At 56.2% G+C, this 224,862-nt stretch carries 224 protein-coding genes, 2 tRNA genes, 3 rRNA genes and 1 pseudogene; 147 read left to right on the top strand and 83 right to left on the bottom strand.

Translation table 11 applies throughout. The annotated features are described in order from the left end of the window. From SK47_RS20780 to birA, 7 genes are all read left to right on the top strand, one after another. Positions 1–522 (top strand): 16S ribosomal RNA (locus SK47_RS20780); the annotation flags it as partial. A gap of 70 nt (positions 523–592) precedes the next feature. Then, positions 593–669 (top strand) — tRNA-Ile (locus SK47_RS20775). A 105-nt stretch (positions 670–774) separates the two neighbouring features. Further along, positions 775–850, top strand: a tRNA-Ala gene (locus tag SK47_RS20770). Positions 851–1,020: 170 nt separating this feature from the next. Continuing rightward, positions 1,021–3,925: ribosomal RNA gene (locus SK47_RS20765) — 23S ribosomal RNA — on the top strand. 69 nt (positions 3,926–3,994) lie between these two features. Further along, positions 3,995–4,110 (top strand): 5S ribosomal RNA (rrf, locus tag SK47_RS20760). 134 nt (positions 4,111–4,244) lie between these two features. Continuing rightward, positions 4,245–5,273: a UDP-N-acetylmuramate dehydrogenase gene (gene murB / locus SK47_RS20755; RefSeq protein ID WP_022652019.1), complete on the top strand. Its 1,029-nt coding sequence runs from the start codon at positions 4,245–4,247 to the stop codon at positions 5,271–5,273. Next, positions 5,270–6,232 carry a bifunctional biotin--[acetyl-CoA-carboxylase] ligase/biotin operon repressor BirA gene (gene birA, locus SK47_RS20750; RefSeq protein WP_003861169.1) on the top strand — a complete coding sequence of 321 codons (963 nt, stop codon included), beginning with the start codon at positions 5,270–5,272 and terminating at the stop codon, positions 6,230–6,232. Before murB ends, birA begins: the two co-directional genes overlap by 4 nt. A 35-nt stretch (positions 6,233–6,267) precedes the next feature. On the opposite strand, the gene bcsG is transcribed toward birA, so the two are convergent. Genes bcsG through bcsE form a run of 3 tightly spaced genes read right to left on the bottom strand, consistent with a single transcriptional unit; the run spans position 6,268 to position 9,693 of the window. Then, positions 6,268–7,947 (bottom strand): cellulose biosynthesis protein BcsG, encoded by a 1,680-nt coding sequence (gene bcsG / locus SK47_RS20745; protein ID WP_023315007.1) that lies wholly within the window; start codon positions 7,945–7,947, stop codon positions 6,268–6,270. Continuing rightward, entirely contained in the window at positions 7,940–8,134 is a 195-nt protein-coding gene (gene bcsF, locus SK47_RS20740) for a cellulose biosynthesis protein BcsF (RefSeq protein WP_003861172.1), read from the bottom strand. The genes bcsG and bcsF overlap by 8 nt, the downstream gene beginning before the upstream one ends. Continuing rightward, positions 8,131–9,693 carry a cellulose biosynthesis c-di-GMP-binding protein BcsE gene (bcsE, locus tag SK47_RS20735; protein WP_022652017.1) on the bottom strand — a complete coding sequence of 521 codons (1,563 nt, stop codon included), beginning with the start codon at positions 9,691–9,693 and terminating at the stop codon, positions 8,131–8,133. The genes bcsF and bcsE overlap by 4 nt, the downstream gene beginning before the upstream one ends. Before the next feature lie 174 nt (positions 9,694–9,867). Here bcsE and bcsR point away from each other — a divergent pair, with 174 nt between their 5' ends. From bcsR to SK47_RS20690, 9 genes are all read left to right on the top strand, one after another. After that, positions 9,868–10,056, top strand: a complete 189-nt coding sequence (bcsR, locus tag SK47_RS20730) for a cellulose biosynthesis protein BcsR (RefSeq protein ID WP_003861175.1) — start codon at positions 9,868–9,870, stop codon at positions 10,054–10,056. A gap of 11 nt (positions 10,057–10,067) precedes the next feature. After that, complete coding sequence (bcsQ, locus tag SK47_RS20725; protein WP_003861177.1) at positions 10,068–10,820, top strand: cellulose biosynthesis protein BcsQ; 753 nt, start codon at positions 10,068–10,070, stop codon at positions 10,818–10,820. Further along, complete coding sequence (bcsA, locus tag SK47_RS20720; protein WP_048245021.1) at positions 10,817–13,432, top strand: UDP-forming cellulose synthase catalytic subunit; 2,616 nt, start codon at positions 10,817–10,819, stop codon at positions 13,430–13,432. Before bcsQ ends, bcsA begins: the two co-directional genes overlap by 4 nt. A gap of 10 nt (positions 13,433–13,442) precedes the next feature. Then, entirely contained in the window at positions 13,443–15,866 is a 2,424-nt protein-coding gene (gene bcsB, locus SK47_RS20715) for a cellulose biosynthesis cyclic di-GMP-binding regulatory protein BcsB (protein ID WP_057979983.1), read from the top strand. A gap of 6 nt (positions 15,867–15,872) precedes the next feature. Continuing rightward, entirely contained in the window at positions 15,873–16,979 is a 1,107-nt protein-coding gene (gene bcsZ / locus SK47_RS20710) for a cellulose synthase complex periplasmic endoglucanase BcsZ (RefSeq protein WP_022652013.1), read from the top strand. Next, positions 16,961–20,443, top strand: a complete 3,483-nt coding sequence (gene bcsC, locus SK47_RS20705; RefSeq protein ID WP_048245019.1) for a cellulose synthase complex outer membrane protein BcsC — start codon at positions 16,961–16,963, stop codon at positions 20,441–20,443. The genes bcsZ and bcsC overlap by 19 nt, the downstream gene beginning before the upstream one ends. Before the next feature lie 120 nt (positions 20,444–20,563). Next, positions 20,564–22,570 carry a biofilm formation regulator HmsP gene (hmsP, locus tag SK47_RS20700; RefSeq protein ID WP_023315002.1) on the top strand — a complete coding sequence of 669 codons (2,007 nt, stop codon included), beginning with the start codon at positions 20,564–20,566 and terminating at the stop codon, positions 22,568–22,570. A gap of 159 nt (positions 22,571–22,729) precedes the next feature. Next, positions 22,730–24,016: a C4-dicarboxylate transporter DctC gene (dctA, locus tag SK47_RS20695; protein WP_015571524.1), complete on the top strand. Its 1,287-nt coding sequence runs from the start codon at positions 22,730–22,732 to the stop codon at positions 24,014–24,016. A 222-nt stretch (positions 24,017–24,238) separates the two neighbouring features. After that, entirely contained in the window at positions 24,239–25,729 is a 1,491-nt protein-coding gene (locus SK47_RS20690) for a M16 family metallopeptidase (RefSeq protein ID WP_048245016.1), read from the top strand. A gap of 61 nt (positions 25,730–25,790) precedes the next feature. On the opposite strand, the gene SK47_RS20685 is transcribed toward SK47_RS20690, so the two are convergent. Further along, positions 25,791–26,720 (bottom strand): 2-dehydro-3-deoxygluconokinase, encoded by a 930-nt coding sequence (locus SK47_RS20685; protein WP_003861191.1) that lies wholly within the window; start codon positions 26,718–26,720, stop codon positions 25,791–25,793. Between the two features lie 230 nt (positions 26,721–26,950). Here SK47_RS20685 and pdeH point away from each other — a divergent pair, with 230 nt between their 5' ends. Both pdeH and SK47_RS20675 read left to right on the top strand, forming a co-directional pair. Continuing rightward, complete coding sequence (pdeH, locus tag SK47_RS20680) at positions 26,951–27,724, top strand: cyclic-guanylate-specific phosphodiesterase (RefSeq protein ID WP_003861193.1); 774 nt, start codon at positions 26,951–26,953, stop codon at positions 27,722–27,724. A gap of 65 nt (positions 27,725–27,789) precedes the next feature. Further along, complete coding sequence (locus tag SK47_RS20675) at positions 27,790–29,832, top strand: AsmA family protein (RefSeq protein WP_048245014.1); 2,043 nt, start codon at positions 27,790–27,792, stop codon at positions 29,830–29,832. 250 nt (positions 29,833–30,082) lie between these two features. Here the strand turns inward: SK47_RS20675 and SK47_RS20670 are convergent, their stop codons facing one another. The 3 genes from SK47_RS20670 to SK47_RS20660 form a co-directional block, all read right to left on the bottom strand. Further along, entirely contained in the window at positions 30,083–31,405 is a 1,323-nt protein-coding gene (locus SK47_RS20670; RefSeq protein ID WP_003861198.1) for an MFS transporter, read from the bottom strand. A gap of 260 nt (positions 31,406–31,665) precedes the next feature. After that, positions 31,666–32,691, bottom strand: coding sequence for an inner membrane protein YhjD (yhjD, locus tag SK47_RS20665; protein WP_003861199.1), 1,026 nt, complete (start codon positions 32,689–32,691; stop codon positions 31,666–31,668). Positions 32,692–32,741: 50 nt separating this feature from the next. Continuing rightward, positions 32,742–33,641, bottom strand: coding sequence for a LysR family transcriptional regulator (locus SK47_RS20660; RefSeq protein ID WP_032608090.1), 900 nt, complete (start codon positions 33,639–33,641; stop codon positions 32,742–32,744). 119 nt (positions 33,642–33,760) lie between these two features. Here SK47_RS20660 and SK47_RS20655 point away from each other — a divergent pair, with 119 nt between their 5' ends. Together SK47_RS20655 and SK47_RS20650 are read left to right on the top strand one after the other, a co-directional pair. Continuing rightward, positions 33,761–34,519 (top strand): SDR family NAD(P)-dependent oxidoreductase, encoded by a 759-nt coding sequence (locus tag SK47_RS20655; protein WP_023323855.1) that lies wholly within the window; start codon positions 33,761–33,763, stop codon positions 34,517–34,519. Positions 34,520–34,692: 173 nt separating this feature from the next. Continuing rightward, complete coding sequence (locus tag SK47_RS20650) at positions 34,693–35,295, top strand: helix-turn-helix transcriptional regulator (RefSeq protein WP_047654403.1); 603 nt, start codon at positions 34,693–34,695, stop codon at positions 35,293–35,295. On the opposite strand, the gene SK47_RS20645 is transcribed toward SK47_RS20650, so the two are convergent. Together SK47_RS20645 and SK47_RS20640 are read right to left on the bottom strand one after the other, a co-directional pair. Then, positions 35,274–35,612 carry a lysozyme gene (locus SK47_RS20645; protein WP_003861206.1) on the bottom strand — a complete coding sequence of 113 codons (339 nt, stop codon included), beginning with the start codon at positions 35,610–35,612 and terminating at the stop codon, positions 35,274–35,276. The two genes, SK47_RS20650 and SK47_RS20645, sit on opposite strands and share 22 nt — an antisense overlap. Positions 35,613–35,689: 77 nt before the next feature. After that, positions 35,690–36,223 (bottom strand): GNAT family N-acetyltransferase, encoded by a 534-nt coding sequence (locus SK47_RS20640; protein WP_045336181.1) that lies wholly within the window; start codon positions 36,221–36,223, stop codon positions 35,690–35,692. Positions 36,224–36,369: 146 nt separating this feature from the next. On the opposite strand from SK47_RS20640, the gene SK47_RS20635 reads away from it, so the two are divergent. Beyond that, entirely contained in the window at positions 36,370–37,956 is a 1,587-nt protein-coding gene (locus SK47_RS20635; protein ID WP_023314994.1) for an STY4199 family HEPN domain-containing protein, read from the top strand. Positions 37,957–38,003: 47 nt separating this feature from the next. On the opposite strand, the gene SK47_RS20630 is transcribed toward SK47_RS20635, so the two are convergent. The 4 genes from SK47_RS20630 to SK47_RS20615 all read right to left on the bottom strand — a co-directional run bounded on the left by SK47_RS20630 (position 38,004) and on the right by SK47_RS20615 (position 42,619). After that, complete coding sequence (locus SK47_RS20630) at positions 38,004–39,653, bottom strand: alpha,alpha-trehalase (protein ID WP_003861211.1); 1,650 nt, start codon at positions 39,651–39,653, stop codon at positions 38,004–38,006. Positions 39,654–39,894: 241 nt separating this feature from the next. Continuing rightward, positions 39,895–40,182, bottom strand: coding sequence for a hypothetical protein (locus SK47_RS20625; protein WP_003861213.1), 288 nt, complete (start codon positions 40,180–40,182; stop codon positions 39,895–39,897). Between the two features lie 171 nt (positions 40,183–40,353). Then, positions 40,354–41,706, bottom strand: coding sequence for a glutathione-disulfide reductase (gene gorA, locus SK47_RS20620; protein ID WP_003861215.1), 1,353 nt, complete (start codon positions 41,704–41,706; stop codon positions 40,354–40,356). 70 nt (positions 41,707–41,776) lie between these two features. Beyond that, positions 41,777–42,619, bottom strand: coding sequence for a 23S rRNA (adenine(2030)-N(6))-methyltransferase RlmJ (locus SK47_RS20615; RefSeq protein ID WP_006808562.1), 843 nt, complete (start codon positions 42,617–42,619; stop codon positions 41,777–41,779). 206 nt (positions 42,620–42,825) lie between these two features. On the opposite strand from SK47_RS20615, the gene prlC reads away from it, so the two are divergent. Both prlC and rsmJ read left to right on the top strand, forming a co-directional pair. Next, positions 42,826–44,868, top strand: coding sequence for an oligopeptidase A (gene prlC, locus SK47_RS20610; RefSeq protein WP_045332580.1), 2,043 nt, complete (start codon positions 42,826–42,828; stop codon positions 44,866–44,868). A 7-nt stretch (positions 44,869–44,875) separates the two neighbouring features. Continuing rightward, a complete protein-coding gene (gene rsmJ, locus SK47_RS20605; protein ID WP_048245012.1) occupies positions 44,876–45,628 on the top strand; it encodes a 16S rRNA (guanine(1516)-N(2))-methyltransferase RsmJ in 753 nt (250 codons plus the stop codon). Positions 45,629–45,723: 95 nt separating this feature from the next. Here rsmJ and uspA read toward each other — a convergent pair whose 3' ends face one another. Beyond that, the gene (gene uspA, locus SK47_RS20600; RefSeq protein WP_003861223.1) at positions 45,724–46,161 is read right to left on the bottom strand and encodes a universal stress protein UspA; all 438 of its coding nucleotides are present in this window, start codon (positions 46,159–46,161) and stop codon (positions 45,724–45,726) included. Between the two features lie 283 nt (positions 46,162–46,444). On the opposite strand from uspA, the gene uspB reads away from it, so the two are divergent. Then, positions 46,445–46,780, top strand: coding sequence for a universal stress protein UspB (gene uspB / locus SK47_RS20595; RefSeq protein WP_003861224.1), 336 nt, complete (start codon positions 46,445–46,447; stop codon positions 46,778–46,780). A 54-nt stretch (positions 46,781–46,834) separates the two neighbouring features. Here the strand turns inward: uspB and pitA are convergent, their stop codons facing one another. After that, positions 46,835–48,334: an inorganic phosphate transporter PitA gene (pitA, locus tag SK47_RS20590; RefSeq protein ID WP_003861225.1), complete on the bottom strand. Its 1,500-nt coding sequence runs from the start codon at positions 48,332–48,334 to the stop codon at positions 46,835–46,837. Between the two features lie 228 nt (positions 48,335–48,562). On the opposite strand from pitA, the gene SK47_RS20585 reads away from it, so the two are divergent. Together SK47_RS20585 and SK47_RS20580 are read left to right on the top strand one after the other, a co-directional pair. Then, a complete protein-coding gene (locus SK47_RS20585; RefSeq protein ID WP_003861226.1) occupies positions 48,563–49,762 on the top strand; it encodes a BaiN/RdsA family NAD(P)/FAD-dependent oxidoreductase in 1,200 nt (399 codons plus the stop codon). 86 nt (positions 49,763–49,848) lie between these two features. Continuing rightward, positions 49,849–50,874, top strand: coding sequence for a TerC/Alx family metal homeostasis membrane protein (locus SK47_RS20580; protein ID WP_015571505.1), 1,026 nt, complete (start codon positions 49,849–49,851; stop codon positions 50,872–50,874). Positions 50,875–50,941: 67 nt separating this feature from the next. On the opposite strand, the gene SK47_RS24505 is transcribed toward SK47_RS20580, so the two are convergent. From SK47_RS24505 to SK47_RS20565, 4 genes and pseudogenes are all read right to left on the bottom strand, one after another. After that, positions 50,942–50,989, bottom strand: a complete 48-nt coding sequence (locus SK47_RS24505) for a hypothetical protein (RefSeq protein WP_223831791.1) — start codon at positions 50,987–50,989, stop codon at positions 50,942–50,944. Continuing rightward, positions 50,989–51,588: pseudogene (locus SK47_RS20575) on the bottom strand (HAD family hydrolase); the annotation flags it as partial. The pseudogene SK47_RS20575 and the gene SK47_RS24505, both read right to left, overlap by 1 nt. Before the next feature lie 115 nt (positions 51,589–51,703). Then, the gene (locus SK47_RS20570; RefSeq protein WP_022651983.1) at positions 51,704–52,498 is read right to left on the bottom strand and encodes an SDR family NAD(P)-dependent oxidoreductase; all 795 of its coding nucleotides are present in this window, start codon (positions 52,496–52,498) and stop codon (positions 51,704–51,706) included. 32 nt (positions 52,499–52,530) lie between these two features. Then, positions 52,531–53,412, bottom strand: a complete 882-nt coding sequence (locus tag SK47_RS20565) for a LysR family transcriptional regulator (protein WP_047654397.1) — start codon at positions 53,410–53,412, stop codon at positions 52,531–52,533. A gap of 99 nt (positions 53,413–53,511) precedes the next feature. Here SK47_RS20565 and SK47_RS20560 point away from each other — a divergent pair, with 99 nt between their 5' ends. Then, positions 53,512–54,018 carry a phenolic acid decarboxylase gene (locus SK47_RS20560; protein WP_003861232.1) on the top strand — a complete coding sequence of 169 codons (507 nt, stop codon included), beginning with the start codon at positions 53,512–53,514 and terminating at the stop codon, positions 54,016–54,018. 60 nt (positions 54,019–54,078) lie between these two features. Here SK47_RS20560 and acpT read toward each other — a convergent pair whose 3' ends face one another. The 20 genes from acpT to SK47_RS20460 form a co-directional block, all read right to left on the bottom strand. Then, complete coding sequence (gene acpT / locus SK47_RS20555; RefSeq protein WP_003861235.1) at positions 54,079–54,672, bottom strand: 4'-phosphopantetheinyl transferase AcpT; 594 nt, start codon at positions 54,670–54,672, stop codon at positions 54,079–54,081. Positions 54,673–54,674: 2 nt separating this feature from the next. Next, on the bottom strand, positions 54,675–55,904 hold the full coding sequence (locus tag SK47_RS20550; protein WP_048245009.1) for a beta-ketoacyl-ACP synthase: 1,230 nt from the start codon (positions 55,902–55,904) through the stop codon (positions 54,675–54,677). Beyond that, complete coding sequence (locus SK47_RS20545; RefSeq protein ID WP_026094333.1) at positions 55,901–56,632, bottom strand: 3-ketoacyl-ACP reductase FabG2; 732 nt, start codon at positions 56,630–56,632, stop codon at positions 55,901–55,903. Before SK47_RS20545 ends, SK47_RS20550 begins: the two co-directional genes overlap by 4 nt. Beyond that, the gene (locus tag SK47_RS20540; RefSeq protein WP_080316483.1) at positions 56,626–57,102 is read right to left on the bottom strand and encodes a hotdog family protein; all 477 of its coding nucleotides are present in this window, start codon (positions 57,100–57,102) and stop codon (positions 56,626–56,628) included. The genes SK47_RS20545 and SK47_RS20540 overlap by 7 nt, the downstream gene beginning before the upstream one ends. After that, positions 57,099–58,265: a beta-ketoacyl-[acyl-carrier-protein] synthase family protein gene (locus SK47_RS20535; RefSeq protein WP_048245008.1), complete on the bottom strand. Its 1,167-nt coding sequence runs from the start codon at positions 58,263–58,265 to the stop codon at positions 57,099–57,101. Before SK47_RS20535 ends, SK47_RS20540 begins: the two co-directional genes overlap by 4 nt. A 1-nt stretch (position 58,266) precedes the next feature. Further along, positions 58,267–58,845 carry a DUF3261 domain-containing protein gene (locus SK47_RS20530; protein WP_022651978.1) on the bottom strand — a complete coding sequence of 193 codons (579 nt, stop codon included), beginning with the start codon at positions 58,843–58,845 and terminating at the stop codon, positions 58,267–58,269. After that, positions 58,842–61,163, bottom strand: a complete 2,322-nt coding sequence (locus tag SK47_RS20525; protein WP_048245006.1) for an MMPL family transporter — start codon at positions 61,161–61,163, stop codon at positions 58,842–58,844. Before SK47_RS20525 ends, SK47_RS20530 begins: the two co-directional genes overlap by 4 nt. Further along, on the bottom strand, positions 61,132–61,737 hold the full coding sequence (locus tag SK47_RS20520) for an outer membrane lipoprotein carrier protein LolA (RefSeq protein ID WP_023314981.1): 606 nt from the start codon (positions 61,735–61,737) through the stop codon (positions 61,132–61,134). Before SK47_RS20520 ends, SK47_RS20525 begins: the two co-directional genes overlap by 32 nt. After that, a complete protein-coding gene (locus SK47_RS20515; RefSeq protein ID WP_003861252.1) occupies positions 61,734–62,156 on the bottom strand; it encodes an acyl-CoA thioesterase in 423 nt (140 codons plus the stop codon). Before SK47_RS20515 ends, SK47_RS20520 begins: the two co-directional genes overlap by 4 nt. Before the next feature lie 3 nt (positions 62,157–62,159). Then, positions 62,160–63,851: a glycosyltransferase family 2 protein gene (locus tag SK47_RS20510; protein ID WP_048245003.1), complete on the bottom strand. Its 1,692-nt coding sequence runs from the start codon at positions 63,849–63,851 to the stop codon at positions 62,160–62,162. Next, positions 63,842–64,192: an ApeI family dehydratase gene (locus tag SK47_RS20505; RefSeq protein ID WP_017693835.1), complete on the bottom strand. Its 351-nt coding sequence runs from the start codon at positions 64,190–64,192 to the stop codon at positions 63,842–63,844. Before SK47_RS20505 ends, SK47_RS20510 begins: the two co-directional genes overlap by 10 nt. Next, on the bottom strand, positions 64,179–65,525 hold the full coding sequence (locus tag SK47_RS20500; RefSeq protein ID WP_048245001.1) for a class I adenylate-forming enzyme family protein: 1,347 nt from the start codon (positions 65,523–65,525) through the stop codon (positions 64,179–64,181). The genes SK47_RS20505 and SK47_RS20500 overlap by 14 nt, the downstream gene beginning before the upstream one ends. Continuing rightward, on the bottom strand, positions 65,518–66,117 hold the full coding sequence (locus tag SK47_RS20495) for a COG4648 family protein (protein ID WP_023304569.1): 600 nt from the start codon (positions 66,115–66,117) through the stop codon (positions 65,518–65,520). Before SK47_RS20495 ends, SK47_RS20500 begins: the two co-directional genes overlap by 8 nt. Then, entirely contained in the window at positions 66,089–66,340 is a 252-nt protein-coding gene (locus SK47_RS20490) for an acyl carrier protein (RefSeq protein WP_003861262.1), read from the bottom strand. The genes SK47_RS20495 and SK47_RS20490 overlap by 29 nt, the downstream gene beginning before the upstream one ends. Before the next feature lie 11 nt (positions 66,341–66,351). Beyond that, positions 66,352–66,609: a phosphopantetheine-binding protein gene (locus SK47_RS20485; RefSeq protein WP_003861263.1), complete on the bottom strand. Its 258-nt coding sequence runs from the start codon at positions 66,607–66,609 to the stop codon at positions 66,352–66,354. After that, positions 66,590–67,405 carry a lysophospholipid acyltransferase family protein gene (locus tag SK47_RS20480; protein WP_023304568.1) on the bottom strand — a complete coding sequence of 272 codons (816 nt, stop codon included), beginning with the start codon at positions 67,403–67,405 and terminating at the stop codon, positions 66,590–66,592. The genes SK47_RS20485 and SK47_RS20480 overlap by 20 nt, the downstream gene beginning before the upstream one ends. Beyond that, entirely contained in the window at positions 67,402–68,124 is a 723-nt protein-coding gene (locus SK47_RS20475) for a beta-ketoacyl synthase chain length factor (protein WP_017384119.1), read from the bottom strand. Before SK47_RS20475 ends, SK47_RS20480 begins: the two co-directional genes overlap by 4 nt. A 125-nt stretch (positions 68,125–68,249) precedes the next feature. After that, positions 68,250–69,299 carry an AI-2E family transporter gene (locus SK47_RS20470; RefSeq protein ID WP_003861270.1) on the bottom strand — a complete coding sequence of 350 codons (1,050 nt, stop codon included), beginning with the start codon at positions 69,297–69,299 and terminating at the stop codon, positions 68,250–68,252. 135 nt (positions 69,300–69,434) lie between these two features. Beyond that, complete coding sequence (locus SK47_RS20465; RefSeq protein WP_003861272.1) at positions 69,435–69,992, bottom strand: DcrB family lipoprotein; 558 nt, start codon at positions 69,990–69,992, stop codon at positions 69,435–69,437. A gap of 72 nt (positions 69,993–70,064) precedes the next feature. After that, positions 70,065–70,730 carry a 7-cyano-7-deazaguanine/7-aminomethyl-7-deazaguanine transporter gene (locus tag SK47_RS20460; protein ID WP_003861274.1) on the bottom strand — a complete coding sequence of 222 codons (666 nt, stop codon included), beginning with the start codon at positions 70,728–70,730 and terminating at the stop codon, positions 70,065–70,067. A 169-nt stretch (positions 70,731–70,899) separates the two neighbouring features. Between SK47_RS20460 and tusA the strand changes: the two genes are divergently transcribed. From tusA to SK47_RS20440, 4 genes are all read left to right on the top strand, one after another. Continuing rightward, on the top strand, positions 70,900–71,142 hold the full coding sequence (gene tusA, locus SK47_RS20455) for a sulfurtransferase TusA (protein WP_000130627.1): 243 nt from the start codon (positions 70,900–70,902) through the stop codon (positions 71,140–71,142). Positions 71,143–71,376: 234 nt separating this feature from the next. Then, positions 71,377–72,348, top strand: coding sequence for a TRAP transporter substrate-binding protein (locus tag SK47_RS20450; protein WP_023323840.1), 972 nt, complete (start codon positions 71,377–71,379; stop codon positions 72,346–72,348). A 12-nt stretch (positions 72,349–72,360) separates the two neighbouring features. Beyond that, the gene (locus SK47_RS20445; RefSeq protein ID WP_048244998.1) at positions 72,361–72,870 is read left to right on the top strand and encodes a TRAP transporter small permease; all 510 of its coding nucleotides are present in this window, start codon (positions 72,361–72,363) and stop codon (positions 72,868–72,870) included. A gap of 10 nt (positions 72,871–72,880) precedes the next feature. After that, on the top strand, positions 72,881–74,167 hold the full coding sequence (locus SK47_RS20440) for a TRAP transporter large permease (RefSeq protein ID WP_003861280.1): 1,287 nt from the start codon (positions 72,881–72,883) through the stop codon (positions 74,165–74,167). 89 nt (positions 74,168–74,256) lie between these two features. Here SK47_RS20440 and zntA read toward each other — a convergent pair whose 3' ends face one another. Further along, entirely contained in the window at positions 74,257–76,428 is a 2,172-nt protein-coding gene (zntA, locus tag SK47_RS20435) for a Zn(II)/Cd(II)/Pb(II) translocating P-type ATPase ZntA (protein ID WP_048244996.1), read from the bottom strand. 76 nt (positions 76,429–76,504) lie between these two features. Next, positions 76,505–77,131, bottom strand: coding sequence for a lysoplasmalogenase (locus SK47_RS20430; RefSeq protein ID WP_003861515.1), 627 nt, complete (start codon positions 77,129–77,131; stop codon positions 76,505–76,507). Between the two features lie 129 nt (positions 77,132–77,260). Between SK47_RS20430 and SK47_RS20425 the strand changes: the two genes are divergently transcribed. Then, on the top strand, positions 77,261–77,617 hold the full coding sequence (locus SK47_RS20425; protein WP_048244994.1) for a DUF2500 domain-containing protein: 357 nt from the start codon (positions 77,261–77,263) through the stop codon (positions 77,615–77,617). Positions 77,618–77,677: 60 nt separating this feature from the next. Here SK47_RS20425 and SK47_RS20420 read toward each other — a convergent pair whose 3' ends face one another. Beyond that, positions 77,678–77,959 (bottom strand): DUF1145 family protein, encoded by a 282-nt coding sequence (locus SK47_RS20420; RefSeq protein ID WP_022649670.1) that lies wholly within the window; start codon positions 77,957–77,959, stop codon positions 77,678–77,680. Continuing rightward, positions 77,943–78,545: a 16S rRNA (guanine(966)-N(2))-methyltransferase gene (gene rsmD, locus SK47_RS20415; protein WP_023314975.1), complete on the bottom strand. Its 603-nt coding sequence runs from the start codon at positions 78,543–78,545 to the stop codon at positions 77,943–77,945. The genes SK47_RS20420 and rsmD overlap by 17 nt, the downstream gene beginning before the upstream one ends. A 127-nt stretch (positions 78,546–78,672) precedes the next feature. On the opposite strand from rsmD, the gene ftsY reads away from it, so the two are divergent. The 6 genes from ftsY to livJ all read left to right on the top strand — a co-directional run bounded on the left by ftsY (position 78,673) and on the right by livJ (position 85,657). Next, entirely contained in the window at positions 78,673–80,133 is a 1,461-nt protein-coding gene (ftsY, locus tag SK47_RS20410; RefSeq protein ID WP_048244992.1) for a signal recognition particle-docking protein FtsY, read from the top strand. A gap of 2 nt (positions 80,134–80,135) precedes the next feature. Further along, the gene (ftsE, locus tag SK47_RS20405; RefSeq protein ID WP_006812284.1) at positions 80,136–80,801 is read left to right on the top strand and encodes a cell division ATP-binding protein FtsE; all 666 of its coding nucleotides are present in this window, start codon (positions 80,136–80,138) and stop codon (positions 80,799–80,801) included. After that, complete coding sequence (ftsX, locus tag SK47_RS20400; RefSeq protein ID WP_003861527.1) at positions 80,794–81,849, top strand: permease-like cell division protein FtsX; 1,056 nt, start codon at positions 80,794–80,796, stop codon at positions 81,847–81,849. Before ftsE ends, ftsX begins: the two co-directional genes overlap by 8 nt. 250 nt (positions 81,850–82,099) lie before the next feature. Continuing rightward, positions 82,100–82,957, top strand: a complete 858-nt coding sequence (gene rpoH, locus SK47_RS20395; protein WP_000159624.1) for an RNA polymerase sigma factor RpoH — start codon at positions 82,100–82,102, stop codon at positions 82,955–82,957. A 136-nt stretch (positions 82,958–83,093) separates the two neighbouring features. Then, positions 83,094–84,359, top strand: coding sequence for a 4-aminobutyrate--2-oxoglutarate transaminase (locus SK47_RS20390; protein ID WP_023323836.1), 1,266 nt, complete (start codon positions 83,094–83,096; stop codon positions 84,357–84,359). A 197-nt stretch (positions 84,360–84,556) separates the two neighbouring features. Then, positions 84,557–85,657, top strand: coding sequence for a branched chain amino acid ABC transporter substrate-binding protein LivJ (gene livJ, locus SK47_RS20385; RefSeq protein ID WP_003861530.1), 1,101 nt, complete (start codon positions 84,557–84,559; stop codon positions 85,655–85,657). A 117-nt stretch (positions 85,658–85,774) separates the two neighbouring features. On the opposite strand, the gene panM is transcribed toward livJ, so the two are convergent. Further along, positions 85,775–86,158 carry an aspartate 1-decarboxylase autocleavage activator PanM gene (gene panM / locus SK47_RS20380; RefSeq protein WP_003861532.1) on the bottom strand — a complete coding sequence of 128 codons (384 nt, stop codon included), beginning with the start codon at positions 86,156–86,158 and terminating at the stop codon, positions 85,775–85,777. 424 nt (positions 86,159–86,582) lie between these two features. Between panM and livK the strand changes: the two genes are divergently transcribed. The 10 genes from livK (at position 86,583) to ugpQ (ending at position 96,623) form a co-directional block, all read left to right on the top strand. Beyond that, positions 86,583–87,692, top strand: a complete 1,110-nt coding sequence (livK, locus tag SK47_RS20365) for a high-affinity branched-chain amino acid ABC transporter substrate-binding protein LivK (RefSeq protein ID WP_048244990.1) — start codon at positions 86,583–86,585, stop codon at positions 87,690–87,692. A 46-nt stretch (positions 87,693–87,738) separates the two neighbouring features. Beyond that, the gene (livH, locus tag SK47_RS20360; RefSeq protein WP_003861540.1) at positions 87,739–88,665 is read left to right on the top strand and encodes a high-affinity branched-chain amino acid ABC transporter permease LivH; all 927 of its coding nucleotides are present in this window, start codon (positions 87,739–87,741) and stop codon (positions 88,663–88,665) included. Beyond that, positions 88,662–89,939 (top strand): high-affinity branched-chain amino acid ABC transporter permease LivM, encoded by a 1,278-nt coding sequence (locus SK47_RS20355; RefSeq protein ID WP_003861542.1) that lies wholly within the window; start codon positions 88,662–88,664, stop codon positions 89,937–89,939. The genes livH and SK47_RS20355 overlap by 4 nt, the downstream gene beginning before the upstream one ends. Beyond that, positions 89,936–90,700, top strand: a complete 765-nt coding sequence (gene livG / locus SK47_RS20350; protein WP_048244988.1) for a high-affinity branched-chain amino acid ABC transporter ATP-binding protein LivG — start codon at positions 89,936–89,938, stop codon at positions 90,698–90,700. Before SK47_RS20355 ends, livG begins: the two co-directional genes overlap by 4 nt. 1 nt (position 90,701) lies before the next feature. Continuing rightward, entirely contained in the window at positions 90,702–91,415 is a 714-nt protein-coding gene (gene livF / locus SK47_RS20345; protein WP_022651964.1) for a high-affinity branched-chain amino acid ABC transporter ATP-binding protein LivF, read from the top strand. Positions 91,416–91,665: 250 nt separating this feature from the next. After that, positions 91,666–92,982, top strand: coding sequence for a sn-glycerol-3-phosphate ABC transporter substrate-binding protein UgpB (ugpB, locus tag SK47_RS20340; RefSeq protein WP_022651963.1), 1,317 nt, complete (start codon positions 91,666–91,668; stop codon positions 92,980–92,982). Positions 92,983–93,084: 102 nt separating this feature from the next. Continuing rightward, positions 93,085–93,972: a sn-glycerol-3-phosphate ABC transporter permease UgpA gene (ugpA, locus tag SK47_RS20335; RefSeq protein WP_003861551.1), complete on the top strand. Its 888-nt coding sequence runs from the start codon at positions 93,085–93,087 to the stop codon at positions 93,970–93,972. Further along, on the top strand, positions 93,969–94,814 hold the full coding sequence (gene ugpE, locus SK47_RS20330) for a sn-glycerol-3-phosphate ABC transporter permease UgpE (RefSeq protein ID WP_023314971.1): 846 nt from the start codon (positions 93,969–93,971) through the stop codon (positions 94,812–94,814). Before ugpA ends, ugpE begins: the two co-directional genes overlap by 4 nt. Before the next feature lies 1 nt (position 94,815). Next, complete coding sequence (locus SK47_RS20325; RefSeq protein WP_048244986.1) at positions 94,816–95,886, top strand: sn-glycerol-3-phosphate import ATP-binding protein UgpC; 1,071 nt, start codon at positions 94,816–94,818, stop codon at positions 95,884–95,886. Beyond that, the gene (gene ugpQ, locus SK47_RS20320) at positions 95,883–96,623 is read left to right on the top strand and encodes a glycerophosphodiester phosphodiesterase (protein WP_045336146.1); all 741 of its coding nucleotides are present in this window, start codon (positions 95,883–95,885) and stop codon (positions 96,621–96,623) included. The genes SK47_RS20325 and ugpQ overlap by 4 nt, the downstream gene beginning before the upstream one ends. Here the strand turns inward: ugpQ and SK47_RS20315 are convergent. After that, on the bottom strand, positions 96,613–96,984 hold the full coding sequence (locus tag SK47_RS20315; protein WP_003861557.1) for a DUF2756 family protein: 372 nt from the start codon (positions 96,982–96,984) through the stop codon (positions 96,613–96,615). The two genes, ugpQ and SK47_RS20315, sit on opposite strands and share 11 nt — an antisense overlap. Before the next feature lie 122 nt (positions 96,985–97,106). On the opposite strand from SK47_RS20315, the gene ggt reads away from it, so the two are divergent. Beyond that, positions 97,107–98,852, top strand: coding sequence for a gamma-glutamyltransferase (gene ggt, locus SK47_RS20310; RefSeq protein ID WP_003861559.1), 1,746 nt, complete (start codon positions 97,107–97,109; stop codon positions 98,850–98,852). A gap of 87 nt (positions 98,853–98,939) precedes the next feature. Here the strand turns inward: ggt and yhhY are convergent, their stop codons facing one another. Then, complete coding sequence (yhhY, locus tag SK47_RS20305) at positions 98,940–99,428, bottom strand: N-acetyltransferase (protein ID WP_003861561.1); 489 nt, start codon at positions 99,426–99,428, stop codon at positions 98,940–98,942. Between the two features lie 258 nt (positions 99,429–99,686). Between yhhY and SK47_RS20300 the strand changes: the two genes are divergently transcribed. The 5 genes from SK47_RS20300 (at position 99,687) to gntU (ending at position 104,628) form a co-directional block, all read left to right on the top strand. Further along, a complete protein-coding gene (locus tag SK47_RS20300; protein WP_003861563.1) occupies positions 99,687–100,724 on the top strand; it encodes an oxidoreductase in 1,038 nt (345 codons plus the stop codon). A gap of 123 nt (positions 100,725–100,847) precedes the next feature. Next, positions 100,848–101,543 carry a pirin family protein gene (locus tag SK47_RS20295; protein ID WP_003861565.1) on the top strand — a complete coding sequence of 232 codons (696 nt, stop codon included), beginning with the start codon at positions 100,848–100,850 and terminating at the stop codon, positions 101,541–101,543. A 91-nt stretch (positions 101,544–101,634) separates the two neighbouring features. Then, complete coding sequence (gene gntR / locus SK47_RS20290; RefSeq protein ID WP_003861567.1) at positions 101,635–102,630, top strand: gluconate operon transcriptional repressor GntR; 996 nt, start codon at positions 101,635–101,637, stop codon at positions 102,628–102,630. 126 nt (positions 102,631–102,756) lie between these two features. Continuing rightward, positions 102,757–103,284 (top strand): gluconokinase, encoded by a 528-nt coding sequence (gene gntK / locus SK47_RS20285; RefSeq protein WP_003861569.1) that lies wholly within the window; start codon positions 102,757–102,759, stop codon positions 103,282–103,284. Positions 103,285–103,287: 3 nt separating this feature from the next. After that, a complete protein-coding gene (gene gntU / locus SK47_RS20280; RefSeq protein ID WP_003861572.1) occupies positions 103,288–104,628 on the top strand; it encodes a gluconate transporter in 1,341 nt (446 codons plus the stop codon). Between the two features lie 79 nt (positions 104,629–104,707). Here gntU and yhgN read toward each other — a convergent pair whose 3' ends face one another. Continuing rightward, positions 104,708–105,301, bottom strand: a complete 594-nt coding sequence (gene yhgN, locus SK47_RS20275; protein WP_003861574.1) for an NAAT family transporter YhgN — start codon at positions 105,299–105,301, stop codon at positions 104,708–104,710. 178 nt (positions 105,302–105,479) lie between these two features. On the opposite strand from yhgN, the gene asd reads away from it, so the two are divergent. The 6 genes from asd to glgP all read left to right on the top strand — a co-directional run bounded on the left by asd (position 105,480) and on the right by glgP (position 116,191). Further along, complete coding sequence (gene asd / locus SK47_RS20265; RefSeq protein ID WP_003861575.1) at positions 105,480–106,583, top strand: aspartate-semialdehyde dehydrogenase; 1,104 nt, start codon at positions 105,480–105,482, stop codon at positions 106,581–106,583. Positions 106,584–106,822: 239 nt separating this feature from the next. Further along, positions 106,823–109,009 (top strand): 1,4-alpha-glucan branching enzyme, encoded by a 2,187-nt coding sequence (gene glgB, locus SK47_RS20260; protein ID WP_023314968.1) that lies wholly within the window; start codon positions 106,823–106,825, stop codon positions 109,007–109,009. After that, positions 109,006–110,979, top strand: coding sequence for a glycogen debranching protein GlgX (gene glgX / locus SK47_RS20255; protein WP_003861580.1), 1,974 nt, complete (start codon positions 109,006–109,008; stop codon positions 110,977–110,979). Before glgB ends, glgX begins: the two co-directional genes overlap by 4 nt. Before the next feature lie 17 nt (positions 110,980–110,996). Further along, the gene (gene glgC / locus SK47_RS20250) at positions 110,997–112,292 is read left to right on the top strand and encodes a glucose-1-phosphate adenylyltransferase (RefSeq protein WP_003861582.1); all 1,296 of its coding nucleotides are present in this window, start codon (positions 110,997–110,999) and stop codon (positions 112,290–112,292) included. Then, a complete protein-coding gene (glgA, locus tag SK47_RS20245) occupies positions 112,292–113,725 on the top strand; it encodes a glycogen synthase GlgA (protein ID WP_003861584.1) in 1,434 nt (477 codons plus the stop codon). Before glgC ends, glgA begins: the two co-directional genes overlap by 1 nt. An 18-nt stretch (positions 113,726–113,743) precedes the next feature. Then, entirely contained in the window at positions 113,744–116,191 is a 2,448-nt protein-coding gene (gene glgP, locus SK47_RS20240) for a glycogen phosphorylase (protein WP_023314966.1), read from the top strand. A gap of 87 nt (positions 116,192–116,278) precedes the next feature. Here glgP and glpD read toward each other — a convergent pair whose 3' ends face one another. Then, positions 116,279–117,787 carry a glycerol-3-phosphate dehydrogenase gene (glpD, locus tag SK47_RS20235; protein ID WP_023314965.1) on the bottom strand — a complete coding sequence of 503 codons (1,509 nt, stop codon included), beginning with the start codon at positions 117,785–117,787 and terminating at the stop codon, positions 116,279–116,281. Positions 117,788–118,041: 254 nt separating this feature from the next. On the opposite strand from glpD, the gene glpE reads away from it, so the two are divergent. From glpE to SK47_RS20215, 3 genes are read left to right on the top strand one after another with little or no spacing between them, the layout of a single operon-like run. Then, positions 118,042–118,374, top strand: a complete 333-nt coding sequence (glpE, locus tag SK47_RS20225) for a thiosulfate sulfurtransferase GlpE (RefSeq protein WP_003861590.1) — start codon at positions 118,042–118,044, stop codon at positions 118,372–118,374. Positions 118,375–118,421: 47 nt separating this feature from the next. Continuing rightward, entirely contained in the window at positions 118,422–119,252 is an 831-nt protein-coding gene (glpG, locus tag SK47_RS20220; RefSeq protein ID WP_003861592.1) for a rhomboid family intramembrane serine protease GlpG, read from the top strand. 16 nt (positions 119,253–119,268) lie between these two features. Next, a complete protein-coding gene (locus SK47_RS20215) occupies positions 119,269–120,027 on the top strand; it encodes a DeoR/GlpR family transcriptional regulator (RefSeq protein ID WP_003861593.1) in 759 nt (252 codons plus the stop codon). 62 nt (positions 120,028–120,089) lie between these two features. Here the strand turns inward: SK47_RS20215 and malT are convergent, their stop codons facing one another. Next, positions 120,090–122,795 (bottom strand): HTH-type transcriptional regulator MalT, encoded by a 2,706-nt coding sequence (gene malT, locus SK47_RS20210; protein WP_048244984.1) that lies wholly within the window; start codon positions 122,793–122,795, stop codon positions 120,090–120,092. A 572-nt stretch (positions 122,796–123,367) separates the two neighbouring features. Between malT and malP the strand changes: the two genes are divergently transcribed. Then, entirely contained in the window at positions 123,368–125,761 is a 2,394-nt protein-coding gene (gene malP, locus SK47_RS20205) for a maltodextrin phosphorylase (RefSeq protein ID WP_048244982.1), read from the top strand. A 9-nt stretch (positions 125,762–125,770) separates the two neighbouring features. Further along, positions 125,771–127,852 carry a 4-alpha-glucanotransferase gene (gene malQ / locus SK47_RS20200; protein ID WP_032660629.1) on the top strand — a complete coding sequence of 694 codons (2,082 nt, stop codon included), beginning with the start codon at positions 125,771–125,773 and terminating at the stop codon, positions 127,850–127,852. 85 nt (positions 127,853–127,937) lie between these two features. Here the strand turns inward: malQ and gntT are convergent, their stop codons facing one another. The 3 genes from gntT to gntX form a co-directional block, all read right to left on the bottom strand. Beyond that, the gene (gntT, locus tag SK47_RS20195) at positions 127,938–129,254 is read right to left on the bottom strand and encodes a gluconate transporter (RefSeq protein WP_017384145.1); all 1,317 of its coding nucleotides are present in this window, start codon (positions 129,252–129,254) and stop codon (positions 127,938–127,940) included. Between the two features lie 305 nt (positions 129,255–129,559). Further along, positions 129,560–130,135 (bottom strand): Fe-S biogenesis protein NfuA, encoded by a 576-nt coding sequence (gene nfuA / locus SK47_RS20190; RefSeq protein ID WP_003861601.1) that lies wholly within the window; start codon positions 130,133–130,135, stop codon positions 129,560–129,562. Between the two features lie 61 nt (positions 130,136–130,196). Further along, positions 130,197–130,877 carry a DNA utilization protein GntX gene (gene gntX, locus SK47_RS20185; RefSeq protein WP_003861603.1) on the bottom strand — a complete coding sequence of 227 codons (681 nt, stop codon included), beginning with the start codon at positions 130,875–130,877 and terminating at the stop codon, positions 130,197–130,199. Positions 130,878–130,913: 36 nt separating this feature from the next. Here gntX and bioH point away from each other — a divergent pair, with 36 nt between their 5' ends. Beyond that, positions 130,914–131,696, top strand: coding sequence for a pimeloyl-ACP methyl ester esterase BioH (gene bioH / locus SK47_RS20180; protein ID WP_003861604.1), 783 nt, complete (start codon positions 130,914–130,916; stop codon positions 131,694–131,696). Here the strand turns inward: bioH and feoC are convergent. The 5 genes from feoC to greB all read right to left on the bottom strand — a co-directional run bounded on the left by feoC (position 131,671) and on the right by greB (position 137,705). Beyond that, positions 131,671–131,907, bottom strand: a complete 237-nt coding sequence (gene feoC, locus SK47_RS20175; protein ID WP_017384148.1) for a [Fe-S]-dependent transcriptional repressor FeoC — start codon at positions 131,905–131,907, stop codon at positions 131,671–131,673. The genes bioH and feoC overlap by 26 nt on opposite strands. Positions 131,908–131,917: 10 nt before the next feature. Further along, the gene (gene feoB, locus SK47_RS20170) at positions 131,918–134,236 is read right to left on the bottom strand and encodes a Fe(2+) transporter permease subunit FeoB (protein WP_032608052.1); all 2,319 of its coding nucleotides are present in this window, start codon (positions 134,234–134,236) and stop codon (positions 131,918–131,920) included. A 30-nt stretch (positions 134,237–134,266) separates the two neighbouring features. Further along, a complete protein-coding gene (feoA, locus tag SK47_RS20165; RefSeq protein WP_003861611.1) occupies positions 134,267–134,494 on the bottom strand; it encodes a ferrous iron transporter A in 228 nt (75 codons plus the stop codon). Positions 134,495–134,813: 319 nt separating this feature from the next. Beyond that, positions 134,814–137,144, bottom strand: a complete 2,331-nt coding sequence (locus tag SK47_RS20160) for a Tex family protein (protein ID WP_023314958.1) — start codon at positions 137,142–137,144, stop codon at positions 134,814–134,816. Between the two features lie 87 nt (positions 137,145–137,231). Continuing rightward, positions 137,232–137,705: a transcription elongation factor GreB gene (gene greB, locus SK47_RS20155; RefSeq protein WP_003861614.1), complete on the bottom strand. Its 474-nt coding sequence runs from the start codon at positions 137,703–137,705 to the stop codon at positions 137,232–137,234. Between the two features lie 228 nt (positions 137,706–137,933). On the opposite strand from greB, the gene ompR reads away from it, so the two are divergent. Further along, positions 137,934–138,653 carry an osmolarity response regulator transcription factor OmpR gene (gene ompR, locus SK47_RS20150; RefSeq protein WP_001157751.1) on the top strand — a complete coding sequence of 240 codons (720 nt, stop codon included), beginning with the start codon at positions 137,934–137,936 and terminating at the stop codon, positions 138,651–138,653. Further along, positions 138,650–139,996 (top strand): two-component system sensor histidine kinase EnvZ, encoded by a 1,347-nt coding sequence (gene envZ / locus SK47_RS20145; RefSeq protein WP_003861615.1) that lies wholly within the window; start codon positions 138,650–138,652, stop codon positions 139,994–139,996. Before ompR ends, envZ begins: the two co-directional genes overlap by 4 nt. A gap of 97 nt (positions 139,997–140,093) precedes the next feature. On the opposite strand, the gene pckA is transcribed toward envZ, so the two are convergent. Continuing rightward, positions 140,094–141,713: a phosphoenolpyruvate carboxykinase (ATP) gene (pckA, locus tag SK47_RS20140; RefSeq protein WP_048244980.1), complete on the bottom strand. Its 1,620-nt coding sequence runs from the start codon at positions 141,711–141,713 to the stop codon at positions 140,094–140,096. Positions 141,714–142,089: 376 nt separating this feature from the next. Here pckA and SK47_RS20135 point away from each other — a divergent pair, with 376 nt between their 5' ends. Next, positions 142,090–143,847 carry a DUF4153 domain-containing protein gene (locus SK47_RS20135; RefSeq protein ID WP_048244978.1) on the top strand — a complete coding sequence of 586 codons (1,758 nt, stop codon included), beginning with the start codon at positions 142,090–142,092 and terminating at the stop codon, positions 143,845–143,847. Positions 143,848–143,969: 122 nt separating this feature from the next. Here SK47_RS20135 and hslO read toward each other — a convergent pair whose 3' ends face one another. The 4 genes from hslO to SK47_RS20115 all read right to left on the bottom strand — a co-directional run bounded on the left by hslO (position 143,970) and on the right by SK47_RS20115 (position 148,157). Next, positions 143,970–144,854: an Hsp33 family molecular chaperone HslO gene (gene hslO, locus SK47_RS20130; RefSeq protein ID WP_006812239.1), complete on the bottom strand. Its 885-nt coding sequence runs from the start codon at positions 144,852–144,854 to the stop codon at positions 143,970–143,972. An 18-nt stretch (positions 144,855–144,872) separates the two neighbouring features. Continuing rightward, entirely contained in the window at positions 144,873–145,274 is a 402-nt protein-coding gene (gene hslR, locus SK47_RS20125; RefSeq protein ID WP_003861618.1) for a ribosome-associated heat shock protein Hsp15, read from the bottom strand. Next, on the bottom strand, positions 145,271–145,954 hold the full coding sequence (yrfG, locus tag SK47_RS20120; RefSeq protein ID WP_023314955.1) for a GMP/IMP nucleotidase: 684 nt from the start codon (positions 145,952–145,954) through the stop codon (positions 145,271–145,273). The genes hslR and yrfG overlap by 4 nt, the downstream gene beginning before the upstream one ends. Positions 145,955–146,018: 64 nt before the next feature. Further along, positions 146,019–148,157: an intracellular growth attenuator family protein gene (locus SK47_RS20115; RefSeq protein ID WP_048241721.1), complete on the bottom strand. Its 2,139-nt coding sequence runs from the start codon at positions 148,155–148,157 to the stop codon at positions 146,019–146,021. Positions 148,158–148,484: 327 nt separating this feature from the next. On the opposite strand from SK47_RS20115, the gene nudE reads away from it, so the two are divergent. Continuing rightward, entirely contained in the window at positions 148,485–149,045 is a 561-nt protein-coding gene (nudE, locus tag SK47_RS20105; RefSeq protein ID WP_048209889.1) for an ADP compounds hydrolase NudE, read from the top strand. A gap of 94 nt (positions 149,046–149,139) precedes the next feature. Here nudE and mrcA read toward each other — a convergent pair whose 3' ends face one another. Continuing rightward, a complete protein-coding gene (mrcA, locus tag SK47_RS20100) occupies positions 149,140–151,692 on the bottom strand; it encodes a peptidoglycan glycosyltransferase/peptidoglycan DD-transpeptidase MrcA (RefSeq protein ID WP_003861623.1) in 2,553 nt (850 codons plus the stop codon). A 120-nt stretch (positions 151,693–151,812) separates the two neighbouring features. Between mrcA and pilM the strand changes: the two genes are divergently transcribed. The 12 genes from pilM (at position 151,813) to trpS (ending at position 161,776) form a co-directional block, all read left to right on the top strand. Beyond that, positions 151,813–152,586 (top strand): pilus assembly protein PilM, encoded by a 774-nt coding sequence (gene pilM / locus SK47_RS20095; protein ID WP_045894715.1) that lies wholly within the window; start codon positions 151,813–151,815, stop codon positions 152,584–152,586. Next, the gene (locus SK47_RS20090; protein WP_023314951.1) at positions 152,586–153,077 is read left to right on the top strand and encodes a PilN domain-containing protein; all 492 of its coding nucleotides are present in this window, start codon (positions 152,586–152,588) and stop codon (positions 153,075–153,077) included. The genes pilM and SK47_RS20090 overlap by 1 nt, the downstream gene beginning before the upstream one ends. A gap of 276 nt (positions 153,078–153,353) precedes the next feature. Next, on the top strand, positions 153,354–153,533 hold the full coding sequence (locus tag SK47_RS24385; RefSeq protein WP_022651950.1) for a HofO family protein: 180 nt from the start codon (positions 153,354–153,356) through the stop codon (positions 153,531–153,533). Next, on the top strand, positions 153,523–153,927 hold the full coding sequence (locus SK47_RS20080; protein WP_048244976.1) for a HofP DNA utilization family protein: 405 nt from the start codon (positions 153,523–153,525) through the stop codon (positions 153,925–153,927). Before SK47_RS24385 ends, SK47_RS20080 begins: the two co-directional genes overlap by 11 nt. Further along, positions 153,839–155,077 carry a DNA uptake porin HofQ gene (gene hofQ / locus SK47_RS20075; protein WP_048244975.1) on the top strand — a complete coding sequence of 413 codons (1,239 nt, stop codon included), beginning with the start codon at positions 153,839–153,841 and terminating at the stop codon, positions 155,075–155,077. The genes SK47_RS20080 and hofQ overlap by 89 nt, the downstream gene beginning before the upstream one ends. Positions 155,078–155,363: 286 nt before the next feature. After that, on the top strand, positions 155,364–155,885 hold the full coding sequence (gene aroK, locus SK47_RS20065; RefSeq protein ID WP_003861630.1) for a shikimate kinase AroK: 522 nt from the start codon (positions 155,364–155,366) through the stop codon (positions 155,883–155,885). Positions 155,886–155,942: 57 nt separating this feature from the next. Continuing rightward, positions 155,943–157,031 (top strand): 3-dehydroquinate synthase, encoded by a 1,089-nt coding sequence (aroB, locus tag SK47_RS20060; protein ID WP_003861631.1) that lies wholly within the window; start codon positions 155,943–155,945, stop codon positions 157,029–157,031. Between the two features lie 92 nt (positions 157,032–157,123). Further along, positions 157,124–158,428, top strand: a complete 1,305-nt coding sequence (damX, locus tag SK47_RS20055) for a cell division protein DamX (RefSeq protein WP_003861632.1) — start codon at positions 157,124–157,126, stop codon at positions 158,426–158,428. 67 nt (positions 158,429–158,495) lie between these two features. Continuing rightward, positions 158,496–159,308, top strand: a complete 813-nt coding sequence (gene dam, locus SK47_RS20050) for an adenine-specific DNA-methyltransferase (RefSeq protein ID WP_003861633.1) — start codon at positions 158,496–158,498, stop codon at positions 159,306–159,308. Positions 159,309–159,347: 39 nt separating this feature from the next. Then, complete coding sequence (gene rpe, locus SK47_RS20045; protein WP_003861634.1) at positions 159,348–160,025, top strand: ribulose-phosphate 3-epimerase; 678 nt, start codon at positions 159,348–159,350, stop codon at positions 160,023–160,025. Beyond that, positions 160,018–160,779: a phosphoglycolate phosphatase gene (gene gph, locus SK47_RS20040; protein WP_048244973.1), complete on the top strand. Its 762-nt coding sequence runs from the start codon at positions 160,018–160,020 to the stop codon at positions 160,777–160,779. The genes rpe and gph overlap by 8 nt, the downstream gene beginning before the upstream one ends. Then, complete coding sequence (gene trpS / locus SK47_RS20035) at positions 160,772–161,776, top strand: tryptophan--tRNA ligase (protein ID WP_023298773.1); 1,005 nt, start codon at positions 160,772–160,774, stop codon at positions 161,774–161,776. Before gph ends, trpS begins: the two co-directional genes overlap by 8 nt. Before the next feature lie 72 nt (positions 161,777–161,848). Here trpS and SK47_RS20030 read toward each other — a convergent pair whose 3' ends face one another. From SK47_RS20030 to tsgA, 5 genes are all read right to left on the bottom strand, one after another. Further along, on the bottom strand, positions 161,849–162,019 hold the full coding sequence (locus SK47_RS20030; RefSeq protein WP_008503029.1) for a YhfL family protein: 171 nt from the start codon (positions 162,017–162,019) through the stop codon (positions 161,849–161,851). Between the two features lie 144 nt (positions 162,020–162,163). Next, positions 162,164–163,537, bottom strand: coding sequence for a siroheme synthase CysG (gene cysG / locus SK47_RS20025; protein ID WP_045330086.1), 1,374 nt, complete (start codon positions 163,535–163,537; stop codon positions 162,164–162,166). Between the two features lie 134 nt (positions 163,538–163,671). Further along, complete coding sequence (gene nirD / locus SK47_RS20020; RefSeq protein WP_015571429.1) at positions 163,672–163,998, bottom strand: nitrite reductase small subunit NirD; 327 nt, start codon at positions 163,996–163,998, stop codon at positions 163,672–163,674. Continuing rightward, positions 163,995–166,538 (bottom strand): nitrite reductase large subunit NirB, encoded by a 2,544-nt coding sequence (gene nirB / locus SK47_RS20015; RefSeq protein ID WP_003861645.1) that lies wholly within the window; start codon positions 166,536–166,538, stop codon positions 163,995–163,997. Before nirB ends, nirD begins: the two co-directional genes overlap by 4 nt. A 260-nt stretch (positions 166,539–166,798) precedes the next feature. Continuing rightward, positions 166,799–167,983, bottom strand: coding sequence for an MFS transporter TsgA (gene tsgA / locus SK47_RS20010; protein WP_003861648.1), 1,185 nt, complete (start codon positions 167,981–167,983; stop codon positions 166,799–166,801). A gap of 278 nt (positions 167,984–168,261) precedes the next feature. Here tsgA and ppiA point away from each other — a divergent pair, with 278 nt between their 5' ends. From ppiA to SK47_RS19990, 4 genes are all read left to right on the top strand, one after another. Next, the gene (ppiA, locus tag SK47_RS20005; RefSeq protein ID WP_003861649.1) at positions 168,262–168,834 is read left to right on the top strand and encodes a peptidylprolyl isomerase A; all 573 of its coding nucleotides are present in this window, start codon (positions 168,262–168,264) and stop codon (positions 168,832–168,834) included. Positions 168,835–168,939: 105 nt separating this feature from the next. Then, positions 168,940–169,524, top strand: a complete 585-nt coding sequence (locus tag SK47_RS20000) for a putative adenosine monophosphate-protein transferase Fic (RefSeq protein WP_023323821.1) — start codon at positions 168,940–168,942, stop codon at positions 169,522–169,524. Positions 169,525–169,554: 30 nt separating this feature from the next. After that, entirely contained in the window at positions 169,555–170,118 is a 564-nt protein-coding gene (gene pabA, locus SK47_RS19995) for an aminodeoxychorismate synthase component 2 (RefSeq protein ID WP_003861654.1), read from the top strand. A gap of 87 nt (positions 170,119–170,205) precedes the next feature. Further along, on the top strand, positions 170,206–171,426 hold the full coding sequence (locus SK47_RS19990) for a bifunctional acetylornithine/succinyldiaminopimelate transaminase (protein ID WP_003861656.1): 1,221 nt from the start codon (positions 170,206–170,208) through the stop codon (positions 171,424–171,426). Here SK47_RS19990 and SK47_RS19985 read toward each other — a convergent pair. Continuing rightward, positions 171,423–173,510, bottom strand: coding sequence for a YccS/YhfK family putative transporter (locus SK47_RS19985; RefSeq protein ID WP_003861657.1), 2,088 nt, complete (start codon positions 173,508–173,510; stop codon positions 171,423–171,425). The two genes, SK47_RS19990 and SK47_RS19985, sit on opposite strands and share 4 nt — an antisense overlap. Positions 173,511–173,567: 57 nt before the next feature. Next, a complete protein-coding gene (crp, locus tag SK47_RS19980; protein WP_000242758.1) occupies positions 173,568–174,200 on the bottom strand; it encodes a cAMP-activated global transcriptional regulator CRP in 633 nt (210 codons plus the stop codon). Positions 174,201–174,510: 310 nt separating this feature from the next. Here crp and SK47_RS19975 point away from each other — a divergent pair, with 310 nt between their 5' ends. After that, a complete protein-coding gene (locus tag SK47_RS19975) occupies positions 174,511–174,915 on the top strand; it encodes an OsmC family protein (RefSeq protein WP_048244970.1) in 405 nt (134 codons plus the stop codon). A 66-nt stretch (positions 174,916–174,981) separates the two neighbouring features. Here the strand turns inward: SK47_RS19975 and SK47_RS19970 are convergent, their stop codons facing one another. Genes SK47_RS19970 through SK47_RS19960 form a run of 3 tightly spaced genes read right to left on the bottom strand, consistent with a single transcriptional unit; the run spans position 174,982 to position 177,119 of the window. Continuing rightward, complete coding sequence (locus SK47_RS19970) at positions 174,982–175,851, bottom strand: phosphoribulokinase (protein ID WP_003861663.1); 870 nt, start codon at positions 175,849–175,851, stop codon at positions 174,982–174,984. A gap of 30 nt (positions 175,852–175,881) precedes the next feature. Continuing rightward, positions 175,882–176,100: a YheU family protein gene (locus tag SK47_RS19965; RefSeq protein ID WP_003861664.1), complete on the bottom strand. Its 219-nt coding sequence runs from the start codon at positions 176,098–176,100 to the stop codon at positions 175,882–175,884. Beyond that, a complete protein-coding gene (locus tag SK47_RS19960) occupies positions 176,097–177,119 on the bottom strand; it encodes a hydrolase (RefSeq protein ID WP_023314942.1) in 1,023 nt (340 codons plus the stop codon). Before SK47_RS19960 ends, SK47_RS19965 begins: the two co-directional genes overlap by 4 nt. 228 nt (positions 177,120–177,347) lie before the next feature. Here SK47_RS19960 and mdcA point away from each other — a divergent pair, with 228 nt between their 5' ends. The 8 genes from mdcA to mdcH all read left to right on the top strand — a co-directional run bounded on the left by mdcA (position 177,348) and on the right by mdcH (position 184,394). Further along, entirely contained in the window at positions 177,348–179,003 is a 1,656-nt protein-coding gene (gene mdcA, locus SK47_RS19950; RefSeq protein ID WP_003861669.1) for a malonate decarboxylase subunit alpha, read from the top strand. After that, positions 179,003–179,860, top strand: a complete 858-nt coding sequence (locus tag SK47_RS19945; protein WP_048244968.1) for a triphosphoribosyl-dephospho-CoA synthase — start codon at positions 179,003–179,005, stop codon at positions 179,858–179,860. The genes mdcA and SK47_RS19945 overlap by 1 nt, the downstream gene beginning before the upstream one ends. A 9-nt stretch (positions 179,861–179,869) precedes the next feature. After that, entirely contained in the window at positions 179,870–180,169 is a 300-nt protein-coding gene (gene mdcC, locus SK47_RS19940) for a malonate decarboxylase acyl carrier protein (protein WP_000411786.1), read from the top strand. After that, on the top strand, positions 180,162–180,995 hold the full coding sequence (locus tag SK47_RS19935; RefSeq protein ID WP_003861672.1) for a biotin-independent malonate decarboxylase subunit beta: 834 nt from the start codon (positions 180,162–180,164) through the stop codon (positions 180,993–180,995). The genes mdcC and SK47_RS19935 overlap by 8 nt, the downstream gene beginning before the upstream one ends. Then, positions 180,995–181,795, top strand: a complete 801-nt coding sequence (gene mdcE / locus SK47_RS19930; protein ID WP_003861675.1) for a biotin-independent malonate decarboxylase subunit gamma — start codon at positions 180,995–180,997, stop codon at positions 181,793–181,795. Before SK47_RS19935 ends, mdcE begins: the two co-directional genes overlap by 1 nt. A 123-nt stretch (positions 181,796–181,918) precedes the next feature. Continuing rightward, positions 181,919–182,878 carry an AEC family transporter gene (locus SK47_RS19925; protein WP_032660605.1) on the top strand — a complete coding sequence of 320 codons (960 nt, stop codon included), beginning with the start codon at positions 181,919–181,921 and terminating at the stop codon, positions 182,876–182,878. Between the two features lie 2 nt (positions 182,879–182,880). Beyond that, complete coding sequence (locus tag SK47_RS19920; RefSeq protein WP_023314937.1) at positions 182,881–183,498, top strand: malonate decarboxylase holo-ACP synthase; 618 nt, start codon at positions 182,881–182,883, stop codon at positions 183,496–183,498. Next, on the top strand, positions 183,498–184,394 hold the full coding sequence (gene mdcH / locus SK47_RS19915) for a malonate decarboxylase subunit epsilon (protein WP_048244966.1): 897 nt from the start codon (positions 183,498–183,500) through the stop codon (positions 184,392–184,394). Before SK47_RS19920 ends, mdcH begins: the two co-directional genes overlap by 1 nt. Positions 184,395–184,433: 39 nt before the next feature. On the opposite strand, the gene SK47_RS19910 is transcribed toward mdcH, so the two are convergent. Together SK47_RS19910 and SK47_RS19905 are read right to left on the bottom strand one after the other, a co-directional pair. Then, entirely contained in the window at positions 184,434–185,366 is a 933-nt protein-coding gene (locus tag SK47_RS19910; protein WP_023323815.1) for a LysR substrate-binding domain-containing protein, read from the bottom strand. A 15-nt stretch (positions 185,367–185,381) separates the two neighbouring features. Next, positions 185,382–187,286: an ABC transporter ATP-binding protein gene (locus SK47_RS19905; RefSeq protein ID WP_003861684.1), complete on the bottom strand. Its 1,905-nt coding sequence runs from the start codon at positions 187,284–187,286 to the stop codon at positions 185,382–185,384. A gap of 129 nt (positions 187,287–187,415) precedes the next feature. Here SK47_RS19905 and kefG point away from each other — a divergent pair, with 129 nt between their 5' ends. From kefG to slyD, 4 genes are all read left to right on the top strand, one after another. Then, a complete protein-coding gene (kefG, locus tag SK47_RS19900) occupies positions 187,416–187,970 on the top strand; it encodes a glutathione-regulated potassium-efflux system ancillary protein KefG (protein ID WP_059288194.1) in 555 nt (184 codons plus the stop codon). Then, positions 187,970–189,775, top strand: a complete 1,806-nt coding sequence (gene kefB, locus SK47_RS19895) for a glutathione-regulated potassium-efflux system protein KefB (protein WP_048244964.1) — start codon at positions 187,970–187,972, stop codon at positions 189,773–189,775. The genes kefG and kefB overlap by 1 nt, the downstream gene beginning before the upstream one ends. A 13-nt stretch (positions 189,776–189,788) precedes the next feature. Beyond that, positions 189,789–189,989, top strand: coding sequence for a YheV family putative zinc ribbon protein (locus SK47_RS19890; protein ID WP_003861689.1), 201 nt, complete (start codon positions 189,789–189,791; stop codon positions 189,987–189,989). Positions 189,990–190,083: 94 nt separating this feature from the next. Continuing rightward, positions 190,084–190,674, top strand: coding sequence for a peptidylprolyl isomerase (slyD, locus tag SK47_RS19885; RefSeq protein ID WP_003861691.1), 591 nt, complete (start codon positions 190,084–190,086; stop codon positions 190,672–190,674). 51 nt (positions 190,675–190,725) lie between these two features. On the opposite strand, the gene SK47_RS19880 is transcribed toward slyD, so the two are convergent. After that, positions 190,726–190,944 (bottom strand): protein SlyX, encoded by a 219-nt coding sequence (locus SK47_RS19880; RefSeq protein ID WP_003861693.1) that lies wholly within the window; start codon positions 190,942–190,944, stop codon positions 190,726–190,728. Positions 190,945–191,182: 238 nt separating this feature from the next. Between SK47_RS19880 and fkpA the strand changes: the two genes are divergently transcribed. From fkpA to bfr, 11 genes are all read left to right on the top strand, one after another. After that, positions 191,183–192,001: an FKBP-type peptidyl-prolyl cis-trans isomerase gene (gene fkpA, locus SK47_RS19875; protein WP_048241732.1), complete on the top strand. Its 819-nt coding sequence runs from the start codon at positions 191,183–191,185 to the stop codon at positions 191,999–192,001. Positions 192,002–192,168: 167 nt separating this feature from the next. Further along, the gene (locus tag SK47_RS19870) at positions 192,169–192,891 is read left to right on the top strand and encodes a helix-turn-helix transcriptional regulator (protein WP_003861697.1); all 723 of its coding nucleotides are present in this window, start codon (positions 192,169–192,171) and stop codon (positions 192,889–192,891) included. Next, entirely contained in the window at positions 192,891–193,277 is a 387-nt protein-coding gene (gene tusD, locus SK47_RS19865) for a sulfurtransferase complex subunit TusD (RefSeq protein ID WP_003861699.1), read from the top strand. The genes SK47_RS19870 and tusD overlap by 1 nt, the downstream gene beginning before the upstream one ends. After that, complete coding sequence (gene tusC / locus SK47_RS19860; RefSeq protein ID WP_003861700.1) at positions 193,277–193,636, top strand: sulfurtransferase complex subunit TusC; 360 nt, start codon at positions 193,277–193,279, stop codon at positions 193,634–193,636. The genes tusD and tusC overlap by 1 nt, the downstream gene beginning before the upstream one ends. A gap of 7 nt (positions 193,637–193,643) precedes the next feature. Continuing rightward, on the top strand, positions 193,644–193,931 hold the full coding sequence (gene tusB / locus SK47_RS19855) for a sulfurtransferase complex subunit TusB (RefSeq protein WP_047055082.1): 288 nt from the start codon (positions 193,644–193,646) through the stop codon (positions 193,929–193,931). A 124-nt stretch (positions 193,932–194,055) separates the two neighbouring features. Then, on the top strand, positions 194,056–194,430 hold the full coding sequence (rpsL, locus tag SK47_RS19850; protein WP_000246815.1) for a 30S ribosomal protein S12: 375 nt from the start codon (positions 194,056–194,058) through the stop codon (positions 194,428–194,430). Between the two features lie 96 nt (positions 194,431–194,526). Beyond that, positions 194,527–194,997 carry a 30S ribosomal protein S7 gene (gene rpsG, locus SK47_RS19845; RefSeq protein ID WP_003861706.1) on the top strand — a complete coding sequence of 157 codons (471 nt, stop codon included), beginning with the start codon at positions 194,527–194,529 and terminating at the stop codon, positions 194,995–194,997. 96 nt (positions 194,998–195,093) lie between these two features. After that, the gene (gene fusA, locus SK47_RS19840; RefSeq protein ID WP_022651946.1) at positions 195,094–197,208 is read left to right on the top strand and encodes an elongation factor G; all 2,115 of its coding nucleotides are present in this window, start codon (positions 195,094–195,096) and stop codon (positions 197,206–197,208) included. A gap of 69 nt (positions 197,209–197,277) precedes the next feature. After that, complete coding sequence (tuf, locus tag SK47_RS19835; RefSeq protein ID WP_022651945.1) at positions 197,278–198,462, top strand: elongation factor Tu; 1,185 nt, start codon at positions 197,278–197,280, stop codon at positions 198,460–198,462. A gap of 178 nt (positions 198,463–198,640) precedes the next feature. Continuing rightward, positions 198,641–198,835 (top strand): bacterioferritin-associated ferredoxin, encoded by a 195-nt coding sequence (gene bfd, locus SK47_RS19830; protein WP_003863268.1) that lies wholly within the window; start codon positions 198,641–198,643, stop codon positions 198,833–198,835. A gap of 72 nt (positions 198,836–198,907) precedes the next feature. Continuing rightward, entirely contained in the window at positions 198,908–199,384 is a 477-nt protein-coding gene (gene bfr / locus SK47_RS19825; protein ID WP_003863270.1) for a bacterioferritin, read from the top strand. On the opposite strand, the gene SK47_RS19820 is transcribed toward bfr, so the two are convergent. Next, positions 199,368–199,841, bottom strand: a complete 474-nt coding sequence (locus SK47_RS19820) for a prepilin peptidase (RefSeq protein ID WP_045895829.1) — start codon at positions 199,839–199,841, stop codon at positions 199,368–199,370. The genes bfr and SK47_RS19820 overlap by 17 nt on opposite strands. A gap of 380 nt (positions 199,842–200,221) precedes the next feature. Here SK47_RS19820 and rpsJ point away from each other — a divergent pair, with 380 nt between their 5' ends. From rpsJ to SK47_RS19665, 31 genes are all read left to right on the top strand, one after another. Next, entirely contained in the window at positions 200,222–200,533 is a 312-nt protein-coding gene (gene rpsJ, locus SK47_RS19815) for a 30S ribosomal protein S10 (RefSeq protein WP_001181005.1), read from the top strand. 32 nt (positions 200,534–200,565) lie between these two features. Then, complete coding sequence (rplC, locus tag SK47_RS19810; protein ID WP_003863274.1) at positions 200,566–201,195, top strand: 50S ribosomal protein L3; 630 nt, start codon at positions 200,566–200,568, stop codon at positions 201,193–201,195. Between the two features lie 10 nt (positions 201,196–201,205). Further along, positions 201,206–201,811: a 50S ribosomal protein L4 gene (rplD, locus tag SK47_RS19805; RefSeq protein ID WP_000424395.1), complete on the top strand. Its 606-nt coding sequence runs from the start codon at positions 201,206–201,208 to the stop codon at positions 201,809–201,811. Beyond that, on the top strand, positions 201,808–202,110 hold the full coding sequence (gene rplW, locus SK47_RS19800) for a 50S ribosomal protein L23 (RefSeq protein WP_000617546.1): 303 nt from the start codon (positions 201,808–201,810) through the stop codon (positions 202,108–202,110). Before rplD ends, rplW begins: the two co-directional genes overlap by 4 nt. A gap of 17 nt (positions 202,111–202,127) precedes the next feature. Then, positions 202,128–202,949: a 50S ribosomal protein L2 gene (rplB, locus tag SK47_RS19795; RefSeq protein ID WP_000301859.1), complete on the top strand. Its 822-nt coding sequence runs from the start codon at positions 202,128–202,130 to the stop codon at positions 202,947–202,949. A 16-nt stretch (positions 202,950–202,965) separates the two neighbouring features. Continuing rightward, entirely contained in the window at positions 202,966–203,244 is a 279-nt protein-coding gene (gene rpsS / locus SK47_RS19790; protein ID WP_001138117.1) for a 30S ribosomal protein S19, read from the top strand. Positions 203,245–203,258: 14 nt separating this feature from the next. Next, the gene (gene rplV / locus SK47_RS19785) at positions 203,259–203,591 is read left to right on the top strand and encodes a 50S ribosomal protein L22 (protein WP_002919773.1); all 333 of its coding nucleotides are present in this window, start codon (positions 203,259–203,261) and stop codon (positions 203,589–203,591) included. Between the two features lie 17 nt (positions 203,592–203,608). Continuing rightward, entirely contained in the window at positions 203,609–204,310 is a 702-nt protein-coding gene (rpsC, locus tag SK47_RS19780) for a 30S ribosomal protein S3 (RefSeq protein ID WP_000529945.1), read from the top strand. A gap of 12 nt (positions 204,311–204,322) precedes the next feature. Beyond that, on the top strand, positions 204,323–204,733 hold the full coding sequence (rplP, locus tag SK47_RS19775) for a 50S ribosomal protein L16 (RefSeq protein ID WP_002919759.1): 411 nt from the start codon (positions 204,323–204,325) through the stop codon (positions 204,731–204,733). Continuing rightward, complete coding sequence (gene rpmC, locus SK47_RS19770; RefSeq protein WP_003863282.1) at positions 204,733–204,924, top strand: 50S ribosomal protein L29; 192 nt, start codon at positions 204,733–204,735, stop codon at positions 204,922–204,924. Before rplP ends, rpmC begins: the two co-directional genes overlap by 1 nt. Further along, positions 204,924–205,178: a 30S ribosomal protein S17 gene (rpsQ, locus tag SK47_RS19765; RefSeq protein ID WP_002438707.1), complete on the top strand. Its 255-nt coding sequence runs from the start codon at positions 204,924–204,926 to the stop codon at positions 205,176–205,178. Before rpmC ends, rpsQ begins: the two co-directional genes overlap by 1 nt. Before the next feature lie 166 nt (positions 205,179–205,344). After that, positions 205,345–205,716 (top strand): 50S ribosomal protein L14, encoded by a 372-nt coding sequence (gene rplN, locus SK47_RS19760; RefSeq protein ID WP_002919748.1) that lies wholly within the window; start codon positions 205,345–205,347, stop codon positions 205,714–205,716. Positions 205,717–205,726: 10 nt separating this feature from the next. Then, positions 205,727–206,041 (top strand): 50S ribosomal protein L24, encoded by a 315-nt coding sequence (rplX, locus tag SK47_RS19755; RefSeq protein ID WP_003863287.1) that lies wholly within the window; start codon positions 205,727–205,729, stop codon positions 206,039–206,041. Between the two features lie 14 nt (positions 206,042–206,055). After that, on the top strand, positions 206,056–206,595 hold the full coding sequence (rplE, locus tag SK47_RS19750) for a 50S ribosomal protein L5 (RefSeq protein ID WP_003863290.1): 540 nt from the start codon (positions 206,056–206,058) through the stop codon (positions 206,593–206,595). 14 nt (positions 206,596–206,609) lie between these two features. Continuing rightward, positions 206,610–206,915 carry a 30S ribosomal protein S14 gene (rpsN, locus tag SK47_RS19745; RefSeq protein ID WP_003863291.1) on the top strand — a complete coding sequence of 102 codons (306 nt, stop codon included), beginning with the start codon at positions 206,610–206,612 and terminating at the stop codon, positions 206,913–206,915. Positions 206,916–206,945: 30 nt separating this feature from the next. Further along, entirely contained in the window at positions 206,946–207,338 is a 393-nt protein-coding gene (gene rpsH / locus SK47_RS19740; RefSeq protein WP_006178918.1) for a 30S ribosomal protein S8, read from the top strand. A gap of 12 nt (positions 207,339–207,350) precedes the next feature. Next, on the top strand, positions 207,351–207,884 hold the full coding sequence (gene rplF / locus SK47_RS19735; protein WP_003863296.1) for a 50S ribosomal protein L6: 534 nt from the start codon (positions 207,351–207,353) through the stop codon (positions 207,882–207,884). A 9-nt stretch (positions 207,885–207,893) separates the two neighbouring features. Next, positions 207,894–208,247: a 50S ribosomal protein L18 gene (gene rplR, locus SK47_RS19730; RefSeq protein ID WP_003863297.1), complete on the top strand. Its 354-nt coding sequence runs from the start codon at positions 207,894–207,896 to the stop codon at positions 208,245–208,247. A gap of 14 nt (positions 208,248–208,261) precedes the next feature. Beyond that, complete coding sequence (gene rpsE, locus SK47_RS19725; RefSeq protein ID WP_003863299.1) at positions 208,262–208,762, top strand: 30S ribosomal protein S5; 501 nt, start codon at positions 208,262–208,264, stop codon at positions 208,760–208,762. Positions 208,763–208,768: 6 nt separating this feature from the next. Then, positions 208,769–208,948: a 50S ribosomal protein L30 gene (gene rpmD, locus SK47_RS19720; RefSeq protein ID WP_003863301.1), complete on the top strand. Its 180-nt coding sequence runs from the start codon at positions 208,769–208,771 to the stop codon at positions 208,946–208,948. Positions 208,949–208,951: 3 nt separating this feature from the next. Further along, a complete protein-coding gene (gene rplO / locus SK47_RS19715; protein WP_003863304.1) occupies positions 208,952–209,386 on the top strand; it encodes a 50S ribosomal protein L15 in 435 nt (144 codons plus the stop codon). 7 nt (positions 209,387–209,393) lie between these two features. Beyond that, positions 209,394–210,725, top strand: a complete 1,332-nt coding sequence (gene secY / locus SK47_RS19710) for a preprotein translocase subunit SecY (RefSeq protein WP_003863305.1) — start codon at positions 209,394–209,396, stop codon at positions 210,723–210,725. 31 nt (positions 210,726–210,756) lie between these two features. After that, on the top strand, positions 210,757–210,873 hold the full coding sequence (gene rpmJ / locus SK47_RS19705; RefSeq protein ID WP_000868187.1) for a 50S ribosomal protein L36: 117 nt from the start codon (positions 210,757–210,759) through the stop codon (positions 210,871–210,873). 146 nt (positions 210,874–211,019) lie between these two features. Next, complete coding sequence (rpsM, locus tag SK47_RS19700; protein ID WP_003863308.1) at positions 211,020–211,376, top strand: 30S ribosomal protein S13; 357 nt, start codon at positions 211,020–211,022, stop codon at positions 211,374–211,376. A gap of 16 nt (positions 211,377–211,392) precedes the next feature. Beyond that, complete coding sequence (rpsK, locus tag SK47_RS19695) at positions 211,393–211,782, top strand: 30S ribosomal protein S11 (RefSeq protein WP_003863312.1); 390 nt, start codon at positions 211,393–211,395, stop codon at positions 211,780–211,782. 32 nt (positions 211,783–211,814) lie between these two features. Continuing rightward, positions 211,815–212,435: a 30S ribosomal protein S4 gene (rpsD, locus tag SK47_RS19690; protein WP_003863314.1), complete on the top strand. Its 621-nt coding sequence runs from the start codon at positions 211,815–211,817 to the stop codon at positions 212,433–212,435. 25 nt (positions 212,436–212,460) lie between these two features. Then, the gene (gene rpoA, locus SK47_RS19685) at positions 212,461–213,450 is read left to right on the top strand and encodes a DNA-directed RNA polymerase subunit alpha (protein WP_002919219.1); all 990 of its coding nucleotides are present in this window, start codon (positions 212,461–212,463) and stop codon (positions 213,448–213,450) included. A 40-nt stretch (positions 213,451–213,490) separates the two neighbouring features. Continuing rightward, positions 213,491–213,874, top strand: a complete 384-nt coding sequence (rplQ, locus tag SK47_RS19680; protein WP_001216368.1) for a 50S ribosomal protein L17 — start codon at positions 213,491–213,493, stop codon at positions 213,872–213,874. Between the two features lie 107 nt (positions 213,875–213,981). Beyond that, the gene (locus SK47_RS19675) at positions 213,982–214,350 is read left to right on the top strand and encodes a DnaJ family domain-containing protein (protein WP_023314932.1); all 369 of its coding nucleotides are present in this window, start codon (positions 213,982–213,984) and stop codon (positions 214,348–214,350) included. 2 nt (positions 214,351–214,352) lie between these two features. Then, a complete protein-coding gene (zntR, locus tag SK47_RS19670; RefSeq protein ID WP_003863328.1) occupies positions 214,353–214,778 on the top strand; it encodes a Zn(2+)-responsive transcriptional regulator in 426 nt (141 codons plus the stop codon). Between the two features lie 57 nt (positions 214,779–214,835). Next, the gene (locus SK47_RS19665) at positions 214,836–215,051 is read left to right on the top strand and encodes an alternative ribosome-rescue factor A (protein ID WP_003863329.1); all 216 of its coding nucleotides are present in this window, start codon (positions 214,836–214,838) and stop codon (positions 215,049–215,051) included. Here SK47_RS19665 and mscL read toward each other — a convergent pair whose 3' ends face one another. The 5 genes from mscL to def form a co-directional block, all read right to left on the bottom strand. Continuing rightward, entirely contained in the window at positions 215,052–215,465 is a 414-nt protein-coding gene (mscL, locus tag SK47_RS19660; RefSeq protein WP_003863335.1) for a large-conductance mechanosensitive channel protein MscL, read from the bottom strand. A gap of 145 nt (positions 215,466–215,610) precedes the next feature. Further along, on the bottom strand, positions 215,611–216,987 hold the full coding sequence (gene trkA / locus SK47_RS19655; RefSeq protein ID WP_003863337.1) for a Trk system potassium transporter TrkA: 1,377 nt from the start codon (positions 216,985–216,987) through the stop codon (positions 215,611–215,613). Between the two features lie 22 nt (positions 216,988–217,009). Then, positions 217,010–218,296: a 16S rRNA (cytosine(967)-C(5))-methyltransferase RsmB gene (gene rsmB / locus SK47_RS19650; protein ID WP_032610139.1), complete on the bottom strand. Its 1,287-nt coding sequence runs from the start codon at positions 218,294–218,296 to the stop codon at positions 217,010–217,012. Positions 218,297–218,348: 52 nt separating this feature from the next. Next, on the bottom strand, positions 218,349–219,296 hold the full coding sequence (fmt, locus tag SK47_RS19645) for a methionyl-tRNA formyltransferase (RefSeq protein WP_023314929.1): 948 nt from the start codon (positions 219,294–219,296) through the stop codon (positions 218,349–218,351). A gap of 25 nt (positions 219,297–219,321) precedes the next feature. Beyond that, complete coding sequence (gene def / locus SK47_RS19640; RefSeq protein WP_006812188.1) at positions 219,322–219,831, bottom strand: peptide deformylase; 510 nt, start codon at positions 219,829–219,831, stop codon at positions 219,322–219,324. A gap of 127 nt (positions 219,832–219,958) precedes the next feature. On the opposite strand from def, the gene dprA reads away from it, so the two are divergent. Genes dprA through SK47_RS19610 form a run of 6 tightly spaced genes read left to right on the top strand, consistent with a single transcriptional unit; the run spans position 219,959 to position 223,742 of the window. After that, positions 219,959–221,083, top strand: a complete 1,125-nt coding sequence (gene dprA, locus SK47_RS19635) for a DNA-protecting protein DprA (RefSeq protein ID WP_003863350.1) — start codon at positions 219,959–219,961, stop codon at positions 221,081–221,083. Further along, entirely contained in the window at positions 221,055–221,528 is a 474-nt protein-coding gene (gene smg / locus SK47_RS19630) for a DUF494 family protein Smg (RefSeq protein ID WP_000460665.1), read from the top strand. The genes dprA and smg overlap by 29 nt, the downstream gene beginning before the upstream one ends. Positions 221,529–221,554: 26 nt before the next feature. Then, on the top strand, positions 221,555–222,109 hold the full coding sequence (locus SK47_RS19625) for a DNA topoisomerase family protein (protein ID WP_048244962.1): 555 nt from the start codon (positions 221,555–221,557) through the stop codon (positions 222,107–222,109). Next, a complete protein-coding gene (gene tsaC, locus SK47_RS19620; RefSeq protein WP_003863353.1) occupies positions 222,102–222,674 on the top strand; it encodes an L-threonylcarbamoyladenylate synthase type 1 TsaC in 573 nt (190 codons plus the stop codon). The genes SK47_RS19625 and tsaC overlap by 8 nt, the downstream gene beginning before the upstream one ends. Before the next feature lie 4 nt (positions 222,675–222,678). After that, positions 222,679–223,497, top strand: coding sequence for a shikimate dehydrogenase (gene aroE / locus SK47_RS19615; RefSeq protein WP_023314927.1), 819 nt, complete (start codon positions 222,679–222,681; stop codon positions 223,495–223,497). After that, positions 223,494–223,742, top strand: a complete 249-nt coding sequence (locus tag SK47_RS19610; RefSeq protein ID WP_003863356.1) for a DUF1488 family protein — start codon at positions 223,494–223,496, stop codon at positions 223,740–223,742. Before aroE ends, SK47_RS19610 begins: the two co-directional genes overlap by 4 nt. Here the strand turns inward: SK47_RS19610 and SK47_RS19605 are convergent. Next, entirely contained in the window at positions 223,718–224,272 is a 555-nt protein-coding gene (locus SK47_RS19605; RefSeq protein ID WP_003863357.1) for a gamma carbonic anhydrase family protein, read from the bottom strand. The two genes, SK47_RS19610 and SK47_RS19605, sit on opposite strands and share 25 nt — an antisense overlap. Positions 224,273–224,862 lie beyond the last annotated feature (590 nt).

Here is a 224,862-nt window from a genome sequence, read left to right as displayed (position 1 = left end):
TTGGTGCCTTCGGGAACTCTGAGACAGGTGCTGCATGGCTGTCGTCAGCTCGTGTTGTGAAATGTTGGGTTAAGTCCCGCAACGAGCGCAACCCTTATCCTTTGTTGCCAGCGGTCAGGCCGGGAACTCAAAGGAGACTGCCAGTGATAAACTGGAGGAAGGTGGGGATGACGTCAAGTCATCATGGCCCTTACGAGTAGGGCTACACACGTGCTACAATGGCGCATACAAAGAGAAGCGACCTCGCGAGAGCAAGCGGACCTCATAAAGTGCGTCGTAGTCCGGATTGGAGTCTGCAACTCGACTCCATGAAGTCGGAATCGCTAGTAATCGTGGATCAGAATGCCACGGTGAATACGTTCCCGGGCCTTGTACACACCGCCCGTCACACCATGGGAGTGGGTTGCAAAAGAAGTAGGTAGCTTAACCTTCGGGAGGGCGCTTACCACTTTGTGATTCATGACTGGGGTGAAGTCGTAACAAGGTAACCGTAGGGGAACCTGCGGTTGGATCACCTCCTTACCTTAAAGAACCTGCCTTTGCAGTGCTCACACAGATTGTCTGATGAAAAACAGCAGTAAAAAACCTCTACAGGCTTGTAGCTCAGGTGGTTAGAGCGCACCCCTGATAAGGGTGAGGTCGGTGGTTCAAGTCCACTCAGGCCTACCAAATTTTTGCTGATGCTGCGTTGCGGCGACACTCACATACCTGAGTATGCTTCGTGTCACCACGCCTTGCCTCAACAAAAATTACCGGTACAGAGGTGACTACGATGGGGCTATAGCTCAGCTGGGAGAGCGCCTGCCTTGCACGCAGGAGGTCTGCGGTTCGATCCCGCATAGCTCCACCATCTTTTACTGCGAACACAAGAAAACTTCAGAGTGAACCTGAAAAGGTGCACTGCGAAGTTTTGCTCTTTAAAAATCTGGATCAAGCTGAAAATTGAAACGACACACAGCTCATGTGTGTTCGAGTCTCTCAAATTTTCGCAATCAGAAGTGAAACATCTTCGGGTTGTGAGGTTAAGCGACTAAGCGTACACGGTGGATGCCCTGGCAGTCAGAGGCGATGAAGGACGTGCTAATCTGCGAAAAGCGACGGCGAGGTGATATGAACCCTTGACCCGTCGATGTCCGAATGGGGAAACCCAGTGTGTTTCGACACACTATCGTTAACTGAATACATAGGTTAACGAGGCGAACCGGGGGAACTGAAACATCTAAGTACCCCGAGGAAAAGAAATCAACCGAGATTCCCCCAGTAGCGGCGAGCGAACGGGGAGCAGCCCGGAGTCTGAATCAGCTTGTGTGTTAGTGGAACGGTCTGGAAAGTCCGACGGTACAGGGTGATAGTCCCGTACACGAAAATGCACATGCTGTGAACTCGAAGAGTAGGGCGGGACACGTGGTATCCTGTCTGAATATGGGGGGACCATCCTCCAAGGCTAAATACTCCTGACTGACCGATAGTGAACCAGTACCGTGAGGGAAAGGCGAAAAGAACCCCGGCGAGGGGAGTGAAAAAGAACCTGAAACCGTGTACGTACAAGCAGTGGGAGCACCTTCATGGGGTGACTGCGTACCTTTTGTATAATGGGTCAGCGACTTATATTCTGTAGCAAGGTTAACCGTATAGGGGAGCCGAAGGGAAACCGAGTCTTAACTGGGCGTTAAGTTGCAGGGTATAGACCCGAAACCCGGTGATCTAGCCATGGGCAGGTTGAAGGTTGGGTAACACTAACTGGAGGACCGAACCGACTAATGTTGAAAAATTAGCGGATGACCTGTGGCTGGGGGTGAAAGGCCAATCAAACCGGGAGATAGCTGGTTCTCCCCGAAAGCTATTTAGGTAGCGCCTCGTGAACTCATCTTCGGGGGTAGAGCACTGTTTCGGCTAGGGGGCCATCCCGGCTTACCAACCCGATGCAAACTACGAATACCGAAGAATGTTATCACGGGAGACACACGGCGGGTGCTAACGTCCGTCGTGAAGAGGGAAACAACCCAGACCGCCAGCTAAGGTCCCAAAGTCATGGTTAAGTGGGAAACGATGTGGGAAGGCACAGACAGCCAGGATGTTGGCTTAGAAGCAGCCATCATTTAAAGAAAGCGTAATAGCTCACTGGTCGAGTCGGCCTGCGCGGAAGATGTAACGGGGCTAAACCATGCACCGAAGCTGCGGCAGCGACACTATGTGTTGTTGGGTAGGGGAGCGTTCTGTAAGCCGTTGAAGGTGTGCTGTGAGGCATGCTGGAGGTATCAGAAGTGCGAATGCTGACATAAGTAACGATAAAGCGGGTGAAAAGCCCGCTCGCCGGAAGACCAAGGGTTCCTGTCCAACGTTAATCGGGGCAGGGTGAGTCGACCCCTAAGGCGAGGCCGAAAGGCGTAGTCGATGGGAAACAGGTTAATATTCCTGTACTTGGTGTTACTGCGAAGGGGGGACGGAGAAGGCTATGTCAGCCGGGCGACGGTTGTCCCGGTTTAAGCATGTAGGCGGAGGTTCCAGGTAAATCCGGTACCTTGTTAACGCTGAGGTGTGATGACGAGGCACTACGGTGCTGAAGTGATAAATGCCCTGCTTCCAGGAAAAGCCTCTAAGCATCAGGTAACACGAAATCGTACCCCAAACCGACACAGGTGGTCAGGTAGAGAATACCAAGGCGCTTGAGAGAACTCGGGTGAAGGAACTAGGCAAAATGGTGCCGTAACTTCGGGAGAAGGCACGCTGATATGTAGGTGAAGCCCCTGCGGGCGGAGCTGAAATCAGTCGAAGATACCAGCTGGCTGCAACTGTTTATTAAAAACACAGCACTGTGCAAACACGAAAGTGGACGTATACGGTGTGACGCCTGCCCGGTGCCGGAAGGTTAATTGATGGGGTTAGCGGCAACGCGAAGCTCTTGATCGAAGCCCCGGTAAACGGCGGCCGTAACTATAACGGTCCTAAGGTAGCGAAATTCCTTGTCGGGTAAGTTCCGACCTGCACGAATGGCGTAATGATGGCCAGGCTGTCTCCACCCGAGACTCAGTGAAATTGAACTCGCTGTGAAGATGCAGTGTACCCGCGGCAAGACGGAAAGACCCCGTGAACCTTTACTATAGCTTGACACTGAACACTGGTCCTTGATGTGTAGGATAGGTGGGAGGCTTTGAAGCGTGGACGCCAGTCTGCGTGGAGCCGCCCTTGAAATACCACCCTTTAATGGCTGGTGTTCTAACGTAGACCCGTGATCCGGGTTGCGGACAGTGTCTGGTGGGTAGTTTGACTGGGGCGGTCTCCTCCCAAAGAGTAACGGAGGAGCACGAAGGTTGGCTAATCCTGGTCGGACATCAGGAGGTTAGTGCAATGGCATAAGCCAGCTTGACTGCGAGCGTGACGGCGCGAGCAGGTGCGAAAGCAGGTCATAGTGATCCGGTGGTTCTGAATGGAAGGGCCATCGCTCAACGGATAAAAGGTACTCCGGGGATAACAGGCTGATACCGCCCAAGAGTTCATATCGACGGCGGTGTTTGGCACCTCGATGTCGGCTCATCACATCCTGGGGCTGAAGTAGGTCCCAAGGGTATGGCTGTTCGCCATTTAAAGTGGTACGCGAGCTGGGTTTAGAACGTCGTGAGACAGTTCGGTCCCTATCTGCCGTGGGCGCTGGAGAATTGAGGGGGGCTGCTCCTAGTACGAGAGGACCGGAGTGGACGCATCACTGGTGTTCGGGTTGTCATGCCAATGGCACTGCCCGGTAGCTAAATGCGGAAGAGATAAGTGCTGAAAGCATCTAAGCACGAAACTTGCCCCGAGATGAGTTCTCCCTGAGACCTTGAGTCTCCTGAAGGAACGTTGAAGACGACGACGTTGATAGGTCGGGTGTGTAAGCGCAGCGATGCGTTGAGCTAACCGATACTAATGAACCGTGAGGCTTAACCTTACAACGCCGAAGGTGTTTTGGCGAAGAGACAGACACGATTTTCAGCCTGATACAGATTAACAGAATTTGCCTGGCGGCTTTAGCGCGGTGGTCCCACCTGACCCCATGCCGAACTCAGAAGTGAAACGCCGTAGCGCCGATGGTAGTGTGGGGTCTCCCCATGTGAGAGTAGGGAACTGCCAGGCATCAAACAAGTGAAGAGGCCATCCGCAAGGATGGCCTTTTTGCGTTTCTACACCTGCTTCCTTTCCATAAACAAATCACCTATCCCCCCATATATACGGTAAACTATCCCGGTTTTTGCATCAGGATAGCGTCTATGAATCACTCCCTTAAGCCCTGGAATACCTTTGGTATTCAACGGAATGCTAATCAAATTGTACGTGCCGAAAGTGCTCAGCAGTTGCTGAATGCATGGCAAAACGCAACAGGAAACGGTGAACCCGTACTTATTCTGGGCGAAGGAAGTAATGTCCTGTTTCTCGATGATTTTGCGGGGACGGTAATCGTCAATCGCATCATGGGGATTGAGTGTAAAGAGAGCGCTGAAAGCTGGCATTTACACGTGGGTGCTGGCGAGAACTGGCACCATCTGGTGCAATATACCCTTGAAAAAGGGATGCCCGGACTGGAAAACCTGGCCCTGATCCCGGGCTGTGCAGGATCATCTCCTATTCAAAACATCGGTGCCTACGGCATCGAACTGAAACACGTCTGCGAATATGTCGATTGCATCGAACTCGCGACCGGAACGGCGAAGCGCCTGACCGCAGAGCAGTGCCGCTTTGGTTATCGCGACAGCATTTTCAAGCACGATTATCAGGATCGTTTCGTCATTGTGGCCGTTGGTCTGCGCCTGGCGAAAGCCTGGAAACCCGTTCTGACTTACGGCGATCTGACCCGTCTTGACCCGGCTACCGTCACACCGCGTGAGGTATTTGATTCCGTATGCCACATGCGCATGACCAAGCTCCCGGACCCGAAAGTCAACGGAAATGCGGGCAGTTTCTTCAAAAACCCGGTGATCAGCAGCGAAAATGCAAAAGCATTTCTCGCTGGCTGGCCAACGGCCCCGCATTATCCTCAGGCGGATGGCAGCGTGAAGCTGGCCGCAGGCTGGCTTATCGATCAGTGTGAATTAAAAGGTACTACTCTTGGTGGCGCTGCTGTTCATCGTCAGCAGGCGCTGGTACTGATCAACCAGTCCAACGCGACAAGTGAGGATGTCGTCAACCTGGCGCACCATGTTCGTCAGCGCGTGGGCGAAAAATTCAACGTCTGGCTGGAGCCTGAAGTTCGCTTTATTGGCCGAACGGGCGAAGTGAATGCCGTGGAGACCATTGCGTGAAGGACAATACTATTCCGTTAACTCTCATCGGTATCCTTGCTGATGGCGAGTTTCATTCTGGCGAGCAGCTGGGCGAACAGCTGGGCATGAGCCGCGCTGCCATCAATAAACATATTCAAACGCTCCGCGACTGGGGCGTGGATGTGTTTACGGTGCCGGGAAAAGGCTACAGCCTGCCGGAACCGATCCAGTTACTGAATGAAGAGATCATCCGCAGCCAGATTGGGCACGGTAACGTCGCGGTATTGCCGGTCATTGATTCGACGAACCAGTATCTGCTGGATCGCCTGAGCGAGCTGAAATCCGGTGATGCCTGCGTTGCCGAGTACCAACAGGCAGGACGTGGCCGCCGGGGGCGTAAGTGGTTCTCACCATTTGGCGCCAACCTCTACCTTTCCATGTACTGGAGGCTTGAACAGGGGCCAGCTGCGGCCATAGGGCTGAGCCTGGTCATCGGCATTGTGATGGCAGAGGTGCTGCACGATCTGGGTGCCGATCAGGTGCGGGTAAAATGGCCCAACGATCTGTATCTCAACGATCGGAAGCTGGCGGGGATCCTGGTCGAACTGACGGGAAAAACAGGCGATGCCGCACAGATCGTTATTGGAGCGGGGCTGAACATGGTGATGCGAAACGTGCAGAACGATGTCGTGAACCAGGCCTGGACCAACCTACAGGAAGCGGGGATCACCATCGATCGCAATACGCTTGCCGTCCGCATGATCAATGAGTTGCGTAGTTCGCTGACGCTCTTTGAACAGGAGGGGTTAGCGCCATTCCTGTCCCGCTGGGAAAAGCTGGATAACTTTATTAACCGACCGGTGAAGCTGCTGATTGGGGATAAAGAGATTTACGGCACATCACGCGGCATTGACGCGCAGGGTGCGTTGCTTCTTGAACAGGATGGTGTGATTAAGCCCTGGGTGGGCGGTGAAATTTCGTTACGAAGTGCAGAGTAACCCTCTCCCCACAGGGGAGAGGGTGTAGCAGCTCATCACTGCGGATACGGCACCCAATCCCCGGCATTCAGTCGGACATAAGGCTTATTCTGATACTGGATCACCACCGCATTGGCGTTTTCCGATACCTCCGCCGTCTGCGGCAGCCCGCTGGTGAGCTGATCCCAGTTCACGCTATCTTCCACAAACAGCTTACCGTCTACTGCGCGAGCGACCAGTTCCGAGATAGCCAGATAGCTGCTTGGCTGGGTGATCTCAACTGGCGCTCCCTGATGCGGCGCCTTCATGCCAAAGAACTTAATCCCGGCCGGAACGTTAGTGATGGACGGGCTTGGGATATCGCGCAGACCAGACACCTGCATCCTGTCGCCTTTCAGCGCTCCCCCATGTTCCGGTACTACCACCACCATCACTTTGCGGCCTGATTTTTCCAGCTCGTTGAAGAACGCGTTCAGCTCGTCAAAGAACTTCTGCGCACGGGCCTTATAATCGGCCGTTTTACTCACGCCGGGATAATGGTTCCCGTCGTGCAGCGGCAGCGTGTTATAGAACGTCGCACTACGTGTCCCTTCCTCTTTGCCGACGGTATCTAACCAGCGCTGAAGCACGGCGGTATCGTCATACACCGGCGAGCCATCAAAGCCCAGCAACGTGACCGGCAGCCCTTTCTGGTCCATCAGCGGGGCCTGCATGCCACCCTGTTCACGTACTTCTTTCAGGAAGTTACCGAACTGACCGTTATGACCCATCATCAGGTGCTGGGTAAAGCCCAGTTTTGCCAGGTTATCAAACAGATAACACTGGTTAGCTGCCGGCTGGTAGAGGTTCTTATGCGAAGGCTGTCCGCAGCTGGCGCGCAGCAGGCGGATAGCCGCCGGGCCGCTGTACGACGTGGCCGAGTTGAAGTCCTTGAACTGAATATCGAAATGCGACCACAGCGGGTGCGACATCAAACCAGCCGCGTCAACGTCAGCCCAGGACAGAGAACAGATGTTAATGACCAGCAGCTCAAACGGCTGAGCATCGGCAGGCAGCGCGTCCGGGAATTTCGTCTGACGCTTATCTTCCGCAGCGTAAAAACTGGAGAGCCACGCGTTCAGGTTCGTGGATGTCGGCGGTGCAGTCTGCGCTGGAATATCCCCAACCACAGGCGTATCCCCTGCTGTCGCGACGGTCGCGGCGGCGGAACCGCCCGTGGTGGTCACGGTTGTCGTCGGCTGACCGGCTGGCCACAGCGAGAAGCTCGGGCCCGTCAGCGTCAGGACGTTAAGCCAGATCATAATCGCGACGACAAACACCGTCACCCGGATCCACTGAGACAGGAACAGCCAGGCGACCAGCAGGACAAATACCGCGCCAATCATCTGCCAGTTAATAAAGCGCTCAACCAGATCGAGCATATAGTCCGCACTGAAACCTGCGACCTGGGAGCCCTGGCTCATGATGCTTTCAGGGCCGGGCAGCCAGGTATCATGCCAGAACAGGGCGAAACCGATGGGAATAGCGACCCAGTGACGTATACGGTGCAGCCTGAGGTTCGGGATTGGCATCAGCAGGAATGCCATAAACACCAGGTTAAGCAGAGGGTGGAAATTAAGATAGCCTGCCCACAGCAGACCAAACTTCACCAGAAAGTAGAAATTCCAGCCGGACAGGCCGCGCCAGTATTGCCAGAGTGGCGATGGCGCCGAAGAGGTATAGGTAGAATTAGTCATGTTTTCGGTTTGCCTTGACGTTCGGAGCGCGACTCAGTGTTCCGGCGGGTTTAATATAGCGAGGTTTGACGAACAGTAATCTGACCGTATCGCGAATACGGCGCAGGGAATGGCGTGCATAGTAGCCAAGCGGCAAAAAAATCAGCGCGCACAGAACAACCAGTTGGATGATATCGCTGATATTCATAATGGCGCGCTCTCCTTGTTCTCATCCAGTAAGCGTAGCGGCTCAGGTACCCGACGCCAGACATGCCCGTCATGTTTCGCGTTCAGAACCGGTTTGGCACCGCTTGTCACAGGCAACGGTTTCGCCCACTTTTCAGGAGCCAGGGCACGCATCTGGACAAGCTCAGCGCTGATCAAATTATCTTCAAACCAGACCATGCGGTTCGAGAAGATATCCCCGGTAGGAAGCGGGAAGATATGGTTAAGCGCCGTATCCAGATCGTTCACCCGGCAGAAGGAGAGGAACAGCACCAGGCGGTTATCGCCAATGGTCATGATATCCCCGATACGGTTAGGGCGGCACAGAGTAAGCGCCTGCTCAACGCGAATACCCGGCACGGGGCGCAGGGCAACCATCACCCCTTTTCCGTCTGCCGGTAACAGCGTATTGCTCATCATGTTGCCCACCGCATCGCAGAAGGTGTCCCATTTCTGGTAGCCGCGCAGTTTCATCGGCTGCGTCATTGAAAGCAGGGTGCTGATATCTTCCGGAACATGTCGATTAAACTGCTGGCCCTGGATGCTTTCGATCAGCGTCAGACAGCGCGACAGGGGAGCATTCCACGGAATGACCATATTCGCGCCGCAGCCCAGTAATAAGCGCTCATCGGTGGCGCGCAGGCTGGTATTATTTTCACGCACCACAATTTTTAACGCGCTGCCGCGCTGGCGACGTAATGTGTGAATGTGCCTTGCCAGCGTTTCGATTTGGTTATTCTGGATCAACGAGAAAATAATGGTCGCCGCCTGCGTGGTGCGCGCCTCATCAAATAAGGCTTCATTGGTATCGAACAGTGACCAGTGCTCAGACAGTGCAGGCGCACCTTCCAGTACCGCAATATGACTCAGAACGCGTTTTTCATCACTGCGTGGCTGAACTACCGTCTCTTCCTGTTGAGCAAGATGCCACTCATCCCCGACATGTTTGAGGGTAAGTTGTTGTCGGGAGCTCACCCCTTTTTCATTGCACCAGAAAGCCACGTCGTAAAGATGGCTGTCGGTCTGGACACGAATACTGGCCAGGCCATAGAGAGAACGGTATTCACTCATTAAAAGTGAAAAAAGCTTGTCATTATTACTGCCTGGGTTAACAACCAATAAGGTGCAATTTTGATTTTTTGCCCATCTGTTGATTCTTTCCAGCCATTTCAGCAGTTTTTCAGAGGGGATATTTTGCAGGCCGTTATTAGAGCATTTTAGAATCAGTAAATAGTGTTCAGGAACAATAGAACACTGAATATCGCGGGGTAAAAAGTATAGACTGTCAGCCTCCGCAGGCATGGAAAATAATCGTACTGTCTGGGGTCCACGGTCACTGTCGAGCCTGATGATTGACTTCGGCTCTTCGCCCATCGTAATTATGGCCACGCGGGAATCCTTCCCCTGCGCCGCTATCGTCTGGTTTACCAGACTGATGGCATCTTCATTACGATCCGTATTAACCCACCAGACTCCTCCGACTGGCATGTGGCGCAATTCGTCCCATAATGACTGGATGCCAATAGAAAATATGGAGTCCACGGTGTCCCTCTTTTCGTCGAATTTCTATGTCTCTCAGTTTACTAGCGAAAGCGTAGAAATAAACCTAACATTGAAATTAAAGAACATCAGATTTAGCATGTAAATGAAATTTAGTGGGCAGGACGCCTCGCTGCATCTGAATCTTATGATTTTACTCAAAGGGATGAAAAAAGAATGCAAAATAACGAACCCGCAACCCCAGTCGACTCAAGTCTGGGTTACACATTCCAGAACGATTTTTTGGCACTCACGCAGGCTTTTTCTTTGCCTGAAATAGATTACACCGATATTTCCCAGCGGGAACAGTTGGCGGCGGCTATTAAACGTTGGCCGTTATTAGCTGAGTTTGCCCAACAACAATAAGGAAGCCATTGATGGCTGTACTAGGATTACAGGGCGTCCGTGGTGGGGTGGGTACAACTTCCGTTACCGCGGCGCTGGCGTGGTCATTGCAGGTATTAGGTGAATCGGTACTGGTCATTGATGCCTGTTCCGATAATTTGCTGCGCATGTCATTCAATGTCGACTTTACGCATGCAAACGGCTGGGGACGTGCGCTTCTGGACGATAAAGACTGGCGGGATGCGGGTTTGCGTTATACCTCCCAGCTCGATTTGCTTCCCTTTGGTCAATTGACCGAAACCGAGCGCGGGAATGAAGCCGCGTACCAGCGCCTGTTCTCTCGCTTCATCACCGCATTGCAGAGCCTGAAAGAGAGCGGGCACTATCAGTGGATCCTGCTGGACCTGCCGCACGGTGCCGCGTCGCTGACCCGCCAGCTGCTGGCGCAGTGCGACCATGTGCTCTCCATCGCGAACGTAGATGCGAATTGTCATATCCGTCTGCATCAGCAGCCGATGCCTGCCAATGCCCATATTCTGATCAACGATCTGCGCATTGGCAGCCAGATCCAGGACGATCTCTACCAGGTCTGGCTCCAGAGTCAGCGCCGCCTGTTGCCGATGGTGATCCATCGTGACGAAGCGATGGCGGAGTGCCTCGCGTCCAAACAACCCCTCGGGGAGTACCGTAGCGATTCACTGGCGGCGGAAGAGATCCTGACGCTGGCCAACTGGTGTCTGCTGCACTTTGCTAAACGGCCGGAGCCTGCCGGGAGTTCAGTATGAGCCGCCTGACTAACTGGCTGCTCATTCCGCCGGTCAGTTCGCGCTTAAGTGAACGCTACCGCCATTACCGTCATCACGGCGCCTCGTCGCTGAGCGCAGCGCTGGGCTGTTTGTGGATGATTCTGGCGTGGATGTTCATCCCCCTCGAGCATCCCCGCTGGCAACGCATTCGCGCGCGCCACGGTGAACTCTATCCGCATATCAACCCTGACAAGCCGCGTCCGCTGGATCCCGCGCGCTACGCTATTCAGTCCATCTGGCTACTGGCGACCTCAACGGGCGCGGAGAAAAAAACGTCCCGCTGGCGCAGCTTCGATCGTGTGCAGAACCTGCGTGAACACTACCACCAGTGGCTTGACCGGCTACCCGACCGGGTGGGCGACAAAACGGGTCATTTAGATAACCAAAAAGAGCTCGGGCACCTACACCCGGGCTTGCGGCGTTTTATTCTCGGCGTGGTTGTGGTGTTCTCGCTGATTCTTGCGCTGGTCTGTATTACCCAGCCTTTCAACCCGCTGGCGCAGTTCACCTTCCTGATCCTGCTGTGGGGCGTGGCGCTGCTGGTGCGGCGCATACCAGGGCGTTTTTCTGCCCTGATGCTGATTGTGCTATCGCTGACCGTTTCCTGCCGCTACATCTGGTGGCGATATACCTCAACGCTGAACTGGGACGATCCGGTCAGCCTGGTGTGCGGCTTAGTGCTGCTGTTTGCTGAGACTTACGCCTGGATCGTGCTGGTGCTGGGTTACTTCCAGGTTATCTGGCCGCTGAATCGACAGCCGGTGCCGCTGCCAAAAGACACGACCCAGTGGCCTACGGTGGACCTCTTCGTGCCGACCTACAACGAAGACCTGTCGGTGGTAAAAAACACCATTTACGCCGCGCTGGGTATCGACTGGCCGAAGGATAAAATCAAAATCTGGATCCTCGATGACGGTGGCCGCGCCGAGTTCCGCCAGTTCGCGGACGAAGTGGGGGTAGAGTACATCGCCCGTACCACGCATGAACACGCGAAAGCCGGTAACATCAATAATGCGCTGAAATATGCCAAAGGGGAGTTCGTCTCTATTTTCGACTGCGACCACGTGCCAACGCGCTCGTTCCTGCAAATGACCATGGGCTGGTTCCTGAAGGAGAAAGAGCTTGCGATGATGCAGACGCCGCACCACTTCTTCTCACCGGACCCGTTTGAACGTAACCTCGGTCGTTTTCGTAAAACCCCGAACGAGGGCACGCTGTTCTATGGCCTGGTGCAGGACGGGAACGACATGTGGGACGCCACGTTCTTCTGCGGCTCCTGTGCGGTGATCCGCCGGAAACCGCTGGATGAAATTGGCGGGATCGCCGTCGAGACGGTCACGGAAGATGCGCACACCTCGCTGCGTCTGCACCGTCTTGGCTATACCTCGGCCTACATGCGTATTCCTCAGGCGGCGGGGTTGGCCACGGAATCCCTGTCGGCGCACATCGGCCAGCGTATTCGCTGGGCCCGCGGCATGGTGCAAATTTTCAGGCTCGATAACCCGCTGATGGGTAAAGGGCTGAAGCTGGCGCAACGGCTGTGCTACGTCAACGCCATGTTCCACTTCCTGTCGGGTATTCCACGGCTTATCTTTCTCACAGCGCCGCTGGCGTTCCTGCTCCTTCACGCTTACATCATCTATGCGCCTGCGCTGATGATTGCCCTGTTCGTTCTGCCGCACATGATCCACGCCAGCCTGACGAACTCGAAGATTCAGGGGAAATATCGGCACTCCTTCTGGAGTGAAATTTACGAAACGGTGCTGGCCTGGTACATCGCGCCGCCAACCATGGTGGCGCTGATTAACCCGCATAAAGGGAAATTCAACGTCACCGCGAAGGGCGGGCTGGTGGAAGAGGAGTATGTCGACTGGGTGATCTCCCGGCCCTATATCTTCCTGGTGCTGCTGAATATTGTGGGCGTGATTGTTGGGATCTGGCGCTACTTCTACGGCCCGGAAAACGAAATTCTGACGGTCTTCGTGAGTATGGCGTGGGTGTTTTATAACCTGATTATCCTCGGTGGCGCGGTGGCGGTATCGGTGGAGAGCAAACAGGTTCGCCGCGCGCATCGCGTCGAAATCAGCATGCCAGCGGCCATTGCCCGCGACGATGGACATCTCTTCTCCTGTACCGTACATGACTTTTCGGATGGCGGTCTGGGTATCAAGATCAACGGTCAGGCGAAGGTGCTGGAGGGGCAGAAGGTCAACCTACTGCTTAAGCGCGGCCAGCAGGAGTATGTCTTCCCGACGCAGGTGGTGCGTGTGAGAGGAAATGAAGTGGGTCTGCAACTGATGCCGCTGACCAAAAAACAACACATTGATTTTGTGCAGTGTACGTTTGCCCGCGCGGATACGTGGGCTCTCTGGCAGGACAGCTTCCCTGAGGATAAGCCTCTGGAAAGCCTGCTGGATATTCTTAAGCTGGGGTTCCGTGGCTATCGTCACCTTGCAGAATTTGCCCCGTCGTCGGTGAAATTAATTTTCCGGTCACTTACTTCACTGGTTTCCTGGGTCGTGTCGTTCATTCCGCGTCGACCTGAGCGAGATGAAGCGAAGCAGGCGGACCCGGTTATGGCTCAACAATGATGATAACGCGATGAAAACAAAACTTTCCTGGTTATGTGCAGTGGCAATGGGGATGAGTGCGCTCCCTGCAACAGTGGCTAACGCGGCGCCTGATAACGCAGCGACCACGCCCGCGCCAACGGTGCCTGTCGTCGCGCAAGCGACCGATCCGGTTGTGACGGCCGCGCCGGGGCAGACGGAGAACGTTGTCCCGAATCAGCCGACGACGGGGAATACGCTGCCCGGCGACAACCCGGTGGTTGGGCAGGTCATGCCTGGCGTGCCGGGAGCCAGTGCGCCGGTGGTTGCCGAAAATACGCCGTCGCGTGACGTTAAGCTGACGTTTGCCCAGATCGCGCCTCCTCCGGGCAGCATGGTTCTGCGCGGCATCAACCCAAATGGCGGTATCGAATTCGGTATGCGCAGCGATGAAGTTGTGTCAAAAGCGATGCTCAACCTGGAATACACCCCATCGCCGTCGTTGCTGCCGGTGCAGTCCCAGCTTAAGGTCTATCTGAATGACGAGCTGATGGACGTCCTGCCCGTCACCAAAGAGCAACTGGGTAAGAAAACCCTGGCTCAGGTGCCGATTAATCCGCTGTTTATCACCGACTTTAACCGCGTGCGTCTGGAGTTTGTCGGCCACTACCGCGATGTCTGTGAAAACCCGGCCAGCAGCACCCTGTGGCTGGATGTCGGGCGTAACTCTTCGCTTCAGATGACCTATCAGCCGCTGGCGTTGAAAAACGATCTCTCCGCCTTCCCGGTGCCGTTCTTCGACCCGCGTGATAACCGTCCGCTGAATCTGCCGATGGTCTTTGCCGGCTCGCCGGATGTGACCGAACAGCTGGCGGCCTCTATCGTGGCATCCTGGTTTGGTTCCCGCTCCGGCTGGCGTGGTCAAAGTTTCCCGGTCATGTACGACAAAATGCCAGACAAAAACGCGATTGTGTTTGCCACCAACGCCAAACGCCCGGCATTCCTGCGTGACCATCCGGAGGTGAAAGCACCCACCATCGAGATGATCAGCCATCCGGACAATCCGTACGTGAAGCTGCTGGTGATCTTCGGCCGTGATGACAAAGATCTGGTGCAGGCGGCGAAGGGCATTGCGCAGGGAAATATCCTGTTCCGCGGTAACAGCGTTGTGGTGGATGAGGTGAAACCGCTGCTGGCGCGTAAGCCTTATGATGCGCCGAACTGGGTACGTACCGACCGGGCAATCACCTTTGGCGAGCTGAAAACCTATGAAGAGCAATTGCAGTCAACCGGGCTTGAACCTTCTCCTGTCAGCCTGTCGCTGAACCTGCCGCCGGATCTCTATCTGCTGCGCACCAACGGCATTGATATCAACCTGAACTACCGTTACACCGCGCCGGCAACCAAAGACAGCTCGCGCATGGATATCAGCCTCAACAACCAGTTCCTGCAATCGTTCAGCCTGACCAGCAGCCAGGAGACAAACCGGTTGATGCTTCGTCTGCCTGTATTGCAGGGGCTGCTGGACGGCAAAACCGATGTGTCGATCCCGGCGCTGAAGCTCGGTGCGGTGAACCAGCTGCGGTTTAACTTCCAGTATATGAACCCCATGCCGGGTGGATCGGTGGAAAACTGTATTACCTTCCAGCCGGTGCAAAACCACGTGGTGATTGGCGATGATTCCACGATCGACTTCTCGAAGTATTACCACTTTATCGCGATGCCGGATCTGCGTGCCTTTGCTAACGCCAGCTTCCCGTTCAGCCGCATGGCTGATCTCTCTGAATCGATTGTCGTGATGCCAAAAGCGGCCAACGAAGGTCAGGTTGCCACGCTGCTGGACACCATGGGCACCGTTGGGGCGCAAACCGGCTTGCCGGCTATCAACGTGACGGTGACGGATGACGGTAGTCAGATCCAGAACAAAGATGCCGATATCATGGTCATCGGCAACATTCCGGACAAGCTGAAAGACGAGAAGCGCGTCGATCTGCTGGTGCAGGCGGCTCAGTCATGGGTCAACACGCCGCTGCGTCAGACCGAGTTCCCGAGCATCATGCCGGACAGCGGCGATCGTCAGGCCAATATCAGGACGACCGTAAGTTCAACGGGTCCGATGGCCGCGATTGTCGGCTTCCAGTCGCCGTATAACGACCAGCGCAGCGTTATCGCCCTGCTGGCGGACAGCCCACGCGGCTATGAGCTGCTCAACACGGCCATGAACGACAGCGGTAAACGGGCAGCAATGTTCGGTTCCGTCTCGGTGATCCGTGAGTCGGGGGTAAACAGCCTGCGCGTGGGAGATGTCTACTACGTCGGTCATCTGCCGTGGTTCGAACGCCTGTGGTACGCCCTGTCTAACCACCCGGTGCTGCTGGCCGTGCTGGCTGCGCTCAGCGTCGTATTGCTGGCGTGGGTACTGTGGCGTCTGCTGCGAATCATCAGCCGTCGTCGTCTTAACCCGGACCATGAGTAAGCGGTGATGAAAATCTTTCGCGGGTGTGTAGTCGCAGCGTTGATGCTGACGGCGGCGAATCTTCACGCCGCCTGTCGCTGGCCTGCCTGGGAGACGTTCAAGCAGGATTATATGAGCGAAAGTGGGCGGGTCATTGATCCCAGTGACGCGCGCAAAATCACCACCTCCGAAGGGCAAAGCTACGGGCTGTTCTTTGCCCTCGCGGCAAACGATCGCAAGGCGTTCGATCTGCTGCTGGCATGGACGCGCGATAACCTTGCCGAGGGAGATTTAGCCCAACATCTCCCGGCCTGGCTGTGGGGAAAAAAGGACGACGAAACCTGGGCGGTTATCGACCCTAACTCCGCGTCTGATGCCGATATCTGGATTGCCTGGTCGCTGCTGGAAGCCGGGCGGCTGTGGAAAAATCCCGATTACACGCGCACGGGTAAGGCGCTGTTGACGCGCATTGCCAGTGAGGAAGTGGTGAAGGTGCCGGGGCTGGGTTCTATGCTGCTGCCGGGTAAAGTCGGTTTTGCCGAAGAGAGTGTCTGGCGCTTTAACCCCAGCTACCTGCCGCCGCAGCTTGCGAGCTATTTCACTCGTTTTGGCGCGCCGTGGACGACGCTCCGTGAAACTAACCTGCGTCTGCTGCTGGAGACCGCGCCTAAAGGATTTTCCCCGAACTGGGTGAAATACCAGAAAAAGGGCGGCTGGCAGCTGTCGCAGGATGCATCCCTGATCGGCAGCTACGATGCGATTCGCGTCTATCTGTGGGTAGGGATGATGAACGATAACGATCCGCAGAAAGCCCGGCTACTGGCGCGTTTCAAGCCCATGGCGACCACCACAATCAAACAAGGCTTGCCGCCGGAGAAAGTGGATGTAGCAACCGGGAAACGCACCGGAGATGGGCCGGTAGGGTTTTCTGCCTCTCTCCTTCCGTTTTTACAAAACCGGGACGCGCAGGCGGTGCAACGCCAGCACGTCGCCGATCGTTTTCCCGATAACAATGCTTATTACAGCTACGTTCTGACCCTCTTTGGACAAGGGTGGGATCAGCATCGTTTTCGTTTCACCGTGCAAGGTGAATTACTACCGGATTGGGGCCAGGAATGCGCACGTTCACACTGAATCTACTCACCTTATCGCTTGGCCTGGCGCTAATGCCCCTGGCCCAGGCCGCCAACTCCCCGCAGCAGAGACAGCTGCTGGAACAGGTCCGTCTGGGGGAATCCACCCAGCGTGAGGATTTAGTGCGCCAGTCGCTCTATCGCCTTGAGCTGATCGATCCCAACAACCCGGATGTGATTGCCGCGCGCTTCCGCTACCTGTTACGACAGGGCGATACGGCGGGCGCGCAAAAAGAGCTGGATCGCCTGAAAGGAATGGCACCCGATTCCAGTGCCTACCAGTCCTCCCGTACTACCATGCTGCTCTCCACGCCGGATGGTCGCCAGGCCCTCCAGCAGGCTCGCCTGCTTGCCACCACCGGGCACACGCAGGAAGCCATTGCTGCGTATGACAAACTGTTTGACGGTAAGCCGCCCAGCGGCGACATCGCGACGGAGTACTGGAACGTGGTGGCGAAAGAGCCAGCCCGCCGCAACCTGGCCATTAATCAGCTTAAGAAAATAAACGCCAGCAGTCCGGGCAACGTCCCGCTACAGTCCTCGCTGGCACAGCTTCTGTTCCAGAGCGGACGGCGTGATGAAGGGTTCGCGGTGTTGCAGGAGATGGCCAAATCGAATAATGGCCGCAGTCAGGCGTCGGACATGTGGTACCAGCAGATCAAAGATCAGCCGGTCAGCAGCGCCAGCGTCACCGCGCTGCAACAATACCTGAGCGTATTCAGCGATGGCGATAACGTGACGGCGGCGCGCACCCAGCTTGAAGCACAGCAAAAACAGCTCGCCGATCCGGCGTTCCGCGCCAAAGCCGAAGGGTTAGCCGCAGTGGATGCCGGGCAGGGCAGTAAAGCGGTAACGGAGTTGCAAAAAGCAGTCAGCGCCAACCACGCTGACAGTGAAGCTGTAGGCGCGCTGGGGCAGGCCTATTCTCAGAAAGGCGATCGCGCGCGTGCGGTTGCGCAGTTTGAAAAGGCGATCGCCCTCGATCCGCAGAGCGATAACCGGGGCAAATGGGACAGCCTGCTGAAGGTCAACCGATACTGGCTGCTGATCCAGCAGGGGGATAACGCCCTGAAAGCCAATAATACGACCCAGGCCGAACGCTATTACCAGCAGGCGCGCAATATCGACAATACTGACAGCTACGCGGTTCTGGGGCTCGGTGATGCGGCGGCGGCGCGCAAAGATAACGACGCGGCCGAGCGCTATTACCGCCAGGCGTTGCGGATGGACAGCGGCAACAGCAACGCGGTGCGCGGTCTCGCCAATATTTATCGCGCGCAGTCTCCGGAGAAGGCGACGCAGTTTATTCAGTCGCTCTCTGCCAGCCAGCGCCGCAGCATTGATGATATTGAACGTAGCCTGACGAACGAGCAGCTGTCAGCCCAGGCTGAACAGCTGGAAAGCGAGGGGAAATATGCGCAGGCCGCAGAAATTCAGCGCCGACGCCTTGCGCTTTCCCCGGGCGACGTGTGGATCACCTACCGACTGTCACGCGATCTGTATAGCGCGGGTCAGCGCAGCCAGGCGGATAACCTGATGCGTCAGCTGGCAAGTCAGAAACCGGGCGATCCGGATCAGGTTTACGCCAGCGGGCTGTACCTGTCCGGTAACGATCAGGACCGGGCGGCGCTGGCGCATCTGAACACGCTGCCGCGCGACAAGTGGAACGGCAACATTCAGGCGCTGGCGGACCGCCTGCAAAGTAACCAGGTGCTGGAAACCGCCAACCGCCTGCGCGACAGTGGAAAAGAGCAGGAGGCGGAAACGTTGCTTCGCCAGCAGCCTCCGTCCACCCGTATCGACCTGACGCTGGCGGACTGGGCTGAACAGCGGGGCGATCATGAGGCCGCGAAAACCGCCTACAACACCATTCTGCAACGCGAACCGCAGAACGAAGACGCGATCCTCGGCCTGACCGAGGTCTCTCTTGCCCAGGGCAACAAGGACGCGGCGCGCGCGGCGCTGGCGAAACTGCCCGCGGCACAGAACGGCGAACCGCTCTCCATCAATATGCAGCGCCGGCTTGCCATGGCGCAGGCCGGACTGGGTGATCCTGCCGCGGCAGAAAAGACCTTCAACGCCATTCTTCCGCAGGCCAAATCGCAGCCGCCTTCGATGGAAAGTGCGCTGGTGATGCGCGATGCCGCCCGTTTCCAGGCACAAAATGGTCAGCCTCAGCAGGCGCTGGACACCTGGAAAGATGCGATGGTCTCATCGGGCATCACAACGACCCGTCCCACCGATAACGACAGCTTTACGCGACTCACGCGTAATGATGAGAAAGATGACTGGCTGAAGCGCGGCGTGCGCAGCGATGCAGGCGATCTTTATCGTCAGCAGGATCTGAACGTCACGCTGCAACACGACTACTGGGGCTCCAGCGGCACGGGAGGCTATTCCGACCTGAAAGCGCACACCACCATGCTCCAGGTTGATGCGCCGCTGTCGGATGGACGTATGTTCTTCCGTAGCGATCTGGTCAATATGAACGCCGGTTCCTTTGACACCGATAACGGAACTTACGATCCGACATGGGGTACCTGTGCCGAAACGCCATGTCACGGCAGCACGAACCAGTCGGCCAACGGCGCCAGCGTGGCCGTCGGCTGGCAGAACAAAACCTGGGCGTGGGATATCGGTACAACGCCGATGGGCTTCGACGTGGTCGATGTGGTGGGCAGCCTGAGCTACAGCAACGATTTAGGGCCGATTGGCTACACCCTGAACGCCCATCGCCGTCCGATTTCCAGCTCGGTGCTGGCCTTCGCCGGGCAAAAAGATCCCAATACCGACACCACCTGGGGCGGCGTGCGTGCCACCGGTGGCGGCGTGAGCATGAGCTACGACAAAGGCGAAGCTAACGGTATCTGGTCAAGCCTGAGTGCCGACAGCCTCACCGGGAAGAATGTCGAAGATAACTGGCGCGTCCGCTGGATGACCGGCTATTACTACAAGCTCATCAATCAGAACAACGAACGCCTGACGGTGGGCGTGTCCAACATGCTCTGGCATTACGATAAGGATTTAAGTGGCTATTCGCTGGGCCAGGGCGGTTACTACAGTCCCCAGGAGTATGTGTCGTTCGCCTTACCGGTGAACTGGCGTAAACGCACAGAGAACTGGTCATGGGAGCTGGGCGGCTCCGTCTCCTGGTCTCATTCAAAAACAAAAGATGTGATGCGTTATCCGTTACAGGGGCTGATCCCGGACAATGAGCCAGGCCGTTATACCGATAAAGGTGTGATGGAAACCGGAAGTAGCTCGTCAGGCACGGGTTATACCGCAAGGGCGATTGTTGAACGCCGCGTGACGTCCAACTGGTTTGTCGGTCTGGGCGTCGATATTCAGGAAGCAAAAGACTATACCCCGAGCCATGCGCTGCTCTACGTTCGGTATTCTGCCGCGGGCTGGCAGGGTGATATGGACTTACCACCGGAACCGCTGGTGCCTTATGCAGACTGGTGATCGGATTTTTACTTAATCTAATTGTAAGTCTCTCTTAAAAGTGCAGCTATCGGGTATACTCGGACGCACCAGGTTTACACCCTGGTGCGCCCTGCGCTTCGAGTTTTGTGGAGAGTCATTTTGCGTGTCAGCCGTTCCTTAACGATCAAACAGATGGCGATGGTGTCTGCCGTCACAATGCTGTTTGTCTTCATCTTCTGCGTCATTTTGCTGTTTCACTCCGTACAGCAGAATCGCTACAACACGGCTTCGCAACTGGAAAGTATTGCCCGCTCGGTGCGGGAACCCCTGTCAGCCTCGATCCTGAAAGGGGATATCCCCGAGGCGGAATCCATCCTGAAGCGCATTCAGCCCGCTGGTATCGTGAGCCGCGCGGATGTTGTACTGCCGAACCAGTTCCAGGCGCTGCGGATGAGCTTTATCCCGGAGCGTTCCGTCCCGATGATGGTGATGCGCCTGTTTGAACTGCCGGTGCAAATTTCCCTGCCTCTCTATTCCCTGGAAAGACCGGCTAACCCGCAACCGTTGGCCTACCTGGTGCTACAGGCCGACTCGTACCGCATGTATAAATTCGTCATGAGTTGGGTTGCTACATTAGTGACCACTTACTTACTTTTGACATTAATGCTGAGCGTGGCGCTGACGTGGTGTATCAACCGGTTAATTGTGCATCCGTTGCGCCGCATAGCCCGGGAGCTGAACGACCTCTCTCCACAGGAGCACATGGGGCATCAGCTTCCGTTGCCGCGCCTGCATCACGATGATGAAATTGGCATGCTGGTCCGCAGTTACAATATCAACCAGCAGCGTGTCCTGCGTCAGCAGGAAGAGCTCAGTAGCAACGCCACCCGTTTTCCGGTATCTGATCTGCCAAACAAAGCGTTTTTAATGGCCTTGCTGGAGCAGACCGTCGCCCGCCAGCAGACCACCGCGCTGATGGTGATTGCCTGCGAAACCTTGCAGGACACGGCGGGCGTGCTGAAAGAGAGCCAGCGCGAAATGCTGTTACTAACGCTGGTGGAAAAGGTGAAATCCGTTCTGGCGCCGCGCATGGTGCTCACCCAGGTCAGCGGCTATGACCTGGTGGTGATCGCGCACGGTGTTAAAGAGCCGTGGCACGCCATTACGCTAGGTCAGCAAGTACTCACTGTCATTAATGAGCGGCTGCCCATTCAGGGTATCCAGCTTCGCCCGAGCGCCAGCATCGGTATTGCGATGTACTACGGGGGGCTGACCGCCGAGCAGCTTTATCGTCGGGCTTTCTCGGCCGCGTTCACCGCGCGCCGGAAAGGGAAAAACCAGATCCAGTTCTTTGATCCGGAGCAGATGGAAAAAGCCCAGCAGCGCCTGACGGAAGAGAGCGACATTCTGACGGCGATGGACAATCGCCAGTTTGCGCTCTGGCTACAGCCCCAGGTCAATTTGCGCACGGGTGAAGTGACCAGCGCCGAAGCGTTGCTGCGTATGCAACAGCCGGACGGCACGTGGGAGCTGCCTGAAGGGATGATCGAACGTATCGAGTCCTGCGGCCTGATGGTCACCGTCGGCTACTGGGTGCTGGAAGAGTCTTGCCGCCAGCTTGCGGCCTGGCAACAACGGGGCATCACGCTGCCGCTGTCGGTGAATCTCTCTGCGCTACAGCTGATGCACCCGACCATGGTGCCGGAGATGCTTGAGTTGATCCATCGCTACCGCATCCAGCCCCACACGTTGATCCTGGAAGTCACCGAGAGCCGTTGTATCGATAATCCTGACGACGCTGTCGCCATCCTGAAACCGCTGCGTAATGCCGGGATCCGCATTGCGCTGGACGATTTCGGTATGGGGTATTCCGGCCTGCGTCAGCTCCAGCACATGAAAACGTTGCCGGTGGACGTCCTGAAAATCGACAAAACCTTTGTGGAAGGGCTGCCGGAAGATTGCAGCCTGGTGCAGGCCATTATTCAGATGGCGCACAGCCTGAATCTGCACGTCATTGCCGAGGGTATTGAAACCGACGCCCAGCGTGAGTGGCTGGCTGCGGCGGGCGTAGAGAGCGGACAGGGCTTCCTGTTTGATCGCGCCGTACCGACGGATATCTTTGAGCAACGCTATCTCGCCGACGCTGGCAATAACGCAAAAGTGTAATTTTGTTGCTGGCTTGTGCGAGCCAGCTCAAAGTTCTTAACATTTGTGTTTCAAATTTGAACCCCGTTTATTTCTGTCCTGTTATGTGGGTGTTATTTTAAAGCCGCAGGTTAACCATAACCTTACAAAGCCTGTAGTTTTTCTTTCCAGGGACACCCTATGAAAACCTCACTCTTCAAAAGTCTTTACTTCCAGGTCCTGACAGCCATCGCCATCGGTATTCTGCTCGGTCACTACTACCCGGAGCTGGGCGCGCAGATGAAACCGCTTGGCGACGCGTTCGTTAAGCTCATCAAAATGATCATCGCGCCGGTCATTTTCTGTACCGTGGTGACCGGTATCGCTGGCATGGAAAGCATGAAGGCGGTCGGGCGTACGGGGGCGGTTGCCCTGCTGTACTTCGAGATTGTCAGTACCATCGCGCTGATTATCGGCCTGATTATTGTCAACGTGGTACAGCCTGGCGCGGGTATGAACGTTGACCCGGCCACGCTGGATGCGAAAGCGGTGGCGGTTTACGCTGAACAGGCGAAAGATCAGGGGATTGTTGCCTTCCTGCTGGACGTGATCCCGAGCAGCGTGATTGGCGCGTTCGCCAGCGGAAACATCCTCCAGGTACTGCTGTTTGCCGTGCTGTTTGGCTTTGCCCTGCACCGTCTTGGCAGCAAAGGCCAGCTGATTTTTAACGTCATTGAAAGCTTCTCGCAGGTTATCTTCGGCATCATCAACATGATTATGCGTCTGGCCCCGATTGGCGCCTTTGGCGCGATGGCCTTCACCATCGGGAAATACGGCGTCGGCACGCTGGTACAGCTGGGCCAGCTGATCGTCTGCTTCTACATCACCTGTATTCTGTTTGTGGTGGTGGTGCTCGGCTCCATCGCCCGTGCGACCGGCTTCAGCATCTTCAAATTTATTCGTTACATTCGTGAAGAGCTGCTGATTGTCCTCGGCACATCCTCTTCGGAGTCCGCGTTGCCGCGTATGCTCGATAAAATGGAAAAGCTGGGCTGCCGTAAGTCAGTGGTGGGGCTGGTTATTCCTACGGGCTACTCTTTTAACCTGGATGGCACCTCGATATACCTGACGATGGCGGCGGTCTTTATTGCCCAGGCCACTAACAGCCACATGGATATCTTCCATCAGATTACGCTGCTGGTGGTGCTTCTGCTCTCTTCAAAAGGGGCGGCGGGCGTAACGGGCAGCGGATTTATCGTGCTGGCGGCCACCATTTCGGCGGTGGGCCATCTGCCGGTAGCGGGCCTGGCCCTGATCCTCGGTATTGACCGCTTTATGTCTGAAGCCCGTGCGTTAACCAACCTGGTCGGCAATGGCGTGGCGACGATTGTGGTGGCGAAGTGGGTGAAAGAGCTGGATCACAAGAAGCTTAACGATACGCTGAATAACCGCACATCTGAGGACAAAACCCCCGGTTTATCCTCTTAATCCCTCATAAATGCCCGTATTCCCTTGTGGGGATGCGGGCACCTGCGCATAATAACCGTTCATACCTGTCATAATTCGACAAGATTTTTTTTGGGTATATTTCACTTCCGCCCGTGACGTTTAGCTGAACACGCTGTCTAATCGGAAGGTTTTCATCGTCATCTTTGAGTGCTCACGTCGCGAGACACTCTCTTTAACCAGGAATGTTGATCAGGGGTTCACATGCAGGGCACAAAAATTCGACTCTTAACCGGCGGTTTGCTGATGATGGCAGCAGCCAGTTATGTGCAGGCAGATGCGCTCCAGCCAGACCCGGCCTGGCAACAGGGAACACTGGCGAACGGTTTCCAGTGGCAGGTATTATCCACTCCGCAACGTCCGAGCGATCGCATTGAAATCCGTCTTTCTGTGAATACCGGCTCCCTCACTGAAAGCACCCAGCAGACCGGCTTAAGCCACTTTATTCCTCGACTGGCGCTCACCCAGAGCGGCAGTTTGCAGGCGGTTCAGGTGCGTTCTTTATGGCAACAGGCCATCGATCCGAAACGCCCGCTGCCCCCGGCTGTGGTCTCCTATGACTACACCATGTTTAACCTGAGCCTGCCCAACAACCGTAACGATCTGCTTAAAGAAGCGCTTACCTATCTATCCGATGCCACCGGCAAACTGGCGATTACGCCTGAGACCGTAAACTATGCGTTGAGCAACAGCGACATGGTGGCGACCTGGCCGACGGATACCAAAGAAGGCTGGTGGCGCTACCGCCTGAAAGGGTCCACGCTGCTTGGCCACGACCCGGCAGAACCGCTGAAACAGCCGGTGGATGCAGAGCAGGTGAAATCTTTCTACCAGCAGTGGTACACCCCGGATGCCATGACCCTCATTGTAGTGGGCAACGTGGACAGCCGTGCGGTGATAGAGCAGATCAACAAAGCCTTTGGCGATCTGAAAGGGAAGCGTGAAACGCCTGCCCCTGTTCCTACCTTGTCCCCGCTGCGTCCTGAGACGGTCAGCATCATGACGGATACCGTGCGTCAGGATCGTCTTTCAATGATGTGGGATACGGCCTGGCAGCCGATCCGTGAGTCTTCTGCGCTGCAGCGTTACTGGCGTGCGGATCTCGCGCGTGAAGCGCTGTTCTGGCACGTTCAGCAGACGCTCAGCAAGAACAACGTGAAAGATATTGGCCTGGGCTTTGACTGCCGTGTGCTGTTCCAGCGCGCCCAGTGCGCCATTAACGTGGAATCGCCGGGCGATAAGCTCAATGCCAATCTCGGCGTGGTGGCGAAAGAGCTGGCTAAAGTGCGTAAAGAGGGCCTGTCTGAAGAGGAGTTTAACGCGCTGGTGGCGCAGAAATCCCTTGAATTGCAGAAACTGTTCGCCACCTATGCCCGCGCCGATACCGATATCTTAATCAGCCAGCGCATTCGCTCCTTGCAGAATCAGGTGGTGGATATCGCGCCGGAGCAGTATCAGAAACTGCGTCAGGACTTCCTGAACGGTCTGACCGTGGAGATGCTGAATCAGGATCTGCGCCAGCAGTTGTCGCAGGATATGGCGTTGATTCTGTTACAGCCGAAAGGTGAGCCGGAATATGACATGAAAGAGTTGAAGGCCACCTGGAACGCCATCATGGCGACGGCGCCGCAGCCAGCGCAAACGGCAGCCGATGATTTACATCAGGATGCGAGCGATATTCCGCAGGGCCAGTAAGCCCTGCGTCCCCTCTCCCTGTGGGAGAGGGTTAGGGTGAGGGCATCAGCCCGCCCAGTCCTTAAGCAGGCATCGCCTCGCGCGGAATAATCGCTCCGCGATACTGAATCACCGTGCTGGCCGTTAAATGACCGCGCTGCGCCGCCGCTTCCGGCGTACCTCCCGTCAGACGTACCGCCAGATACCCCGCGCTGAAAGAATCTCCCGCCGCAGTGGTATCGATCACTTTCTCTTTCGCCAGCTTCACCGCCGGGACCTCTGTCACGGCTTCACCTGCAACCGCCACCAGGCAAGACTCCGCCCCACGCTTGATCACCACTTCGCTGACCCCGGCAGCCTGCGTCCGGGCGATGACCTCATCAACCGGTTTTTCGCCCCACAGAGCATCTTCATCATCCAGCGTCAGGAAGGCGATATCGGTGCATTCGAGCATCTGCTGGTAGACCTGCTGCGTCTCTTCGCGGCTGGCCCACAAACGTGGACGGTAGTTGTTATCGAAAATCACCTTACCGCCATTGGCACGGCATTCGCGCAGCAGTGACAGCAGCTTTTCACGGCTCTCCTGGCTCAGGATCGCCAGGCTGATCCCGCTCAGGTAGAGATAATCGAAGGTCGCCAGTTCTTCGCAAATGGCAGCGGCGGCCTCGCTTTCCAGCCAGAATTTGGCGGCCGCTTCATTACGCCAGTAATAGAAGGTGCGCTCGCCGGTGCTGTCGGTTTCGATGTAGTACAAACCCGGCAGGCGGTTTTCCATTCGCTGGATCAGCGAGGTCCCAACGTTTTCACCCTGCCAGGCTTCCAGCATCTGCTGGCTGAAGCTGTCCGTTCCCAGCGCGGTAACGTAGCTCACGCTCAGCGCGTCGGGGGAGACCTGACGGGCAATGTAAACGGAGGTGTTCAATGTATCGCCACCAAAACCGCGGCTGACTTCCGCGCCTTTCTGGGACAGCTCAATCATGCATTCGCCAATCACGGCAATTTTTTTAGACATAGTCGTGAACCTGAACAAAGTAATTAAGGGTAGTGTGCGCTGTGTGTTTTTTATGGTCAACTATATTAAAACGACGTTCCATTATTTTTTTTGAGCCAGCGCGTATTCCGGCATATTTCTGTCATCTTAATTTCATTTTCCCGGTGAATTGAACATAAAGTTCTCACCTGGCGGGCCGATAACTCAGTGACGAGTCCAGAAAGGCTATCCCATACAACAGGACATCCGAAATGAAGTCAGAGCAGGTTATCCAGCGGCTGAGCACTACGCCTGAGGCAAGTATTGAGAACTTGCAGGAGCATCGCTACTGGCTGCAATGTGAGCGAGCGTACACTTATCAGCCCATCTACCGTACCGACGGTCGGTTAATGGCGATTGAGGTGTTAACGGTCGTCACTCATCCATCGAATCCTTCACAGCGTATTGCACCGGACCGCTATTTTGCGGAGGTTGCCGTGCGTCAGCGTATCGACGTGCTGGAAGAGCAGCTGAGAATGCTGGCGACGAAGCAGGCGTTCTTCGAGCAGCACGGTATTCTGGCGTCGGTGAACGTGGATGGCCCCACCCTGATGGCGTTACGTCAGAATGCGACGTTGCAGGCGCTGATTGCTACCTTGCCGTGGATGCGCTTCGAGCTGGTGGAACATGTTCAGCTGCCGCAGGACTCCTCGTTTGCCTCGATGTGTGAGTTTGGCCCGCTGTGGCTGGATGATTTCGGTACCGGTATGGCCAATTTCTCCGCCCTGAGCGAAGTGCGTTATGACTACATCAAAGTGGCCCGCGATCTGTTTATCATGCTGCGCCAGACGCCGGAGGGACGGAACCTGTTTACGATGCTCCTGCAACTGATGAACCGCTATTGCCAGGGCGTCATTGTGGAAGGCGTAGAAACGCTGGAGGAGTGGCGCGACGTGCAAAATTCCCCGGCAGCGGCGGCACAGGGTTATTTCCTCTCTCGTCCTGTCCCCATGGATACCCTGGAAAAGGTGATAACCAGCCTCTGATCTGCCCGCTTCCCTTTGTCTGAACTATAGTTTTAGAGGCAAGTTCATCAGGAAAGGGGACAACAATGACAAAAACAACCAGGGTGATTTCCTGGACAGCAGGGATTTTCTTGTTGCTGATCGTGGTCTTAATCATCATTATCGCCACGTTTGACTGGAACCGCCTCAAACCGACCATCAACCAGAAAGTCTCAACCGAGCTGAACCGCCCCTTCGCAATACGTGGCGATTTGGGCGTCGTGTGGGAGCGCCAGAAAGAGGAAACTGGCTGGCGGAGCTGGGTGCCCTGGCCGCACGTTCATGCCGACGATATTATTCTCGGTAACCCGCCCGACATTCCCGAAGTAACCATGATCCACCTGCCGCGAGTGGAAGCCACGCTGGCGCCGTTAGCCCTGTTAACCAGAACGGTGTATCTGCCGTGGATCAAACTCCAGCAGCCCGACGCGCGGCTGATTCGCCTGTCAGAGAAAAACAACAACTGGACGTTCGATCTCGCCAGCAGCAGCGATAAAGATCAGAATGCGCAGCCCTCTTCGTGGTCTTTCCGCCTCGACAATATTCTGTTCGATCGGGGGCGGATCGCCATTGACGATAAAGTGAGTAAGGCTGACGTGGAGATCCTCGTCGATCCGCTGGGCAAGCCGCTGCCGTTTAGCGAAGTAACGGGCAGCAAAGCCAAAGGCGATGACAGCAAAGCGGGCGATTACGTCTTTGGCCTGACGGCGAAAGGGCGCTACAACGGCCAGCCGCTCACCGGTAAAGGCAAAATCGGCGGCATGCTGGCGCTCAGGAGCGAGGGCACGCCGTTCCCGGTGCAGGCGGATTTCCGCTCGGGCAATACCCGCGTGGCGTTCGTGGGCACGGTTAACGACCCGATGAACATGGGCGGCGTCGACCTCCAGCTTAAGTTTGCCGGTGATTCGCTGGGGGAACTGTACGATCTCACCGGCGTACTGCTGCCGGATACTCCGCCGTTTGAAACGGACGGGCACCTGGTTGCCAAAATCAACACCGAAAAATCGTCCGTCTTTGACTACCGTGGATTCAACGGCCGCATCGGCGACAGCGATATCCACGGCACGCTGACCTACACCACCGGTAAACCGCGCCCGAAACTGGAGGGGGACGTTGAATCCCGCCAGCTGCGTCTGGCCGATCTTGGTCCGCTGATTGGCGTAGATTCGGGCAAAGGCACGAAGTCTAAAGAGGTTAAAAAGGACGTTCAGCCTGCGGGTAAAGTGCTGCCCTATGACCGCTTCGAAACCGACAAATGGGACGTGATGGATGCGGATGTGCGCTTCAAAGGACGTAAAATCGAGCATGGCAGCACGCTGCCGCTGAGCAACCTCTCGACCCATATCATCCTGAAAAACGCCGACCTGCGCCTGCAACCGCTGAAGTTTGGCATGGCCGGGGGAACCATTTCATCGAATATCCACCTGGAGGGGGATAAAAAGCCGATGCAGGGAAGGGCGGAGATCCAGGCGCGTCGGCTGAAGCTGAAAGAGCTGATGCCGGACGTGGAACTGATGCAGAAAACCCTCGGTGAGATGAACGGCGACGCGGATATTCGCGGCACGGGTAACTCCGTAGCGGCGCTGCTGGCCAGCGGAAACGGCAACCTGAAACTGCTGATGAACGACGGGCTGGTGAGCCGTAACCTGATGGAGATCCTGGGGCTGAACGTCGGGAACTTTATCATCGGGCAAATCTTCGGTGACGACGAAGTACGCGTTAACTGCGCGGCGGCAAATCTGGATCTGGTCAACGGCGTGGCGCGTCCGCAGATCTTCGCCTTCGACACGGAAAACGCGGTTATCAACGTCACCGGTACCGCCAGCATGGCGTCCGAGCAGCTCGATTTAACCATCGATCCGGAAAGTAAAGGCATTCGTATCATCACCCTGCGCTCGCCGCTGTACGTTCGCGGAACCTTCAAAGATCCGCAGGCGGGCGTGAAGGCTGGGCCGTTGATTGCGCGTGGTGCGGTCGCCGCCGCGCTCGCTACACTGGTGACCCCTGCGGCGGCGCTGCTGGCGTTGATTTCGCCGTCAGAAGGCGAAGCGAATCAGTGTCGGACGATTTTGTCGCAGATGAAGAAGTAGTCCCGTTTCTCCCTCTCCCTGTGGGGTGAGGGATCCCCACAAAATAATGCCTGCACAGACGGCCCCCTCTCCCTTGAGGGAGAGGGCTGGGGTGAGGGGGAACATACGGCTCTGGTGGTCATTCCGTTCACGTTATGTTCCTTACTACTCTGTCACAACATAACCGGTGAACGTGCCAGGGTGGCTCAGTCGCCACCACCCTGGCGACCCGCCCTCTCGGCGCATCCCCGCGCCTCGCCCCGGCATTCACTTACAGCGCCTGATGCTTCGTCTCATGCGTCAGCAGCAACGCAATCAGCGTCAGCGCTGCCATTGCCGCCAGATAGACACCCACATAGAACAGGCCATAGTTTGCCTGAAGCCAGGTGGCGATATACGGGGCTACCGAGGCGCCCAGAATCGACGAAACGTTATAGGAGAACGAGGCGCCGGTGTAACGCACTTCAGTCGGGAACAGCTCCGGCAGCAGCGCGCCCATTGGGCCAAAGGTCAGCCCCATCAGGCTCAGGCCAATCAGCAGATACGCCATCACCAGCGCAGGGCTACCTGAACCCAGCAGCGGCGGGAAGACAAACAGCGCGAACAGAATAATCAGGGAGGTGATGACGATCATGCTTGAACGACGGCCAAATTTATCCGCCAGCAGGCCCGCGATAGGCACCATCACACCAAATCCGATGACCGCCATCATCAGCATCCACAACACTTCGTTACGTGGCAGGCCCAGGCCGACCGGCGCGGCGGCAGTACTGAAGGTCATGGAGTAAACGGTCATGATGTAGAACAGCGTGTAGGTCGCCAGCATGATGAACGTGCCCAGCACGGTCACGCGGAGGTGTTTGGTCAGCAGCGTCCCCAGCGGAACTTTAACCTGCTTTTTCGCTGCGGCGACTTTAGCAAAGACCGGCGTCTCGTGCAGCGACACGCGCACGTACAGGCCAATCAGCACCAGCACAGCAGAGAAGACAAACGGAATACGCCAGCCCCAGCTCATGAACTGTTCATCGGTCAGCAGCCAGGAGAGGAGCAGGAAGGTGCCGTTAGCAAAGAAGAACCCAATCGGTGCGCCCAGCTGCGGGAAAGAGCCATACAGGGCACGCTTGCGCGCCGGAGCGTTTTCGGTCGCCAGCAGTGCCGCGCCGCCCCATTCCCCGCCCAGCCCCAGACCCTGACCAAAGCGCGCCAGCGCCAGCAGCACAGGCGCCAGAATGCCGATAGTTTCATAGGTCGGCAGCAGGCCGATGGCGACGGTGGAGATCCCCATCGTCAGCAGCGAGGCAACCAGCGTCACTTTACGGCCAACGCGATCGCCAAAATGCCCAAAGACCGCTGAACCAATCGGACGCGCAACGAAGGCGATAGCAAAGGTGGCTAAAGACTGTAGCGTGGCTGCCGTCGGGTCGCCCTGAGGGAAGAAAATATGCGGAAAGACAATGACCGCAGCGGTGGCGTAAATATAAAAGTCGAAGAACTCAATGGCGGTGCCAATCAGCGATGCGACGACGACTTTATTGCGCGAGTTGACCGGAACGTGTTCCGCCCCTTCGTTAAGTGTGGTGGCTGTTGCTTGCATAATATTTTCTTATTTTTGGACGAACGAAGGGCCATATTAGGCATAGCAAAAGCGACATTTCAATCTGTAACAAAGGCGTGGCGTGGTCATAAAAGCAACAAAAAGCGGATAATTTTCAGACCAGCGAAAACACTTCTATGAAATGCTTCACACTTTTTAAATATCAGTCATTAAAACTGGTTTTGCGTTAAATAAAAGTTACGGACTGGATTTATATGCTGAAATGGCGGATCGGGCTGAAATATCAGCCCGACAGGACATCAGCGGTGGGTTTTACCCGGCATGCGCGGGTCATCTTTATACTCAGCCGTGGCGATCCACGCGGCGCAGAACAGCGTCAGGCGAGCGAAGAAATAGAAGAAAGCCATCAGCCCCAGCACCGAACCAAAGGCCGCGCCGGAGGGCGACTTCACCAGCGACGGCAGCGTATAGGTCATCACAATTTTGATCACTTCAAAGCCAATGGCGGCAATCAACGTCCCACGGATCAGCGCCTTCTTGCGCGGCCGATGGCGGGGCAAACGCCAGAAGATCCAGAAGAACAGCAGGTAGTTAGCAAAGATGGAGATGGCAAGCCCTATACCGCGCCAGGCCGGTTTCAGCCATTCAATGTAATCCAGGTACAGCGCGGAGATAATCATCTGCTGCGCGGAACCGGCGACCGAGGTGATAGAGAGCGTGATGACCAGCGCCACCAGCAGCCCAATCAGCGAAATAAAGTCGCGCAGATACTTCACCCATATCTTCTCCTGATCCTGCGGTCTACGCTCCCAGACGTCACGCGACTGGGCGCGAATAGCCTCACGCAGGTTGCCCATCCAGTTCACCCCGGAATAGAGCGCAATCAGTAACCCGACGATACCCACGGTGGTACGCTGCTGCACGGCGGTATTGATGGTGCTTTTGAGCGTTGTGGCGAGCGTCTGGTCGCTGACGTTGGTCAGGATCTTATTGAAGATGTCCTGCAACAGCGTCGGGTGAGACGCCAGCACAAAACCGGCGGCGGCAAATGACACCATCAGAATGGGGATCATCGACAGGAACGAGAAATAGGTAATCGCCGCGCCAAACTGATTTCCCATGCGGTCGTTAAAGCGCTCAGCGGCGCGTATCAGGTGAGCAATCGCGGGTATCTGCTGAATTTTTTCGGCTATGCCGGTCACGGTACCCAGCGCTTTGCTGGCCGTTCCAGGCTCTTTCGGCGCTTCAGGCTCGTTATCCATCTTTTTGATGGGTTCATAATCTAAATGTTGAGTCGGTCGTTGCGGGTTATTTTCCGGCGTCACGCGCATTTTCCTTTTCGTTGAGCTGGATGTTACTGAATTATAGCTTGCGACTAGTCCACGTAACCTTTTGTGAGTTCGGTAAGCCACTCCATAAACACATGCACCCGACGGGAGAGGTTACGGCGGTGGGGATAAATGAGGGAGACGGGCATTGGTTCAGCCCGATATTGCGGCAGGATCTCAACGAGTTTTTTCGTGCGCAGGGCATCACGCACCCCGACGCGCGGGACCTGAATAATCCCAAGCCCGGCGATACAGGCGGCCTGGTAGGTTTCTGTGCTGTTAACCGACAATACGCCTCCCGTTTTTACCCACCGGGTCGCGCTGCCGTTGTAATACTCAAAACCCTGCGGACGGGTGCCCAGCGTGGCGGAGTAGTGAATGAGGGCATGCGAAGCCAAATCGTCCAGCGTCTCAGGGTAGCCGAATCGCGTCAGATAATCCGGGCTGGCGCAATTAATCACCGAGAGTTTCCCAAGCGGCCGGGCGATAAGCCCGGAGTCCTTTAAGTTTCCCACGCGAACCACGCAGTCAAATCCTTCGCGGATGACATCGACCAGACGATCGCTGCTACTCAGCTCCAGTTCAATGCCGGGAAACTGTTGTAAAAATGCAGGCAGTTTCGGAATGACGACATTTCGCGCAATGGCAACGGGCATATCCACACGTAGCCGACCACTGATGGTTGAAGGGTCGTGCAGAAACATGCCGTCCAGTTCGTCCAGATTCATCAGCAGATCTTTGGCGCGCTCGTAATAAACCATGCCGTCCTGCGTCAGGCTGACGCGGCGGGTAGTGCGGTGCAGCAGCTGCGTGCCCAGCGCGTTTTCCAGTGCCTGGATCTGTCGCGATACGCTCCCCTTCGGCAGGCTTAACGTCTCCGCCGCGCGGGAAAAACTCTCCAGTTCCGCGACCCGAAGGAAAAGCTGCATTGCGTGTATTTTATCCATAGATGTTGGTCATTGTTGTTAAGAATGAAACAGTGAAGCGCTCACGGCACTATTTATTGATTTTCTACCATCTAATAAGCTCTTTCTCAATCTTCATCACAGCCGAAACGAGGTGAATTATGAGTGAACGTATTGCTTTAGTGACGGGCGGTAGCCGCGGCCTGGGTAAAAATGCCGTTTTGAAGCTGGCCGCGGAAGGGACAGGCATTATCCTCACCTGGAACAACAGCCAGCAGGAGGCGCAGGAAGTTGTGCGCGAAATCGAGGGAAAAGGCGGAAAAGCGGCAGCATTGCAGCTTAACGTCGGCGATACGGCAAGCTTTTCGCGCTTTGCTCAAAAGGTGAAGGATACCCTTAAACACGTCTGGCAACGTGACACCTTTGACTATTTAGTGAACAACGCAGGTACAGGGTTATATGCACCCTATACCGAGACGACCGAGGCGCAGTTTGATGATGCGATGAACATTCACTTCAAAGGACCGTTTTTCCTCACGCAACAGCTGCTGCCGCTCATAAAAGACGGAGGGCGGATCCTGAACGTCTCCAGCGGACTGGCCCGTTTTACTCAGCCCGGTTCAGGAACCTACGCGGCAATGAAAGGGGCGATGGAGGTGCTGACCCGCTATCAGGCAAAAGAGCTTGGCGCGCGCGGAATTTCCGTCAATATCATCGCGCCCGGCGCGATTGAAACCGACTTTGGGGGCGGGCGAGTGCGGGATAATGCGGAGCTTAACCAGCTGCTGGCCTCGCAGACAGCGCTGGGACGCGTGGGCCTGCCCGATGATATTGGTGACGCCATTGCGGCGTTGCTCAGTGACAAACTGGGCTGGATGAATGCGCAACGTATTGAAGTTTCAGGCGGTATGTTTCTGTAATGTTCAGTCTTAAGGGGAAGGAACCCTCTTAAGGAAATCCTTAAAACAGGTATGTCTAAATGCTGGAAGATATAAAGAGAGCTGGGTGATTTGTAACCTCTCCATTCATTGAGTTTTTTCTTAAAAAATGCCTCTGTAGAATCCCCCTTCGCTATTCTCAGAGGAGTAAAACGATGCGAGTAATCATGTTTGACAGGCAGTCATTATTTATTCATGGAGCGATGTATAGTTTGCAGAAGTTAATTCCGAAAATAGATATGACAGGAACTCGTCAGACTGATGAATTATGGGCGCAATTATCCGCGTCACCCTCCGCTATCGTCATGATAGATGGGTATTTAATTCGTGATAATGGTGTGGCTTTACTGGAAGAGATTATGGATCGCTTTCCAACGTCGCGCGTGGTGTTGGTGTTAACGAAAAAAGAGCGGCGTTGGGTTGAGCAAATGTTTCAGCGCAACGTGGTGGCGATAATTCCTCGCAATGCGAATCCCGAACGCTTTTCCGCAGTGCTGGATTCTGTATCGCGAGGAATGGTCTGTTTTCCCGGCGAGTGGCTGAAGAAGCACACCTCTCAGGATGAACTGGCAGTGTTAAGCGAGCGCCAGCGTGAGGTATTGAAGTTACTGGCGGCCGGAGAGTCCAATAAAGAGATTGGACGTAATCTCAATATCAGTGCGGCAACGGTAAAAGCCCATCTTGAGGCGCTTTTCCGGCGTCTTGATGTCAAAAACCGGACGCAAGCCGCGATGTACTACACCCGGGCGACGGCCTGAAGGATCTTCTCTGGCAGAGGGGACTCTTCCCCAAAACTGAAGAGGGTTAATATCAGTGCGTCATGCTGCTGTTGGGTTAATGGGCGTTTGTTCATTTCCCGCAGCAGCGCCTCACATAATTGAATATCATTACAAAGCAAATTCTCCGCCTCAGTCGGCGTGATGAGACCGTTAAATTTTTCCCACTGGCGAATTACGTGACCATAACCAATAACCCATATTCCCTTTTCGTCACGGTATTTCTCCAGGGAAAGACCCTGTTGTTTTTTAATTAATGCGATTGCAGCAGAAGATATCTGCATTGCATAACCCGTCATAAGCGTTTCCTCTTAATGACGCGACTATAGAGGAAACGCCGCCGGGGAAATATCCGCCAAATGGCTGTTGATCAGGTTTAACTGAACGGGAATTCCTTTTTCAGTAAACCGAATAGCCAGTCGTTATGCCATTGCCCTGAAAGGAAATAACTCTCGCGCAACTCACCTTCCAGCTGAAAACCTGTTTTTTCCAGCAGTCGCCTGGAGGCGATATTTCCCGCCGTCACGGTCGCGGTGAGCCGACGGATATTGCCCTGAGTCAGCGCAAAATCACACACAGCCCGCAGAGATTCAAAGCCGTAACCTTTCCCCTGCGCAGAAGGCGCAAAGAGAAAACCGACTTCAGCACAATCTGCCTCCCGGTGCACATATCCGGTTACGCCCAGCGGCGTCCGGCTGGCCGTCTCACGCACCATAAGGCAGAGCCAGTGCGAACTGCCCGGCGTCCACGGCAACAGACGAGACTCAAAGGCTTCCCGAATGTCCGCCTCGCTACGCGCAGGGGCGACAAAACGCATTACCTCAGGATTTTGCTGTAGCGACAGAAAAAAGGGCCAGTCTTGCTCTTGCAGCGGCGAGCAGGTGAGACGCGCGGTGGTTAAGGCGGGCATGACGATCCTCCGGAGACATTGCAAATGATTATAAGGTTGTCACTTTATTTCAACAGAAAGTCAGGTATGTTTAACCTCATATAAATAAAAAGAAAAACGACTTTTAATGCCGCTTTAGCGGTACTCATTGTCTCTCAAGGAAAACAATGATGATTAGCTCATCGCATCATACCCGCGAACAGTTTGAACACTGTCTGGCGGCGATCCGTCAGGCGTCTGTTGAAATTTTACTTCTGTTGAATGTACATGTTTCTGAAGGAAAAGATCCACGCTGGTTTCTGGAGCAACTGGATAGCGCCCGCCTGGGGCTGGGCGGGTGGGGCGCTGTAGCCAGGAAGCTGAACCTGAATGATGCGGAAATGACAGCCTTTACGCTGCAATTACGCTTGCTTCAGCAGCGCGTTCCCCAGTATGAAAGCGGGCAGGATGTCAGCGAAAACCAGCTGATTGCGGCGATGCGCTTCGTCACCTCCCTTGAATATCTGCGTCTGCAACAGCCCCTCCTGACCTACGAAACCGGGAGGGTGCCAGAGAAGGAGAGCCAGCTTCAGGCGCAGAAACAGGTGCGTGCCATTGAGCTGATGATTAAAGGGCTGATACAGCAGGCGTGGCCCGACCCGGTGCGGCTGAATAATCATCTTAAGACGTTGTTTAACGCTGAACGCGTGCGTCGCTGGCTGAAAAACGGTGAAATTAATGATGTTCTGAGCGGCATGTTGTTCAGCGAACTGGCCCAGCTGCTGGTAGATAAAAAAGAATTTAGCCGCTACTACGCGCCGCTGTTTAACGCCCCGGACATGCTGACACTGCTGGTAGAGCCCCGCAAAACCCTGCAAACCTTCCTCGAAGATATTCGACAAATCCGCAACAGCATCACCGTGCAGCAGCCGTTAAGCGGAGCGCAAATCCAGCTGCTCGACTGCTATTACACGCAGATCACCCGCTCCGTTCAGCGCGCGTTTGAGGAAGGGCGGACACGCGTTAACCCGGCGGCGCTGATGGCGGTGGACGAAAGCGAGCTGCACGCGTTCTGGGAAAAGGCGCAAAAAATGGACCGCACCACAGGCGGCGATCTTTTTGAAGTGCGCGACAGTATAGAAAAACCGACTCAGCGTGCCACGCGTACGCCAGAGCAGCGCGAACAGCTGATTTCCGGCGTGCTGTGGGGAGCGGTTGGCGTGATGGTTATCGCGATTGTCGTGGGGGGATTCTGGCTGGTGAACAGCAGTAAACCGCAGCCGGCTGTGGCCAGTACGGCATCTCCCGCACCGGTGCAGGAGATGCGCGAAACGCCTTCCTCGCGAGAAACGCTGACGCGGATGGGTGTCACCTGGGATGAAAACAACTTCCGTTCAGCGATTAGCCGCAACGATACCCGGGTGGCGCTCCTGTTTTTGCAGGGCGGGATGGACTGGAAAATGTCATGGACGGAGGAGGCGTTGTCGGCAGGCTACGACGATGTGCTGGAAGTAATGTTGCGCTACCGCCTGCAAATGACAGAGCAAAAGCCCTGCCGACGCTTTATTAATACGCTTAGCCATGCGATGGCGAACGGGGAATCGCTGACGCCTATGCGTAAGCAGTACCTGAAAGCATTCTGTACCGTCCCTGCGGTGGTGAAACGCCAGCAGCACGACGCCGATATGGCAACGCGCCGCGCGAAGACGCAGCCCGATGCCAGCACAAAAAAATGGCAGTCCATCCAGACTGCCATTTATGAGGTGATTCGTTAACTTTTCCCTCTCCCCTCAGGGGAGAGGGTTAGGGTAAGGGGCAAGGCTCAAGGTTCACCATATAACCCAATCAACCGCCGCACCACGCCATTCGTCCAGCCGAAGCCATCCTGCAACGGATACTCCCCCCCGCCACCTTCGCGTGGCGTGCTGCTGGCGATGTGGTACTTCTCAATCAGCTTATGATGGGTTTTGTAGTAATGGTTCACCGTGTGCAGCCAGCTCCAGGCGATCTCATCTCCCAGCGAGTCGTTGCCGTACTGCTTGAACCCCTGGATCGCCATCCACTGGAGCGGCGCCCAGCCGTTCGGCTTATCCCACTGCTCCCCGGTTTCATATTCGGTGGCGAGAATACCGCCCGGCGTGAGCAGACGGGCTTTAACGGCATCGGACAGCCGTTCAGCCTGCTCATGCGTCGCCATGCCCACATACAGCGGCACAATGCTGGCCGCAGAGAACAGCGCCAGGGCTTCACGCCGCCAGTCGTAATCACGATAACAGCCGTTCTCTTCGTCCCACAGATAGCGGTTTACCGCCGCGCGCCGGTCGCTGGCTTTCTGGCGGAACAGATCAGCCGTCTCTTTATCCCCTTTCGACGCGGAGATGTTGGCGATAGCGCTCTCCAGTTTGAACAGGAATGCGTTCAAATCGATGGGGATAAATTGTGTTGTGCGGATGCTGGCCAGCCGCGCAGGATCGCGCAGCCAGCGGGATGAGTAATCCCATCCTGAGGCTGCCCCGGCACGCAGGTCACGGTACACCTCGTTCGGCGGACGACCAGAATGACGGGCAGTTTCAACGTCCTCAATCCACGATTCATCCCGCGGCGTATCGCGATCGTCCCAGTAACGGTTGAGCAATGAGCCATCCGGCATACGAACCGCACTGCGATAGGCCTGATTGAGCAGCAGCGATTCCGCCCCGTCCATCCAGAAGGCGTACTCCATCTTGAGGTGCTCAAGATAGCGCTTCGCCCCGCGCACGCCGTCCTCTTCAAACAGCTCCACCATCAGGGCAAAAACGGGCGGCTGGGAGCGGCTGAGATAGTAGGTGCGGTTGCCGTTCGGGATATGGCCGTAGCGCTCAATCAACCAGGCGAAGTTATCGGCCATACATTTCAGCAGATCGTTACGACCGCTTTCTGCCAGCCCCAGCATGGAGAAGTAAGAGTCCCAGTAGTAGGTCTCGCTGAATCGCCCGCCGGGCACAATATAGGCCTGCGGCAGCGCCAGCAGCGACGACCACGGGATGTGATCCTGCGGCTCGCGCGTCAGCACCGGCCACAGATTATCGATATGTTCTTTCAGGGACAGGCCGGGATCAGAGACGTACTCTTTGCTGTAGTCCTCCGGTAGCCAGAAGTGATTCTCTACAAAGCGCGCCAGGTCAAAATCACGGTGGCGACGCACCTTGCGATAGCGGATCAAAATATCCAGCGGATCCATCTTCGGCGCGCAGTCGGGAAAGGTTTTGCTGTCCGCAAACAGCCGCGACGACTGGACGTGTTCAAACAGTTCAAGGTAGCGGTCAGCGGGCGTAAGGGCATCGGACGCCGGCAGCCCTTCAATCATTTCCGGTTCCGGCTCTGCCTCGATCATCTCATCCAGTTTTAACTCACAGGGATCGGTTTCATAGCGCAGCTCTTCTGCAATATCGAACTCGATATCCTCGGCAGTCTGTAGTTTCTGGTTGAACATGGTGTTCAGGACCTCCGGTTTTTGTCGTAACAAATACGGGTTTTTCCCGGCTATCTTTTAAGCGTAGACATTCGCTTCGGTTAATGCGGTGCGAAGTGTGCGGTAGATCACGCTTTCAAAATGGATTTAAACACGCTGAAAATCAGATATCCCTTTGATTATGAAATCATTAAATCAGAATCTTTGGAAACAGAGCAGGAATAAAATTCAGAGCATTCGGTATTCTGCATTTACGCAGGGATTAATGTGCCTGACGCGCATTGCCTTGAAGGCTGTTGGCGGTTTGATTGGCTTTCTGACTGGCGCCTTCGCTTTTATCCATCGCCTTGCTGGCCGCTTTTTCTGCATGGGCGGCGCTGTACGCAGCCAGATGGGAAATCACGATAGCGTAAATGCTCATTAACGACACCCACAGAATGCTGTTTTTCCACCACAGCAGGGTAGGAATAGTCAGTATCGCCCATACCAGCGCGAGAACAAGGTGCATTTTGGCCATCAGTTTTGCGGTGATCTTTACGTGCATTTTCATATCTCTAATCTTTTTCCGTAGTAACAGGCGAACGCGTAGCGCTTTCTAAGATTAGTTAATTCCACCGCGGGTAGCGGGTTATTTTGTTACCGTTTGTACACCCGTTGGGTTTACCTGCCCAGGGCATAAAAAAACCGGCCAGTTGGCCGGTTTTGTTGCGGATCAGACCGATCAGCGCATGGTCACAAATTCTTCCGCCGCAGTCGGGTGGATTGCCACGGTGTTATCGAAGTCTTTCTTCGTTGCGCCCATCTTCAGCGCCACCGCGAAGCCTTGCAGAATCTCGTCCATGCCGAAGCCAATGCCGTGGATGCCGACGATCTTCTCTTCCGGGCCCACGCAGACCAGCTTCATGCGGCACGGCTGACGGTGCGAGGTGACCGCGGTATACATCGCGGTAAACGCCGATTTATACACTTTCACCTGATCATCGCCGTACTGCTCACGCGCCTGCGGCTCGGTTAAGCCGACGGTACCGATTGGCGGGTGGCTGAAGACCACGGTCGGAATGTTGCTGTAATCCAGATGTTCGTCCGGCTTGTTGTTAAACAGACGCTCGGAAAGACGACGCCCCGCCGCCACGGCAACCGGCGTCAGCTCTACGGCACCGGTGTTATCACCGACGGCATAAATGCCCGGTACGCTGGTGTTCTGGAATTTATCAACGACAATGTAGCCTTTTTCATTGGTTTTCACCCCGGTTGCGGCCAGGTTGAAGTTGTCGGTGGCCGGTTCACGGCCAATCGCCCAGATCAGGCAGTCAACGGTCTGGCTGCGGCCATCTTCCAGCTCCAGCGTCAGGCTACCGTCCGCATTTTTCACCACCGCTTTTGGCACGGCGTTGGTGTGCAGGGTTGGGCCTTCGGCGTTCATCACCTCGACCAGCGTGTCGACGATCAGCGGGTCAAAGCTGCGCAGCGGCGCGTGTTTACGCACGAACAGGTGCGCTTCCGCCCCCAGGCCGTTAATCACGCCGGCCAGTTCAACCGCGATGTAACCTGCGCCCACAATGGCAACGCGTTCTGGCAGAGCAGGCAGCTCGAAGAACCCGTCGGAGTCAATACCGTATTCCGCGCCCGGAATGTGCGGGTGGCTCGGACGGCCGCCGGTGGCGATCAGGATGTGATCGGCGGTGATCGTCTCGCCGTTCACTTCGATGGTCTTCGCATCCACGAAACGGGCAAAGCCGCGGATCACGTCGACGTTATTCTTGCCCAGCACGTTATCGTATGAGGTGTGAATACGGTCGATGTAGGCGGTACGGCTGGCGATCAGTTTATCCCAGTCGAAGTGGTTGATGGTGGTGTCAAAGCCGTAGTCCGGGCCATACATATGGATAGCTTCACGGATTTGCGCGGCATGCCACATCACTTTCTTCGGTACACAACCCACGTTCACGCAGGTGCCGCCGAGTTCTTTGGCTTCAATCAGCGCACACTTCTGGCCGTACATGGCTGCACGGTTGATGGAGGCGATGCCGCCGCTGCCGCCGCCGATTGCGATGTAGTCATAATGCTTAGTCATAGCGTTGTCCTTAATCGTGAATTGCCGCGATTGTATACCTGAAATCAATAGTTTCCACCGATGGCTGCGATTACTCCGGCACGATCCAGCTCACGGTGGCGTGACCCGTACCGGCTGGCACCAGCGTTTTGTGCAGCCACGGCAGCACGTTGTTCATCTGTGCTTCGAGCTTCCACGGCGGGTTAATGACGATCATGCCAGACGCGGTCATGCCGCGCTGGTCGCTGTCAGGGCGCACCGCCAGCTCAATTTGCAGGATTTTGCGAATGCCCGTCGCTTCGAGGTCTTTGATCATGCGTTTAATTTGCGCGCGCAGCACTACCGGATACCACAGAGCATAGGTGCCGGTCGCAAAGCGTTTGTAACCTTCGTTAATGCCGGTCACCACCGCCTGATAGTCGGTTTTGATTTCGTACGGTGGGTCGATCAGCACCAGGCCGCGACGGGAAACCGGCGGCAGTTTGGCTTTCAGCTGCTGGTAACCATCGGCTTTGTCTACGCGGGCGCGGTTATCTTTCTGAAACTCAGAACGCAGCAGCGGGAAGTCGCTCGGGTGCAGCTCGGTTAACTGGAGGCTGTCCTGCTCGCGCAGCAGCTGGCGGGCAATCAGCGGGGAGCCAGGGTAGTAACGCAACTGGCCGTTGCGGTTAAAGTGATTCACCACGCCAATGTACGGCTCCAGCTCGGCAGGCAGATCGTCCTGCTGCCAGATACGCGCAATCCCTTCCAGATATTCACCGGTACGCTCGGCATGCTCGCCGCTCAGCTGATAACGGCCCGCGCCCGCGTGGGTGTCCAGATAAAGGAACGGTTTATCCTTTTCTTTAAGCGATTCGATGATCAGGCTCTGAACGGTGTGTTTGAGGACGTCGGCGTGGTTGCCTGCGTGGAAGCTGTGGCGATAACTGAGCATGGGTAATGATATTCCGCTGAATTGACGATTTGCCACAGTTTACAGCAGAACGGCACAGATTACCCGCAGGCCCGGTAAGCGCAGCGCCACCGGGCTCTTTTCCGCCACGTCTGGCATTGAAATCCTCTACACTTAACCCCATTACTGAACAATATGCACAGCGCCGGATGCGCGCTTCATTCACCTATTTCAACAGGACAGCGTTTATGACCAATCCATTACTGACGCCTTTTTCGTTGCCACCGTTTTCTAAAATCCTCCCCGAGCATGTGGTTCCAGCGGTTACGCAATCGCTGGACAACTGCCGCGCGGCGGTAGAAAACGTGGTCGCGCAGGGCGGGCCGTACACCTGGGAAAATCTGTGTCAGCCGCTGGCCGAAGTGGACGACGTGCTGGGGCGCATCTTCTCCCCGGTGAGCCACCTGAACTCGGTAAAAAACAGCCCGGAGCTGCGCGAAGCCTACGAGCAAACCCTGCCGCTGCTCTCTGAGTACAGCACCTGGGTCGGCCAGCATGAGGGGCTCTACAAAGCCTACCGCGACCTGCGCGACGGCGACCACTATGCCGAACTGAACACGGCGCAGAAAAAATCGGTCGATAACGCCCTGCGTGATTTCGAACTGTCCGGGATTGGCCTGCCAAAAGAAAAACAGGTTCGCTACGGTGAAATCGCTGCGCGCCTGTCCGAGCTGGGCAACCAGTACAGCAATAACGTCCTCGACGCTACCATGGGCTGGACGAAGCTGATTACCGATGAATCTGAACTGGCGGGCATGCCGGAAAGCGCGCTGGCGGCAGCAAAAGCCCAGGCCGAAGCGAAAGAGCAGGAAGGCTTCCTGTTAACGCTGGATATCCCAAGCTATCTGCCGGTGATGACCTACTGCGACAACCAGGCCCTGCGCGAAGAGATGTACCGCGCCTACAGCACCCGCGCCTCCGATCAGGGGCCGAATGCGGGCAAATGGGATAACAGCCCGGTGATGGCGGAGATCCTCGCCCTGCGCCACGAGCTGGCACAGCTGCTGGGCTTCGACAGCTACGCGGATAAATCCCTCGCCACCAAAATGGCCGAGAACCCACAGCAGGTGCTCGACTTCCTGACCGATCTGGCGAAACGCGCCCGTCCGCAGGGTGAAAAAGAGCTGGCTCAGCTGCGCGCCTTTGCGAAAGCGGAGTTCGGCGTAGACGAGCTTCAGCCGTGGGATATCGCGTACTACAGCGAAAAACAGAAACAGCATCTCTACAGCATCAGCGACGAACAACTGCGTCCGTACTTCCCGGAAAACAAAGCCGTTAACGGCCTGTTCGAGGTGGTGAAACGCATCTACGGCATTACCGCGAAAGAGCGTACCGACATCGACGTCTGGCATCCGGACGTGCGCTTCTTTGAGCTGTATGACGAGAAAAATGAACTGCGCGGTAGCTTCTACCTCGATCTCTACGCGCGTGAGAACAAGCGCGGCGGGGCGTGGATGGACGACTGCGTGGGCCAGATGCGTAAAGCGGATGGTTCCCTGCAAAAACCGGTCGCCTACCTGACCTGTAACTTCAACCGTCCGGTGAGCGGCAAACCTGCGCTGTTTACCCACGATGAAGTGATCACCCTGTTCCACGAGTTCGGTCACGGCCTGCACCACATGCTGACCCGCATCGAAACCGCTGGCGTCGCCGGTATCAGCGGTGTGCCATGGGATGCGGTCGAGCTGCCTAGCCAGTTTATGGAAAACTGGTGCTGGGAGCCGGACGCGCTGGCGTTTATCTCCGGTCATTACGAAACGGGTGAACCGCTGCCGAAAGAACTGCTGGATAAAATGCTGGCAGCGAAAAACTACCAGGCGGCGATGTTTATCCTGCGCCAGCTGGAGTTCGGCCTGTTCGACTTCCGCCTGCACGCCGAGTTCAGCCCGGAGCAGGGGGCGAAAATCCTCGAAACCCTGGCTGAGATTAAAAAGCAGGTTGCCGTTATTCCAGGGCCAACCTGGGGACGCTTCCCGCACGCGTTCAGCCATATCTTCGCAGGCGGGTACGCCGCAGGCTACTACAGCTACCTGTGGGCCGACGTGCTGGCGGCGGATGCCTTCTCGCGCTTCGAAGAAGAGGGGATTTTCAACCGCGAAACCGGTCAGTCGTTCCTCGACAACATCCTGACCCGCGGCGGTTCAGAAGAGCCTATGGAGCTGTTCAAACGCTTCCGTGGCCGCGAGCCGCAGCTGGATGCGATGCTGGAGCATTACGGAATCAAAGGCTGATTGCTACGTGAAGATCTGCTTAGTAAATGAAACAGGCGCCGGGGACGGCGCCTTATCTGTTCTGGCGGCCCGCTGGGGGCTGGAACATGATGAAGACAACCTGATGGCGCTGGTGATGACGCCGGAACATCTGGAGCTGCGCAAGCGCGATGAGCCAAAGCTTGGCGGGATTTTTGTCGATTTTGTCGGCGGCGCGATGGCGCACCGGCGTAAGTTCGGCGGCGGTCGCGGCGAAGCGGTGGCCAAGGCGGTTGGCATTAAAGGGAACTATCTTCCGGACGTGGTGGACGCCACGGCGGGGCTGGGGCGCGATGCGTTTGTGCTGGCCTCGGTGGGCTGCCGGGTGCGGATGCTGGAGCGTAATCCGGTTGTCGCCGCGCTGCTTGACAACGGGCTGACGCGAGGCTATGCGGACCCGGAAATCGGCTCGTGGTTACAGGAACGTTTGCAACTTATTCATGCCTCCAGCCTGACGGCGCTCACCGACATCACCCCGCGCCCGCAGGTGGTTTATCTCGACCCCATGTTCCCGCATAAGCAGAAAAGCGCGCTGGTGAAGAAAGAGATGCGGGTGTTTCAGTCGCTGGTGGGGCCAGATTTAGATGCCGATGGCCTGCTGGAACCGGCTCGTCAGCTGGCGACGAAGCGTGTGGTGGTGAAGCGGCCGGACTATGCGCCGCCGCTGGCGGACGTTGCGACCACTAACGCGGTGACCACGAAAGGGCACCGGTTTGATATTTATTCGGGTACGCCGGAATAGAAAAAGCCGGGTGGCGGCTTCGCCTTACCCGGCCTACATCCTCGATCTATTCCCTCTCCCTTTGGGAGAGGGTTAGTGAGGGGAATTTAACGCACTTACTCGTCTTCTTCGTCACGCAGTGGAACAATCAGCATATCCACGTGAACGGTGTTAATCAGCTGGCGCGCGGAAGACATCAGTTTGCTCCAGAAGTCCTGATGGTGACCACATACCACCAGGTCCATATCGTATTTCTTAATCGCATCAACCAGCACCTGGCCCAGATCGCCGCTACCGCTTAAGGTTTCAGTGATCGGATAGCCCGCGTTGGTAGAAAGCTCGCTCAGCGCGTGGTGAGTCTCTTCGGAGATGCGTTTCTGCATATCGCCGAGATTCACGTCGATCAGACCGGTGTAGAGGTCGGAGTAATTCACATCAACGTGAATCAGCGAAACTTTCGCGTTGTAGGGACGTGCCATGGATACTGCTTTATCAACCAGCACTTTACTCTCCGGGGAGAGGTCTACCGCGATAAGAATGTGTTTGTAAGCCATAGTGTTACTCCTTCCTTAAGTTATCGATGACTAAATGGGAAAGCCGTCGTCTGATGCTTTCATTACGGCCCAGTTAAACATATTTTTCAAGCTTTGGTGTTGATAACGATTAACCTTGTGGCAAAAAAATTAACGGATCTCCTACACTATTTAATGAGCCGTTCGGATATTAAAACGCGAACCGGATCGACTTTTGGTCATTCTTTCACTGAACTGTCTGTCAGGGCATTGGGGTGCGGTAGCTCAGGAGCCTTGCTTCGTGGGCGGACGCCGGGGAGGATGTATGATTAGCACCGTCGCATTGTTTTGGGCGTTATGCGTGGTTTGCATAGTGAATATGGCGCGCTACTTCTCATCGTTACGTGCGCTGTTAGTGGTACTTCGTGGTTGCGATCCGTTGCTTTATCAGTATGTGGACGGTGGAGGGTTCTTCACCTCGCACGGACAGCCCAGCAAGCAGATGCGTCTGGTGGGGTATATCTACTACCAACGCTACCGCGATCACCACGATGAAGAGTTTATCCGTCGCTGCGAGCGCCTGCGTCGTCAGTTCATTTTGACCAGCGCCCTCTGTGGTCTGGTTGTGGTGAGTATGATTGCGCTGATGATTTGGCACTGAGCATAAAAAAAGCGGGCCAGTTTCCTGACCCGCTTTTTTGTCGCCTTCAGCCGATTAAATCAGCTTCAGCGAAATCCAGTACAGACCGCCAGACAGCAGGATGGACGCCGGGAGGGTGAACACCCAGGCCATCAGGATGTTGGTCACGGTTTTACGCTGCAAACCGCCGCCGTCAACAATCATTGTACCTGCCACGGACGAAGAGAGTACGTGGGTGGTGGAGACTGGCATACCGGTGTAACTCGCCAGACCGATAGATACCGCTGCCGTCATCTGCGCGGACATACCCTGCGCATAGGTCATGCCTTTCTTACCGATCTTCTCGCCGATGGTGGTCGCCACACGACGCCAGCCAATCATCGTACCGATACCCAGCGCCAGCGCGACCGCCATGATGATCCAGATTGGCGCGTACTCAATGGTATTGAGCATATCGCCTTTCAGTTTCTTCAGCAGACGTTGGTCGTCAGCATTAACCTCTGGCAGCTTCGCGACTTTATCGGTCACGTCGGAGATACAGAGCATGATGCGACGCAGCTGACCACGCTGTTCAACAGCCAGTTTGTCATAGCTTTCGATATCGGCCAGCATGCCTTTCGCACGTTCCAGCGCGTTAATCGCGTTTGCCGGATGGCAATGGAACTCGCCCGGTGCCGTCGTTGCGCCTGACTCCGGAGAAGGAATCAGCTGGTCCACGCCGGTCGCTTTCTTCAGCAAATCAGGATGCTGCTGGAAGTAAGTCTCAACGTTGTTTACCGCATCACGGGTACGGGTGATTTCGTAACCGGAGGCGTTCATGTTAACCACGAAGCCCGCCGGTGCGACGCCAATCAGAACCAGCATCACCAGGCCGATACCTTTCTGACCATCGTTCGCGCCATGAGAGAAGGCGACGCCGATAGCGGAAATGATCAGCGCGATACGCGTCCAGAACGGCGGCTTTTTCTTGCCGTCTTTCTTCTCACGCTCTGCTGGCGTCAGGTGGATACGCGCACGTTTTTTCGTGTTGCTCCAGTAGCGACGCAGGATGAAAATCAAGCCACCCGCCACCACCAGACCGACGATAGGGGAGATGATCAGAGAGCCGAAAATGCCGAGAACTTTCGGGATATTCAGCGCATCAACGACGGAGGTCCCGGTCATCAGGGCATTGGTTAACCCGATACCGATAATCGCGCCGATGAGGGTGTGAGAGCTGGATGCCGGCAGGCCGAAATACCAGGTACCGAGGTTCCAGATAATCGCAGCAAGCAGCATAGAGAACACCATGGCCAGGCCATGACCGGAACTCACGTTAAGCAGCAGATCCGTTGGCAGCATATGCACAATGGCATACGCAACGCTCAGTCCGCCCAGGAGGACACCAAAAAAGTTAAATACCGCCGCCATAACAACCGCAAGCTGCGATCGCATTGCGCGAGTGTAGATAACCGTTGCTACTGCGTTTGCAGTGTCGTGGAAGCCGTTGATCGCTTCGTAAAACAGCACAAAAACCAGAGCAAGCAATAATAAAAGCCCGGTATGTAAATCCAGGCCGGCAAACAAATGTAGCATAGGACGTTACGCCATTTTGAGGACATGAACGCGGCGCATTATCCAGGACAAATGCGCAACGGGCAAAGTGAAATATAGACTTTTTTTGACATACCACCTGATTTGAGAAATGTGCCTTAAAGGATAATCTTTAAATATCAATGAAATGGCTTTGTAATATCTTTTTACGCTGGTGCGACCACTGAGGAAACTTTACAATCCGCGGCAGTTAACGAAGAGGATTTTGACGTGGAAAGGTTTGATGCCGTAGTAATTGGCGCCGGTGCGGCGGGTATGTTTTGTGCGGCGATGGCCGGACAAGCGGGTCGTCGCGTGCTGCTGCTGGATAACGGAAAAAAGCCTGGCCGCAAGATCCTGATGTCTGGCGGCGGGCGCTGCAACTTTACTAATCTTTATGTCGAGCCTGCGGCCTATTTGAGCCAGAACCGCCATTTTTGCAAATCTGCGCTGGCGCGCTATACCCAGTGGGATTTTATCGAACTGGTGGGTAAACACGGTATCGCGTGGCATGAGAAGACGCTGGGACAGCTGTTCTGCGACGACTCCGCGCAGCAAATTGTCGATATGCTGGTGGCCGAGTGCGAGAAAGGCGGCGTAGTAATGCGCCTGCGCACCGAAGTGCTGGACGTCGCCCGCGACGAGCAGGGCTACACGCTGCAACTCAACGGTGAGACCGTCAGCGCCGATAACCTGGTGATCGCCAGCGGCGGCCTCTCGATGCCGGGGCTGGGCGCCTCACCGTTCGGCTATAAAATTGCCGAGCAGTTTGGCCTGAAGGTACTGCCCACCCGCGCCGGGCTGGTACCGTTCACGCTGCATAAGCCGCTGCTGGAGCAGCTTCAGACACTCTCCGGCGTGTCTGTACCGTCGGTCATTACGGCCGAAGACGGCACGGTGTTCCGCGAAAACCTGCTCTTTACCCATCGTGGACTCTCGGGGCCGGCGGTATTGCAGATCTCCAGCTACTGGCAGCCGGGGGAGTTTGTCTCCGTAAACCTGGTGCCGGACTGCGATCTGGACGCCTTCCTCAACGAGCAACGCGCCGCGCACCCGAATCAAAGCCTGAAAAATACCCTGGCGATGCAGTTGCCGAAGCGTCTCGTGGAGTGCTTGCAGGTGTTAGGGCAAATTCCGGATGTTGCGCTCAAGCAGCTCAACAGCCGCGAGCAGGAAACGCTGGTGGAGACGCTGACGAACTGGCGCGTACAGCCAAACGGCACCGAAGGCTACCGCACGGCGGAAGTGACGCTGGGCGGCGTGGATACAAACGAACTCTCATCCCGCACGATGGAAGCCCGCAACGTGCCGGGTCTTTATTTCATTGGTGAAGTGATGGACGTGACCGGCTGGCTCGGCGGGTATAACTTCCAGTGGGCGTGGGCCAGTGCCTGGGCATGCGCGCAAGCGCTGGCTGAAAAGAACGGTTAATATTTATTTTTTAGCGTGATGCCTCCTTAACGGGCCCACGCTTTTTATTGTGTGCATGGTGTTTTGTCTTCTTAAAAGGGTTGTCTATGTCTGCTGCTCATCTCGGTTTCCCGACGGAAACCGTTGTTGTCTTCGTGGTGATGGCCGTTGGGGCGATGTTTATCGACCTCTTCATGCACCGTCACGATAAACCGATCTCGCTGAAAAGCGCGGTTATGTGGTCCATCTTCTGGGTCATGATGGCGATGGCCTTCGCCGGATTCTTATACGTGCACCACGGCGCGGAGATGGCCAGTCTGTTCCTGACCGGCTATGCGCTGGAAGAGGTGCTCTCCGTCGACAACCTGTTTGTGATGATGGCGATCTTCGCCTGGTTCGGCGTGCCGGATAGATATCGTCACCGCGTGCTCTACTGGGGCGTGCTCGGGGCGATTGTGTTCCGCGGTATTTTTGTTGCCATCGGCACCAGCCTGCTGAGCCTGGGGCCGTATGTTGAGGTCATTTTTGCGCTGGTCGTCGGCTGGACGGCGGTGATGATGCTGAAACGCAATGAAGAGAGCGATGAAGTAGAAGATTATTCCAACCATCTGGCGTACCGCCTGGTGAAACGCTTCTACCCGGTGTGGCCAAAAATCAGCAGCCATGCGTTTATCCTGACCCAGAAAGAGGTGGATGCCGAACTGGAGAAGCCTGAAAACAAGGATGTAATGGTAGGCCGCGTGAAGAAGGCGAAGCGCTACGCGACGCCGCTGCTGCTCTGTGTTGCGGTGGTGGAGCTGTCCGACGTGATGTTCGCCTTCGATTCCGTACCCGCAATCATTGCCGTCAGCCGTGAGCCGCTGATTATCTACAGCGCAATGATGTTCGCGATCCTCGGCCTGCGTACCCTCTACTTTGTGCTGGAAGCGCTGAAGCAGTATCTGGTGCATCTGGAGAAAGCGGTGGTGTTACTGCTGTTCTTCGTGGCGTTCAAGCTGGGGCTGAATGCGACCGACCACTTCTGGCATCACGGTTATAACATCGGCGCCACGGCAAGCCTGTTTGTGGTGCTGGGGGTACTGGCGCTGGGGATTATTGCGAGCGTGATGTTCCCGGGAAAACGTGAGGCCTGATGTACCGCTTTTCTCCCTCTCCCTGTGGGAGAGGGCCGGGGTGAGGGCACCGGGCCGCACCTAACCCTTAATTGGTGAATTTCGGCGCTTGCTCGGATGATGAAAATGCCGCCAGTGTGGATCCTGCGCCGCCGCCAGCAACTCGTGGTCGCCACGCGTGTCGCCCCAGGCGCGCAGGTGATACGCGTTCAAATCCCCATACACCTTCTCCAGCCTCGCCACCTTCTGGGCACACCGGCAGTTGTGGCCGGTGATCCGCCCGGTCAGCTTGCCGTCTTTCACTTCCAGCTGCGTGCCAATCAGCTTAATGCCGAGCTTATCGGCCCACGGCTGCAATACCAGCGCCGGGGAAGCAGAGCAAATCGTCACTTCCGCACCGGAATTGACCTCGTTGGCGACGGCCAGCACACCTTCCGGGCGCATCAGCTTGTTCCAGTATTTTTCACAGAAGGCTTCCGCCTGCTGACGTAACCAGTGTTCATCCACCCCCGTCAGGAAGGTTTTGATCAACACCTCTTTCAGCTCATCTCGCGTCAGCTTGCGGCGCACACAGTGCAGCGTAGGCAGGGCCATGCGCACCAGTCGGCCAGCAAAGTAGCGCTTGCCAAAGGCAAAGCGCAGGAACGGGATAAAACTGTCGTGGTGCGTCAACGTACCATCAAAGTCAAAGACAGAGAGCACGCTGGACTTCGCCACGGCTTCGTCGGCAATCATATTGGTCATAAATACGTCTTAGCTGAAATACACATTCTGTTCACTAGTTTACCTGCTTTACCTTCATAGTCCTTATATCAGGCCGCATTTTTTCCTGAACCTGTGGCCTGACGGGTCAAACTATGTCATCCACCACGCCACCGTCAACGCGCAGCGCCGCGCCGGAAGTCGCGGAGGCCTGCATGGAACAGACATACACCACCATATTCGCCACTTCTTCTACCGTTGCGGCGCGCTGAATAACCGAGCTGGGACGATTCTCCATCACGAACGCTTTCGCCAGCTGCTCCAGCGATTTACCGGTTCTTTCGATTTCGTCTTTCATCATCGCGGCAAAACCGTCCGACATTGTCGGGCCCGGCAGTACGCTGTTCACCGTCACGCCGCTGCCTGCCACGAACTTCGCCAGACCGCGCGCCAGCGAGAGCTGGGCGGTTTTTGTCACGCCATAGTGGATCATATCCGCAGGAATATTGCAGGCCGATTCTGACGAGATAAACACTACCCGACCCCAGCCCTTTTGTACCATGCCGGGCAATAGGGCACGGGAGAGGCGCACGCCGGACATCACGTTGGTTTGCCAGTAGCGTTCCCAGGTCTCGTCGTCGGTGGAATAAAAATCCTGCTGGCCATAGATCCCGGCGTTATTCACCAGAATATCGACGTGCGTGGCGACCCTGAGCAGTTCGTCAACGCCCTCCTGCGAGCTCAGGTCGGCGATGGCGGCACGGACCTGTACGCCAGGCACCACCTGCTGTAGCGCCTGAATGCCTTTATTCACCGAGTCGACGCTGCGTCCGTTTACGATCACTTCCGCACCGCTCTCCGCCAGCCCGCGGGCGATGGCAAACCCAATACCGCCGGTGGACGCGGTCACCAGCGCTACTTTCCCCGTTAAATCGATTTTCATCGTTCACTCCTTGTCGTTTTATGGTTCAAAACTTAAAGCGTAGCAGTTGACGATGACGGCTCCTGCTTAAAAAGGCGCAACAGCGTCTCAACCTGCTCGTCCAGCGGGCTGAGGGAGCGTTTGACGATGAGGTGCAGCGGCGTGGCGCGACGTACGCCGTGGCTGAGCGGCAGCGTTTTAAGGATGCCCTGCTGGAGCGGGGTCTGAATGCGTTCTTCCGGTAACCAGCCGTATCCAACCTGATACATCACCGCTTCGATCGCGGCATCGATAGTGGAGAATGTCCACGACTCCCCGGTGGGGTGAGTGGTGGGCTGGCTGTCTGCGATCTGAATGCGCGGCCACGGCCGTAGCATCTCGTCATTAAGCGGCGTATCCAGCGAAAACAGCGGGTGCGCGTGATGCGCGACGGCAACAAAATCGATATTCATCAGCCATTCGCCCAGGCCGGTAATGTCCTGGCGGCGGGTTAAGACCATCACGTCGGCTTCATCATTGAGCGCATCTGCGCGGCTGTTTTCCAGAACCTCGGTAAGCCGCACCTGCGTTTGCGGGTACAGCTGCTGAAACTGGCGCAAAATCGCGAACAGCCGGCTACGCGGAAAAATACTGTCTACCATCAGGTCGATACGGGTTCGCATCCCGCAGCGCAGGGTCGCAGCGCGCGTTTCAACATAGGCGAAGGCTTTCAGCAGCGGTTTAACCTGATTCAGCAACAGCTCACCCGCCGGGGTTAGCACGGCACGCCGTCCCTCTGTCATCAGGAGCGCCACGCCCAGCCGCTCCTGCAAAAGCGACAGGTTATAGCTGACCGAGGACTGGCTGCGGTAGGTCTCTTCCGCCGCCTTAGCGAAGCTGCCAGCCTCGATGACTCTCTCCAGCAAGGCCCACTGTTCGAGCGTCGTCTTGTGCATAATTAATCTAAATTTTGGATGAATTTGATTCAAACATAGCGTTATTCATTCATTTTTTGAAGGGGTACGATCGTCTCATCAAAACAAAGGAGACATCGTATGAGCACCTTCGATAAACATGATTTAAGCGGCTTCGTCGGCAAACATCTTGTATATACCTACGATAATGGCTGGAATTACGAAATTTACGTTAAAAACGAAAACACCCTGGACTACCGTATTCACAGTGGTCTGGTTGGCAACCGTTGGGTGAAAGATCAGCAGGCCTACATCGTCCGTGTTGGGGAGAGCATCTATAAAATTTCCTGGACGGAGCCAACCGGTACTGACGTGAGCTTGATCGTGAACCTGGGCGACCGCCTGTTCCACGGCACCATCTTCTTCCCGCGCTGGGTCATGAATAATCCGGAAAAAACCGTCTGCTTCCAGAACGATCACATTCCGCTGATGAATAGCTACCGTGATGCCGGACCAGCGTATCCAACCGAAGTGATTGATGAATTTGCCACCATCACCTTCGTGCGTGACTGCGGTGCGAATGACGATAGCGTGATCAATTGCGCGGCCAGCGAGCTGCCTGCAAACTTCCCGGAAAATTTAAAATAAGATCGAGAACAACGTGAACGGGACATTGGCCATGTTGGTTTTAACCGGCATGGCCGTTTTTTATGCCGCAGGAATACCGGAGTAAGTAACCGCTTCCGCCGTTAAGGTGAAAGGCGTAGGGGTACAGACCGCCAGGCTCAGCGAGCCGAAGCGTAGCTGACTGACCGGGAGCGACTGGGCGGTGCTGTCAATGCTGACTATCTGCCACGCGCTGCCGCCACGCTGTTTGACGATTGCCTCTTTGCGTGTCCAGATGCGCCAGAATGCGGAAAGCTGCTCTTCCGGCGCTTCACGTTCCAGCTCGTCATGTTCGGTGAGGCTGAAAACGGCATTTGCCAGCGCCTGCCAGTTCTCCCGCGGGCGGATCACTTCGATATCGCAGCCCACTTCACCTTCATCGCTCATCAGCAGGGCAATATCGTCCCCGCTGTGGCTCAGGTTAAACCACAGCGGATGGCCGTTAGCGAAGGCCGGTTTTCCCTGCTCGCCGTAAATTATCTCGGGAAGGGGCGAGGGGGATAAGGTTCTGGCGAGCAGCGTCCGGCCTGCAAGCCAGGAAGCGTGTCGTGCACCCTGAGGTGCCATGTCTGCGAGCGTTGACGCCAGCGGGTCCGCGCTAAGGGTGGAGATCTTTCCCAGTACAAACTGGTACATAGTTACGCCCAGCGTTTAATGATTATCGAGGTATTGATGCCGCCAAAGGCAAAGTTATTGCTCTGAATAAATTCGCAATCAATCGGGCGGGTTTCCCCCATAATATAATCTAAAGCGCCGCATTGCTCATCCGGTTGTCTTAAATTGAGCGTCGGCGTGAACCAGCCCTCCCGCATCATATGCAGACTCAGCAAGGCTTCCAGCGCGCCGCAGGCACCCAGGGTATGACCGAAATAACTCTTTAAGGATGAGATGGGCACGCTGTCGCCGAAAATGGCGGCGGTCGCCTGACTCTCGGCGATATCCCCGCGATCGGTTGCCGTGCCGTGGGCAGAAATGTAGCCAATGTCCTGAGGGCCAAGACCCGCCATCGCCAGCGACTGCTCCATACACACCTGCATGGTTTCACGCTGGGGCTGGGTGATGTGCGCCGCATCGCAGTTGGTGGCAAAGCCCACGATCTCGCCATAAATTGTCGCTCCGCGCGCTCTGGCGTGATCCAGCGCTTCCAGCACCAGCGTACCCGCCCCTTCGCCAATCACCAGGCCATCGCGCTGAACGTCAAACGGCGACGGCGTGGTTTTTGGCGCGTCGTTACGCTGGCTGGTGGCAAACAGGATATCGAAAACCGCCGCTTCCGACGGGCACAGCTCTTCCGCGCCGCCTGCCACCATCACCGTCTGGTAGCCGTGACGAATCGCTTCCCAGGCGTAGCCAATCGCCTGGCTGCCAGAGGTACAGGCGCTCGAGGTGGGGATCACCCGTCCGCGCAGGCCAAAGAACAGCCCGGTATTCACCGCCGTGGTGTGCGGCATCATCTGCACATAAGTGGTGCCGGTGATGTTGTGGGTGTGCTTTTCGGTGAGCATAGAGGCAAACTCGCTGACCGGCCCGGTGCTGCCGGTCGACGAGCCGTAGGCGATGCCGGTCTGACCGTTGGTCAGCACCGCGTCGTCGATTAGTCCCGCCTGCTCCAGCGCCAGCTCGGTGGCGCGGGTAGAGAGCAGCGACACGCGGCCCATGGCGCGAATGCGCTTACGGGTATAGTGAGCGGGGAGAGTGAAGTCTTCAATCGGCGCGGCGAGCAGGGTTTGCAGGCCGTCATACGCCTGCCACTCCGTCATGGTACGCACCGCATTTTCATACTCGCGCAGACGGCGCGAGATGGTCGGCCAGTCCTCGCCGAACGCGGTGACGCCGCCCATGCCCGTAATCACTACCCGGCGGGTCATAGCATGCCTCCGTTAATCGAAATCACCTGACGCGTCACATAGCCTGCTTTATCCGACATCAGGTAACTCGCCAGCCCCGCGACCTCCTCGGCCTGGCCCATACGCTGCATCGGGATCATCGACATCGCCGCGTGCAGTGCGGCTTCGTCCATCTCGATCATGCCGGTATCGATCAGCCCCGGCGCGATGCAGTTGACGGTGATTTTGCGTTTTGCCAGCTCGGTGGCGAGCGCTTTGGTGGCGCCGATGATCCCGGCTTTCGCCGCGCTGTAGTTCACCTGCCCACGGTTGCCCATAATGCCTGACACCGACGACAGGGTGATGATCCGCCCGCCCTTGCGGGTGCCGATCATCGGCATAATGCAGGGATGAATGACGTTATAAAAACTGTCGAGATTGGTGTGGATCACGCTGTCCCAGTCATCGTCGCTGAGCGCAGGAAATGCGCCGTCGCGGGTAATACCGGCGTTACTGACCACGCCATACCACGCGCCGTGGTCAGCGATCTCCTGTTCCAGCACCGTGCGGCACTGCTCGCGGTTGCCCACGTCGAAGGTGAGTAAACGGCCCGCGCCGCCTGCCTGGACAATCGCTTCCAGCGTCTCCTGCGCGCCCGCTTCATCACGATGGTAATGCACGCCGACGGTGAAACCGTCCGCCGCAAGCTGAAGGGCGATAGCGCGGCCAATGCCTTTGCTGGCGCCAGTGACCAGTACGGATCTCATGATGGTGTTCCCTGGTTGAAAAGTGTGGTTAATTCTTCCTCGCTCGGCTGGAAGGTGTTCACGCGGCCCGTGGCGAGGGAGACACTATCCGCATGAATGGTGCACTCGAAGCTGCCAAAGCGTTCATCCTGCATCAGACGTTCGATGGTGATGGTCAGCGTGCTGCCTGCGGCAAAATGCCCTGCGTCGCACACCAGCTCGCGCGCGCCCAGCACCATGCCCAGCGCACAGTGCGGCAGCCCTTTTTGCATCCGGTGCCATTCAGACCAGACGCCCACGGTCTGGGCCATCAGCTCCAGCGCAAACCAGCCAGGCAGGTTGCCGTCCGCGTCCAGGAACGGGGCCAGAACGCCCCGTTCGTTCACCGTCACGCTGCAAACGGCGCGGTCATTGGTGACGCTTTCCACGCTCTCAAGCAGCAGCATCGGCGTGTCGTGAGGAAGATAATCCCCGGGAGGTAAGTAGTGCATCATACTCTCCCCAGCAGAAGGCTGGCGTTGTTGCCGCCAAACGCGAAGGAGTTTGACAGGATCACCGGTTTATTCAGCGGTGCGCTCTGGTGCAGTAGGCCGAAGGCGGGCAGGGTGTCGTCCGGCGCGTAGCGGGAAAAATCCTGCGGCGGCAGCGGCAGGCTTCGGGTCAGGATCAGCCAGCTCAGGGCGGCCTCGGTGATCCCCGCGGCGCCCAGCGTGTGGCCGGTAAGATGTTTCGTGGAGCTGCACGGCACGCGGTCGCCAAAGAGATCGTGGATAACCTGCGCCTCAATGCGATCGTTCAGCGGCGTGGCGGTGCCGTGCAGGTTGATATAGCCGACGTCCGCCGCCGTTATGCCCGCCTCGTTCAGCGCCTGGTTGATGGCGCGGATCGCCCCTTCGCCCTGCGGATGTGGGGCGGAAATATGGTACGCATCGCTGGATTCCCCCGCGCCCAGGAGCGCAACCTCGCCCGGCTCGCGGGTCAGCACCATCAGTGCCGCCGCTTCGCCAATGGTGATCCCCCGACGGTTGCGGCCAAACGGTTCGCACAGGGTCGGGGAGAAGGACTCCAGGCTGTTGAAGCCGTTGACCGGCATGCGGCTCAGGCTGTCGGCCCCGCCGACGATGGCGACGTCCACCAGCCCGGCGTCGATCAGGCGACGACCGCTGATGATCGCCCGCGCGCTGGAGGAGCAGGCGGTCGAAATGGTATACGCCGGGCCGTCCAGCGCAAGCCAGCTGGCGAGAAAGCGCGACGGATCGCCCAGCTCCTGCTGCGGATATTGCCACTGCGGGCTGCGCTCGCCGTTCTGCGCGCGGCGCACGTACTCATCACCCTCGTCCAGTCCGGAGGTGCTGGTGCCCAGCACAACCGCCACGCGGTCTCGCCCCACGCGCGCAATGGCCGTATCGACGGCGGGCCGGATTTGCGCCAGCGCCGCCAGCAGCAGCTGGTTGTTGCGACTTCGATGCGCAGAAAAAGGCCCGGGGACAGGGGGAAGATCACCCTCCACCCCGCCCAGCACGGCCTCGGGTAAGCCCTGTAGCCAGCCCGCACGCTGGCGCATCCCGGGGGCCACGCCAGCGATCAGGTTCGCCGCTATTTCATCAGCCGAGTTGCCGAGTGCGTTGACCATGCCAACGGCAGAAAGGTAAATCATCTCAGTCACCCAGATATTGAATGGTGATGTGGTAGTGAAAAGCGTGCTGCACAATGCTAATCGGTTCGCGCCTGCCGTTACGATTCAGGTAGGCAATTTCCGTGACCAGCTTGCCATCGGGGTTGCGCAGTTCGCGTCTGGTGTCAGTATCGTTCAGCGTCCAGCCTTTCGGCAACTGCGGCTGCCAGGCGCTGAGCGGCCAGTGGCTCAGCATCACGTCGGCCAGCACCTGGCTGGCGGGCGGCAGCTGCGGCATCACAACCGACTGCTCGGTGTGGATCCCGGTGTCGTCGTAGGTGGCGAGGAACAGGCGGATCCCGACGGAGGAGAGGCCGGCAAGCGTCACTTTATTTCCGTCGGCGTTCAGCATCACCAGCAGCGACTGGGTCTGGCCTTTAAAACTGCCGGTAAGCAACTGCTGCGCGCGGATGGCAGGCGTGATGCCCGGCGGGGGCAGCGTGACGCGGGTACCGGGCTGGAGCCAGGCCTGAGGGCGCGCGTCATCGCGGTTCGTCGTATGGCTACACCCCGCCAGCAACAGGGCCATCATCACTGCCGCCAGGCGAATGAAACGGGTCATGGTAAGTTCTCTTTGTTAGACGGCATCGCCAGCGGGGCGAGCAGGAACGCGGTGAAGATACCGCTCACCAGCACAATGCCAAAGCTGCTGATGGCCTGAGTGGTGCTGAATACCAGCATCCCCAGCGTCAGCAGGGTGGTCATCATGGCGAGGGTAATCGCCAACATGGAGGTCAGCGGCGTGCCGCGCGGGTTGCTGAAAAACAGCGTGTAGTTGATGCCAATGCCGAGGACCAGCACCAGCGCCAGCAGGGAAAACAGGTTCACCGGATGGCCCGTCACGGCCAGCGCCGCCAGCCCGCCGCCCAGCGACAGCACGGATGGCACCAGCGCCACCAGCCCTTTTCGCCAGCCGAGACGTAGCTTCGCGCCGCCGGCAATCACCGCCAGCGCCACGCCCAGCAGCCCCGACAGCAGCGAGCGGTAGAGCGCAAACAGGCTGTCGAAGCTGGCCTTACGGTCAACCCAGACGACCCCGGGATGGCGGGTGGCCAGCTCACCGAGCGCGGCGCTGTTTCTGACGCCATCGACCGGGACCAGCACACCGCTTTTGCCGTCCGGCAACGTCAGCCACAGCAAACGCCAGCCCTCGCTGGCCGGGCTGGCGAGCCACGCTTCCACGCTGACAGGCATGGCGTTCAGGTTCGGAGGGACGGCATTCAGCCCCGTGCTTTGCAGCATTTTCACCACCGTCGGTGCGGCGTTGCGCAGCAGATGCAGATCGCTGTTCTGTCGCGCCAGCGAGTTCAGCGGCAGGGTACGCCAGCGGGTTAATTCACCGGCTTTTTGCGCCTGCGCCAGCGCCGGGGTAAATGCCTCCAGCCGCTCCAGCGTTTCCTGAGCCGACGCGCCATACACCACGAACCACTTCTGATCGACATTTTGCCCGGTCAGGGCGGTGATGGTTTTTTCCTGCGCCAGAATGTCCTGCGGCAGCGCCTGAAGCCGGGCGATATCGTCATCCACCCGCAGGCTGGCGATCCCGATGGCGGAGAGCAGCGCCAGTGCTACCGGCAGCCCGACGGAGAGGGCTTTACCGTCGCGCCAGGCGTCCAGCCAGCGCTGCATTATCCGTCTCAGGGGGACCGGGCGGACCGGCATGCCACGGCACAACCACGGATGCCAGAACATTACCGTCAGGCACGAGGCGCTCAGTCCTGCGGCGGCGAACACCGCCATCTGACGAATGCCGGGGAAGGGGGCCAGCATCATGAAGAGATACGCCACGACGGTGGTCAGCAGCGCCAGCAGCAGCGCGTTACGCACTTTTGCCAGGCTTTGCCAGGGCGAGTGTTCCGCGCCGTGCACCATCCGCTCCGTGAGGTAGTAAATCGTATAGTCCGCCGAGATGCCGATAATGCTCATGCTCATCACCAGCGTCATCAGGTGCAGCTCACCGAACAGCAGGAGCGTCACGACCGTCCCCGCCAGCGCGCCGATGGCAATGGAGAGCAGGCTCAGCAGCAGCGGACGCACGGAGCGAAACACCGACACAATCAGCAGGATCACCCCGAGCACCGTGGCGACGCCAAGCGTGGAAATATCGTTTTTAGCCTGCTGGCTGGCGTAATCGCTGTAGAACACCGTCCCGCGCGAGAGCAGCTGCGCCTGTGGATACTGGCTTTTCAGCGTCTGCTGCAACGCGTTGAGGGTGGTCACCAGCTGGTGGGTTTGCTGCATGTCAAACGACGAGCCCGCCAGCTCGCCGTGTAGCAGATACCAGTAGTTCCCGGCCGCATCTTTTGTCACCAGCCAGCCGTCCATCAGCTGCATCTTCTGGCTGTTCTTCGCCAGCGCGAGCTGCGCGCCGCGCATCAGCATCAGCGGATCGTTTTGCAGCTCCTTGCCGCTCACGCCGGAAAAGGCGGAGTAGAGCTGGGACAGGATCCACTGAGCCTGCGCTTCACCGCCGTTTTGCAGGCGGGCGCGGGTGGCCGGATCGACCAGACCATTGCGGTGCTGCCAGAAGAAATCTCCCCAGGCCTGTTGCCCGGCGGCATCCAGCGGACCTTTTACGACACTCAGCGCCTGGCTGCGTTGCAGCAGGGTTAACCACTGCTGCGCCACGCGCGGGTCCGGCTGTTTGCCGGGGCTGACCAGCCAGATGAGCTGGCGGTCGAGGCGCTGCATAAATCCGTCGTTAAGAGCGGGAGGGATCGCGCCGAGCGTCTGTTTCGGCAGCATGGCGAGCACGCTGCTGTTCAGCCGCGCGCCAGGCAGCAGCAACAGCAGCACGCCCAGCAGGATCAGGCATACCGCGGCCCACAGCAGCGCCGGGCGCAGGGCGTTACGGTGCGGCAAAGCGCTGGCGTTCTGCATCAGTCAGGCGCGCGGGCGTCAGTTGGTGGCGGGAGAGGGCGATATCCGTCGTGTCGCCCTGCTTATCGTTCAGGCGAATGGATTCCAGATAGATCGCGCCCTTCAAATCAAGGGTGGAGAAAATCTTGTCCAGCGGCGTGGTGACGGGCGTCAGCACCAGCGACCAGCGGCCTTCGCCCAGGTCTTTGAAATCGACGCGGAAGTTCTCTTCCAGTACCTTGCGGTCGGCCTGGAACAGCGCCCGCAGCAGATGGTTGAACTGAAACATCTGCGGGTTAGTGTCGGCGGTAATGGTCTGCGGCGACTGACCGTTGAAGATCTGCACCATCCGTTTGTCATCCAGCAGCAGCGTCATCGGGAATGGCGCTTTTTGATCCCACAGCAGGCCATTGTCACGGGCGATTAGCATCTCCCCCTGCGAGCGCAGGGGCTGAGGCATATCCTTGATCGTGCGGGTCTGTTCGAAGTGTGCGCGCACTACCGGTTGCTCCGCAAACCGCTGTTGCAGTTCATCCAGCGTGACCGCGTTCACCAGCGGGCTTACCAGCAGCGCGAGTAGCGTTATCCATTTCATGGCGCGATCCCCATGCGTTCGAACAGAATGGCCGGGCTGACAAAGCACATCTCCCGGCTTGCTTCTTCCACCGCCACCTGAATGGTGTAGCCGGTGGTGGTGCGTTTCCCGGTTTGCGCGTCGAAGATTTGATAGGCGATGCGCAGACGGTTTTCAACCTCTTCAATGTGGGCGCGGATGCGAATGCGCTGCTCGAAGGTCACCGCGTCGCGGTATTTCACCCGGGTATCCACCACCGGCCAGACGTAGCCGGACGCTTTCATCTGGCGATAGCCGTAATCAAACTGGTTGAGCAGCGCTTCGCGAGCAATCTCAAAGTAGCGGAAGTAGTTGCCGTGCCACACCACGCCCATCATATCGACGTCGTGGAACGGAACGGTGATTTCAACTTCAGCCGTAAAGCGGGGATCGGTCAGCACCCTTTACTCCTTCTCGTTGATCTCTGGCAGCTGCCAGAAATCGAAAAAATTAAACCAGTCGAGCGGCGACAAGAGCGCGTAATGCTCCAGCCGCTCCGCATAGCGGTCGACGGTCTGCTGTAGCGCCTGCTGGCGTTCGCCGCGCGGCAGCAGCAGCGGGTCGGCAAACGGCTCGCAGTGCAGGGTCAGCTTTCCCTGCTGACAGAGGGCAAAAATCAGCACCACCGGGCAGCGCAAAATGGACGCCAGGATAAACGGCCCCTGCGGGAACGGCGCGGGCTGGCCCATAAATTCGCTCCATATCACCCGCCAGCTACCGCCGCGCTGCGGGGTGACGGCAATGCGATCGCCCACGATCGCCACCCATTCGCCGCGATCCAGCTTCTCTTTGATGAGGATGGCGGTCTCCGGGCCAATGTCGGTGACCGGCATCAGGTGAATGCCCGCCTGCGGCGCCATCTCCTCCATCACCTGCTTAAAACGTCTGGCGTTGTCGCTAAAGACCAGCGCGTTGATGGTTTTCGCCCCTTCGCGCTGGGCCAGCGCCCGGCAGGCTTCCACATCGCCAAGATGCGACGCGAGTAGCAGTTTGCCCTGAGGATCGTCGAGCCCCAGCGCCTCCTGCGCGCCTGGCGCAAAGACCAGATCGCGATGGAGTTTCATTTCGCCGCGCCAGCTGGCCACTTTGTTCAGCATGGCATGACCGAAGCGCAGGAAGTGGGAAAAACTGTTAAGCCGCGCGGGTTGCGGCATTTGCCGCTGTGCCATCACCGTTTTAACCCGCGCCAGCCACTGCTGCGACGCCTGACGCGCAGCGCGGGCGGTTAGCCAGTAGACGGCCGTAACCGGCCATAGCAGGGCGGTAAACGCCTTACGCCCCAGCAGTTGCCAGACGCGCAGCATCAGGCGCATGCCCCATAATCCTTTTACCTCCTGCTGCTGCGCCCAGTGCTGCGAGCGGCGACGCATCAGCAGGGAAGGAATGCGCGGCAGCATGCCGAGAAACAGACGGGTATGCATCAACGAGATGCGCACGTTGTCTTTCAGGGCATCAAAATGGGATACCCCGTCCGGCGGATAGGTCACGCGGGTGGGCAGAAAATAGCTGGTGTTGCCCTGCCAGTAGAGGCGCACCATCACTTCGGTATCAAAATCCATTCGCCTGCCGAGCGGCGTGGTTGCTGCAAGGCGCAGAACCGGGGCTATCGGGTAAACGCGAAACCCGCACATACTGTCTTTCAGTTGCAGGGAGAGGGTTTCAATCCAGACCCAGACGTGCGTTATCCAGCGCCCGTACAGGCGCGAACGGGGGATTGAGTCATCGTAAACGGGCTGCCCGGAAATGAGCGCATCGGGATGACGCCCGGCCAGCGCCAGCAGTTTGGGAATGTCCTCGATAGCGTGCTGGCCGTCAGCGTCCACCTGAACGGCGTGGGTGAAGCCGCGATCGGCGCAGGCTTTCAGCCCCAGCATCACCGCCGCGCCTTTGCCGCTGTTTTCGGCCAGCCGCAGCAGTGTCATCTGCGGACGATCCGCCGCCAGCGCTTCAAGCGTGCGGCGCGTGGTTTCATCGCTGCCGTCGTCCACCACCAGACAGGGCAGATCGAAAGGCGCCAGGCGCGCCAGCACCGAAGCCATCATCGCCCCGTGGTTGTAGCAGGGGATCAGCACGCAGGGACGGAAGGTTACTGACATAAGCGAATCTTCCCGCTGCTGGCGGTGTGGCGCTCGTTACCCGCATGGCGCTGGTAGCTAAAGGTCAGCAACTGGCGTTCAGGCTGCCAGGCAAGGAGCAGCGTGACCGTGTTCTCCGGCAACAGCGGGGCGGCGAACTTCACGTTCTGAATACTGTGAAAACGGTAGCCCGACGCCAGCGCGGCGGCGTAATGCATCACCCAGTCGAGCTGCGCCACGCCCGGCAGCAGCGGCTGTACGGCGAAATGTCCCTTAAACCAGAGCAGGTCAGGATCAAGATAAAAGGTTATCTCCAGATGCTGTGGATCGGGCTGGAGGCGCCCGATTTCAGGGATCTTCATGAAACAACTCCTGTAGCTGCGCAGTCACGCGCTTGTTCATGCTGTTGACCGGGATTTCATCAACGATCCGCCAGTAGCGCGGTACGGCAACCGGTTCAAGCCAGGGGCGAAGGGCGCGTCGCCAGGCGAGCTCCTGCGCTGTTTTGCCCTGTTCGTGTTGCTGACGCACCGCTTCATTCAGCACCAGCAATACGCCAATGCCCTGACGCCCGCCGCGCGTCACCGTCAGCGCGGCGGCCTCGCGGATGCCGTCCAGCGCCAGCAGGCGGTGCTCAATGTCATCGAGTGAAATGCGCTTATCTTCAATTTTGACCACCCGACCACGACGCCCGACGAGGCTGAACTGCCCGTCAGCCGTGAAGTGCAGGATATCATCCAGCACGATTCCCTCCGCCTCGGGGATCAGCGGCGACGTCACGCGATCGCCGTGAAACGCCACGCCGGGAAAAGGCTGCCAGCGCGTGCTTTCCTCCTGACGGTAGCGCCAGGCCATTACGCCCGTTTCCGTGCTGCCGTATATTTCATCCGGCCAGACGTTGAGCCAGGCCTGAACCGCGGCGACCTCCAGCCAGGGCAGCGCGCCGCCGGCGGAGACGAGCAGGTTGACGGGGGGCGGCGTCAGCGACGCGTCCAGCCGCTTGAGAAACGCCGGACTGCTGATGAAAAGATAGCGTTTATCGTCGGGAAGGGCAGAGAGCTGCTCGGCATAGTTGAGCAGGCTGGCATGCAGCGGCAGGCCGAGCGCCATGGGTAAGACAACACGAAACGTCAGGCCATACAGGTGGTGCAGCACCACGGAAGCCACGACGTGACAGCCCGCCAGACGCTCGCCAAAATGCGCCGCCAGCAGACGAGCCTCACGATCAAGGCTGACCACCGGCTTACTGACCCGCTGCGGCGTGCCGGTCGAGCCGGAGGTGTAAAGCTCGATCGTGCGCATCTCACCGATGGCAGGCAGCGGTGAAAAGGGATGGCCTGCCCGCTGCGCGGAAGCCACCCGCAGCTGTCGCCCCTGAAAATCGAGCGTGGTGTCGCTCAGGACGCCGCTGAACAGCGCCCGCTGTTCGTTAAGCTGCGCCGCCCGGCTGTGCCCGGGGAGGACCGGCGTTTTACCCGCATGCAGCGTCGCCAGCAGCGCGACAATAAACAGATAACCGTTTTCGATGCACAACGCCCAGCGCTCGCCATCTTCACGACGCAGCGTGTCGACCAACTGAGTGACGTCGTGGCGCAGATCGCCAAGCGTCCAGAGATGGTCGTCCTGCCAGGCGACAGGGGTGTCGTCAGGGCGGGGCGCACTGAGCCACTGGCTAAGCGGAAGAGGGTTAAGCATCGTTTTTCATCGCCCGTTGTCGCACCACCCACTCGCCAGCCATCAGCGTGCCCATCAGGAGATAGGCAATCATCCCATTCCACAGCGTCCACAGACGGATATCGGCGTGTAATACGGTAAACAGCGCGATCGCCCCGTTGATAATAAAAAAGCCGCACCAGACCTGGGTAACCCGGCGCGTGTAACGTACCCCGACGGGGGAGAGATCCGGTTCACGCAGGCGCGCCAGCCGTTCAACGACAGGCATTGCCGTCCACAGCGAACCGCCAAACACCACCAGCATCACCAGATTCACCACCACTGGATATAACAGCACCCACTGGTGCGCGTGCAGGACGTAGCTCGCCGCGCAAAGCGCTATGCCAGCCAGCGCCACGCTCACGAACAGATAACGCAGGGGGCCGCCCTGCCGACGGGCCTGGCAGACGCGCAACAGCAGCACCAGCGCCATCACGGGCAGTATCCCGTGCAGGCTATTATTCGCCAGCCCGAAGCCGATCAAAAACGGCCATGCCAGCAGCATCAGCCCCGTCAGGGCGGGAAGAACTGGAATCGAACGCACGTTACGCGTCGCGCTGAAGCTGTTCCACAACGTCCACGACGTCCTGCACCGTGCGCACCGCTTTGAAGGTTTCGGGCTTGATTTTATGGCCCGTTTTCTTTTGCAGGTGCACCACCATATCGACGGCATCAATGCTGTCGAGGTCCAGATCCTCGTAAAGACGTGCCTCAGGGGTAATATCCTCCGGGGCGATTTCAAACAGCGTAATAAGAAGCGCAGAGACTTCCTGATAAATCGTTTGTTGTTCTGTCATAGCGGTCATTCTCAGGCGCGTTGTTGATGGATAAAAGCCGCGAGCGTGGCAACGGAATAGAAGTGCTGACGCATCTCGTCACTTTCGGCAGAAAGCACTACGCCGTACTGATTTTTTACCGCCAGCCCCAGCTCAAGGGCGTCGATTGAGTCCAGACCGAGGCCGTCGCCAAAGAGCGCGGCGTCTGTATCAATATCCTCTGGGGTAAGTTCTTCCAGATTCAGCGTAGAGATAATGAGATTCTTAATTTCAAGATAGAGCGCTTGCATCTTTCGTTCCTGACAAAGATTGAAGACCGGTTGTTAACTGATGCTGCATATGCCGGTTTAACTGCCTTGCTGCCAGCGCGGGTTCGTGCTGACTCGCATCATAAAAATCATGAATGTTGATGCGTTCGCGAACATCCACGGTGAAAACAGGTTTGTTGGGGGGCACGTTATACCAGCTGCTCTGTTTATCAAGCATCCGTTCGCTACAGTGGATCACCACCACGCGCACGGCGCTGTTGCAGCGAACGGCGATATTCGCCGCCCCACGTTGCAGGGTCATGGCTTCCCCCACCCGGGTGCGGGTGCCTTCAGGGAAGATAAGCAGGGTGTCGCCCTGGGCCAGACGCTGCTGGCTTGCGGCAAGCAGCGTGTCGGCTTCGCTGTTAATCAGATAGTCAGCCGCGCGGATCACGCCGCTGACGAACGGGTTACGCAGCAACGCGCTTTTCACCAGACAGTCGGTTTCGTTCATCACCGACGCCAGCAGAACGTAGTCCAGCAGCGAGGGATGATTCGCAATCACCAGACAGCCCCGCTCGGCGCGCAGAACGTCCAGGTTGTTGAAACGGTAATCCAGTACCCCTGCACCGCGTACCACCGCGAGGAACAGGCGAAAACTGGCAGAAATAGTGCGGCGTGCCAGGCGGCGACGTTGAGTGCGGTCGCGCTGGAAAATCAGCAGCAGGTTAAACCACACCAGCGACAGCGTCAGCCCGCCGAGGCCGAACAGGACGAAGCACAATCCGGTCATCAGCATCCGCCATATCCGATCGAGGCGGGAACGTAACCCTCTCATTGGCGCGTCCATTGCCACAGCAGGCGCTCGCCCGGCAGGGTAAACTGGCGCTCGTCCCGCAGGTAATGGCGCAGGAACTGGAGGCTTTGCGGCAGCGCGGGCTCTTCAGGCGTGCGGTTGACGTGCGTTTCACAGCTGAGCGTATTTCCCGCCTCAATCACCAGCGCCAGCGCGTAGGGCCAGACGGGCATCTGCGGCGGCAGCCCGGCGTGATAAAAATCAGGCAGCAGACCGTCGAAATCCACCAGCAACACGCGGGAGTAGCCCGCATGCAGCAGGCTCAGCACGTCGCACAAGCTCTGCTGGAAGGTATCCATACCGGCGGAAACCGACGAAGAGACAACAGGCTGACGCGCGGCGATAGTGAGATTGCCGACCGCCGAGTTGTGTACCGACATGGCAAAATCGGTGGGGGAAACGGGCTGTTCTGCCGCCAGGGCCTGGAGAATACGGAAATTGCGCTCCAGCTCCCCATGACGGCTGCTGTAGACGACGGCATCGATGCGGTGTTTGCGCAGCATCATCAGGCCAAGATCGACGGCCAGCCTGCTGCCTGAATTCAGGCGGCGGGCGGTCATCATCGGCAGATCGGTCAGTTTCGCCAGCGGTGCAGCGGGATCGATGGCGTCAGACCGGCGTGACCATGCCTGCCATTCGTCGGCATCGCTGAGTCCTGGCGCTCTTGCCTGCCAGTCGATAAGGGTAAGTGTAAATTTCATCTACGCGCGTCCGCGATAAACCTGTTTCTGTGACTTTTTCTTCGCCAGCGCGATTTGCTGCGCACATCGTACAATGTTGTCGTCGCGCTGGCGAATAAACGTCACTTTTGACCCTTTCCACCCGGTTATCCCGGCAAACGGCTTTTTGGCCGACCCGGACCCAGAAGAATGGCGAGTTTACTGCCTCCTTTCGTGGTTTCCATCCAGATTTTACAGACGCTGGTGAGCGGCACGGAGAGCAGCATGCCCACCGGACCCAGCAGCCATCCCCAGATCAGTAACGATAAAAACACCACCATCGTCGACATGCCCAGACGGTGGCCCATCATGCGCGGCTCAAGAATGTTACCCAGCACCATATGCACGACGAGGAACAGCGCCCCTACCAGCATGCACTCATAAAAACCGTTAAACAGGAACGCCTGGATCATCGGCGGAACGGCGGAAAGCACCGCGCCGATATTGGGTACGTAGTTCAGTAAAAACGCCAGCACGCCCCACATCAGCGCGAACTGCACGTCCAGCAGTACCAGCCCCAGCCAGACGATCACGCCGGTCCACAGGCTTAACAATGTTTTCAGCGCCAGATATTTGGACACGCCCTTCAGCGCGCGGTGCAAGCCGGCAATGTGGATCTGCGGATTGTTCAGGGCAAAACGCAGCTTATACGGCACGTGGCGCACTTCGAACAGCATAAACACCACCGTCATCACCAGCAGCAGAATGCTGGCCATTGCCCCTGAAAGCCCGGTCATCAACGTGGTGGCGTAGGTCATCACCTTCTCGGAATCCATCCGGCGCAGCATCCGTTCCGGTGAGATATGCAGATTCACGAACGGCAACATGCGCTGAAGATCGACCAGCTTGCGCGTCAGCTCTTTATTGTACTGCGGCAGCATGGTGGAAAATTCGCTCAGCGAGGCGGCGAGCACGCCGAACAGCGCCGTCAGGACAACCAGCATCACCATCACCACAATGGTAATCGCGACCGGGCGGCTGATGCCCCGGCGTAAAAACCATGTCACCAGCGGGTTGAGCACAATGGCGAAAAACAGCGCCAGCAGAAGCTGAACAATGATATCCGCCGCCGCGTGGATACCCGCAAGGATAACCACCAGGCAGGCAAGTTTTAATAAAATATGAAGTCCGGCTTTGTCGGGCGGGCTGGCAGTCATAAGAATTCCTTTTTCCGGGGGGCGTGTTAATTGTAGTGCGCCGGATGGGCTTCGTCTGGAGCGTTAGTCTGAAAGTCGTGGCAAAAAAATGGCCCCCGGCGCAAGCGACGGAGGCCACGGCATCCCGGTGAACGATTACTGGATCACGAGGGTGTTAATGATGTTTTCAGCGGCGGTCTGCGCTTTCTGCTGATTATCTGCCGGCAGGGTGATCTGCATGGTCAGCAGTTTATTGTCCACCTTGCCGAGCACCACGGAGGAGTACGCGGTCTGGCCTTTGGCAGAGATGATGCTGTCCAGCTGTTGCAGCGTGTGGCCTTTCAGTTCAACAGACTTGTTGGTGACCACCTGAAGCTGCGGGTCGCGGCTGCGCTGCTGATCTTCCAGGCGTTTGGCCAGCACGCCCAGATCTTCGCTGGTATCGTCACCGACGATCACAATCACCGCTTTTTGGCCGGTGGCATCGGAATAGACGTGCATATTGTTCGCCTGGGTACCCAGCTTACCGCTCTGGTCGGTCATGTCCGCGGGCAGAGAGAAACTGAGTTTGCCATCCATCAGGCTCACCGGCTGACCGGTGGCGTTGCTTTCTGCTGACGCGCCCTGAGCAGGCGTTTTGGTGTCGCTGTTATCACAGGCTGCAAGGCCAACAACCAGCAGGCCAATCCCGACATATTTAACCAGATTGCGCATTGACTTCTTCCTTTCGATAAACGGCCATAACGGCTCATTCGTTCATCTTATCACAACTGATAAAGCGAACCCTTAACCTGCCTGCAATGCGGAGATTTCAGATTTATCTGCCAGCCTTTTCAGCAGCATATTCAACAGTACGCCGTACATCGGCAGGAAGAAAACCAGGCTGATAAGCACCTTAAAGGCGTAGTCCACCAGAGCGATTTCCATCCAGTGTTCTGCCATGAAGGCGTCCGGGCTGCGCCAGAAGGCGATGAAGAAGAAGGCCAGCGTATCGCTCACGTTACCGAACAGCGTGGAGGCCGTTGGCGCCATCCACCAGCGATGGTTCTGACGCAGGCGGTTAAACACGTGGACATCGAGGATCTGCCCCAGGGCGTAGGCCATAAAGCTGGCGGTGGCAATACGCGCGACGAACAGGTTGAAGTGCGTCAGCGCTTCGAAGCCCTGCCAGCTTCCCATGTAAAACAGCGAGGAGATGGCGTAGGAGACAAACAGTGCCGGGATCATCACCGCAAAAATAATCCGCCGCGCCAGCGGTGCGCCAAAAATACGCACGGTTAAATCCGTCGCAAGGAAAATAAACGGGAAACTGAACGCGCCCCAGGTGGTATGGAAACCAAAAATGGAGATGGGGAGCTGTACCAGATAGTTACTGGAGATGATCACCAGCAGATGAAATAGCGAAAGCCAGAACAACGCCTTGACGCGCTGCGATTGTGTAAAGGAGTTCATATTGTACCTTTTTGATTAATATTTGGGGTGAGGGAACCCAATAAAGCCGCCGCATGATACTGCTTTGACGACACTTTGCAATGGCTAATTTTCACGCAATCGTTAACCTGGTTTGCATTGGCGATAGCGGGGCGTAAACTACAGCCGTTTTTACCTGAACGAGAAGAAAATGACCGACCTGTTTTCCAGCCCAGACCACACGCTTGATGCTCAGGGCCTCCGTTGCCCGGAGCCGGTAATGATGGTGCGTAAAACCGTCCGTAACATGCAGAGTGGCGAAACGCTGCTGATCGTTGCCGATGACCCGGCTACCACCCGTGATATCCCCGGCTTTTGTACCTTTATGGAACATGAACTGGTGGCGCAGCAAACCGAGACCTTGCCGTACCGGTATTTGATTCGTAAGGGGTAAGTGCGGCCTGACGCCCGGCGGCGCTTCGCTTGCACGGGCCTACGGGTGTAGTAGGTCGGGTAAGGCGCAGTCGCCACCCGACAAGTACTCATCACAATTTCGAACCATCGTTTCAAAATTTCGCGCTTTTTGTGAGGCGCTTCACCCTCCCTTTTCCAGCCGTAGTCTAATTTTTAAGCGTCAAAAATTAAAACATCGTTTTAACGCTTATCTCACTACCCTGGAGTTGACTTAATGAAAACGACCCTCAAGCCGTTACTGGCCGCGCTGTGTCTGACTGCTTTCGCCTGCACCGTTTCTGCCCAGACCATTAAAGCCGCCGATGTGCATCCCGAAGGCTACCCGAACGTGGTGGCGGTCCAGCACATGGGTGAAAAACTCAAACAACAAACCGATGGCAAGCTGGAGATTAAGGTCTTCCCCGGCGGCGTGCTGGGGGATGAAAAGCAGATGATTGAGCAGGCGCAGATGGGGGCGATCGACATGATCCGCGTCTCCATGGCGCCGGTGGCCGCCATCCTGCCGGATATCGAAGTGTTTACCCTGCCCTACGTATTCCGCGATGAAGACCACATGCACAAGGTGATTGACGGGGATATCGGCAAGCAGATCGGCGACAAACTCACCGCCAACCCGAAATCGCGTCTGGTCTTCCTTGGCTGGATGGATTCCGGCACCCGCAACCTGATCACCAAAGAGCCGATCGTCAAACCGGACGATCTGAAAGGGAAGAAAATCCGCGTGCAGGGCAGCCCGGTGGCGCTGGCCACGCTGAAAGCGATGGGGGCGAACTCGGTGGCGATGGGCGTCAGCGAGGTTTACAGCGGCATGCAGACCGGGGTGATCGACGGCGCGGAGAACAACCCGCCAACCTTTATCGCCCACAACTATATGCCGGTCGCCAAAAACTACACGCTGAGCGGCCACTTCATCACCCCGGAAATGCTGCTCTACTCCAAAGTGAAATGGGACAAGCTCAGCGCTGACGAACAGCAAAAGATCCTGACGCTGGCCCGCGAAGCGCAGTTCGAGCAGCGCAAGCTGTGGAATGCGTATAACGACCAGGCGCTGGCGAAAATGAAGGCCGGCGGCGTGCAGTTCCACGACATCGATAAAACGGTGTTTATCAAGGCGACAGAGCCGGTGCGCGCGCAGTATGGCGATAAGCATCAGGATCTGATGAAAGCCATCGCTGACGTTCAGTAAGCCGGAGTACGTATGTCCGAACTCTACCTGAAGTGGATGGACCGTCTGTACCTGCTCGCCATGGTGGTGGCGGGTCTCTCGCTACTGGTGATGACGATTGTGATCCCCATTGGCATCTTCTCTCGCTATGTGCTCAATCGCGGCGAATCCTGGCCGGAGCCGATCGCCATTATCTGCATGGTGACGTTTACCTTTATCGGCGCGGCGGTGAGCTATCGCGCCGGGTCGCATATCGCGGTCAACATGCTCACCGACCGCCTGCCCGCGTCGCTGCAAAGAGTATGCGCGCGAGTGGTGGATCTGCTGATGCTGCTCATCTCCGGCCTGATGTGCTGGTACAGCTACTGGCTGTGCGTCGAGCTGTGGGAGCAGCCGGTGGCGGAGTTTCCGCTCCTGACCTCCGGCGAAAGCTATCTGCCGCTGCCTGTCGGGTCGGCCATTTGGATCCTGTTTGTGCTTGAACGCCTGCTGTTTGGCTCGCAGGAAAACCGTCCCGTCGTGCTGATCGGCAATCACAGTTAAGGGGTGAACAATGGATGCGTTTGTTTTGTTATTCACCCTCGCCATTTTGCTGGCGCTGGGGATGCCGGTGGCCTTCGCCGTCGGCTTAAGCGCCGTGGCGGGCGCGCTGTGGATTGACCTGCCGCTGGAGGCGCTGATGATCCAGATCACCAGTGGAGTGAATAAATTTACCCTGCTGGCGATCCCGTTCTTCATTCTTGCCGGGGCGATCATGGCGGAAGGGGGTATTGCCCGACGGCTGGTTAACTTCGCGTACGTTTTTGTCGGCTTTATTCGCGGCGGGCTGTCGCTGGTGAACATCGTGGCATCAACGTTCTTCGGCGCGATTTCCGGCTCGTCGGTGGCGGATACGGCGTCTATCGGCAGCGTGATGATCCCGGAGATGGAGAAGAAGGGCTATCCGCGCGAATACGCGGCGGCGGTGACGGCCAGCGGGTCGGTGCAGGCGATCCTGATCCCGCCCAGCCACAACTCGGTGATTTACTCCCTGGCGGCAGGGGGAACGGTTTCCATCGCCACGCTGTTTATCGCGGGCGTGCTGCCGGGCCTGCTGCTGGGCGTGAGCCTGATGGTGCTCTGCCTGTGCTTCGCCCGCAAGCGCGGCTATCCGAAGGGGGACAAAATCCCGTTCAGGCAGGCGCTGAAAATCATGCTCGATGCCCTGTGGGGGCTGATGACGGTGGTGATTATCCTCGGCGGGATCTTGTCCGGGATATTCACGGCGACCGAATCTGCCGCCGTGGCCTGCCTGTGGGCGTTTTTCGTCACTATGTTTATCTACCGCGACTATAAATGGAGCGAACTGCCGAAGCTGATGTGCCGCACGGTGAAAACCGTCACCATCGTGATGATTTTGATTGGCTTTGCCGCGGCGTTTGGCGCGGTAATGACCTACATGCAGCTGCCGATGCGCATCACCGAATTCTTCACGTCGCTCTCCGATAACAAATACGTGATCCTGATGTACCTCAATATCATGCTGCTGCTGATTGGCACGCTGATGGACATGGCGCCGATCATCCTGATCCTGACCCCGGTGCTGCTGCCGGTGACCAACTCGCTGGGGATCGACCCGGTGCATTTCGGGATGATCATGATGGTGAACCTGGGGATTGGGCTGATCACGCCGCCGGTCGGATCGGTGCTGTTTGTGGCGAGCGCGGTGAGTAAGCAGAAGATCGAGCACGTGGTGCGGGCGATGCTGCCGTTTTACGGTATGTTGCTGGTGGTGCTGGGGATGGTGACGTACATCCCGGCGATTTCATTGTGGTTGCCGGGGCTGCTAGGGATGCAGTGATGCGTGCGGCCTGATGCCCTCACCCCGGCCCTCTCCCGCGGGGAGAGGGGGCAAACACGAGAAACGGCAACCCGGTTGCCGTTTCACTTTTACCTTTGGCGCAACAGCCGCAACGCGTTCGCCGTAACCAGCACCGTCGCCCCCGTATCCGCCAGTACCGCCAGCCACAGTCCGGTCATGCCGAGCAGCGTGGTGACCAGGAAAATCCCCTTCAGACCCAGCGCAATGCTGATGTTCTGCCGAATATTGGCCCGCGTCGCCCGCGCAAGATCTATCATCTGCGCCAGCCCGGTCAGGCGGTTGTGCGTCAGCGCCGCGTCGGCGGTCTCCAGCGCCACGTCGGTGCCGCTGCCCATCGCAATGCCGATGGTGGAAGCTTTCATTGCCGGGGCATCGTTTATCCCGTCCCCGACCATCGCCAGCGGGGCGTTGCTGTTCAGCTCGGTTACCGCGCTGACTTTATCCGCAGGCAGCAATCCGGCCTTAAACGCCAGCCCCAGCTCACCGGCAATCGCCGCCGCCGCGCGCGGATTATCGCCGGTCAGGATCACACCCTGTACTCCCAGCCTGTGCAGCGCGTCGACGGCGTCTTTCGCATCGTCGCGCAGGGTGTCGCGCAGCGCCAGCATGCCCATCGGTACACCGTCCTGCATCACGGCAACGACCGTCTGCCCGGCCTGCTCCAGCGCCTCAACCTGTGGAGTAGAGCGCGAGTCCGCCGCGGCAATCAGCACTTTTTTGCCTTCGACCACAGCCTCAATCCCTGACCCGACCAGCGCTCGCTGGGCGGTTGCCGGAGGGATGTTCAGCCCGCGCGACTGCGCTTCTCGCACAATCGCCTGCGCCAGCGGGTGAGTGGAGCCTTGCTCCACGGCGGCGGCCAGCGTCAGCAGATCGTCTTCACTGACATCCTGCGGATACACGCCGGTCACCTGCGGTTTGCCGACGGTGAGCGTTCCGGTTTTGTCGAAGGCAACGTGCCGGATCTGGCTCAGTTGCTCCAGCGCCGCGCCGCCCTTAATCAACGCCCCGCGACGTGCCGCTGCCGCCAGCCCTGAGGTAATCGCCGCCGGGGTGGAGATCACCAGTGCACACGGACAGCCTATCAGCAGCAGCGTCAGCCCTTTGTAAATCCAGCCCTCCCACGGCGCGCCGAAGCACAGCGGCGGGACGACGGTGACCAGCAGCGCCACCAGCATGATGGCGGGGGTGTAAATCCGGCTGAAGCGATCGATAAAGCGTTCTACCGGCGCGCGGCGCTCCTCGGCCTCTTCAATCAGCCTGAGGATGCGGTCGATGGCGCTGTCGCCCGGTTCGGAAAGGACCGTCAACTGCACCAGTCGGTCGACGCTGGTGGCGCCCGCAGGCACCTTTTCACCCGCCGCGCGCGCAACCGGGATGGATTCCCCGGTCAGGGCACTTTCGTCAAAACTTGCGGTGGCGGTAACGAGGGCCCCATCGGCTGGCAGACGTCCGCCTGCGGGCACTTCAATCACGTCGCCCGGGCGCAGGGTGTTGATGGCGACCGTTTCACGCTGACCATGAATAACCCGCGTGGCGGTTTCCGGCTTCAGCGCCATCAGCGCGCTCACCCCTTTACGCGCCCGGCTCGCCGCCCAGCCCTCAAGGCGTTCGCCAATTAAGAACAGCAGCAGCACCATCGCCGCTTCCGCCGTCGCGCCAATAAACAGCGCCCCGATAGCCGCCACGCTCATCAGCGTTTCGATGGCAAACCAGCTGCCGCTTCTCATCAGACGCAGCGCCTGACGCGCAATCGGGAACAGGCCAACCAGCGTGGTGGCGATAAACGCCAGGTTGCCGAATGGGTGGTTGATCTGCTCCAGCCCCCAGCTCAGGGCCATCATGATGATGAGGGTGATAAGGGGCAGATTTTCTTTTAGCGGGGACGTTTTTTCTGCGGGCGCCGTTTCGCTGCGCAGGGTATAACCCGCTTTGCTGACGGCGGCTTCAACCTGTCTGCTGACGTCGTTTTCGGCGCTGACCAGCAGCTTTTCGGTAGCGAACAGCACCTGAACGTGATTCACGCCTGGCACCTGCTTCACCGCATTTTCCACTTTGCGGGCGCAGGCCGCGCAGTCCATGCCGTTGACCACCCAACTGTAGCGGTTGCCGCTTTCAGGCAGCGCTTCGGTCTGGGTTTCGCACGCGCCCTCGCAGCAGCAGTCCTCTTTTGGCGGAACCGGGCTGAGCTTAAGTGCCGAGAATTGGGGAACTTTTTTAGGTGTTTCTGGAGTCGACATGGCAGTCTCCGGTAATGATAATTTTCTCATTAACCGCAGCATACACTCTGGAGTCGACTCCAGAGTCAAGCGTTATTTAGATATACAGCGAACGCACAATCAGGAAGTGTCCGGCAAAGTAACAGGCGGCGGAAATCGCATTATCCGCACGGAAGCGGCGACGATAGTGGCTGCCCAGCCAGACGATATTACCCAACAGCAACAGTGCGGCACCGAAGAACGCAGACATTGCAGGCGCCGTCGGACGGAAGAACCACAGCTCGCCCGCCAGCCACACCATCACCAGCGTCATAGCGATAAACGTACAGACCGGCAGACGCATCTCTTCCAGACGCGACCAGATCACCGCGATCAGCAGGGCGCCAATCACCAGCAGCACCAGCGGCAGCGGCCAGAAGAAGGAGAGCGTCATCTGGCTGGCAAAGTAGATGGTATAGAGCAGATGTGACAGGAAGAACGCCCCCACGGCGTACAGCAGGCGCTGACGCGGCAGCAAGGTTAAGGCATCGCCAATCAGGGAAGCACACAGCCCCGCGAGGACAAGATAGCTAACGGCGTTAAACATCGGGGCCTGCCAGGCAAGCAACAGCAGGAGTAATAGCGTGACGGGTTTAAATAACCAGCGCTGCCAGGCTGGGCCACGGTAGGACGCATCGACGTAAAGCCATGCGGAAAAACAGACAGCGATAAATGACCAAAGCATATTAACTCCCTGTAACTGTTGAGGCTGAATGATCAGTTCCTGATCCAGTGTAGTGACGCGAGCGGTCGTTTGGCAATGCCGGGGCAGGCGAGGTATCCTGAATTCCGCATAATCTGATGGGATTTTTCAATGAGCAAGATGCCGCTGTTTTTCATTATCGTGGTGGCGATTATCGTCATTGCCGCCTCGTTCCGCTTCGTGCAGCAGCGCCGCGAGAAGGCGGATAACGATGCCGCGCCGCTGATGCAAAAGCGCGTGGTGGTGACGAACAAGCGCGAGAAACCGCTTAATGACCGCCGATCCCGCCAGCAGCAGGTGACGCCTGCGGGCACAACAATGCGTTATGAAGCGAGCTTTAAGCCGGAAACCGACGGGCTGGAGATGACCTTCCGCCTGGAGGCGCAGCAGTACCATCAGCTGACGGTGGGAGAGAAAGGCACGTTGAGCTATAAAGGGTCGCGTTTTGTAGGTTTTAGGGCTGAATAATGCGCGATCGGTCCCCTCTCCCAGTGGGAGAGGGTTAGGGTGAGGGCATCACACCGCACCTTACTTCTTCACCTGCGCCTTAAACTTCTTCATCCACACCAGCAGCTCAAATACGCCGAAAATAAACACCCGCAGCTGCTGCCAGCCGGTCATCGGTGGGCTATCTTTCGGCAGTCCGTTTTTCAGCATCACCATCTGTAAGGCATGCATGAACGCGGTAAAAATCAGCGCCACGTTAATGAAGATATTCAGCGGACGCGGGAACGGGTGCACCAGATTCAAAATCAAAAATGCCCAGACGCCCAGCATCAGCAAGCGCCCTACGTTAATCAGTACTGGCATCGGATCCTCCTTGTGCCTGACGGTGATACAGACGATAAGCCACCTGGCCGGCGACCTTCTCGCGGTGCAGATCCCAGTGAACGGGAACGGACGGCAGACCATTTTCCACTTCGCTTTCAACGTAAATCAGCGCGTCGTCCGCCAGCCAGCCATTTTGCTCCAGCAGGGATAGCGTCTCTTCCAGCAGCCCTTTACGGAACGGCGGGTCAACAAAAACCACGTTGTACGGCGTCCCCTGTTGGGCGAGGAAGCTCAGCGTGTTGGTATTCACCACTTTGGCGTTGGTTGCCTTCAGCGTAGCCAAATTTTGCTGCAACGTCTGCGCGACGCCGCGCTCCATCTCCAGCAGCGTGGCGCTGGCAGCATAGCGCGACAGCGCTTCCAGCCCTAATGCACCGCTTCCGGCGAAGCAGTCCAGGCAGTTGGCGTCTACCATAGACGGGGCGAGCCAGTTAAACAGCGTCTCGCGAACGCGGTCCGTGGTGGGGCGTAAACCGGGGCTGTCCGGCACCGGTAATTTCCGGCCTCGCCACTGACCGCCGATAATGCGAATTTGACCGGCCGGGGCGCGGGTGGGTTTCTTCATCTCAGGAAAGCTCTGTTAACCATAGCCCTGCGATTGCGGGCGGTGATGTCAATTAAGTAAAGTGTTAGACTATTTCATCATTTTTTTAGCTTCCCTGTATATAGCGCCGCGAGGAGTGTAGTCGCAGATGGCAAAACAAAAAAAACGTGGCTTCTTTTCCTGGTTGGGTTTCGGTGAAAAAGAGCAAGAAACAGAACAGAAAACCGAAGAACAGCAGGTTGTAGAAGAGCAGTCACAGCCTGAAACGCCTGTCGAAACCGCTGCGGTTGTCGAAGCGGAAGAGCCAGCCCACAGTAAAGAAGAGATTGAATCCTTTGCTGAAGAGGTGGTTGAGGTCACTGAGCAGGTTCAGGAGAGCGAGAAGCCAGAGCCGGTTATCGTAGAAACCCTTACCGAAGCGCCGCAGGCCGCTATCGAACACGAAGCGCTGCCGCTGCCCGAAGAGGTTAAAGCTGAAGAGGTTTCTGCCGAAGAGTGGCTGGCCGAAGCGGAAACCGTTGAAATTGTTGAGGCGGTGGAAGAAGAAGCGGTCCTTGAGCCAGAGCTGACCGACGAAGAGCTGGAAGCCCAGGCGCTGGCGGCGGAAGCGGCTGAAGAAGCGGTCATCGTCGTACCGGTGGAAGAGCAGGCCGAAGAAGAGATCGTTCAGGAGCAGGAAAAACCGACAAAAGAAGGTTTCTTCGCGCGCCTGAAGCGCAGCCTGCTCAAAACCAAAGAAAACTTAGGTTCCGGATTTATCAGTCTTTTCCGCGGCAAAAAGATCGACGACGATCTGTTTGAGGAGCTGGAAGAGCAGCTGCTGATTGCGGACGTGGGCGTGGAAACCACCCGGAAGATCATCGCCAACTTGACCGAAGGGGCGAGCCGCAAACAGCTGCGCGACGCCGAGGCGCTGTACGGCCTGCTGAAAGACGAGATGGGTGAAATTCTCGCAAAAGTTGACGAACCGCTTAATATTGAAGGCAAAATGCCGTTTGTTATCCTGATGGTTGGCGTCAACGGCGTGGGTAAAACTACCACCATCGGCAAGCTGGCGCGCCAGTTTGAGCAGCAGGGCAAATCGGTGATGCTGGCGGCGGGCGATACCTTCCGTGCGGCAGCGGTGGAACAGCTCCAGGTGTGGGGCCAGCGCAACAATATTCCGGTCATTGCTCAGCACACCGGCGCGGATTCCGCGTCCGTGATTTTCGATGCCATCCAGGCGGCGAAGTCGCGTAACGTGGACGTGCTGATTGCGGATACCGCGGGGCGTTTGCAGAACAAATCGCACCTGATGGAAGAGCTGAAGAAAATCGTTCGCGTCATGAAGAAGCTGGACGAAGATGCACCGCATGAAATTATGCTGACTATCGACGCCAGCACCGGACAGAACGCCATCAGCCAGGCGAAGCTGTTCCATGAAGCGGTAGGACTGACCGGGATCACGCTGACCAAGCTGGACGGCACCGCGAAAGGCGGGGTGATCTTCTCCGTGGCCGACCAGTTCGGCATTCCTATCCGTTACATCGGTGTGGGCGAGCGTATTGAGGATTTACGTCCGTTTAAAGCGGACGACTTTATTGAGGCACTATTTGCCCGAGAGGAATAACAATGATTCGCTTTGAACACGTCAGCAAGGCCTATCTCGGCGGGAGACAAGCGCTACAGGGGGTGACATTCCACCTCCAGCCAGGCGAGATGGCATTCCTGACCGGCCATTCCGGCGCGGGGAAAAGTACCCTGCTCAAGCTGATCTGTGGGATCGAGCGGCCAAGCGCCGGGAAAATCTGGTTCAGCGGCCATGAAATTAGCCGTCTTAAGAACCGTGAAGTGCCGTTCCTGCGTCGTCAGATTGGCATGATTTTCCAGGATCACCACCTGCTGATGGATCGCACGGTTTTCGATAACGTCGCGATCCCGCTGATTATTGCCGGCGCCAGTTACGATGATATCCGCCGTCGCGTTTCGGCGGCGCTGGATAAGGTCGGGCTGCTGGACAAAGCGAAGAACTTCCCGATCCAGCTCTCCGGCGGTGAGCAGCAGCGCGTGGGTATCGCCCGTGCGGTGGTGAACAAGCCTGCCGTTTTGCTGGCGGATGAACCGACCGGTAACCTGGACGATGCCCTCTCTGAAGGGATCCTGCGTCTGTTTGAGGAATTTAACCGCGTGGGGGTCACGGTACTGATGGCGACGCACGACATGGGGCTGATCTCCCGCCGTTCGTACCGCATGCTGACCCTGAGCGACGGGCATTTGCACGGAGGCCACGGTGAATAAGCGTGATGCAATGAACCAGATTCGGCAGTTCAGCAACCGGTTTGACCGTTTCCGCAAGCCTCAGGGCGGTGGTGACGGCAATCGCAATGCGCCTAAGCGTGCCAAAGCGACACCGAAACCGAACTCCCGCAAAACCAACGTCTTTAACGAGCAGGTGCGGTATGCCTTCCAGGGCGCGTTGCAGGATCTGAAAAGCAAACCGCTGGCGACGTTCCTGACGGTGATGGTGATTGCCATCTCCCTGACGCTGCCCAGCGTCTGCTACATGGTTTACAAAAACGTAAACCAGGCGGCGTCCCAGTACTATCCGTCGCCGCAGATCACCGTTTATCTGGATAAAGCCCTCGACGATAACGCGGCGGCTCAGGTAGTGGGGCAGATTCAGGCCGAGCAGGGCGTGGAGAAGGTGAACTATCTTTCCCGCGATGAAGCGCTGGGCGAATTCCGCAACTGGTCCGGATTTGGCGGCGCGCTGGATATGCTTGAAGAGAACCCGCTGCCCGCGGTGGCGGTGGTGATCCCGAAACTCGATTTCCAGGGCACAGATTCGCTCAACACCCTGCGCGACCGCATTACCCGCATTAACGGGATTGATGAAGTGCGCATGGACGACAGCTGGTTTGCCCGTCTTGCCGCCCTGACCGGGCTGGTAGGACGCGTGTCGGCGATGATCGGCGTGCTGATGGTGGCGGCGGTGTTCCTCGTCATCGGTAATAGCGTGCGCCTGAGCATCTTCGCCCGTCGCGATACCATCAACGTGCAGAAACTGATTGGCGCAACGGATGGTTTCATCCTCCGCCCGTTCCTTTACGGCGGCGCGTTATTAGGTTTTTCTGGTGCATTTCTTTCATTGATATTGTCAGAAATTTTGGTGATGCGGCTGTCGTCAGCCGTCACCGAGGTGGCGCAGGTTTTCGGAACTAAGTTTGATATCAGTGGTTTAGGTTTCGATGAGTGCCTGCTGTTACTGCTGGTGTGCTCCATGATCGGCTGGGTGGCGGCATGGCTGGCAACGGTTCAACATTTACGCCACTTTACTCCCGACTAATAAAAGCGTGATATAATCTTTCCCTGCACCGAGATGTTCGCTTGCAGGGAAAGCGTCCCTGTTGTCTCTTCCCCTGTAATCATCTTCATGTCACATTTTGTGCGTAATTTATTCACTGTTGCACCTGGAACTTGTGGATAAAATCACTGTCTGATAAAAGAGTGAATGCTAATCTCGTTGCTCAAACGCTTTGGCATGGTTGTTGCCTGACGGGGACAACCTGGACCAGAAGAAACATTGAGAGGAATGAATGACCAAAGAAATGCAAACTTTAGCTTTAGCCCCTGTTGGTAACCTGGAATCTTACATCCGGGCTGCGAACACCTGGCCGATGTTAACGGCTGAGGAAGAAAAGGAGCTTGCTGAAAAGCTGCATTACCAGGGCGATCTGGAAGCAGCTAAAACGCTGATCCTGTCTCACCTGCGCTTTGTTGTTCACGTTGCTCGTAATTATGCGGGCTACGGCCTGCCGCAGGCGGACCTGATTCAGGAAGGTAATATTGGCCTGATGAAGGCGGTACGTCGCTTCAACCCGGAAGTGGGCGTGCGACTGGTCTCCTTCGCCGTGCACTGGATCAAAGCGGAAATTCACGAATACGTCTTGCGTAACTGGCGTATTGTGAAAGTCGCCACGACGAAAGCGCAGCGCAAACTGTTCTTCAACCTGCGTAAAACCAAGCAGCGTCTGGGCTGGTTCAATCAGGATGAAGTGGAAATGGTGGCGCGCGAGCTGGGCGTTTCCAGCAAAGACGTCCGCGAGATGGAATCCCGTATGGCCGCTCAGGACATGACGTTTGATATGTCTGCCGACGATGACGCGTCCGACAGCCAGCCGATGGCCCCGGTTCTGTATCTACAGGATAAAACCTCTAACTTTGCTGACGGCATTGAAGAGGATAACTGGGAAGACCAGGCGGCGAACAAGCTGACCTTCGCGATGGAAGGCCTAGACGAGCGTAGCCAGGATATCATCCGTGCCCGCTGGCTGGACGAAGATAACAAGTCCACGTTGCAGGAACTGGCCGACCGCTACGGCGTCTCCGCTGAACGTGTGCGTCAGCTTGAAAAGAACGCCATGAAAAAACTTCGCGCCGCTATCGAAGCGTAATTTTCGCGAAGTACACCGAGAACCCCTGGATGAGAGTCTGGGGGTTTTGTTTTTTTAGCGCCCGCTCTGGCGAATTCCCTGCCCCTGGCAAACACTTACTGATGCGCTAAGCAGGCGACTTTCAGAGGGTGACAGGGTGAAAAATAACGAACTGAACGACCGGCGTTTACAGGCGACGCCGCGCGGTATCGGCGTCATGTGTAACTTCTATGCCGATAAAGCCGAAAACGCCACGGTGTGGGACGTGGAAGGTAACGAGTATATTGATTTTGCCGCCGGGATCGCCGTGCTGAATACCGGGCATCGCCATCCTAAAGTTATCGCCGCCGTCGAAAAACAGCTTCACGCCTTTACCCATACCGCTTATCAAATCGTCCCTTATGAAGGCTATGTATCGCTTGCCGAGCGCATCAACCAGCGCGTACCCATAGAGGGGCCAGCCAAAACCGCCTTCTTCTCAACGGGGGCGGAAGCGGTCGAAAACGCGGTGAAAATCGCCCGCGCGTACACCAGACGTTCCGGCCTTATCACCTTCGGCGGCGCGTTCCACGGCCGTACCTTTATGACCATGGCGCTGACCGGCAAAGTGGCGCCCTATAAGCTCGGCTTCGGCCCGTTCCCCGGCTCGGTGTACCACGCGCAATTCCCTAACAGCCTGCACGGCGTCAGTACCGCCGAAGCGTTAAAAAGCCTGGAGCGCATCTTCAAAGCCGATATCGCGCCCGATCAGGTGGCGGCAATCATTATTGAACCGGTTCAGGGCGAGGGCGGATTCAACGTCGCGCCCGCTGATTTTATGCAGGCGCTGCGTGCCCTGTGCGATACCCACGGGATTTTACTGATTGCCGACGAAGTGCAAACCGGCTTCGCCCGTACCGGCAAGCTGTTCTCCATGGAAAACCACTGCGTGAAGCCCGATCTGATCACTATGGCGAAAAGCCTGGCGGGCGGGATGCCGCTCTCTGCCGTCTCTGGCCGGGCGGAGGTAATGGATGCGCCGGCCCCGGGCGGACTTGGCGGAACCTACGCAGGTAACCCGCTGGCGATTGCGGCGGCCCATGCGGTGCTGGATGTGATTGACGAGGACGATCTCTGCACCCGCGCGGCGCATCTCGGGCATCATCTGGTCGAGGTGCTGAATAAAGCGAAGGATGGCTGTCCGTATATCGCCGATATCCGTGGGCAGGGGTCGATGGTGGCGGTGGAATTTACCGATCCGCAAACCGGACAGCCGTCGCCGGAATTTACCCGTCAGGTTCAGGAGCGCGCGTTGAACGAAGGGCTGCTGCTTTTGAGCTGCGGCGTTTACGGCAACGTTATTCGCTTCCTCTACCCACTCACCATCCCCGAAGCGCAGTTTCGTAAAGCGCTGGATATTATTTCCGCCTCGCTGACACGATAAAGCCAAAAGCCCGGCTGAAATGAAGGCCGGGCTTATCATATTTTCATTTCAAATTAGCTATTCCAAAATCATAAAAATGGGGTATGTTTTAGCAGAGTATGCTGAAAAAGCGCGAACAGCACGCCTATAACTGAAATAAAGCGCTACACAACAACATCACAACAATCGTTATAACCATAATAATGGGGAATCTCAGGATGAACATGAAGGGTAAAGCGTTACTGGCAGGATGTATCGCGTTGGCATTCAGCGCCATGGCGCAGGCCGATATTAAAGTGGCCGTGGTGGGCGCAATGTCCGGTCCGGTAGCACAGTACGGCGACCAGGAATTTACGGGCGCAGAACAGGCGGTTGCAGACATTAATGCTAAGGGCGGCATCAAGGGCGAAAAGCTGCAAATCGTAAAATATGACGATGCCTGTGACCCGAAACAGGCGGTCGCGGTGGCGAACAAAGTGGTAAACGACGGGATCAAATACGTTATTGGTCACCTGTGCTCCTCTTCCACCCAGCCCGCGTCTGACATCTACGAAGACGAAGGCATTCTGATGATCACGCCGGCCGCGACGGCGCCAGAGCTCACCGCGCGCGGCTATAAGCTGATCCTGCGTACCACCGGTCTGGACTCCGATCAGGGGCCAACCGCCGCGAAATACATCGTGGAAAAAGTGAAGCCGCAGCGCATCGCGATTGTTCATGACAAACAGCAGTACGGCGAAGGCCTGGCCCGTGCGGTGCAGGATAACCTGAAAAAAGCGAACGCCAACGTGGTGTTCTTTGACGGTATCACCGCCGGTGAGAAAGACTTCTCGACCCTGGTCGCGCGTCTGAAGAAAGAAAACATCGATTTCGTTTACTACGGCGGCTACCACCCGGAAATGGGGCAGATCCTGCGTCAGGCGCGTGCGGCGGGTCTGAAGACGCAGTTCATGGGGCCAGAAGGTGTCGCGAACGTTTCCCTGTCTAACATCGCGGGTGAATCCGCTGAAGGTCTGCTGGTGACCAAGCCGAAGAACTACGACCAGGTGCCTGCGAACAAACCTGTTGTCGATGCCATCAAGGCGAAGAAACAGGATCCAAGCGGTGCATTCGTCTGGACCACCTACGCAGCGTTGCAGTCTCTGCAAGCGGGCCTGAACCAGTCAGCCGATCCGGCGGAGATTGCCACCTGGCTGAAAGCGAACTCGGTGGAAACCGTGATGGGACCGCTGTCCTGGGATGAGAAGGGCGATTTGAAGGGCTTCGAGTTCGGCGTGTTTGACTGGCATGCCAATGGCACTGCTACTGATGCCAAATAATGCTGGTGCGGGTTGATGCCCTCACCCTAACCCTCTCCCACGGGGAGAGGGGATTACCCGGTTTTCTCCCTCTCCCTTAGGGAGAGGGCCGGGGTGAGGGTATCAGGTCGCACAGATCTAGCGCTTCTCCCACCCGTTCGCCTGCGCCGTAAACCCTAACGCCTGCATAAACGCTGCCATCACGCCGCGATCCTCCACGCCCACGTCGGCCATCCACCAGGAGGTTACGCTCGGGTTTTCGCGGATCACCTCTTCAATCAAATACTGCCCGACCCCGCGACGACGGGTCACGTCGCGCACGCGCAGGGAGTCCAGCGCCCCTTCCGTGCCGCTCAGCGTTACGCGGACGGCGGCCAGCAGACGTTCATTAAAACGCGCGGCATAGATGCGGTGGTTTTCATCGACGGCCAGCGATGAAGGGGAATATTCCGGCCAGATCTTGCCCAGGTCGATATGATCCTGGTCGCTAAAGGTCACCAGACGCACGATAGTCAGTTTCATTAGCTGCTTGTCCAAATCAAAAAGAGTAGGGCCAGTGTACTCAATTTATTTGCTCAGGCGCTTTCTCTTTTTCTTCCCATTTACCAGGTGATTAGTTTTTTGACAGCGTAATGCGCAGTTTGAAAACACATGGATCGAAAAATAAGCAGAATTTTAACCTGAAGGGCAGTGATTTATTCGGCGCTTTGTACCGTTATTTTATGCTGCCAACTGCGCTTTTATTTGTTTATCTCCGCCTGATTTCAGAATATTATCTTTGCTTAATCGCCTGAAAAATAGAGATATTAGTCTGGTTTTTGACAAAAAACTGCGCTAAACCATTAAAGGCACTGGTAAAAATAGCGTTGTTCATTAAAAGTACAGAATGCTTTTTAACCATAATAAAACAAAATATAAACACGACATCACGAATGGGGATTCAGAGATGAAAAGGAACGTGAAGACGTTAATCGCGGGGATGGTCGCACTGTCGATCTCGCATGCCGCTATGGCAGACGACATTAAAGTTGCGGTAGTGGGGGCGATGTCCGGCCCTGTTGCCCAGTGGGGTGACATGGAGTTCAACGGCGCGCGTCAGGCCATCAAAGATATCAACGCCAAAGGCGGGATCAAAGGCGACAAGCTGGTGGGCGTGGAGTATGACGACGCCTGCGATCCAAAACAGGCCGTCGCGGTCGCCAACAAAATTGTTAACGACGGTATCCAGTACGTCATAGGGCACCTGTGTTCCTCTTCCACGCAGCCTGCGTCTGATATCTACGAAGACGAAGGCATTCTGATGATCACCCCGGGCGCCACCAACCCGGAACTGACCCAGCGCGGCTACCAGCACATCATGCGTACCGCCGGTCTGGACTCCTCTCAGGGGCCAACCGCCGCCAAATACATCCTCGAAACCGTTAAGCCGCAGCGTATCGCCATCATTCACGATAAGCAGCAGTACGGCGAAGGCCTGGCGCGTTCCGTACAGGACGGCCTGAAAAAAGGCGGGGCAAACATCGTCTTCTTCGACGGCATTACCGCCGGTGAAAAAGACTTCTCCGCGCTGATCGCCCGCCTGCAAAAAGAGAATATCGACTTCGTTTACTACGGCGGCTACTACCCGGAAATGGGGCAGATGCTGCGCCAGGCGCGCGCCACCGGTCTGAAAACCCAGTTCATGGGGCCAGAGGGCGTGGGCAATGCCTCCCTGTCCAACATCGCGGGGGATTCTGCCGAAGGCATGCTGGTGACGATGCCAAAACGCTATGACCAGGATCCGGCGAATAAGGCTATCGTGGATGCGCTCAAGGCGCAGAAGAAAGATCCAAGTGGTCCGTACGTCTGGATCACCTACGCGGCCGTGCAGTCTCTGGCCACCGCGCTGGATCGTACCGGCAGCAAAGAACCGCTGGATCTGGTGAAAGATTTAAAAGCGCACGGGGCGAACACCGTGATTGGGCCGCTGAACTGGGATGAGAAAGGCGATCTGAAGGGATTTGAATTTGGTGTCTTTAAGTGGCACGCCGACGGTTCGTCCTCGGTCGCCAGATAATCATCCCACCGCCCGGCTCACCGGGCGGGTATAAAAAGGTTTGCATATGTCCGAGCAGTTTCTCTACTTTTTGCAGCAGATGTTTAACGGCGTCACGCTGGGAAGCACCTACGCGCTGATCGCCATCGGCTACACGATGGTTTACGGCATTATCGGCATGATTAACTTCGCCCACGGCGAGGTGTACATGATCGGTAGCTACGTCTCCTTTATGATCATCGCCGCGCTGATGATGATGGGCATCGACAGCAGCTGGCTGCTGGTGGCCGCCGGGTTTGTCGGCGCGATTGTGATCGCCAGCGCCTACGGCTGGAGTATCGAACGGGTAGCCTACCGACCGGTGCGCAGCTCCAAGCGCCTGATCGCGCTGATCTCCGCCATCGGGATGTCCATTTTCCTGCAAAACTACGTCAGCCTGACTGAAGGTTCACGCGACGTGGCGCTGCCAAGCCTGTTTAACGGCCAGTGGATTGTGGGGGCCAGCGAAAACTTCTCCGCCTCTGTCACCACCATGCAGCTGGTAATCTGGGTTGTGACCTTTATTGCGATGCTGGCCCTGACCCTGTTCATCCGCTACTCCCGCATGGGACGCGCCTGCCGCGCCTGCGCGGAAGATCTGAAGATGGCGAGCCTGCTCGGGATCAACACCGACCGCGTGATTGCCCTGACCTTCGTGATCGGCGCAGCGATGGCGGCGGTGGCTGGCGTGTTGCTCGGTCAGTTCTACGGCGTAATCAACCCGTACATCGGTTTTATGGCCGGGATGAAAGCCTTCACCGCAGCGGTACTGGGCGGCATCGGCAGCATTCCGGGCGCGATGATCGGCGGCCTGATTTTGGGCGTGGCCGAAGCGCTCTCCTCTGCGTATCTGAGCACCGAATATAAAGATGTGGTGTCGTTTGCCCTGCTGATTCTGGTTCTGCTGGTGATGCCTACCGGTATTCTGGGCCGTCCGGAGGTAGAGAAAGTATGAAACCGATGCATTTTGCGATGGCGCTGCTCTCTGCCGCCATGTTCTTCGTCCTGGCGGGCGTCTTTATGGGCGTCCAGTTAGGGCTGGACGGCACGAAGCTGGTGGTGGATACCGCCCCCGACATCCGCTGGCAGTGGGTGTTTATCGGCACCGCTGTGGTGTTCCTGTTCCAGCTGCTGCGTCCGCTGTTCCAGAAGACGCTGAAAAACGTCTCCGGGCCGAAATTCGTCCTGCCGGCGATCGACGGTACAACCGTGAAACAGAAGCTGTTCCTTGTGGCGCTGCTGGTGGCTGCCGTGGCGTGGCCGTTTATGGTATCGCGCGGGACGGTGGATATTGCCACCCTGACCATGATCTACGTGATTCTGGGGCTGGGTCTGAACGTGGTGGTGGGGCTGTCTGGCCTGCTGGTGCTGGGCTACGGCGGGTTCTACGCCATCGGCGCGTACACCTTCGCGCTGCTGAACCACTATTACGGCCTCGGCTTCTGGACCTGTCTGCCGCTGGCGGGGCTGGTCTCTGCCGCGGCGGGCTTCCTGCTCGGCTTCCCGGTGCTGCGCCTGCGCGGTGACTACCTGGCGATTGTGACCTTAGGCTTCGGCGAAATCGTCCGTATCCTGCTGCTCAACAATACCGAGGTGACCGGCGGTCCGAATGGCATCAGCCAGATCCCGAAACCGACCTTCTTCGGCCTGGAGTTCAGCCGTACCGCCCGCGAAGGCGGCTGGGATACCTTCAGCAACTTCTTTGGCATCAAATACGATCCGTCCGACCGCGTGATCTGGCTCTATCTGGTGGCGCTGCTGCTGGTGGTGATTACGCTGTTTGTGATCAACCGTCTGCTGCGCATGCCGCTGGGTCGCGCGTGGGAAGCGCTGCGCGAAGATGAGATCGCCTGCCGCTCCCTGGGCCTGAACCCGACCCGCATCAAGCTGACCGCATTTACCATCAGCGCCGCGTTTGCCGGTTTCGCCGGAACGCTGTTTGCCGCGCGTCAGGGCTTCGTCAGCCCGGAATCGTTCACCTTTGCCGAATCGGCCTTCGTGCTGGCGATTGTGGTGCTCGGCGGAATGGGCTCGCAGTTCGCCGTGATCCTCGCGGCTATCCTGCTGGTGGTCTCCCGCGAGCTGATGCGCGACTTTAACGAATACAGCATGTTAATGCTGGGTGGTTTGATGGTGCTGATGATGATCTGGCGTCCGCAGGGTCTCCTGCCGATGACCCGTCCACAGCTGAAGCTGAAACGCACACAGGCGAAAGGAGAGCAGGCATGAAGCCTTTATTATCCGTTAACGGCCTGATGATGCGTTTTGGCGGCCTGCTGGCGGTCAACAATGTGAATCTGGATCTGCACAAGAAAGAGATTGTCTCCCTGATTGGCCCGAACGGCGCGGGAAAAACCACGGTCTTCAACTGCCTGACCGGCTTCTACAAGCCGACGGGCGGCACCATCATGCTGCGCGATCAGCATCTTGAAGGGCTGCCGGGCCAGCAGATTGCCCGCATGGGCGTGGTGCGTACCTTCCAGCACGTGCGTCTGTTCCGCGAGATGACGGTGATTGAGAACCTGCTGGTGGCGCAACATCAGCAGCTGAAAACCGGCCTCTTCTCCGGCCTGCTGAAAACCCCGGCCTTCCGCCGCACGCAGGAAGAGGCGCTCGATCGCGCCGCGACCTGGCTCGACCGTATCGGCCTGCTCCAGCACGCCAACCGTCAGGCGGGCAACCTCGCTTACGGGGATCAGCGTCGCCTGGAGATTGTGCGCTGCATGGTGACCCAGCCGGAGATCCTGATGCTCGACGAACCAGCGGCAGGTCTCAATCCGAAAGAGACCAAAGAGCTGGACGAGCTGATTGCCGAGCTGCGCGACCATCACGACACCACCATCCTGCTGATTGAGCATGACATGAAGCTGGTGATGGGCATTTCGGACCGTATCTACGTGGTAAACCAGGGCACGCCGCTGGCAAACGGCACGCCGGAAGAGATCCGCAACAACCCGGACGTGATCCGCGCATACCTTGGTGAGGCATAAGATGGAAAAAGCGATGTTAACGTTCGACAAGGTCAACGCGCACTACGGCAAAATTCAGGCGCTGCACGATGTCAGCCTGCATATTAATCAGGGCGAAATCGTCACCCTGATTGGGGCTAACGGCGCGGGCAAAACCACGCTGCTCGGCACCCTGTGCGGCGACCCGCGCGCCACCAGCGGGCGGATTGTGTTTGACGGCAAAGACATTACCGACTGGCAGACCGCCAGAATCATGCGTGAAGCGGTGGCGATTGTCCCGGAAGGGCGTCGCGTATTCTCCCGCATGACGGTGGAAGAGAATCTGGCGATGGGCGGTTTCTTCGCCCACCGGGATGAATACCAGACCCGCATCAAGTGGGTGTACGAACTCTTCCCGCGCCTGTGGGAGCGTCGTATTCAGCGCGCGGGCACCATGTCCGGCGGCGAGCAACAGATGCTGGCGATTGGCCGCGCGCTGATGAGCCAGCCGCGTCTGCTGTTGCTGGATGAACCGTCGCTCGGTCTTGCGCCAATCATCATCCAGCAGATTTTCGATACCATTGAGCAGCTGCGCAAAGAGGGGATGACCATCTTCCTCGTCGAACAGAACGCCAACCAGGCGCTGAAGCTCGCTGACCGCGGCTATGTGCTGGAGAACGGGCGCGTGGTGCTCTCCGATACCGGCGATGCGCTGCTGGCGAACGAAGCGGTGCGGAGCGCGTACCTGGGCGGATAGGTAAAAGCAAAAAGGCAACGCAAGTTGCCTTTTTAGTGTTTTCTCCCTCTCCCTGTGGGAGAGGGCCGGGGTGAGGGCACCAGACCGTACCCAACATCTAAACCCCTTCACACAACCATCATCCCTCTGACGCCTGGCTGTCACCTGTCTGTAAACAAACAGTTATTTTTCTGTCATTCGAGCATGTCATGTTACCTCGCGAGCATAAAACGCGTGATATCGCGCATCCGGCACAATAAGAGAGATGACAATGACATCGTTACGACACACAGCTTTGGGTCTGGCACTGGGTCTGGCTTTTGCGACGAACGCAATGGCTGTGACGACCATTCCGTTCTGGCATTCCATGGAAGGGGAGTTGGGTAAAGAAGTTGACTCCCTGGCGCAGCGTTTCAACGACACCCATCCGGATTACAAAATTGTGCCGGTGTACAAAGGCAACTACGAGCAGAGCCTGAGCGCGGGCATCGCCGCCTTCCGTACCGGCAACGCGCCTGCGCTGTTACAGGTTTATGAAGTGGGCACCGCGACCATGATGGCCTCCAAAGCCATCAAGCCGGTGTACGAGGTGTTCAAAGAGGCGGGCATTAACTTTGACGAGTCCCAGTTCGTGCCAACCGTGGCGGGATACTACACGGATTCCAAAAGCGGGCATCTGCTGTCCCAGCCGTTTAACAGCTCCACGCCGGTGCTGTACTACAACAAAGACGCCTTCAGGAAAGCCGGTTTAGATCCGGAGCAGCCGCCAAAAACCTGGCAGGACCTGGCCGAATACACCGCGAAGCTGAAAGCGGCGGGGATGAAGTGCGGCTACGCCAGCGGCTGGCAGGGCTGGATCCAGATTGAAAACTTCAGCGCCTGGCACGGCCTGCCGGTTGCCACCAAAAACAACGGCTTCGACGGTACCGACGCGGTGCTGGAGTTCAACAAGCCGGAGCAGGTGAAGCACATCGCGCTGCTGGAAGCACTCAATAAGAAGGGCGACTTCAGCTACTTCGGGCGTAAAGACGAATCCACCGAGAAGTTCTACAACGGCGATTGCGCCATTACCACCGCCTCATCTGGCTCGCTGGCAGACATCCGTCACTACGCCAAATTCAATTACGGCGTGGGCATGATGCCGTACGACGCTGACGTCAAAGGCGCGCCGCAGAATGCCATCATCGGCGGGGCGAGCCTGTGGGTGATGCAGGGTAAAGACAACGGCACCTACAAAGGCGTGGCCGAGTTCCTCGACTTCCTGGCGAAGCCGGAAAACGCCGCCGAGTGGCACCAGAAGACCGGCTACCTGCCGATCACCAAAGCCGCGTACGACCTGACCCGCGAGCAGGGCTTCTACAGCAAGAACCCGGGCGCGGATATCGCGACGCGTCAGATGCTGAACAAGCCGCCGTTGCCGTTCACCAAAGGCCTGCGTCTGGGCAACATGCCGCAGATCCGCACCATCGTCGATGAAGAGCTGGAAAGCGTCTGGACCGGGAAGAAAACGCCACAGCAGGCGCTGGATTCCGCGGTAGAGCGCGGGAATCAGCTGCTGCGCCGCTTTGAGCAGTCGACGAAGTCTTAATCTTTTTGCCCTCACCCTAACCCTCTCCCAAAGGGAGAGGGAACATATCCCCCTCCCTTTGGGAGAGGGACGGGGTGAGGGGAAACCAACCTGAGCTAACCTATGTCATCATCCCGTCCGGTGTTCCGTTCCCGCTGGCTGCCGTACCTGTTGGTCGCGCCGCAGCTGGTCATCACCGTCATCTTCTTTATCTGGCCTGCGGGCGAAGCGCTGTGGTACTCGGTACAAAGCGTCGATCCGTTCGGGCTTTCCAGCCAGTTTGTCGGGCTGGACAACTTTACCGCGCTGTTCCACGACAGCTACTACCTGGATTCCTTCTGGACGACGATCAAATTCAGCGCGCTGGTCACCGTCAGCGGTCTTGTCGCGTCGCTGTTTTTCGCCGCGCTGGTGGATTACGTAGTACGGGGCAGCCGTCTGTATCAGACCCTGATGCTGCTGCCCTACGCCGTGGCTCCCGCCGTGGCCGCCGTGCTGTGGATCTTCCTGTTTAACCCGGGCCGCGGGCTGATTACCCACTTCCTGGGTGAGTTTGGCTATGACTGGAACCACGCCCAGAATAGCGGTCAGGCGATGTTCCTGGTGGTGTTCGCCTCGGTGTGGAAGCAGATCAGCTATAACTTCCTGTTTTTCTTTGCCGCGCTACAGTCTATCCCGCGTTCGCTGGTGGAGGCCGCCGCCATCGACGGCGCAGGGCCGGTGCGCCGCTTCTTCCGGCTGTCGCTGCCGCTGATCGCCCCGGTGAGTTTCTTCCTGCTGGTGGTGAACCTGGTGTACGCCTTCTTCGACACCTTCCCGGTGATCGACGCCGCCACCGCGGGCGGCCCGGTGCAGGCAACCACCACGCTGATTTACAAGATCTACCGCGAGGGCTTTGCCGGGCTTGATCTCTCAGCCTCTGCTGCACAGTCGGTCGTGCTGATGTTCCTCGTCATCATCCTCACGGTGGTGCAGTTCCGCTATGTCGAAAGTAAGGTGCGCTACCAATGATTGAGAACCGTCGCGGGCTGACGATTTTCAGCCATACCCTGCTAATCCTGGGCATCCTCGTCATCCTGTTCCCACTGTACGTGGCCTTTGTCGCCGCCACGCTGGACACCAAAGCGGTGTTCGACACGCCAATGACGCTGATCCCAGGCACGCATCTTTTCGAGAACATGAAGACTATCTGGACGCAGGGCGTGGGCGCTAACAGCGCGCCGTTCTGGCTGATGATGCTCAACAGTTTCATCATGGCGTTCGGCATCACCGTCGGCAAAATCACCGTGTCGATGCTTTCGGCCTTCGCCATCGTCTGGTTCCGCTTTCCGTTGCGTAACCTGTTTTTCTGGATGATTTTCATTACCCTGATGCTGCCGGTGGAGGTGCGTATCTTCCCGACGGTGGAGGTGATCGCCAACCTGAAGATGCTCGACAGCTACGCGGGCTTAACCCTGCCGCTGATGGCCTCGGCGACCGCCACCTTCCTGTTCCGCCAGTTCTTTATGACCCTGCCGGATGAGCTGATTGAAGCCGCGCGCATCGACGGGGCCTCGCCGATGCGCTTCTTCCGCGACATCGTGCTGCCGCTGTCGAAAACCAATCTCGCGGCGCTGTTTGTGATCACCTTTATCTACGGCTGGAACCAGTATCTGTGGCCGCTGCTGATCGTTCAGGACGTCAACCTCGGCACCGCCGTGGCAGGCATCAAAGGCATGATCGCCACCGGCGAAGGCACCACCCTCTGGAACCAGGTGATGGCGGCGATGCTGCTCACCCTTATCCCACCCGTAGTCATTGTTTTAGCCATGCAGCGCGCGTTTGTCCGCGGCCTGGTCGATAGCGAGAAATAAGATGGCAGGTTTAAAATTACAGGCAGTAACCAAAAGCTGGGACGGCAAAACCCAGGTCATTCAGCCGCTGACGCTCGACGTGGCGGACGGGGAATTTATCGTGATGGTCGGCCCGTCCGGCTGCGGAAAATCCACCCTGCTGCGTATGGTGGCCGGGCTGGAGCGTGTGACGTCCGGGGATATCTGGATTGACCGCCAGCGCGTTACCGAGATGGAACCCAAAGATCGCGGCATCGCGATGGTATTCCAGAACTACGCCCTCTATCCGCACATGAGCGTGGAAGAGAACATGGCCTGGGGGCTGAAAATTCGCGGTATGGGCAAAGGCCATATCGAGGAGCGCGTGAAAGAGGCCGCGCGCATTCTGGAGCTGGACGGCCTGCTCAAGCGTCGCCCGCGCGAGCTCTCCGGCGGCCAGCGCCAGCGCGTGGCGATGGGGCGCGCCATCGTGCGCGATCCGGCGGTATTTCTGTTCGACGAACCGCTGTCAAACCTCGACGCCAAACTGCGCGTGCAGATGCGTCTTGAGCTACAGCAGCTGCATCGGCGGCTGGGAACCACGTCCCTCTATGTGACCCACGATCAGGTTGAAGCCATGACCCTCGCCCAGCGCGTGATGGTGATGAACAAAGGCATCGCCGAGCAGATTGGCACCCCAGTGGAAGTCTACGAGAAACCGGCCAGCCGTTTTGTGGCGAGCTTTATCGGCAGCCCGGCGATGAACCTGCTGGACGGGCGGATCAATGCGGCGGGAACCCATTTTGAGCTGGAAAGCGGGATGGCGTTGCCGATCAACTGGTACTATCGTGGCTACGCCGGGCGTAAGATGACGCTTGGTATCCGCCCCGAGCATATTGGTTTGACGTCTCAGGCGGACGGCGGCGTGCAGCTGGTGATGGACACGCTGGAGATGCTGGGCGCAGACAACCTGGCGCACGGACGCTGGGGCGAGCAAAAGCTGGTAGTGCGTCTGCCGCATCAGGAGCGCCCGAAAGCAGGCAGCACGCTGTGGCTGCATATGCCGGAAAATCACCTGCACTTATTTGACGGTGAAACAGGACAACGAGTATGAGCAACTGGCCTTACCCCCACATCGTCGCCCACCGTGGCGGCGGTAAACTGGCGCCGGAAAACACCCTGGCGGCAATTGACGTTGGCGCACGCTACGGCCACACGATGATCGAGTTCGACGCCAAGCTGTCGAAGGACGGCGAAATTTTCCTGCTGCACGACGACAACCTCGAACGCACCAGCAACGGCTGGGGCGTGGCGGGTGAACTGCCGTGGCGTGACCTGCTGAAGGTGGACGCCGGAAGCTGGTTCAGCGGCGAATTCAAAGGCGAACCGCTGCCGCTGCTGGCGGAAGTGGCGGACCGCTGTCGTCAACACGGCATGATGGCCAATATTGAAATCAAACCGACCACCGGCACCGGGCCGCTGACGGGTAAAGTGATTGCCCTTGCCGCGCGTGAGCTGTGGGAAGGGATGACCGCGCCGCTGCTGTCGTCGTTTGATATCGACGCGCTGGAAGCCGCACAGGCCGCCGTTCCGGAGTTGCCGCGCGGGCTGCTGCTGGATGCGTGGCGAGAAGACTGGCGCGCGCTGACGACCCGCTTAGGCTGCGTGTCGATCCACCTCAACCATAAGCTGCTGGATGAAGCGCGCGTGACGCTGTTGAAGGAGGCCGGTCTGCATATCCTGGTGTATACCGTCAACAAACCCCAGCGTGCAGCCGAGCTGCTGCGCTGGGGCGTGGACAGCATCTGTACCGATGCGATTGACCAGATCGGGCCGAACTTTATTTATTAAGCATACTGCCGTTCTGCTGGGTCGGCAGCATGTGCTGCTGACCGCTGCTTTGCGATACTCCGCCTCCTAACATCCCACCGTTTGTATTAGGCAGCGGCTGTTCAAGCATCTGGCCCTGCTGTACGCGCTGGGTGTTGGTATTCATCTGGTTTTGCAGGTGCTGCTGCTGCACCTGGGTCTGCGTCTTTAACTGCTGATTGAGCATCCCTTTCTGCTGCTGTTGCTGGCTCATCATCTCCGTCTGCATACGCTGCTGGCTCGGAATGACGTAGCCCGGCTGGTTCGGGTTGTTCAGGGTGTTGATTGGCTGTGCGAGCGCGGCGAACGGAAGCAGCGCGGTCAGGATCAGTAATCGTTTCATGGTTATCTCCTCCTTTGAGGCTTCTCTTAAGTTTATCCTCATTCCTGCATAACGATGATTTTTTAAGAGTTGTGAACCAGGCTTAAGCGGGGAATATGGGCCCCTTCACCTGGAGAACAATAATGATGAAACCAACCTTTTTGCGCTGGGTCGCCATCGCTGCGCTGATGGCAGGCGGCACATTTACCGTGGCGGCCAACCCGCCCGCTGCTCCACCGGTCTCTTACGGCGTGGAGGAGGATGTTTTTCACCCCGTGCGGGCGACGCACGGCATGGTGGCCTCGGTTGACGCGCTGGCAACGCAGGTGGGCGTCGATATTCTTAAACAGGGCGGTAACGCGGTGGATGCGGCGGTCGCGGTGGGATATGCGCTGGCGGTGACGCATCCACAGGCGGGGAACCTGGGCGGCGGCGGGTTTATGATGCTGCGCACGAAAGACGGTAAAACCACGGCCATCGACTTCCGTGAGATGGCGCCGAACCAGGCCTCCCGCGATATGTTCCTCGACGATCAGGGTAATCCGGACAGTAAAAAATCCCTGACCTCGCACCTTGCCTCCGGCACGCCGGGTACCGTTGCGGGGTTCTCGCTGGCGCTGGAAAAATACGGCACGCTGCCGCTGAATAAAGTGGTGCAGCCTGCCATCAGGCTGGCGCGCGACGGCTTCGTCGTCAACGACGCGCTGGCGGACGACCTCAAAACCTACGGCAGCGAAGTTATTCCCAATCATGAGAACAGCAAGGCTATCTTCTGGAAAGACGGCGAGCCGCTGAAGAAGGGCGATAAGCTGGTGCAGAAGAACCTCGCAAAAAGTCTCGAACTGATTGCCGAAAACGGTCCGGATGCCTTCTATAAGGGGCCGATTGCCGATCAGATTGCGGATGAGATGCAGAAGAACGGCGGGCTGATCACCAAAGCGGATCTGGCGGAATATAAGGCGGTGGAGCGCGAGCCGATTAGCGGCACCTATCGCGGCTACGAGGTCTTCTCCATGCCGCCGCCGTCTTCCGGGGGCATTCACATCGTGCAGATCCTCAATATTCTGGAAAACTTCGATATGCACAAGTATGGCTTCGGTAGCGCCGATGCCATGCAGGTGATGGCCGAGGCGGAAAAGCGCGCCTACGCTGACCGCTCGGAATACCTCGGCGACCCGGACTTCGTAAAGGTGCCGTGGCAGGCGCTGACCAACAAAGCCTATGCCAAATCGATTGCCGATGAGATCGACATCAACAAGGCTAAACCGTCGAGCGAGATCCGCCCGGGCAAGCTGGCGCCGTATGAAAGTAACCAGACCACCCACTTCTCGGTGGTAGATAAAGACGGTAACGCGGTGGCGGTGACGTACACGCTTAACACCACTTTCGGCACCGGGATTGTGGCGGGCAACAGCGGTATTTTGCTGAACAACGAGATGGATGATTTTTCTGCCAAGCCGGGCGTGCCGAACGTCTACGGCCTGGTCGGCGGCGATGCAAATGCAGTAGGGCCAAAGAAGCGTCCGCTGTCGTCCATGTCGCCCACCATTGTGGTGAAAGACGGCAAAACCTGGCTGGTGACAGGCAGCCCTGGCGGGAGCAGGATTATCACCACCGTACTGCAAATGGTGGTGAACAGCATCGACTTTGGGATGAACGTCGCCGAAGCGACCAATGCGCCGCGTTTCCATCACCAGTGGCTGCCGGACGAGCTGCGCGTGGAGAAGGGCTTTAGCCCGGACACCCTCAAGCTGCTTGAGCAGCGCGGGCAGAAGGTGGCGGTGAAGGAGGCGATGGGCAGCACCCAGAGCATTATGGTCGGACCGGATGGCGCGCTGTTTGGCGCGTCGGACCCGCGTTCGGTGGATGATTTAACGGCGGGGTATTGATTTTGTTGCCCGGTGGCGCTGCGCTTACCGGGCCTACAACGGCACGGACGTAGGCCGGGTAAGGCGAAGCCGCCACCCGGCAACTCATTACTTCATCCTCGCCATATAATACGCATCCACATACTCGCCGTTGCGCAGGGCATAGCGCCTGCCGGTGCCTTCAATCTCAAACCCGTGCTTTTTGTACACCGCGATTGCCGGTTCGTTATCCACAAACACCGTTAACTCGATGCGGTCGACGCGCAGCCAGTTGTCGCACATATCGATCATGGTGCGAATCAGCGCGCTGGCCACGCCGCGGTTATGCCACTCTGCGCCAACGCATATACCGAAATCGGCAACGTGGCTGCGGCGTGGTCGCTGGGCGACATCAATGGTGAGGTGGCCGACCACGATATCATCAATGCAGGCAACCAGCTGTTTAATGCCCGGCTGTTCGCCTAGCCGCATTTGCCACATTTCCATTGAAGGATGAGGAACCTGTAGCGTGTTGTGGTACACCTCCGGCTGGGCGTGGATCTGACGAATGGCGTCGTAATCTTTCGGTTCAGCGTGGCGTATCACTATCTCACTCATTCCTTGTTCCTCAGTCAGTTAAAAGTCCCCTCCAACATCAGTGACTTTAAAAGTTGAGTCAATCGCTATTTTTTGCAAAAAGTGTTGGACAAGTGCGAATGAGAATGATTATTATTGCTCTGCGTTCAGGAAGACCTCCTACGGGAACCTGAAAGCACGACATTGCTCACATTGCTTCCAGTATTACTTTAGCCAGCTTTTAGCTGGCTTTTTTTTTGTTATGGTTAGACTCAGCAACCTTCGAAAAAGGACTGAGCCATGACACTACACTGCGCATTTATTGGATTTGGCAAAAGCACCACGCGTTACCACCTTCCGTATGTTCTCAACCGTAAAGAGACCTGGCACGTCGCTCATATCTACCGCCGCAGCGCGAAGCCGGAAGAACAGTCTCCGCAGTATTCCCATATTCATTTCACCAGCGATCTTGATGAAGTGTTAAATGATCCGCAGGTGAAGCTGGTGGTGGTCTGTACCCACGCCGACAGCCACTTTGACTACGCGAAACGCGCGCTGGAAGCAGGTAAAAACGTGCTGGTGGAAAAACCGTTCACTCCGACCATCGCCGAAGCGAAGGAACTCTTTGCGCTGGCGAAAAGCAAAGGCCTGACCGTCACGCCGTACCAGAACCGACGCTTTGACAGCTGCTTCCTGACGGCGAAAAAGGCGATTGAGAGCGGCAAACTCGGCGAGATCGTGGAAATCGAAAGCCACTTCGATTACTACCGCCCGGTGGCGGAAACCCAGCCCGGACTGCCGCAGGACGGGTCGTTCTACGGTCTGGGCGTGCACACCATGGACCAGATTATTTCCCTGTTTGGCCGCCCGGACCACGTGGCGTATGACATCCGCAGCCTGCGCAATAAGGCCAACCCGGACGATACCTTTGAAGCACAGCTGTTCTACGGCGATCTCAAAGCCATCGTGAAAACCAGCCATCTGGTGAAAATCGACTACCCGAAATTTATCGTTCACGGCAAGAAAGGCTCCTTTATCAAGTACGGCATTGACCAGCAGGAGACCAGCCTGAAGGCCAATATCATGCCGGGTGAACCGGGCTTTGCGGCAGATGATTCCGTGGGCGTGCTGGAGTACGTGAACGACGAGGGCGTGACGGTCAGGGAAGAGCTGAAGCCGGAAACGGGCGACTATGGACGCGTCTATGATGCGCTGTTTGAGACCCTCACAAACGGCACGGCGAATTACGTCAAGGAATCTGACGTTCTGACCAACCTGGAAATCCTCGAACGGGCCTTCGAACAGGCTTCTCCTGCCACGGTAACCCTCGCGAAATAAGCAAAAACGGCTCCTCTGCGCTTGTTCACAATTTTTGAACAGAGGAGTCAATTTTCACCCTCTATGATCCCAGGGCGTTTGCGTCCACACTTACTCCATCGAAACGAACTGAGGGTGAAAACAATGATCTACTTACGCAAAGCAAACGAACGTGGTCACGCGAATCATGGCTGGCTGGACTCATGGCATTCATTCTCGTTTGCCGACTACTACGACCCGAACTTCATGGGCTTCTCCGCACTGCGCGTGATTAACGATGACGTGATTGATGCAGGCCAGGGCTTCGGTACCCACCCGCACAAAGACATGGAAATCCTGACCTATGTGCTGGAAGGGGCGGTTGAGCACCAGGACAGCATGGGCAACAAAGAGCAGGTTCCGGCGGGCGAGTTCCAGATTATGAGCGCGGGGACCGGGGTGCGTCACTCTGAGTACAACCCGAGCAAAACGGAAAAACTGCACCTGTATCAAATCTGGATCATTCCAGAAGAGACCGGCATCACGCCACGCTACGAGCAGCGCCGCTTCGACGCGAAACAGGGCAAACAGCTGGTGCTCTCGCCGGATGCGCGTGAAGGTTCCCTGAAAGTGCATCAGGATATGGAGCTGTACCGCTGGGCGCTGGCGAAAGATGAACAGTCTGTGCACCAGATCGCCGCCAACCGCCGCGTGTGGATCCAGGTGGTGAAAGGGGAGGTGTCCATCAATGGCACCAAAGCGACAACCGCCGATGGTCTGGCCGTCTGGGATGAGCAGGCGCTCTCCGTGCATGCCGACAGCGAAAGTGAAATTCTGCTGTTTGACCTGCCGCCGGTCTAAATAATTTCTCAACCTTCCCTTTAAACGGGGAAGGTTGAGCTTTGTCCGTGATAAACTGAGCAAATCTCTCACTTCAAGATTTCTCAGGACGATGAAAAAGAAACGCCCCGTACTTCAGGATGTCGCCGATCGCGTCGGTGTGACCAAAATGACGGTCAGCCGTTTTTTACGTAACCCGGAACAGGTTTCCGTGGCGTTGCGTGGCAAGATTGCCGCCGCCCTTGATGAACTGGGTTATATCCCCAACCGCGCGCCCGATATTCTCTCCAATGCGACCAGCCGTGCGGTGGGTGTCCTGCTTCCTTCCTTAACCAACCAGGTATTCGCCGAAGTGCTGCGTGGCATCGAAAGCGTCACCGATGCGTTTGGCTATCAGACCATGCTCGCCCACTACGGGTACAAGCCGGAACTGGAAGAGGAACGTCTTGAATCGATGCTTTCCTGGAACATCGACGGCCTGATTTTAACGGAACGTACTCACACCCCGCGCACGCTGAAAATGATTGAAGTGGCAGGCATTCCGGTGGTGGAGCTGATGGACAGCCAGTCGCCGTGCCTCGACATCGCCGTGGGGTTCGATAACTTTGAAGCGGCGCGTCAGATGACAGCGGCGATCATCGCCCGCGGTCATCGCCATGTGGCCTATCTGGGTGCGCGTCTGGATGAACGTACTATCATCAAACAGAAGGGATACGAGCAGGCGATGCTCGACGCCGGTTTAACCCCGTACAGCGTGATGGTGGAGCAATCTTCTTCTTACACGTCGGGTATTGAGCTGATGCGTCAGGCGCGACGCGAGTATCCGCAACTGGACGGTATTTTCTGTACCAACGATGACCTTGCGGTCGGCGCGGCGTTTGAGTGCCAGCGTCTGGGTTTAAAAATCCCGGATGATATGGCGATTGCCGGTTTCCACGGCCACGACATTGGCCAGGTGATGGAGCCGCGTCTGGCGAGCGTCCTGACCCCGCGTGAACGCATGGGCCGCATTGGTGCAGAACGCCTGCTGGCGCGCATTCGTGGTGAGGCAGTTACCCCTAAAATGTTAGATTTAGGTTTCACCTTGTCACCGGGTGGATCTATTTAATCCGACAAATTTGAAGTAGCTCACACTTATTCACTTCGCGCACGTTTGGATATTGCTTCTCTTATGCCCCGGCAGGACAATGTTACCGATAACTGTTACCCGTAACAATTGACTGAGGGACACCCTTTGAGCACGACTAATCACGATCACCACGTTTACGTCCTGATGGGCGTGTCCGGTAGCGGTAAATCTGCCGTGGCGAGCGAAGTGGCGCATCAACTCCAGGCTGCGTTTCTTGATGGTGACTTCCTCCATCCGCGTAGCAACATCATGAAAATGGCTTCCGGCGAGCCGCTGAACGACGACGACCGCAAACCGTGGTTGCAGGCGCTGAATGACGCCGCGTTCGCGATGCAGCGCACCAATAAAGTCTCCCTGATCGTCTGTTCCGCGCTGAAAAAAACCTATCGCGACCTGCTGCGCGACGGCAACCCGAACCTCTCTTTCATCTACCTGAAAGGCGATTTCGGGGTGATTGAAAGCCGCCTGAAGGCGCGTAAAGGCCACTTCTTCAAAACCCAGATGCTGGTAACGCAGTTCGAAGCGTTGCAGGAGCCGGGTGCTGACGAGCAGGATGTCTTAGTGGTTGATATCGATCAGCCGCTGGAAGGTGTTGTTGCCAGCACCATCGAGGTTATTAATAAAAGGCAGTAAGTTTTGAGTACATTAACGCTAGTTTTGACAGCAGTGGGTTCCGTATTGCTGCTGCTGTTTTTAGTGATGAAGGCACGTATGCACGCCTTCGTTGCTTTGATGGTGGTTTCTATTGGTGCTGGTCTCTTTTCCGGCATGCCGCTCGACAAAATCGCGGCGACGATGGAAAAAGGGATGGGCGGCACGCTCGGCTTCCTGGCCATTGTGGTGGCACTGGGCGCGATGTTTGGCAAGATTTTGCACGAGACGGGCGCGGTCGATCAGATTGCGGTCAAGATGCTGAAATCCTTCGGGCACAGCCGTGCGCACTACGCGATTGGTCTGGCCGGTCTGATTTGCGCGCTGCCGCTGTTCTTTGAAGTGGCCGTTGTGCTGCTGATAAGCGTCGCATTCTCCATGGCGCGCCATACCGGTACTAACCTCGTGAAGCTGGTCATTCCGCTGTTTGCGGGCGTGGCGGCGGCGGCGGCGTTCCTGCTGCCGGGGCCTGCGCCGATGCTGCTGGCCTCCCAGATGCATGCTGACTTTGGCTGGATGATCCTGATTGGCCTGTGTGCGGCGATACCGGGGATGATTATCGCCGGTCCGCTGTGGGGAAACTTTATCAGCCGTTACGTTGAGCTGCACATTCCGGACGACATCACCGAGCCGCACCTGGGCGAGGGTAAAATGCCGTCCTTCGGCTTCAGTCTGTCGCTGATCCTGCTGCCGCTGGTGCTGGTGGGCCTGAAAACCATCGCTGCACGCTTTGTGCCGGTGGGGTCAACCGCTTACGAATGGTTCGAATTTATTGGTCATCCGTTCACTGCGATTCTGGTGGCGTGTCTGGTCGCGATTTACGGCCTGGCAATGCGTCAGGGCATGCCGAAAGACCGCGTGATGGAGATCTGTGGTGCCGCGCTGCAACCGGCGGGGATTATCCTGCTGGTGATCGGGGCGGGCGGCGTGTTCAAGCAGGTGCTGGTGGATTCCGGCGTTGGCCCGGCGCTGGGCGAAGCGCTGACCGGAATGGGCCTGCCGATTGCGGTCACCTGCTTTGTGCTGGCCGCGGCGGTGCGTATCATTCAGGGCTCCGCGACCGTGGCGTGCTTAACCGCCGTGGGTCTGGTAATGCCGGTGATTGAACAGCTGAACTACTCCGGCGCGCAGATGGCGGCGCTCTCTATCTGTATCGCGGGTGGTTCGATTGTGGTGTCTCACGTGAACGATGCAGGCTTCTGGCTGTTCGGTAAATTTACCGGCGCAACCGAAGCGCAAACCCTGAAAACCTGGACGCTGATGGAAACCATCCTCGGCACGACGGGTGCGGTTGTCGGGATGATTGCGTTTACGCTGCTGAGCTAATCCCGGTTTTCTCCCTCTCCCACGGGGAGAGGGAGCAAACACTAATAACGGCAATCAAGGATTGCCGTTTTGCTTTTACCTATCCTTTCATCCACGCTCGGATCCCGTCCAGGAACATCTGCGTTGCCATCATCACCAGAATCAGCCCCATCAGGCGCTCCAGCGCGTTCACCCCTTTCTCACCCAGCAGGCGCAGGAACAGCGACGACTGCAACAGGATAATAAACGTCCCGCCCCAGGCGATCAGCAGGGCAATCACCAGATGGCTCATCTGATTCGGATACTGATGCGACAGCAGCATCAGCGTGGCCAGAATCGTTGGCCCGGCGACCAGCGGAATCGCCAGCGGCACGATAAACGGCTCTTCACCCGCAGGCAGGCCGCTGCTGCTGCCCTCCGCGCTCGGGAAAATCATCTTAATGGCAATCAGGAACAAAATGATCCCGCCGGAAATGGAGACCGTTTCGGCGCGTAAGTTCAGGAAAGCGAGAATTTTTTCACCGGCGAACAGGAAGATAAACATCACCAGCAGGGCGATGAGCAGCTCGCGGATCATGATCGCCCGACGGCGCTTCGGCTCGGTGTGCTTCAGCACCGACATGAAGATCGGCAGATTACCGAGCGGATCCATAATCAGGATCAATAAAACCGCTGCGGAAATGATTTCACTCATCTTAAATTATCCCTGATACTTATTGTGGTCATTGCGATGATTAGCACTTTTTCTGATTGCCGGGCAATCATCGATTAATTTCGCTTGCGACTTTGGCAGCATTTTGTAATGTGAAGCATATCCCAGTTCAATACTGGCTTGCACAATCAGCACACACCCCTTGCAGGAAAAAAATGCTATGAAAAACGTTGGTTTTATCGGCTGGCGCGGTATGGTCGGCTCTGTACTCATGCAACGCATGGTTGAAGAGCGCGATTTCGACGCCATCCGCCCGGTCTTCTTCTCCACTTCCCAGCTCGGCCAGGCTGCACCGTCCTTTGGGGGTACCACAGGCACGTTGCAGGATGCTTACGACCTGGAGGCGCTGAAGGCACTCGACATTATTGTGACCTGCCAGGGCGGCGATTATACCAACGAAATCTATCCGAAGCTGCGTGAAAGCGGCTGGCAGGGCTACTGGATTGACGCGGCCTCTTCGCTTCGCATGAAAGACGATGCCATCATTATTCTCGACCCGGTTAACCAGGGCGTCATCACCGACGGCCTGAACAACGGCGTGAAAACCTTTGTTGGCGGTAACTGCACCGTCAGCCTGATGCTGATGTCTCTCGGCGGTCTGTTCGCACAGGATCTGGTGGAGTGGGTCTCCGTGGCGACCTACCAGGCGGCGTCCGGCGGTGGCGCGCGTCATATGCGCGAGCTGCTGACCCAGATGGGCCAGCTGCACCAGAGCGTCGCTGCCGAGCTGGCAGACCCGGCGTCCGCGATCCTCGATATCGAGCGTAAAGTCACTCAGCTCACCCGCAGCGGCGAGCTGCCGGTGGATAACTTCGGCGTACCGCTGGCCGGCGGCCTGATCCCGTGGATAGACAAACAGCTGGATAACGGCCAGACCCGCGAAGAGTGGAAGGGCCAGGCTGAGACCAACAAAATCCTCGGCACCGCGAACACCATTCCGGTTGACGGTCTGTGCGTGCGTATCGGCGCGCTGCGCTGCCACAGCCAGGCCTTCACCATTAAACTGAAAAAAGATGTGTCTATTCCGACCGTGGAAGAGCTGCTGGCCGCGCATAACCCGTGGGCGAAAGTGGTGCCAAACGATCGCGATATCACCATGCGCGAACTGACCCCGGCAGCCGTCACCGGCACGCTGACCACCCCGGTTGGCCGCCTGCGCAAGCTGAACATGGGGCCGGAGTACCTCTCCGCGTTCACCGTTGGCGACCAGCTTCTGTGGGGTGCTGCCGAGCCGCTGCGCCGCATGCTGCGCCAGCTGGCGTAATAATTTGTTAAACACGGGGGGTGATTGTCACCCCCTTTTTTTGCGTACTACATGGAGTAAAACGCAGATGTCTTATTTTTTATCAGGAGGACCCACGACGTTGGCTATGCTTTAAGGAAGATTTATTTCTCACCTGAGGGTAGGGCGGAGCAGAGAGGATTAACTGCACCGTTTAGGTCACATTAAAAGTCGTCCCGGAGCGCGTAAAAAGGGCGACATAAAAAAACAGGATGAATACCATGTCCGATCGTATTTCGAGAGACGTGATTAATGCGCTTATTGCGGGTCACTTTGCCGACCCCTTTTCTGTGCTAGGGATGCACCGTACAGAGGCCGGACTGGAAGTTCGTGCGCTGTTACCGGATGCAACAGAAGTGTGGGTTATCGAACCCAAAACCGGCCGCAAGGTGGGTAATCTGGAATGCCTCGACTCGCGTGGCTTCTTCTCGGGCGTCATGCCCCGCCGTAAAAATCCTTTTCGTTATCAGCTTGCCGTTATCTGGCACGGTCAGCAAAACCTGATTGACGATCCCTATAGCTTCGGCCCGCTTTTAAAAGAGATGGACGCCTGGCTGCTGTCCGAAGGGACCCATTTACGCCCTTACGAAACGCTGGGTGCCCATGCGGATACCATGGACGGTATCACCGGCACGCGTTTTGCCGTATGGGCGCCAAACGCCCAGCGCGTCTCCGTTGTCGGGCAGTTCAACTACTGGGACGGTCGTCGTCACCCCATGCGCCTGCGCCGGGAAACCGGCATCTGGGAGCTGTTTATCCCCGGCGCGCACAACGGTCAGCTCTACAAATTCGAGATGATCGATGCCAACGGCAAGCTGCGCATTAAATCTGACCCGTACGCCTTTGAGGCCGAACTGCGCCCGAATACCGCCTCGCTGATTTGCGGCCTGCCGGAGAAGGTTGTCCAGACGGAAGAGCGCAAGCAGGCTAACCGCTTTGATGCGCCGATCTCCGTCTATGAAGTGCATCTCGGCTCGTGGCGTCGCCACACCGATAACAACTTCTGGCTGAGCTATCGCGAGCTGGCGGACCAGCTGGTGCCGTACGCCAAATGGATGGGCTTTACGCACCTGGAACTGCTGCCGATCAACGAGCACCCGTTCGACGGCAGCTGGGGCTATCAGCCAACCGGGCTGTATGCGCCTACGCGCCGCTTTGGTACGCGCGATGACTTCCGCTATTTCATCGATGCCGCGCACGCCGCCGGGCTGAACGTCATCCTCGACTGGGTGCCGGGCCACTTCCCGTCGGATGATTTTGCGCTGGCAGAGTTCGACGGCACAAAGCTTTACGAGCACAGCGACCCGCGCGAAGGCTATCACCAGGACTGGAACACGCTGATCTACAACTACGGTCGCCGTGAAGTATCGAACTACCTGGTCGGGAACGCGCTGTACTGGATCGAGCGTTTCGGCATTGATGCCCTGCGCGTCGATGCGGTGGCGTCGATGATTTACCGCGACTACAGCCGCAAAGAGGGTGAGTGGATCCCGAACGAGTATGGCGGGCGTGAAAACCTCGAAGCGATTGAGTTTCTGCGCAACACCAACCGCATCATCGGGGAGCAGGTGGAAGGTGCCGTGACCATGGCGGAAGAGTCCACCGACTTCCCGGGCGTTTCCCGTCCACCGTCAATGGGCGGACTGGGCTTCTGGTACAAGTGGAACCTCGGCTGGATGCACGACACGCTCGACTACATGAAGCTCGACCCGGTTTATCGTCAGTATCACCACGATAAGCTCACTTTCGGGCTGCTCTACAACTACACCGAAAACTTCATGCTGCCGCTGTCGCACGATGAAGTGGTGCACGGCAAGAAATCCATTCTCGACCGCATGCCGGGGGACGCGTGGCAGAAGTTTGCCAACCTGCGCGCCTACTACGGCTGGATGTTCGCCTTCCCGGGCAAAAAGCTGCTGTTTATGGGCAACGAATTTGCGCAGGGGCGCGAATGGAACCACGATACCAGCCTTGACTGGCATCTGCTGGAAGGCGCGGACAACTGGCACCACGGCGTACAGCGTCTGGTCCGTGACCTGAACCTGACCTATCGCCACCACAAAGCGCTGCACGAGCTGGACTTTGATCCGTACGGCTTTGAGTGGCTGGTGGTGGACGACCACGAGCGCTCGGTGTTTGTCTTTGCGCGCCGCGACAAGGCGGGTAACGAGATCATCGTCGCCAGCAACTTCACGCCAGTGCCGCGTGAACACTACCGCTTCGGCATTAACCAGCCGGGCAAATGGCGCGAAATTCTCAATACCGACTCCATGCACTACCACGGCAGCAATGCGGGTAACGGCGGGCTGGTGCAGAGCGATGCCATTGAAAGCCATGGCCGTCCGAACTCCCTGAGCCTGACGCTGCCGCCGCTTGGCACAATCTGGCTGGTGCGGGAGGGAGAATGACGCAGCTTACGGCAGGTAAACCCGAACCGCTCGGGGCGAGTTTTGACGGAAAGGGGGTGAACTTCACGCTCTTTTCCGCCCATGCGGAGCGGGTGGAACTCTGTGTGTTTGACGGGGAAGGTAACGAGCACCGTTACGATTTACCGGCGCGCACGGGGGATACCTGGCATGGCTACCTGGCCGGAGGACGGCCGGGGATGCACTACGGTTTTCGCGTACACGGCCCCTGGGAGCCCTCTCAGGGGCACTGGTTTAACCCGGCGAAGCTGCTGATTGACCCTTGTGCGCACCGGGTGGACGGTGAGTTTAAAGATGACCCGCTGTTCCACGTTGGCTACGGCGAACCTGACCACCGCGACAGTGCGCCCGTCGCGCCCAAAAGCGTGGTGGTGCACGATCTCTACGACTGGGAAGACGATGCCCCGCCGCGTACGCCTTGGGGCAACACCGTTATTTATGAAGCCCACGTCAAAGGGCTGACGTATCTGCACCCGTCAATTCCCAAAGAGATGCGCGGCACCTACAAAGCGCTTGGGCATCCGACGATGGTCGCGTACCTGAAGCACTTAGGGATCACCGCGCTGGAGCTGTTGCCCGTGGCGCATTTCGCCAGCGAGCCGCGGCTACAGCGTCTCGGGTTAAGCAACTACTGGGGCTACAACCCGCTGGCGTTGTTCGCCCTCGATCCGCGTTATGCGGTGAATCCTGAGAAGGCGCGGGATGAGTTTCGCGATGCGGTGAAAGCGCTTCACGCGGCGGGTATCGAAGTCATTCTGGACGTGGTGTTGAACCACAGTGCGGAAAGCGATCTTGACGGCCCGACGCTCTCACAGCGCGGAATCGATAACCGTAGCTATTATTGGATCAGGGACGACGGCGATTACGAGAACTGGACCGGGTGCGGTAACACCCTCAACCTCAGTCATCCGGCCGTTACGCATTACGCGTACGAGTGCCTGAAATACTGGGTTGAGACGTTCCACGTTGACGGTTTTCGCTTCGACCTGGCGCCAGTGATGGGGCGCACCCCGGCGTTCAGCCAGCAGGCGCCGCTGTTTGAGGCCATCAAAAACTGCCCGGTGCTTTCAAAGGTGAAGCTGATTGCGGAGCCCTGGGACATCGGCGAGGGCGGTTATCAGGTGGGGAACTTCCCGCCGCTGTTTGCCGAGTGGAACGACCACTTCCGCGATGCCGTCCGCCGCTTCTGGCTGACGCGCGATCTGTCGCTGGGGGAGTTTGCCGGTCGCTTTGCCGGCTCCAGCGATCTCTTTAAGCGTGACGGCAAACGTCCGTCGGCCACCATTAACCTGGTGACGGCGCACGACGGTTTTACGCTGCGCGACTGCGTTTGTTTCAATCAGAAACACAATGAGGCAAACGGCGAGGAGAATCGCGATGGGACTAACAATAACCATAGCTTTAACCATGGTATAGAAGGGTTAGGCGGAAGTCTGGATGTGATCGAGCGGCGACGCGCCAGCGTTCATGCGCTGCTGACGACGCTTTTGTTGTCGCAGGGCACGCCGATGCTGCTGGCGGGCGATGAGCACGGCCACAGCCAGCACGGCAACAACAACGCCTATTGCCAGGACAACACCCTGACCTGGCTCGACTGGGGAGAAGCGAACAGCGGGCTGACCCATTTCACCGCGGCGCTGATCCATCTTCGCCAGCGCATCCCCGCGCTCACCGCCGATCGCTGGTGGGAAGAGGGCGACGGCAACGTTCGCTGGCTGAATAAAGACGCGCAACCGTTAAGCGCGCAAGAGTGGCAACACGGCATACCCTGTCTGCAAATCCTGCTTTCGGATGCGTGGCTGGTGACGCTGAACGCGACGGATGACGTCGCAGAGATTGTTTTACCTGACGGGGAGTGGCGAGCCATTCCTCCCTTTGCCGGAGCGGATAATCCGGTTGTTATGGCTGTCTGGCACGGGCCTGCGCACGGAGTGTGCGTATTCCAAAGATGATAAAAAAGGAGTTAGTCATGGTTAGATTAGAGAAGAACGATCCGTTAATGTTGGCGCGCCAGCTACCATTAAAAACAGTTGCCCTGATACTCGCGGGCGGGCGTGGTACCCGTCTGAAAGATTTGACCATCAAGCGCGCTAAACCGGCCGTTCACTTTGGTGGTAAGTTCCGTATTATCGATTTTGCACTGTCAAACTGCCTGAACTCAGGCATTCGCCGTATTGGCGTCATTACCCAATATCAGTCGCACACGCTGGTGCAGCACATTCAGCGCGGCTGGTCATTCTTCAGCGAAGAGATGAACGAGTTTGTCGATCTGCTCCCGGCGCAGCAGCGCGTTCACGGGGAGAACTGGTACCGCGGCACGGCGGATGCCGTGACCCAAAACCTCGACATCATTCGCCGCTACAACGCGGAATACATCGTTATCCTCGCCGGGGACCACATCTACAAGCAAGATTACTCCCACATGCTGATCGACCACGTCGAAAAAGGGGCGCGCTGCACCGTGGCGTGCCTGCCGGTGCCTGTTGCGGAAGCAACCGCGTTTGGCGTGATGCATGTAGATGGCGACGACAAGATTATCGACTTTGTCGAAAAACCGGCGAACCCGCCAACCATGCCGGGAGACGACACCAAATCGCTCGCCAGCATGGGGATCTATGTCTTTGACGCCGATTATCTTTATGAACTGCTGGAAGAGGACGACAAAGACGAGAACTCCAGTCACGACTTCGGCAAAGACATTATCCCGAAAATTACCAAAGCTGGCATGGCGTATGCACACCCCTTCCCGCTGTCCTGCGTGCAGTCCGATCCGAATGCGGAACCTTACTGGCGCGATGTGGGAACGCTGGAAGCGTACTGGAAAGCCAACCTCGATCTTGCGTCCGTCACGCCTGAGCTGGATATGTACGACCAGAACTGGCCGATTCGCACCCATATGGAATCGCTGCCGCCGGCGAAGTTCGTCCAGGACCGCTCCGGCAGCCATGGTATGACGCTCAACTCGCTGGTCTCTGGCGGGTGCATTATCTCCGGTTCGGTGGTGGTGCAGTCCGTGCTGTTCCCGCGCGTGCGTATAAACTCATTCTGTAATATCGATTCGGCAGTCCTGCTGCCGGATGTATGGGTAGGGCGCTCATGTCGTCTGCGTCGCTGCGTTATCGACCGTGCCTGCGTCATTCCCGAAGGGATGGTGATTGGGGAAAACGCGGAAGAAGATGCGCGTCGTTTCTACCGTTCGGAAGAGGGGATCGTGTTAGTAACACGGGAAATGTTGCGGAAGCTGCAAATCAAACAGGAGCGATGATGCAGGTTTTACACGTATGTTCTGAGATGTTCCCGTTGTTAAAAACGGGCGGACTGGCGGATGTTCTTGGTGCACTACCGGCGGCGCAAATTGCCGGAGGGGTGGATACCCGCGTGTTGTTGCCCGCTTTTCCGGATATCCGGCGTGGTATTCCCGATGCAAAGGTTGTTACCCGTCGCGAGACCTTCGCGGGACGTATCACCCTGCTGTTTGGACATTACAATGGCACAGGGATTTACCTGATTGATGCCCCGCATTTATACGATCGACCCGGCAGCCCGTATCACGATACCAACCTGTACGCCTATACCGATAACGTGCTGCGCTTTGCCCTGCTCGGCTGGGTGGGGGCGGAGATGGCCGTCGGGCTGGATCCGTTCTGGCGTCCGAACGTGGTGCACGCGCACGACTGGCACGCGGGGCTGGCACCTGCGTATCTGGCGGCGAAGGGGCACCCGGCCAAATCGGTGTTTACGGTGCACAACCTGGCGTATCAGGGCATGTATTACGCGCATCATATGAATGACATCGATCTGCCATGGTCGTTCTTTAACATGCACGGGCTGGAGTTTAACGGACAGATTTCGTTTCTGAAGGCGGGTCTGTACTACGCCGACCATATCACGGCGGTCAGCCCAACCTACGCGCGTGAAATTACCCAGCCGGAGTTCGGTTACGGTATGGAAGGGCTGCTGCAACAGCGCCACCGTGAAGGTCGTCTGTCGGGCATTCTGAACGGCGTAGATGAACAGATCTGGAATCCGGAAACGGACCTCCTGCTGGCGGCGCGCTATGGTCGCGACTCCGTGGAGGACAAAGCGGAGAACAAGCGCCAGCTACAGATTGCGATGGGGCTGAAGGTCAACGACAAGGTACCGCTGTTTGCGGTGGTCAGCCGCCTGACCAGCCAGAAAGGGCTGGATCTGGTGCTGGAAGCGCTGCCGGGATTACTGGAGCAGGGTGGGCAACTGGCGCTGCTCGGCGCGGGCGACCCGGTATTGCAGGAAGGTTTCCTTGCGGCCGCGGCGGAACATCCGGGGCAGGTGGGCGTGCAGATTGGCTATCACGAAGCGTTCTCGCACCGCATCATGGGCGGCGCGGACGTGATTCTGGTGCCGAGCCGTTTCGAGCCCTGCGGCCTGACGCAGCTCTATGGTCTGAAATACGGCACGTTGCCGCTGGTACGCCGCACGGGCGGGCTGGCGGATACGGTGTCTGACAGCTCCCTGGAAAACCTGGCGGATGGTATCGCCAGCGGGTTTGTTTTCGAGGACAGTAATGCCTGGTCGCTGCTTCGGGCGATCCGGCGTGCTTTCGTCTTGTGGTCCCGTCCATCCCTGTGGCGTTACGTACAACGTCAGGCGATGTCCATGGACTTTGGCTGGCACGTTGCGGCGCAGTCCTACCGCGACCTTTATCAACGCTTGATGTAACGAGGCGAAGTTACTGATATGAATGCTCCATTTAGCTACTCTTCCCCCACGCTCAGCGTTGAGGCGTTGAAACACTCCATCGCCTATAAGCTGATGTTTACCATTGGGAAAGATCCCGTTATTGCCAACAAACATGAGTGGCTGAACGCCACGCTGTTTGCGGTGCGCGACCGTATGGTCGAACGCTGGCTGCGCTCCAACCGCGCCCAGCTTTCGCAGGAGACGCGACAGGTGTATTACCTGTCGATGGAGTTTCTGATTGGTCGCACCCTCTCCAATGCGCTGTTATCGCTCGGGATTTATGACGACGTCAAAAACGCACTGGAAGAGATGGGGCTGGATTTAGAAGAGCTGATTGACGAAGAGAACGACCCGGGGCTGGGTAACGGTGGTCTCGGGCGTCTTGCCGCCTGCTTCCTCGATTCACTGGCGACGCTGGCGCTGCCGGGGCGCGGCTACGGTATTCGCTACGACTATGGCATGTTCAAGCAGAACATCGTGGATGGCCGTCAGAAAGAGTCCCCGGACTACTGGCTGGAGTACGGTAACCCGTGGGAGTTCAAGCGCCACAACACGCGCTACAAGGTGCGTTTTGGCGGGCGTATTCAGCAGGAAGGTAAAAAATCCCGCTGGGTGGAAACCGAGGAGATCCTGGCCGTGGCCTACGACCAGATCATCCCCGGCTACGACACCGATGCGACCAATACGCTGCGCCTGTGGAACGCGCAGGCCAGTAGCGAGATCAACCTGGGTAAATTCAACCAGGGCGACTACTTCGCGGCGGTGGAAGATAAAAACCACTCTGAGAACGTGTCCCGCGTCCTGTATCCGGATGACTCGACCTACTCAGGCCGCGAGCTGCGCCTGCGTCAGGAGTATTTCCTCGTCTCGGCAACGATTCAGGATATCCTTAGCCGTCACTATCAGCTGCACAAAACCTATGCGAATCTGGCGGAAAAAACCGCTATTCACCTCAACGATACCCATCCGGTGCTGTCGATCCCTGAGCTGATGCGCCTGCTGATTGACGAGCATAAGTTCAGCTGGGATGACGCGTTTGAAGTAACCTGCCAGGTGTTCTCGTACACCAACCATACGCTGATGAGTGAAGCGCTGGAGACGTGGCCGGTGGATATGCTCGGCAAAATTCTGCCGCGCCATCTGCAAATCATCTTCGAGATCAATGACTACTTCCTCAAGACCTTGCAGGAGCAGTACCCGAACGATACCGGTCTGCTGAGCCGCGCCTCGATCATTGATGAATCCAACGGGCGTCGCGTACGCATGGCCTGGCTGGCGGTGGTGATCAGCCACAAGGTCAACGGCGTATCAGAGCTGCATTCGAACCTGATGGTGCAGTCGCTGTTTGCGGACTTCGCGAAGATCTTCCCGACGCGTTTCTGCAACGTGACCAACGGCGTCACCCCGCGCCGCTGGCTGGCGCTGGCGAACCAGCCGCTCTCCGACGTTCTGGATGAGAACATTGGCCGCACCTGGCGCACCGATTTGAGCCAGCTGAGCGAGCTTGAGCAGCACATCGATTTCCCGACGGTGAACAAAGCGGTACGGGAAGCCAAGCTGCTGAACAAGAAGCGTCTGGCGGTCTGGCTGGCGATGCATCTGAACGTGGTGGCGAACCCGAAAGCGCTGTTCGACGTGCAGATCAAACGTATCCACGAGTACAAGCGTCAGCTGATGAATGTCCTGCACGTCATTACCCACTACAACCGCATTAAGGCTGACCCGACGGCGGAGTGGGTGCCGCGTGTGAAAATCTTTGCCGGTAAGGCGGCCTCCGCGTATTACATGGCGAAGCACATCATTCATCTCATCAACGATGTTGCGAAGGTGGTGAACCACGATCCGGACATTGGCGATAAGCTGAAGGTAGTGTTTATCCCGAACTACAGCGTGAGCCTGGCGCAGCTGATCATTCCGGCGGCGGATCTCTCTGAGCAGATTTCCACGGCGGGGACGGAAGCATCCGGCACCAGCAACATGAAGTTTGCCCTGAACGGCGCGCTGACTATCGGCACGCTGGACGGCGCAAATGTCGAAATGCTGGAGCATGTGGGCGCGGAGAATATCTTTATCTTCGGGAATACGGCGGAAGAGGTGGAGGCGCTGCGCAAGCAGGGCTACTCGCCGCGTGAGTATTATGAAGAGGATGAAGAGTTACGCCAGGTGCTGACGCAAATCGCCACCGGAGTGTTTAACCCTGAGGAGCCTGGGCGCTATCGTGACCTGGTGGACTCGCTGATTAACTTTGGCGATCACTATCAGGTGCTGGCGGATTACCGCAGCTACGTGGATTGTCAGGATAAGGTGGACGAACTGTACCGTCAGCAGGAGAAGTGGACCAGCACCGCGATGCATAACATCGCCAACATGGGCTACTTCTCGTCAGACAGGACCATCAAAGAGTATGCCGAGAATATCTGGCATATTGATCCGGTGCGGTTGTAAAAACAAAGCCCGGTGGCGCTGCGCTTACCGGGCCTACGGGATCGAGTAGGCCGGGTAAGGCGGAGCCGACACCCGGCTTTTTTTCAATTACGACGCCAGCGACAATTCACGCTTTCCCGCATGTTGCGCCAGCCACTGCGCCACGCGAGACTGCTGCTCGGCATTCAGCCACATCCCTTCTTTAGTACGACGCCAGATGGCATCGTCCAGACGGCGCACCCACTCGTGTTCCACCAGGTAGCGCAGCTCGGCTTCGTATAGCTCATGGCCAAAATGCTCGCCCAGATCGGCAATCTCTTTCGCGTCGCCGAGGAACAGTTCGGTGTTGCTGCCGTAGGTGCGGGCGTAGTGGCGCGCCATGCCTTCGGTAATGAACGGGAAGCGGCGACGCAGCTTCGCGGCGTAATCGTCGCGGTTATCGCCGATATCGCCGCCAGGCAGCACGGCGCCTTTCGTCCACGCCGGGCCGATGCCTTTGTAATACGGCGCCAGTTTCTCCAGCGCGTGCTCCGCCAGTTTACGGTAGGTGGTGAGCTTACCGCCAAACACGGAGAGCAGAGGCGCCTGACCGTCAACGTCGTGAATATCAAGCGTATAGTCACGGGTGATGGCCTGCGGTGAGTCAGACTCGTCATCACACAGCGGACGCACGCCGGAGTAGGTCCAGACCACGTCATCGCGCGCCAGCTGTTTCTTAAAGTGCGCGTTGTACACTTTCAACAGGTAGCTGACTTCACTCTCGTCGATCTCAACGTTTTTCGGATCGCCTTTGTACTCCACGTCGGTGGTGCCGATGATGGAGAACTCGTCCATCCACGGGATCACAAACACAATGCGCTTGTCTTCATTTTGCAGGATATAAGCCTGTTTCTGGGTATGCACGCGCGGCACCACGATGTGGCTGCCCTTAATCAGGCGGATGCCGTACGGTGAAGGCAGGTGCATGCCGTCGTCGAAGAACTGTTTCACCCACGGGCCGGTGGCATTCACCAGGCCGCGCGCTTTCCAGCTAAACTTCTCGCCGGTATCCACGTCTTCCGCTTCCACAATCCACAGGCCGTTTTCGCGGCGTGCGGCGGTGGCGCGGGTGCGGGTTTTCACCTCGCCGCCTTTCTTCTCGACCATCTGCGCGTTAGCCAGTACCAGACGCGCATCGTCCACCCAGCAGTCGGAATATTCGAAACCGCGCACGATTTCAGGCTTAAGGACCGATTCTGAGCCAAAACGCAAACCGGTTGAACCCGGCAGGCTGGTGCGTTTACCCAGATGATCGTACATAAACAGACCGATGCGGATCATCCACGCCGGACGCAGATGCGGGCGATGGGGCAGGCGGAAGCGCATCGGGATCGCCAGATGTGGGGCCATTTTCAGCAGCACTTCGCGTTCGGCCAGCGCTTCGCTGACAAGGCGGAATTCGTAGTGTTCCAGGTAGCGCAGGCCACCGTGGATCAGCTTGGAGCTGGCGGACGACGTCGCGCAGGCGAGATCGTTAGCTTCCAGCATCAGCACGGATAAACCGCGTCCTGCGGCATCAACCGCAATACCGGCACCGTTGATGCCACCGCCTATCACAATCAGATCTTTGGTTTCCATAACACCCTCATGCACTTTCGTTAAAGCTCAAAAATGTTCGATATCGCTCATAATAGCAAAGGAACGCGCTTTTGGTAACATCAAAAAAACAATTTAGAGTGATATGGATAACATAATGGCGTTTACCCGCCGCCAGGACGTACACTACGGGGTAAAATCGTGCGGTCTGATGCCCTCACCCCAGCCCTCTCCCTCCGGGAGAGGGTAGGGTGAGGGGAAAACCGCACCACACCTGAATATAAGATGAGAACACCATGGATCAGTTTGAATGTATTAACGTAGAAGAAGCCCACCAGAAGATGCACCAGGGAAAAGCGGTGCTGGTGGATATCCGCGATCCGCAGAGCTTTGCGATGGGCCACACGCCGGGCGCGTTCCATCTCACCAACGACACGCTGGGCGCGTTTATGCGCGATAACGACTTCGATACCCCGGTGATGGTGATGTGCTATCACGGCAACAGCAGTAAAGGCGCGGCGCAGTATCTGCTCCAGCAGGGTTACGAGGCGGTATACAGCGTCGATGGCGGCTTCGATGCCTGGCATCGTCATTTCCCGGCAGAAGTTGAATACGCGTTTGAGCGCTGATCCCGCTATACTGTCCCCTTTTGTGTGGAAATAAGCGACCGCTGCCCATGTTGATGATCACCTCTTTTAGCAACCCGCGCGTCGCCCAGGCGTTTGTCGACTATATGGCGACGCAGGGCATTATCCTGACTATTCAGCAGCATACACAGACGGATGTCTGGCTGGCAGACGAAAGCCAGGCTGGGCGTGTGAACGCCGAGCTGGCGCGTTTCCTGGAAAACCCGGGCGACCCGCGTTATCTGGCGGCAAGCTGGCAATCCGGCCAGACCGGCAGTGGCCTGCACTATCAACGTTTTCCGTTTCTCGCCACCCTCCGCGAGCGCGCAGGACCGTTTACGCTGCTTTTGATGGTAGCCTGCATCATCGTCTTCATTATTATGAGCGTGGTGGGTGACCAGAGCGTGATGATTGCCCTCGCATGGCCGTACGATCCCTCCCTGCAATTTGACGTCTGGCGCTACTTCACGCATGCGCTGATGCACTTCTCGGTGATGCATATCCTCTTTAACCTGCTGTGGTGGTGGTATCTCGGCGGGGCGGTGGAGAAGCGGCTCGGCAGCGGCAAGCTGATTGTGATCACCCTTATCAGCGCCCTGTTAAGCGGCTACGTGCAGCATAAATTCAGCGGTCCATGGTTTGGCGGGTTATCCGGCGTGGTGTACGCCCTGATGGGTTACGCCTGGCTCAGAGGCGAGCGCGACCCGGATAGCGGCATCTATTTACAACGTGGATTAATAACCTTTGCGTTAATATGGCTTATTGCCGGATGGTTTGATCTGTTTGGTATGTCTATCGCCAATGGTGCGCACGTTACCGGCCTGGCGGTCGGGCTGGCGATGGCGTTGGCCGATACGCTCCATGCGCGAAAGCGAACATAATTCCCAGGGATATTTCATGAAACAAACACAACGTCATGACGCCATTATCGAACTGGTAAAAAAACAGGGATACGTCAGTACTGAAGAGCTGGTGGAGCAGTTTGCCGTTAGCCCGCAAACCATCCGTCGTGACCTCAACGACCTGGCCGATCAGAACCGTATTCTGCGTCACCACGGCGGTGCCGCGCTGCCGTCCAGCTCGGTGAACACCTCATGGCATGACCGTAAGGCGACGCAAACGGCAGAGAAAGAGCGTATCGCCCGTAAAGTGGCGAGCCAGATCCCGAACGGCGCGACGCTGTTTATTGATATCGGCACCACGCCGGAAGCGGTCGCCCATGCGCTGCTGAACCACGAGAACCTCCGCGTGGTGACCAACAACCTGAACGTGGCCAACACGTTGATGCAGAAAGACGATTTCCGCATCATCCTCGCGGGCGGCGAACTGCGCAGCCGCGACGGGGGCATTATCGGCGAAGCGACGCTCGATTTTATCTCTCAGTTTCGCCTCGATTTCGGCATTCTGGGGATCAGCGGCATCGACACCGACGGCTCGCTGCTGGAGTTTGATTACCACGAGGTGCGCACCAAGCGCGCGATCATTGAGAACTCACGCCACGTAATGCTGGTGGTGGATCACTCCAAGTTTGGTCGTAACGCGATGGTGAACATGGGCAGCATCAGCATGGTGGATGCGGTTTATACTGATGTGATGCCACCGGCGGGCGTGATGCAGGTGATTAAAGATAATAATTTGCAGTTAGAGTTATGTTGAGAAGCCATTCTCCCTCTCCCTGTGGGAGAGGGCCGGGGTGAGGGCATCAGACCGCAAAGGATTTACACTCCGTACCCCATCATCTTCAACAGCTGCTGCGCATGCTGCACCGCATCCTGACGGTGCGCCACGCCCAGCTTCTGATACAGATTGCGAATGTGCGTTTTGATGGTGGTCGCCGCCACCGCCAGCTCACCGGCAATCTGCTCGTTGCTGTAGCCTGAATAGATCAGCCCCAGCACCTGCCATTCACGCTGGGTGAGCGGGCTGGTACGGATAAGCTCCGGCACTTCCGGATGGTTCAGCAGACGTTCAACAAAGTTCTCATCGAAGTGCGCAAACTTGTGGCGATGATGCTGGTTAATCTCGCGCAGAATGCGCTGGGCGCGATGCTGATCGAGTTCCGGCAGTGTGTTGAGTTGAATCAGCTGGCGCAGCTGCTGGGCCATCACTTCACCCTCAATCACAAAGTGGCTGATAAACCCGGTGCGGTTCGCCAGCTGCAACGCTTCCAGCAGTACGCGCTGGGCATCGTTTTTACGTCCTGCCTGCCAGTAAAGCTGGTTTAACAGCAGCAGGTTGCGGTTTAAATCGCTCATCAGGCGCAGGCTGCGGGCGTTTTCGTTTAACTCTTCCAGCACGATATCGGCAGGCTCAAAGTCACCCAGCAGGATCTGCACGCGGGCAATATTGCGCCACTGGCTTTGCAAGAAGTGGTTATTGGCAAATTCCGGTTTAGGCGTGTGACGCAGCCAGTTGGCGGCGGACTTTTTATCGCCGGTCATCTGCCAGTAAATCACCCTGACCTTATCGGCGTTGGAGACCCAGTCGCTATGGTACTGTCCGTTGCCGAGCAGATTTTCCAGGCGGTTAAGGTGGTTACGGGCATTATCCAGGTCGCCGCGTGCCAGCGAGCACTGCACCAGCAGAGCCAGACACTGGAGCTGCTGCTGCGGCTGGAAGCTCGAAAGGACATTCAGACCCTGGCGGGCGCAGCTTTCTGCTTCATCCAGACGCGACCATGCCCACAGCAGCTGAGCGCGAATACGCAACAGGAACTCGTGCATCGGCAGCTGTTCCAGATGTTGTTCACGGATCAGCTGGAACGCTTTCTCCTGGTTTTCCCAGGCTGCTTGCAGAAACCCCTGAGCAAATAAAATCTCGCTTTGCTGGATCAGGCTCCACAGGGCGTAATGCCAGACATCGTGGCGGCGCGCCATCTGTTCGGTTTGCTGCATGAGTGAAAGCGAACGCGTGAGATCGCCCTTACAGTGCAGCACTTCGCCGTGTACCGAGGTGGCCACAATACGGCTGTAAAAATTCGCCAGCGGCAGCTCATCCAGCGCGACCATCGCCAGCCGTTCAGCTTCATCCGGGTCCCCGTCGTTAATCGCCACCTGTGCGCGCAGGGCGTTAAATTCGCCGTGCAGGGTGGTATCCATCTCGCTTTCCATCTCCTGCTCGGCGCGCGCCAGCAGGGTGTTCACTTCGCTGTAGCGATGCTGGCTCTGCATCAGCCAGGCCTGGAGCAGCACCAGACGCGGATTCTCCAGCAGGCTTTCCCACGGCAGCGCTTTTAACGACTCTTCCAGCAGCGTCAGTTCGCTGTGGTTGAACAGTCCCCACGCGTGGTTGAGCAGAATATCGCGCAGCATACCGGCATCCCCGGCGGCCAGCGCATGGTGGATAGCCTCGCTCGGGAAACCTTGCGCCATCCAGCTTTCGGCGGCGGCGCGGTGAATGTCAGGCAGCTCTGCGGCCAGCTCCCACTGGCAACGCTGGCGCAGGAAGCTGCCAAACAGCGGATGGTAGCTAAACCATTCGCCGTGATCGTCCATGCGCGTCAGGAACAGACCCTGACGTTCAATCTCTTCGAGCTGGAGCTGCCCGTTTTCAATACCGGTGACGCGCACAATCAGCGCGTCGTTCATGGAGCGCAGCAGGGAGCTTTTCAGCAGGAAATGGCGGGTGGAGAGGTCAACGCTGTCGAGTACCTCATCCACCAGATAATCCGACAGGTGGCTGGCGTTGATGCCCGCCAGGCGGCGTGCGGACTGATGCGTCGGGCTGTTGTTTTGCCGCGCGGAGAGGGCAATCAGCTGCAGCGCCGTGGCCCAGCCGGCAACGTCATCGCACAGGCGGCTGCTTTCAGACGCCTCAATCGGAGACGTCAGACGGCAGTCAAAGAACTGCTTCGCTTCCTGATGGGTAAAGGCCAGCTGCTGACTGCCGATTTCCAGAAGCTGATCGCGCACCCGCAGGTTGGCAATGCCCAACTGCGGAAGGTTACGCGACAGGACAACCAGCGTCAGGTTTTCCGGCTGATGGCGCAGGAAGAAACGCATGGACTCGTGAATAACCGGGTTGGTGATCAGATGATAATCATCAATCACCACATACAGCGGGCGATGCCATTCGGCCAGCTCGATAAACAGCTGGGAGAAAAGAGAGGACAGGCTGGCGTACTGGCGCTTTTGCACCATCACCTCGCTGGTGACGCAGTGTCCGTTGGTCGCCTGCTGAATCGCGGCAATTAAATAGCTGGCAAAACGCTCCTGCTGGTTATCACCCTCATCCAGGGAGTACCAGCCAAGATCGCTTTTACCTGCCGCCCATTGCGAAATGAGCGTTGTTTTTCCATAACCCGCAGGACTCGTAACCAGCGCCAGTCGGAAATTATGCGCACCGGAAAGTTTAGCCAGCAGGCGCTCGCGGACCACAGTATGGTCAAGACGAACCGGGCGACTTAATTTGGACGGAATCAACATAGTTTTCACTTCACTGTGGGGAACGAGAGAATTTATTTTTTTTGCGCTTCGTAATTAATATCTATAAGTTCGGCCAATAGAGGAACTATTGCAAGTTATGTCTGGGTTTGGAGGCTCTGAATTTGCACTCTGTCACAAAACATTCTCATCACTGATGGAACTTTCCGTAAATGGCTGGATGCCGCGCTGCTTCTGGCTTGTCTGCATGACGCTCGGTTGCGCTGAAACTGGTTTCAGAAAGAGATAATGACGGTGAAGTTAATTAACTTTGGGGAAAGTTGCATGGGCTTAATAGTGGTGCTGAATAATCCCGACGCGCGGAAATATTATTCTACGTAAGTAATCATTTCAGCGATGATTAATTTCTTCCGAAACTGCATTTCATTTCTTTGACGTTCTTCCGGGATCGCTTTTTCCGCGAAGCGCACACTTACACAGTGGCCTCGATCACACTTTTATGCTCATCCCCGCTACTCCTCCCTGCCTAATCCCCGACAGGAGGAGGAAGAGGCGCAATGAGCCAGGCACACTAGCGCCAAATGTGTTTTCTCTCTACAGGATGCCGATTCCCTATGTCACAGCCTACTTTCAACAAAGCTCAATTTCAGGCTGCCCTGACGCGTCAGTGGCAGTGTTTTGGCCTTCATGCTGCAAACGAGATGACGCCTCACCAGTGGTGGCAGGCGGTGAGCGGGGCGCTCGCAGAACAGCTGGACGCTCAGCCTGTGGCGAAGCCTGTGAAAGGCCAGCGTCACGTCAACTACATTTCGATGGAGTTCCTGATTGGCCGTCTGACGGGTAACAATCTGCTGAACCTTGGCTGGTATCAGGAGGTCGGTGACGTGCTGAAAGAACACGACATCAACCTGACCGATCTGCTGGAAGAAGAGGTTGACCCGGCGCTGGGTAACGGCGGTCTGGGACGTCTGGCAGCCTGCTTCCTGGATTCCATGGCAACGGTGGGCCAGTCGGCGATTGGCTATGGCCTGAACTATCAGTACGGCCTGTTCCGTCAGTCATTTGCCGACGGCCATCAGATGGAAGCGCCGGACGACTGGCACCGCAATACCTATCCGTGGTTCCGCCACAACGCGCAGCTGGATGTGCAGGTCGGGATTGGCGGGAAAGTCACGAAGCAGGGACTCTGGGAACCGGCGTTCACCATTACCGGTGAAGCCTGGGACCTGCCGGTACTCGGCTACCGTAACGGCGTGGCGCAGCCGCTGCGTCTGTGGCAGGCGAAGCACGCGCATCCGTTTAACCTGACCAAATTCAACGACGGTGACTTCCTGCGCGCCGAGCAGCAGGGGATCGACGCCGAGAAGCTGACCAAAGTCCTCTATCCGAACGATAATCATCTGGCGGGTAAAAAGCTGCGTCTGATGCAGCAGTACTTCCAGTGCGCCTGCTCCGTGGCGGACATTCTGCGTCGACACCACCTGGCGGGCCGCAAGCTGGCTCAACTGCCGGACTTCGAAGTTATTCAGCTTAACGACACGCATCCGACCATTGCCATCCCGGAACTGCTGCGCGTGCTGATCGACGAGCATCAGCTGAGCTGGGACGACGCCTGGGCCATCACCAGCCGCACCTTCGCCTACACCAACCACACCCTGATGCCGGAAGCGCTGGAGTGCTGGGATGAGAAGCTGGTGAAAACGCTGCTGCCGCGCCATATGCAGATCATCAATAAGATTAACGACCAGTTCAAAACGCTGGTGGAGAAAACCTGGCCGGGTGACAAAGCCGTCTGGGCGAAGCTGGCCGTGGTATACGACAAACAGGTGCGCATGGCGAACATGTGCGTGGTCAGCGGCTTTGCGGTGAACGGCGTGGCGGCGCTGCACTCGGATCTGGTGGTCAAAGATCTCTTCCCGGAATACCACCAGCTGTGGCCGACCAAATTCCATAACGTGACCAACGGCATCACGCCGCGTCGCTGGATCAAGCAGTGCAACCCGCTGCTGGCCGGCCTGCTGGACAAAACCCTGAAGAAAGAGTGGGCCAACGACCTGGACCAGCTCATCAACCTGGAAAAACAGGCCGACAACGCGAAGTTCCGCGAGCAGTACCGCGCTATTAAGCTGGAGAACAAGGTTCGCCTGGCGGCGTTCGTGAAAGCGCGCACCGGGATTGAGATCAACCCAAATGCGATTTTCGATATCCAGATCAAACGCCTGCACGAGTACAAACGTCAGCACCTGAACCTGCTGCACATTCTGGCGCTGTATAAAGAGATCCGCGAGAATCCACAGGCCGACCGCGTTCCGCGCGTGTTCCTGTTCGGTGCGAAAGCGGCGCCGGGCTACTACCTGGCGAAAAACATTATCCTCGCCATTAATAAAGTGGCGGCGGCGATCAACAACGATCCGAAAGTGGGCGACAAGCTGAAGGTGGTGTTCCTGCCGGACTACTGCGTTTCTGCGGCTGAAATGCTGATCCCGGCGGCGGATATTTCCGAGCAGATCTCTACCGCCGGTAAAGAAGCGTCCGGTACCGGCAACATGAAGCTGGCCCTGAACGGTGCGCTGACCGTCGGCACGCTGGACGGTGCGAACGTCGAAATTGCCGAGAAGGTCGGCGAAGAGAACATCTTTATCTTCGGCCATACTGTTGAAGAAGTGAAAGCCATCAAAGCCAAAGGGTACGACCCGGTGAAATGGCGTAAAAAAGACAAAGTGCTGGATGCGGTGCTCAAAGAGCTGGAAAGCGGGAAGTACAGCGACGGCGACAAGCACGCGTTTGACCAGATGCTGCACAGCATGGACAAACAGGGCGGCGACCCGTACCTGGTGATGGCTGACTTCTCGGCTTATGTTGAAGCGCAGAAGCAGGTCGACGTGCTGTATCGCGACCAGGATGCCTGGACCCGCGCGTGTATCCTGAACACCGCGCGCTGCGGTATGTTCAGCTCTGACCGCTCAATCCGTGATTATCAGGCTCGTATCTGGCAGGCAAAACGCTAAGGAAGCGCGATGGAGAGTAAACGTCTGGACAGTGCCGCGCAGGCGGCGGGAATTAGCCTCAGTTACATCAATGCGCACGGCAAACCGCAGTCTATTGGTGCGGACACCAAAAGACGTTTGCTGGATGCCATGCACAAAACCGACGCGAAAGCGTCGGGTGCGCCGGTGCCGAACGTGAAGGTCTTTACCGCGGGCAAAAAGATGCCGCTGGCGGTGGAAGGGCGCGGCGAGTTCAGCTGGCTGCTCACCACCGAAGAGGGGCATCAGCACAAAGGCCATGCCACAGGCGGCAAAACCCTTAACCTTCCGGCGAAGCTGCCGGAGGGCTACCACACGCTTACGCTTACCCGGGACGACCAGCGTTTTCACTGTCGGGTGATCGTGGCGCCAAAGCGTTGCTATGAGCCGCAGGCGCTGCTTGAAGGCAAAAAGCTGTGGGGCGCCTGCGTGCAGCTCTATACCCTGCGTTCGGACAGCAACTGGGGCATTGGCGATTTTGGCGACCTGAAAAAGATGCTGGCATCCGTGGGCGAGCGCGGCGGCGCGTTCATCGGCCTCAACCCGATCCACGCCCTCTATCCGGCCAACCCGGAAAGCGCCAGCCCGTACAGCCCGTCTTCCCGCCGCTGGCTGAACGTGATCTACATCGACGTTAACGCGTTAGACGATTTCAAAAACAGCAAAGAGGCGCAGGCGTGGTGGAAGCTTGAGACCACCCAACAGATGCTGAAACAGGCCCGCGATGCGGACTGGGTCGATTATGCCTCCGTGACCGCGCTGAAAATGGCGGCGCTGCGTCTGGCATGGAAGGGCTTTGCGAAGCGTGACGACGAGCAGATGGCAGCCTTCCGCCAGTTTGTGATGCAGGAAGGCGAGAGCCTTTACTGGCAGGCAGCGTTTGATGCGCTGCATGCGTATCAGGTCCAGGAGGATGAGATGCGCTGGGGCTGGCCGGTGTGGCCGGAAGCGTATCAGTCCGTGGATACCCCGGAAGTGAAGGCGTTCTGTGAGACGCATGCCGACGAGGTGGATTTCTATCTCTGGTTGCAGTGGCTGGCGTACAGCCAGTTTGCCGCCTGCTGGCAGGTGAGCCAGGGCTATAACATGCCGATCGGGCTGTATCGCGATCTGGCCGTCGGCGTGGCGGAAGGCGGGGCGGAAACCTGGTGTGACCGCGAGCTTTACTGCCTGAATGCTTCGGTGGGTGCGCCGCCGGATATTCTGGGCCCGCTTGGTCAGAACTGGGGCTTACCGCCAATGGATCCGCACGTGATGGCGGCGCGTGCCTACGAGCCGTTTATCGACCTGCTGCGCGCTAACATGCAGAACTGCGGCGCGTTGCGTATCGACCACGTGATGTCCGTGCTGCGCCTGTGGTGGATCCCGTACGGTGAAACGGCTGACCACGGGGCGTACGTGCAATATCCGGTGGACGATTTGCTCTCAATCCTCGCGCTGGAGAGTAAACGTCATCAGTGCATGGTGATTGGCGAAGATCTCGGAACCGTGCCGGTGGAAATTGTCAGTAAGCTCCGCGACAGCGGCGTCTACTCCTACAAAGTGCTGTATTTTGAAAACGACCATGAGAAAACCTTCCGCGCGCCGAAAGCGTACCCTGAACAGTCAATGGCAGTCGCGACGACGCATGATCTTCCTACGCTCAGAGGCTACTGGGAAAGCGGCGACCTGACGCTCGGCAAAACGTTAGGTCTCTACCCGGATGAAGAGGTTCTGCGCGGGCTATATCAGGATCGCGAGCTGGCGAAGCAGGGGCTGCTGGACGCGCTGCATAAACATGGCTGTCTGCCGAAGCGCGCCGGGCATAAGGCGTCGCTGATGTCGATGACGCCAACGCTTAATCGTGGCTTACAGCGCTATATTGCCGACAGCAACAGCGCATTGCTCGGTCTGCAACCGGAAGACTGGATTGATATGGCGGAGCCGGTAAACATCCCCGGCACCAGCTATCAATACAAAAACTGGCGACGCAAACTGTCCACAACGCTTGAAGCGATGTTCGCCGATGACGGGGTGAACAGGTTGATTAAGGATTTGGACAAGCGCAGAAGAGCGGTGGGTAATAAGCGGTAGTTTCACCCTCACCCTAACCCTCTCCCAGAGGGAGAGGGAATAGAATGTAGGCCGGGTAAGCGTCAGCGCTACCCGGCTTTTTACATCAAACCACCATATTCAACAGCAGCACTCCGACCAGACCGCACACCGAAATAATGGTTTCCAGCGCGGACCAGGACTTGATGGTTTCACCGATGGTCAGGTTGAAGTACTCCTTGAACAGCCAGAAGCCCGGATCGTTCACGTGGGAGAAAATCACGCTGCCCGAACCGACCGCGATAACCATCAGTTCAGGGCTGACGCCCGTCGTGGCAATCAGCGGTGCCACGATGCCGCCTGCGGTAATCGCCGCAACGGTCGCAGAGCCCAGCGCAATACGCAGAACGGCGGCGATAGACCACGCCATCAGCAGCGGCGATACGTTGGTTTCATGCATCATGGCAGCGATGTATTTATCCACGCCGCTGTCGACCAGCACCTGCTTGAACGCGCCGCCACCGCCGATGATCAGCAGCATCATGGCAATGATTTTGATGGAAGAGGTCAGCGTGTCGTTGATCTGATCCATGGAGCGACCGCGGTTAAGACCGAAGGTAAACATCGCAATCAATACCGCAATCAGCGTTGCCATTACCGGGTCGCCCAGGAACTCCGCAACGGACAGGAACGCGTGACCTTTCGGCAGAACCATCTCTGCTATGGCACGCATCGCCATCAGGATCACCGGTACCAGTGAGGTCCAGACGCTGACGCCAAAGCCTGGCATCTCTTCTTCAGTAAAGGTTTTGGCGCTGTACAGCCCTTCCGGGATAGGCTTATCGATGCCTTTCAGGAAGCGCGCATACACCGGGCCTGCCAGAATCACCGTCGGGATCGCCAGAATCGTACCGAACAGCAGGGTTTTACCCATATCGGCGTGGAAGATGGTGGCGATAGCCGTTGGACCCGGGTGCGGCGGCAGGAAACCGTGGGTGACGGACAGCGCCGCAGCCATCGGCACGCCCACGAACAGCAGCGGGATGTTGGCGGCAGCGGCGATGGTGAACACCAGCGGCAGCATCAGGACGAAGCCCACTTCATAGAACAGTGCGAAACCGACGGTAAAACCGGTTAACACCACCGCCCACTGAATGTTCTTCTTACCAAATTTGTCGATCAGCGTGGTGGCAATACGCTGCGCGCCACCGCAGTCCGCGAGCATTTTACCGAGCATGGCGCCGAAGCCCATGATCAGCGCCAGGCTGCCGAGCGTACCGCCGACACCGGCTTTAATGGAGCTGATAACTTTAACCAGCGGCATTCCCTGCATCAGACCGACTGCAAGTGCCACCAGAACCAGAGCGATAAATCCGTTCATTTTGAAGCGGATCATCAAGAGCAGTAATAACACAACACCGATAGCGACGATGACTAATGGCATGATTGACCTGGCCTTTGAATTGTTATGGGTAACGTCATTGTTTCAACGACAAATTCCGGTTGTCCCAACTGGGAACAGAGTGTTAACGGCACTCATACTGATGCCTGCGAAAACGTTAAGTTTAGTCGGCTGTTATAAGGGTGTTGAGTGCCCACGAGAATGATACGGGTAACATGACGTGATTGAGAATCACCCAGGGAGGCAAAATTTGAATTATGAGACGCAGGTCAACATATAGAGGGGGAGGCAAGAAAATATAGGCCCGGTAAGCGCAGCGCCACCGGGCAATACAGACGGGCACTGAATCAGTAGTAGGAGTGCTCGCCGCGCTGGTGCTCAGTCAGATCGCGCACGCCTTTCAGTTCCGGGAATTCGTTCAACAGCTGCTTCTCGATCCCTTCTTTCAGGGTGACATCGACCATGGAGCAGCCGTTACAGCCGCCGCCGAATTGCAGGATCGCCAGACCATCTTCGGTGATTTCCATCAGGGAAACACGTCCCCCGTGGCCGGCCAGCTGCGGGTTGATCTGCGATTGCAGCAGATATTCCACACGCTCCATCAGCGGGGCATCGTCAGAGACTTTACGCATTTTCGCGTTCGGCGCCTTCAGCGTCAGCTGAGAACCCAGCTGGTCGGTGACGAAATCAATCTCCGCATCTTCAAGATACGGCGCGCTCAGCTCATCAACGTACGCGGTGAGCTGTTCAAATTTAAGGGCAGTGTCAGTTGCTTCCACGGCATCCGGAGGACAATAAGAGACACCACATTCTGCATTCGGAGTGCCTGGATTGATCACAAACACGCGGATCTGCGTCCCTTCTTCCTGATTTGCCAGCAGTTTGGCAAAGTGCGCTTGTGCAGAATCGGAAATACGGATCATAGCTTTGGCCTAATAGTTGACTAAATTACCTGGGTATAATCATACGCCCATTGAAGAAGGGCTACAAGGTACGGCACAGACACCATACCTGAACTGACGCGGCGCCGCTTTGCAAAAGCAGTCGGGAAAGTTCAGCCACGGTACTGCCCGTGGTGACGACATCATCCACAATCGCGATATGGAGGCCGTTGACCGGCAATTCAAGGCGAAAGGCGTTTTTCAGGTTCCTTTTGCGCGACCGGGCGTTGAGCCGGTGCTGAACGGCAGTGGCATGAGTACGTTTCAGCGCAGAGGCTGGGTACCGGCAACCCAGCCAGTGGGCGAGCGGACGACACAGCAGGTCGCTTTGATTGTATCCCCGCCGCCAGTGGCGGCGCTGAAACAGTGGCACGTTCACAAGCGTGTCGACCGGCGGCAGTCCTCGCGTTCTTCGCGCCTGCAATACCGCCAGTAATAACAGGCGTGCCAGCGGCTGCGCCAGCGCGATCTGGCTGGAAAACTTGAACTGATGAACCAGACGACTCAGCGGCAATACATAATCATCCACCGCCACCAGCGCGCTCCACGGCGGCGCTTTTTTCAGGCATCGGCCGCAGGGAAGCGTCTGGCTGACGGCAGGCAAGCCGCATTGCGGACAGCCCTTCAGGTAACCCAGCGCTCGCGTGCAAACGGAACAGACGCCCCACGCGCTCATCGCAAGTGGCATTCGGCATAGCCAGCACAAGCCGGGCACTGTTAGCATACGCAACCTCCATGTGAAAAAAGAGAACGTTAACTGATGAAGACGCTGTGGTGGCAGACCGTTGGGACGGGAAATTGTCATCTTGTGCTGCTGCACGGATGGGGACTGAACGCCGAAGTGTGGCGTTGCATAAGTGAGGAACTGGCCTCGCAATTCACGGTACACCTGGTGGATCTACCGGGCTATGGCCGTAGCCACGGCTATGGCGCGATGACGCTTGACGACATGGCGGAGCAGGTTCTGGAAGCGGCGCCGCAAAAAGCCGTCTGGCTCGGCTGGAGCCTGGGCGGGCTGGTGGTAAGCCAGATTGCGCTGCGCCATCCTGAGCGGGTCCAGGCGCTGATCACCGTTGCCTCATCACCCTGTTTCAGCGCCCGCGAGGCGTGGCCGGGCATTAAACCCGAGGTGCTGGCCGGGTTCCAGCATCAGCTGAGCGAAGACTTCCAGCGGACGGTGGAGCGTTTTCTGGCGCTACAAACCATGGGAACAGAAACCGCCCGTCAGGACGCACGGACGTTGAAGCAGACGGTGCTTTCTCTGCCGATGCCGGAGGTTGAGGTGCTGAACGGTGGACTGGAGATCCTGAAAACGGCCGATCTGCGCGAGCCGCTGGCGTCGTTAACGGTGCCGCATCTGCGTATTTATGGCTATCTGGATGGACTGGTTCCGCGCAAGGTGGTTCCGCTGCTGGATGCGCTGTGGCCGGAGAGTAAATCAATGGTGGTTGCCAAAGCGGCACATGCGCCGTTCATCTCTCATCCTGCTGAGTTTTGTTCGGCGCTGTCCGGTTTTATCAGCGAAGCGTCCACCACTCCCTGAGACAGGCTTTGCCTTCAGGACAACTCTTACAACTGCCGGACAGACAACCGTCCGGCTCTTCCTGAATGCGCACGGCTTTCCCCATCGCCTCCAGCCTTTCCAGCATAGCATCGATCATCGGCTGCGGCGTATGCAGGCTGAGGCTGAGCTGCTTCGCCTCCATTCGTCCCTGTAACGCCAGTAAGTCACGAACCTGAATCAACGATGCCATCTTTTTCCCCTCAGTGACAGTCGCCTGCTGGGCTGTTACAGCAGGTCGTTGGGGTTTTGCGCGTTGCCAGCAGGTTAACGTCAACGCGGCTACGCGCCCGGCGCAGCAGGCCAATCACCATTACGTTAAACAGGATCACCGCGAGGATACAGACCAGGCTGTAGCGCGGATGCTGGCTGTAATTGACGGCCTGATAAAACACGGTCGCCAGCGAGTAGGCAATGTTCAGCCCCCACAGAATGGAGAAGCCCATCCAGCCGCGGCTGGACTCACGGGCAATGGCGCCCATGACCGAGATGCACGGAATATAGAGCAGGACGAAGATCAGGTAGCTGTAGGCCGCCGACGCGCTGCCAAATTTCTGGCCCATCACGCCCATTGCTCCGGTCGCCATTTCGCCGTCGCCTTTGCTGGCTTCAATCGGGTTCGCCAGTACGCTCAGGCTGAAGGTGTCTTTCAGGCTCTGCCAGGTCTCTTCCACCGCGCCAAGCAGTTCATCGCCGAGGTTGAACGCTGCCGGGTTGAACTCCTCTTCCTGGATGTTTTCCGCGGTGTAAAGCGTGTTCAGGGTGCCGACAACCACCTCTTTTGCCATCGCGCCGGTGAACAGGCCCACGGTTGCCTGCCAGTTGTCTTCCTGAACGCCAATCGGTTTGAAGACCGGCGTAATGATCCTGCTGACGGAGGCCAGGGCAGAGTCATTAATGTTGTCCGCGGCCTGGCCGCTCAGGGTGAAGCTGTTCAGGGCGCTCAGGAAAATGCTGACCACCACAATCACCTTACCGGCGCGCAGAACGAAGCCCTTCAGGCGCTGCCATGTCTGAATAATCAGGCTTTTCAGATGCGGAACGTGATAAACCGGCAGTTCCATCACGAACGGCGACGCTTCGCCACGCATGATGGTGTGCTTCAGCATCAGGCCGGTGAGAATAGCCATCACGATACCCAGCACATACAGGGAGAAGACGGCCAGCGCCCCTTCCTGACCAAAGAACGCCGCGGCAAAGACCGCGAAGATCGCCAGACGCGCGCCGCAGGACATGAACGGCGCCATCATGATGGTCATCAGGCGTTCGCGCGGGGCATCCAGCGTACGCGCGCCCATGACTGACGGCACGTTGCAGCCAAAACCGACAATCAGCGGCACGAACGATTTGCCCGGCAGCCCCAGCGCCTGCATCAGGCGGTCCATCACGAAGGCCGCGCGCGCCATGTAACCGGAATCCTCAAGGAAGGAGAGGAACAGGTACATCATGCCGATCTGCGGCACCAGCGGCAGGACGGTGTTGATCCCGCCGCCGATCCCCTGCGCAAGGAAGATGGTCAACCATTCCGGGAAGTGGAGGGTGTAGCCCAGCCACTGAATACCGTGTACGAAGATAGCGACAGAGCCGCCATCAAAAATAGGTTGTAATGCACCGCCGATGTTAATGGCGAGCAGGAACATCACGTACATCACCAGTAAAAAGATCGGCAAACCGAGGAAGCGGTTGAGCACAATCTTATCCACGGCGGCGGTGAAGCGGCTGGGTTCAGCGGTTAATGCATTGCTGACCACGTCACAGATAGCGGCGATGGCCTGATAGCGCGCATCCGCAATATGCAGAGCGGGATCGTCCAGCTCGTCGCTCAGGCGAGCCTGCGCGAAGCCCAGCTTATCCGCCGCATCGCCTGCGTAGGCGCGGCTGTAGATATCGCCTTCCAGCATTTGCAGGCCAAGCCACAGACGTTGTCTGGCGGGCATGCTGTTGTCCATCTCCTGCGCCAGTTGCCCGGCTTCGCGCAGCAGCGGCTGGGCGTAGTGGACCAGTTCGACGTCGGCATTGCCCGTGTGGCGGTCAATCGCCAGCTTCAGGGCGTCAATGCCGCGTGCGCGGGTAGAAACCAGCGGAACCACCGGGCAGCCCAGGCGTGCGGAGAGGGCATCGACGTCGATGCGCAGCTTTTGCTTCTCGGCGATGTCGAGCATGTTAAGCGCCACGATGCAGGGAATACCCAGCTCCAGCAGTTGTAACGTGAGATACAGATTTCGTTCGAGATTGGAGGCATCCACCACATTGATGAGCAGATCCGCGTCGCCGCTCAGAATATAGTGGCAGGCAATTTGCTCATCGAGTGAGGTCTGGGATGAAATCGTGGTGAGTGAATAGGTCCCCGGTAAATCAACCAGCGTGACCTGATTATCTGTTGTAGTGAACTGGCCCTCTTTGCGTTCAACCGTTACGCCTGCCCAATTTCCCACACGCTGGCGTGCGCCGGTTAACTGATTAAATAAGGTTGTCTTGCCGGAATTAGGATTGCCAATTAAGCCAATAGTTAATTTTTTCATTGTAATAGACTCACTGAAACCGATGGCTTGTTAACGGGATAAAGATTCAACTTCAATTAATGCGAGGTCTTTTTTACGCAGAACCAGATTAACGCGTCGGGTTTCGATATGAACAGGATCGCCCAACGGCGCAACGCGCACCACCTGGAACGATGAGCCGGGTAGCATGCCCAGGGACAGCAGCTTCTGCCGATAGGCCGGGCTTATCTCACGGGTAAAACCGATAATTTTCCACGCACTGTCTGGAGTGAATTGCATAGCGCCTGATTCCACGAGAGGTTAAATAATCTACACTGCGATGATAATGAGAATAGTTTTTATCAGCAATAATAAAAATGTGACGGGATGTTGTTAATCGTATTAATTTGCGGTCTGCTTGACCTTGCTCAATATTTGCGAAATTGAGGTGAAAATAAAAAGAAGGCTATTTGTTAATGAGGTGATAATTCGTGGTTTAAATATGGATACAACTTATTTATTTTAATTCCCTGCGGCCTGCTTGCCGGGCGGCACTGCGTTTGCCCGGCCTACAAAACCGTAGGCCCGGTAAGCGTCGCGCCTCCGGGCATTTACAGTATTAGCGTTTCTTACCCATCGCCGCTGCCAGCGCATCCATCATCGCGCTGTTGCCTGCTGGCTGTGCGTCACGTCCGCGTGGCTTCGCGGCTTTCGCTGCCGGACGCTGCTGTTCACGGCCACCGCCATTACCGCCACGGCGCGCGTTAGTGTCGCCCGGCTGCTCGTCCAGACGCATGGTCAGGGCAATACGCTTGCGCTGGAGATCCACTTCCAGCACTTTCACCTTCACGATGTCGCCCGCTTTGACCACGGTGTGCGGATCTTCAACGAACTTGTCTGCGAGGGAAGAGATATGCACCAGACCGTCCTGATGCACGCCGATATCCACAAACGCGCCAAAGTTGGTGACGTTGGTTACCGCCCCCTCCAGCACCATGCCCGGCAGCAGGTCGTTCATGGTTTCCACGCCGTCAGCAAAGGTCGCGGTTTTAAACTCAGGACGCGGATCGCGGCCCGGTTTTTCCAGCTCTTTGATGATGTCAGTGACCGTCGGCACACCGAACTGTTCGTCGGTGAAATCCACCGCTTTCAGGTTACGCAGCGCGCTGCTGTCGCCCATCAGGTCTTTAAGCGCCTGCTGAGTCGCGGCCAGGATGCGCTCAACAACAGGGTACGCTTCCGGGTGAACGGTAGAGGCATCCAGCGGGTTATCGCCGTGGTTGATGCGCAGGAAGCCCGCGCACTGCTCAAATGCTTTCGGCCCCAGACGGCTCACCTTCAGCAGCTGCTGGCGGTTCTGGAACTGACCGTTCTCATCACGCCAGGCGACGATATTCTGTGCCATCATACGGGTCAGGCCCGCCACGCGGGTCAGCAGGGGAACGGAAGCGGTGTTCAGGTCCACGCCGACGGCGTTAACACAGTCTTCCACTACCGCATCCAGCTTGCGCGCCAGCTGCGTCTGGCTCACGTCGTGCTGATACTGGCCCACACCGATGGATTTCGGGTCGATCTTCACCAGCTCCGCCAGCGGATCCTGCAAACGACGGGCGATAGAGACCGCGCCGCGCAGGGAAACGTCCAGATCCGGGAACTCCTGCGCTGCCAGCTCAGAGGCGGAGTAGACTGATGCCCCCGCTTCGCTGACGATCACTTTCTGCGCCGTCACTTTCGGGAACTGCTTCTGCACGTCGAGATAGAAACGTTCGGTTTCGCGGGACGCCGTACCGTTACCGATGGCAACCAGCTCAACGTTGTACTTCTCGCACAGCGCGGCGACGACGACAGCCGCTTTCGCTGCCTGACCGGTGTGCGGGTAAATGGTGTCGGTGGCAACGAGCTTGCCGGTGCCGTCAACCACGGCCACCTTCACGCCGGTACGCAGACCCGGATCGAGACCCATGGTGGCGCGCAGGCCAGCTGGCGCAGCCATCAGCAGGTCGTGCAGGTTACGGGCGAAGACGTTGATCGCTTCGTCTTCGGCGCGCTCGCGCACGGTGCCCATCAGCTCGGTTTCGAGGTGCATCAGCACCTTGATGCGCCAGGTCCAGCTCACCACGCCTTTGCGCCAGCTGTCCGCCGGGGCGTTGTTCAGGCGCAGACCGAGGTGATCCATAATGATCTGCTCGCAGTGGCTCTCTTTTGGCGGCTCGTCAAACTGCGGATCGGCATTCAGGGAGAGTTGCAGCACGCCTTCGTTACGGCCGCGGAACATCGCCAGCGCGCGGTGAGACGGCGCGGTAGAAATGGGTTCGTGGTGATCGAAATAGTCGCGGAATTTCGCGCCTTCTTCCTCTTTGCCGGACACCACGGTGGAGACGATATGCGCGTTCTTCCACAGGTAATCACGCACTTTGGCCAGCAGCGCCGCGTCTTCGGCGAAGCGCTCCATCAGAATATAGCGAGCACCGTCCAGCGCGGCTTTGGTGTCTGCTACGCCTTTATCGGCGTCGATAAACTTGGCGGCTTCGGTTTCCGGATCGTGAGACGGCTCGTTCCACAGCAGATCGGCCAGTGGCTCAAGGCCGGCTTCGATCGCAATCTGCCCGCGCGTGCGGCGCTTCGGTTTGTACGGCAGATAGAGGTCTTCGAGTTCGGTTTTACTCAGGGTACCGTTAATGGCTTTTTCCAGGTCACTGGTCAGCTTGCCCTGCTCGCCGATAGATTTGAGGATCGCCTGACGTCGGTCTTCCAGCTCGCGCAGATAGCCCAGACGGGTCTCCAGGTTTCGCAGCTGCGTGTCATCCAGACCGCCGGTGACTTCCTTACGATAACGTGCAATAAACGGCACGGTGTTCCCTTCATCAAGCAGGCGAACGGCAGCTTCTACCTGTTCGGCTCTGGCCTGAAGTTCACCCGCAATAATGCGGCAGAGCGACTCTTTCATCATGGTCAGTTCATCTTGTGGATCGAAAATCAGGGGGATAGTTATACGGGCTGACACCAAAAAATGCCAGCCGGGGAGGGCGCTCTCGGACTATTTAACATACACGATTTCGTTGACGTACCAGCTTGCTTCACCTGCGGGCGTCTGGACAACGGCTAAATCGCCCACCTCTTTTTTCAGCAGGGCGCGGGCCATGGGTGAATCGATAGAAATGTAATCCTTACGACCGAAAATTTCATCATAGCCGACGATACGAAAACGCAGGGTATCGCCGTTGTCGTTTTCAATTTCGACCCACGCGCCGAAGAACACTTTACCTTCCTGCTGCGGGGAGTAATCGACAATTTTGAGATTCTCGAGACACTTCGTCAGGTAGCGTACCCGGCGATCGATTTCGCGCAGTCGCTTTTTATTGTACTGATAGTCCGCATTCTCGCTGCGGTCGCCCAGGCTTGCGGCCCAGGTGACTTTTTTGGTCACTTCCGGACGCTCTTCGCGCCACAGGTAATCCATCTCTTTTTTGAGTTTCTCGTACCCTTCGCGGGTGATCAGAGGCGTTTTCATGGTGCAGCCTTTAATGCCGGTTAACTGTCTTTGCGCACAATACGTAGCGCACAGTGTAACAGACAAGATTAATAATGATTTATGTGATGAAATGAACAGATAAGCTGCTGTTAAATATGCTTTGTAACAATTTCGTCTAGAATTTATACCAGAATTTGCTGGTCGAACCCGTGCACTTTTTTAGAATACGCTGTTCCAGGCTTATCCGAACCTTTGGGAGTACACACAATGCAAGAGAACTACAAAATTCTGGTCGTAGATGACGACATGCGCCTGCGTGCGCTGCTGGAACGTTATCTGACCGAGCAGGGCTTCCAGGTTCGTAGCGTCGCGAACGCGGAACAGATGGATCGTCTGCTGACGCGTGAATCTTTCCACCTGATGGTGTTGGACCTGATGCTGCCTGGCGAAGACGGGCTCTCTATTTGCCGCCGTCTGCGCAGCCAGAGCAACCCGATGCCGATCATCATGGTGACGGCGAAGGGTGAAGAAGTCGACCGTATTGTCGGCCTTGAGATTGGCGCTGATGACTACATTCCAAAGCCGTTTAACCCGCGTGAACTGCTGGCGCGTATTCGCGCCGTGCTGCGTCGTCAGGCGAACGAACTGCCGGGCGCGCCATCTCAGGAAGAGGCCGTCATTGCATTCGGTAAGTTCAAGCTGAACCTCGGCACCCGTGAGATGTTCCGTGAAGATGAGCCAATGCCGCTCACCAGCGGTGAGTTCGCGGTGCTGAAAGCGCTGGTCAGCCACCCGCGTGAGCCGCTCTCCCGTGACAAGCTGATGAACCTGGCGCGTGGTCGTGAATACTCCGCGATGGAGCGTTCTATCGACGTGCAGATCTCTCGTCTGCGTCGCATGGTGGAAGAAGATCCGGCGCATCCTCGTTATATTCAGACCGTTTGGGGTCTGGGCTACGTGTTTGTCCCGGACGGCTCTAAAGCATGAGGCGAATGCGCTTCTCGCCGCGAAGTTCGTTTGCCCGCACGCTGTTATTGATCGTCACCCTGCTGTTTGTCAGTCTGGTGACGACCTACCTGGTGGTGCTGAACTTTGCAATCCTGCCGAGCCTTCAGCAGTTTAATAAGGTGCTGGCATACGAAGTGCGTATGCTGATGACCGACAAACTGCAACTGGAGGACGGCACGCAGTTGGTTGTTCCCCCGGCGTTCCGTCGGGAAATCTACCGTGAGCTGGGCATTTCTCTCTACTCGAACGAAGCGGCGGAAGATGCTGGCCTGCGCTGGGCGCAGCACTATGAATTCCTCAGCCAGCAGATGGCGCAGCAGCTTGGCGGCCCGACGGAAGTGCGCGTTGAGGTCAATAAAAGCTCGCCGGTTGTCTGGCTGAAAACCTGGCTGTCACCCAACATCTGGGTGCGTGTTCCGCTCACCGAGATTCATCAGGGCGACTTCTCACCGCTGTTCCGATACACCCTGGCGATCATGCTGCTGGCCATCGGCGGCGCATGGCTGTTTATTCGCATCCAGAACCGACCGCTGGTCGACCTGGAGCATGCGGCATTACAGGTCGGTAAAGGTATTATCCCACCGCCGCTGCGCGAGTATGGCGCATCGGAAGTGCGCTCGGTAACGCGTGCGTTTAACCACATGGCGGCAGGCGTTAAACAGCTGGCGGACGACCGTACGCTGCTGATGGCCGGGGTCAGCCATGACCTTCGCACGCCCCTGACGCGTATCCGGCTGGCGACGGAGATGATGGGCGAGCAGGATGGTTATCTTGCAGAGTCCATCAACAAGGATATCGAAGAGTGTAACGCCATCATCGAGCAGTTTATCGACTACCTGCGCACCGGGCAGGAGATGCCGATGGAGATGGCGGATCTGAATGCGGTTCTGGGCGAAGTGGTTGCTGCCGAAAGCGGCTACGAACGTGAAATTGCGACCGACCTTCAGGCAGGTGAGATTCAGGTACGTATGCACCCGCTCTCCATTAAACGCGCGGTGGCGAATATGGTGGTCAACGCGGCGCGCTACGGCAACGGCTGGATCAAAGTCAGCAGCGGTACGGAACTCAACCGCGCCTGGTTCCAGGTGGAAGACGATGGCCCGGGCATCAAGCCTGAGCAGCGTAAGCACCTGTTCCAGCCATTTGTGCGCGGCGACAGCGCGCGCAGCACCAGCGGAACCGGCTTAGGCCTGGCGATTGTGCAGCGTATTGTGGATAACCATAACGGACTGCTGGAAATTGGCACCAGCGAGCGGGGTGGTTTGAGCATTCGTGCGTGGTTACCGGTGCCGGTTTTACGGGGTCAGGTGAAAGAGAGTTAAAAAAGGGTGGGGCCTGATGCCCTCACCCCGGCCCTCTCCCACGGGGAGAGGGAAAAAACATTAAAAAAGGCAACTTTCGTTGCCTTTTTGCTTTTACCTACAGCTTCGGTCCAGCACTCACCAGCGCAGCACCCGCCGGGGTGTCGGTATACTTCTCGAAGTTTTCGATAAACAGTTTCGCCAGCGATTCAGCCTTCTCACGCCACTGTTCCGGTGAACCGTAGGTGTTACGCGGATCCAGGATACGCGTATCCACGCCCGGCAGCGCTGTTGGGATCGCCAGATCGAACATCGGCAGCGTAAAGGTCTCGGCGTTATCCAGCGAACCATCCAGAATCGCGTCGATGATGGCGCGTGTATCTTTGATGGAGATACGTTTGCCCGTACCGTTCCAGCCGGTGTTTACCAGGTATGCCTGGGCGCCGGATGCCTGCATGCGTTTCACCAGCACTTCCGCGTACTGCGTTGGGTGCAGCGACAGGAACGCCGCGCCGAAGCAGGCGGAGAAGGTTGGGGTTGGCTCGGTCACACCGCGCTCGGTACCCGCCAGTTTAGCGGTAAAGCCGGAGAGGAAATGGTACTGCGTCTGGCTGGCGGTCAGGCGGGAAACCGGTGGCAGCACGCCGAATGCATCTGCGGTCAGGAAAATCACCTTCGTGGCGTGACCCGCCTTCGATACCGGCTTGACGATGTTCTCGATGTGGTAGATCGGGTAAGAGACGCGGGTGTTTTCGGTTTTAGACGCATCGTCGAAGTCGATAGAGCCATCGGCACGCACGGTGACGTTTTCCAGCAGCGCATCGCGGCGAATCGCGTGGTAGATATCCGGCTCTGCCTCTTCCGACAGGCGAATGGTCTTCGCGTAGCAGCCGCCTTCAAAGTTAAACACGCCGTCATCATCCCAGCCATGTTCATCGTCGCCAATCAGACGACGTTTTGGATCGGTGGACAGCGTTGTTTTACCGGTGCCGGAAAGGCCGAAGAACACTGCTACATCGCCTTTTTCCCCGACGTTCGCCGAGCAGTGCATGGAGGCGATACCGCGCAACGGCAGCAGGTAGTTCATGACCGAGAACATCCCTTTCTTCATTTCGCCGCCGTACCAGGTACCGCCGATCAGCTGGATACGCTCGGTCAGGTTGAAGGCGATAAAGTTTTCGGAGTTCAGACCCTGCTCTTTCCACTGCGGGTTGGTGCATTTCGCGCCGTTCATCACGATAAAGTCAGGGGTGAAGTCTTGCAGTTCTTCATCGGTTGGACGAATGAACATGTTCTTCACAAAATGCGCCTGCCAGGCCACTTCGGTGATAAATCGTACGGAGAGACGGCTGTCGGCGTTAGCGCCGCAGAACGCATCAATAATAAACAGACGCTTGCCGGAAAGCTGATGGGTGACAAGTCCTTTCAGATGCTGCCAGGTTTCCGGGGAGAGCGGTTTGTTATCGTTCTTTCCTTTGCCCTTATCAGCCCACCACAGCGTATCGCGGGTGGTGTCGTCTCGGACGATATACTTATCTTTCGGCGAACGACCGGTAAAAATACCCGTATCGACGGCGATAGCACCCAGGTTCGTCAACACACCACGCTCGTATCCTTCCAGTGCCGGATTGAGCTCTTCCTGATACAGCGTATCGTAATCGGGGTTGTAGACCACTTCCTGGACGTCGTGAATACCATAAGCCTTGAGATCTTGCGGGGTTAAACCATTAACACGCATATCACTGCTCCTTAGCCAATATGTACTGCCTGAAATTGTAGGGTTTTTCTGAGGATGTTAACCGCGACGGGGCTCATAGATTTACGTATCTGGTCAAAACCCTTACTAACGGAAAACGCTGCGACTCCAGTCACAGGGCGGGCAGATTATCGCAGGAATCGCTTTTTGGATGGGGAAAATGTTCTTAAAAGGTTAATCTCTGGTGAATTTATCCAGAGGAATGTGAATGTAATCGCATACATGTAAGAAAATTACGTAAGGGTTACACTGGGAAAACGATTCAGGTCTCTTGGGTCAGCTATTTTCAGAGTTTGAGGTGGGGGCCAGAGTTTTGCTTTGATGAGACAATAGATTTTTCATGAACAAGGGATGAGAAATGGAAAACCGTGAGACGTTATCCGCTTTAACGCGCGTAGCCGTCGTGCTGGCGGGGGCTCTACAGGGCGTAATTTGCTATGTAATTACGTGGTATATCGAGTACGCAAAATTGCCATCGGATACGCTGTGGCTGATGTGTGTAGTACCTGCCACCGTGGTAATGACAACCACGTTGTCTCTTGCCATGACGTCATTCAGAAAGCCATTTTTGTGGCTGTCACTCGGGATGATCGGCGCGGCAGTCGCGGGTATGGGCGGCTGGCTTAAGTGGAGCGTTGCAGGACTCGAAAGCTGGAGTCTCAGAGATGAGATGCTCGTTTTCGGCTTTCATCTGCTGCTGATGACGCTGTTCGTGTTGCCATGGCTTCAGCGGCGTCTGGATCCCGTCCCGACTACCTCGTTCTACAGCGACTTTTATCAACGAAACTGGCATAACGCGCTGACACTGCTCATTATTTTTGTTTCGAATGGTCTCTTCTGGCTGGTGCTTTTCCTCTGGGCCGAGCTTTTCGAACTTATCGGCATCGGCTTTTTTGATCGTCTTTTCTTTCATTCTGACGGGTTTATTTCAGTGGCGATTGGCGTGGTTTCAGCCAGTGCGGCCGTGCTCACGCGTATGCAGGTAAGGTTAATCCATGCCTTGCAAAATCTGCTGACCCTCATCGCCACCGGTCTGCTTCCCCTAATGGCGGCGCTGGCGCTGCTCTTTATTGGCGCGTTGCCTTTTGTCGGCTTTGAATCCATTTCAGCCAGAATATCCGCCGCGGGCTTGCTGACCACCTTAGCGCTGCTGCTGTTATTCCTGGTGACGATAGTGTGGCATCCACAGCGTCAAACACTGCCTTACTATGCCCCGCTGCGAGGGATGATTCGCCTCGCTGTGGCTATCGTACCCGCGTATCCGGTTCTGGCGGGGTGGGCGCTGTGGCTACGCATTTCGCAATACGGCTGGTCACCCGAGCGTCTGTACGGGGTATTGATAACCATCGTGGCGCTGGTCTGGGCGATCGGTTTTTGCGCCAGCGCTCTGATTCAGCGCCGTGAACCGCAGAAGATCCATGCGTACGTCATCCCGGCGACCGGGCTGCTTTCCCTCATTTTCCTGGCGTTGGTCCATACCCCCGTGCTGGATCCGTGGCGAATAAGTGTTGCAAGCCATATGGCCCGCTATCAGGACGGCAGAATAACTGCGGATCAAGTCAGCCTGTATATGCTCAGTAACGCTGGACGAAAGGGGCGGGAGGCGATGCTCACGCTGCAAAACGATCCGCAGTTTATCTCTAACCCAAAACGCCAGCGTGAAATAAAAGGTCTTCTCTCTAGGAATGCTGGCGGAGCAGGTAAGATGACCGCCGCGATGCTGGAAAAACAGGTCCAGCTCGCACCGGGAATGGCTCATCCTGATAAGACATTGTGGCAAGCCATGCTCAGCAATCAGTATCGCTTCGAGAGCTGCGATAGCGCCCAGAGTAACTGTTTACTTATGCCGCTGGATCTTAACAGCGACGGCAAGCCGGAAGCCGTGCTATTTCAATTTACCGATCGCACGATCGTGGCTTACACACAAACTAACACGGGCTGGAGGATCGCCGGGGACGCGTGGAAAATGCCGGAGGCATTGACCAGAGGAGAACTTGACCGCGCATTAAGGCAGAGGAAAGTGAAATCTGTCGTGAAGCCCTGGGCGGATATTGAGATTTTTGGGGAGCGTGTCGATATGAGCTACGACAGTTACAATAATGCGCAGTGGCGTTAGTGCTTTTTCTTGCCGGGTGGCGCTACGCTTACCCGGCCTACAATTAGCAATCATATCAAAAAATTGCACAATTCATTGTAGGCCCGTGCGAGCATAGCGCCGCCGGGCATCAGGCTCAGAGCTTAGTGAACCTGCGGATCCGCCGGAGAGGCGTTATTGCGGATCTCCGCGATATCCATCGAATTGAACACGTAGTGCGTACCGCAGTAGTCACAGTGCATATCGATTTCACCGTCTTCCGCCATGATGCTGTCGATCTCTTCATCCGGCAGCGTTTTCAGGGCACCAGCACAACGCTCGCGGGAGCAGGTGCACTTAAATTCCACCGCCTGCGGATCGTAAACCGTCACTTCTTCTTCGTGGTAGAGACGCCACAGCACGTCGGTCGCCGACAGGGTGAACAGCTCTTCCGCTTTGATGGTTTCCGTCAGCGTTGCCAGATGCTCGAAATCATTGGTCTGTGCATCCTGCGCAGGCAGAACCTGAAGCAGCATACCACCGGCAGCAGGCTGACCATCTACTTCACCGGTGCGGATGAACAGGCGGGTTGGCAGCTGTTCGGAACGCATGAAGTAATCTTCCAGGCAGGCGGCAAGCGTATCGCCTTCCAGACCGACAACGCCCTGATAGCGCTCACCCTCTTCAGGCGAAATCGTGATAACCAGGTAGCCATTTCCGACCAGCGTTTTCAGATCCGCATTTTCAGGGATATCGCCCTGAACGCGCGCCACGCCGCGCATTTGCTGCTGGTTATTACCGTTGATCACCGCCAGCGACATCGGGCCATCACCCTGCAACTGAACGGTAATATCGCCAGCGAACTTCAGCGTGGCGGTCAGCAGGCTGGTGGCAACCAGCAGTTCGCCCAACAGGGTTTTCACCGGCAGCGGGTAGTTGTGGTTTTCCAGAATCTGTTTCCAGGTTTCGGATACGGTGACCAGCTCGCCGCGCACGGCGAATTGTTCAAACAGATAGCGGTGTAATTGGTCGTGTTGGGCCATTTTCATCTCTCGTGCAGGTGAGGGTTACTCGCTCTCACCGTGTTTAAATTTCATCAGATCGCGGCGCTCTTTTTTATCCGGTCGCCGGTCCGGGTGAGGCATAGTTAGCGCGTTCATTTTGCGCGCCAGCGCGGTTTTCTCGCGCTTCTCTATGCTTTCGGCCGTCTCTTCATACAGCAAAACGGCTTCGGTTGCGGGCCGCCGTTGTTCGGTAATGGCTTTCACCACCACCGTTTTCTCATCGTTGCCCTGGCGAAGCGTTAACGTGGCATTCAGTTCAACCAGCTTGCTCGGTTTGCTGCGCTGACCGTTGTAATGCACCTTTCCGCCGTCAACCATTTCACGGGCAAGGGCGCGCGTTTTGTAAAAACGGGCGGCCCACAGCCATTTATCCAGTCTTACCCCATCAGAGGGTTTTTCTTTCATGGCGTCTCCTTCACGGTGAGTGAGGGGATCATCCGGCGATAGTCGTTCAGCCCCGGATGTCGCAGATAGCTTTTTTCAGCCAGGCCGGAATCCGGATTGGTCACGCCCAGACAATAGCGAATGCCAAAAGCGGCCGCAGAATCCAGAATCGGCTCGCTGTCGTCAATAAACAGCGTGCGTTCCGGCTGTAAACCGGTTTCTTCTACCACGGCATGCCACAACCGCTGATCCTCTTTCGGATAACCAAATGTGTGGGTGGAAAGCAATAAATCAAGGTGTGAAGCAAGCCCGGTATGCTCCAGCTTCACGGCCAGGTTATGGGGATGCGCATTTGTCAGCAAAATACGGCGCTTACCGCAGGCTTTCAGCGCGTCCAGGAACGGGACCGTATCTTCGCGCAGTACGGCGCGTGCGCCCTGGGCGGTGGTCATGGCACAAATATCCAAACCGAGTCGCTCGCTCCAGTAGTCAAGACAGTACCAGTTTAGCGTATGCTGCACCGCGCTATATTGCGAACGAATGAATTCCTGCGCTTCTGCCGGGGAGATCCCCTGCTGTTCACCGTAAGTTTCCGGGACCAGCTTTTGCCAGAAATAGTTATCAAAGGCGAGATCAAGCAGCGTGCCGTCCATATCAAGCAGGACGGTATCGACCGCCTGCCAGTCGATATCAAGATGCATAAGGGGGAACTCCAGCCAGAAGAAACGTGCGCGACAGGGTAGCACAACTTGTCGCGCAGGGACGTTATCCGATCAGGCTCTCAGAAGAGGAGATCAGTTTCGGGTTAAGGCAATTTTCGTAGTAGGCCTGGATTTCTGCCAGCCGCGTGCGGGAACGCTGATAGCGGCGTACGGCCTGATAACCGTTCCAGACGATGCACGCCAGCATCGCAATCAGCAGCAGGGATGTCCCTATATAGCGCCACAGGCCAGCGCTATCCGGCATACGGTGCAGGCCAATATGACGCGTGCCGTTGGCGTCGGTGAAGAGGGTGGTGACGATCCCTTCCGCGCTGAATGGCGTCTGCATCAGCATCTGCGCCAGACGCTGGAATTCGCTCCACTGCTCCTGGGCAGGATAGTCATACAGCGAAACCTGCGGATAAGGTTGATCCACCAGGTCGCTGCCTTCATCGCTGGCAATCACAAAACCGCCCGGCGCCGGGCTGTTAAGCGCCTGGGCGGCACGGGTGGTTTCACGCATCACGAAGGGGGCGGTAGAGGTCGCCACCAGATTATCCAGCGACTCGGCGCTGACCGGACGCAGAAGCACGTTCACACCGTCCAGGCGTCCCGCTTCGGCGCGTTTCACCAGCGCGTCCCAGTCTTTGCTGTTGCCGAGGTTGACCAGCGCGTTCTTCAGCCGGATACAGTCATCCTGGGCGGAACAGAGATCCTCTGTTTTCAGGACGATTTCGCCAAAGTCATCCAGCAGCACCATACCCGACTTCTGAATAGCCGAACGCAGGGCAGGGCTGACGCGAGAATCATCATCCGGTTTTGGATGGAGCTGGCGATTAATCGTCTGGGTGAGCGCAGTGGCCTTATTGACCACATCCGATTCCGGCAGCGGCAGCGGAGAGGCGTCATTCCAGATGATCTGAGAGCAGTCGAACGGCGCGAACGGCGAGTTCTGGCGCGTGTTCCAGGCACCCGGTGAGTGGATATTACACATCCCGGTGCCTTTGAGGCGCAACGTATCCCCCACGCGTACACCCGCTTCTTCGAGCTGCTGTACGCTGGTGGCTTCCACGGTTTGCGCCCCTTTAATCCATGACAGGGTAAATTTAATTGGCATATCCAGCGGCACGAAAAGCAGCAGCATGAGGAAGATTAACGCGGCGCCACCGGCAATCACCGCGCTGCGAAGCCAGTGCTGAAGCGGGAAGTTTTTTACTTCGTCGTGCAGGGATAAGTAACGTCCCTGGCGTACAACGTGGCGGTCGAGATAGATATCAATATCCGTTTTGTGGCCCAGGTCCTGCGCAATCCACGGCTGCCAGTGGCGTGGATAGATAAGATCGATGATCCCGAGCGAGATATTGTTGATATGTTCCTGATCGTTCTCACCGAACAGTCCCCAGCGTTTTGGGGTTCCGCGCAGGCAGTGAATTTCGCGTAATGACGTTTTTGCCGGCGGGGCAAATATGCCCCACAGCCCGGCGGCCAGAAGCAGTACTGCGCCACCCGCGAGCCACGGAACAAACACGTCCGGCGTCAGCAGGCAGATGAAAAAGAGCAGGAACGAGGCGACAATCAGCACCGCTTCGCGAATGCCATCCGGGCGGCTCAGGACGTACTCTTCATGCGTTTCCTGGCGGATGTTGAGCAGTTCAATCTGCTCTGTCTCTTCACCACGAATAGAGGCCTGCGTTCCGCTCGCGCGTTCCAGCGCAAAGCGTGGCGCTTCCTGAACATATTCGCTCAGAGTATGACCATTGAGGGAGATAACCAGCGGCAGCGTATCGGTATGGATGAGCTCGACGCTGTTTTCGTCGTTAATATACTGTTCCCAGAAGGGAGGCAGGTGTACTTCAACAGAGTCGAGATAGTAACGCCATTTGTTGGGATCGTCGGTTGTGATGCCGTAGCGGGTAATGGAGCGCGTCACGCACAGAACGGTGTCGCTTTGGGCGTTTAGGTTGAGCGATACGGGGGCGGCGCTGGCGCCGGTAGGGCCAGGCGAAAGCCGGGATCGGTTCAGCGTGTCGAGATACTGCTCAACGGTGCTGCGTTCCTCTGGCGAAAGCTTGCGCGTGTTTGCTCCGGCGAACGCGTTTAAAAAGGGCAGCCGATAACGGCGATGTACGCGGCGCCTGAATACCCACACCGCAATCGACGCGCAGGCCAGCACAGCAGCGAGAAAAATCAAAATGGTGCTCATGCTTTCCCCATCTTACTTATCTTCTTACAGGTGTTGTCAGTCGCACCTTTTGTACAATGAATGAGATTCTGTGGTCGGCTATCGGCAAGTATGGAGTCTAACTTGAGCATGTTGACGCGCATCCCAGTGACCGGTAATGATAACAAAGCCTGTTCCGGCGCGATATCAGCAAATTCCTGGAAACATTTCAACCTCTTGACATTTGTTTTGAAATGAGAATCGCATTCAATTACGTTGCATAAATGTAAATAAAGAGCAATTGACATTGCCGAAACCGTGCGGCGTATCGCACAATAAAGCCAGTTCACCCAGCAAAGACCCGTCAAGATGACCAAACCCTTACAAAAGCCCACCATTCTGAATGTTGAAACCGTCGCGAAATCGCGTCTGTTTAATGTCGAAAGCGTGGATCTGGAGTTCAGCAACGGTGTGCGTCGTGTTTATGAGCGTATGCGCCCCTCCTCGCGTGAAGCGGTGATGATAGTGCCTATCGTCGACGAGCACCTGATCCTCATTCGTGAATACGCCGTGGGCACTGAATCCTACGAGCTGGGCTTCTCCAAAGGACTGATCGATCCGGGCGAAACGGTGTTTGAAGCGGCAAACCGGGAGCTGAAAGAAGAGGTCGGTTTTGGCGCGAAAGAGCTGACGTTCCTGAAAAAGCTGAGCATGGCGCCGTCCTATTTCTCCAGCAAAATGAACATCGTTGTCGCGGAAGGTCTCTATCCTGAATCGCTGGAAGGAGACGAGCCGGAACCGCTGCCGCAGGTTCGCTGGCCGCTGGCTCATCTGATGGATTTGCTGGAAGATCCTGACTTTAACGAGGCACGCAACGTGAGCGCACTGTTCCTGGTACGAGAGTGGCTGAAGGGGCAGGGTCGTTTGTAGCGCCACCATTAAAAACGGCAACCGAAGGTTGCCGTTTTGCATTGATGTTGTAGGCCGGGTCAGGCGTAGTCGCCACCCGGCTTTTTAGTTGGCGTCAGAACAGTTCGTGCGTCTCGCCGTTATCAATGATCTCTGTACCCACCTCATGCACCGCCTGCGTGGTTGGCTGCGTACCCTCGATGAAATACTCGGCACGGCTATTACCGCCATTCGCGAGCTGTCCAGTGCTGCGGTCAATATTGATCGTGACAATGCCCGGCGGAGGCGTTAGCGGCTGCTCCGGCACGCCCTCGAGAGCGGCCTTCATGTAAGCATCCCAGGCCGGTTGCGCACTCTTAGCCCCACCCTCGTAACCGGAAATCTGATCTTTAATCGCGCCAGAAGCGGTTGTGCGCCCCAGAGTGCGGCGGTGATCGTCAAAACCAATCCAGACCGAGGTGACAACGCCCGGGCCATAACCTGAGAACCAGGCATCTTTTGAACTGTTGGTTGTCCCGGTTTTGCCGCCGATGTCGTGGCGCTGCAAATCGCGGCCCGCTCGCCAGCCGGTGCCTTGCCAGCCCGGTTCGCCAAAGATGTTGGTGTTCAGTGCGCTCTTAATCAGGAACGACAGCGGCGTGCTGATCACGTGCGGGGCGTACTCCTGCGCGCCACTCTGGGCGACCAGCGCCTGATTGGCCTGTTCCAGCTGAGGCTGCGGCACCGCCAGATTCTGACGTTCCTGAGAGATCGCCACATCTTCCATATCCTTGTTTTCCAGGACATTGGATTTTGGCGTGTCGCCGTAAATCACCGGAATATCGCATTCAGGGCAGGCAATTTTCGGTTTCGCTTCAAACAGTACGCCGCCCTGATCGTTCTCGATTTTGCTGATGAAATACGGATCGACCAGGAAGCCGCCGTTCGCCATCACCGAATAGCCACGCGCAACCTGGAGCGGCGTAAAGGACGCGGAGCCGAGCGCCAGAGATTCAGTATGAACGATGTTTTGCGCCGGGAAGCCGAAGCGTTGCAGATACTCTGCCGCATAATCCACGCCCATCGCACGCATCGCGCGAACCATGACCACGTTCTTCGACTGGCCAAGGCCCTGACGCAGACGGATAGGGCCAGCGTATTGCGCCGGAGAGTTCTTCGGCTGCCAGTCAGAGCCCGCACCGGCATCCCAGCGGGAAATTGGCACGTCGTTGAGAATGCTGGCGAGAGTCAGCCCCTTATCCATCGCCGCGGTATACAGGAATGGTTTGATGTTAGAACCAACCTGACGCAGCGCCTGGGTCGCGCGGTTAAATTTGCTCTGGTTGAAATCGAACCCGCCAACCAGCGCCATCACGGCGCCGTTCTGCGGATTGATGGAGACCAGCGCAGAGTTTACGTCCGGCACCTGCGCCAGCCACCAGGCATCACCGACCTGACGCACCCAGATTTGTTGTCCGGTTTGTACGACATCGGTCACTTTACGTGGCGTTGGCCCCTGAAGGGTGTCAGAACGGTATGGACGCGCCCAGCGGACACCCTCCATGCGCAGCGAAACGGATGTGCCATCGGCCATCATCGCCACCGCTTCCTGTGGATCGGCCTGGGTGACGACCGCCGGACGCAGCGGGCCATAGGTCGGCAGCGCTTTCAGGGAATCCGTGATTTTTTTACTGTCCCATGCGCCTTCACCCACTTTCCACAGCACGTTGGACGGGCCGCGGTAGCCGTGACGCATATCGTAATCCATCACGTTATTACGCACCGCCTGCTGGGCAGCCTGCTGCACCTTGCGGGTCACGGTGGTATAGACGCGATAACCATCTTCATACGCTTTATCACCGTAGCGACTCACCATCTCCTGGCGAACCATTTCAGTGAGATACGGGGCAGAGAAAGCGATTTCCGGCGCATGGTAATTGGCGTCAATAACGTCGCTGCGCGCCTTATCGTACTCAGACTGGCTGATATAGCCTTCGCTCAACATACGCGACAGCACCACGTTACGGCGCGCGGTGGCGCGGTCCAGCGAGTAGAGCGGGTTAAAGGTGGATGGCGCTTTTGGCAGGCCGGCAATGGTCGCCATTTCGCTCAGCGTGAGCTGATCGATCGGCTTACCAAAATAGACCTGAGCCGCAGCCCCTACGCCATAGGCGCGGTAGCCCAGATAGATCTTGTTGAGGTAAAGCTCAAGGATCTCGTCTTTGCTCAGCAGTTGCTCAATGCGGATCGCGAGGAACACCTCTTTGATCTTACGCATCAGCGTCTTTTCCGGGCTGAGGAAGAAGTTACGCGCCAGCTGCTGGGTAATGGTACTTGCCCCCTGAGAGGCATGACCGGAGAACAGCGCCACGCTTGCCGCACGGAAAATACCGACCGGATCGACACCGTGGTGCTCGTAAAAACGGCTGTCCTCGGTGGCGATAAAAGCCTTCACCATCACGGGTGGAATTTGATTTAAGGTCAGTGGGATACGACGTTTCTCGCCGTATTGCGCCATCAGTTCACCATCGGCGCTATAGACCTGCATAGGGATCTGAAGCCGCACATCACGAAGCGTGGCGACATCAGGGAGTTGCGGCTCGACATATTTGTACAAACCAATAATCGAGCCTGCTCCCAGCAGAATGCAACAGACTGCAAGGATCAATAAATACTTTACGAACTTCACCGGAGATTTCCCATTTGGTTTAGCCTGGGCAGTTTCTAAACAATCGCGCGGTAGTATAAAGGCAAGCCTGATTCATTGATATAGCCGTCACTCCGACGGGCGATAAGGAGATCGTGAAGCATGGCTTTTAAAACGTGGCAAGCAGGTGTTCATATTCAACAGGATAAGGTGGTTGCGGTAGCGCTGACCAGAGAGCGGGCCGGATGGCGTTTACGGCGCTGGTGGGCGGTGCCGCTGTCGGACGGCGTTATCGGGGAAGGCAAAATACTTAAGCCAGAAGAGCTGGTTAACGCATTACGTGGCTGGCGGAAAACATTGCCGCACTCGCATCGGGTATTCCTCTCATTTCCGGCAACGCGCGTTCTGCAACGCGCGTTGCCCCGTCCATCCGTTACCTTGCGTGACAGCGAACAGCTCACCTGGGTAGGCGCCGCATTAGCGCGTGAGCTGGAGATGCCCGCCGATACGCTCTGCTTTGACTACGCGCAGGATACGTTCAGCAACACTTTTCAGGTTACCGCAGCGCAAAACAGAGAAGTCGATACCCTGTTGACGCTGGCGAACGCGCTGCGTTTGCGTCTGGCAGCAATCGCCCCGGATGCCGGCGCGCTGGCTAATCTTCTCTCTGCTGTTGCCCCCGCCCGGTGCGTCGCCTGGAGAGATCAACACCAGTGGCTATGGGCGATGCGTCACCAGTGGGGGCGGCGTTACACCACAGAAGCGGCGACGGTGAATGAACTGGCGGCGCTGCTTGCGCTTTCTTCTTCTGATATCGCCGTGTTTGATGCTGCCCGCGATCCCTGGGAAGCGGTGACGCTGTGCCAGCCGCCGCTGCCGGAATGCGGTGCTGATTACACCGTCGCCCTGGCGCTGGCCATGAGCGAGGCGCCGTAATGAGCATGCCCAATCTTTTACCCTGGCGTCGGCAGCAACGTAATCAGCGCCTGCGTTTCTGGGGGCTGCTGTTTGCCGCCTCATTGCTGGTGATGCTGGCGGGTGGTTTCAGTCTGCGGGCGACGCAGTCTCTCGCGTTACAGGCGTTGCAGAGCGAACTGGCGGGGACTCGGGCGGTGCAGAAAGTATTGAGAGCCCGTCAGCCGCAGTCAGCGGGGCTGAAAACCCCTTCGCCGCCGTCTGATCCGGCCTGGCAACCCGCGCTGGAATCGCTTGCCAGCGCAATGCCCCGGCAGGCGTGGCTGACGGCGCTGCGTTATCAGCCACCCTCGCTGACCCTGACCGGCTATACCACTTCACTGCCAGCGCTCGCAGCCATGACCGATGCGCTGAAAAGGGTGACGGGATTTAACCCCGGACCGGCAGGCGAACTGCAACAGGATAGCCTGGGGCGATGGATGTTCTCTTTTAAACTGCATAGCCGGAGGTAGCCGGTGGGTATCTGGTATCAACGCTGGGCTGATGCACGTCCTTCCCGGCGCGTCCTTTGCTGGTTGATCGCGTCGGGGCTTGTTGCGTGGGCAATTTGGGGACTGCTGCTCAGGCCCGCTGCTCTGCGTTACGCCGATGTTCAGGCGCAGGCCATCAGTGCGAAGCGAATCAACGCCTCGCTGTGGCCAGAGGCCGGACGGCAAGCAGTGTTTACGCAAGTGACGCCCTCGCGGCCCTTTTCTCCCCTGGCATTTCAGCGTGAGGACGCAAGACTGGTGTACTGGAAGCCGCAGCAGAGTGGGGGAGAGCTGGCGCTGGATGCCTCATGGGGCGCGGTTCCGGCGCTCTTTTCCCGGCTGGCGCTTGAGAACGTGCGGGTGAGTGCGTTTTCCATCATCCCACAGGGCAAACAGTTACGCCTCAGCCTGCAACTGGAGATCGGTCATGCGCAGTAAAGCCCGTTTAGTCATCCTGCTTTCTCAGCTTTTCCTGACCGGGATGCGGGATCCCTTCTCTGTGCCGGAAGAGCGTTGCGCAGCCGGGCAGCTCAGCCAGTGGCGGTATCAGGGGATAGTCAGCGGCAGCAGGGATATCGGCCTTATGCAGGACGGGCAGAAACGCTGGCACCGGGTAAAAACGCAGATGCGGTTACCGACAGGCTGGCGGGTGAGCGCGATAGATAGACAACAACTGACCGTTGATGTCGGCGATATGTGCGAGCCGAAGCGATGGACATGGCAACGAGAAGGAACGAAAAAAAGTGAAGATAAGGATAGGGCTGTTACTGGCGGTACTCAGCCAGCCCCTGTGGGCCGCGACGCCAAAACCGGTCACCCTGCTGGTGGATGATGTCCCGGTGGTGCAAATATTACAGGCGCTGGTAGCGCAGGAGGATCGCAATCTGGTGGTGTCGCCGGATGTCAGCGGTTCGCTTTCGCTGAATTTAACGCGGGTGCCCTGGAGGCAGGCGCTTCAGACGGTAGTGAACAGCGCCGGGCTGGTATTGCGGGAAGAGGGCGGCATTTTTTATGTGCATACGGCGGCCTGGCAACGGGAGCAACAGACGCGTAAAGAGCAGGAGCGGGCCCAGCGTCTGCTCGACGCCCCGCTGCACTCTCACAGCATTCCGTTTGCTTATGCGGATGCGGCCGAATTGCAAAAAGCGGCGGAAAAGCTCTTAAGCCCGAAAGGCAGTCTCTCCGTCGACAAGCGCACCAACCGTTTCCTGGTCAGGGATAACCAGACGGTGGTGGATATGCTCCAGCGCTGGGCTGTGCAGATGGATCTGCCCGTCGAGCAGGTGGAACTGGCGGCGCAGATTGTGACCATCAGTGAAAAAAGCCTGCGTGAACTGGGGGTGAAATGGAACCTCGCTGACGCAACGGAGGCCAGTAAAGTGGGTCAGGTCACGACGCTGGGTGCGGACCTGTCGGTGGCCAGTGCGACCACCCACGCAGGGTTTAACATCGGGCGCATCAACGGCAGGATGCTGGATCTTGAGTTGTCGGCGCTTGAGCAAAAGCAGCAGGTGGATATCATCGCCAGCCCGCGGCGGCTGGCATCGCACATGCAGCCGGCCAGCATCAAGCAGGGCAGCGAAATTCCGTATCAGGTTTCCAGCGGCGAGAGCGGGGCGACATCCGTTGAATTTAAAGAAGCGGTATTAGGCATGGAGGTCACGCCGGTGGTTCTGCCGGGTGGTCGTGTGCGCCTGAAATTGCATATCAGTGAAAATATGCCCGGCCAGGTGCTGCAACAGGCAGACGGAGAAACGCTGGCGATCGATAAGCAGGAGATCGAAACGCAGGTTGAGGTAAAAAGTGGGGAAACGCTCGCGCTGGGCGGGATCTTTTCGCAAAAGAATAAAACCGGACGCGACAGCGTGCCCGTGCTGGGCAACATTCCGTGGCTGGGTCAGCTGTTCCGCCATGACGGAAAAGATAACGAACGGCGCGAGTTAGTGGTGTTTATCACGCCACGTCTGGTCAGTATTCAGTAATGGGTAACGATCCCCGCAATGATTTTGCATTCAGTTTGTTGCAGATGTTTGACGTGGGGCATGAATTAGCATACAAGGAGTACCGATTTGAGTTGGACTTACGTCTTATTTCCTTATGCGCCGGGAACGGTGATTTAATCAGTTGCCAAACAAGCCGGAGTATTGAGATAATTTTTCGTCTGACTCTCGCTCTATTGCAAATGAGGTTTCAGTTCATGTCCTGCTACGCCGGGTGTCTGCGCAGCGGGGATTACCATTAACGAATAGTCTTAGTAGTACCGAAAAAATGGCAGAGAAACGCAATATCTTTCTGGTTGGGCCTATGGGTGCCGGCAAAAGCACTATTGGGCGTCAGTTAGCTCAACAACTCAATATGGAATTTTACGATTCTGATCAAGAGATTGAGAAACGAACCGGAGCGGATGTGGGCTGGGTCTTCGACGTAGAAGGCGAAGAAGGTTTCCGTGACCGAGAAGAAAAAGTGATCAACGAACTCACGGAAAAACAGGGCATTGTGCTGGCAACTGGCGGCGGCTCTGTAAAATCTCGCGAAACCCGCAACCGTCTCTCCGCCCGTGGCGTAGTGGTCTATCTTGAGACGACCATCGAAAAACAGCTGGCACGCACGCAGCGTGATAAAAAGCGCCCGTTGTTGCAGGTTGAAACACCGCCACGTGAAGTTCTGGAAGCTTTGGCCGATGAACGCAATCCTCTGTACGAAGAGATTGCTGATGTGACCATTCGTACTGACGATCAAAGCGCTAAAGTGGTTGCAAACCAGATTATTCATATGCTGGAAAGCAACTGATTCTGGCTATATATACACTCGCCTGCGGGTAAAAGCATTTAAGGTGGATGTCGCGTCATGGAGAGGATTACAGTTACTCTCGGGGAACGTAGTTACCCTATCACCATCGCGGCTGGTTTGTTTAACGACCCAGCTTCCTTCTTACCACTGAAAGCGGGTGATCAGGCGATGCTGGTCACCAACGAGACGCTGGCTCCGCTTTATCTCGACCGTGTACGTCACCTGCTTGAGCAGGCGGGCGTGAAGGTCGACAGTGTGATTCTGCCCGATGGCGAGCAGTACAAAAGCCTGACGGTACTGGATACCGTCTTTACCGCACTTCTGCAAAAACCGCACGGTCGTGATACAACACTGCTTGCCCTGGGCGGCGGCGTTGTGGGCGATCTGACCGGTTTTGCAGCCGCCAGCTACCAGCGCGGCGTGCGCTTTATTCAAATTCCAACCACGTTGCTCTCACAGGTCGATTCTTCTGTGGGCGGTAAAACGGCGGTTAACCATCCGCTCGGCAAAAACATGATTGGCGCGTTCTACCAGCCCGCCTCGGTGGTGGTGGATCTCGACTGTCTGAAAACCTTGCCAGCGCGCGAACTGGCGTCCGGCCTTGCAGAAGTGATCAAATACGGCATTATTCTTGACGGGGAGTTCTTCACCTGGCTGGAAGAGAATATGGATGCGCTGCTGCGCCTCGACGGGCAGGCAATGGCCTACTGTATTCGCCGTTGTTGTGAGCTGAAAGCAGAAGTCGTTGCCGCAGATGAGCGTGAAACCGGCTTACGTGCTTTACTGAATCTGGGGCATACGTTTGGTCATGCGATCGAAGCCGAAATGGGCTACGGTAACTGGCTTCACGGTGAAGCTGTCGCTGCCGGAATGGTTATGGCGGCGCGTGCCTCTGAACGTTTGGGGCAGTTCAGGCCGGAAGAGACAGCACGTATCATCGCGTTGCTTAAACGTGCTGGCTTGCCGGTAAGTGGTCCGCAGGAAATGTCTGCGCAGGCGTACCTTCCCCACATGATGCGCGATAAAAAAGTATTAGCAGGTGAGATGCGTCTGGTACTCCCGCTTGCAATAGGGAAAAGTGAAGTGCGCGGCGGAGTGCCGCACGAAGTCGTACTTGGCGCTATTGCTGATTGTCAGCAAGCGTAACAACTAGAAAGGTCAGACCGCTGTAACAGGTGGTCGTTTTAGCTTCAGGTTAATGCAGAGTCGTTGGCAGAAGCCTTTGAGTGGGGTGTTAAATGGATGAATTCAAACCAGAAGACGAGCTGAAACCCGATCCCAGCGATCGTCGTACTGGTCGTTCTCGTCAATCTTCAGAACGTGATAACGAGCCGCAGATCAACTTTGACGATGTCGATCTGGATGCAGACGATCGTCGCCCTTCGCGTAGCCGCAACGCGCGCAATGAGCGTGAAGACGAGGAGTTTGAATCCGAAGAAGAGTTAATGGATGAACAGCCTGTTGAACGTCGACCGCGCAAGCGTAAAAAAGCGGTAGCGGCAAAACCGGCCTCCCGTCAGTACATCATGATGGGCCTTGGCGTTCTGGTGCTGGTATTGCTGATTGTCGGCATTGGTTCCGCGCTAAAAGCCCCTTCTACCCATTCTACCGAGCAGACCGCGTCTGCCGAGAAGAGCATCGACCTGTCTGGTAACGATGCGAGCAACCAGGCGAATGGCGCTCAGCCTGCGCCGGGCACCACTTCCGCAGAGCAGACCGCAGGCAACACCAGCGCCGGTCAGGATATCTCTCTGCCGCCTGTCTCTTCTACCCCGACTCAGGGCCAGGCGCCAGCTACGCCTGAAGGCCAGCAGCGTGTTGAGGTTCAGGGCGATCTGAACAACGCGCTGATGCAGCCGCAGAATCAGGAACAGGTTAACGCTGCCGTGGTGAACTCCACGCTGCCAACTGAACCAGCCACCGTTGCGCCAGTTCATGGCAGCAATGCCCAGCAGCAGACGGCGGCAACGGAAACCAAACCGCGCCAGACGCAGACTGCACCACGCCAGGAGCGTAAGCAGGCTGTGATTGAGCCGAAGCGTGAGACGAAACCACAGGCCGTGGCAAAAGCGCCAGAAACGAAAGCGCCAGCGCAGACAAAACCTGCGGTGAGCCAGCCGGTTAAAGCGCCAACGCCTGCGGCAACCGCTGCTCCGAAAGCGACGGCGACCACAGCGGCGCCTGCTGCAACAACACCTGCTGCAACAACACCTGCGGCTCCCGCAGCCAAAACGGGCGCTTCGCCAGGTAAAACGACGGGCAACGTGGGTTCTTTGCAGTCGGCCTCTTCCAGCAACTACACCCTTCAGCTGAGCAGTTCGTCTAACTATGACAACCTCAACGCCTGGGCGAAGAAATCGAATCTGAAAAACTACGTGGTTTATCAGACGACCCGTAACGGTCAACCGTGGTATGTGCTGGTGAGTGGTATTTATGCTTCCAAAGATGAAGCAAAACGTGCCGTTTCCACGCTGCCAGCCGACGTGCAGGCGAAAAACCCGTGGGCGAAGCCGATTCATCAGGTGCAGGCCGATCTGAAGTAATGTTTAAAGCGCAGGATGCTGTCGGAGCTTTCTCCACAGCCGGAGAAGGTGTAATCAGTTAGTCAGCATGAAAAAAAATCGCGCTTTTCTGAAATGGGCAGGGGGGAAATACCCCCTGCTCGACGATATTAAAAAGCACCTGCCGAAAGGCGAGTGTCTTATCGAGCCCTTCGTGGGTGCTGGATCGGTGTTCCTGAATACCGATTTTTCTCGTTATATCCTGGCGGATATCAACAGCGACCTTATTAGCCTCTATAACATCGTCAAACTGCGTACCGATGAGTATGTGGAAGAGGCACGGAAGCTGTTTACGCCAGAGAACAACAACCCGGACGTCTACTATCAGTTCCGCGCTGAGTTTAATCAAAGCCAGGATCCGTTCCGTCGCGCGCTGTTGTTTCTTTATCTCAACCGCCATGGCTACAACGGTCTGTGCCGGTATAATCTGCGTGGCGAGTTTAACGTGCCGTTTGGCCGCTATAAGCGTCCCTATTTCCCGCAGGACGAGCTGTATCACTTTGCTGAAAAAGCACAGAATGCCGAGTTCTACTGTCTCTCATATGAAGAGTGCATGGAGCTGGCGGGCGTAAACTCGGTGGTCTACTGCGACCCGCCTTACGCGCCGCTGTCTGCCACGGCAAATTTCACCGCCTACCACACCAATAGCTTCAGCCCGGCCGAGCAGGCTCGTCTGGCTGAGATGGCGGAAAAGCTGGTCAGCAAAAGAATTCCGGTGTTAATTTCGAATCACGACACGCCTGATACGCGCGAATGGTACAAAGCCGCGAAGCATTTTCAGGTAAAAGTGCGGCGTAGCATTAGCAGCAACGGCGGCACACGTAAAAAGGTGGACGAACTTCTGGCGCTTTATCGACCCTGAGCCTTTGCCCGCCGGTAAACACATTTCAAGGAGATGCGGATGAAACAGTTTTTGATTGCCCCCTCAATTCTGTCGGCCGATTTTGCCCGCCTGGGTGAAGACACTGCCAAAGCTCTCGCGGCTGGCGCGGATGTCGTCCATTTCGACGTTATGGATAACCACTACGTTCCCAACCTGACCATCGGTCCGATGGTGCTTAAAGCGCTGCGTAACTACGGGATCACCGCGCCCATTGACGTGCATCTGATGGTGAAACCGGTTGACCGCATCGTACCCGATTTCGCCGCGGCGGGTGCCAGCATCATCACTTTCCACCCGGAAGCCTCCGAACACGTTGACCGCACGCTACAGCTGATCAAAGAGAACGGCTGTAAGGCGGGGCTGGTCTTTAACCCGGCGACCCCGCTGAGCTATCTCGACTACGTGATGGACAAGCTGGACGTGATCCTGCTGATGTCCGTCAACCCGGGCTTTGGTGGTCAGTCATTTATCCCTCAGACCCTCGACAAACTGCGTGAAGTGCGCCGCCGTATCGATGAGTCTGGCTATGATATTCGTCTGGAAGTGGACGGCGGCGTGAAGGTCAATAACATCGGTGAGATTGCGGCGGCAGGGGCGGATATGTTCGTCGCAGGCTCCGCCATCTTCGATCAACCGGATTACAAAAAAGTCATTGATGAAATGCGCCGTGAACTGGCGAAGGTAAGTCATGGATAAATTGCAGGCTATTCGGGGTGTAGCATTTGACCTCGACGGCACGCTGGTCGACAGCGCGCCAGGATTAACCAGCGCCGTCGATCAGGCGCTGTATGCCCTTGAACTCCCCGTTGCAGGCGAAGAGCGCGTCGTGACGTGGATTGGTAACGGTGCAGACGTGCTGATGGAGCGCGCGCTGACCTGGGCTCGTCAGGAGCGTGCCTCTCAGCGTTCCGCGCAAGGTAAACCGAGTGTTGACCACGCGGATATTCCCGAGGATGAGCAGCAGCGTATTCTGCGCAAACTGTTCGACCGTTTCTACGAAGAGACCGTCGAAGAGGGCAGCTTCCTGTTCCCGGATGTCGCTGAAACGCTGAGCGCGCTACATGCTAAAGGCATCCCGCTGGGGCTGGTGACTAACAAGCCGACACCGTTCGTTGCGCCTCTGCTGGAAGCGCTGGATATCGCGAAATACTTCTCCGTAATTGTGGGCGGCGATGACGTACAGAATAAAAAGCCGCATCCGGAACCGCTATTGCTGGTGGCAGGAAAATTATCCTTAGCACCTGCGGAGTTGCTCTTTGTCGGGGATTCCCGCAATGATATTCTGGCTGCCAGAGCGGCAGGTTGCCCGTCGGTTGGGTTGACCTACGGCTACAACTACGGTGAAGCCATTACGCTGAGTGAGCCGGACGTTGTGTTCGACCACTTCAAAGATTTGTTGCCCGCACTCGGGCTCTCGCACAGTGAACATCAGGAATTGAATAATGACTAAGCCCATCGTTTTTAGTGGCGCACAGCCTTCAGGTGAACTGACCATTGGTAACTACATGGGTGCGTTACGTCAGTGGGTGAGCATGCAGGATGACTACCACTGCATTTACTGCATCGTGGATTTGCATGCTATCACCGCGCGTCAGGATCCCGAGAAGCTGCGCAAGGCGACGCTCGATACGCTGGCGCTGTACCTGGCGTGCGGTATCGATCCAGAGAAGAGCACCATTTTCGTTCAGTCTCACGTACCAGAGCACGCGCAGCTGGGCTGGGCGCTGAACTGCTACACCTATTTCGGCGAGCTGAGCCGCATGACCCAGTTCAAGGATAAGTCTGCGCGCTACTCTGAGAACATCAACGCCGGTCTGTTTGACTATCCGGTGCTGATGGCGGCCGACATTCTGCTGTACCAGACCAACCAGGTGCCGGTGGGTGAAGACCAGAAGCAGCACCTGGAGCTGAGCCGCGATATTGCCCAGCGCTTCAATGCGCTTTACGGCGACGTGTTCAAAGTGCCTGAGCCGTTTATTCCGAAATCCGGCGCGCGCGTGATGTCCCTGCTGGAGCCGACCAAAAAGATGTCCAAGTCTGACGATAACCGCAACAACGTTATCGGCCTGCTGGAAGATCCGAAATCGGTGGTGAAAAAGCTCAAGCGTGCGGTGACCGACTCCGATGAGCCGCCAGTGGTGCGCTACGACGTGCAGAACAAAGCAGGCGTATCCAACCTGCTGGACATTCTCTCCGGTGTGACCGGACAGAGCATCCCTGAGCTGGAAAAACACTTTGAAGGCAAGATGTACGGCCACCTGAAAGGCGAAGTGGCAGACGCCGTTTCCGGCATGCTGACCGAGTTGCAGGAGCGCTATCACCGTTACCGTAACGACGAAGCTTTCCTGCAAAAAGTGATGAAAGAGGGCGCAGAAAAAGCCAGCGCGCGCGCGTCGGAAACCCTGAAAGCGGTGTACGAGGCGATTGGGTTTGTGGCGAAACCTTAAGCCGCCACCCGACAAATACGGACTCAATAAAAAAACCGGGAAATTCCCGGTTTTTTTACGCCTGAAAAACGCTTACTGCTGTGCCGCCGGGCCGCAACCGCCAATGATCTTCGAAATGGAGATCGCCGGATGCAGCAGGTAATCATAGCTGCAATTATTTTTAGTATTTTGAACGTGACCGGTGCAGGCCGTCAGAGTTGATAACAGGCCGACCAGAACGGCAGCTTTAGCCAGTTTGAACATACGCATTCCTTGTCTAAAAATCTAAAATTGGATGTAACACGAGGGAATAAATGGAAAAGTTCCATTATGCGGGCGGTATGTTATCGATTGAGGTAAGAAGGGAGTAGTCCGCTTCAAGACTACTCCCGGGAGAGAGATTGTGCGTTAGTGGCTGGAGAACCAGTTCAGTTTTTCACGCAGTGCTACCACGCGGCCCACCACGATCAGCGCCGGGCTTTCAACCTGCTGCGCCAGCTCACCCAGCTGCGTCAGCACGCCATCGACCACGCGCTGCGTAATGGCGGTGCCGTTTTCCACCAGTGCGACCGGCATATCTGCTTCCATGCCGTGCTCCAGCAGTTTCGCCTGAATCGTGGCTGCCTGATTTAGCCCCATGTAGAAGACCAGCGTCTGCTTTTCAGCGGCCAGATTATGCCAGTCCAGCTCGCTGCCGGTTTTCAGGTGGCCCGTCACCAGGCGCACGCTCTGGGCATAGTCGCGATGGGTTAACGGAATGCCGGAATAGGCAGAACAGCCGGATGCCGCCGTAATACCCGGCACCACGGAGAATGGAATGCCCGCGTTGCAGAGAGTTTCCAGCTCCTCGCCGCCGCGACCAAAGATAAAGGGATCGCCCCCTTTCAGACGCACCACACGCTTACCTTTCTGCGCTTCCCGCAGCAGGATCTGGTTGATCTCCTCCTGCGGTACGCAGTGATAACCTGCCCGTTTGCCGACGAACACGCGGTCAGCATCGCGGCGTACCAGATTCATGATGTCATCAGAGACCAGACGGTCATACACCACGATGTCCGCCTGCTGGATCTGCTGGAGACCCTTCAGCGTCAGCAGGCCCGCATCGCCGGGACCTGCGCCCACCAGTACCACTTCACCGCGATGGTCCAGCGGCTCGCTCAGGAGCTGTTCGGTCGTCTCTTCAACGGCTTTGGTGTCCTGATTGGCAAGGGACTGCGCCAGCCTGTCGTTGACAAAGAACTTCTCCCAGAAGCGACGGCGTTCGCCCACGGTTGCGAAGGTATGCTTCACGCGGGAGCGCAGCTCTCCGGCGTATTGGGCAATCTGACCAAGATGCTGCGGCAGCACGGCTTCCAGTTTTTCCCGTAGCAGACGGGCAAGAACGGGCGAGCGCCCGCCGGACGACACCGCAATCATCAGCGGTGAACGGTCGATAATCGACGGCATGATAAAGCTCGCCTCTTTCGGCGCATCCACAACGTTACAGAAGATGCGGCGCGCTTCGCAGGCGTCGCTGACGCGCTGGTTAACGTCATCGTTATCCGTTGCGGCGATGGTCAGCCAGCAGGTATCCAGCAGGGATTCGTCAAATTCGCCCTGCACCTGGGTGAGCATCCCTTCCTGCGCCCAGACGTCAAACTGTGGGGCGAAAGTGAGGGCGTTGACGGTCAGCCGGGCGCCTGCCTCTAACAGCAGGCGTGCCTTGCGTTCAGCCACATCGCCGCCGCCCACGAGCAGGCAGTCGCGGTTGCGTAATTGACAAAAAATCGGCAGGTGATCCACGACGTTACCTCACAGCATTCATGGCGGGGGAAGAATTGACGTCAGGATAACAGCAGGAATCGTACAGAACATACGGTTTTTCCTGCCGTTACCCATAAGGGGTCATAAGCCTTTCCTATTGAAAAGGCGAGAGGTTACGCTTTCAGCTGCACCTCGCCGTCCTTCACGCGGACGTCGTAGTGTTTGACCGAGAAGCTTTCATCTTCCATGCAGAGTCCGTCGGTTAAGCGGAAGCGCTGCTTTTTCAGCGGGCTGGCAACCCACAGTTCGCCCTGGTGCTCCGCAATCAGACCGCGGGAGAGCACGCTGGCCTCGAAGAACGGGTCGATATTGCTGATGGCATAGACCTGTTCATCGTGGCGAGGGCGGAAAATCGCCACCTGCTCGTTGCCCAGCAGGGCACAGACGCCGGTTGCTGGCAGAATGTCGTTAATATTGCAGATGTTTACCCACTGGCTCATGCGTTTTCCTCCACCAGCATCACCGGAATACGTTCATACGGGGTCGCTGGACGATGCTGTTCACGCTCCGGCACCACCTGCACGTTCGGGTCGCGCTGGGTGCTGTTGATAAAGTGTTTGAAGCGCGTCTGCGCCGCTGGCGTGTTCACGGTTTCGGTCCACTCGCAGATCACCGCCTCGCGCAGGCGAGTCATCTCGGATTCCAGCTGTTCATTCAGGCCCAGCTTGTCGTCGATAATGACCGACTTCAGGTAGTCGATGCCGCCCTCGAGGTTATCAAGCCAGGAGGCGGTACGGGTCAGCTTATCGGCGGTACGGATGTAGAACATCATGAAGCGGTCGAGGTATTTGATCAGCGTATCGCGATCGAGATCGGCGGCCAGCAGATCCGCGTGGCGAGGTTTCATCCCGCCGTTGCCGCACACGTACAGGTTCCAGCCTTTCTCGGTGGCAATAATACCCACGTCTTTACCCTGCGCTTCCGCACATTCGCGGGTACAGCCGGAGACGCCGAACTTCATTTTGTGCGGGGTACGGATGCCTTTGTAGCGGTTTTCCAGCTCAACGCCGAATCCCACGCTGTCGCCGACGCCGTAGCGACACCAGGTGCTGCCCACGCAGGTTTTCGCCATGCGCAGCGCTTTGGCGTACGCGTGGCCGGTTTCGAAGCCCGCTTCAATCAGCTGACGCCAGATTTCCGGCAGGTCGTCCTTCTGCGCGCCGAACAGGCCGATACGCTGGGAACCGGTGATTTTGGTGTACAGGTTAAACTCACGGGCGATACGACCCACGGCGACCAGCCCTTCCGGGGTGATTTCCCCTCCGGCAGAACGCGGGATCACCGAGTAAGTCCCGTCTTTCTGAATATTGGCCAGGAAGTTATCGTTGGTGTCCTGAAGCGGAGTGTGTTCTGGTTTGAGCACATATTCGTTCCAGCAGGACGCCAGCAGCGAACCAACGGTAGGCTTACATACCTCACAGCCATAGCCCTGGCCGTGTTTCTCCAGCAGTTCGTCAAAGGACTTAATGCCTTCCACGCGGATCAGGTGGTACAGCTCCTGGCGAGAGTAAGCGAAGTGCTCGCACAGGTTGTTGTTCACTTCAATGCCCTGTTTTGCCAGCTCGGCGTTCAGTACCTGGGTGACCAGAGGAATACAGCCGCCGCAGCCGGTCCCGGCTTTGGTTTCCGCCTTCAGCGCCGCAACGGTGTGGCAGCCTTTGTTAATGGCGGAGATCAGCATGCCTTTGGTGACGTCGAAGCAGGAACAGATTTGCGCGCTGTCCGGCAGTTTATCCACGCCAATGGACGGCTTACCGCTGGAGGCGTGCGCCGGGAGGATCAGCGCGTCCGGGTTTTCCGGCAGCTCAATGGCGTTCAGCACCAGCTGGAGCAGGTTGCCGAAGTCGCTGGTGTCGCCCACCAGCACCGCCCCGAGCAGGGTTTTGTTGTCCTGGCTGACGATAAGACGTTTGTAGACTTCTTTGCTTTCGTCCAGATAAACATAGCTGCGGGAGTTCGGGGTGCGACCATGCGCATCGCCAATACCGCCCACGTCCACGCCCAGCAGCTTCAGCTTGGCGCTCATGTCTGCGCCGGTGAAGGCGTTTTCGCTGCCCAGGATATGATCCACGGCGACCTGCGCCATTTTGTACCCAGGCGCGACCAGGCCGAATACGCGGTTGTTCCAGCTGGCGCATTCGCCGATGGCGTAAATATCCGGGTCGGAGGTCTGGCAGGTGTCGTTAATCATGATCCCACCGCGCTGCGCGACGGCCAGACCGCATTGCGTTGCCAGCTTGTCGCGCGGGCGGATACCGGTGGAGAAGACGATGAAGTCCACTTCCAGCTCGCTGCCGTCGGCAAAGCGCATGGTTTTGCGTGCTTCAGTCCCTTCCTGAACGATCTCTTTGGTGTTTTTGCTGGTGTGAACTTTCACGCCCATGCTTTCGATCTTACGGCGCAGCTGATCGCCACCCATGTGGTCGAGCTGTTCGGCCATCAGCATCGGGGCAAATTCGATAACGTGGGTTTCAACGCCGAGGTTTTTCAGCGCGCCTGCCGCTTCCAGACCTAGCAGGCCACCGCCAACAACCGCGCCGCGTTTGCTTCGACGCGCACAGGATTCGATGGCGTTGAGATCTTCAATGGTACGGTAAACGAAGCAATCCTGCGTTTCCGAGCCTTTAATCGGCGGGATCCACGGATACGAGCCCGTCGCCATGATCAGCTTATCGTAAAAAACCGTACGTCCGGCGCTGGAGTGGATTACTTTCTCCTGACGGTTGATGGTGATAGCGCGTTCGCCCACCAGCACTTTTACGCCATGCTTCTCGTAGAACCCTTCACGCACCAGAGAGAGCTCTTCGGCGGTATGGTGAGAGAAGTAAGAAGACAAGTGCACACGGTCGTACGCCTTGCGGGGTTCTTCACAGAACACGGTAATATCGAACTGCTCAGCATCGGCTTTATCGAGAAGATCCTCAATAAAGCGGTGGCCGACCATGCCGTTACCGATGATAGCGAGTCTGACTTTGCTCATTTTTGCCTCGATTTCTTTTCTATTACTGCCTACCTTAACGATTCAGCAGGGGCACTTATTGATGCAAATCAAATACGCCTTCACCTACCCCTTAGGGGGTATATCTATGATTTGTCAGGATTTTTATAAGTGACGGATATTGTTTGATTTTTGTGCTTGTTCGTTTTTCGCACAAAATTAATGGGGTTTTTACCCATCGGCGGGCAGGGCGGGTGAGCACAGGGGAAACCCCTTTGCAGTACGCAAAGGGGTTACGGCGATTAGTGGGTAGCTGTTGCCGGGTTGTGTTGACGGTGACGGGTCACAAAGCCCAGCACGAAGCACATGATAAACACTACGGCGTACAGACCGTTAGCGGTATGCAGCGCCGCCAGCGGGCCGCTGTGCGCAACAATCGGGCCCGTGACCACGAAGGTCAGCATGGTGCCGATGGTGCCGCAGGTCAGCACAAAGTTCACCAGCTTTGGCGAGGCCACTTTGGTCTGAAGAGAGCCAAGGGTGATGATCGAGGTATAAATCGCGCTGGAGAAGAAGCCCAGGGTCAGGATGAACCACGGCATATGCTCCGGGGAACCGTTGATGAACAGATACATCAGCACGGTCGCCAGACCCGCCAGAACGGTCAGGATCCGTTGCAGGTCGAAGAAGCGCAGGATAAAGCTAAATGCCCACATGCCGAACATGTAAGACATCCAGAAATCGCTCACCAGTTTACCCGCGTCGTTCAGGCTCATGCCCAGACCTTTAGCATACTCTGGAACCCAGGAGATAAAGCCCAGCTGGCCGAGGATGTAACACAGCGCGGCGATGGAGAGGAACAGTACGCCGATACCCCATTTTTCTTTCGCAACCGGCTCGGATGTAGTCTGCGCTTTTTTGCCCAGCACCGGGAACTCGCAGCCGAAGGTGAGAATAAAGATCGCGACATAGACCAGACCAATGCAGGCATATACCCAGTACCACTCAATGCTGCGCGCCAGAAGATACGCGGCGACCATCGGGAAAATCATCCCGGCCATGCTGAAGAAGGAGTCGGTGAACAGCAGACGTGCGCCGCGCTGGCGGCCTTCATACATGTGCGTAATCAGAAACGTACCGATCGACATGGTGATCCCGCTCACCAGGCCCAGTACGAACATGGCGGCAGAGAAGAGGGCGATGCTGTGGCTCAACATCAGGCCCGCCACGGCGGCAACCATCAGCACGAAGCCAAAACGCAGCTGCGTTTTCAGCGGCACGATTTCCATCAGCCATGCATTAAGGAAAATAGAGATCAGGATCCCCGCGTTCAGGAAGGTGAAGGTGTTACTCATGCTGGAAACGGGCAGCTGGAAGTAGTCTGCGATATTTCCCATCACCATCCCGGTGACGATCACCAACGCGCCGGTCAGGGCGTAAGAGAAGAAGCTGATCCATGTGAGCTTGATGCGATTGCTGTTAGTCATGTCTGGCCTGTTAAAAGTAAAGAAAAACGCAATGACTGCGTTTGAGCGGGCAGATTTTAGTCGCGAAAGTGATCTAATTAAATCTTTTCAGAAAATTTTGAGCACAATTGCAGGTTTTAACGTGATGCAGATCACATTATGTTGCGGGGTGAACAATCGTTTGCGCGGTAATAATTGTTTCAATTTGGTAAAATTAGGTAAAAGACTGGTCTGGGTTCATACTGCTCTTTAGAATCAAGCCATTCGCTTTTTATACTGCGCTTTGTTAAGGAATTCTCATGCTCAAATCAACACTGGCGGCTGTTGCAGCTGTGTTTGCTCTTTCTGCCGTTTCCCCTGCTGCGCTGGCAGCCAAAGGAGACCCTCACGTCCTGCTGACTACCTCTGCGGGGAATATTGAGCTGGAGCTGGATAGCCAGAAAGCCCCTGTTTCGGTGAAAAACTTCCTCGACTACGTGAACAGTGGTTTTTATAACAACACCACATTCCACCGCGTGATCCCGGGCTTTATGATTCAGGGTGGCGGTTTTAACGAGCAGATGCAGCAGAAACAGCCTAACCCGCCCATCAAAAATGAAGCTGACAACGGCCTGCTGAACAAGCGCGGCACCATCTCGATGGCGCGTACGGCGGACAAAGACAGCGCCACCAGCCAGTTCTTCCTCAACGTGGCTGATAACGCCTTCCTGGACCACGGTCAGCGCGACTTTGGCTACGCGGTGTTTGGCAAAGTGGTGAAAGGCATGGACGTGGCGGATAAGATCTCTCAGGTTCAGACTCACGATGTCGGTCCATACCAGAATGTGCCGACTAAGCCTGTCGTCATTCTCTCCGCGAAAGTGCTGCCGTAATCGTTCCCTCACACGGGCACATCTTGCCCGTGTCTTTCCGCCCTCCCTGCGAAAGCGCGTTTTGCTGCTTATACTTGTGGCAAACGGACTATTCAGGGAGGCGTAGTGAAAAAACTCACCGACAAGCAAAAATCCCGTCTCTGGGAGCAACAACGTAATGTCAATTTTCAGGCCAGCTGCCTCCTTGAAAAAGGTAAGGGGCCCGCTGAACCCGATATCGAGACGCTGGAACTGGGGCCTTCCGCACCGGGTTTACCCCATCTGTGTCTTATTCACCGCCATTTATTCCGCAACGAAATGAAAGGCGCGGGCGAGCTGCGCACCGCCGATATTTCCAAGGGCGACATTCCTTTTTGCCATTTCGAGTACATCGAGAAAGTGGGTAATGAGCTGATGGCTTCGCTGGAAAGTGATAAATATCTGGTAGGCCTTCAGAAAGAAGAGTTTACAGACAGAATCAGTCATTACTACTGTGAAATCAACATGCTACATCCGTTTATGAGCGGTAATGGCGTGGCCCAGCGGATCTTCTTTGAACAACTGGCTATTCATGCGGGCTACGTGCTGAACTGGCAGGGGATCGACCCGGACGACTGGGCTGCCGCCAACCAGAGCGGGGCGATGGGGGATTTGACCGCCCTGAACGTCATCTTCGCCAAAGTTGTGAGCGAAGCGCGGGAATCTGCGTAAAATAGGGCGGCCATTTTTTCAGGAGCCGCCATGATTCTGCTGATTGATAACTATGATTCCTTTACCTGGAACCTCTACCAGTATTTTTGCGAGCTGGGGGCAGAGGTGGTTGTCCGCCGTAACGATGAGATCGCGCTGGATGACATTGACGCGCTGGCACCTCAGAAAATCGTGATTTCGCCCGGGCCGTGTACCCCGTCGGAGTCCGGCATCTCGCTGGCGGTAATCCAACACTATGCGGGCAAACTGCCGATTCTGGGCGTCTGCCTGGGTCACCAGGCCATTGCGCAGGTCTTTGGCGCCACCATTGTCCGTGCCGCGAAAGTCATGCATGGCAAAACCTCACCGATCACACACACCGGTACCGGCGCATTCCTGGGGCTAAACAATCCGTTAACCGTGACGCGCTACCATTCTCTGATTATTGATCCGCCGACCCTGCCGGCCTGCTTTGAGGTTACCGCCTGGAGCGAGACGCAGGAGATCATGGGCATTCGCCACCGCGAGTACGATCTGGAAGGTGTGCAGTTCCACCCGGAAAGCATTCTCAGCGAACAGGGGCACGCGCTGCTGGCTAATTTCCTTAATCGCTGAATATCGGTTGCCTTGCTGTGATTTTTTATGCATATTTTGTGATTATATTTTCACAATAACTGTGACATAAAAATGGATGGTCATGACATGGCAACTGAACAACCAGCAATTACCCGCGCGACATTCGATGAAGTGATCCTGCCGATTTATGCACCGGCTGAATTTATCCCGGTGAAAGGGAGAGGCAGCCGCGTCTGGGATCAGCAGGGCAACGAGTATGTTGATTTCGCAGGCGGTATTGCGGTGACGGCACTGGGCCATTGCCATCCTGCGCTGGTGGACGCGCTGAAAACGCAGGGCGAAACGCTGTGGCACACCAGCAACGTGTTCACCAACGAACCGGCGCTGCGTCTGGGGCGTAAGATCATCGATGCCACCTTCGCCGAACGCGTGCTGTTTATGAACTCCGGCACCGAAGCCAACGAAACCGCCTTTAAGCTGGCGCGCTACTACGCAACCACGCGTCATAGTCCGTACAAAACCAAAATCATCGCCTTCCATAACGCCTTCCACGGTCGCTCGTTCTTTACCGTTTCCGTGGGCGGCCAGCCGAAGTATTCCGACGGCTTTGGTCCGAAACCTGCGGATATCATCCACGTGCCGTTTAATGATCTGCACGCCGTTAAAGCGGTGATGGACGATCACACCTGTGCCGTGGTGGTCGAGCCCATTCAGGGGGAAGGCGGCGTCACGGCGGCCACCCCGGAATTTCTGCAAGGGCTGCGCGAACTGTGCGACGAGCACCAGGCGCTGCTGGTGTTTGATGAAGTGCAGTGTGGGATGGGGCGTACCGGGGATCTGTTCGCTTATATGCACTACGGCGTAACGCCGGATATTCTGACCAGCGCGAAAGCGCTCGGCGGCGGTTTCCCGGTCAGTGCGGTACTCACTACCCAGGATATCGCTTCCGCATTTCATGTGGGCTCACACGGCTCCACCTACGGCGGTAATCCGCTGGCGTGTGCCGTGGCGGGTGCGGCGTTCGATATCATTAATACGCCGGACGTCCTGAATGGCGTGAATGCGAAACGCGATCTGTTTGTGAAACATCTTCAGCAGATTGACGAACAGTTTGATGTCTTCAGCGAAATCCGCGGAATGGGGCTGCTGATTGGCGCCGAGTTGAAGCCTCAGTATAAAGGCCGCGCGCGCGATTTCCTGCACGCCGCCGCGCACGAAGGCGTCATGGTGCTCAATGCCGGGCCGGACGTGATGCGCTTTGCGCCATCGCTTGTGGTGGAAGACAAAGACATCGAAGACGGATTAACCCGTTTTGCCGCGGCGGTCGCGAAGATCGTCAGCGGCTAATACGCGGTTCGTTTTAACCGGCGCGTTAACCAAATCCCGTGATGCGGGCGCTGACGCCATGCCACCGACGAAATGGTGTGCATGGTGTTCAGGTGGCCGAGAACGCGCTGTAAATGCTGCTCAAGGGTGCTCATCGGCCCATGGGTCAGCGTCTCCGGCGCTTCCAGAATGTTCGAATCACCTGACTCGCCCGGTGCATCATACTCCAGGCGCTGCTGACAGCGCTGCAACGCAATTTCACACGACTGCAAATAGCGCTGCGCCAGATCCGGCGTCAGCATCGTGTGCTCCCGCGCCAGCGTCGTCATGGCATTGATGTGCTCGACGATAAACTGGCTGTGCGTGACCCACAGCTTCATGTCAGCCAGATAGTGCGCGTTAAAGCCCGGCTCCTGCATGGCCTGGTTAAGGGAGTTGAACAGGGCGTTATGCGCCTGGTTGACCTTCATGCGCTCGTAGGCCAGCGGAGAGGGTTGTGGGTCATCGCTCAGGATCAGACGAATGGCCTGCTGGTCAGCTTCCAGCGCGTCGTGGGCGTTCTGCCTCAACAGCCCACTCTGCCACTGCGGCCACAGCCAGACCATGCCGCCAAAGGCGATCAGGCAGCCAATCAGCGTATCGACCAGACGGGCAATAATAAACTGTTCCCCGTTAAGCGTGAGCAGTTGAAGGGTATACACCGCCGTCACCGTAAAGCCCACCATCGCCCAGCCGTAGTTTTTGCGGATAATCAGATAGCTCACCAGCGTGATTGCCAGCATACCGGCCAGGGTATAGCCCTCCGGCACGTGGAAGTGCAGCGTCACGCCCGCGATAATCAGCCCCGCCATCGTGCCGCCCGCCCGATGCAGAATACGGACCCGCGTGGCGCCATAGCCGTTCTGGGTAACAAACAGTACGGTCATTAAGATCCAGTAGGGTTTCGGCAGGTGCAGGGCCATTCCCATCAGGCTGGCGATGCTCAGCATCACACTGATCCTTGCGGCATTGCGCAGGGCAGAAGATTTTAGTGAAAGATAGCTTTTGAGCGCGGGCAGCAGCGGCAGCCGTTTTTGCTTATCGGCCATCAGGTCGCGGGCATAAAGCGGGCGCTGGGTGCGTAACACCCGGGCGATGCGGCTGAAATGCCAGGCAGCAAATTGCCCGACCGGGTTATCCGCGTGCTGACGCGCAATCTTTTCCAGCGCGCCGAGCTGTTTGTCCATGTTAAAGCGCGTCGGGTAGCGGTGATAGAGGATATCGTCAGCCAGCACCCGCAGGCGGGCCGCGACGGTCTGCGCGTTCCAGCGGATCACCGCTTCTGCATGGCTGCGCTCCACCAGCTTTTGCACCTCTTCCGGATTATGAAGGCTGACGGAGATATGCTCCTGCAAATCCAGCCCGACCTGGAAGATTCGCAGCAGCCGCTTGTATTCATGATTTTTGTTGGCGGCAAGCATGTGCAACTGCTGATAGCACTGGCTGATCAGATCCACCACTTTTTGCTGGCGCGCCAGTAGCGGCGGCAGGGATTTTTCCGGGTCGGTATGTTGAGTGAGCAGGGTGTATTTTGCTTCGCAGTATTCAGCAAGCTGCACGTAGAGCAGGCTCAGGGATTCGCGCAGCGGCTGTTCCCGCCACAGCCAGAACCAGAACCAGTTAAACAGCCCGTACCACAGCGTGCCGAGGGCGTAGATCAGCAATGGCTCCCACACCGGCATATTACCTGCAAGGCTTAAGGTGAAGATGGCGGCAATCAGCGACGCGGGAAGCAGGCGGGCGTGCAGCGAGCTGATTTCGGCGGTGACGCCGAGCGTCATCGCCAGCACGGTCAGGATCAGCGGCAGAGGAATGTCGCGGGCCAGTAAGAGTTGTACGGCAAGGCTACAGCCGGCAAACAGGCAGCCGCCAATAATCAGACGTTTAAAAAAGCGTTTATGCGGCGTATCCAGACCGGCAATGTTGCAGCAGGCGGGCACGAGGGAAAACAGCAGGCCTTGCTGAAGATGTCCGAGGAGCAGGCCCACGGCCACGGGAAGACACAACACCAGCGTTTGTCGTAGTGCGTAGTTAACTTCCGGGTGATAGATCAGCCTGCGCCACATGAGGAGTAGAGACAAAAACGGCGTGCCACCCTGCGGCGGCACGCCGTTTGACCGGAATTATCGGGTCCCGTAAACCACGATGGTTTTACCGTGGGCGGAGATCAGGTTCTGATCTTCCAGCATCTTCAGGATACGGCCCACTGTTTCACGGGAGCAGCCGACGATCTGACCGATTTCCTGGCGGGTAATTTTAATTTGCATACCGTCAGGGTGAGTCATGGCGTCTGGCTGTTTCGCCAGGTTCAGCAGCGTCTGCGCGATACGACCGGTTACGTCCAGGAAGGCGAGGTTACCTACCTTCTCAGAGGTCACTTGCAGACGGCGTGCCATCTGGGAAGAGAGACGCATCAGGATGTCAGGGTTGACCTGAATCAGCTGACGGAATTTCTTATAAGAAATTTCAGCCACTTCACATGCTGTTTTTGCACGAACCCAGGCGCTACGTTCCTGGCCTTCTTCAAACAGGCCCAGTTCACCGATAAAATCGCCCTGGTTCAGATAAGAAAGGATCATCTCTTTCCCTTCTTCATCTTTGATCAGCACGGCCACCGAGCCTTTAACGATGTAATACAACGTTTCCGCTTTTTCACCCTGGTGAATCAGCGTGCTCTTTGATGGGTACTTATGAATGTGGCAATGAGACAAGAACCATTCGAGAGTCGGGTCTGTTTGCGGTTTGCCAAGCACCATGCGCTGTTATCCTCTGTTATAAGCTGTCACCAGAGTCATAAGATGCATCCGGACTCTGGGGTTGCAATCGAATTCTTACCCATACCTGGGAAGTCGGCTGTCGTAACGTTTCGCAGCCAGTAAAGTTTGATGTCCTCTGCATACATGTGTAACGTCAATGTATTACTGTAGCATCCAGAGTGTTTTAGCATAGCTTTCGCCGCGTGTCTCCTGGTGTCTCGCTTCAGCATGACGCAGGTCGCCTTCCGTTGCGAGAAATGTAACGTACACGTAATCTGTCATAAAAAATGCAACGTTGGAGTGAGTGAATATGCAAGCGCGTGTGAAATGGGTTGAAGGGTTAACGTTCCTGGGCGAGTCTGCTTCCGGGCACCAGGTTTTGATGGATGGCAACTCCGGCGATAAAGCGCCAAGCCCGATGGAGATGGTGCTGATGGCGGCGGGCGGATGCAGCGCGATCGACGTGGTGTCGATCCTGCAAAAAGGCCGTCAGGACGTGACCGATTGTGAAGTGAAGCTGACGTCAGAACGTCGCGAAGAGGCGCCACGCCTGTTCACGCATATTAATCTGCACTTTATCGTCACTGGCAAAGAACTGAAGGATGCGGCGGTCTCGCGTGCGGTTGACCTGTCTGCGGAGAAATACTGCTCTGTGGCGTTAATGCTGGAGAAAGCGGTAAACATCACCCATTCGTATGAAGTGATAGAGGCTTAATTATTGGGGCATCGTGCGTGTTGATGCCCTCACCCTAACCCTCTCCCACGGGGAGAGGGAACATGTTCACGCGATTTGCTTTCCTTCCATCAGCCGCTGCACCAGCGGTGTCATGATAAGTTCCATTGCCAGCCCCATTTTTCCCCCGGGCACCACTAACGTATTCATGTGCGAAATAAACGAACCCTGTAGCATCGCCAGCAACCAGGGGTAATCAATGCCTTCCAGGTTGCGGAAGTGGATCACCACAAAGCTCTCGTCCAGCGACGGGATGCTTTTTGCGGCGAACGGGTTGGAGGTGTCCACGGTGGGGACGCGCTGGAAGTTAATGTGGGTTCGGGAGAACTGCGGCGTCAGGAAGTTGATGTAATCTTCCATGGAGCGCACCACCGAATCCATTACCGCCTCTCGCGAATGGCCGCGCTCGCTCATGTCACGCGTCAGCTTCTGGATCCACTCAAGGTTAACAATCGGCACCACCCCCACCAGCAAATCCACGTGGCGCGCCACGTCGTGCTGAGGCGTCACCACGCCGCCGTGCAATCCTTCGTAAAACAGCACGTCAGTCGGTTCCGGCAGCGGCTGCCAGGGCGTGAACGTGCCGGGGACCTGGTTCCAGGGCACGGCTTCATCGTAGGTGTGGAGATACTTGCGGGACTGCCCGGTACCGCTTTGCCCGTATTCACGGAAGGTTTGCTCCAGCAGGCCGAAGTCATTGGCCTCCGGGCCGAAGTAGCTGATGTGTTTACCCAGATCGCGCGCCTTGCGGATGGCCATATCCATCTCCGGGCGCGTGTAGCGGTGAAAGCTGTCGCCTTCTACCTCGGCCGCCCGTAAGTTAAGCTGGGCGAAGATCTTGCGGAAGGCGAGGCTGGTGGTAGTGGTTCCCGCCCCACTCGAACCCGTAACGGCAATAACCGGATGTCTGGCAGACATAGCAACTCCCTGACTGGAAAAGTGTAAAGATCAGCCATGAAACGCGTTGCGGGGCATGATATTGACCGTCTCATGCAGTTCGGACCATACCAGCACCACGTCGCCGCTTTTAAGCTGGCGCTTAACATCGTTGACCTTTTGTTCAAGCGAACGTTCATGTTCACCATAATCGGTGCCTTCGCGCAAGACAAAGCTTTCAATCAGATTATCGAGCGTTTCGGGAGAGAGATCCTGCCAGGGAATAATCATTTTTTACCGTCCAGATAGGCCGTTAACCAGTCGGGTATACGCGTCTCAAGCCACATTTTTGGCCGACGCAGCGTGCCGCCAACAAAGCCGACGTGCCCGCCGAACTCGGTGAGCTGATACTCCACGTTATCCGGCAGATAGTCAGGGGCGGGGATCGAGTGATGATCCATAAACGGATCGTCTTTGGCGTGGATAATCAGCGTGGGTTTCGTGATTTGATTCAGTAAAGGCATGGCGCTGCACTGACGGTAATAGTCAATCGCATCGGCAAAACCGTGAATTTTCGAGGTGATCAAATCATCAAACTCGCGCAGGCGCTTCACGCGTTTGAGCTGTTGCAGCGTCACAGGCAGCGTATCCGGATAGGCCTTCAGCTTGCGCGCGGCGTTGGCTTTCAGCAGGTTGAGCAGGTAGCGCTGGTACACTCGCGAAAAGCCCTTTTCCATATGATAGCTGCACTGCTCCAGCATAAACGGCGCAGAGACAATCACCGCCGCATCCAGCGGTACGGCGTCGCTCTCCTTCGCCAGCAGACAGGCCAGCATATTGCCGCCCAGCGAATACCCCACCGCTGCCGTTGGCGCCTCGCCGAAATTGTCTCTTAGCCAGCGCAGGAACCAGGTGCCGTCCTCGGTTTCACCCGAGTGATAAATGCGTTTCTGACGATTAGGCTCGCCGCTGCATCCGCGAAAATGCATCACCACCCCAAGCCAGCCGCGGGCTTTCGCCGCCTCAATGAGTCCGTGTGCGTAAGGGCTGTGCAGGCTGCCTTCCAGACCGTGAAACACCACCAGACGGGGTTTATGTCTGGCCCGATCCGGATCTTCGCTCCAGGCGAGATCCAAAAAGTCGCCATCCGGCAAATCCAGGCGTTGCCAGTGCGGGGTGAACTGTACCTTGCGGCGGATCAGGCGCGGCAGCATGGTTTGCAGGTGAGGGTTAGCCACACCGCGCATGGGCACGAACTCTGCGCTCTCTTCGGCTGCAATGTCGAAGTCTGAGGGAATGATTTGGGTCATAAGGGCGATGCTGATTCTTGTCAGAAATTAACTATACCTTCCGAATTGTACCCCGTTTAGCCCGTTTTTCCGAAACATGAACTGATCCCGATCACAAATATTTACCTTGATTATTACTCTCAGGCTAATGATTTGCCTCTACGCTTAATTGATGCCTTTCTCACCAGAGCGCACACTTTACTCAACGTTAAGCAAATCAGAATGATGTGCTGAATCAGGAGGTTAATAATGTTATCTGGGCAAACACCCACCCGGCAATGGAACACCCGACGCAGTGAGAAAGCGCGTCGTCTGGCGTCCGTACCGGTGCAGGGCAAGGTACTGCCAACCGGCGATCTTGTCGCCATGCTGGAAAAACTGATCGCACCAGGCGACAAAGTCGTTCTGGAAGGCAACAACCAGAAGCAGGCGGATTTCCTTTCCCGTTCACTGGCGGAAGTGAACCCGCAAATCGTGCACGATCTGCATATGATCATGCCGAGCGTGGGCCGCAGCGAACATCTGGACATCTTTGAGAAAGGCATCGCCCGCAAGCTGGACTTCTCCTTCTCCGGTACGCAAAGCCTGCGCATTTCGCAGCTGCTGGAGGATGGTCAGCTCGAAATCGGGGCGATTCACACCTACATCGAACTCTACTCACGTTTATACGTCGACCTTTCGCCAAACGTGGCGCTGATTGCCGGTTTTAAAGCGGACCGCAAAGGCAACCTCTATACCGGGGCGAGTACCGAAGATACCCCGGCGCTGGTGGAAGCCGCCGCGTTCCACGACGGCATCGTCATCGCGCAGGTGAACGAGCTGGTGGATGACGAGTGCGACCTTCCGCGTGTGGATATTCCGGGCTCGTGGATTGATTTTGTGGTGGTTGCCGATAAGCCGTTCTTTATCGAACCGCTTTTCACCCGCGACCCACGCCTGATCAAACAGGAACACATCCTGATGGCGATGATGGCGATTAAAGGCATCTACGCCGAACACCAGGTGCAGTCCCTGAACCACGGGATTGGCTTTAATACCGCAGCGATCGAACTGCTGCTGCCAACCTACGGCGAACAGCTCGGACTCAAAGGCAAAATCTGTAAACACTGGACTTTGAACCCGCATCCAACGCTGATCCCGGCCATCGAAAGCGGCTGGGTGGAGAGCGTCCACTGCTTCGGCGGCGAGCTGGGGATGGAAGAGTACATCCGCGCCCGTCCGGACGTGTTCTTTACCGGTGCTGACGGCTCCATGCGCTCTAACCGCGCCTTCTGTCAGCTGGCTGGTCAGTACGCGGTCGATATGTTTATCGGTTCCACGCTACAGGTCGACGGTTACGCTAACTCCTCAACCGTGACCCGCGGCCGTCTCTCCGGCTTCGGCGGCGCGCCAAACATGGGCCACGATCCGCACGGTCGTCGCCACGCCACACCGGCCTGGCTGAACATGATCACCGAGCCTGACCCGATGCAGCGCGGTAAAAAGCTGGTTGTGCAGATGGTGGAAACCTTCCAGGCGGGCGTGAAGCCAACCTTCGTGGAAAAACTCGACGCTGTTGACGTCGCGAAAGCCTCCGGTATGCCGCTGGCGCCGGTCATGATTTATGGCGATGACGTCACCCACGTGCTGACGGAAGAGGGGATTGCTTACCTCTACCGGGCGAAAGATCTGGAAGAGCGTCGCGCCATGGTCGCCGCCGTGGCGGGTATCACCGATATCGGTCTGGGCGTTGACGCCAAACGCGTGGCGGAACTGCGCCAGAGCGGCAAGGTTGTGTATCCGGAAGATATGGGCATTCGTCGTACCGATGCCACTCGCTCTCTGCTGGCTGCGGGCAGCGTGGCTGACCTCGTTGAGTGGTCCGGTGGTCTGTATAACCCACCTGCGAAATTCCGGAGCTGGTAATGAAACTTCTGCCCCAGATCCAGGTTGAAGGCGGTGCCGAATGGCTGGCGCGAACCGCCACGCAGTGTCTGATTGACGAAGCACGTTTAAGCCCGAAACCCGGTCTGGTGGACAGCCGGGGGAACGGCGCGCACCACGATTTATCGCTTGCGCTGATGGAGCGCTCCGCTCGCAGCCTGACCCCCACGTTTCAGGCGCTGGCACAGCAGAGCTGGCAGCGTCCGGCGGATATTGCCCTCCGGCAAACCGTTGGCCGCCTGGGTCGCGAAGGTGAACGGCAGATGATGGCCGCTACCGACGGCGTGAACACGCACCGTGGCGCGATCTGGGCGCTGGGATTGCTGGTGAGCGCGGTGGCGATGCTGGGCGGCGATGCCCGGGCGCAAACCGTCGCGAACACCGCCGCTCAGCTGGCGAAGCTGCCGGATGACGTGGCGCCGAAAGTGTTCAGCAAGGGGTTACGCGTCACGCACCGCTACCGTGTACCGGGTGCGCGTGAAGAGGCTCAGCAGGCGTTTCCGCACATCATGCAGCGCGCGCTGCCGCAGCTTCGCCTCAGCCGTCTCAACGGCAGCAGCGAAACGCAGGCCAGACTCGACGCGCTGATGGCGATCATGACCTCGCTCACCGACACCTGCGTGCTGTCGCGCGCCGGCATGGAGGGGCTGGACGCCATGCAGAACGGCGCCCGTGCAGTGCTGAACGCCGGAGGATGCGCAACGCTCGCCGGGCAGCAGGCGCTGGCGCGGTTAGACCGTCAGATGCTGGCGCTTAACGCCTCGCCGGGCGGAGCCGCAGACCTGCTTGCCGCCACGCTGTTTCTTGACCGCGTCGAAACGCACTATTCAAAGCATTAAGAGGATGTTATGGAAAAAATCACATTGACCGTGCCCGCCAGCCGCGAAGTAAGCGGCAGGGCGCTGGCAGGGGTAGTCGGTTCCGGGGATATGGAGGTGCTTTTCACCGCCGAACCGGGCCAGACCTTAACCATTGATATCACCACCTCCGTCGACAACAGCCGCGGGCGCTGGGAGGCGTTGTTCAACCGCCTGCAAACCGTCAGCAGCCTGCCCGCAGGTAAGCTGACTATCCACGACTTCGGCGCGACGCCGGGCGTGGCACGCATTCGTATCGAACAGGTCTTTGAAGGGGTGAATCATGCGTGATGACAGCAGCTTTATCGAACTAAAAGCGCGCCAGCGTGCACAGGCGCTGCTCGACGACGGCAGCTACCGCGAACTGCTGGATCCGTTCGAAGGCATTATCTCGCCATGGCTTGGGCCACAGGGGATTGTTCCTCAGGCTGATGATGGCATGGTGGTCGCGAAAGGGACCATCAACGGCCAGCCTGCGGTGGTGGTGGCGATTGAAGGCACCTTCCAGGGCGGCAGCATGGGCGAAGTGTCCGGCGCCAAAATGGCGGCGGCGCTGGAGCTGGCGGCGGAAGATAACCGCAACGGCATTCCGACTCAGGCGGTACTGTGCCTCGAAACCGGTGGCGTGCGTTTGCAGGAAGCCAACCTTGGCCTGGCGGCGATTGCCGATATCCACGCCGCGATCGTTGACCTGCGTCGCTATACCCCGGTCGTCGGGATTGTCGCCGGGACCGTAGGCTGCTTCGGCGGGATGTCTATCGCCGCGGCGCTGTGCAGCTATCTGATTGTGACCCGCGAAGCGCGTCTTGGCCTCAACGGCCCGCAGGTTATTGAGCAGGAAGCGGGCATTGAAGAGTACGACTCCCGCGACCGTCCGTTTATCTGGAGCATGACCGGCGGCGAAGTGCGCTATGAAAGCGGGCTGGTGGACGCGCTCGTCGGCGACGGCGTGAACGCGGTGAAAGCCGCGATGAACGAGGCCATCGCCAAAGGCGTACCGGCGAAACATCGCACCGATAACTACGACGATTATCTGAACCGTCTGACGAATTTCGACACCCGCAAACAGGCCGATGCCGAACAGATTAAAGCGCTTTTTGCCCGGGAGGTGAAATGATGACTAACTCAATTAGCCGTGGCGAACTCTGGCTGGAAACTCTGGCCCCGAACGCGAAACGTCTGGAGGGGTTATGCCCGTCCGTGCAGGCCGCAGACGGCGAGCTGAACGGTGAAACGGTGCGTTTTGTCGCCGTGGTGCCGGACGCCAACAACCACTTCCCGCGCGCGGCGCAAGGGGAAGTCGGCCTGCTGGAAGGCTGGACGCTGGCAAAAGTGGTCAGCGAAACCGTTGCCGCTGATGCAGATAAAGCCGTGAAGCGCCCGATTGTGGCGGTAATCGACGTCCCAAGCCAGGCCTATGGCCGTCGCGAAGAGGCGTTTGGCATCCACCAGGCGCTGGCCGGCGCCGCTGCCGCCTACGCTAATGCGCGGCTGGCAGGTCATCCGGTGATTGGTCTTATCGTCGGTAAGGCCATGTCCGGCGCGTTTCTGGCGCACGGCTACCAGGCTAACCGTCTGATTGCCTTCAACGATAAAGGCGTGCTGATCCACGCCATGGGCAAAGAGTCTGCGGCGCGCATTACGCTGCGTACCGTTGAGGCGCTGGAAAAACTGGCGGCAACCATTCCGCCAATGGCGTACGACATCAGCAACTACGCCACGCTGGGGTTGCTTTCCGACCTGCTGGATATCAGCAATCCGGATGCCCCTTCCGAAAGCGATCTGACGCGGGTGAAAACCACCCTGCAACAGGCCATCAGTGACGCTCGTCAGGACACCACGTTGAAAAACCGTCTGGGTGCTGACAACCGCCGCAGCTCAGCGCTCGTACGTGAACGTATGCGAGCCAGCTGGTAAGTAAAAAGAGACCTGCCAGATGCATCACCCCGTGGGCGCGCCCGTTGCGTCCACGCGGGAACCTGCATCCTGAAAATAATAAACATCGCGCCAGTGCTTAAACTTTTTTACTACAGGTGATTTATGACTTACGTAATTGTTCATGCTCTTGCACCGATTTTCGTCATCATGCTGCTGGGATTCTGGGCCGGTAAGGCAAAGATGGTCGATAACAAAAATGTTTCCCTGCTGAATATCTTCGTGATGGATTTTGCACTCCCGGCCGCGCTATTCAGCGCCACCGTGCAAACCCCGTGGACCGGCATCGTGGCGCAGTCGCCGCTGATCCTGGTTCTCACTCTGGCGATGTGGATCACCTATGCGGTCATCTACTTCCTCGCGACAAACGTATTTAAAAAATCCCCGCAGGATGCGGCCGTGCTGACGCTCACCGTCGCCTTGCCAAACTATGCGGCGCTCGGCCTGCCGATTTTGGGCAGCGTGCTGGGTGAAAGTTCTTCTACTTCTCTCTCCGTGGCGGTCTCCATCGCCTGTGGTTCGGTGCTGATGACCCCGTTCTGCCTGCTGATTCTGGAGCGTGAGAAAGCCCGCGCCGAAGGCAATAACTCCGGTTCAACGCTTTCCATGCTGCCGGTGCTGATGTGGCGCTCCATTAAAAAACCGATCGTGATGGGCCCGCTGCTGGGTGTGATCCTGTCCGCTATCGGCATCAAAATGCCGGAGCTGGTGCTGGCGGCGATTAAACCGCTGGGACTGTCCGCGACCGCTGCGGCGCTGTTCCTGACCGGCGTGATCCTCTCCGCGCGTAAGCTTCAGATCAACACCATGGTGATCACTTCTACTATCGCCAAGCTGCTGATCCAGCCAGCGATTGCCTGGGGTATCGTTTTAATCTTCGGTCTGCACGGCTCCGTGGCGATCACCGCCATCCTGATGATTGCGCTGTCCGCGGGCTTCTTTGGCGTGGTGTTCGGTAACCGCTTTGGCGTGCAGTCGCCGGATGCTGAAGCCGTGCTGCTGTTAAGCTCCGTACTGTGTATCCTGTCGCTGCCGCTGTTTATCTCGCTGACTTCAGGAATGTAATCATGACCACAACATTACGCCCACACGACCTCATCTGGCTTACCGCGCGCGACGCCCTGGAAGGGATTACTGAATCCTGGGTGGACGCGGCCTGGCATACCGGGCTGCCGGTAGTGGTGCGGCGTGATGTTGATAATGAAGGCCGTATTCCCGTTGGCGTGCGGGGATTGCGCCGCGACCAGCGGGCGGCCGGATGGGTGAAGCCTGAGAACGTGTTGCGCGTGGTGTCGCCCGAAGATTTGAGCGTTGCCGCCGACCTGCTGCGTTCGCCGTTTATCACCCAGCCGCCGGTTCAGGTGGCGCTTCAGCTTGCGCAGCAGTCATGGCCGTGGACGTGGGGGATAACCGGCAGTACGGGTTACGCGCTGGCGACCGGCATTCCGGTGATCCACGCCGACAGCGATCTCGATCTGCTGATCCGCGCCCCGCGTACCGTTTCCCCTGAGGCGTTTACTGACTGGCAGGCTCAGCTCAGTCGTGCGTTGTGCCGGGCGGATACACAGGTGGATACGCCCGAGGGCGGATTCGCGCTGGCGGAATGGTTACGCGACGGCAAAACGCTGCTAAAAACGCAATATGGGCCGCGCCTGGTGGCGGATCCATGGCACAGGGAGGAGTAATGAAAATACTGTTTACCTTTCCGGGGCAGGGCACACAGCACGAAGGTATGCTGCAAAACCTGCCGGGAACGGAGCTGGAGCAGGCCCGTGCTGTGCTGGGGGCGGAAGTCGATACCCTGGACAGCGCAGCCTCGTTAACCCACACCCGCGCGGTTCAGCTTTCGCTGCTGATTGCCGGCGTGGCCTGGGCGCGCGAGCTGGAGCGTCGCGGCGTGTCGCCGGATATCGTCAGCGGGCTGTCCATTGGCGCTTATCCTGCGGCGGTTATCGCCGGTGCGCTGGACTTTACGGACGCGCTGAAGCTGGTGGCGCTGCGCGGCGATCTGATGGAGCAGGCGTATCCCCACGGCTACGGCCTGACGGCGATAATGGGGTTGACCCTGCCCCAGGTGGAAAACCTGATTCAGGGGACAGGAACCTATATCGCTAACCTGAACGCCGAAACGCAGATCGTGATTGCCGGAGCCGATGACGGCATGGCGCAGGTAGCCGAACGCGCGCTGGCGAAGGGCGCGAACAAGGCCAAACGGCTGGCGGTAAGCGTACCGTCGCACTGTGAACTGCTGGCGGAACCGGCGCAGAAGCTGGCCGCAGCGTTTGAATCAGTCACGCTTTCACGCCCCCGCTGCGCGTACCTGAGCGGCAGTACCGGGCGCGTGCTTTGGCAGCCAGAGAAAATTGCCAACGACCTGGCGATGAATATGGCGCGAACCGTGCGCTGGCAGGAGGCGGTGATTTCCGCTAACGAGCGCGAAGCGCGTCTGGCGATTGAGATGCCGCCTGGGGGTATTCTGACCTGTCTGACGCGGCAGGCGGCGTGGGAAGGCGAATCCATTTCGCTGGAGCGCAGCGGAGTGGATGTGGCGGTGCATCTGGCGGGTCGGCTTCAGCGGTGACTTTTTGCCCGGTAAGCGTAGCGCCACCGGGCAATAACATCAGGCACTATCCTGCAAACTTCTGGCATACATCCGCCCTTCCGCGGCCAGCGCCCGCAGGCTCGGATCCTGCTCGCGGTTGCGGGCAAAGACGATCGCAATCAGCTGCTGCATCTGGTACGGCTGCGCCAGCTTCAGTAGCTGCACCGAATTTTCGTACACTTTCTTCATCCTGCCCGGCATCAGCGTAAACCCGACTCCCGCCTGCACCAGGCTCAGCATCGAGAAGATATCGTTCACGCGCGTCACAATCTCCGGCTCGAAACCGGCGATATGAAACGCTTCCTGAAACCCGGCGTAAGTGGCGAACCCTTCCGCGAGGGCGACAAACTTCTGATCTTTATAGTCACGCAGATCGGCGGGGCCGCTGGTATTCAGCGTGGCAGAAGCCGGTGCGGCAAGGAAAATATCGTCATGGAACAGAGGAAGCACTTCGAGGCTGTTACGGTCGATATCGCTTTCGGAGATAGAGATTAAAATCGCATCCAGCGATCCCTCATCCAGCATATGGAGCAGGGTTTCGTTCGAGCCCATCGTCAGATCCATCTCCAGATCCGGACGGCGCAGCTTCATGCCCATTATCAGGCGCGGCACGGTTTCCAGCGTCAGCGAGTAGAGCGTGCCGACGCGTAACCGCCCCTGACCAATGCCGGCGATCTTGCGCGACTCTTCCAGCCCGCGCTCCATCACCTGCATCACCTCCTGACAATACTCCAGCAGCGTCCACGCGGAGGGGAGGGCAATCAGGTTACGCCCTTTGTGAGCAAAGAGCGGGCAGCGGACGTTCTCTTCGAGGGTATGCAGCGCGCGGTGCACGCTGACACCGCTCAGGCCGAGCGTTTCGGCGGTACGTGCGATATTGCCCTTCTCCATGAACGTCATGAAGATGCTGAGCTTACGGAATGTAATCTCGCTCGTGGTATCGAAGCTCATAACCCTCCCGGCGTGTTAGTCGGCTTGCAGCATCGCTTCCAGCTGTTCCTGCGCGTCCAGCCATGCCATTTCGCACTCTTCGAGGCTGGATTTGGTTTTCGCCTGAGTTTGCAGACAGTCCGTCAGCTCCGCTTTGCGGCTCTGATCGTACAGTTCGCTGTCGCCCAGCTTCTCTTCGACGGCAGCAAGCGTGGCGTTGAGCTTTTCCATCTCTTTTTCGAGGCGGGCAATCTCTTTACGCAGCGGTTGCGTCTGGGTGCGCAGCTCCGCTTCACGGCGCTTCTGGTCTTTACGCGCCTGGGCGCTGTTGGCGTTGTCTTTCGCTGACTCTTCCGGCTGGTTTTCCTGCTTCTGCACGTCCGTCAGCCACTGCTGGTAGTCTTCCAGGTCGCCGTCAAACGGTTCGACTTTGCCGCCGTGTACCAGATAGAGATCGTCGGTGGTGGAGCGGATCAGGTGGCGATCGTGCGACACGACAACCAGCGCCCCTTCGAACTCAATCAGCGCTTCGGTCAGCGCCTGACGCATGTCGAGATCGAGGTGGTTGGTTGGTTCATCAAGCAGCAGCAGGTTTGGACGCTGCCAGACGATCAGCGCCAGTACCAGACGCGCTTTTTCACCACCGGAGAAACGCGCTGTATTTTCAGTTACCTTATCGCCCTGGAAGCCAAAGCCGCCGAGGTAGTCGCGCAGCTTCTGCTCCATTTCCTGCGGCGCCAGGCGCGCCAGGTGCTGGATCGGCGATTCATCCGCGCGTAAAAATTCCAGCTGATGCTGGGCGAAGTAGCCAAGCTTGATGCCTTTCGCCAGGCCGATTTCGCCGCTGACCGGGTTAAGCTCGCCCGCCAGCAGCTTGATCAGCGTCGATTTACCGGCGCCGTTACGTCCCAGCAGGCCAATGCGTGAACCTGGCACCAGGTTGAGCTTGATAGAGTCGAGGATAATGCGATCGCCATAGCCCGCGCTCACTTTTTCCATTTTCAGCAGCGGGTTCGGCAGGCTCTCCGGCTCGCGGAAACTGAAGTGGAATGGGTTATCCACATGCGCGGGAGCGATCATCTCCATGCGTTCCAGCATCTTGATGCGGCTCTGCGCCTGCTTGGCTTTTGACGCCTTGGCCTTGAAGCGATCCACAAAGCTTTGCAGGTGCGCCACGCGCTGCTGCTGGCTTTCATACATCGCCTGTTGCTGGGCAAGGCGCGTCGCGCGCTGGCGCTCGAAAGAGCTGTAGTTGCCGGTGTATTCGAACATGCTTTGCTGTTCGATATGAATGATTTTATCCACCACCGGATCGAGGAAGTCGCGGTCGTGGGAGATCAGAATCAGAGTGCCCTGATAGCTCTTGAGCCACTTCTCCAGCCAAATAACCGCATCAAGATCGAGGTGGTTGGTGGGTTCATCGAGCAGCAGGAGGTCGGAGCGGCAGATCAGCGCCTGCGCCAGGTTGAGGCGCATACGCCAGCCGCCGGAGAAATCGCTCACCGGGCGTTCAAGCTGTTCGTTGCTGAAACCCAGGCCGTGCAGCAGGCTGGAGGCGCGGGAGCGAATGGTCCAGGCATCGATGGCGTCCAGCTTGCCGTGGACGGTGGCGATGGCGTGGCCGTCGTTGCGTTCGTTGGCGGCGTTGAGCTCTGCTTCGAGCTTGCGGTATTCACGGTCGCCGTCGATAACATAGTCGAGCGCGGGTTCGCTCAGCGCGGGCGTCTCCTGGTTCACCCAGGCGAGCTGCCAGTTGCCCGGGAAGGTAAAGTTACCGCCATCCGCGCTTATCTCGTTTTTCAGCAGTGCCAGCAGGGTGGATTTACCGCAGCCGTTTTTGCCGACCAGCCCCACTTTCTGGCCCGGGTTGATGGTAGCAGTCGCGTTATCCAGCAGGACGCGCACGCCGCGACGAATTTGTAACGAGGAGAAAACAATCATAGAAGCGCCGTATGTTCCGACTATGTTAATTTGTCATTATGATAATGTAAGGTGTGGGCCATTTTCCCCACCGGGCCGCCATGGTAGCCCAAAACGACAACAATACACAAAAACAGAACCGGGAGGGGAATGATGTCTCAGACAGCGAAAGTGCTGCTGCTGTATGCCCATCCGGAATCACAGGACTCGGTGGCGAACCGGGTGCTGCTTAAGCCGGCCACACAGCTCAGTAACGTAACGGTGCACGATCTCTACGCGCACTATCCCGATTTTTTTATCGATATTCCTTACGAGCAGGAACTGCTGCGTCAGCACGACGTGATTGTGTTCCAGCATCCGCTTTATACATACAGCTGTCCGGCATTGCTGAAAGAGTGGCTGGACCGCGTGCTGAGCCGGGGCTTCTCCAGCGGGGTGGGGGGCAACCAGCTGGCGGGAAAGTACTGGCGGAGTGTCATTACCACCGGTGAGCCGGAAAGCGCTTACCGTCACGACGGGCTGAACCGTTACCCCATGAGCGACATTCTGCGGCCGTTTGAGCTGACGGCGGCGATGTGCCGTATGCACTGGATGAGCCCGATTATTATCTACTGGGCACGGCGGCAGGATCCGAAAGCGCTGGCGAGCCATGCCAGGGCCTATGGCGAATGGCTGGCGTCACCGATTCCGGCGGGAGGACGCTAATGGACGGTTCGAATTTACTCCTTGCCGGGGTGCTGTTTTTGTTCGCCGCCGTCGTCGCGGTCCCGCTTGCCGCGCGTCTCGGCATTGGCGCGGTGCTGGGTTATTTGCTGGCTGGGATAGCCATTGGCCCCTGGGGGCTTGGGTTTATCAGCGATGTGGATGAAATTCTCCACTTCTCTGAACTGGGCGTGGTCTTCCTGATGTTCATCATTGGCCTTGAGCTGAACCCCTCCAAGCTGTGGCAGCTGCGGCAATCTATTTTTGGCGTCGGGGCGGCGCAGGTGTTACTCAGCGCGGCCATTCTCGCGGGACTGCTGATGTTGACGCAGTTTTCCTGGCAGGCCGCGGTGATTGGCGGGATCGGTCTTGCGATGTCGTCGACGGCGATGGCGCTTCAGCTGATGCGCGACAAAGGGATGAACCGCAACGAGGCGGGGCAACTGGGCTTTTCGGTGCTGCTGTTCCAGGATTTAGCGGTGATCCCGGCGCTGGCGCTGGTGCCGCTGCTGGCGGGATCCGGAGACGATCATTTCGACTGGATGAAGATTTCCATGAAGGTGCTGGCCTTCGCGGGGATGCTGATCGGCGGACGGTTTTTACTGCGTCCGGTATTCCGGTTTATTGCAGCATCTGGCGTGCGCGAGGTATTCACCGCCGCAACGCTGCTGCTGGTGCTTGGCTCAGCGCTGTTTATGGATGCGCTGGGGCTGTCGATGGCGCTTGGGACGTTTATCGCCGGGGTGCTGCTTGCGGAAAGCGAGTACCGCCACGAGCTGGAGACCGCCATCGATCCGTTTAAGGGGCTGCTGCTAGGGCTGTTCTTTATCTCGGTGGGTATGGCGCTTAATCTTGGCGTGCTCTATACCCATCTGCTGTGGGTTATTGCGAGTGTCGCCGTGCTGGTGGCGGTCAAAACGCTGGTGCTGTATCTCCTCGCGAGGATTTACGGGCTGCGCAGCTCGGAAAGAATGCAGTTTTCCAGCGTGTTAAGCCAGGGGGGAGAATTTGCGTTTGTGCTGTTTTCCACGGCGTCGTCTCAGAAGCTGTTCAAAGATGACCAGATGGCGCTGCTGCTGGTGACGGTCACGCTGTCGATGATGACCACCCCGCTGCTGATGAAGCTGGTGGACAAACTGCTGTCGCGCCGCCTGAATCCCGCAGACGATGAAGACGAAGCGCCGTGGGTGGAAGATGATAAACCGCAGGTGATCGTTGTGGGCTTTGGTCGCTTCGGACAGGTGATTGGTCGCCTGTTGATGGCAAATAAAATGCGCATTACGGTGCTGGAGCGCGATATCAGCGCCGTCAACCTGATGCGCAAATATGGTTATAAGGTGTACTACGGCGATGCGACGCAGCTTGAGCTGTTGCGCTCGGCGGGCGCAGAGGCTGCGGAGTCCATCGTCATCACCTGCAACGATCCGGAAGACACGATGAAGCTGGTGGAGCTGTGCCAGCAGCATTTCCCGCATCTGCATATTCTGGCGCGTGCGCGTGGACGTGTGGAGGCTCACGAACTTTTGCAGGCGGGTGTGAAACACTTCTCCCGCGAAACCTTCTCCAGCGCGCTGGAGCTGGGACGCAAGGCGCTGGTTTCGCTGGGTATGCATCCTCATCAGGCGCAACGCGCCCAGATGCATTTCCGCAGGCTGGATATGCGAATGCTGCGTGAACTGATGCCCGTGCACAGCGACACGGCGCAGATCTCCCGCATGCGGGAAGCGCGTCGCGAACTGGAGGAGATCTTCCAGCGTGAGATGCAACAGGAACGACGCCAGCTCGACGGCTGGGATGAATTTGAATAAAGGGTAACGAAAGATGGCTGTACGTAAACGCTTTATCGCGGGCGCAAAATGCCCATCCTGCCAGGCGCAAGATACGCTGGCCATGTGGCGTGAAAATAATATCGATATCGTTGAATGTGTTAAGTGCGGTCACCAGATGCGTGAGGCCGACAAAGAAGCCCGCGATCATGTTCGCAAAGAAGAGCAAGTGATCGGCATTTTTCATCCAGACTAGCGATATGCTCTGAGTTTTTTTAAGCTTAAGGGTACACGGGTGCAGATTTCCGCTACAATCTGCGCCAGCAATTTTCCCACGCTCAGGAGATATCATGAAAGTAGCAAAAGACCTGGTGGTCAGCCTGGCCTATCAGGTACGTACAGAAGACGGTGTGTTGGTTGATGAGTCTCCGGTGAGTGCGCCGCTGGACTACCTGCATGGTCACGGTTCCCTGATTTCCGGCCTGGAAACGGCGCTGGAAGGCCATGAAGTTGGCGACAAATTCGACGTTGCTGTAGGCGCGAACGACGCTTACGGTCAGTATGACGACAACCTGGTTCAGCGCGTTCCTAAAGACGTATTCATGGGCGTTGACGAGTTGCAGGTTGGCATGCGCTTCCTGGCGGAAACTGACCAGGGTCCGGTTCCGGTTGAAATCACTGAAGTTGAAGACGACCACGTTGTGGTTGACGGCAACCACATGCTGGCGGGTCAGAACCTGAAGTTCAACGTAGAAGTTGTTGCGATCCGTGAAGCGACTGAAGAAGAGCTGGCTCATGGCCACGTTCACGGTGCGCACGGTCACGACCATGACCACGATCACGGCCATGACGGCTGCTGCGGTGGTCACGGCCACGACCATGGTCATGACCACGGCCACGGTAAAGGTGGTTGCGGTAACGGCGGCTGCGGTTGCCACTGATTCCGTACTCCGGAAAATAAAAAAGCGGGATAATCCCGCTTTTTTTACGCCTCAATAATGAGGTGGTGGCGTCTCTTCTGACTGAGAGGCAATGTTTGACGGCTGCGTGGCCTTCAGCTTTTCCGTCAGCAGGCGCATGTGATCGCGCAGTTTTGCCATTTCAAGCTCATGGGCCGTCACGGTCTGGTTCAGTTCTTCGATGGTGATGTCCTGAAAAGCCAGGCGGCTTTCCAGCTCAGCCAGTCTCGCTTCGATCGTTGTATCCTTCATCATTCACCTCGTTTATCTGTCGTTCGCCATAATGGACCAGCGGCGGCGAAGTTTAGCTGACTTTTTCCTTAAGTACAGTATCCATCTCCCTGACAAGAAACTTATTTAAACAAAAATAGTCTGAAAAGAAGCGACATTCGGGGGAGTCTGTCTGTAGATTTCTTCCACAACGTTTTATAGTACGTCACTCATTTACGTTTAACACTGGGGTGAGAGACCTCAGGTCCTGGAGATATGGATGAAATCACTGTTTAAAGTTACGCTGCTGGCGACCACTATGGCTGTAGCGCTCAATGCGCCGCTGTCTTTCGCTGCTGATACTGCTGCGAAGCCTGCTGCGACTACAGACAGCAAAGCGGCATTCAAAAATGACGACCAGAAATCCGCCTACGCACTTGGCGCGTCTCTGGGTCGTTACATGGAAAACTCTCTGAAAGAACAAGAGAAACTGGGCATCAAACTGGACAAAAACCAGCTGATCGCAGGGGTCCAGGATGCGTTCGCAGACAAGAGCAAACTGTCTGACCAGGAAATCGAGCAGACTCTGCAAGCGTTTGAAGCGCGCGTGAAAGGCGCCGCTCAGACCAAGATGGAAGCAGATGCTAAAGATAACGAAGCGAAAGGCAAAGCCTACCGCGACAAGTTCGCTAAAGAGAAAGGCGTTAAAACGTCTTCTACTGGCCTGATCTATAAGATTGAGAAAGAAGGTACTGGCGACGCGCCTAAAGACAGCGACACCGTTGTGGTGAACTACAAAGGTACGCTGATCGACGGTAAAGAGTTCGATAACTCTTATACCCGTGGTGAGCCTCTCTCCTTCCGTCTGGATGGTGTGATCCCGGGCTGGACCGAAGGCCTGAAGAACATCAAGAAAGGCGGTAAAATCAAGCTGGTCATCCCACCGGATCTGGCTTACGGCAAAACCGGCGTTCCGGGTATCCCGGCTAACTCCACGCTGGTATTTGATGTAGAACTGCTGGACATCAAACCGGCGCCGAAAGCGGATGCGAAAACAGACGCACCGGCTGACGACAAAGCCGCAGCAGCTAAGAAGTAATGCTGAAAAAAACCGCCGCCTTTACAGGCGGCGGTTTTTTTATTGTGGGGCAGATATAATTAACACTGGAAAGCGTTATACACGCTGTATTAATTTAGTTGTCCGTGTAGATAATGAGCCTGCCCTGAAAACCTAACGACAGGCTCCTGAAAAGGAGTGTTTTTTTCATGTCCAGGTCGCTTTTAACCAACGAAACCAGTGAACTTGATTTGCTGGATCAACGTCCATTTGACCAGACCGACTTCGATATTCTGAAATCCTACGAAGCGGTAGTGGACGGGTTAGCGATGCTCATTGGTTCCCACTGCGAAATCGTATTGCATTCCCTGCAAGATCTTAAGTGTTCCGCTATCCGCATTGCGAATGGTGAGCACACTGGCCGTAAAATTGGTTCGCCAATCACCGACCTTGCATTGCGTATGTTGCATGACATGACCGGCGCGGACAGCAGCGTCTCAAAATGCTATTTCACCCGCGCCAAAAGCGGCGTGCTGATGAAATCAGAAACGATCGCGATTCGAAACCGCGAACACCGGGTAATCGGTTTGCTGTGCATCAACATGAACCTTGATGTGCCATTCTCGCAAATCATGAGCACCTTCATCCCGCCAGAAACGCCGGACGTGGGCTCATCGGTGAACTTTGCTTCTTCGGTTGAGGATCTCGTGACCCAGACGCTGGAGTTCACCATTGAAGAGGTGAATGCCGATCGCAACGTATCCAACAACGCCAAGAATCGTCAGATCGTCCTGAACCTCTATGAGAAAGGGATTTTTGATATCAAAGATGCCATCAACCAGGTGGCCGATCGCCTGAATATCTCCAAACACACGGTTTACCTCTATATTCGCCAGTTCAAAAGCGGCGACTTTCTGGGACAAGACAAGTAATGCGTTTTGCGTTAATGGTGACGGGCCCGGCGTACGGTACCCAGCAGGCCAGCAGCGCGCTACAGTTTGCCCATGCGCTGCTTGATGCCGGTCATGAACTGGCAAGCGTCTTCTTCTATCGTGAAGGGGTCTATAACGCGAACCAGTTTACGTCCCCGGCGAGCGATGAGTTTGACCTTGTGCGCGCCTGGCAAAAATTAAACGAAACGCAGGGCGTTGACCTGCATATCTGCGTCGCGGCGGCACTGCGTCGCGGCGTGACGGATGCGACCGAAGCCGAACGCCTTGGTCTGGCGGGGGCTAACCTGCAACCAGGCTTTTCCCTCAGTGGTCTAGGTGCCCTGGCACAGGCGGCGTTGACCTGCGACAGAGTGGTGCAATTTTGATGAAGCGTGTAGCGTTTGTTTTTACTTCTGCGCCGCATGGCAGCGCTTCAGGCCGGGAAGGGCTGGATGCATTGCTCGCGACATCGGCATTAACCGAAGATATCGGCGTCTTCTTTTTAGGCGATGGCGTATTCCAGCTTCTTGCAGGCCAACAACCGCAGGCCATTCTTGCGCGCGACTACATTGCGACCTTTAAAGTTCTGCCGCTCTATGACATTGAAACCTTCTATGTGTGCGCCGACTCGCTGGCCGCGCGTGGGTTAAACGAGAAAACACCGTTCGTGCTGGACGTGACGATCCTGACATCTGCTGCGCTGCGCGAACAACTCTCTCACTACGATACCGTTCTGACTTTCTGAGGCTGCCATGCTCCATACCCTGAGCCGTTCACCGTGGCAATGCGATATCGACACGTTACTGAGCATGCTGCGCGAAGGTGATGATCTGCTGCTGATTCAGGATGGCGTGCTCGCGGCGCTTGAAGGCAGCCGTTTTGTTGAAATCCTCGCGAATGCCCCCATAACAGTCTCTGCGCTGAAAGAGGATCTGGATGCGCGGGGTCTTTCTGGTCAAATTTCAGCCAAAATTGACGTGGTTGGCTATACTGAATTCGTCAATCTTACTGTGACGCACGCCAGTCAAATGAACTGGTGATTTGAGATCGCTGTATATTTCTTGACACCTTTTCGACGTAGCCCTAAAATTTCGCGTCCTCATATTGTATGAGGTCGTTTTATTACGTGTTTACGAAGCAAAAGCTAAAACCAGGAGCTATTTAATGGCAACAGTTAACCAGCTGGTACGCAAACCACGTGCACGCAAAGTTGCAAAAAGCAACGTGCCTGCGCTGGAAGCCTGCCCGCAGAAACGTGGCGTATGTACTCGTGTATATACCACCACTCCTAAAAAACCAAACTCCGCACTGCGTAAAGTATGCCGTGTGCGTTTGACTAACGGTTTTGAAGTGACTTCCTACATCGGTGGTGAAGGTCACAACCTTCAGGAGCACTCCGTGATCCTGATCCGTGGCGGTCGTGTTAAAGACCTTCCGGGTGTTCGTTACCACACCGTTCGTGGTGCGCTGGACTGCTCAGGTGTTAAAGACCGTAAGCAGGCTCGCTCCAAGTACGGCGTGAAGCGTCCTAAGGCTTAATGGTTCTCCGTTAAGTAAGGCCAAACTGATTTATCTTAATGTCAAACTAAACTCGTAGAGTTTTGGACAATCCTGAATTAACAACGGAGTAATCCCATGCCACGTCGTCGCGTCATTGGTCAGCGTAAAATTCTTCCAGATCCGAAATTCGGATCAGAACTGCTGGCAAAATTTGTAAATATCCTGATGGTAGATGGTAAAAAATCTACCGCAGAAGCAATCGTATACAGCGCGCTGGAGACCCTGGCTCAGCGTTCTGGTAAAAATGAACTGGAAGCCTTCGAAGTCGCTCTCGACAACGTGCGCCCGACTGTAGAAGTTAAGTCTCGCCGCGTTGGTGGTTCTACTTATCAGGTTCCAGTTGAAGTTCGTCCGGTTCGTCGTAATGCTCTGGCAATGCGTTGGATCGTTGAAGCTGCTCGTAAACGCGGTGATAAATCCATGGCTCTGCGTCTGGCGAACGAACTTTCTGATGCTGCGGAAAACAAAGGTACCGCAGTTAAGAAACGTGAAGACGTTCACCGTATGGCAGAAGCCAACAAGGCGTTCGCACACTACCGTTGGTAATCCCTTCGGAGTCGTAGTCACCAGGCGGGCGCTTCAGAGAAGCCGCCCGCTCTGGGTAACTTAACTGAACGCCTAAAGATATAAACGAGGAATCAAATGGCTCGTACAACACCCATCGCACGCTACCGTAACATCGGTATCAGTGCGCACATCGACGCCGGTAAAACCACTACTACCGAACGTATTCTGTTCTACACCGGTGTAAACCATAAAATCGGTGAAGTTCATGACGGCGCAGCCACCATGGACTGGATGGAACAGGAGCAGGAGCGTGGTATTACTATCACCTCCGCAGCGACTACTGCATTCTGGTCAGGTATGGCTAAGCAGTACGAACCGCATCGCGTAAACATCATCGACACCCCAGGGCACGTTGACTTCACCATCGAAGTAGAACGTTCCATGCGTGTTCTTGACGGCGCGGTAATGGTTTATTGCGCAGTTGGTGGTGTTCAGCCACAGTCTGAAACCGTATGGCGTCAGGCAAACAAATATAAAGTTCCACGCATCGCGTTCGTTAACAAAATGGACCGTATGGGTGCTAACTTCCTGAAAGTTGTTGGCCAGATCAAAACCCGTCTGGGCGCGAACCCTGTTCCGCTTCAGCTGGCAATTGGTGCTGAAGAAGGTTTCACCGGCGTTATCGACCTGGTGAAAATGAAAGCCATCAACTGGAACGAAGCAGATGCGGGCGTTACCTTCGAATACGAAGATATCCCGGCAGAGATGCAGGACCTGGCTGACGAATGGCACCAGAACCTGATCGAATCCGCAGCAGAAGCTTCTGAAGAGCTGATGGAAAAATACCTGGGTGGTGAAGAACTGTCTGAGCAAGAGATCAAATCTGCTCTGCGTCAGCGCGTTCTGAACAACGAAATCATCCTGGTAACCTGTGGTTCTGCGTTCAAGAACAAAGGTGTTCAGGCGATGCTGGATGCGGTAGTTGACTACCTGCCATCCCCGATTGACGTTCCTGCGATCAACGGCATCCTGGACGACGGTAAAGATACTCCGGCTGAGCGTCACGCAAGTGATGAAGAGCCATTCTCTGCACTGGCGTTCAAAATTGCTACCGACCCATTCGTGGGTAACCTGACCTTCTTCCGCGTTTACTCTGGTGTGGTTAACTCCGGTGACACCATCCTGAACTCCGTGAAAGCGGCGCGTGAACGTTTTGGCCGTATCGTACAGATGCACGCTAACAAACGTGAAGAGATCAAAGAAGTTCGTGCGGGCGACATCGCTGCTGCTATCGGTCTGAAAGACGTGACCACTGGTGACACTCTGTGTGACCCGGATCACCCGATCATTCTGGAGCGTATGGAATTCCCTGAGCCGGTAATCTCCATCGCAGTTGAACCAAAAACCAAAGCTGACCAGGAAAAAATGGGTCTGGCTCTGGGCCGTCTGGCGAAAGAAGACCCATCATTCCGTGTATGGACTGATGAAGAATCTAACCAGACCATCATCGCTGGTATGGGTGAACTGCACCTGGACATCATCGTTGACCGTATGAAGCGTGAATTCAACGTTGAAGCGAACGTGGGTAAACCTCAGGTTGCTTACCGCGAAGCGATTCGCGCGAAAGTTACCGACGTTGAAGGTAAACACGCTAAGCAGTCTGGTGGTCGCGGTCAGTACGGTCACGTTGTGATCGACATGTACCCACTGGAGCCGGGCTCTAACCCGAAAGGTTACGAGTTCATCAACGACATCAAAGGTGGTGTAATTCCTGGCGAATACATCCCTGCCGTTGATAAAGGCATCCAGGAGCAGCTGAAAGCTGGTCCTCTGGCTGGTTACCCGGTTGTAGACATGGGTGTTCGTCTGCACTTCGGTTCTTACCACGACGTTGACTCCTCTGAACTGGCGTTTAAACTGGCTGCGTCTATTGCCTTTAAAGAAGGCTTTAAGAAAGCAAAACCAGTTCTGCTTGAGCCGATCATGAAGGTTGAAGTAGAAACTCCTGAAGAGAACACCGGTGACGTTATCGGTGACTTGAGCCGTCGTCGCGGTATGCTGCGTGGTCAGGAATCCGAAGTAACTGGCGTTAAGATCCACGCTGAAGTTCCGCTGTCTGAAATGTTCGGATATGCAACTCAGCTGCGTTCTCTGACCAAAGGTCGTGCATCATACACTATGGAATTCCTGAAGTATGATGATGCGCCGAACAACGTTGCTCAGGCCGTTATCGAAGCCCGTGGTAAGTAATCCACAGGATTAAAACCTAAGTCCCGTGCTCTCTCCGAAGGGGAGAGCACTATAGTAAGGAATATAGCCGTGTCTAAAGAAAAATTTGAACGTACAAAACCGCACGTCAACGTTGGTACTATCGGCCACGTTGACCATGGTAAAACTACCCTGACTGCTGCAATCACTACCGTACTGGCTAAAACCTACGGCGGTGCTGCTCGTGCTTTCGATCAGATCGATAACGCACCAGAAGAAAAAGCTCGTGGTATCACCATCAACACCTCTCACGTTGAGTATGACACCCCGACTCGCCACTACGCACACGTAGACTGCCCAGGCCACGCCGACTATGTTAAAAACATGATCACCGGTGCTGCGCAGATGGACGGCGCGATCCTGGTTGTTGCTGCGACTGACGGCCCTATGCCTCAGACTCGTGAGCACATCCTGCTGGGTCGTCAGGTAGGCGTTCCTTACATCATCGTGTTCCTGAACAAGTGCGACATGGTTGATGACGAAGAGCTGCTGGAACTGGTAGAGATGGAAGTTCGTGAACTGCTGTCTCAGTACGATTTCCCAGGCGACGACACTCCAATCGTTCGTGGTTCCGCGCTGAAAGCGCTGGAAGGCGAAGCAGAGTGGGAAGAGAAAATCATCGAACTGGCTGGCTACCTGGATTCTTACATCCCAGAACCAGAGCGTGCGATTGACAAGCCATTCCTGCTGCCAATCGAAGACGTATTCTCCATCTCCGGTCGTGGTACCGTTGTTACCGGTCGTGTAGAGCGCGGTATCATCAAAGTTGGTGAAGAAGTTGAAATCGTTGGTATCAAAGAGACTGCGAAGTCTACCTGTACTGGCGTTGAAATGTTCCGCAAACTGCTGGACGAAGGCCGTGCTGGTGAGAACGTTGGTGTTCTGCTGCGTGGTATCAAACGTGAAGAAATCGAACGTGGTCAGGTTCTGGCGAAGCCAGGCTCAATCAAGCCACACACCAAGTTCGAATCTGAAGTGTACATTCTGTCCAAAGACGAAGGCGGCCGTCATACTCCGTTCTTCAAAGGCTACCGTCCACAGTTCTACTTCCGTACAACTGACGTGACCGGTACCATCGAACTGCCAGAAGGCGTAGAGATGGTAATGCCAGGCGACAACATCAAGATGGTTGTGACTCTGATCCACCCAATCGCGATGGACGACGGTCTGCGTTTCGCAATCCGTGAAGGCGGCCGTACCGTTGGCGCGGGCGTTGTTGCTAAAGTTCTGGGCTAATTAATTATCCCTGAAATAAAAAGGACGCTTCGGCGTCCTTTTTTGTTTTCTACCGTAAAGTCGCTGTCATAAAAATTCGCATTTTTTGTCTTCTCCCGCCACGTATTCCGGCGCCTGTGCTATTGTAATCATAACCATTCTCACTTACACTTTGCGCATATTTTGAACGGGAGTCTTTATGTACGTTTGTTTATGTAATGGTGTAAGCGACAAAAAAATTCGTCAGGCCGTTCGCCAGTTTCAACCACAATCTTTCCAGCAGCTTCGCAAGTTTGTTCCGGTGGGAAATCAATGCGGTAAATGCGTTCGCGCAGCGCGTGAGATCATGCAGGACGAACTGATGCAGATCCCGGAATTCAAAGAGATCGCGTAAGCCTCTATCTTTTTTTTGACATCCCCGTAGCCCGATCTACGCTTCAATGAGTGGAAGCGGAGGGACTATATAATGAAAGGTGATGTTAAAATCATAAGTTATCTCAATAAATTATTGGGAAATGAGCTTGTCGCAATCAATCAGTATTTTCTCCATGCAAGAATGTTCAAAAACTGGGGACTGACTCGCCTCAACGATGTTGAATACCATGAGTCCATTGATGAAATGAAACACGCCGATAAATACATTGAGCGTATTTTATTCCTCGAAGGCATTCCTAACCTACAGGATCTCGGAAAACTGGGCATCGGAGAAGATGTCGAAGAGATGCTGCGTTCTGATCTCCGGCTGGAGCTGGAGGGTGCAAAAGACCTGCGTGAAGCCATTGCCTATGCGGACAGCGTACATGACTACGTCAGCCGCGATATGATGATCCAGATCCTGGCCGATGAAGAAGGGCACATCGACTGGCTTGAGACCGAACTGGATCTCATTAGCAAAATTGGCCTACAGAACTACCTTCAGTCTCAGATCAAAGTGGAAAGTTAATCAGGCTTTCCCAGCCAACGCATAAACCCGCTGCCGCCAGAAATGGCCCAAAAGGCAGTGGGTTTTTTAATGCCTGCTTATCAGGAGTAAACAACGAGAAAGCAACCAGATACAGCAGAGCCATTAACGCGGCTACGAGTGCCAGTACTGGCAGTACACACCAGCCATGCCATGCCCCCAGCGCCGCCAGATATTTTATGTCGCCATATCCCATACCTTCACGTCGGCAGATGAGCCGATATCCCCAATAGATAACGGCGAATCCGGCGTATCCTGCCAGCGCACCCACCACCGCGCTCGGCAAAAAATCAGGATGGAGGCAGAGCTGGTAAAGCAGGCCGGTCCATAGCAGCGGGCAAAGAAATTTATCGGGAAGAAGCCCCGTGCGAATATCGGTGCGAACAAGCAAGGCCGATAAAGCAAAATAGATCAGCAGAAAGGGGAGGGACAGTAGCATAGCGAAAGCCTCAAAACGGTTTGAGCGCATACTCGTAATAATCTACATGTCCGGCAATGTGCAAAAACAGCAATTGCGTAGCGGCTTCAGACGAAGAGTTGAGAAGGGATACTTTGCATAAAAAAATGCGAGGCCTTACGCAGAGTACGTCTTTAGCGCTTAATTTCTAAACGGCACTTGCGTCTTCCCCAGATTTACGTATAATGCGCGGGCTTGTCGTAATTGACGGCGGGTTCAATCTGAACCAGAGTAGCTCACTTTGTTACTCAACAATGCTCCCAATTGGGGAGCTACGTAAGAACGGTTACACTCTCCCATCAATCGTAATGGGTTTGAGGAGTAATCATTTTCGTTTATAAAATAATTGGAGCTCTGGTCTCATGCAGAACCAAAGAATCCGTATCCGCCTTAAAGCGTTTGATCATCGTCTGATCGATCAATCAACCGCGGAAATCGTCGAGACTGCTAAGCGCACTGGTGCGCAAGTCCGTGGTCCGATCCCGCTGCCGACCCGCAAAGAGCGCTTTACCGTTCTGATCTCTCCGCACGTTAACAAAGATGCGCGTGATCAGTACGAAATCCGCACTCACAAGCGTCTGGTTGACATCGTTGAGCCAACTGAGAAAACCGTTGATGCTCTGATGCGTCTGGATCTGGCTGCCGGTGTAGACGTGCAGATCAGCCTGGGTTAATCAGGTCATCGAGCGATTGAGAGGTTGAAACAATGATTGGTTTAGTCGGTAAAAAAGTGGGTATGACCCGCATCTTCACTGAAGATGGCGTTTCTATCCCAGTAACCGTAATCGAAGTTGAAGCAAACCGCGTTACTCAGGTTAAAGATCTGGCTAACGATGGCTACCGCGCTATTCAGGTTACCACTGGTGCTAAAAAAGCTAACCGTGTAACCAAACCAGAAGCGGGTCACTTCGCTAAAGCTGGCGTTGAAGCTGGCCGTGGTCTGTGGGAATTCCGTCTTGCTGAAGGCGAAGAGTTCACCGTAGGTCAGGACATTAGCGTTGAGCTGTTTGCTGACGTTAAAAAAGTTGACGTAACCGGTACCTCTAAAGGTAAAGGTTTTGCTGGTACCGTTAAGCGCTGGAACTTCCGTACCCAGGACGCTACTCACGGTAACTCCTTGTCTCACCGCGTTCCGGGTTCTATCGGTCAGAACCAGACTCCGGGCAAAGTGTTCAAAGGCAAGAAAATGGCAGGTCAGCTGGGCAACGAACGTGTAACCGTTCAGAGCCTGGACGTAGTACGTGTTGACGCTGAGCGCAACCTGCTGCTGGTTAAAGGTGCGGTCCCGGGTGCAACCGGTAGCGACCTGATCGTTAAACCAGCTGTGAAGGCGTAAGGGGATAGCAATGGAATTAGTATTGAAAGACGCGCAGAGCGCGCTGACTGTTTCCGAAACTACCTTCGGTCGTGATTTCAACGAAGCGCTGGTTCACCAGGTTGTTGTTGCTTATGCAGCTGGTGCTCGTCAGGGTACTCGTGCTCAGAAGACTCGTGCTGAAGTAACTGGTTCAGGCAAAAAGCCATGGCGCCAGAAAGGTACCGGCCGTGCGCGTTCAGGTTCTATCAAGAGCCCGATCTGGCGTTCAGGTGGCGTGACCTTCGCTGCGCGTCCACAGGACCACAGTCAAAAAGTTAACAAAAAGATGTACCGCGGCGCGCTGAAAAGCATTCTGTCCGAACTGGTACGTCAGGATCGTCTGATCGTTGTCGAGAAGTTCTCTGTTGAAGCGCCTAAAACTAAGCTGCTGGCACAGAAACTGAAAGACATGGCTCTGGAAGATGTGCTGATCATCACCGGTGAGCTGGACGAGAACCTGTTCCTGGCCGCGCGTAACCTGCACAAGGTTGACGTACGCGACGCGACTGGTATCGACCCGGTTAGCCTGATCGCCTTCGACAAAGTCGTAATGACTGCTGATGCTGTTAAGCAAGTTGAGGAGATGCTGGCATGATTCGTGAAGAACGTCTGCTGAAGGTGCTGCGCGCACCGCACGTTTCTGAAAAAGCGTCTACTGCGATGGAAAAAACAAACACCATCGTTCTCAAAGTTGCTAAAGACGCGACCAAAGCAGAGATCAAAGCTGCTGTGCAGAAACTGTTTGAAGTCGAAGTCGAAGTCGTTAACACCCTGGTAGTTAAAGGGAAAGTTAAACGTCACGGACAGCGTATCGGTCGTCGTAGCGACTGGAAAAAAGCTTACGTCACCCTGAAAGAAGGCCAGAACCTGGACTTCGTTGGCGGCGCTGAGTAAGTCGGAGGAGTAATACAATGGCAGTTGTTAAATGTAAACCGACATCTCCGGGTCGTCGCCACGTAGTTAAAGTGGTTAACCCTGAGCTGCACAAGGGCAAACCTTTTGCTCCGTTGCTGGAAAAAAACAGCAAATCCGGTGGTCGTAACAACAATGGCCGTATCACCACTCGTCACATCGGTGGTGGCCACAAGCAGGCTTATCGTATTGTTGACTTCAAACGCAACAAAGACGGTATCCCAGCAGTTGTTGAGCGTCTTGAGTACGATCCGAACCGTTCCGCGAACATCGCGCTGGTTCTGTACAAAGATGGCGAACGCCGTTACATCCTGGCCCCTAAAGGCCTGAAAGCTGGCGACCAGATTCAGTCTGGCGTTGATGCTGCAATCAAAGCAGGCAACACCCTGCCGATGCGCAATATCCCGGTTGGTTCTACCGTTCATAACGTAGAAATGAAACCAGGTAAAGGCGGTCAGCTGGCGCGTTCCGCGGGTACTTACGTTCAGATCGTTGCGCGTGACGGTGCTTATGTCACCCTGCGTCTGCGTTCTGGTGAAATGCGTAAAGTCGAAGCAGACTGCCGCGCTACTCTGGGCGAAGTTGGCAATGCTGAGCATATGCTGCGCGTTCTGGGTAAAGCTGGTGCTGCACGCTGGCGTGGTGTTCGTCCTACCGTTCGCGGTACTGCGATGAACCCAGTCGACCACCCACATGGTGGTGGTGAAGGTCGTAACTTTGGTAAGCACCCGGTAACTCCGTGGGGCGTTCAGACCAAAGGTAAGAAGACCCGCAGCAACAAGCGTACTGATAAATTTATCGTACGTCGCCGTAGCAAATAATTTTAGAGGATAAGCCATGCCACGTTCTCTCAAGAAAGGTCCTTTTATTGACCTGCACTTGCTGAAGAAGGTAGAGAAAGCGGTGGAAAGCGGAGACAAGAAGCCCCTGCGCACTTGGTCCCGTCGTTCAACGATCTTTCCTAACATGATCGGTTTGACCATCGCTGTCCATAATGGTCGTCAGCACGTTCCAGTCTTTGTTACCGACGAAATGGTTGGTCACAAACTGGGTGAATTCGCACCGACTCGTACTTATCGCGGCCACGCTGCTGATAAAAAAGCGAAGAAGAAATAAGGTAGGAGGAAGAGATGGAAACTTTAGCTCAACATCGCCATGCTCGTTCTTCTGCACAGAAGGTTCGCCTTGTTGCTGACCTGATTCGCGGTAAGAAAGTGTCGCAGGCCCTGGACATCCTGACCTATACCAACAAGAAAGCTGCGGTATTGGTCAAGAAAGTACTGGAATCTGCCATTGCTAACGCTGAACACAACGATGGCGCTGACATCGACGATCTGAAAGTCGCGAAAATTTTCGTAGATGAAGGCCCAAGCATGAAGCGCATTATGCCGCGTGCGAAAGGTCGTGCAGATCGCATCCTGAAGCGCACCAGCCACATTACTGTGGTTGTGTCCGATCGCTGAGACTCTGGAGACTAGCAATGGGTCAGAAAGTACATCCTAATGGTATTCGCCTGGGTATTGTAAAACCATGGAACTCTACCTGGTTTGCGAACACCAAAGAATTCGCTGACAACCTGGACAGCGATTTTAAAGTACGTCAGTACCTGACTAAGGAACTGGCTAAAGCGTCTGTATCTCGTATCGTTATCGAGCGTCCAGCTAAGAGCATCCGTGTGACTATTCACACTGCTCGCCCTGGCATCGTTATCGGTAAGAAAGGCGAAGACGTAGAAAAACTGCGCAAGGTCGTAGCGGATATCGCTGGCGTTCCTGCACAGATCAATATCGCTGAAGTTCGTAAGCCTGAACTGGACGCTAAATTGGTTGCTGACAGCATCACTTCTCAGCTGGAACGTCGTGTTATGTTCCGTCGTGCTATGAAGCGTGCTGTACAGAACGCAATGCGTCTGGGCGCTAAAGGTATCAAAGTTGAAGTTAGCGGCCGTCTGGGCGGCGCGGAAATCGCACGTACCGAATGGTACCGCGAAGGTCGCGTACCGCTGCACACTCTGCGTGCTGACATCGACTACAACACCTCTGAAGCGCACACCACTTACGGTGTAATCGGCGTTAAGGTATGGATCTTCAAAGGTGAGATCCTGGGTGGTATGGCTGCTGTTGAACAACCGGAAAAACCGGCTGCTCAACCTAAAAAGCAGCAGCGTAAAGGCCGTAAATAAGGAGCGTCGCTGATGTTACAACCAAAGCGTACAAAATTCCGTAAAGTGCACAAAGGCCGCAACCGTGGTCTGGCGCAGGGTACGGATGTTAGCTTCGGCACTTTCGGTCTGAAAGCTGTTGGCCGTGGTCGTCTGACTGCACGTCAGATCGAAGCAGCACGTCGTGCAATGACCCGTGCAGTTAAGCGTCAAGGTAAGATCTGGATCCGTGTATTCCCGGACAAACCGATCACCGAGAAGCCACTGGAAGTTCGTATGGGTAAAGGTAAAGGTAACGTGGAGTACTGGGTTGCCTTGATCCAACCGGGCAAAGTCCTTTATGAAATGGACGGTGTTCCGGAAGAGCTGGCCCGTGAAGCCTTCGGCCTGGCAGCAGCGAAACTGCCTATCAAAACCACCTTTGTAACTAAGACGGTGATGTAATGAAAGCAAAAGAGCTGCGTGAAAAAAGCGTTGAAGAGCTGAACGCTGAGCTGCTGAACCTGCTGCGTGAGCAGTTCAACCTGCGTATGCAGGCTGCAAGTGGCCAGCTGCAACAGACTCACCTGCTGAAGCAAGTGCGTCGCAATGTTGCGCGCGTTAAGACTTTACTGACTCAGAAGGCGGGTGCGTAATGACCGATAAAATCCGTACTCTGCAAGGTCGTGTTGTTAGCGATAAAATGGAGAAATCCATTGTTGTAGCTATCGAACGTTTTGTGAAACACCCGATCTACGGTAAATTCATCAAGCGTACGACCAAACTGCACGTACATGACGAGAACAACGAATGTGGTATCGGCGACAAGGTTGAAATCCGTGAATGCCGTCCACTGTCCAAGACTAAGTCCTGGACGCTGGTTCGCGTTGTAGAGAAAGCGGTTCTGTAATAGAGTACGCATTCTCAATACGAATAAACGGCTCAGCGATGAGCCGTTTATTTTTTCTACCCATATTGCAGAAGCGGTGTTATAATGCCGCGCCCTCGATATGGGGCTTTTTAACGGCTCTGATTTTAGAGTCTCAGGTAGTAGTTGACATTAGCGGAGCACTAAAATGATCCAAGAACAGACTATGCTGAACGTCGCCGACAACTCCGGTGCACGTCGCGTAATGTGTATCAAGGTTCTGGGTGGCTCGCACCGTCGCTACGCAGGCGTAGGCGACATCATCAAGATCACCATCAAGGAAGCAATTCCACGTGGTAAGGTCAAAAAAGGTGATGTGCTGAAGGCGGTAGTGGTGCGCACCAAGAAGGGTGTTCGTCGCCCTGACGGTTCTGTCATTCGCTTCGATGGTAATGCATGCGTTATTTTAAACAATAACAGCGAGCAGCCTATCGGCACGCGTATCTTTGGGCCGGTAACTCGTGAACTTCGTACTGAGAAGTTCATGAAAATTATCTCTCTGGCACCAGAAGTACTCTAAGGAGCGAATCATGGCAGCGAAAATCCGTCGTGATGACGAAGTTATCGTGTTAACCGGTAAAGATAAAGGTAAACGCGGTAAAGTAAAAAATGTTCTGTCTTCCGGCAAACTCGTCGTTGAAGGTATCAACCTGGTTAAGAAACATCAGAAGCCGGTTCCGGCCCTGAACCAACCAGGCGGCATCGTTGAAAAAGAAGCTGCTATTCAGGTTTCTAACGTTGCAATCTTCAATGCGGCTACCGGTAAGGCTGACCGTGTAGGCTTTAGATTCGAAGACGGTAAAAAAGTCCGTTTCTTCAAGTCTAACAGCGAAACTATCAAGTAATTTGGAGTAGTACGATGGCGAAACTGCATGATTACTACAAAGACGAAGTAGTTAACAAACTCATGACTGAGTTTAACTACAATTCTGTCATGCAAGTCCCTCGGGTCGAGAAGATCACCCTGAACATGGGTGTTGGTGAAGCGATCGCTGACAAGAAACTGCTGGATAACGCAGCAGCTGACCTGACAGCAATCTCCGGTCAAAAACCGCTGATCACCAAAGCACGCAAATCTGTTGCAGGCTTCAAAATCCGTCAGGGCTATCCGATCGGCTGTAAAGTAACTCTGCGTGGCGAACGCATGTGGGAGTTCCTTGAGCGCCTGATCACTATTGCTGTTCCACGTATCCGTGACTTCCGTGGCTTGTCCGCTAAGTCTTTCGACGGTCGTGGTAACTACAGCATGGGTGTCCGTGAGCAGATCATCTTCCCAGAAATCGACTACGATAAAGTCGACCGCGTGCGTGGTTTGGATATTACCATTACCACTACTGCGAAATCTGATGAAGAAGGCCGTGCTCTGCTGGCTGCCTTTGACTTCCCGTTCCGCAAGTAAGGTAGGGTTACTGAATGGCTAAGCAATCAATGAAAGCACGCGAAGTAAAGCGCGTAGCTTTAGCTGATAAATTCTTCGCTAAACGCGCTGAACTGAAAGCGATCATTTCTGATGTGAACGCTTCCGACGAAGATCGTTGGAATGCGGTTCTCAAGCTGCAGTCTCTGCCGCGTGATTCCAGCCCGTCTCGTCAGCGTAACCGCTGTCGTCAAACAGGTCGTCCACATGGTTATGTGGGCAAGTTTGGGTTGAGCCGTATCAAACTGCGTGAAGCCGCCATGCGCGGTGAAGTACCAGGCTTGAAAAAGGCTAGCTGGTAATTACCAATTGAATCACGGGAGTAAAGACAGATGAGCATGCAAGATCCGATCGCGGATATGCTGACCCGTATCCGTAACGGTCAGGCCGCGAACAAAGTTGCGGTCACCATGCCTTCCGCCAAGCTGAAAGTGGCAATTGCCAACGTGCTGAAGGAAGAAGGTTTTATCGAAGATTTTAAAGTTGAAGGCGACACCAAGCCGGAACTGGAACTTACTCTCAAGTATTTCCAGGGTAAAGCTGTTGTAGAAAGCATTCAGCGTGTCAGCCGCCCAGGCCTGCGCATCTATAAGAAAAAAGATGAGCTGCCAAAAGTAATGGCTGGTCTTGGTATCGCAGTTGTTTCTACCTCTAAAGGTGTTATGACTGATCGTGCAGCGCGCCAGGCTGGTCTTGGTGGCGAAATTATCTGCTACGTAGCCTAATCGGAGGAAAGAATGTCTCGTGTTGCTAAAGCACCGGTCGTTATTCCTGCCGGCGTTGATGTAAAAATCGACGGTCAGGTTATTACGATCAAAGGTAAAAACGGCGAGCTGACTCGTACCCTCAACAAAGCTGTTGAAGTTAAACATGCAGATAACGCTCTGACCTTCGGTCCACGTGATGGTTTCGTGGATGGATGGGCTCAGGCTGGTACCGCGCGTGCCCTGCTGAACTCAATGGTTGTTGGTGTTACCGAAGGCTTCACTAAAAAGCTTCAGCTGGTTGGTGTAGGTTATCGTGCAGCTATCAAAGGGAATGCAGTAGGCCTGTCTCTGGGCTTCTCACACCCTGTTGAGCATCCGCTGCCGGCCGGTATCACTGCAGAATGCCCGACTCAGACTGAAATCGTGCTGAAAGGCGCTGATAAACAGCTGATCGGTCAGGTTGCAGCAGATCTGCGCGCCTACCGTCGTCCTGAGCCTTATAAAGGCAAGGGTGTTCGTTACGCCGACGAAGTCGTGCGTACCAAAGAGGCTAAGAAGAAGTAAGGTAACACTATGGATAAGAAATCTGCTCGTATCCGTCGTGCGACCCGCGCACGCCGCAAGCTCAAAGAGCTGGGTGCAACTCGCCTGGTGGTACATCGTACCCCGCGTCATATTTACGCACAGGTAATTGCACCGAACGGTTCTGAAGTTCTGGTAGCTGCTTCTACTGTAGAAAAAGCTATCTCAGAACAATTGAAGTATACCGGTAACAAAGACGCCGCAGCAGCTGTAGGTAAAGCTGTCGCTGAACGCGCTCTGGAAAAAGGCATCAGCAATGTTTCCTTTGACCGTTCCGGGTTCCAATATCATGGTCGTGTCCAGGCACTGGCAGATGCTGCCCGTGAAGCTGGCCTTCAGTTCTAAGGTAGAGGTGTAAGATGGCTCACATCGAAAAACAGGCTGGCGAACTGCAGGAAAAGCTGATCGCGGTAAACCGCGTATCTAAAACCGTTAAAGGTGGTCGTATTTTCTCCTTCACAGCTCTGACTGTAGTGGGTGATGGCAACGGTCGCGTTGGTTTTGGTTACGGTAAAGCGCGTGAAGTTCCAGCAGCGATCCAGAAAGCGATGGAAAAAGCCCGTCGCAATATGATTAACGTCGCGCTGAACAACGGTACCCTGCAACACCCAGTTAAAGGTGTTCACACGGGTTCTCGTGTATTCATGCAGCCAGCTTCCGAAGGTACCGGTATCATCGCCGGTGGTGCAATGCGCGCCGTTCTGGAAGTTGCTGGAGTTCATAACGTTCTGGCTAAAGCATATGGTTCCACCAACCCGATCAACGTGGTTCGTGCAACTATTGATGGCCTGGAAAATATGAATTCTCCAGAAATGGTCGCTGCCAAGCGTGGTAAATCCGTTGAAGAAATTCTGGGGTAATTGACCATGGCAAAGACTATTAAAATCACTCAAACCCGCAGTGCAATCGGTCGTCTGCCGAAACACAAGGCAACGCTGCTTGGCCTGGGTCTGCGTCGTATTGGTCATACCGTTGAGCGCGAGGATACTCCTGCTGTTCGTGGTATGGTCAACGCGGTTTACTTCATGGTTAAAGTTGAGGAGTAAGAGATGCGTTTAAATACTCTGTCTCCGGCCGAAGGCTCTAAAAAGGCGGGTAAACGCCTGGGTCGTGGTATCGGTTCTGGCCTCGGCAAAACCGGTGGTCGTGGTCACAAAGGTCAGAACTCTCGTTCTGGCGGTGGCGTACGTCGCGGTTTCGAGGGTGGCCAGATGCCACTGTACCGTCGTCTGCCGAAGTTCGGCTTCACCTCTCGCAAAGCAGCGATCACAGCGGAAATCCGTCTGTCTGACCTGGCGAAAGTTGAAGGCGGCGTTGTAGACCTGAACACGCTGAAAGCGGCTAACATTATCGGTATCCAGATCGAGTTCGCGAAAGTGATCCTGGCTGGTGAAGTTTCTACTCCGGTAACTGTTCGTGGCCTGCGTGTTACTAAAGGTGCTCGTGCTGCTATCGAAGCTGCTGGCGGTAAAATTGAGGAATAAGTAGCAGATGGCTAAGCAACCGGGATTAGATTTTCAAAGTGCCAAAGGTGGATTTGGCGAGCTGAAACGCAGACTGCTGTTTGTAATCGGCGCGCTGATTGTGTTCCGTATTGGCTCTTTTATTCCGATCCCTGGTATTGATGCCGCTGTACTTGCCAAACTGCTTGAGCAACAGCGAGGCACCATCATTGAAATGTTCAACATGTTCTCTGGTGGTGCTCTCAGCCGTGCTTCTATTTTCGCACTGGGTATTATGCCGTACATTTCGGCATCAATTATTATCCAGCTGCTGACGGTCGTTCATCCGGCCCTGGCAGAGTTGAAGAAAGAAGGGGAGTCTGGACGTCGTAAGATTAGCCAGTACACCCGTTACGGCACTCTGGTGCTGGCAATATTCCAGTCGATCGGTATTGCTACCGGTCTTCCGAATATGCCTGGTATGCAGGGCCTGGTATTAAACCCAGGCTTTGCATTCTATTTCACCGCTGTTGTAAGTCTGGTCACAGGGACCATGTTCCTGATGTGGCTCGGCGAACAGATTACTGAACGAGGTATCGGTAACGGTATCTCAATCATTATCTTCGCCGGTATCGTTGCGGGTCTCCCGCCGGCCATCGCCCATACTATCGAGCAAGCGCGTCAAGGCGACCTGCACTTCCTCCTGTTGCTGTTGGTTGCAGTATTAGTATTTGCAGTGACGTTCTTTGTTGTCTTCGTTGAACGTGGTCAACGCCGCATTGTGGTGAACTACGCTAAACGTCAGCAGGGTCGTCGTGTCTATGCTGCACAGAGCACACATTTACCGCTGAAAGTGAATATGGCGGGGGTTATCCCGGCTATCTTCGCTTCCAGTATTATTCTGTTCCCGGCAACCATCGCGTCATGGTTCGGGGGCGGTACTGGTTGGAACTGGCTGACAACAATTTCGCTGTATTTGCAGCCTGGGCAACCACTTTATGTGTTACTCTATGCGTCTGCGATCATCTTCTTCTGTTTCTTCTACACGGCGTTGGTCTTCAACCCGCGTGAAACAGCAGATAACCTGAAGAAGTCCGGTGCATTTGTACCAGGAATTCGTCCGGGAGAGCAAACGGCGAAGTATATCGATAAAGTAATGACTCGCCTGACTTTGGTTGGTGCGCTTTATATTACTTTTATCTGCCTGATCCCGGAGTTCATGCGTGATGCAATGAAAGTACCGTTCTACTTCGGTGGGACCTCACTGCTTATCGTTGTTGTCGTGATTATGGACTTTATGGCTCAAGTGCAAACTCTGATGATGTCCAGTCAGTATGAGTCTGCATTGAAGAAGGCGAACCTGAAAGGCTACGGCCGCTAACTGGTCGCCTGAGAAGTTACGGAGAGTAAAAATGAAAGTTCGTGCTTCCGTCAAGAAATTATGCCGTAACTGCAAAATCGTTAAGCGTGATGGTGTCATCCGTGTGATTTGCAGTGCCGAGCCGAAGCATAAACAGCGCCAAGGCTGATTATTTCGCATATTTTTCTTGCAAAGTTGGGTTGAGCTGGCTAGATTAGCCAGCCAATCTTTTGTATGTCTGTACGTTTCCATTTGAGTATCCTGAAAACGGGCTTTTCAGCATGGTGCGTACATATTAAATAGTAGGAGTGCATAGTGGCCCGTATAGCAGGCATTAACATTCCTGATCAGAAACATGCTGTGATCGCATTAACTTCGATCTACGGCGTCGGCAAGACCCGTTCTAAAGCCATTCTGGCTGCAGCGGGTATCGCTGAAGATGTTAAGATCAGTGAGCTGTCTGAAGAACAAATCGACACGCTGCGTGACGAAGTTGCCAAATTTGTCGTTGAAGGTGATCTGCGCCGTGAAATCAGCATGAGCATCAAGCGCCTGATGGATCTTGGTTGCTATCGCGGTTTGCGTCATCGTCGTGGTCTGCCAGTACGCGGTCAGCGTACTAAGACCAACGCACGTACCCGTAAGGGTCCGCGCAAACCGATCAAGAAATAATCGGGGTGATTGAATAATGGCAAAGGCACCAGTTCGTGCACGTAAACGTGTAAGAAAACAAGTCTCTGACGGCGTGGCTCATATCCATGCTTCTTTCAACAACACCATCGTTACTATTACTGATCGTCAGGGTAACGCATTGGGTTGGGCAACAGCCGGTGGTTCCGGTTTCCGTGGTTCTCGCAAATCCACTCCGTTCGCAGCTCAGGTTGCAGCAGAGCGTTGCGCTGAAGCCGTAAAAGAATACGGCATCAAGAATCTGGAAGTTATGGTTAAAGGTCCGGGTCCGGGTCGTGAATCTACTGTTCGCGCTCTGAACGCCGCTGGTTTCCGCATCACGAATATTACTGATGTGACTCCGATCCCTCATAACGGTTGTCGTCCGCCGAAAAAACGTCGCGTATAACGCTCGTTTTTTAGGTTAGTTGGAGATAGAAAATGGCAAGATATTTGGGTCCTAAGCTCAAGCTGAGCCGTCGTGAGGGCACCGACTTATTCCTTAAGTCTGGCGTTCGCGCGATCGATACCAAGTGTAAAATTGAACAAGCTCCTGGCCAGCACGGTGCGCGTAAACCGCGTCTGTCTGACTATGGTGTGCAGTTGCGTGAAAAGCAAAAAGTTCGCCGTATCTACGGTGTGCTGGAGCGTCAGTTCCGTAACTACTATAAAGAAGCAGCACGTCTGAAAGGCAACACAGGTGAAAACCTGCTGGCTCTGCTGGAAGGTCGTCTGGACAACGTTGTATACCGTATGGGCTTCGGCGCGACTCGTGCTGAATCACGCCAGCTGGTTAGCCATAAAGCAATCATGGTAAACGGTCGTGTTGTTAACATCGCTTCTTATCAGGTTAAAGCGAATGACGTTGTTAGCATTCGTGAGAAAGCGAAAAAGCAATCTCGCGTGAAAGCCGCTCTGGAGCTGGCTGAGCAGCGTGAAAAGCCAACCTGGCTGGAAGTTGATGCTGGCAAGATGGAAGGTACGTTCAAGCGTCAGCCGGAACGTTCTGATCTGTCTGCGGACATTAACGAACACCTGATCGTCGAGCTTTACTCCAAGTAAAGCTTAGTACCAAAGAGAGGACACAATGCAGGGTTCTGTGACAGAGTTTCTAAAACCGCGCCTGGTAGATATCGAGCAAGTGAGTTCGACGCACGCCAAGGTGACCCTTGAGCCTTTAGAGCGTGGCTTTGGCCATACTCTGGGTAACGCACTGCGCCGTATTCTGCTCTCATCGATGCCGGGTTGCGCGGTGACCGAGGTTGAGATTGATGGTGTACTTCATGAGTACAGCACCAAAGAAGGCGTTCAGGAAGATATCCTTGAAATCCTGCTCAACCTGAAAGGGCTGGCGGTGAGAGTTCAGGGTAAAGATGAAGTTATTCTTACTCTGAATAAATCTGGCATTGGCCCTGTGACTGCAGCCGACATCACCCACGACGGTGATGTTGAAATCGTCAAGCCGCAGCACGTGATCTGCCACCTGACCGATGAGAACGCAGCTATTAGCATGCGTATCAAAGTTCAGCGCGGTCGTGGTTATGTGCCGGCTTCTGCCCGAATTCATTCGGAAGAAGATGAGCGCCCAATCGGCCGTCTGCTGGTCGACGCATGCTACAGCCCTGTAGAGCGTATTGCCTACAATGTTGAAGCAGCGCGTGTAGAACAGCGTACCGACCTGGACAAGCTGGTCATCGAAATGGAAACCAATGGCACAATCGATCCTGAAGAGGCGATTCGTCGTGCGGCAACCATCCTGGCAGAACAACTGGAAGCTTTCGTTGACTTACGTGATGTACGTCAGCCGGAAGTGAAAGAAGAGAAACCAGAATTCGATCCGATCCTGCTGCGCCCTGTTGACGATCTGGAATTGACTGTCCGCTCTGCTAACTGCCTCAAGGCAGAAGCTATCCACTATATCGGTGATCTGGTACAGCGTACCGAGGTTGAGTTGCTGAAAACGCCGAACCTGGGTAAAAAATCTCTTACCGAGATTAAAGACGTGCTGGCTTCACGTGGTCTGTCTCTGGGCATGCGCCTGGAAAACTGGCCACCGGCAAGCATTGCTGACGAGTAACCGGATCACAGGTTAAGGTTTTACTGAGAAGGATAAGGTCATGCGCCATCGTAAGAGTGGTCGTCAACTGAACCGCAACAGCAGCCATCGCCAGGCTATGTTCCGCAACATGGCAGGTTCACTGGTTCGTCATGAAATCATCAAGACGACCCTGCCTAAAGCGAAAGAGCTGCGTCGCGTAGTTGAGCCGCTGATTACTCTTGCCAAGACTGACAGCGTTGCTAATCGTCGTCTGGCATTCGCCCGTACTCGTGATAACGAGATCGTGGCAAAACTGTTTAACGAACTGGGCCCGCGTTTCGCGAGCCGTGCCGGTGGTTACACTCGCATTCTGAAGTGTGGCTTCCGTGCAGGCGACAACGCGCCGATGGCTTACATCGAGCTGGTTGATCGTTCAGAGAAAGCAGAAGCTGCTGCAGAGTAATCTGTAGTAACGTAAAAAAACCCGCCTCGGCGGGTTTTTTTATATCCGCAGAATCTCCACTTATCTACAATGTCTGTATCTTTTCTGCTCACCCCCTGGAGTTCATTATGTGGTTGCTCGATCAGTGGGCTGAACGCCATATTTGCGATGCCCAAAACAAAGGCGAGTTCGAAAATCTTCCCGGCAGCGGTGAGCCGCTGATTCTGGACGATGATTCACATATTCCCCCTGAATTACGGGCCGGTTATCGCTTACTGAAAAACGCAGGTTGTTTACCGCCTGAGCTTCAGCAACGTAATGAAGCCGTCGAGCTTGCCGATCTGCTTAAAGGCATTCATAAGAATGACCCGCGGTACTCTGAAATCAGTCGTCGGTTGGCGCTCATAGAGCTAAAACTGCGCCAGACGGGAATGAATACTGACTTTTTGCATGGTGAGTACAGTGAAAGGTTAATACAAAAAATAAACAAGGAGTAGCCATGTACCGCATAGGTGAACTTGCGAAGCTTGCTAACGTAACGCCGGATACTATCCGCTACTACGAAAAGCAGCAGATGATCGATCATGAGGTCAGAACGGAAGGTGGATTTCGCCTTTATACGGATAACGACCTGCAACGCCTTCGTTTTATCCGCTATGCACGGCAACTCGGCTTCACGCTGGAGTCGATCCGTGAACTGCTGTCGATCCGTATCGATCCTGAACATCATACGTGTCAGGAATCTAAAAGCATCGTTCAGGCCCGGCTGGATGAAGTTGAAGGACGTATTCAGGAGCTGCAAGCCATGCAGCGATCTCTGCAAAGGTTAAATGACGCGTGCTGCGGTACCGCTCATAGCAGTGTTTATTGCTCAATACTGGAAGCTCTTGAACAGGGCGCCAGTAGTGAAACTCAGGGTTGTTGATTTTTTATCAGCCAGGGACTAGACTCCCGCCGACATTAACTATGCTCAGGAGAAATGATGAGCCGCTATCAGCATACTAAGGGACACATTAAGGATAACGCCATTGAGGCATTGCTTCACGACCCACTTTTCAGACAGCGAGTTGAGAAGAACAAGAAAGGAAAAGGGAGTTATTTACGTAAAGGTAAACATGCACAACGGGGTAACTGGGAGGCCAGTGGCAAGCAAGCTAATCGCTTTTTTACCACTGGCCTTTCTGTTTCTGTCGCCTGATTAAACGCGGTTATTCTGCTCTTTTAACAGATCGCGAATTTCAGTCAGTAAGACTTCTTCTTTAGTTGGTGCTGGCGGGGCAGCAGCCGGTTCTTCTTTTTTACGGTTAAGTCTGTTGATAAGTTTGATCGCCATGAAAATGGCAAATGCCACGATCACGAAATCAAATACGTTCTGAATGAATACGCCGTAGTGCATTACAACCGCAGGGATATCGCCCTGAGCTTCCCGAAGGGTGAAGGCGAATTGTTTGAAATCAATGCCTCCAATCAACAGTCCTAACGGCGGCATAATAATGTCGGCGACTAATGATGAAACGATCTTACCGAACGCCGCACCAATAATGACACCCACAGCCAAATCCACTACATTCCCGCGCATCGCAAATTCGCGAAACTCTTTAATAAAACTCATTATGTTCTCCTTGTGCCAGCTGACGCCTATAAGTTTAACAAATGATTAGCTAATTGCCATTGGGGATAAATAATCGTTATGAAAATAAAAGGCATGAAAATTAGAAGGTTAATATGTGGGTGCTCTCGTCTGAGCACCCAAATCATTACAGGAAGAATGGACTTGGCTGGAATAAACGCTCGACGTCGGTAATAAATTTTTTATCGGTCAGGAACATAATAACGTGGTCACCCTGCTCGATACGTAAATTATCATTGGCGATCATGACATCGTTACCTCGCACTACGGCGCCGATAATGGTGCCTGGTGGAAGTTTAATTTCGTCGATCGCGCGACCAACAACGCGCGACGTCGTTTCATCCCCGTGAGCGACGGCTTCAATGGCTTCAGCAACACCACGACGCAGAGACGACACGCCGACAATATCCGCTTTACGCACATGGCTTAGCAGGGCAGAGATGGTGGCTTGCTGGGGTGAAATAGCAATATCAATTACGCTACCCTGTACCAGGTCGACATAAGCCTTACGCTGGATAAGCACCATTACTTTTTTCGCCCCCATACGTTTAGCGAGCATGGCGGACATAATATTCGCTTCGTCGTCGTTGGTGACGGCAATAAAAAGATCAACCTGATCGATATGCTCTTCGGCCAGCAATTCCTGATCCGAAGCATCGCCATAAAACACGATAGTATTCTGAAGTTTTTCAGCCAGCTCCGACGCGCGCTGTTGATCTCGTTCGATCAGCTTCACGCTGTAGTCTTTTTCCAGCCGTCTCGCCAGACCTGCGCCAATATTACCGCCGCCAACCAGCATAATACGTTTATACGGTTTTTCGAGACGCTGAAGTTCACTCATCACCGCACGGATATGCTGAGAAGCCGCAATAAAGAAGACTTCATCCCCGGCTTCGACAATGGTGGAACCTTGCGGACGAATAGGTCTGTCGTGACGGAAAATCGCCGCAACACGCGTATCGATATGTGGCATATGCTCGCGCATTGTCGACAGGGCATTACCAATCAGCGGGCCGCCGTAATAAGCCTTCACGACCGCCAGGCTTACTTTCCCTTCAGCAAAGTTCACAACCTGCAACGCGCCCGGGTACTCAATCAGACGATAAATACTGTCGATAACCAACTGCTCAGGGGCAATAAGATGGTCGATAGGTACTGCTTCGGAATTAAACAGCTTTTCCGCATCCCGGACATAGTCCGGGGAGCGAATGCGGGCGATGCGGTTCGGTGTGTTGAACAGCGAGTAGGCCACCTGGCATGCAACCATGTTGGTTTCATCAGAACTGGTTACTGCAACCAGCATGTCGGCATCGTCCGCGCCCGCCTCACGAAGCACTCGAGGATGAGAGCCGTGCCCCTGCACAACACGAAGATCAAATTTGTCCTGCAAAACGCGCAGGCGATCGCCATTGGTATCCACAATGGTGATATCGTTGTTTTCGCCCACGAGATTTTCCGCCAGCGTTCCGCCAACTTGCCCTGCGCCCAGAATGATAATTTTCATCTTTCGTGACCTGTTCTCAACATCACTCTTTGATTAGCTTAGCGTAAAAGAAGCCATCACCCTCTTCTGCGCCCGGCAGGTTTTGCAGACCCGGGTGCTCAGGTGTTCCCGTATCATGCAGCGTCGCGTCCGGGGTGCGCTTCAGGAAAGCCGCAATTTGCTGACTGTTTTCTTCCGGAAGAACAGAGCAGGTTGCATACACCAGGGTTCCGCCGGGTTTGAGATGCGGCCAGATGGCATCCAGAATTTCGGATTGCAACTGGGCAAGCTCCTTGATATCACGATCGCGACGCAGCCATTTGATATCGGGATGACGACGAATTACGCCGGTTGCAGAGCAGGGGGCGTCCAGCAAAATACGATCGAACCGGGTATCACCACACCAGTCTGCGGGTTTACGTCCATCGCCTTGCTTAACCTGTGCTTTCATACCCAGACGCTTGAGGTTGTCATAGACGCGTGAAAGACGCTGCTCATCAACATCCACGGCCATCACGCAGGCCTGCGGCGCCACTTCCAGAATGTGCGTTGTTTTTCCCCCTGGCGCTGCACAAAGATCAAGGATCTGCTCCCCGTCTTTCGGTTCAAGCCAGGCCATGCACCCCTGAGCGGATGCGTCCTGTACCGTTACCCAGCCCTCTTCAAAACCGGGTAATGCATGTACCGGTGCAGGGGAGGCTAAACGAACCGCATCAGGATAAGCCGCGTGTGTGAAGCCGCTCATTCCGGTCTCTTCCAGCAGGGCCAGCCATGCGTCGCGGGTATGATGGTTACGATTGACGCGTAACCACATCGGCGGACGTTGGTTATTGGCATCCACAATGTCTTGCCATTGCTGTGGGTAGGCTTTTTTAAGGCGATTCAGCAGCCATTCTGGATGCAGGAAGCGCGCTTCGCTTTGCGCAAATTCTGCCAGCAGTTCGTCCTGCTGACGCTGGAACTGACGCAGCACGCCGTTAATCAATCCTTTCAGCTGGGGACGTTTAATCGCAACGGCACCTTCCACTGTCTCAGCCAGCGCAGCATGAGGTGGAATGCGGGTATGAAGAAGCTGGTAGAAACCGACCATGATCAAATAATGCACGGTACGTTGCTTGCCGCTCATCGGGCGTGACATCAGCTTATTAATTAACCATTCAAGCTGAGAGAGGGTACGCAGCACGCCAAAGCACAGCTCCTGAAGCAGCGCTTTATCTTTATCGGAAACCTTTTGTTGCAGTGGAGGCAGGACATTACTCAGTGACTGGCCCTGCTCAATAACCTGCTCAACGGCCTGAGCCGCCATAGTGCGTAGATTTTGTCTTTTCATAACCGTAAAAATAAAAATGCCCGGAAACACCGGGCCTTAAGAGTAAATTTGTTCAGGCAAGACGATTGCCAGGGATGAACCATTCACGACGGGAATTTAATAGATCCTGCGCGCTCATTGCCTTTTTACCGGCCGGTTGCAGCGATTCAAGATTCAGGATCCCTTCTCCGGTCGCAACCTGGATACCGTTTTTGCTGGCGTCGATAATCGTACCGGGCTCTGCTGATGTATTGCCGTTAATAACTGAAGCTTTCCAGACTTTCACTGGCTGCTCATCAATCATCAACCAGCTCATCGGCCACGGATTAAAGGCGCGGATGCAGCGTTCGAGTTGAGCTGCTGACAGGGACCAGTCGATCCGGGCTTCTTCTTTACTCAGTTTTTCAGCATAGGTCACCTGTGCCTCATCCTGCACTTCAGGTGTCGCTGTATTGTCAGCAAGCTGTTGCAACGTCTCAATCAGCCCCTGCGGACCGAGAGCCGCCAGCTTGTCATACAGCGTGGCGCTGGTATCTTCTGCGGTAATGGAACACGCCAGTTTATACAGCATGTCGCCCGTGTCTAAACCTACGTCCATCTTCATGATTGTCACGCCAGTTTCAGCATCGCCTGCCCACAGAGCGCGCTGAATAGGGGCTGCACCGCGCCAGCGTGGGAGCAAAGAACCATGAACGTTAACACAGCCCAGGCGGGGCATATCGAGTACCGCTTTTGGCAGAATGAGGCCGTAAGCCACAACTACCATCACGTCAGCGTTCAGGTCTGCCACTAACTGCTGGTTTTCCTCAGGTCGTAATGACGCTGGCTGGAATACCGGTAAACCATGCGTTTCTGCCAGTACTTTAACCGGGCCAGGCATCAGTTTTTTACCGCGGCCAGCCGGTCGATCCGGCTGAGTAAATACGCCAACAATCTGATGACCAGACGATAGCAGCGCGTCGAGATGACGCGCTGCAAAATCAGGGGTACCCGCGAAGATTATACGTAGTGATGTAGACACGTTATTCCTTGTATCCGGGGGGGCGTTAAGCGCGAGAACGCAAACGATCCAGTTTCTCAACTTTCTGACGAATACGCTGTTGCTTCAGAGGTGAGAGGTAATCGATAAACAGTTTACCGACCAGGTGATCCATCTCATGCTGAATGCAAATCGCCAGCAGATCGTCGGCTTCCAGCTCAAACGGATTGCCGTCACGATCCAGTGCGCGAATTTTAACTTTTTCGGCACGTGGCACCAAAGCGCGCTGTTCAGGGATAGACAGACAGCCTTCCTCAATGCCTGTTTCGCCGCTTTTTTCAAGCAGTTCAGGGTTGATCAGCACCAGACGCTCATCGCGATTTTCAGAAACGTCGATCACGATAATACGCTTGTGAATGTCTACCTGGGTCGCCGCCAGGCCAATGCCTTCTTCAGCGTACATGGTATCGAACATATCATCGACGATACGCTGAATTTCTGCATTCACTTCTTTAACCGGTTCCGCGACGATGCGAAGACGCTCGTCAGGAATATGTAACACTTGCAAAACTGCCATAAATTTCCAGAGTCGTGTTCAGGAGTTGATAAGAATATTACTTCTATTCTAGACAAATCCCCGGTCGATTGACAGCATCAGTGACCAATCGCAAAGATTGCTGAGGCTGCTTATGGCAGGGAAAAGGATGACGTCCACAGAGATATGGTTACGGCTTATAAACATCGGGTCGTTATACGGTGACGCGATGCTGGAGATTGCGCAGAGGCTGCTTCGCCAGGCAACCGTTGATGCTGAAGCTGTCAACGCGGCAGGGCTTTCGCCCAAACATGCCGTAAAGTTTTTTTCGTTCAGCGAGAGTGAGCTTGAACGTAGTCTGGAATGGCTGGAACACACCGACAACCACCTTCTCACGGCGGATGATCCTCGTTTTCCGCCATTGTTGCGTTCTATACCTGATTTTCCCGGGGCGCTCTTTGTGCGAGGCCGCGTCGACGTGCTTAATAGCATGCAGCTTGCGGTTGTGGGCAGCCGTGCGCCCTCGTGGTACGGCGAGCGTTGGGGGAAAATGCTCAGTGAACAGCTGTCCCAATGTGGCTTTACGATCACCAGTGGCCTGGCTTGCGGCATCGACGGTGTGGCACATCATGCGGCGTTGTCAGCAAAAGGGCGAAGTGTCGCCGTGCTTGGCAATGGTCTTTTTAGTCTCTATCCGCGTCGTCATCACATTCTGGCTGAGCAACTTATCGCTTCTGAGGGGGCGATAGTATCTGAGTTTTCACTTTCGACATCGCCCAGACCGGGTAACTTTCCACGGCGTAACCGGATCATCAGCGGGTTAAGCCAGGGCGTGCTGGTGGTCGAAGCTGCGATTCGAAGTGGATCGCTGGTTACCGCAAGGTGCGCACTGGAGCAGGGGCGTGAAGTTTTTGCGCTGCCCGGCCCGTTGGGGAACCCTGGCTGCGAAGGCCCTCACTGGCTGATAAAACAGGGAGCGACGCTGGTGACCTGTAAAGAGGATATCCTGGAAAATTTGCAGTATGGATTGCATTGGTTGCAGGATGATCTCCAAAAGCGACATATTTCATCGGATCAGGAGGCCGTAGCATTGCCATTTCCCAAGCTCCTGGCTAACGTAGGAGATGAGGTAACACCTGTTGACGTTGTCGCTGAACGTGCCGGCCAACCTGTGCCAGTAACGGTAGCACAGCTACTCGAACTGGAGTTAGCAGGGTGGATCGCAGCTGTACCCGGCGGCTATGTCCGATTAAGGAGGGCATGCCATGTTCGACGTACTGATGTATTTGTTTGAGACTTACATCCACAACGAAGCAGAAATGCAGGTGGATCAGGACAAATTAACACGGGATCTGACCGACGCAGGTTTTGAGCGGGAAGATATTTATAATGCGTTGATGTGGCTGGATAAGTTGGCTGATTATCAGGACGGCCTCGCCGAACCGATGCAGCTTGCTTCTGACCCATTGTCTGTGCGCATCTATACAGCTGAAGAGTGTGAAAGGCTGGATGCCAGCTGCCGGGGATTCATTTTATTCCTCGAGCAGATTCAGGTGCTAAACCTCGAAACGAGAGAGATGGTGATAGAGCGCGTCATGGCGCTGGATACTGCTGAATTTGAACTGGAAGATCTGAAATGGGTGATCCTGATGGTGCTGTTCAACATTCCAGGCTGTGAAAATGCCTATCAGCAAATGGAAGAATTACTCTTTGAAGTGAATGAAGGTATGCTGCATTAATTCTATGTGCAGCAACAAGAGTTGTTATGGCCAAATCAGCACTCTTCACGGTGCATAAAAACGAGCCCTGCCCACAGTGTGGGGCTGAACTTGTTATTCGGTCCGGGAAACACGGTCCGTTTCTCGGTTGTTCACACTATCCGGAATGTGATTATGTCCGTCCCCTGAAGAGCCAGGCGGACGGACATATCGTCAAAATTCTGGAGGGACAGCCTTGTCCGCTCTGCGGCGGCGAACTGGCGCTGCGGCAGGGGCGGTTCGGGATGTTTATCGGATGCAGCCGCTACCCGGAATGTGATCATACGGAACAAATTGATAAACCAGATGAAACGGCAATTGCCTGCCCTCAGTGCCAGCGTGGTCAATTGGTGCAGCGCCGCTCTCGTTATGGCAAGACCTTCCATTCGTGCGATCGCTATCCTGAATGCCAGTTCGTTATCAATTTCAAACCAGTAGCGGGCGTCTGCCCTCATTGCGATTATCCGTTACTTATAGAAAAGAAAACCGCGCAAGGCTTGAAACGCTTTTGCGCCAGTAAACAATGTGGAAAGCCGGTTTCGGCGGATCAAATCAGTGAATAATAACCTGCCATCAGGCTCCATCGCGCAGGCGGTGGAAATCCTGAAAAAAGAAGAAGTCATCGCCTATCCAACAGAAGCCGTTTTCGGGGTCGGGTGCGATCCTGACAGCGAAGTCGCCGTTAACCGTCTGCTGGCGCTAAAACAACGGCCTGTCGAAAAAGGATTGATTTTGATCGCTGCGAACTACGCGCAGCTTAAGCCTTATATTGATGATTCCATGCTGACGCCTGCACAGCGGGAAACCATTTTCTCTGCGTGGCCTGGTCCCGTGACGTTTGTTTTTCCTGCACAACCGACAACGCCGCGCTGGTTAACCGGGCGTTTCGATTCACTTGCGGTACGCGTTACCGACCATCCGCTGGTGGTGGAGTTATGCCAGGCATTTGGTAAACCTCTGGTTTCAACCAGCGCCAACCTGACCGGGCTTCCCCCCTGTCGGACAACCGAAGAAGTTCTGGCGCAGTTCGGGAGTGATTTCCCGGTAGCCGTCGGTGAAACCGGTGGCCGTCTTAACCCGTCAGAAATTCGCGATGCCTTGACCGGCGAACGTTTTCGCCAGGGATAATGTGATGGAAACCTATGCTGTTTTTGGTAACCCGATCGCGCACAGCAAGTCGCCTCTGATCCATCAGCTGTTTGCAGAGCAATTGCAGATAGATCACCCATATGGTCGGGTTCTTGCGCCTGTTGATGCATTTTTACCGACGCTAAATAGCTTTTTTGTTGCGGGCGGTAAAGGTGCGAACGTTACGGTGCCTTTTAAAGAAGAGGCTTTCGGGCGTGCGGATGAGCTGACCGAGCGTGCGTCGCTCGCTGGTGCCGTCAATACTCTTAAGCGGCTCGAAGATGGTCGCCTTCTGGGCGATAACACCGATGGCATAGGTTTACTCAGCGATCTGGAGCGACTGTCGTTTATTAAACCAGGCTTTCGGATCCTGCTGATCGGTGCGGGTGGCGCGTCGCGCGGCGTATTGCTTCCTCTTCTTTCGCTGGATTGTGCGGTGACAATCACCAACCGTACTTTCTCCAGAGCAGAAGAGCTGGCGGCGTTGTTCGCACACACAGGCAGCGTAGCTGCGGTAGCACTTGAGGATCTCGCGGGTCACGAATTTGATCTTGTGATTAATGCCACCTCAAGCGGTATTAATGGAGAGATCCCGGCGATTCCTGCCTCCCTGGTTCATTCCCACATCTACGCCTATGACATGTTTTATCAAAAAGGGAAAACGCCATTTCTGACCTGGTGCGAACAACAGGGGGCAAAACATGTGGCTGATGGTCTGGGCATGCTGGTGGGGCAGGCGGCTCATGCGGTGCTACTCTGGCATGGCGTGTTACCTGCTGTAGAACCGGTGATCGAAAAGCTGAAACAGGAACTGATGGCATGAATCAGGCGATTCATTTTCCCGACAGAGAAATCTGGGATGAAAACAAGCAAGCGGTGTGTTTCCCGGTGCTGGTGCATGGAATGCAGCTCACCTGTGCGATTAAAGGGGAGACGTTGCTTCAGCGCTTTGGTGGTTCAGATCCGTTAGCGGTCTTTTGTGAAAATCGCTGGGATCTGGAAGAGGAAGCCAGCGATTTGATCCGCGTACAGCAGGAAGACGATCAGGGCTGGGTCTGGTTATCCTGATCCAGATAGTCATTCTTCCATTTAACGTAATTGTTCGCTGAGTATTTCAATCCTTCGATCTCCGCCTCCTTTAGGGGGCGGATCTGTTTAACCGGACTGCCTAAATAGAGATAGCCACTTTCCAGGCGTTTGTTTTGCGGAACTAGGCTTCCTGCGCCAATCATTACGTCATCTTCTACTATGACGCCATCCAGCAAAATCGATCCCATCCCAACGAGAACCCTGTTACCGATTGTGCAGCCGTGGAGCATTACTTTATGACCGACGGTAACATCTTCCCCAATGATGAGCGGATTGCCCTCAGGGTTATAAGATGACTTATGAGTCACATGCAGCACGCTGCCGTCCTGAATATTGGTGCGTGCACCGATTGCAACATAGTTAACATCGCCCCGGATCGCGACGAGTGGCCAGATGCTGACATCATCGGCCATGCGAACATCACCAATGACCACGCTGCTGGCATCGATCATCACGCGATCGCCTTTTTGGGGGAACAGATCTTTATAAGGACGTAATACTGCAAACATATCTACCTCGATACAGATGAGCGCTATTAAAGAAGACTTTGATCGTATTCCTGGATCGAGGCAAGGCAAAATGCGTCAATTTTTAAGCGGATCGGGTGGGTTTTCAGCGAAAAGCACGGAAAATCATCAGTTGGAAAAAAAGATCTAAAAAATACTTGTGCTAAAAACTGGGATCCCTATAATGCGCCTCCATCGACACGGCGGATGTGAATCACTTCACAAACAACCCGGTCGGTTGAAGAGAAAAAATCCTGAAAATCAGGGTTGACTCTGAAAGAGGAAAGCGTAATATACGCCACCTCGCGACAGAGCGCTGAAGCGCGTCGCAACTGCTCTTTAACAATTTATCAGACAATCTGTGTGGGCACTCAAAGTGACATGGATTCTTAACGTCCTCGGACGATAAATGAATACCAAGTCTCAACGAGTGAACACGTAATTCATTACGAAGTTTAATTCATTGAGCATCAAACTTTTAAATTGAAGAGTTTGATCATGGCTCAGATTGAACGCTGGCGGCAGGCCTAACACATGCAAGTCGAACGGTAACAGGAAGCAGCTTGCTGCTTTGCTGACGAGTGGCGGACGGG

The sequence above is a fragment of the Enterobacter sp. BWH52 genome (assembly GCF_001037565.1).
In the GTDB taxonomy this organism is placed as follows: Bacteria; Pseudomonadota; Gammaproteobacteria; order Enterobacterales; family Enterobacteriaceae; genus Enterobacter; species Enterobacter hormaechei_C.
The sequence above is the reverse complement of the archived record's forward strand: the minus strand, read 5'-3'. Positions and strand labels throughout refer to the sequence as shown.

What these genes read in the sequence shown, in the direction of transcription:
- pdeH (WP_003861193.1), top strand. Translation starts at nt 26,951, where the DNA reads ATGAAGTCAGAGCAGGTTATCCAGCGGCTGAGCACTACGCCTGAGGCA.
- rsmB (WP_032610139.1), bottom strand. Translation starts at nt 218,296, where the DNA reads ATGAAAAGACAAAATCTACGCACTATGGCGGCTCAGGCCGTTGAGCAG.
- SK47_RS19975 (WP_048244970.1), top strand. Translation starts at nt 174,511, where the DNA reads ATGCAAGCGCGTGTGAAATGGGTTGAAGGGTTAACGTTCCTGGGCGAG.
- glgC (WP_003861582.1), top strand. Translation starts at nt 110,997, where the DNA reads ATGGTTAGATTAGAGAAGAACGATCCGTTAATGTTGGCGCGCCAGCTA.
- gntX (WP_003861603.1), bottom strand. Translation starts at nt 130,877, where the DNA reads ATGCTAACAGTGCCCGGCTTGTGCTGGCTATGCCGAATGCCACTTGCG.
- malQ (WP_032660629.1), top strand. Translation starts at nt 125,771, where the DNA reads ATGGAGAGTAAACGTCTGGACAGTGCCGCGCAGGCGGCGGGAATTAGC.
- rplD (WP_000424395.1), top strand. Translation starts at nt 201,206, where the DNA reads ATGGAATTAGTATTGAAAGACGCGCAGAGCGCGCTGACTGTTTCCGAA.
- dprA (WP_003863350.1), top strand. Translation starts at nt 219,959, where the DNA reads ATGACGTCCACAGAGATATGGTTACGGCTTATAAACATCGGGTCGTTA.
- SK47_RS20470 (WP_003861270.1), bottom strand. Translation starts at nt 69,299, where the DNA reads ATGACTGCCAGCCCGCCCGACAAAGCCGGACTTCATATTTTATTAAAA.
- SK47_RS20475 (WP_017384119.1), bottom strand. Translation starts at nt 68,124, where the DNA reads ATGAAATTTACACTTACCCTTATCGACTGGCAGGCAAGAGCGCCAGGA.
- gntT (WP_017384145.1), bottom strand. Translation starts at nt 129,254, where the DNA reads ATGCCATTAGTCATCGTCGCTATCGGTGTTGTGTTATTACTGCTCTTG.
- SK47_RS19665 (WP_003863329.1), top strand. Translation starts at nt 214,836, where the DNA reads ATGAGCCGCTATCAGCATACTAAGGGACACATTAAGGATAACGCCATT.
- rpmC (WP_003863282.1), top strand. Translation starts at nt 204,733, where the DNA reads ATGAAAGCAAAAGAGCTGCGTGAAAAAAGCGTTGAAGAGCTGAACGCT.
- SK47_RS19990 (WP_003861656.1), top strand. Translation starts at nt 170,206, where the DNA reads ATGGCAACTGAACAACCAGCAATTACCCGCGCGACATTCGATGAAGTG.
- hslR (WP_003861618.1), bottom strand. Translation starts at nt 145,274, where the DNA reads ATGAAAGAAAAACCCTCTGATGGGGTAAGACTGGATAAATGGCTGTGG.
- SK47_RS20325 (WP_048244986.1), top strand. Translation starts at nt 94,816, where the DNA reads ATGGCAGGTTTAAAATTACAGGCAGTAACCAAAAGCTGGGACGGCAAA.
- trkA (WP_003863337.1), bottom strand. Translation starts at nt 216,987, where the DNA reads ATGAAAATTATCATTCTGGGCGCAGGGCAAGTTGGCGGAACGCTGGCG.
- SK47_RS20525 (WP_048245006.1), bottom strand. Translation starts at nt 61,163, where the DNA reads ATGCAGAACGCCAGCGCTTTGCCGCACCGTAACGCCCTGCGCCCGGCG.
- rpoA (WP_002919219.1), top strand. Translation starts at nt 212,461, where the DNA reads ATGCAGGGTTCTGTGACAGAGTTTCTAAAACCGCGCCTGGTAGATATC.
- SK47_RS20430 (WP_003861515.1), bottom strand. Translation starts at nt 77,131, where the DNA reads ATGCTTTGGTCATTTATCGCTGTCTGTTTTTCCGCATGGCTTTACGTC.
- ftsE (WP_006812284.1), top strand. Translation starts at nt 80,136, where the DNA reads ATGATTCGCTTTGAACACGTCAGCAAGGCCTATCTCGGCGGGAGACAA.
- tusB (WP_047055082.1), top strand. Translation starts at nt 193,644, where the DNA reads ATGCTCCATACCCTGAGCCGTTCACCGTGGCAATGCGATATCGACACG.
- tusC (WP_003861700.1), top strand. Translation starts at nt 193,277, where the DNA reads ATGAAGCGTGTAGCGTTTGTTTTTACTTCTGCGCCGCATGGCAGCGCT.
- rpsE (WP_003863299.1), top strand. Translation starts at nt 208,262, where the DNA reads ATGGCTCACATCGAAAAACAGGCTGGCGAACTGCAGGAAAAGCTGATC.
- rpoH (WP_000159624.1), top strand. Translation starts at nt 82,100, where the DNA reads ATGACCAAAGAAATGCAAACTTTAGCTTTAGCCCCTGTTGGTAACCTG.
- glpE (WP_003861590.1), top strand. Translation starts at nt 118,042, where the DNA reads ATGGATCAGTTTGAATGTATTAACGTAGAAGAAGCCCACCAGAAGATG.
- rplP (WP_002919759.1), top strand. Translation starts at nt 204,323, where the DNA reads ATGTTACAACCAAAGCGTACAAAATTCCGTAAAGTGCACAAAGGCCGC.
- ugpQ (WP_045336146.1), top strand. Translation starts at nt 95,883, where the DNA reads ATGAGCAACTGGCCTTACCCCCACATCGTCGCCCACCGTGGCGGCGGT.
- acpT (WP_003861235.1), bottom strand. Translation starts at nt 54,672, where the DNA reads ATGTACCAGTTTGTACTGGGAAAGATCTCCACCCTTAGCGCGGACCCG.
- rpmD (WP_003863301.1), top strand. Translation starts at nt 208,769, where the DNA reads ATGGCAAAGACTATTAAAATCACTCAAACCCGCAGTGCAATCGGTCGT.
- SK47_RS20560 (WP_003861232.1), top strand. Translation starts at nt 53,512, where the DNA reads ATGAGCACCTTCGATAAACATGATTTAAGCGGCTTCGTCGGCAAACAT.
- SK47_RS20535 (WP_048245008.1), bottom strand. Translation starts at nt 58,265, where the DNA reads ATGATTTACCTTTCTGCCGTTGGCATGGTCAACGCACTCGGCAACTCG.
- SK47_RS20485 (WP_003861263.1), bottom strand. Translation starts at nt 66,609, where the DNA reads ATGCAAGCGCTCTATCTTGAAATTAAGAATCTCATTATCTCTACGCTG.
- glpD (WP_023314965.1), bottom strand. Translation starts at nt 117,787, where the DNA reads ATGGAAACCAAAGATCTGATTGTGATAGGCGGTGGCATCAACGGTGCC.
- SK47_RS20505 (WP_017693835.1), bottom strand. Translation starts at nt 64,192, where the DNA reads ATGAAGATCCCTGAAATCGGGCGCCTCCAGCCCGATCCACAGCATCTG.
- bcsZ (WP_022652013.1), top strand. Translation starts at nt 15,873, where the DNA reads ATGAAAATCTTTCGCGGGTGTGTAGTCGCAGCGTTGATGCTGACGGCG.
- fkpA (WP_048241732.1), top strand. Translation starts at nt 191,183, where the DNA reads ATGAAATCACTGTTTAAAGTTACGCTGCTGGCGACCACTATGGCTGTA.
- ggt (WP_003861559.1), top strand. Translation starts at nt 97,107, where the DNA reads ATGATGAAACCAACCTTTTTGCGCTGGGTCGCCATCGCTGCGCTGATG.
- mdcA (WP_003861669.1), top strand. Translation starts at nt 177,348, where the DNA reads ATGTTATCTGGGCAAACACCCACCCGGCAATGGAACACCCGACGCAGT.
- ugpB (WP_022651963.1), top strand. Translation starts at nt 91,666, where the DNA reads ATGACATCGTTACGACACACAGCTTTGGGTCTGGCACTGGGTCTGGCT.
- rpsJ (WP_001181005.1), top strand. Translation starts at nt 200,222, where the DNA reads ATGCAGAACCAAAGAATCCGTATCCGCCTTAAAGCGTTTGATCATCGT.
- SK47_RS20300 (WP_003861563.1), top strand. Translation starts at nt 99,687, where the DNA reads ATGACACTACACTGCGCATTTATTGGATTTGGCAAAAGCACCACGCGT.
- tusA (WP_000130627.1), top strand. Translation starts at nt 70,900, where the DNA reads ATGACCGACCTGTTTTCCAGCCCAGACCACACGCTTGATGCTCAGGGC.
- rpsD (WP_003863314.1), top strand. Translation starts at nt 211,815, where the DNA reads ATGGCAAGATATTTGGGTCCTAAGCTCAAGCTGAGCCGTCGTGAGGGC.
- envZ (WP_003861615.1), top strand. Translation starts at nt 138,650, where the DNA reads ATGAGGCGAATGCGCTTCTCGCCGCGAAGTTCGTTTGCCCGCACGCTG.
- SK47_RS19910 (WP_023323815.1), bottom strand. Translation starts at nt 185,366, where the DNA reads ATGAGCTTCGATACCACGAGCGAGATTACATTCCGTAAGCTCAGCATC.
- mdcE (WP_003861675.1), top strand. Translation starts at nt 180,995, where the DNA reads ATGACTAACTCAATTAGCCGTGGCGAACTCTGGCTGGAAACTCTGGCC.
- feoB (WP_032608052.1), bottom strand. Translation starts at nt 134,236, where the DNA reads ATGAAAAAATTAACTATTGGCTTAATTGGCAATCCTAATTCCGGCAAG.
- rpe (WP_003861634.1), top strand. Translation starts at nt 159,348, where the DNA reads ATGAAACAGTTTTTGATTGCCCCCTCAATTCTGTCGGCCGATTTTGCC.
- def (WP_006812188.1), bottom strand. Translation starts at nt 219,831, where the DNA reads ATGGCAGTTTTGCAAGTGTTACATATTCCTGACGAGCGTCTTCGCATC.
- tusD (WP_003861699.1), top strand. Translation starts at nt 192,891, where the DNA reads ATGCGTTTTGCGTTAATGGTGACGGGCCCGGCGTACGGTACCCAGCAG.
- bfr (WP_003863270.1), top strand. Translation starts at nt 198,908, where the DNA reads ATGAAAGGTGATGTTAAAATCATAAGTTATCTCAATAAATTATTGGGA.
- hslO (WP_006812239.1), bottom strand. Translation starts at nt 144,854, where the DNA reads ATGAAAATGGCCCAACACGACCAATTACACCGCTATCTGTTTGAACAA.
- asd (WP_003861575.1), top strand. Translation starts at nt 105,480, where the DNA reads ATGAAAAACGTTGGTTTTATCGGCTGGCGCGGTATGGTCGGCTCTGTA.
- SK47_RS19625 (WP_048244962.1), top strand. Translation starts at nt 221,555, where the DNA reads ATGGCCAAATCAGCACTCTTCACGGTGCATAAAAACGAGCCCTGCCCA.
- rpsG (WP_003861706.1), top strand. Translation starts at nt 194,527, where the DNA reads ATGCCACGTCGTCGCGTCATTGGTCAGCGTAAAATTCTTCCAGATCCG.
- glpG (WP_003861592.1), top strand. Translation starts at nt 118,422, where the DNA reads ATGTTGATGATCACCTCTTTTAGCAACCCGCGCGTCGCCCAGGCGTTT.
- SK47_RS20690 (WP_048245016.1), top strand. Translation starts at nt 24,239, where the DNA reads ATGCAGGGCACAAAAATTCGACTCTTAACCGGCGGTTTGCTGATGATG.
- slyD (WP_003861691.1), top strand. Translation starts at nt 190,084, where the DNA reads ATGAAAGTAGCAAAAGACCTGGTGGTCAGCCTGGCCTATCAGGTACGT.
- SK47_RS20615 (WP_006808562.1), bottom strand. Translation starts at nt 42,619, where the DNA reads ATGCTCAGTTATCGCCACAGCTTCCACGCAGGCAACCACGCCGACGTC.
- SK47_RS20660 (WP_032608090.1), bottom strand. Translation starts at nt 33,641, where the DNA reads ATGGATAAAATACACGCAATGCAGCTTTTCCTTCGGGTCGCGGAACTG.
- SK47_RS19605 (WP_003863357.1), bottom strand. Translation starts at nt 224,272, where the DNA reads ATGTTTGCAGTATTACGTCCTTATAAAGATCTGTTCCCCCAAAAAGGC.
- SK47_RS20445 (WP_048244998.1), top strand. Translation starts at nt 72,361, where the DNA reads ATGTCCGAACTCTACCTGAAGTGGATGGACCGTCTGTACCTGCTCGCC.
- rplB (WP_000301859.1), top strand. Translation starts at nt 202,128, where the DNA reads ATGGCAGTTGTTAAATGTAAACCGACATCTCCGGGTCGTCGCCACGTA.
- SK47_RS20080 (WP_048244976.1), top strand. Translation starts at nt 153,523, where the DNA reads ATGCGCAGTAAAGCCCGTTTAGTCATCCTGCTTTCTCAGCTTTTCCTG.
- SK47_RS19965 (WP_003861664.1), bottom strand. Translation starts at nt 176,100, where the DNA reads ATGATTATTCCCTGGCAGGATCTCTCTCCCGAAACGCTCGATAATCTG.
- livJ (WP_003861530.1), top strand. Translation starts at nt 84,557, where the DNA reads ATGAACATGAAGGGTAAAGCGTTACTGGCAGGATGTATCGCGTTGGCA.
- SK47_RS19960 (WP_023314942.1), bottom strand. Translation starts at nt 177,119, where the DNA reads ATGACCCAAATCATTCCCTCAGACTTCGACATTGCAGCCGAAGAGAGC.
- pilM (WP_045894715.1), top strand. Translation starts at nt 151,813, where the DNA reads ATGGCTTTTAAAACGTGGCAAGCAGGTGTTCATATTCAACAGGATAAG.
- aroB (WP_003861631.1), top strand. Translation starts at nt 155,943, where the DNA reads ATGGAGAGGATTACAGTTACTCTCGGGGAACGTAGTTACCCTATCACC.
- rpsC (WP_000529945.1), top strand. Translation starts at nt 203,609, where the DNA reads ATGGGTCAGAAAGTACATCCTAATGGTATTCGCCTGGGTATTGTAAAA.
- ppiA (WP_003861649.1), top strand. Translation starts at nt 168,262, where the DNA reads ATGCTCAAATCAACACTGGCGGCTGTTGCAGCTGTGTTTGCTCTTTCT.
- rplQ (WP_001216368.1), top strand. Translation starts at nt 213,491, where the DNA reads ATGCGCCATCGTAAGAGTGGTCGTCAACTGAACCGCAACAGCAGCCAT.
- bcsB (WP_057979983.1), top strand. Translation starts at nt 13,443, where the DNA reads ATGAAAACAAAACTTTCCTGGTTATGTGCAGTGGCAATGGGGATGAGT.
- SK47_RS20550 (WP_048245009.1), bottom strand. Translation starts at nt 55,904, where the DNA reads ATGACCCGCCGGGTAGTGATTACGGGCATGGGCGGCGTCACCGCGTTC.
- kefB (WP_048244964.1), top strand. Translation starts at nt 187,970, where the DNA reads ATGGACGGTTCGAATTTACTCCTTGCCGGGGTGCTGTTTTTGTTCGCC.
- SK47_RS19920 (WP_023314937.1), top strand. Translation starts at nt 182,881, where the DNA reads ATGACCACAACATTACGCCCACACGACCTCATCTGGCTTACCGCGCGC.
- SK47_RS20630 (WP_003861211.1), bottom strand. Translation starts at nt 39,653, where the DNA reads ATGTTCAACCAGAAACTACAGACTGCCGAGGATATCGAGTTCGATATT.
- ugpA (WP_003861551.1), top strand. Translation starts at nt 93,085, where the DNA reads ATGTCATCATCCCGTCCGGTGTTCCGTTCCCGCTGGCTGCCGTACCTG.
- murB (WP_022652019.1), top strand. Translation starts at nt 4,245, where the DNA reads ATGAATCACTCCCTTAAGCCCTGGAATACCTTTGGTATTCAACGGAAT.
- SK47_RS20160 (WP_023314958.1), bottom strand. Translation starts at nt 137,144, where the DNA reads ATGATGAAAGAGTCGCTCTGCCGCATTATTGCGGGTGAACTTCAGGCC.
- SK47_RS20650 (WP_047654403.1), top strand. Translation starts at nt 34,693, where the DNA reads ATGCGAGTAATCATGTTTGACAGGCAGTCATTATTTATTCATGGAGCG.
- aroK (WP_003861630.1), top strand. Translation starts at nt 155,364, where the DNA reads ATGGCAGAGAAACGCAATATCTTTCTGGTTGGGCCTATGGGTGCCGGC.
- mscL (WP_003863335.1), bottom strand. Translation starts at nt 215,465, where the DNA reads ATGAGTTTTATTAAAGAGTTTCGCGAATTTGCGATGCGCGGGAATGTA.
- rplX (WP_003863287.1), top strand. Translation starts at nt 205,727, where the DNA reads ATGGCAGCGAAAATCCGTCGTGATGACGAAGTTATCGTGTTAACCGGT.
- SK47_RS20315 (WP_003861557.1), bottom strand. Translation starts at nt 96,984, where the DNA reads ATGAAACGATTACTGATCCTGACCGCGCTGCTTCCGTTCGCCGCGCTC.
- tsgA (WP_003861648.1), bottom strand. Translation starts at nt 167,983, where the DNA reads ATGACTAACAGCAATCGCATCAAGCTCACATGGATCAGCTTCTTCTCT.
- SK47_RS20440 (WP_003861280.1), top strand. Translation starts at nt 72,881, where the DNA reads ATGGATGCGTTTGTTTTGTTATTCACCCTCGCCATTTTGCTGGCGCTG.
- livK (WP_048244990.1), top strand. Translation starts at nt 86,583, where the DNA reads ATGAAAAGGAACGTGAAGACGTTAATCGCGGGGATGGTCGCACTGTCG.
- panM (WP_003861532.1), bottom strand. Translation starts at nt 86,158, where the DNA reads ATGAAACTGACTATCGTGCGTCTGGTGACCTTTAGCGACCAGGATCAT.
- SK47_RS20635 (WP_023314994.1), top strand. Translation starts at nt 36,370, where the DNA reads ATGATGATTAGCTCATCGCATCATACCCGCGAACAGTTTGAACACTGT.
- yhhY (WP_003861561.1), bottom strand. Translation starts at nt 99,428, where the DNA reads ATGAGTGAGATAGTGATACGCCACGCTGAACCGAAAGATTACGACGCC.
- SK47_RS19890 (WP_003861689.1), top strand. Translation starts at nt 189,789, where the DNA reads ATGGCTGTACGTAAACGCTTTATCGCGGGCGCAAAATGCCCATCCTGC.
- SK47_RS20520 (WP_023314981.1), bottom strand. Translation starts at nt 61,737, where the DNA reads ATGAAATGGATAACGCTACTCGCGCTGCTGGTAAGCCCGCTGGTGAAC.
- damX (WP_003861632.1), top strand. Translation starts at nt 157,124, where the DNA reads ATGGATGAATTCAAACCAGAAGACGAGCTGAAACCCGATCCCAGCGAT.
- yrfG (WP_023314955.1), bottom strand. Translation starts at nt 145,954, where the DNA reads ATGCATCTTGATATCGACTGGCAGGCGGTCGATACCGTCCTGCTTGAT.
- SK47_RS20510 (WP_048245003.1), bottom strand. Translation starts at nt 63,851, where the DNA reads ATGTCAGTAACCTTCCGTCCCTGCGTGCTGATCCCCTGCTACAACCAC.
- pabA (WP_003861654.1), top strand. Translation starts at nt 169,555, where the DNA reads ATGATTCTGCTGATTGATAACTATGATTCCTTTACCTGGAACCTCTAC.
- prlC (WP_045332580.1), top strand. Translation starts at nt 42,826, where the DNA reads ATGACCAATCCATTACTGACGCCTTTTTCGTTGCCACCGTTTTCTAAA.
- rplC (WP_003863274.1), top strand. Translation starts at nt 200,566, where the DNA reads ATGATTGGTTTAGTCGGTAAAAAAGTGGGTATGACCCGCATCTTCACT.
- SK47_RS20570 (WP_022651983.1), bottom strand. Translation starts at nt 52,498, where the DNA reads ATGAAAATCGATTTAACGGGGAAAGTAGCGCTGGTGACCGCGTCCACC.
- SK47_RS20460 (WP_003861274.1), bottom strand. Translation starts at nt 70,730, where the DNA reads ATGAACTCCTTTACACAATCGCAGCGCGTCAAGGCGTTGTTCTGGCTT.
- glgP (WP_023314966.1), top strand. Translation starts at nt 113,744, where the DNA reads ATGAATGCTCCATTTAGCTACTCTTCCCCCACGCTCAGCGTTGAGGCG.
- gntR (WP_003861567.1), top strand. Translation starts at nt 101,635, where the DNA reads ATGAAAAAGAAACGCCCCGTACTTCAGGATGTCGCCGATCGCGTCGGT.
- SK47_RS20675 (WP_048245014.1), top strand. Translation starts at nt 27,790, where the DNA reads ATGACAAAAACAACCAGGGTGATTTCCTGGACAGCAGGGATTTTCTTG.
- bcsC (WP_048245019.1), top strand. Translation starts at nt 16,961, where the DNA reads ATGCGCACGTTCACACTGAATCTACTCACCTTATCGCTTGGCCTGGCG.
- SK47_RS19905 (WP_003861684.1), bottom strand. Translation starts at nt 187,286, where the DNA reads ATGATTGTTTTCTCCTCGTTACAAATTCGTCGCGGCGTGCGCGTCCTG.
- bioH (WP_003861604.1), top strand. Translation starts at nt 130,914, where the DNA reads ATGAAGACGCTGTGGTGGCAGACCGTTGGGACGGGAAATTGTCATCTT.
- SK47_RS20420 (WP_022649670.1), bottom strand. Translation starts at nt 77,959, where the DNA reads ATGCCAGTACTGATTAACGTAGGGCGCTTGCTGATGCTGGGCGTCTGG.
- SK47_RS20640 (WP_045336181.1), bottom strand. Translation starts at nt 36,223, where the DNA reads ATGCCCGCCTTAACCACCGCGCGTCTCACCTGCTCGCCGCTGCAAGAG.
- SK47_RS20670 (WP_003861198.1), bottom strand. Translation starts at nt 31,405, where the DNA reads ATGCAAGCAACAGCCACCACACTTAACGAAGGGGCGGAACACGTTCCG.
- SK47_RS19935 (WP_003861672.1), top strand. Translation starts at nt 180,162, where the DNA reads ATGCGTGATGACAGCAGCTTTATCGAACTAAAAGCGCGCCAGCGTGCA.
- rpsN (WP_003863291.1), top strand. Translation starts at nt 206,610, where the DNA reads ATGGCTAAGCAATCAATGAAAGCACGCGAAGTAAAGCGCGTAGCTTTA.
- SK47_RS20135 (WP_048244978.1), top strand. Translation starts at nt 142,090, where the DNA reads ATGGAAAACCGTGAGACGTTATCCGCTTTAACGCGCGTAGCCGTCGTG.
- glgX (WP_003861580.1), top strand. Translation starts at nt 109,006, where the DNA reads ATGACGCAGCTTACGGCAGGTAAACCCGAACCGCTCGGGGCGAGTTTT.
- SK47_RS20295 (WP_003861565.1), top strand. Translation starts at nt 100,848, where the DNA reads ATGATCTACTTACGCAAAGCAAACGAACGTGGTCACGCGAATCATGGC.
- rplF (WP_003863296.1), top strand. Translation starts at nt 207,351, where the DNA reads ATGTCTCGTGTTGCTAAAGCACCGGTCGTTATTCCTGCCGGCGTTGAT.
- nirB (WP_003861645.1), bottom strand. Translation starts at nt 166,538, where the DNA reads ATGAGCAAAGTCAGACTCGCTATCATCGGTAACGGCATGGTCGGCCAC.
- SK47_RS19820 (WP_045895829.1), bottom strand. Translation starts at nt 199,841, where the DNA reads ATGCTACTGTCCCTCCCCTTTCTGCTGATCTATTTTGCTTTATCGGCC.
- SK47_RS20115 (WP_048241721.1), bottom strand. Translation starts at nt 148,157, where the DNA reads ATGAGCACCATTTTGATTTTTCTCGCTGCTGTGCTGGCCTGCGCGTCG.
- pckA (WP_048244980.1), bottom strand. Translation starts at nt 141,713, where the DNA reads ATGCGTGTTAATGGTTTAACCCCGCAAGATCTCAAGGCTTATGGTATT.
- SK47_RS20090 (WP_023314951.1), top strand. Translation starts at nt 152,586, where the DNA reads ATGAGCATGCCCAATCTTTTACCCTGGCGTCGGCAGCAACGTAATCAG.
- trpS (WP_023298773.1), top strand. Translation starts at nt 160,772, where the DNA reads ATGACTAAGCCCATCGTTTTTAGTGGCGCACAGCCTTCAGGTGAACTG.
- dam (WP_003861633.1), top strand. Translation starts at nt 158,496, where the DNA reads ATGAAAAAAAATCGCGCTTTTCTGAAATGGGCAGGGGGGAAATACCCC.
- zntA (WP_048244996.1), bottom strand. Translation starts at nt 76,428, where the DNA reads ATGTCGACTCCAGAAACACCTAAAAAAGTTCCCCAATTCTCGGCACTT.
- dctA (WP_015571524.1), top strand. Translation starts at nt 22,730, where the DNA reads ATGAAAACCTCACTCTTCAAAAGTCTTTACTTCCAGGTCCTGACAGCC.
- rpmJ (WP_000868187.1), top strand. Translation starts at nt 210,757, where the DNA reads ATGAAAGTTCGTGCTTCCGTCAAGAAATTATGCCGTAACTGCAAAATC.
- feoA (WP_003861611.1), bottom strand. Translation starts at nt 134,494, where the DNA reads ATGCAATTCACTCCAGACAGTGCGTGGAAAATTATCGGTTTTACCCGT.
- SK47_RS20490 (WP_003861262.1), bottom strand. Translation starts at nt 66,340, where the DNA reads ATGACAGAACAACAAACGATTTATCAGGAAGTCTCTGCGCTTCTTATT.
- rpsL (WP_000246815.1), top strand. Translation starts at nt 194,056, where the DNA reads ATGGCAACAGTTAACCAGCTGGTACGCAAACCACGTGCACGCAAAGTT.
- smg (WP_000460665.1), top strand. Translation starts at nt 221,055, where the DNA reads ATGTTCGACGTACTGATGTATTTGTTTGAGACTTACATCCACAACGAA.
- SK47_RS20685 (WP_003861191.1), bottom strand. Translation starts at nt 26,720, where the DNA reads ATGTCTAAAAAAATTGCCGTGATTGGCGAATGCATGATTGAGCTGTCC.
- bcsF (WP_003861172.1), bottom strand. Translation starts at nt 8,134, where the DNA reads ATGAATATCAGCGATATCATCCAACTGGTTGTTCTGTGCGCGCTGATT.
- rplE (WP_003863290.1), top strand. Translation starts at nt 206,056, where the DNA reads ATGGCGAAACTGCATGATTACTACAAAGACGAAGTAGTTAACAAACTC.
- SK47_RS20540 (WP_080316483.1), bottom strand. Translation starts at nt 57,102, where the DNA reads ATGATGCACTACTTACCTCCCGGGGATTATCTTCCTCACGACACGCCG.
- SK47_RS19925 (WP_032660605.1), top strand. Translation starts at nt 181,919, where the DNA reads ATGACTTACGTAATTGTTCATGCTCTTGCACCGATTTTCGTCATCATG.
- rplW (WP_000617546.1), top strand. Translation starts at nt 201,808, where the DNA reads ATGATTCGTGAAGAACGTCTGCTGAAGGTGCTGCGCGCACCGCACGTT.
- malP (WP_048244982.1), top strand. Translation starts at nt 123,368, where the DNA reads ATGTCACAGCCTACTTTCAACAAAGCTCAATTTCAGGCTGCCCTGACG.
- bcsQ (WP_003861177.1), top strand. Translation starts at nt 10,068, where the DNA reads ATGGCTGTACTAGGATTACAGGGCGTCCGTGGTGGGGTGGGTACAACT.
- uspB (WP_003861224.1), top strand. Translation starts at nt 46,445, where the DNA reads ATGATTAGCACCGTCGCATTGTTTTGGGCGTTATGCGTGGTTTGCATA.
- zntR (WP_003863328.1), top strand. Translation starts at nt 214,353, where the DNA reads ATGTACCGCATAGGTGAACTTGCGAAGCTTGCTAACGTAACGCCGGAT.
- rplR (WP_003863297.1), top strand. Translation starts at nt 207,894, where the DNA reads ATGGATAAGAAATCTGCTCGTATCCGTCGTGCGACCCGCGCACGCCGC.
- SK47_RS20655 (WP_023323855.1), top strand. Translation starts at nt 33,761, where the DNA reads ATGAGTGAACGTATTGCTTTAGTGACGGGCGGTAGCCGCGGCCTGGGT.
- SK47_RS20480 (WP_023304568.1), bottom strand. Translation starts at nt 67,405, where the DNA reads ATGAGAGGGTTACGTTCCCGCCTCGATCGGATATGGCGGATGCTGATG.
- ugpE (WP_023314971.1), top strand. Translation starts at nt 93,969, where the DNA reads ATGATTGAGAACCGTCGCGGGCTGACGATTTTCAGCCATACCCTGCTA.
- SK47_RS20030 (WP_008503029.1), bottom strand. Translation starts at nt 162,019, where the DNA reads ATGTTCAAACTGGCTAAAGCTGCCGTTCTGGTCGGCCTGTTATCAACT.
- mdcH (WP_048244966.1), top strand. Translation starts at nt 183,498, where the DNA reads ATGAAAATACTGTTTACCTTTCCGGGGCAGGGCACACAGCACGAAGGT.
- malT (WP_048244984.1), bottom strand. Translation starts at nt 122,795, where the DNA reads ATGTTGATTCCGTCCAAATTAAGTCGCCCGGTTCGTCTTGACCATACT.
- rpsH (WP_006178918.1), top strand. Translation starts at nt 206,946, where the DNA reads ATGAGCATGCAAGATCCGATCGCGGATATGCTGACCCGTATCCGTAAC.
- feoC (WP_017384148.1), bottom strand. Translation starts at nt 131,907, where the DNA reads ATGGCATCGTTGATTCAGGTTCGTGACTTACTGGCGTTACAGGGACGA.
- SK47_RS19610 (WP_003863356.1), top strand. Translation starts at nt 223,494, where the DNA reads ATGAATCAGGCGATTCATTTTCCCGACAGAGAAATCTGGGATGAAAAC.
- crp (WP_000242758.1), bottom strand. Translation starts at nt 174,200, where the DNA reads ATGGTGCTTGGCAAACCGCAAACAGACCCGACTCTCGAATGGTTCTTG.
- gph (WP_048244973.1), top strand. Translation starts at nt 160,018, where the DNA reads ATGGATAAATTGCAGGCTATTCGGGGTGTAGCATTTGACCTCGACGGC.
- SK47_RS20565 (WP_047654397.1), bottom strand. Translation starts at nt 53,412, where the DNA reads ATGCACAAGACGACGCTCGAACAGTGGGCCTTGCTGGAGAGAGTCATC.
- SK47_RS20215 (WP_003861593.1), top strand. Translation starts at nt 119,269, where the DNA reads ATGAAACAAACACAACGTCATGACGCCATTATCGAACTGGTAAAAAAA.
- livF (WP_022651964.1), top strand. Translation starts at nt 90,702, where the DNA reads ATGGAAAAAGCGATGTTAACGTTCGACAAGGTCAACGCGCACTACGGC.
- livH (WP_003861540.1), top strand. Translation starts at nt 87,739, where the DNA reads ATGTCCGAGCAGTTTCTCTACTTTTTGCAGCAGATGTTTAACGGCGTC.
- mdcC (WP_000411786.1), top strand. Translation starts at nt 179,870, where the DNA reads ATGGAAAAAATCACATTGACCGTGCCCGCCAGCCGCGAAGTAAGCGGC.
- SK47_RS20425 (WP_048244994.1), top strand. Translation starts at nt 77,261, where the DNA reads ATGAGCAAGATGCCGCTGTTTTTCATTATCGTGGTGGCGATTATCGTC.
- SK47_RS20530 (WP_022651978.1), bottom strand. Translation starts at nt 58,845, where the DNA reads ATGACCCGTTTCATTCGCCTGGCGGCAGTGATGATGGCCCTGTTGCTG.
- SK47_RS19985 (WP_003861657.1), bottom strand. Translation starts at nt 173,510, where the DNA reads ATGTGGCGCAGGCTGATCTATCACCCGGAAGTTAACTACGCACTACGA.
- fusA (WP_022651946.1), top strand. Translation starts at nt 195,094, where the DNA reads ATGGCTCGTACAACACCCATCGCACGCTACCGTAACATCGGTATCAGT.
- rsmD (WP_023314975.1), bottom strand. Translation starts at nt 78,545, where the DNA reads ATGAAGAAACCCACCCGCGCCCCGGCCGGTCAAATTCGCATTATCGGC.
- SK47_RS20355 (WP_003861542.1), top strand. Translation starts at nt 88,662, where the DNA reads ATGAAACCGATGCATTTTGCGATGGCGCTGCTCTCTGCCGCCATGTTC.
- bfd (WP_003863268.1), top strand. Translation starts at nt 198,641, where the DNA reads ATGTACGTTTGTTTATGTAATGGTGTAAGCGACAAAAAAATTCGTCAG.
- bcsR (WP_003861175.1), top strand. Translation starts at nt 9,868, where the DNA reads ATGCAAAATAACGAACCCGCAACCCCAGTCGACTCAAGTCTGGGTTAC.
- rpsQ (WP_002438707.1), top strand. Translation starts at nt 204,924, where the DNA reads ATGACCGATAAAATCCGTACTCTGCAAGGTCGTGTTGTTAGCGATAAA.
- gorA (WP_003861215.1), bottom strand. Translation starts at nt 41,706, where the DNA reads ATGACTAAGCATTATGACTACATCGCAATCGGCGGCGGCAGCGGCGGC.
- SK47_RS19880 (WP_003861693.1), bottom strand. Translation starts at nt 190,944, where the DNA reads ATGAAGGATACAACGATCGAAGCGAGACTGGCTGAGCTGGAAAGCCGC.
- greB (WP_003861614.1), bottom strand. Translation starts at nt 137,705, where the DNA reads ATGAAAACGCCTCTGATCACCCGCGAAGGGTACGAGAAACTCAAAAAA.
- rplN (WP_002919748.1), top strand. Translation starts at nt 205,345, where the DNA reads ATGATCCAAGAACAGACTATGCTGAACGTCGCCGACAACTCCGGTGCA.
- SK47_RS19970 (WP_003861663.1), bottom strand. Translation starts at nt 175,851, where the DNA reads ATGTCTGCCAGACATCCGGTTATTGCCGTTACGGGTTCGAGTGGGGCG.
- SK47_RS19945 (WP_048244968.1), top strand. Translation starts at nt 179,003, where the DNA reads ATGAAACTTCTGCCCCAGATCCAGGTTGAAGGCGGTGCCGAATGGCTG.
- SK47_RS19675 (WP_023314932.1), top strand. Translation starts at nt 213,982, where the DNA reads ATGTGGTTGCTCGATCAGTGGGCTGAACGCCATATTTGCGATGCCCAA.
- glgA (WP_003861584.1), top strand. Translation starts at nt 112,292, where the DNA reads ATGCAGGTTTTACACGTATGTTCTGAGATGTTCCCGTTGTTAAAAACG.
- SK47_RS20580 (WP_015571505.1), top strand. Translation starts at nt 49,849, where the DNA reads ATGTCTGCTGCTCATCTCGGTTTCCCGACGGAAACCGTTGTTGTCTTC.
- bcsG (WP_023315007.1), bottom strand. Translation starts at nt 7,947, where the DNA reads ATGACTAATTCTACCTATACCTCTTCGGCGCCATCGCCACTCTGGCAA.
- nudE (WP_048209889.1), top strand. Translation starts at nt 148,485, where the DNA reads ATGACCAAACCCTTACAAAAGCCCACCATTCTGAATGTTGAAACCGTC.
- nirD (WP_015571429.1), bottom strand. Translation starts at nt 163,998, where the DNA reads ATGAGCCAGTGGGTAAACATCTGCAATATTAACGACATTCTGCCAGCA.
- pitA (WP_003861225.1), bottom strand. Translation starts at nt 48,334, where the DNA reads ATGCTACATTTGTTTGCCGGCCTGGATTTACATACCGGGCTTTTATTA.
- rpsS (WP_001138117.1), top strand. Translation starts at nt 202,966, where the DNA reads ATGCCACGTTCTCTCAAGAAAGGTCCTTTTATTGACCTGCACTTGCTG.
- rplV (WP_002919773.1), top strand. Translation starts at nt 203,259, where the DNA reads ATGGAAACTTTAGCTCAACATCGCCATGCTCGTTCTTCTGCACAGAAG.
- glgB (WP_023314968.1), top strand. Translation starts at nt 106,823, where the DNA reads ATGTCCGATCGTATTTCGAGAGACGTGATTAATGCGCTTATTGCGGGT.
- kefG (WP_059288194.1), top strand. Translation starts at nt 187,416, where the DNA reads ATGATGTCTCAGACAGCGAAAGTGCTGCTGCTGTATGCCCATCCGGAA.
- uspA (WP_003861223.1), bottom strand. Translation starts at nt 46,161, where the DNA reads ATGGCTTACAAACACATTCTTATCGCGGTAGACCTCTCCCCGGAGAGT.
- bcsA (WP_048245021.1), top strand. Translation starts at nt 10,817, where the DNA reads ATGAGCCGCCTGACTAACTGGCTGCTCATTCCGCCGGTCAGTTCGCGC.
- yhgN (WP_003861574.1), bottom strand. Translation starts at nt 105,301, where the DNA reads ATGAGTGAAATCATTTCCGCAGCGGTTTTATTGATCCTGATTATGGAT.
- SK47_RS20450 (WP_023323840.1), top strand. Translation starts at nt 71,377, where the DNA reads ATGAAAACGACCCTCAAGCCGTTACTGGCCGCGCTGTGTCTGACTGCT.
- aroE (WP_023314927.1), top strand. Translation starts at nt 222,679, where the DNA reads ATGGAAACCTATGCTGTTTTTGGTAACCCGATCGCGCACAGCAAGTCG.
- secY (WP_003863305.1), top strand. Translation starts at nt 209,394, where the DNA reads ATGGCTAAGCAACCGGGATTAGATTTTCAAAGTGCCAAAGGTGGATTT.
- rplO (WP_003863304.1), top strand. Translation starts at nt 208,952, where the DNA reads ATGCGTTTAAATACTCTGTCTCCGGCCGAAGGCTCTAAAAAGGCGGGT.
- livG (WP_048244988.1), top strand. Translation starts at nt 89,936, where the DNA reads ATGAAGCCTTTATTATCCGTTAACGGCCTGATGATGCGTTTTGGCGGC.
- nfuA (WP_003861601.1), bottom strand. Translation starts at nt 130,135, where the DNA reads ATGATCCGTATTTCCGATTCTGCACAAGCGCACTTTGCCAAACTGCTG.
- SK47_RS20645 (WP_003861206.1), bottom strand. Translation starts at nt 35,612, where the DNA reads ATGACGGGTTATGCAATGCAGATATCTTCTGCTGCAATCGCATTAATT.
- rpsK (WP_003863312.1), top strand. Translation starts at nt 211,393, where the DNA reads ATGGCAAAGGCACCAGTTCGTGCACGTAAACGTGTAAGAAAACAAGTC.
- SK47_RS19870 (WP_003861697.1), top strand. Translation starts at nt 192,169, where the DNA reads ATGTCCAGGTCGCTTTTAACCAACGAAACCAGTGAACTTGATTTGCTG.
- SK47_RS20500 (WP_048245001.1), bottom strand. Translation starts at nt 65,525, where the DNA reads ATGCTTAACCCTCTTCCGCTTAGCCAGTGGCTCAGTGCGCCCCGCCCT.
- SK47_RS20465 (WP_003861272.1), bottom strand. Translation starts at nt 69,992, where the DNA reads ATGCGCAATCTGGTTAAATATGTCGGGATTGGCCTGCTGGTTGTTGGC.
- ompR (WP_001157751.1), top strand. Translation starts at nt 137,934, where the DNA reads ATGCAAGAGAACTACAAAATTCTGGTCGTAGATGACGACATGCGCCTG.
- SK47_RS20625 (WP_003861213.1), bottom strand. Translation starts at nt 40,182, where the DNA reads ATGAAAATGCACGTAAAGATCACCGCAAAACTGATGGCCAAAATGCAC.
- ftsY (WP_048244992.1), top strand. Translation starts at nt 78,673, where the DNA reads ATGGCAAAACAAAAAAAACGTGGCTTCTTTTCCTGGTTGGGTTTCGGT.